Raw genomic sequence first — 208481 nt, 5'->3', positions numbered from 1 at the left:
ACCAAACGGCCCCAGCAACACAATGAGCGGCCCCCGCTTGAGGCCCAGAACCCTACAGATCCCAGCACCTTTGGGGTGACAAGAAGAAACAATACCCACACCCCACCAACCACCCAAAACCACACCAACCACCCGGGCGTGTCGAACACCAACCCACACCCACACCCACACACACGCACACACAGGCACAGGCACAGGCACAGGCACAGGCACAGGCACAGGCATGAGCATGAGCATGAGCATGAGCATGAGCATGAGCATGAGCATGAGCATGAGCATGAGCATCCAACTGAGTGTTTCCTATTCGTTCACTCGTCACTCTGGCCGCGCCCGGCCTCGTGCGAGACAATGACGGCATACGCGATGGGGTCTGCCCATCGTCCCCAAGACCTGGCGTCGTCTCGATGCCGAGGGAAGGAACACGAATGCCAATCACAAAGACGCTCTACACTGCCGAAGCTCTCGCCACCGGAGACGGACGCAACGGCCATGTGCGCACCACCGATGGCCTGATCGATCTTGATCTGGCCGTTCCCGCCGAGATGGGCGGCGCAGGCGGCAAGGTGAACCCGGAGCTGCTCTTCGCGTCAGGGTATGCCGCCTGCTTCCACGGCGCGCTGCAGCTCGTGGCCAAGAACGAGGGCGTGGCGATCCATGACACTTCGGTGGGCGCACGCGTGCACATCGGCCCCAACGGAGAAGGCGGCTTCGCTCTGGCCGTCGACCTCGAGGTGAACATCCCCGGCCTGCCTCACGACGAGGCCCAGGCATTGGTCGAGAAGGCCCATCAGGTCTGCCCGTACAGCAACGCGACGCGCGGCAACATCCCCGTGAACGTCACCGCGACTGACGACTGACGCTCGCCGCATCGCGAGCACATGCACAGAGGGCGCACACCGAGCAGATGCCGGCGTGCGCCCTCTGTGCATGTGCGGCTACTTCTGTGCGCCCGACCGGCGCTCGTTCTCGAGCCGCTCGCGCACCTCTTTGCGCAGCACCTTGCCGATCAGCGACTTCGGCAGCTCATCCCAGATCACGTACGAACGCGGCACCTTGTATTCGGCCAAGTGCTCGCGGGCGTACTCGCGCGCCACCAGCTCGTCGAAGGGCTGGGGTGAGTCGTCGAGCAGAGCAGTCGCCTTCGCAGCGGATGCCGTGGTCGCAGATGCAGCGTCGGCGGACGCTGGAGCGCCGGTCTCAGGCGGGGTCGCGCCGGCATCCGCGTGCTCGGGCACTATCACGGCCGTGACGCTCTCTGCCTGCGACGTGCCCCGCCGAACACCGACCACCGCGCACTCCGCGACGCCCGGCACCTTCGAGATCACAGCTTCGACCTCGCTGGGAGACACGTTGAACCCGCCGGTGATGATCAGCTCTTTTTTGCGGTCGACGACGGTGACGAAGCCGTCGGCATCCTGCGTGACGAGGTCGCCCGTGCGCAGCCACCCGCCGTCGAGCAGGACGGCCTCGGTCTCTTCGCGGCGGTTCCAGTACCCCTGGAACACCTGTGGCCCATGGATCAACAGCTCGCCGATCTCACCGGTGTCGACTTCGCGCTTCACATCGTTCGGGTCGACCACCTTGATGTCGGTCGACGGGAACGGGATGCCGATCGTGCCGGTCTTGCGTTCGTCTGAGAACGGGTTGCCGAGCGCGACCGGGCTGCATTCGGTGAGCCCGTAGCCTTCGACGAGGCGACCGCCCGCGACCGCCTCCCAGCGTTCGACGATGGCGTCGTTCAGAGTCATCGCTCCCGAGATCGCGTAGATCACGCCGCTGAGATCGAGCTTGCCGTCGCGCGCCACTCGCGCAAGCCGGTCATACATCGGGGGCACCGCCGGTATGAACGTCGCCGGATGCTTCTTCGACGCCTCGACGACGAGCGTCGGGTCGAAGGTGGGAAAGAGTGTAGCCCGCGCGGCAACGTGCACAGCATAGATCACCGAGAGCAGCAGTCCGAACGCGTGGAACATCGGCAGCAGGCCGTAGATCGTCTCGGCGCCCGGGGTGAAGCGCGGCATCCAGGCGGCACCTTGACGAGCGTTGGCCCAGAGGTTGCCATGCGTGATCTTCGCACCCTTCGGGTCGCCGGTCGTGCCGCTCGTGTACTGCAGCAGCGCGAGCGACTCGTTGGTCGGGCGCGGGTACGACTGGTCGATCGGGCCGTACTTCGAGAGCTGCTCGAAACGCTTGGTCTCGGCCGCCGGGCCGACCAACGCCGCACGTTTCTCGCGGGCTTTCGCCACCGGCAGCCGCAGTGCGAGTCGCAGTTTGAGCGGCATCGCTCGGGTGATGTCGACCGAGACGATGCGGCTGGGCACCGCCGTGTCGCTCATGCTGCGCAGGGTACTGACCACTTTGGTCCAGGCGATGACGATGTCGGCCTCGTGATCGAGAAACTGCTTCTCGTGCTCGCTGGCGGTGTAGATCGGGTTGTGCTCGACCACGATCCCGCCCAGACGCAGCACGGCATAGAACGCGATCACGTGCTGCGGGCAGTTCGGCATGATCAGTGCGACGCGGGTGCCCGCGGCGACGCCTTCGAGTCGCAGGCCCTCGGCCACCGCGTCGACCTGCGCGCGCAGGTCGGCGAAGGTGAGCTCCTGCCCGAAGAACTCGATGGCCACGCGATCGCCGAAACGGTTGGCGCTACCTTCGAGCATGTCGTAGAGCGACCCGGTGGGCAGATCGATGTCTTTCGGCGTGCCGTCTGCATAAAAGCGGTTCCAAGCACGGGTGGCGTTGATCTCAGCAGCGGTAGTCATGCGGTCATTCTATTGGGCGAGACTGGTGCGGCCGCGAAGCGCGCGCAGTGTCGGGGAGCGGCGCTCCCTTGGTTCAGCCTCTAGCCGATACAGCTCATCGACTCTGACCCTGACGCGCTGCGATCAGGTCAGACACCGTCAGTTGATGTGCCTGCGCCGGGAGCGCGTTGCTACCGAGGTCGCGAACCAACTCGCTTGGATCGATCTCGAGAGCTACCGAGATTCTCACGAGTGTCGGATTCGCCAGCCCACGCTCGATCTTTCCGATGTTCGTGAAGTGGATGCCTACCAACTCGCCGAGGTCCTGCTGGCTGATTCCCCTGCCACGACGCAACTCGCTGATGCAAGAACCGACGATACGTGCGGCCTCGGAGTGGGGTTCTTCTGACATACGACATGACTACCTACCTCAAGCGCGAGTCACCAGAGTGTCAGTGCATGATGCTTTCACACCTCACGTACAGACACCGCATTAGAGAGTCGGGCTTGCCGAGGTCGCGTGATCGAGGAACTACCTGACATCGTCAGAGACGGTAGAGAAGAGGCTCGCCACGTACTGAAGCGCATCGGCACGAGTCAGCGGGTGGAGCTGCAGACACAAGAGTGGCCTGGTCCGCAAGTCGTGGACATGGTGTTTTGCGGCCGGGTCGTCGTTTGGGTCTCGTGGTCGGCCTTTTCTGTGAATGAGTGTTCTTATTCGGCGGGTGGGGCGCAGCCGATCGGGGTGCAGACGCTATCGGTTGTACCAGTGCTCGATTTAGGAGCCGACGGCGGGTCTGGCCTCGAGTCCGATCGGTCAGGTGCGACGGTCGTAGTACTCGGTCTTCAACTTGATTCGACCAGGGTTTGCCGAGAGTCATGGCCTGACACGGAGGATAGATTCATATCTGCTCAACGGAAACTTGATGATGAGACCTGCGCTCGTGGGGTTCGGTTGTATCGAGATCGGCTTGCTGGAGGTGATGCGATATCGCAGGTCGTGGCGCGTCGCGAAATTGGTGAACTCCTTGGAGTGCAGCAAAGGAACATTACGGGTTGGATCCGCAAGAATCCGTCACCATCGGTGCGGTGAAACCAGCAGAACGATTCGAGCCTCTGACCGAGGAAGTCGCCCGGTTGCGGTGCGAGAACGCGCAGCTGAAGCCTGTGAACGAAATTCTCAAGACCGCGTCGGTGTTTTCGCGCAAGCGGAGCTCGACAGCAAACTCGGGTCATAATCGACTACGTCCGCGAGTTCTGACCAATCTTAGGGGTCGAGCCGATCCTGACCGTGCTGAACCAGCACAGTGTCGGGGATGCCCCGTCAAAGCACTACGCCGTCGTCACCGTGGGTTCGGGCCCCAAACGGGAGATTGAAGACGCATAGGAGGCCAATGAGTTGTTTGACTTGTGGACGTGGAGCATCTCCGGTTGTATGGGCGACGCAAGCTCCCCCCCGCGATGGAATACTCATCGGCTGTGACCGCGTTGAGCGACTCATGCGACTGCTCGGCATCAACGGGAGGTGCCGCACGGTGACCACAACGGGCACCCACGGCCCTCGGCCAGCAGCTCGCCAAGCACCGGGTAGGCGTCGCCTGGGGAGACCACTAGCAGGTCCGAGAGCACGCAGCGCCCTGGAAACATCCTCCGAGCGCAATTGCTGTTCAGCTTGCGAGTTCAAGTCTTCCTCATTCACTCCGTCCAGAGTTCTTCAAGACAGGTATGCGTCGGTGTCACCTGTCCGAGAGAGACGCACCCAACGACGTGCACCCACCCGCGCTGCTGGCTGGTTCGACCGTCCAAGGTTCGAGACTGCCGGCGGTTGGTGCCGTTCGGCCTCCTGCTCAGAACCATGGCCGGCGCAGCATTCGAGACAGTCCGGTGAGTCAACGCGCTAGTGGATCGATTTCAAGTACTCTGTGGGCTGTGAGCGAACAGTCCATATGGAACCCGAAACAAGGCAACACTATTTTGCAGGGCGACAATTTGCCGGTCTTGCTTGACTTGCCAGACGACTTCTTTCAACTGGTATACATCGATCCCCCATTTAACACGGGGAAGCAACAGCGTCGGCAGTCTCTGAAGACTGTTCGATCAAACAGTGGGAAACGTATTGGTTTCAAGGGACAAACCTACGAGACGATAAAAGGGAGAGTTTCCGAATACAACGATGCCTTCTCGGATTACTGGTCATTCCTGGAGCCACGACTGACAGAAATCTGGCGTGTCCTAAAACCAGAGGGGACCTTCTATCTCCACTTGGACTATCGAGAAGTACACTACGCAAAGGTGCTCCTGGACGCATTGTTTGGCCGAGAGTGTTTCTTGAACGAAATTGTCTGGGCGTACGACTATGGAGCGCGATCCAAGAAGAAGTGGCCAGCAAAGCACGACAATATACTCGTTTATGTGAAAGATCCCAGCAGATACTACTTCAACAGTGAAGAAGTAGATCGGGAGCCATATATGGCCCCAGGACTGGTCACTCCCGAGAAACGCGCTAAAGGTAAGCTCCCGACTGACGTTTGGTGGCACACCATTGTATCGCCGACTGGTAAGGAAAAAACAGGCTACCCGACTCAGAAGCCAGAGGGCATATTGCGTCGCATTATCGAGGCCAGCAGTCAACCGGAGGATTGGGTCTTGGACTGCTTTGCAGGCTCCGGCACGACTGGTTCAGTTGCTGGAAAGCTCGATCGAAAGTTCCTGCTCGTGGACAGCAACCCCGAGGCGTTTGCTGTAATGAGAAACCGTCTTGGCGACGGTTTCTTGGCTGCACCAAATACATATACTGAACTCGCTAATGCTAATAAAATGCAGACAGAAGAGATCGCATGAGTATTGATCAGATTCAGGATCCGGAAGTCCGCACCTTGGCGGCGCTTGCAACGTCTCTGGAAGAAGACTACATAAGCGAGAAGGATCCATGGCAAGGAAGTCCGTTTCGGTGGATTCAGTCACGACCTTCCCGACAAAAGGGCGCAATTGGGGAACTGCTTGTTGCGGGTTGGGCGGCCTCAAAGGGGTTCGATGTCTTGCGGAGTGACAATTCTGACTGCGACCGGATAATCAATGGTCTTCGTATTGAAATTAAGTACTCCAACCTTTGGGCCAATACAGGTGGATACAAGTTCCAGCAGATTCGCGATCAGGCCTATGACTATTGCTTCTGCCTGGGTCTTTCGCCGTTTGATGCGCAAGCGTGGTTCATTCCAAAGCATATTCTGATGGATGGGTTCCCGGACGGACTCACGCCGCAGCATGGCGGCCAAGATGGTCGCGACACGCGTTGGCTCTCCTTCATAGCCAAGCAACCACCTTCTTGGCTTGCGGAATACGGTGGAAGGCTTGGACAGGTCAAGCAGCTGATTATTGAGGCTGGCCATGGGAAGTTTCACGGTCACAAGGATCGTCATAGATTGAGGTAGTTTGCGAACTCTCTGTTTTCCTTCTTAACCATTGTTTCGTTGATTCATCACACCCGCACGAGCAAAGCCATCGTCGATTACCGGCGCCTTTCTGAGGTCAAGTCGCTCAGTGCATCCGCCGCGCGCCTGATCGAGGCGCGAAAGTGCATCTACCCGAAGCTGCGGATTCCGCCACGGGGCAAGGGCGGAGGCCTCGAACGGGACTTCGTGGAGTGGGCGGACCAGACGGGACAGATCGAGGCCTACTGCAAGATCGACGAGCACAAGCACGAGTGGCTGCAGCGCCCATACCTGAAAGACACCGGCTACCCGGCGCGATACTCCCCCGACTTCTTGGCACGCACCGCATCAGATGTGTATGTGGTCGAGACAAAAGCGCAGTCGAGTCTGAGTGATGAGAATGTGCAACGCAAGAAGCGTGCCGCCCTTGCATGGGTCGAACGCATCAACGCCCTGCCGCTTGAACAGCGCGGCGAGAAGGACTGGCACTACGCACTGGTCGGGGAGGAGCTCTTCCGTCGCTATCGAGACCAGAGCGGCAACCTGGTCGCGCTCTTGGAATTCGCCAGCCTGCACTCTGTCGCTGACCAGACGAGAACTTTGTTCTGACCAGCAGCATGCATCGGCCCTGCCTCCAGCAGCAGGAAGAGGCAGATCCGAGTCACAAGTGCGAACATGCGTTCTCGTGGAAATGGCGATCTGGAACCGACACGCCGACGCATCGCGAAACATTTAGTTGATACAACAATAGTTATAGATTTGTGTAAGTGCGTGGTGCGTCGACCACAGTCGACACCACACACACGTCATGCATCACCACTCATCAGCACGAAAGCAGAAAGAGACCCGAATGACTCTCAAGATCGGCTACATCGTCGGCAGCATCGCCAGCCAGTCCATCAACCGCAAGCTTGCCGAGGCCATCACGAAGCTCGACATCGCCGATGTCGAGTTCTTCGAGATTCCGATCAAGAGCCTGCCGCTGTACAGCTACGACTACGATGCGGACTACCCTGCCGAGGGCAAGGAGCTCAAGGCAGCGATCGAGGGTGCAGACGGCATCCTCATCGTCACCCCGGAGTACAACCGCTCGATTCCCGCGCCTCTGAAGAATGCCATCGACTGGTCGAGCCGCCCGTGGGGAACCAACTCGTTCAACGAGAAAGTCGTCGCAGTCATCGGCACCTCCCCTGGTGCAGTAGGAACCGCCGCAGGACAGCAGCACCTGCGCTCGATTCTCTCGTTTCTCAACACCATTCAGCTGGGCCAGCCCGAGGGGTTCATCCAGTTCACCCCTGACCTGCTGAACGAGTCCGGAGAGTTCGCGAGCGAAGACACCGCGAAGTTCGTGACCGGCATCGTCGACGCCTTCGTCGCGCTCATTCACCGCGTCAACGACTGAGCACGGCCTGCCACTGCTTCTGAGCACTGAGCACTGAGCACTGAGCACTGAGCACAGCCTGCCACCGCCCTGACAAATCGTCCTGCGCCCTCGCAAATGAGGGGCAGGGCGATTCTCTTTGCAGGAGACGCATCGACCGCTCGACGGGCTGCTGTCGCATATGTGCGGCTGGACGACTCTGCCCACAGGGGGTTGCGCACGGCTTCCTCAAGAACGGCACGGTTCCGTCGAGACGGGCACGGTTCCGTCGAGATTGGCCAAGTTTGAGCGGAACCATGTACATCTGGGCGGAACCGTGCACATCTCGACGAAGAGATGGCTGAGCTGGGGCAGGGTCAAGTGGTGCAGCGCGTTGCGTGCAGAGTGCTGCTTGCTGCGTGGAGAGTGCTGCCTGGTGCCTGTTGCGTGCAGAGTGCTGCCTGATGCGAGCAGTGTGCGGCGTGCGAGGGCTCGGCGCTCAGCGCTGCTCAGGCCCCTCGGCCTCATCGTCGTGCGTCACACGACCGTCGACCCGCCGACGCAGCCCCGCCTCACCGGGTTCGTGAGGCAGGTTCGCGACGACTGGGAACATCCCCGTCTCGCCGAGTCGCTGCTCGGCGATCGCACGCACCCGACCGCGGCAGGCAAACCAGCCTGCGACGAGCGCGGCGGCCACCACGACCATCGAGAGCATCGTGAAGGTTCCGGTCGGATAGTCGAAGCCGATCAGCACCACGACCGCGGCCAGGAACACCAGCGTGATCCAGTTCGTGTACGGCGCACCGGGCATGCGATATTCAGGGCGTTCATAGAGACCAAGCTTCGACAGCTTGACGAAGCGCATGTTCGTGAGCGTTATGGTTCCCCAGGCAGAGATGATGCCGAAGGCCGCGAGGTTCAGCACGATCTCGAAGGCTTGGTCGGGCACGACCATGTTCAGCACGACGCCAGCGAGGGTCACGACCGATGTCAGCAGGATGCCGCCGTAGGGCACGCCCGCCTTCGACAGGCGCCCGGCGAAGGCGGGTGCGGTTCCGCCCTTGGCCATCGAGTGCAGGATGCGCCCGGTCGAATACAGGCCGGCGTTGAGCGACGAGAGGGCGGCGGTGAGCACGACCAGTTCCATGATCGGGGCAGCGGCCTCGAATCCGACCCCGCGGAAAAGGGTGACGAACGGACTCTCGCCGGCGTGGAAGGCCGTGTACGGCAGCAGCAGCACGAGCAGCAGAACCGATCCCACGTAGAACAGAGCGATGCGCATCACGACGGTGTTGATCGCCTTGGGAATCACTTTGCGCGGGTTCTCAGTCTCGCCTGCGGTGGTGCCGACCAGCTCGATGCTGGCGTAGGCGAACACCACGCCCTGCAGAATCACCAGCGCAGGCATCACACCGTTCGGGAACATGCCGCCGTTCTCGAAGATCAGCGTCGGCCCGCGGGGCGACCCGTCGGGCATGCCGAAGATCAGGAACAGCGACCCGACCACCAAGAACGCCACCAGCGCGACGACTTTGATGAGCGCCGCCCAGAACTCCAGCTCGCCGAACACCTTCACCGAGATCATGTTCATGCCCAGCACGACGACGAGTGCGATGAGTGCGATCGACCACTGCGGCACGCCCTGCAGCCAGGGCAGCATGCCCACGTCGCCGAACCACTTGACATAGATCGCGACCGCGGTGACGTCGACGATCGATGTCGTGGCCCAGTTCACCCAGTACATCCACCCGCTGAAGAAGGCCATCTTCTCGCCGTAGAACTCGCGGGCGTACGAGACGAACGACCCCGACGACGGGCGATGCACGACCAGTTCGCCGAGCGCGCGCAGAATGAGGAAGGCGAATATTCCGCAGACGGCATAGTCGATCAGCAGGGCAGGGCCTGCCTGTTCGAGTCGCCCGCCGGAGCCGAGGAAGAGCCCGGTGCCGATGGCCCCGCCGAAGCCGATCATCTGCACCTGCCGGGGCTTCAGCCCTTTCTTGAATCCGGTCTGCTCTTCGGTGCCGATGCGTCCGGCGCGCTTCTCGGCTGGCGACCAGACGTCGTCATGCTCGCTCATACTGCTCTGCTCTCAAGGTTGTCTTGTGATGGATGCTGTTGTCATGGATGTCTGTGTGGTGGCGGCGCTCAGATCGAGTCGCCCGTGTGGTCAGACCTCAGCAGGTTGCGAAACGCTGCGAGGCGACCAAGTCCGATCCGGCCGTCAACTCGCGCTCTGACCGGCCACCGCAGCGACGAAGTCGGCGGCGCCCGCGCCATAGAGACCGCAGGCAAGGGCGACGTGCAGTGCCGCCAGCGCCGCTTCGAGGGTGAGGTCGCGGCCGTCAACGACTCCAGCGGTCTGCAGCGGGGCCGCTGCGGCGTAGGCCCTCAGGTGCACACCGCCGTGCCCGCTCTGGCTGATGGCGACGACGGCCTGTCGGCGCGCGTGCTGACGCAGCACGTCTTCGACTCCGGGAGTCCCAGACGGCACCGCTCCCGAGCCGAAGCAGCACAGCACAGCGGCCGGCCCGTTGCCGAGCGCCGCATCGAGCTGCGCAGCGGTCACCCCTGGATACACCATGGCGACCCCGATCTCGTGCGGAGCGAACGCCCCGAACTCCAGCCGGCCTCCTGATGCGCCGTCGACAGCACCCGCAGCGGCGAACGAGTCGCGGCGTCCGTTCGTCGCGACGAAGCCCTGCGCCGAAACCGACGAGATCTTAGAGACGTGCAGACCGGGCAGCAGACGGCCTCCGAACTGCACGAACACGCCGACCGCGCCCGCGGTGCCGACCTCGGGCGCCTGCGCAGAACCCGACGCAGACGTCTGGGTCGGGGCCGCTGCAAGCACCTGCGCCGCAGCCAGCGCATCGCGCAGGTTGGCCTCGGCGTCGGCATCGTGCGCGCCGTCGGCCCCATACAGCGGATGCTGCGCACCGGTCAGCACCACCCGTGCCGGTCGGTCGACCTCCCGCAGCACGATCGGCAGCGCGAGTGAGAGCGCAGCCGCAGTGAAGGCCAACGTGTCGGTGCCATGCAGCACGACCACGGCATCCGCACCACGTTCGATCGCGGCGACCACTGCGTCGACGATCAGCTGCCACTCGACCGGCCCCACATTGGCGCTGTCGAGCAGCGGAGCGAGCTCGACGACGTCTGTGCCCTCGGGCAGCGCGCCCTCGGCAAGCAGGCGACCGACGAAATCAGGGTCGGGAACGAGACCGGCGTCGCTCTCGGACATGCCGATCGTGCCGCCGGTGTGCACCAGTGTGAGACGCACTCGCTCGAAGACGGCTCAGGCCGCGCCGTCGAACATCGACGTCACCGAACCATCGGCGAAGACCTCGTGAATCGCCTTGGAGATCAGCGGCGCGATCGACAGCACGGTCAGCGTCGGGAAGATCTTCTCGGCCGGCAGCGGCAGCGTGTTCGTCACCACGACGCGGTCGATCTCGGGGCTGGTCAGTCGTTCGACCGCCGGGTCTGAGAACACGGCGTGCGTGGCGCCGACGACGACCTTCGCGGCTCCATGCGCCTTGAGGGCACGTGCAGCGGCGAGAATCGTGCCGCCGGTGTCGATCAGGTCGTCGACCACGAGGCAGGTGCGGCCCTGCACGTTGCCGACGATCTCGTGCGCAGTCGCCTGGTTCGGCACCAGCGGATCGCGACGTTTGTGGATGATGGCCAGCGGCGCACCCAGCTTGTCGCTCCAGGTGTCGGCGACCTTCACGCGGCCCATGTCGGGCGAGACGATGGTCAGATCGTCATGCCCGAGGGTCTCACGGAAGTGCTCGAGCAGAATCGGCTGCGCGAAGAGGTGGTCGACAGGGCCGTCGAAGAACCCCTGAATCTGCGGCGAGTGCAGGTCGACCGACATGATGCGGTCGGCGCCCGCGGCCTTGAACAGGTCGGCGACGAGGCGGGCGGAAATGGGCTCGCGACCGCGGTGCTTTTTGTCCTGGCGAGCGTACGGATAGCAGGGGGCCACGACGGTGATGCGCTTTGCCGAGGCGCGCTTGAGCGCATCGACCATGATGAGCGACTCCATGAGCCACTCGTTGATCGGCGAGGTGTGCGACTGAATCACGAAGGCGTCAGACCCGCGGATGCTCTCGTCGTATCGAACGTAGATCTCGCCGTTGGCGAAGTTCAGCGCTTTGGTCGGCACCAGTTCGGTGCCGAGGTTCTTCGCGATCTCTCGGGCCAGTGCAGGGTGTGCCCTGCCGCTGACCAGAACGAGTCGCTTATGGTTGTCCGCATTAATTCCCGACACGGGATGCCCTTCTGTCGCCTGTCGCCGACTGCTGCTCGTTGTTGACTACTCGTTGCCGCTGGTGCGGCTGTTGCTCTGTTCGGCGTTCTGATCGCCGTTCAGAGCGGCCTCGGCTGCCTCCGCCGCGGCCGTTCCGGCGCGATGCTCGATAACCCAGCCCTCTTTGTTGACCTGAGGGGCCTGGGTGATCACGAGCGAACCCGCCGGGACGTCTTTGCGAATGATGGTGCCGCCGCCCGAGTAGACGCCAGCGCCGATGTGCACAGGGGCGACGAACACGTTGTGCGCACCGGTGCGCACCTGCGGGCCGACCGTCGAGCGATGCTTGTGCACGCCGTCGTAGTTCGCGAAGATCGTGCCCGCACCGATGTTCGAGCCCTCGCCGATCTCGGCGTCGCCCGCATAGCTGAGATGCGGCAGCTTGGCACCGTGGCCGATGGTGACGTTCTTCGTCTCGACGAACGTGCCGATCTTGCCCTCGTTGCCCAGAACGGTGCCCGGGCGCAGGTAAGAGAACGGCCCGACGTGCGCGTTCTCGCCGATGCGGGCAGAGAGCGAATGAGTGCGGCAGACTTCGGCGCCGAAGCCGACCTCGGTGTCGACCAGCGTGGTGTCCGGCCCGATCACGGCTTCGTCCTGCACGACGGTCGTGCCGCGCAGCTGGGTTCCGGGCAGCAGCGTGACGTCCTGCCCCAGTTCGACGGTCACATCGATCCAGGTGCTCGCGGCGTCCTGAATGGTGACGCCGGCCAGACGCCAGCGTCGGATGATGCGTCGGTTGAGCTCGGTGGCGACCTCGGCCAGCTGCTCTCGATCGTTAATGCCCTGTACGAGCATCGGGTCGTCGATGACGTGGGCGGCGACGGGTCGCCCCTCGCGCACCAGCACGCCGATGGCGTCGGTGAGGTACTTCTCGTTCTGCGCATTGTCGACGCCCACCTGGGCGAGCGAGCGGCGCAGGTCGTTGGCCTGGAAGAGATAGGTACCAGAGTTGACCTCGTCGATGAGCAGCTGCTGCTCGGTCGCGTCACGCTGTTCGACGATCGCCTCGAGGTCGCCGGATGCCGTGCGTACGACCCGGCCATAACCCGTCGGGTCTGCGATTCGTGCAGTCAGCACGCTTGCAGCCGCCCCGCTGGCACGGTGCGCGGTGATGAACTCGGCCAAGGCATCCTCGCCCAGCAACGGCACGTCACCGCTCGTGATCAGCACATCGCCGACGAACCCCTCGTCGAGCACGTCGAGACCCGCCTCGGCAGCGGCACCGGTGCCGGGGATCTCTCCCTGCTCGGCGATCTCGACGCGGGGCAGCAGTGTGCGGGCGGCCTCTTCGACGCGCTGACGCTGATGACGGACGACGAGAACCACACGCTCTGGCTCGAGCGCATCGGCTGCGGCGAGCACGTGCCCGATGAGCGGCCGACCGGCAAGCGCGTGCAGCACTTTGGGCGTCGCAGACTTCATGCGGGTTCCTTGCCCTGCCGCCAGAATGATCCCTGCCAAGTTGCTGTCAGCCATTTGCCTGAGCTCCCATCGGTTCGACTGCGCTCCGCCTCCAGGATTCGAACCTGGTCTTCACAGCTCCAAAGGCTGTCGTGCTGCCGTTACACTAAGGCGGATCGGCAGCGAGACTGCCGCAGACCACTTTACTCGTGGCTCATCGTCGGCTGCCACCTCACTGCTGAAGACCCCGCACTCTCCAGCTGCTTCGCAGCACCTTGCCGACCGGTTCCACGTCGACTTCTTCTCTGCAATGTCGCAGGCAGTGCATACGATGTCATTCATGGATCTGACACTCGGCGCACTGCCTCTCGACCTCGTGCTGCTGGGCATCATCACGTGGCAGACGATCAGCGGCGCGCGGCGCGGTCTCGCGCGAGTCGCGCTGCGTCTTGCCGGCATGGTGGTGGGCGGTTTCGCCGCCTGGCTCGCCATCCCTTGGGTCGTGACTTTGGGAGGCAACGGTGCGACCCGCATCGCGATGGTCATGATCGTGGGTTTGGGGCTCGTCGTCGTCGGAGGCAGCATCGGCGGGGCGATCGGCCGATCGATCGGCGGTGTGCTCGAACGTGTGCGGCTCGGTGCCGTGAACAGGCTGTTGGGTGCCGTGGCCGGGCTGCTCGCGAGCAGCCTGATGATCGGGCTGGTCTCTTCGGCGGTCTCGGGAATCGGTGCCCCGTGGCTCACGCAGACGCTGAGTTCGTCTCGCGTCGTCACCGTGATCGACGGACTGATGCCGAGCAGCCTGCGATCGACTGCCACGCTTTGGGGCCAGAGCGCCATCGACGAAGGCCTGCCTTGGGTCGTCGAGGCGCTGGGCGGGGTGTCGCAAGAGCCATCGCTGCCTCAAGTCGATCTGGCGACACCCCAGCTCACCCAGGCGGCGAAGTCGGTCGTGCGCATCAGCGGCCCCGCATACGCATGCGGGCAGGAGCAGACCGGCTCGGGGTTCGTGGTCAGCGATGATCGAGTCGTCACGAACGCCCATGTGGTGAGCGGCGTCTCAGAGCCGGTCGTCGAGGTGCCCGGCAAGCCTGCGAAGAGCGGCCGCATCACGTATTTCGACCCGAAGGCCGATCTCGCCGTCATCGACGTCGACGGCCTCGGGGCCCCAGTGCTTCCGCTGGCATCCGCCGCAGCCGTCGGTCGCGGCACACAGGGAGCGGTGCAGGGCTACCCCGGCGGCGGGCCGTTCACCTCGGGCCCGGCAAGCGTCATGGCTGCCGGCACCGTTGACTTCAGTGGCTCAGGCCCGCGCGACGTGCTCACCTTGGCGGCGAACGTGCAGCCGGGCAACTCGGGCGGCCCGCTGATCACCACAAACGGCGAGATCGCCGGTGTGGTCTTCGCGAAAGAAAGGTCGGTGCCGAACGTGGGCTATGCGATTCCGCTCAGCGATCTCAAGCCCGTGGTACAGAAAGCCCCCGGGCTCACTGCGACGGTGAGCTCGGGGAGCTGCACCACCGACTGAGTGAACGCGGGGGCTTCGAGACGAACGAAAGATCAGTGCTCGTCGTAGTGGTCGCCATGCAGGGCGTGGTGGTGACCGTTATGGATGTAGTCGGTGTGGTCACCGTGCTGCACGGCCTCGTGACCGCAGCCCGGACCGTGCTGGTGCTCTGCGACGGAATGCTCGGCAACCGACTCGTGCTCGTCGTAGTGGTCGCCGTGCAGTGCGTGGTGATGCGTGCCGTGGATGTAGTCCACATGGTCACCGTGCTGCACAGCCTCATGGCCGCAGCCCGGACCGTGCTGATGCTCTGCGACGGAATGCTCTGCGTGAACGTCTGCGATGGTCATGATTGTTCCTCCTGTGAACTCTCGTCAGCCTCGACCGAATCGGCCGCAGGCTCTTGAACGTGGATGAGCGCATCGGCGATCACATGGCTGACATGGTGGTCTGCGACCCGATAGTTCATCGTTTTGCCGTCTCGTTTCGCTGTCACCAAGCCCGCTTGTTTCAACGTGCGCAGGTGCTGCGAGACCAGGGGCTGCGACAGCCCCGACAGATCGGTCAGCTTGCCGACCGAGAGCTGCTGGTCGCCCAACAGCACCAGCAGGTCAAGCCTCGATTCGTTGCCGAGCACCTTGAACAGCTGTGCTGCCTTGGCCAGTCCCGGTGCTGTGCTCATGACTTCATCATGACATACATATCAACAGATCGCAATATGTTGATTTTTTTATGTGTAGCTATTGCGTGAAACTCGCAACAGCTACACAACCTCTGGATCTTGAGTTGTGGGGTTCAGCCGTGTGAAGTAGACCCCATGAACTCCACTTGGGATGCCATCGTCATCGGCGCGGGTGCCGCCGGTCTGTCCGCCGCCTTGATGCTCGGCCGGGCACGACGCCACGTGCTCGTCATCGACAGCGGCGAGCCCCGCAACCGCTTTGCCACGCACATGCACGGTGTACTCGGCAGCGAGGGGCTGCCTCCTGCCGAGCTTGCGGCCCGCGGCCGCAGCGAAGCCGAACTGTACGGCATCGAATTCGTCGACGGCAGCGTCGCCACTGTTCGAGAACCGACTGATCGTCCGGACGCGCTCGAAGTGGTGGTCACCCCTTCGGCAGGCGAAACCCAGGAGCTTCTCGTGACCCACACCGTCGTGGTCGCCACGGGAGTGAGTGACGAGCTGCCCGACATCCCAGGTCTTGCGCGCCACTGGGGCAGCACGGTGCTGCACTGCCCGTACTGCCATGGCTGGGAGGTGCGCGACCAAAGACTCGGCATCATCGCGAACGGCCCTGTCGCACTGCATATGGCGCAGCTCGTGCGTCAGTGGAGTCCGACTGTCACACTCTTCACCGACGTCTCAGGCTTCTCGCAGGGCGACCTCGACGCGTTGACCGCGCGAGGCATCCGCACGATGGCGCCTGTCGCCGAGGTCTTCGGCGACGACCGCGTCACCGGGGTGCGTCTGCAGGACGACGCGACGGTCGAGCTGGACGCTCTGTTCGTGCAGTCGCGTATGCACCCGTTGGACGCGTGCGTCGCCGGCCTCGGGCTCGACCGCGCCGAGGCACCGTTCGGAATGGGATCGTTCCTGCAGACCGACCCTATGGGGAACACGAGCCACCCGCGGGTGTGGGCCGCCGGGAACGTGAGCAATCCTGCTGCGAACGTACCGATCTCAATCGGCAGCGGCGCCACCGTCGGAGCCGCCGTCAACGCTGCACTCGTGCAGTGGGAGGTCGCTGCGGCTGCGGCTGCGGCGTAGGGTGCAAGCGCAGAATCTGCGGGTTCCACGGACAAGACCTCGGCGAAAGCACAGAAGCTGCGGGCATCAGTCAACGAAGCCCGCACCTTCTACACTCTCGACGCGCATATGACGGATTCTGCACACTCAACGAGCAAAAGCACCTGTCTGAACCAGCGAAAGCACAGAATCTGTGATCTTTCTGCGGTCAGGCCTTGGCGAGAGTACAGAATCTGCCCGGTTCGGGGATAGGGCCTTGGCGAGAGCACAGAACCTGCGGGCCCCAGAGAGCAGGGCCCCAGCGAGAGTAGAGAACCCGCGACTATCCCTCGAGCTGCTCCGCGAGGTCGAGCCACTCAGCCTCAAGCTCATCGATTTCGCCGCTGGTCGACCTGCGCAGCGCATCGATCTTCGAAAGCCCCTCGAAGTCGCTCTGGTCGGCCGCGGCGAGATCGGCATCGACCTTCGTCAGCGCATCGCGCGCCTTGGCCAGCTTGCGCTCGAGCGCCTGAAGCCGCTTTTCGGCGGCCCGACGCTCGGCACCACTCAGCCCTGCGGCGGATGCACCACTCGCCCCCGCCCCCGAAGCCGCGCTGGCTGCGTAACCAGCCCCACTCGCGGCGCGAGATGAGGACGGGGTCTTGTCGGCATCCGCCGGAGAGCCCTCATGCGCAGCCGCGTCGAGCCGCAGGAATTCGTCGACCCCACCGGGCAGGTGCCGCAGTGTCCCGCCGATCAGGGCGTACTGGTCGTCGGTCACGCGCTCCAGGAAGTAGCGATCGTGCGACACGACGATCAGCGTGCCGGGCCAGGCGTCGAGCACGTCTTCCATGGCGGCGAGCATGTCGGTGTCGAGGTCGTTAGTGGGCTCGTCGAGCACGAGCACGTTCGGTTCGTCGAGCAGGGTGAGCAGCAGCTGCAGTCGCCGGCGCTGGCCTCCGCTGAGATCGCGCACGGGGGTCGACAACTGCACGCTCGAGAAGCCGAGCCGTTCGAGCATCTGCGAGGGGCTGAGGTCTTCGTCGCCGACCTTGTAGGTCGTGCGCACTCGGCCGATGACCTCGCGCACGCGGTCGTCGTTCACCGCGTCGAGTTCGTGCAGCTCCTGGGTGAGCTCAGCGAGCTTGACGGTCTTGCCGACCTTGATGCGGCCGGCCGTGACTGCGGTGCCGTCGCCGGCGTCGAGCTGGGCGGCCTGAGTCGATCCGGCCTTGGCCGAGGCCTCTTTGATCAGACTCAGCAGCGTCGACTTGCCGGCGCCGTTCGCACCGAGCAGCCCGAGTCGATCGCCGGGGCCGATTCGCCACTCGACGTCGTGCATGAGCACATGCTCGTCGTACTGCACCGTCACGCCCAGCACGTCGATGACGTCTTTGCCCAGACGAGAGGTCGCCATCGACTGCAGCCGCACGCGGTCGCGAACGGGCGGCACGTCGGCGATCAGCTCGTTGGCCGCCTCGATGCGGAACTTCGGCTTCGAGCTGCGCGCCGGTGCACCGCGGCCGAGCCAGGCCAGCTCTTTGCGCATGAGGTTCTGACGCTTGGCCTCGACGGCCGCCGCCTGCCGGTCGCGCTCGACGCGCTGCAGAATGTAGGCCGCGTACCCGCCTTCAAAGGGCTCGACAGTGCCGTCGTGCACCTCCCAAGTGTCGGTGCAGACCGCGTCGAGGAACCACCGATCGTGCGTGACCATGACGAGGCCGCCAGCGTTCTTCGGCCAGCGCTGCTTGAGGTGCCGAGCAAGCCAGGTGATGCCCTCGACATCGAGGTGGTTGGTGGGCTCGTCGAGAAAGAGCACATCCCAGTCTTGCCGCAGCAGAGCCGCGAGCGCGACGCGACGACGCTGGCCTCCGCTGAGCGCACCGGTCGTAGCGTGCCAGTCGAGGTCGCCGAGCAGACCCTGCAGCACGTCTCGCACCCGCGGCTGCGACGCCCACTCGTGTTCGGGCAGATCGCCCACCACTGCGTGGCCGACCGTCTCGTCGGGGTCGAGGTCTGGTGTCTGGGCGAGCACGCCGACGGTGATGCCGCCGCGACGGGTGACCCGGCCGGTGTCGGGCTGCATCTCGCCGGCGAGCAGTCGCAGCAGCGTAGTCTTGCCGTCACCATTGCGGCCGACGATGCCGATGCGCTGCCCTTCGGCGAGGCCGAGCGAGAGGTCGTCGAAGACGTCTTTGGTGGGGTAACTGAGGCTGATGTGTTCGGCGCCGAGAAGATGTGCCATTCGACAAGGGTACCGCGCCGGTGCGCCGGTGCGCCGGGGTTCGGCGAGACGAGGATGCTGGGTCGGGTAGCGAGCTGCACCGGCATCCCGCACGTGTCAACCGAACGGATGACACCGGCGATGCCCCAGCCCCCGCACATTCAGCCAGCCGGTCGATGTGGTTGACCACTGCATCCGGCGAATATGGGGTCATGGCTCACACAAACGAACGAATGCGCCCCGCAGACTCTGTTCATGCCGGCAAACCAACACCAGCATCGACACCAACAGCAGCCCCTATCGCGGTGCGCAACCTCAGCAAGTCGTATCGCGGCCGAAAGGTGCTCGACGACATCACCCTCGAGGTGCGCAGCGGAGAGACGCTCGCGCTGCTCGGGCCAAATGGCGCCGGCAAGACCACCTTGGTCGAGACGATCGTCGGCTTTCGCCGTCCCGACCAAGGCAGCGTGCGACTGGTGGGATCCGCCCCGCGACACTCGACCCGAGACATGCGCAATCACGTCGGGGTCGTGCTGCAAGAGACTCAGGAGTCAGGCGTGCTCACCGTTCGCGAGCAGCTCACGCACTTCGCCGGTATGTACGACGATCCGTGGCCAGTCGACGACCTGATTGCGAGCGTCGGCCTCACTGCCGCAGGCGACCGACGCGTGCGAGCACTGTCAGGTGGGCAGCGCCGACGTCTCGACGTCGCCCAGGGAGTCGTCGGACACCCCGAGGTGCTCTTTCTCGACGAGCCGACCACCGGCTTCGATCCGCAGGCGCGCACCGCATTCTGGCACCTGATCGACTCGATCAAAGCCAGTGGCACCACCATCGTGCTCACCACGCACTACCTCGAAGAGGCCGCGCATCTCGCTGACCGCGTCGCCGTCATGGTCAACGGCCGTCTGGTCGCGCTGGGCAGCGACCTGGCCCAGACGCCGACCCTCGCAGATCGACCCGAGCTGCATCTGCCGACTGTGCGGTGGCACGAGGACGGCCGAGACCGCTCCGAGACCACCGCGACGCCGGGTGCACTGATCGTTTCGCTCACTGCCCGGCTTCAGGGCGAGCCCGAGCACCTCGAAGTGCACCGCCCCACCCTCGCCGACGCCTACCTCGCGCTGATCGACGACAACTCCAGCAACACCGAAGAAAGGCCCGCAGCATGAGCGCCCAGACGATGAACCCGCATCAGCACACCCAACTGCAAGACAAGGTCCGACCGGCGAAGGGCAGCCCCCGGCACCGACCGACTCTCGCAACGCTGACGCTTTCGCGCATCAGCGTGGAGCTGCGCAGCTACCGCCGTCAGCCTGACACCGTGTTCTTCACGTTTCTGTTCCCGGTGATGATGCTCTGCATCTTCGCGACGGCCTTCTCAAACCTGTCATTCGGCCCAGACGACCTCGGGCTGACCGCCGCCGGCTACTACCTGCCCGCGATGCTCGCCAGCGGTGTGCTGCTCAGCGGTTTTCAGAATCTCGGCTCGGACCTCGCCGTCGAACGATATGACGGCACGCGCAGGCGCCTCGCCCTGACTGCCCTGCCCGTCGCCGCCTATCTGCTCGGCAAACTCGGCCTCGTGCTGATCACCGCTTTGGTGCAGGCGGTGCTGCTCATCGCCGTGGCCCGTTTCGCCTTCGATGTGCCTCTGCCCGATTCCTGGTCAGCCTGGACGACCTTGATCTGGGTCTTTCTGCTCGGGCTCGGCACGTCAGTCGTGTTGGGCTTTCTCGTCTCGTATCTGCCGCGCAGCGCAAAGAGTGCCACAGCCGTCATCCTGCCACCGGTGCTCATTCTGCAGTTCGTCTCGGGCGTCTACCTGCAGTTCTCGCAACTGCCCGAGTGGTTGCAGAATGTCGCCTCGGTGTTTCCGCTCAAGTGGATCGCCCAGGGCTTTCGCGCAGCCCTGCTGCCTGACCAGTTCGCGGTGCTCGAGCGTGGCGAGGCCTGGCACCTGGGTCTCGTCGCGACGGTCTTGGCCGTGTGGTTCGTCTCTGGCTTGGTCGTGACCCTGCTCACGTTCAGATGGGTGCCCGGTGACCGCCGATGATCCCTGTCTGCGGATGCCGAATCCGGCGAGCTCTCCCGAGAGGCCAGGCCGCGGACACGTGCGGCTAGGCTGATGGACATGCCCGACCTCATCGCTGACGCATCCGTCGACGGGCGCACGCGGGCATCCACCGACGAGCACGCCCAGCGCTCGTGGCGTTGGGTGTGGACCCTGCTCTTCATTGCGGTGACCGTGGCTCTCGCCACCTCGACCGTGCTGTCGTGGTACGCCGAAAGCGGTACAGGCACTGGCGTCGGCGCCGATTCGCAGTGGGCCAACGACTTTCGAGCCTCGCCGCTCGCCTTGGTGATGTCATTGACGGGCTCAGCCGTCCTTCTGTTCGCCTGGCTGGTCTTCGGCCGCAGGGCGATGACTTCGACGGCGAGACTCGACCGGCAGCTCGTCGCCGGCCGCACGGTGCCGCCGCGCGCGATGCGCAGCCACGACGCACGGGTGATGCGGTACTTCGCCGTCGCGATCCCCGGGCTGATGCTCGCCCTGACCGGCGACCCGCAGATGGCGACGCTGCAGGCGGTGTTCTATCCGAGCCTGTGGATGCTCGCACGCGGGCTTCGACGCGGGCTGATCTGGAATCTGATCACCGCAGTCAGCGTCACCGCGGGGCTTCTGCTCGGCGCATGGGGTGACAGCGGCTGGACCGGCCTGTCGTCAAGCGATGCCGGCGACGGCACGTTGCCGACCGAGCTGCTGCGAGCCGGATCGATCGGCGTCGTCTCCTGGCTGTTCAGCACCGCGATGGGCGTCTGGCTGACGCTGGCGTTCACTCGCGGACACGAGCGAGAGGTGCTGCTCAACCAGCTGCGCCGGCAAGAGGCAGAGCTCTCAGCAGAACGAGCCGATCTGGCTGCCGAACGCGAGCGCGCTCGCATGGCGGCCGACCTACACGACACCGTCTCGCAGAGCATCGCCGGCATCGTCATGCTCGCGCAGCAGGGTGCACGAGAGCAGAGTCCCGAGCGGTCAGCCCAGCTGTTCGCAGTCATCGAGTCGAGCGCCAATCAGGCGCTCACCGAGGCCCGGTCGTTGGTAGCCGCTACCAGCACTGTGGGGCTCAGCTCGGCAACCGGCCTGGCGCCCGCGCTCGCGCAGGTCTGTGAGCGCTTCGCGCGTGAGACCAGCATCGATGTGCGCACCGACTTCATCACTGTGGATGATCAGGCGATGACGCAACGACGACAGACGCTGCTCGTCCGCGCTGCGCAGGAGGGGCTCGCGAATGCACGCAAGCACGCTGGTGCTGGTGTGGTGCAGGTGGCGCTGCGCAGGGCATCCTCCGGCGATGCGGTCACTCTCACCGTGACGGATGACGGGCGTGGCCTGCCGCCCGGGTTCACTGTGGCGAACAGCCACGGGTTCGGTCTGCCCGGTCTCGAACAGCGCATCGCTCAGGCCGGCGGCGCCCTGACCCTGCGCTCTCGGCAGCCGCACGGCACGATTCTGGAGGCGACCCTGTGAGCACGATTCGACTGGCGATCGCCGACGACCACCCCATCGTGCGCAGCGGACTCGTCGCGCTGCTCGGTGACCTGACCGGCATCGACCTGATCGGCGAGGCGAGCGACGGCGACGAGGCGGTGGCGCTGGTCACGGCTGAGCACCCTGATGTGCTGCTGTGCGATCTGCGCATGCCCGGACGTGACGGGGTCGAGGTCACGCGGGTCGTCTCAGAGCAGGCCCCAGAGACACGGGTGATCATCCTGACAACGTATGAGGATGACGCGGCAATCGTGGCAGCTATCGCTGCGGGGGCCAAAGGCTACCTGATCAAGGCCGCACCTGCGGATGAGCTCATCGCAGGAGTGCGTGCCGTGGTCGCGGGCGAGGTCGCTCTGTCTCCACAGGTGGCGACTGCACTGGTGTCACGGCTGCAGCGCAGCGCTGTGCCGGATACCGCAGGTGCCGATTTCCCAGAGGCTTCTGAAGTCGATGAGGTGGTGGAAGTCGCGGCGGATGCGCTCAGGTGGACTCATGCCCGACGGATCAGCCCTTTGTCTCCGCGAGAGACCGAAGTACTGCGGCTGGTCGCACAGGGGATGCGCAACGCGCAGATCGCCGAACGACTCTATATCTCTGAGCCGACAGTGAAGACGCATCTGCTGCGCACGTACCAGAAGCTGGAGGTCAACGACCGCACCCGCGCGGTGACCAAGGCTCTCGAACTCGGGCTGATCTGAAGCGCAGCCCGTCCCGCACTCCTCACAGCACGTGCGAACCGCGCGCAGGGCTCGAGACCACACTGGCCTGATGTCCGCGAGCCAGCAGCGACTGCGCGAGCGCCGCAGCATGATGCGCATCACCGGCCAAGAGCGCGATCGTCGGCCCCGACCCGGACACGATGCCTGCGACGGCACCGAGGTCACGTGCCTCGTCAAGCGTGCGCTGCAGGCTCGGTCGCAGACTGATCGCCGCAGCCTGCAGGTCGTTGCGCAGGTGCCTGCCCAGCTGCTCCGGATCACCCGTTGCCAGCGCAGTGACCACGGATTCAGCCTCCGAGAGCGCCCGAGCCTTGCCCGTCGCATCGATCTCGCCGTCGTCGACCAGCTCGTCGAAACGACGATAGACGTCGACCGTGCTCAGCCCCTCGGCCTGCGTCACCAGCACCCAGTGGTAGGACTCGCGCGTGATCACAGCCGTCAGACGGTCGCCCCTCCCTGTGCCGATCGCCGTGCCGCCGACCAGACTGAACGGCACGTCAGCACCGAGTTCCGCCGCCATCTCGCCGAGCTGCTCGCGCGCGACCTCGAGCCGCCACAGCTTGGCGAGTGCGACCAGCGTGCCTGCGGCATCCGCCGAACCGCCGGCCATGCCGCCCGCGATCGGCACCCGCTTGCGCACCATGCACGCAGCGGCCAGGTTCTCGGGTGACGATGCGGTGCGCAGATCTGCGGCGCGCGAGGCAAGCAGCCGACCGGCACGCAGCACGAGGTTGTCGTCGTCGACGAGCAGAGAGTGGCTGCCGGTGAAGTGCAGCGACCATTCCGGGGCCCAGCGCACCGAGATGTCTTCATAGAGATCGACCGCCTGGAACACGTTGACGATCTTGTGATACCCGTCGTCATACTGCCCGCCCACGGCAAGCAGCAGGTTGATCTTGCCCGGCGTGCGGGTCACGATCGGCGGCGATGCGGGATGCATGGCCCCAAGTCTAGCCGCGGCGCGTACGACGATCGCACCACCGCGCACGGTACCCTGACTGCGTGCCCACCATCGAACTGCATGACCTCGACGACCCGCGGCTGAGCGACTTCGCCCGTCTGACCGACTCGGCGCTGCGGCGTCGCATCGACAGCGAACGCGGGCTCTACCTGGCCGAGTCGAAGTTCGTGTTCGAGCGCGCGCTGGCCGCCGGGCACGCACCGCGTTCGGTGCTGGCCGAGCGCAGCGCACTGCCCGAGGTCGGGTTTCTGCTGACGGCTGCCGGCTTCGGGGATGCCGCGCGGGAGCAGGCGGGCCTGCCACCGGTTCCGGTGTTCACCGGCGATGCAGCCGTGCTCGAACGTCTGACCGGCTTCGAGCTGCATCATGGCGTGATCGGGTGCATGAATCGGCCCGCCCCGCTCGATGCGGCTGATGTGATCGCCGGGCGCACGGCGGCGGATGCTGCAGGCGGAACCGGCAGACGGCGTCTCGTCGTGATCGAGGGCGTGGTCGATCCCACGAATGTGGGGCTGATCTTTCGGTCGGCCGGAGCGCTCGGAGCCGACGGCATTCTGCTCACGCCCCGCACTGCAGACCCGCTGTATCGCCGGGCGGTGCGCATGAGCATGGGCACGGTGTTACAGGTGCCGTGGGCGCATGTCGGGGGATGGCGCGAACTCGGCCCGCAGCTGCACGACGCCGGCTATCACGTGGCGACGCTCGCACTCGACGAACGATCGGTCACGCTCGACGAGTTCGCCGAGCAGGTGCGCTCGATGCCCGCTCGTTTCGACCGCCTCGCGCTCGTGCTTGGGTCTGAGGGCTACGGCGTCTCAGACGCCTGCCTGCGCACGGCAGACACACTGGTCGAGATTCCGATGGCTCACGGCATCGACTCGCTCAACGTCGCGGCATCGAGTGCCGTGGCGATGTGGGCGCTGCGGTGACGACTCTGTGCCGATAGTGCACGGACGTCGTCGGGCAGCCGCCGTCGCTGAGGGCCGAACGCAGCTGCGGCACGAGGCGAAGCTCAGATGCGCCGATGGCCGAGACCGGCGGTACGGGCGAACTGGTCGACCGTCACCGTCTGCTGCGGCCATGGGTCGTCGAACTCCTCGCCGCTGCGCCATGCCATGACCTCTTCCGGAGTGCACAGGCACTGCTCGAGCCGAGCGAGAAACGCGCGGGTGTCGGAGTCTTCGCCGAGGAGGGTGATGCTCGTGCGCCGGTCGCCGAAGACCGGGTCGATCTCGTCGACCTCACGCTGCAGCTGCTCGATTTCGCGCGGCAGCAGTCTGCGCCGCTCTGCCTCGCGGGAGGAGGTCTGCGCGTCGGCGACCGCGCGCTGCTCGCGGTCGAGCACACCCGACTTCCAGTAGCCGAAGAACTCGAGGTTCACGCCCCCGGCCGCCTGGTTCCAGAGCAGCACTTTGTCGTCGCGCGTGGGAATCCAGGTCATGCCCTTGCTGCGGTAGAGCGTCTGCGGCAGTGCGGTCGTGTATGCCTCCCAGAGCCTGCGAGGATGAAACGGACGCGCGTCGTCGAGCACCAGCGACACCAGCCGACCGGTCTCTGGATGCTCTGCGTCACGCTGCTCGGTCTCGTGACCCAGCTGCGCCACTCGGTCACGAGGATAACGCGGCTGTGCGAGCACTGCGTCGAGCCGCAGATTGCCGAAGCGCAGACCGGTGATGCCCGCGTAGGGGTTGAGCCGGTGCAGGGCGGCAGCGGTGCGTGTGACCTGCTCGGGCTCGAGCTTGTCGAGCTTGGTCAGATAGACCTCTGAGGCGAACATCACCTGCTCGGCGATCAGCGACTCGACCCCGAGCGTGCCAGCGCCGAGCTGACGGGCCACCTGATCGGCGATCAGCTCTCCGCAGGCGAAGTCGTCGCGCAGCATCGCCGCGTCGACGAGCGAGAGAAACCCGTGCAGCTGCAGGCGCGGATGCCGGGTGAGGGCTTTCACGAGCGGCCAAGGTCGCGTACTGCCTGAGGTCTCGATGAAGATGTGCTCAGGCTGATAGCCGTCGAGCATCTGCTCGGCAGTGGCGATCAGCTTGGGCAGCAGCTCGGCGCTGTGCACGCTGCCGCCCTTGATGCTGGCGAAGTTGCCCATCTCGTGGCTGACCACTTCAGTGTCTTCGACCACCAGACCGTCAACGTCGAGCGAGCTCATGTCGTTGACGATCACCGCGGGCCGCAGGTGCGGCGTACGCTGCCAGGCCTGTACCAGCAGGCTCTGCAGCAGGGTGGTCTTTCCCGCACCGAGAAAGCCGTTCAGCACAGTGACCGCAACAGGCTGATTCTGCCGACGGTGCTGCGCACGTTTGCGCGGGTCTCCACTGCGCGACAGCGAGCGACTATTATTGCGAGCCATTCTCATAACGATACCACGCGGCCCAGTCGCGGTCTCGGACACATGGACAGCCGTTAGGCTGGCTCTATGGCCCGACTTGATGACGCTCATGGCGCTGATCCGGCTCAGCCGCTCACTCTGGAGCGCATCGTCACGGAGGCCCGCGCGCTGCTCGAGACCGGGGGCTACTCCGCATTGACGATGCGTGCCCTCGCGGCACGCCTCAACTCACGGCCGATGAGTCTCTATCACTACGTGCGCAACAAGTCGGAGCTGCTCACGCTCGCGCTGTCTGACGCCGCCGCAGAGATCGACTGGGTCCTTCCCCGCGGAACACCGGTCGAGCGCATGGTCGCAGTGGGCGTCGAGGTGCATGAAAACCTCAGCAGGCTGCCCTGGGTCGTGCCGATTCTGTCGCGCGGCACCAATATCGGTCTTTCTGCACTGGCCTCGACTGAGCACTTCTTCGCCGCCGCAGCTGACGCCGGCCTCGACGACGCCGCGATGCTCGCCCTCTGGCGAGGAGTCTGGTACCTCATCTCGGCCGACCTGCAGATGCAGGCGGCGGCTGCCGAACGCAGCAGGGACGAACGCCTCTGGTATGAGACGACCGACAGCGAGTGTGTGCAGGGCCTGACGCAGGTCAGCAGGCTGCTGCCGCACTGGCGAGAGCTCTCTGCCGGATACTCGCTGCAGACGTCCATACGGGCACTGGTGACCGGAACGGTGCTGCAGCACCGCGCTGCCGGCGCGCCCGCCAGCAGCGCTGCTGCACAGGAGTGACAGAGTCAGACCAGCCGCCAGCCGGAGGCCGCAGCCCGCGCCTCGCAGAACGAACGGTACTGACCGGGCTGTGCGATCAGCTCATCGTGGGTGCCGCACTGTTCGACGTGCCCGTTGTGGCCAAGCACCACGATCTGATCGGCAGACCGAATCGTGTCGAGTTTGTGCGCGATGACCAGCAGCGTGGCCTCTTTGCGCAGGTGCTGCATCGACGCCATCACATGGGCCTCGTTCTCGGGATCGAGCGCGCTGGTCGCCTCGTCGAGCAGCACGATCGGAGCGTGCTTGAGCAGTGCACGTGCGATCGACACGCGCTGACGTTCACCGCCTGAAAGCGCATGCCCGCCCTCACCGACTCGCGTCTGCCAGCCGTCTGGCAGGCGGCGGACGATCTCGGTCACGCCCGCGAGATCGCCGGCGGCCTGGACTTCGGCATCCGTCGCCGATTCGTCGCCCACGCGGATGTTCGCCTCCAGCGTGTCGTCGAAGAGATAGACGTCTTGGAACACCATCGAGAGCTGAACCATCAGATCGGCCGTCGTCTGGTCGCGCACGTCTGCGCCTCCCACACGGACGACTCCGCGGTCGACGTCGTAGAAGCGCGCGACGAGCTTCGCGACGGTCGTCTTGCCGCACCCCGACGGCCCGACCAGCGCGCACATCGATCCTGCCGGCACCTCGAAACTCACATCGTGCAGCACCTGATGCTCGGCGTCGTAGCCGAAGTCGACGTGATCGACCTCAATGCGCCCGGGAGCCGTCGACTCGGCAGACGTCGCCGGTGCAGGAAGCCCCGGCGTGGTCAGAATCTCATTCACGTTCTCGACCATGACCTTGCGCTCTTCGTTGGCGACCACCATGCCCCCAAGGTCTTCGAGCGTCTGCATGAACCGCAGCGACAGACCGATGAACGCAATGGTCTCTATCGGCCCCATCGCCTCGCCGAGCGCCAACCGCACAGCGATGGTGATCATCGCGACCACGATGAACTGCCCCACCAGACCATGCAGCATGAGCGCGAGGGTTCCCCACCAGAGATCAGTGCGGCCGGCGACGACGGAACGCTCATTCGCCGCACGCAGCGGCTCGAAGTCGCCCGAGCGACCGGTCGACCGCAGCGCCCCCTGGCAGCGCGCGTATTCGACGATGCGGTCGCCGAGATCCTCTTCGGCCGGTTCGCTGATGCGCTTGCCGCGGGTGATCGCTTTGCGACCGAGCCAGAGCGCCCCCAGGTAGAAAGGCACCGCGATCGTCAGCACGAGACCGAGGCGCCAGTCCCAGATCCAACTGCCAATGACCATCACTGCGGCTGTCGCTGCGTTCGACGCCATCGATGCGAGCAGGTGCGCAAGCGACTCGCCGAGCATCAGCACCTCGTGCGAGACGAGCCGAGACATGCGTCCGGCAGCCGAATCGCGGAACCACCCGAGCGGCAGCCGCGTCAGCCGGTCGCCGATGCGACGGTGCACGTTCTTGACCAAGTCGAGAGCGACCGTATAGTTCGTGATCGCCAGCCAGTACTCGGCGATCATGCCGAGCACTGCCAGCACCGCAAAAGTCCACAGCCACCCCGAGAAGGGCAGCCCCCAGATCGTCTCCCCCATCGCGAGTTCGACCGCGGCGGGCAGCAGAACGACGAGTGCGATGCCCCGCAGCACGCCGGAGACGATGGCGAGCACGAGTGTGAGCGTCAGCTGGCCGCGGGCGGGCTTCGACACCAGCCTCGCGAAGCGCGCGATCATCTCAGGTGCGTGCACGATCTCGTCTTCGGGAATCGCGCCTGCTTCGGCGGCGCTGCTGACGCCGGTGTTCTGCCGCGAGGTGTTCATGCCCGGCCCTCCTGTTCCTGAGCGACTGATCCAGCTGTCGCGGTGCCCCCCAGCTCAGCCATATGCTCGCCGGTCGCTCGTCGCAGCGCCGCATAGTGCGGCTCGTCGACGAGCTCTTCGTGGGTGCCCTGTGCGAGCACCCTGCCGCGGTCGAGCACCACGATGCGATCGGCGCCAGCGACCGAGGCCGGCCGGTGCGCGATCACCAGCACGGTGCGTCCGCGAACCAGTCGGTTCAGCGCCTTCTGAATTTCAGCCTCCGACTCCGGGTCGGTGAACGCAGTGGCCTCGTCGAGCAGCAGGACAGGTGCGTCGGTGATCAGCGCCCGTGCGATCGCAATGCGCTGCTGCTGACCACCTGACAGCACGGTGTCATCGCCGATCACCGTGTCGTAGCCGTTCGGCAGCGTCATAACGAAGTCATCGATCTGCGCATCGCGCGCAGCCGTGCGCACCCGCTCGAGCGAGGCATCCGGCCGCGCCAGTGCGATGTTGTCGCGCACGCTCATGCGCAGCAGCTGCGGGTCTTGGAGCACGAACGCGACGGTGCGATAGAGCTCGGTGCGCGGGATGTGGCGCACGTCGGCGCCGCCGATCGTCACCGTGCCCGACCGCGGGTCGTCGAACCGGGCGACCAGCGTGGCAAGCGTCGACTTGCCCGATCCGCTGGGCCCGATGAGCGCGGTGGTGCTGCCCTCGGCAAGGTCGAGCGTGACGTCGTCGACGGCCAGCAGGTCACCGTATCCGTAGCTCACGTGTTCGAAGCGCACGGCGTGCCCCTGCGGATGCTGCGGGGTCGTGCTCTCGACGAGAGCGTCGACGTGCAGCACCTCTTCGATGCGCAGCGCGGCCGCCCCGGCAAGCTGGTACGACCACTGGCTGGTTCCGATCGTGGTGATCGAAGCGGGCAGCACCAGAGCGATCAGTGTGGTGGTGAGCACTTGAACCGGGGTCACCCAGCCGGCGGCGACCATCGCCGCACCACAGCCGAGGTTGACGAGCAGCAGCACAGCCGGCGAGACGACCGCCATCGACAGCGCAGACGTCTTGAGCATCGGGCGCACCCAGTCGAGGTAGAACTTGCTGAACTCGTCTGCCGCCTCAGCGTAGTTTCTGTGCGCGCGACCGACTCGGCCGAAGGCCTTCACCACCGTGATGCCGCTGACGAACTCGACCATAGTCGCCGAGACCTTGGCCAGCTTCGTGTCCATTTCGGCGGTCTTCGTGCCCATGCCTCGATAGCCGAGCAGCTGCAGGGCCAGATAGAGCGGAAAGATCGCAATGGTCAGCAGGCCGAGCCTCCAGTCGACGATGAGCGCGTAGACGAACATCGCGATGGGCATCACGATCGCAGACGTCGTCTCGACCGGGGCGTGGGCGATGAGGGCGTGCAGCGTGTGCGTGTCGTCCTGCACGGCCTTGCGGATGCGCCCCGACGTGGCCGAGGTGAACCAGGCCAGCGGCGCGCGGCCCAAGGTGTCGATGATGCGACCACGCAGCAGACCGCCGAGCCGCATATCGGCGAAGTGCGTCACCGTGAGTGCGACGAAGTAGAGCACCAGGCGACCGACGAAGGTGCCGATCAGCACGTTGACCGCAAGGCCGACCGCCTGTGCGTCCGGAGCACGCCCCTGCGTCCATGCGTCGAGAAGCAGTCCGCCCAGCCACACCAGCGAGACATAGGGAAAGATCGCGAGCACCGCCGAGAGCGCCGACAGCGCGCGGGCGAGCATCAGATGCCCTGCGACCGGCTTCATCATGTCTTTCAGCGCCGCTCGGCCGGCTTTGTCCTTCTGCCTGGGGTCGGCGAGGTCGGGTGCGGCCTGCCCCACGGCGTTCGCCGCGCGGTCAGCGGTCGACGACCCTGGCTGCGCCGACCGTTCGCTCTGTTCAGTCTGCATGGTCTGACCTGTTTCTCGAGAGTTCTGTGATGTGGATGCTCTGGCCGCATGGGTGCTCATCGCTCAGACGGCCGATGGCGACGAGGCGATCGGCACACGCATCGATGAGTTCGGGGTCGTGGGTGATCACGATCACGACCGTGCCGGCCTCGGCCAGTTCGCTCAGGCACTCGGCAATGGCTCGCAGGTGCCGGCGGTCGACGCCGCTGGTCGGTTCGTCGAACACACAGATCTGCGGCTGCTTCGCCAGCGCCGCAGCGATGACGACGCGCTGCTTCTGCCCGCCGGAGAGCGACAGCGGATGCCGGCCTGCGAGCTCGGCCAGGTCGAAGCGTTGCAACAGCGCATCGATGTCGACCTCGTCACGCGCCTGCGAATCGAGCCCGAGCCGCACCTCGTCGGCCACGCTGTCGCAGAAGAGCTGTCGGTGCACATCCTGCATGACCATGCCGCTGCGAGCCATGCGCATCTTGGGCGAGACGCGCCTGCCGTCGAGACGAATGCCGCTGCCCCGGTCTTCGGCGGCAAGCCCGCAGATCACGCGGGCCAGCGTCGACTTGCCGACGCCGTTCGCCCCGACGATCACGCTGACCTGGCCGCGTGGAAACTCGAGGTGCGGGATGTCGAGCACGTCGTGCCGACCGTAGCGGAACCGCACCGCATCGAGCACGAGTCCACGTTCGGGGTCACCGGCGTGGTTTTCGGCAGCAGGCCGTGACGGACCTGAGTCAACATGGTCGGCGACCACGGCATCCGCATGCTCGGCGACCAGCAGGGCCGCAAGCGCAGCCGGCGCACGCAGCGTGCGCAGCCCGAGCGCAGCCGCGGAGCTCTCGCTCAGGGCTCGGAACTCGTCACCAGACCAACGATCGTGCACCCGACCGTGGTCGAGCTGCAGCACCTGGTCGGCGAGGTCGCGCAGAAAGTAGAGACGGTGTTCGGCGACCACGATCGCGTGGCCCTGAGCTTTGAGGCGGCCCAGCAGCTGGGCAAATTCGGCGATGGCGGCTGGCGAAAGGTTCGAGGTGGGCTCGTCGAAGAGCAGCACGCTCGTTCCGGCTGCGATCGCCTGCGCACAGGCGACCTTCTGCAGCTCGCCGCCCGAGAGCTGGCGCAGCCCGCGGTCGAGCAGGTTCTCGATGCCCGCCTGGCGTGCCGCGGCCACGCTGCGACGTTGGATCTCTGCCGGGTCAAGCCCGTAGTTCTCGTCTCGGAAAGCGAGCTCGCTGCGCACATCGGCGGTGAAGAACTGTGTGCGCGGGTTCTGGAACACGGTCGCGGTCGTGCGGCCGGCCTCAGAGAGATCGACGCTCGGAACGTCGACGCCGGCGACCTGCACGGTGCCGTCGAGCCTGCCCTCGTGGAAGTTCGGGACGAGGCCGTTGAGCAGACGCAGAGCCGAGGACTTGCCTGATCCGCTGGCCCCGCAGAGCACGGTGAGCGTGCCGACCGGCACCTCGAACGACAGATCGTCGAGCACCAGGGCAGCCGGCTGTTGCGGCTGCTCGTCGACAACCGGACCGTAGGGCGACGCCCCGGTTCGGCCCTGCGTGTAGCTGAATCTGACGTCGGCGACACGGATGCTCGTTTTGGTCTCACCGCGGTCGTTCACCATGACAGCCCCAATCTCAGCACCGATGCGACGCACAGCACGATGAGCACCAGCAGCATGATCACGTCGACGATGCCGAATCGCAGACGCACGATCGAGGTTGGCCGTTCGGGGCGACCGAGGCCTCTGATCAGGGCCGAGGCGCTGAGCTCGTCGGCGATGCGCGAGGTCGAGGCGAGCAGCGGCAGCAGCACGTGCTGCGTGGTGCGCATCGGATGCAGCGCGAGCGCAATTGGACTTGAGGCGATGCCTCGCAGCCGCATGGCATCCATGATCGCGCGCAGCTCGTCGATGACCGTCGGCACGAAGCGAAGCACCACGGCCAGCGGCACGCTGATCATGCGCGGCAGCCGCAGAGCGGCGAGCCCGGCGTTCAGCTCGCTCGGCCCGGTCGAGATGAGAAAGTAGGCGAAGTAGCCGAGCGTGATCGAGAACCGAGCGGCCCAGAACCCGATGGCGACGATGGCCGCAGTGAGCCATCCGGTGGCGACAAGTGGCAGCCCCAAGTAGAGAGCGGCACTCACGAGGTAGGCGATCACGTAGATGATGAGCGGCCTGCGGCTGCTGAGCGACGCCAGCAGCAGCGCGACCACGGCTGCGGCGAGCAGCTGCGCCAGCAGTGACGATGTGCCGTAGGCGATGGTGTTCAGAACGAAGAGCGCCAGCAGCTTCGTTCGCGGATCCATCAGAACTGCGTCACGATGTTTCATCGTCTCAGAGCCGACTGCGGCAGACGCCTGCGCAGCGGGCAGAGCCTGCTGCGTCACAAGATGCCGGCTTTGGCGAAGTTACGCTCGAGGATGCGCGTGCCGATCCAGGCGGCGACCAACGCAACGACGAAGAGCAGCGCCAGGATGAGCACGAGGTTCAGCGGGGTAAACAGCGACATCCACGCTTCGGCGTATTCCTGACCCATTGACGAGGCGACGTAGTCGCTGTACCCGGTGCGGTCATAGAACATCGGCAGGAACGGCCCGATCATCCACAGCTGGAAGACGCCGAACGCGAGGATGTTGCGCCACTTGGAGCGGTACTGGCCTGAGGCGATGACGAAGTCGGCGATGAGCCCGCACACGATGGCGATCGGGATGGTGCCCCAGAAGTGCCCCGTAGAGACGAAGAGCAGCGACAGGATCGCGGAGAGCAGAGTCATCGCGCCGAATGCTGGCGTCTTGACCATGTAGAGCATGATCACAGTGCCGTTGATCAGGATGCCGACGATGTAGCCGACCACGCTGAACGCCGGGCTGAGCATGCCGAGCATGCCGCTGGCGAAGACGACCACGAAGTAGAGCGCGGTGTAGATGCCCACGTTGATGAGTGAGCGCGGAGTCAGCCCCTTCTTGTGGTTCGTCTGACCGGCAGCCACGTTGGCCTGTGCGGTAGGGGTGGTCGCGTGCATGACGCCTCATCTTTCTGTGAGATTCTGCAGCTTTGCTGGCGTTCGGGCAGCATCCTCGTGGTATGCGCAGGCCTGGTCGCTGTCGACCAGACACCCAAATCATCAGATGATGCCAAGGTTCTGTTGGCTTCATCCTTTATCGCATTTTATCGTACATGTACTGACAATGTTTCGCAATACGAGCGCAAGACGCTTGACAGCCTCATAGCCGGTACTTTGCATGTTGCATGCAACAACGACTATTCTCGCTATCACGGTTCCAACGTCGGGATCGTCACGTCAAGAGACTCGACGTGCAGCGCTCAGCAAGAGAGGTTTCTGTGCCCGCTTCAGATGACAAGCCAGCCGAGCCGCTCAGCAGCGTCGATCTCTCGCCCATCGCTGTTCTCGACGAATTCAGGTCGCCTTCTGCTCTCCTGTCGGATCAGGAGGCTCGCGGTGTTGACGATATGTGCCCCCAGAGCCGTTCGCGTCTCGGCGGCATCACGCCGCTGCCACGCACCGTAGACCTCGGCGTGATCGGCGAAGCACTCTTCGGCGGATCTCGAGGTGGGAACTGTGCCGACTCCGCTCACCAGTACCATCGTTCGCAGGTCTTCGAGAGCAGTCAGAGCGCGGTCATTGTGCGCACCTCTCAGCAGCGCAGTGTGGAAGTCACGGTCAGCGTGCAGCGTCGCCCGGTCGTCGCCATGTGCAGCCGCTTCGCCAAATCTCTCGTAGACCTGATCGACGGCCAGCCGCTCAGCATCAGTGGCCTCTTGTACCGCCCGTTCGACAAGGGGAAGCTCAAGCATCAGGCGCAGCTCGAAGCCCTGCAGGAGGTGCTCAAGCGTGGCCGGCAGAATGCGCACGCCACGATTGCGCTCGATGGTGACCAGCCCCATACGCTCAAGCTGCAGCGCCGCCTCACGCACCGGAGTGCGCGAGACTCCGAGCTGCTCACCAAGGGCCGTCGCCGAGTAACAGACCCCTGGTTCGAGCTCACCTGCGAGGATCGCCCGATGCAGCCGTCGCACCGTCTGATCGGTGAGGGTGCCCGAGCGATCAATTCTCTTCACGCTGGACATTCTCCCACAGCCGGACGGCACGACCACATGTGGCCGTGCCCGAGACGTGCAGACGCCATCAGAGCAGAGTTCCCTTTCCGACCAGCAGCACAGGAGCACATAATATGACCACATACTCACCAGTCAGTCGCCGATACGCCGTGATCGGCGGCGGCATCATCGGCGCAGCGGTCGCCCGCGAGCTCACCCGCAAACATCCCGATGCTCACATCACCCTGTTCGAGAAAGAGGCCTCTCTCAGCGCTCATCAGACCGGGCACAACTCCGGCGTCGTGCATCAAGGCCTGTACTACGAGCCTGGCAGCCTGAAGGCGACTTTGTGCCGTCGCGGAGTGGATCTGCTCAGTGCGTTCTGCACCGAGCGCAGCCTGCCCTACGACGAGTGTGGCAAGGTCGTCGTCGCTCAGAACTCGGTGGAAGAGGAACGGCTGGAAGGAATCTTCGCCAAGTCAGTGGCCAACGGCGTTCCCGACGTGCGCTTGATCGACCGCGCCGAGCTTGCCGATGTCGAGCCGGGAGCCGTCGGTATCCGCGCGCTGCACTCACCGCATACCGCGATCATCGACTACCCCGCCGTCACCAGGGCTCTGGCTGCCGATGTCGTGGCCGCAGGCGGTGATGTGCGTCTGTCCAGTGGCGTGCAGCGCCTCGAAGACCGCTCAGACGGCGTCGACGTGCGCTTCGACGATGGCACCGCGCAGCGCTTCGACTTCGCCGTCGTGTGCGCCGGGCTGCAGTCAGACCGCATCGCACGTGCCTCGAACCAGCCCGCATATCCCGCGATCGTGCCATTCTTCGGTCAGTACGTCATCATCGACCGCGCCCATGAGGATGCCGTGCGCGGCCTGGTCTATCCCGTCCCCGATCCTGCATACCCCTTCTTAGGCGTGCACATCACTCGTCGCATCGACGGGGGTCTGATGGTCGGCCCCAACGCCTTTCTGTCGTTCTCCCGCGAGGGCTACCATGGCCTCGGTCTCGACGTCGGCGACACTCTCAAGACCGCCGCCAACCCCGGATTCTGGAAGTTCGCTCTGCAGAATCTGCCCACTGCCGCCCAGCAGCTCGGAGGGGTCCTCTCAGCTCAGCAGTTCGTCGCTGATGCCTCTCGCTTCGTACCCTCTCTGGCAGGCGCGAAGGGTCACCGAGCCACTCGCGGCATCCGTGCGCAGGCGATGTGGAAGAACGGATCGCTGGTCGACGACTTCGTGATCCAGCACGGCGGACACGCCACCTATGTGCGAAACGCTCCGTCTCCCGGGGCCACCTCGTCAATGGCCATCGCCGAGCACATCGTCGCTCAGGCGACCGAACAGCACGGGCTCGACACGCGACGCCTCACCTCGTCAAACGATCACTGACTGAATCCGACCACCATCACACCCGCACACGAAAGACAATGAGGTACTTCTGTGAGCATCACCGAGAAATCAATCCAGCCATCTGGCCCAGCTCCCAGCTCCACCGGCGAGACTCCTGAGCAGGAACGACTGCGCCTGCGACGGGTGGCCGTCGCAACCGTGGTCGGGACTGCTGTCGAATGGTACGACTTCTATCTGTACGCGACGATGGCGGCCATCGTCTTCGGCACCGTGTTCTTTCCCGCCGGCGACAGCCAGGCTTCAACCTTGAAAGCATTCGCGACTTTCGCGATCGGCTTCATCGCCCGCCCCGTCGGCGGCATCGTCTTCGGGCACCTCGGCGATCGCATCGGGCGCAAGAAGACGATGGTGATGACTTTTCTGCTGATGGGCATCTCCACCGCCATCATCGGTGTGCTGCCGAGCTTCGAGACAGCCGGCTACTGGGCCCCGACCCTGCTGGTGATCGTGCGTATTGTGCAGGGAATGGGTGCTGGCGCCGAGTACGCCGGCGCAGCGGTGAACGCCTACGAGCATGCCCGCCCCGAGCATCGCGGCCGACAGGGGGCATGGCCTGCCCTTGGCCTGAACTTGGGGCTCGTACTCTCATCAGGCACCATCGCGGTGATGACCATCAACGGAGATGACTTTCTGATGGCAGGCGGCTGGCGCATTCCCTTCATCGCCAGCATCGTGCTGGTCGGCATCGGTCTCTGGGTACGCGAGCGGATGCCAGAATCACCAGAGTTCGCTGAGATCAAAGATCAGAAACGCACAGTGACCTTTGTCGAGGTCATGCGCCGTCACTGGCGCGGACTGCTCGTCGTGCTGGTGGTCGCCATCGGATACAACGCGTTGAGCTACATCTTCAAGACATTCTCAGTGGCGTATCTGGCCGAGTTCCAGCACGTCTCAGCCAACCTGAACTCGACTGCTATCACCATCGCCGGTCTCGTCGCGATCGTGACCGTGCCCGTTTTCGGCGCCCTGTGCGACCGCATCGGCAGCAAACGCGTGATCATGCTCGGAGGCGCCTTCGCTGCCATCTTCGCCTTTGTGTTTCTCTGGCTCCTGCAGATCGCCGAACCATGGACGGTCTACCTGGCCATCGGCGTCGGAACGGGTGTTCTGGCTCCGATGATGTTCTCGTCGCAGGGGGCTTTCCTGAGCAGGCAGTTCCCCGCTGACTCGCGCTCCACAGGGGTGGGTGCAGCGCGAGAGGTCGGCACGGCCGTCGCCGGTGCACTCGCTCCGCTCGGAGCGCTCTCGCTCGTAACAGCCTCTCCCACGAACTCGACCGTCGGAGTCGGCATAGTGTTGGTCGCAGCAGGCATAGTCGTCGTGGTCGGAGCCATGTTCGACCAGGGTCGCAAGTTCAGCGAGGGCAAGAACTGACGCGAATGTCGAAGGGCCGGGTGGAAAAGCTCAGGCTTGAGCAGTTCGCCAGGCGATCGCAGCTCCGAAACCGATCAACACGGCACCGGCCACCCGGTCACCAGCGCGCCGAATCCGAGCACAGCCTGCAGAACGGTCAGCGGTCCACGCCTTGTGAAGGTCGTCCAGAAGCAGTCAGTGTCGTTCCTGCGTCGCAAGCGCACGACCGATCGCGACGAACTCGTCGAGTCCGAGCTGCTCGGCGCGCAGACCGGGCTCCACCTCGGCCGCACGCAACAGGGTCTCGGCCGATTTCGGCCCTCCAGCGATGGCGCCCAGCGACTGACGCAAGGTCTTTCGACGCTGCGCGAAGGCGGCATCCACCGCACGGAAGGTCGACAGCCGCAGCGCTTCGTCACCCGGGCGGTCGGCGACCGGGCGGATGTCGCCGGCGAGCAGCCCGGACGTCACGTTCGGCGCAGGCCAGAACACGTGTTTGCCGACGGATCCGGCGAGCCGCCACGGGCCGTACCAGGCCGCCTTCACGCTTGGCACGCCGTAGATCTTGCTGCCTGGTGCCGCCGCGACGCGATCGGCCACCTCGGACTGCACCATCACCAGCACGCGGTGGATGCTCGGAAAAGTCTCGAGCAGATGCAGCATGATCGGCACGGCGACGTTGTACGGCAGGTTCGCGACGACCGCAGTGGGCCCGTCATCGACGGCAGTGAGCGCTGCAGAATCGGCGGCATGAGCAACTGCGTCCATGCCCGGCGCACCGGATGCGCCGCCCCTAGCCGCGGCCCACTCGGCGGCGGTGACTTTGACGGCGTCGCCCTGAATCACGCGCACGCTGCGACCGGGCGCCTGCTCGGCGATCGTGCCCGGCAGTGCCGAAGCCAGCCCGGGATCGAGTTCGACGACCGTCACGTCGTCGGCGACTTCAAGAAGCCCCAGCGTCAGCGACCCGAGCCCCGGCCCGACCTCGAGCACTCGGTCGTCGCCACGCACGCCGGCCGCGGCCACGATGCGCCGAATCGTGTTGGCGTCGATCACGAAGTTCTGCCCCAGCCGCTTCGTCGGGGTCACCCCGTGCCGCTCGGCGAGCGCGCGCACCTGCGCCGGCCCCAACAACTGCACGGTCATCGTCACCACTCCCCATAGACGCGCACCGTGGTCGCGGCGATCTGCTCGGCGAACTCGACGACCGGCGTCTCAAGCGTCTCGGCCATGAACCGCAGCGTGTTCGGCAGCAGATACGGCGCATTCGGCCGGCCGCGGTACGGCATCGGCGTCAGATACGGCGCGTCGGTCTCGACCAGGATGTGATCGCGGGGCATGCGCCGCAGGCCGTCGCGCAGGTTCTCAGCGTTCTTGAAGGTCACCGTGCCCGAGAACGACGCGTACCAGCCGTGTTCGGCGCAGATCTCGGCCAGCTCGGCGTCACCGCTGAAGCAGTGAAAGACCGTGCGCTCGGGCGCACCTACTCGCAGCAGTGTCTCGACGACCTCGCGATGCGCATCGCGATCGTGAATCTGCATCGCCAGCCCGTGCGACTTCGCAAGCTCGATGTGACGTTCGAACGACCCGATCTGGTCGGCGAAGCGCTCTGGCTCGGTGTAGTGGAAGTCGAGCCCGGTCTCTCCGACGACGCGCACCCGGTCTTCGGCCGCGAGACGATCGAGCGTAACGAGCGCATCGTCGAGCACGCCCGCGTCGACGTAGGCCGGCACCTCGTTGGGGTGAATCGCAACGCCTGCGAGCATGCGGCGATCCTGCGCCGCATGCTCGGCCGCCCATTGGGAGGATGCCATGGTCGTGCCCGCCTGCACGATGCCGGCCACCCCGACGGCCTGGGCCCTGTCGAGCTGCTCGACCCAGTCGGCGGGCGCGTTCTCGACGTCCGTACCCGGAAAGTCGGTGCGATCGGCGTTGCCCGCGATGGCATCCGCGTCACTGTTCGCGTCGCGCGCCGCAGCGGCCGCAGCCTCACGGGCGGGCGTGAGGATCGCATCCTCGAGCCACGGTTCGATATGCGTGTGGTTGTCGTAGACGGGAGCAGGCAGCGGCTCGGGAGCCGGCGGGTAGCTGTGGTCGCGATGTTTGTGGCCCATCGGCTACGCCTGGTGCTGTGGCACGGGGGTCTCGGGCACCTCGGACGAGTCGACGCGTGGGAAGAGCGCCTCGATCACGTGCACGGTCGGTGCTGCGTACCGCTGCCACTGATCTGCCTCGGTGATGGTCACGTCGGTGATCGCACCGGTGCCGAGCACCTCCCAGAGCTTCGCCGCGGCCTCAGGGATCACCGGTGAGAGCAGCACGTCGAGCGCCCCCAGGCCGAACCAGACGGTGTGCAGAATCGTGCCGAGCCGCTCGGTCTCGCCGCGCTTGGCGACGGCCCACGGCGTCTGCTCGGTGATGTAGCCGTTGAGCGCGTCGACCAGACGCCAGATCTCGCTGATCGCGTCGTTGGTGCGGAACTCGGCGATCGCGGTGTCAGCCTTTGCCGGGATCTCGGCAACCAGGTCGACGATCGCCTGGTCTGCCTCGGTGAGCTCGCCGGCCTCGGGAACGGTGCCGTCGAAGTACTTCGCGATCATCGCGAGCGTGCGCGAGGCGAGGTTGCCGAAGCCGTTGGCGAGCTCGGCCTCGTAGCGCGCGGCGATGTCCTCCCATGAGAACGAGCCGTCGTGGCCGAAGGTGATCGCGCGCAGGAAGTAGTAGCGGAACGCGTCTGCGCCGAACACGTCGGTGATCTGTGTAGGCGCGATGCCGGTGAGCTTCGACTTGCTCATCTTCTCGCCGCCGACCAGCAGCCAGCCGTGGCCGAAGACGTGCTGCGGCAGGTCGAGCCCGGCCGCGAGCAGCAGCGCCGGCCAGATCACGGCGTGGAAACGCAGGATGTCTTTGCCGACGATGTGCACCTGCGGAGGCCAGCGACGCTCGAACGCCTCGTCGTCCTGTCCATAGCCGACCGCGGTCGCATAGTTCAGCAGCGCGTCGATCCACACGTAGAGCACGTGCGATTCGTCCCACGGCAGTTTGATGCCCCAGTCGAAGCTCGAACGCGAGATCGACAGATCGGTCAGCCCCTGTTTCACGAACGAGACGACCTCGTTGCGCGCGCTGGCCGGCTGAATGAAGTCAGGATGCTGCTCGTAGAGGTCGAGCAGCGGCTTCGTGAACTCGCTCATCTTGAAGAAGTAGTTCTTCTCTTTGAGCAGCTCGACCGGCTTCGAGTGAATCGCGCAGACTTTCTGACCGGCGAACTGCCCCACGCCGTCGACCAGGTCGCTCTCCTGTTTGTACTCTTCGCAGCCCACGCAGTAGTAGCCCTCGAACTCGCCGGTGTAGATGAATCCGCGGTCGTAGAGGCGCTGCAGGAAGACCTTCACGTTGTCTTCGTGGCGCTGGTCGGTGGTGCGGATGAAGTCGTCGTTCGAGATGTCGAGCGTCTTCAGCAGTGGCTTCCAGGCAGACTCGACGAGGCGATCGGCCCACTGTTTCGGGGTCACCTCGTTGGCCGTGGCGGTGCGCAGAATCTTCTGCCCGTGCTCGTCGGTGCCGGTCAGCAGAAAGGTGTCGTCACCACGCTGCCGGTGCCAGCGCGCCAGCACGTCTGAGACCACCTCGGTGTAGCCGTGCCCGATGTGGGGCACGTCGTTCACGTAGAAGATGGGGGTGGTGATGAAGAAGGAGTCGCGCTTGGCCATGACCTCCATTCTACGTGCGCGCATGCGAGCCATGCTTGACACTCTGCACCAGCACCACGAGCCGGTCATGCACCCAGCCTGATACTCTCAGTCTTGCCAACACCGTCGGCGAGGAGAACCTTGTGATGAGCACTGCTGATGAACTGCTACGCGTCGCCCGCGAAGAGAGCCCCGCTCTCGAGATGGCCGACCCCCAGATCTGGGAAGCGCTGGGAGCACGCCTCGCCCAAAAGCTCAGAGTCGACAACGCTCAGGTGATCGTCGTTCGCCACGAAGTGGCCAATGCGCTTCTCGGCCATGTGGTCGCGCGTGAGCTCGGCATTCCGCTCATCACCGTGGCCGACGACGAAGGGGTGCTCTATTTCAGCACGGACTTCGCGGCAGACTGCGAGCGGGCAGCCATCGTCACGACCATTCCCGAGGCCTATCCGTCCGTGAGTGCGCTCATCTCAGCAATCCGCTCCAAGAACGTGCAGGTGACTTCCGTCGGAACAGTTCTGCCCGACGACGCCCACCTCATTCCAGCTCTCGTGCCGACACGGTGCCTGGAAGACGACCACTGACGCTGCATGGGCGTTCAGAGCCTCGAACGCGGACTCGCTCTGCTGGCAGCGATCGCAGAGCACCGACGTGGTGCCTCGCTCCGAGACCTCTGTGCTGACACAGGCATCCCCCATTCCACGGCGCACCGCGCCCTGATGACTTTGGTCGAGGCGGGCTTCGTCAGCTACTCGGCCCAACATCGTCTCTATCACATCGGCCATGTCCTGACCGACATCGCCGAGAAGAGCAGCACGAACTCGGCCATCACCCCGCAGCCGGTCATCGAAACGAGCGAGCAGACGGGTGAGACCGTCTTCGTCTGCGAATGGAGCGCACGAGAGGCCGTCTGCGTCGCGCTGGCCCGATCACGGCATCCTCTGCAGCTCTTCGTACGCATCGGTCAGGTGATGCCGGTGTATGCAGCAGCATCGGCTCGCATGCTGCTCGCCTGGCAGCCGCAGTCGGAACAGGCCGCGATTCTCTCCACACTGACGACGACCCGTTTCACCAGCGACACCGTGACATCGCCCGCGCAGCTCGCAACTCGTCTCACGACGATCCGTGAACAAGGCTATGACATCTGCGATTCCGAACTCGATGACGGCATCTGGGCAGTCGCCTACCCCGTACATGACGCCGCCGGCAGGGTTCGATCGTCGGTGACAGTGGCAGTTCCCGTTCAGCGCGTACGCTCGATCGCCGCACAGCGCCATCTGCAGCAGCTCGTCTCTCACTGTGCAGCCCAGCTCTCGTCCGAACTGGGCTGGGAGTCGAACAGCCTCGTCTGAGTGGCACCGGTCGCTGCGTACGGCGCCACATCCGGCTGATCTGCACCGCTTCAGCACAACTGTTACCTGCTGTTCACAGCGTTTCGTCGAGGTTACAGCGACCGCACAGTGATTCGTTGCGGAGCTGTCATCCCGCACAGCGGACCCTTATGATTCAGCCGTGTTACCTCCAAGACGACGCTGCGAAAGCTGATTTCCGCGCAGTGCTGAGGCGCCCGACATGCCGCTTACGATTGCCTTTCAGCACAGCTCCCAGAGGTCGAAGGCAGTGGTCAGATGGAAGACACACCCGTGATGCGCTCACGACTCGCGCCACACGCGCTGCGTCTCAGCACGCCGATCATGCCTGCATCAGGGTGCTTCGGCCCCGAACTGGCAGACGTCGTCGACGCTTCTGTCTTCGGCGCGGTCGTGACCAAGACGATCTTCGTGCAGCGCCGTGGGGGGAACCCGGAGCCGCGGGTGCACGACGCTGGAAACGGCATGCTGAACGCGGTCGGCATTCCCAGCCCAGGCAGTGCACATTTCATCGACTCAGTACTGCCGAGCTACCGAACCATGAACTCCACGGTGATCGTGAGTCTCGGCGGCACGGGAGCCGATGACTACGCTGCAATGCTCCAGCTGCTCGAAGGAGTCGACCACAGCGGCATCACCGCCTACGAGGTGAACCTCTCGTGCCCCAATCTCGATCACCGCCTCGGAATCGTCGGCGCGACTCCCGCAGGAGTCGACTCGGTCATGAGTCGACTGCGCCCGCTGACCGACCGCCCTCTCATCGCCAAGCTCACACCGGCCACCGCTTCGATCGCGGAGACCGCACAGGCAGCAGAGCGTGCCGGCGCTGACGCCGTCACGGTGTGCAACAGCTTTCCGGCCATGGGTATCGATGTCCACAGCCGTTGCCCTGTCCTGGGCAACGTCACCGGCGGCCTCTCGGGGCCTGCAGTGAAACCGCTCGCACTGAAGCTGGTCTACGATGCTGCGTCGGCAATCGACATTCCGGTGATCGGATGCGGCGGGATCGGCAGCGTTGACGACGTATTGGCATTCCTCATCGCCGGTGCGACCTCGGTGCAGATCGGCACCGCTCTCTTCGCACGCCCCACAGCGATCAACGAGATCGTTGCCGCGCTGCCCGCTGCGCTGCAGAAGTGCGGCGCCAGAACGTCAGACGACCTCATCGGCACACTCCGCCGCAGATGAAACCTCACACCATCCACCCCACCAGATTCCACAGAGGAGTTCTCATGGCAGCCACCGCACAACAGACCGCCGCACCACAACAAGATGATCTCGCCGCACGAAAGTACGAGCGTCGGGCGATCTTCTCATCAGCGCTCGGGCACAGCCTCGACGGCCTAGACCTGCTGATCCTCGGATTCGCAATGTCTGGCATCATCTCGACGTTCGGCGTCTCACAGACCGTCGCCGGGAGCCTCACGACCATCACGCTGTTCGGCGCGTTGGTCGGAGGTCTGCTGTTCGGCGTTCTCTCGGACCGTCTGGGGCGCGTCAAAGTACTGACGTACTCCGTGATCTTCTTCGCCGTGTTCACCGGGCTCACCGCACTCGCACCGAGCTTTGAGGTCGTGGCGCTCTTCCGGTTCCTGGCCGGCGTGGGCATAGGCGCCGAATTCGGCATCGGCATGACGCTCGCCGCCGAAGCTGCCCGGCCCGGGCACCGTGCACGTGCAACATCGTGGGTCGGGATCGGGTTCCAATGCGGCGTCTTGGTCGCCGCATTGATCTCGGCACCGATCATCGCTGCATTCGGATGGCGCGGGCTCTTTGCCGTGGGCGTGATTCCAGCAGTCATCGCCATCGTCATTCGGCTGACTCTGCCGGAATCCCGTGTTTTTCTCGAGAACGCCGACAAAGCGCAGAAATCGTCAGGCAAAGCCAGCAGTCGCATCCTCGCCCTGTTCTCGAACCGCCGCATTGCGACCACCTCGATCGCGATGATCATTCTGACCACCGTGCAGAACTTCGGTTACTTCGGCATTATGACTTGGCTCCCCAGCTACCTGAGCAAGCAGCGCCAGCTGTCTCTGACTTCGACGGGAGTATGGACGGCTGTGACCGTGCTCGGCATGATGCTCGGCATCGTGGTCTTCGGGCAGATCGCGGACCGCATCGGACGCCGACCAGCATTCTGGACGTTTCAAGTGGGTGCCGCAGTCAGCGTGCTCGTCTACAGCCAGCTCACGACTGAGACCAGCCTGCTCATCGGCGGTTTCGTCATGGGTATGTTCGCCAACGGCATGCTCGGCGGCTACGGCGCACTGCTCGCCGAACTCTACCCCACCAGAATCCGAGCCACGGCTCAGAACGTGCTCTACAACACCGGGCGGTTCATCGGCGGCGGTCTCGGCCCCATCGTGATCGCAGCGCTCGCCACCGACCACGGGTTCGCCTACGCTCTGGCGCTGCTTCCGCTGATCTATCTGATCGCATTCGTGACGATGTTCCTCGTTCCCGATCAGAAGGGCAAGGCGCTCGAGAATGCCTGAGAAACGAGACCACTGCCCTGCCAGCGATGCCCGCGAGCTCTCGAACCTGCAGACTCATGACGCACGCTGGCGCAGCGATCTGCTCATCGACATCAGATCAGAGGTCTCAGACCCGACAGCTGAGAGCCAGTGGTTCAGCGCTCTCTGTCGCCCGACTCTGTTGCGGCGGATCGCAGCCGAGATCAGTTCGAGACTGCCGAACGACACCACCTTTCTGCGAGTGGACGACCAGGCCGTCAGCCTCATGATCGGAGTCGCCGTAGCACTGCACTCCGGGCTGAGGCTGGTCTCCGACACGACTGCGGATGCTCCCCGCGGGTCAGGAGAGCGGGCTGCCGTGATCGGACTCATCGCAACGAGCGCCACGGATTCGGGCGAGTCTGGGCAATTTGACGGAATCTATGTCGTCGGGGCGGAGCACGCGCTGTTCTCCCCGGTCGAGATCGTCGGTCGCGCGGACACCAGGAGAGAGGAAGACGTATGACTGAGCAGAACCTTCAGGCTGCCGATGCAGCAGAGCGCACTGTGGCCTGGGTGGATGACCTCATCGACCGTTTCGCCTCGCTGAGCGAAACGCACGGCAGCGATGGCGTCACGCGCCTCGGATACACCCCGCTCGAACGTCGGGCGCACCAAGTCTTCGCCACGTTCATGTCTGATCTGGGTCTGTCTGTGCACAGCGACACGGCGGGAAACACCATCGCCGAGCTTGCGGGCGACGGACGGTGCGACGGCATAGGCACCGGCTCCCACCTCGATTCGGTTCCTCACGGAGGGAGGTTCGACGGCATCGTCGGTGTGGTCGCGGCGATGCTATGCGCGCAGACCCTCACCTCCAGTGGATATCAGCCAAGACATCCGCTGCGCTTCGTCGTCTTCGCGAACGAGGAGGGCGCACGGTTCGGTCAGGCGTGCAACGGCTCACGGCTCGCAGCCGGCACCACTGACGCCGAGGCACTCGGCGAGCTGCGCGACCGCGACGGCATCAGCGTACTCGAGGCCATGCACTCGGTTGGCCTGGACCCTGAACGCCTCAACGATGCCCGGTGGCGCCGAGAGGACTGGGACTCATTCGTCGAGGTGCACATCGAGCAGGGCAGCGTACTGGCAGACGGGGCTGACGACATCGGCATCGTCGACACCATCTCAGGCAGCACTCGGCTGCGCCTCACTGTGCACGGCGTCGCCTCTCATTCGGGAGGCACCCCCATGCTCGCGCGCCATGATGCCTTGGTCAGCGCCTCGGCGATCGTGCTCGCTGCAAACGCACTCGCCCGCGACCCCGAGCACTTCGGCACCCGAATCACCATCGGACGCATCGTGGCCTCGCCGAACTCGATGACGACGATTCCAGGGGAGGTGACTCTCGATGTCGACATCCGCGACGTCGATACCGACCGTCAGCGGCAGACGGCACTCGCGCTGATCGCCAAGGCGAAGGAGCTCGCCCTCCTGCACGAGACGTCGCTCGACGCTCATCTCATCGCAGACACCGCCCCGACATTGCTGTCTCACCGACTCGTCGAGCTCGCGTCACACGAGACCGATCGACTGGGCATGGTGCATCGTGTGCTCCCCAGTGGGGCAAGTCATGACACGCAGCAGATCAGTCACGTCTGTGAGACGGGAATGCTGTTCGTGCCAAGTCGACACGGAGGAGTCTCGCATTCCCCCGACGAGTTTTCGCGCACAGATGACATCGCTCGCGGCGTACAGGTTCTCACCGGTCTCGTCAAAGCACTTGACCTCACCGACCGGCAGCCGAGATCGTGAACGAGCAGTACCGTCTGAGGGCGCTGCCCGGGTGGCCGAGCGAAGTGCTGCTGGGCGACCGGCTCGTGCCTGTGCGCCATCAGCAGCTCACGCCGCAGTACCGCTTGATTACGCTGCACACGCCGAAGCTTGCGCGGGCAGGACGACCGGGACAGTTTCTCATGGTCACGCCATGGGACGCCAACGGCAGACAGCTCACCGTTCTTCCTCGGCCCATGGCGATTTCGGCTGCGGACGCCTCGTCTGGTCTCGTCGACTTCATCTATCGCATCGTCGGTGAGGGCACCCGTCTCATGGCAGAAGAGGCTCATTCGATCTCTGTCACGGGACCGCTGGGTCGCGGCTACGATCTGCCCCGAGCAGGACGCATTCTGATGCTCGGCCGAGGTGTCGGCATGCCGTCGCTCGCCTTCGCCGCCGACCGGCTCGTCGATGATGGCGTCGATGTGCGTCTGATCTCGAGCAGCAGGGATCCTCAATCATCGCTGGCGGTAGCCGAAGTCGTCGGCGACGCCCTGAGCAGCACGGTCCGTGTGTTCGATTCCGACGGCACAAGCGATCCCCGGCGACTCGAACGCTGTCTGATCGAGCAGTTCGACACCGAGCCCCCACAGACGATCCTGGTCTGCGGTTCGCGTCGTCTGACCTGTTTGGCGGTGCGTCTGGGGCAGCGTTGGAACGTCACTGTGCAGGTCTCTGTCGAGCAGAAGATGGCCTGTGGCATGGGCTACTGCCACGGATGCGTGCTCGACGCGCGCGCTGGCTGCGACGGTGACTTGGTCTGTCTGCAGGGCCCGGTCTTCACAGCGACAGCCGCCACGGAGCTCTTCGCACAGGTACCGTCGAGCCGACCCGAAGCGCGTTTGTAGACTGTTCACATGCAGGTATCGCCCGACGCCGTCTCGGTGGAAGCTGTGCGCAGCCACGCAGGCCTGCGTGCGGTGGCCGTGCTGCCGTTGCTGCCCACACTGTGGCTCGGCATGATCTTGGCGATCTCGTTCGTCGAGGCTCCGCTGAAGTTCCAAGCACCGGGCATCACGATCCCGCTCGGTCTGGGCATCGGGCGTCTGGTATTCACCGCGCTGAACATCGTCGAGATCGCCCTCGCCCTCGCGACGGTCGTCACGCTGCTGGTTGCCCGCCGCTCGTCGGCGGTCCATGAGTCGCGTGCCGGAGGGCTCACCTGGTCGCTGGTCGCCGCCGTAAGCGTGCTCCTGCTCAAAGTGGTCTGGGTGCGCCCGCTGCTCAACGCCCGCAGCGACGTCATCGTCGCCGGCGGCGATCCCGGCCCCTCCCCGCTGCACAGCGCCTACGTCGTACTCGAGTGCCTGCAGGTCGCCGCCCTGATCGTCGTGATCGTCTTCGCGGTGCGCCTGCTGCTCGATGCTGCTCGTGCGCACGCACTGACCGCCCGAGACACGAACTCGTCACCCGCAGCTGACGCTGCACCCCGAGATAGAGAAGAGACCACCCGATGACGCAGGATTCCACACAGTCGCACCAAGGCATCCCCCGAACCACGTCTGCCGTGCTGATCACCGACGTGCGCCCGTACGGCGAGCAGCCGCGTGACCTGCTCATCGACGGGCCGGTCATCGCCGGCGTCTTCGACACCCGCCTGCGCCCGCTCGTGCTGCAGCATGCGCAGCCGGCTCGGGTCATCGCGGGGCACGGCCTCGTCGTGGTGCCCGCGTTCGTCGACCTGCACGTGCACCTGCGAGAGCCGGGCGGCAGCGATCAAGAGACGATCGCGACCGGTCTGGCCGCGGCTGCCGCCGGCGGGTTCTCGGATGTCTTCGCGATGGCGAACACCACCCCGGTGACCGACACTCCCGAGCGGGTGCAGTGGATGCGCGAGCAGGCCGAGCAGACGTCGCGCGTGCGTGCGCATCCGGTGGGCTCGATCACGATCGGGCTGGCCGGCGAGCGCGTCTCACCCATCGAAGAGCTGGCAGATGCCGGGGTCACCCTGTTCTCTGACGACGGCAAGTGCGTCGACGACGCCGGTCTCATGCAGGACGCTCTGCAGCGCACTGGAGCCTTGGGCCTGACCGTCGCGCAGCATGCGCAGTCGCATGCTCTCGCCGGCTCGGGGCAGCTGAACGCAGGCTTCGCCGCCGAGCGCACCGGACTCGCTCCGTGGCCGGTGAGCGGCGAGGCTGCGATCGTCGCCCGCGACTCGGTGCTCGCCGCTGAGACCGGCGGACACCTGCATGTGTGCCACGTGTCGACGCGACGCACGGTCGAGGTCGTTCGTGCGGCCAAGGCGAACGGCTGGCCGGTGTCGACCGAGGTGACTCCGCATCATCTGCTGCTGACCGACGAGCTCTCGGCACTGGCTTCTCCGACGTTCAAGGTGAACCCGCCGCTGCGCTCAGCCGACGACGTATACGCACTGCGCGCGGCGCTGACCGACGGCGTGATCGAGACGATCGGCACCGACCATGCCCCGCACACAGTCGCCAGCAAGTCGTGCGGATGGTCGCAGGCGGCGTTCGGCATGACCGGGCTCGAGACGGCGCTGCCCGTGGTGGCCAGCGTGACCGCGGTCGACGGTGTGGTCGACTGGCGCATGATCACCCGCATCATGCACGATCGGCCTGCTGCGATCGGCAGTCTGCCCGAGGTTGCGAACAGCGCCGTGCGCGCCGGAGACCCAGCAACGCTGGTGTTCGTCGACGAGCAGCAGGAGCAGACCGTCGACGGTGCCTCGCAGCACACGAAGGGACTCAACACGCCGTTCCAGGGCGTGACCTTCGGCCACCAGGTGGTGGCCACGCTCATCGACGGCGAGCAGGTGCACGGCTCGCTGATCTGAGCAGGTCGTCGAGCCAGCAGGGTTTCACCAGCGAACTCAGTACTCCGAGAATCGGTTGTAGCCCGGGATCGGAAAGCAGGCGGTGAACCCTGCAATACTCAGCCAATGAGTGTCATTGTGGATGAACATGTTGAGCGACATGCCATTCTCGTGCTTCATGTAAAGGTTCGTCGTGCCGCCAGCGGTCTCGTCCCATTCCAGCTTCCACTCGGGGCGCGCACCCCACTCCTGCTCGACCTGGTGCACATGTGCCCACAGATCAGTCTCTGGCGTGACCTTCGTATCACTCGTGCTCGGCCAGCTGAACAGGGTCTCTTCTTCGTTGCATTTGAAGACCGTTCGCTTACGATCCGGCGACCCTGTGTGCTCCACGATCGAGCCCTCCGGAAGCAGCGCAAGAATCTCATTGCGGTGATCGAACAAACTGGTCTTCGCAGCTTCGAGATTGGGAAACGCCTCAACGGCGCGCTTCTTCGGGGTGACACAGGCGCTCAGCAGCAGCCCGGCTGTCAGCATCATCGTCAGAAGCATCCTCGGCAGGACCTGCCTCGTCACGTGGCGCCGCTGGCCACCGATACTGCTCAGCGTCGTCGATACACGCGTCATTGTGGCCTTCTTCCGAGAATGTCGTCACGCATCGCACCCAGCGCCCTCTCGTTCTCATCTGGCCCCTTGGCAATGCGATTGTGCTGTTCGATCGCAGAGTCGCCCTCAACCTCGGGGAAGAACCGGTGCGCGAAAAAGTCCGAGGCACTGGCCGTCTGGTAGGGCAGCCTCGCTCCGCTTGGCGAGAGGCTTTCGCTCGCGTCGCTGACTCGGTCGATAACCCTGATCGCATCGCCCTCGTAGTTGTAGCTGAAGTACGAGGTTCCGCCGGCCGCAGTCCACGACTGCGGCGCGTAGGCCCCGCCGATGCCCAACACGGTATGGCGATGGGCCCCGTGCGTCTCGGCGGCCAGCTGTATGGTGTGCCCAGCGCTGTGACCGATGCCCACCCGTCTGGCGTCTGCGAGGTTCGGCTGAGCGCCGATCTGCCGTTCGAATTCCGCCACCCGACTGCCGAGATCTGAGAGATAACGCTCGTTGGTATTGGCCCGCTCCCCTGCCCAGCTGGGCCACGGACCGTCTTTGTACACGAACGCCACGGCGTTGCCGTCCGACGTTTCGTTCAGATCTCGAACGAGGTAGTTCGCCACCTGCTGAGTCTCGTTGCGGTAGAAGCCGTGCAGATCGGCCCCGGTGCCAGGCAGGTAGGTCATGACGTGAGTCGCCGGTCGGCTGATGTCGCCGATGACCTCGACAAGCCTGTCGTTGCGCGGATCGAAGACGACCAGCTGTCGTTCGCCAGAGACGATGCCGCGCAGATAGTCGAGCTGTTCCTGCGAGCGCGGCAGCATCATCGCGCAGTCCCCATTGGTCGCTTCGCCCTGTGGGCAGCGCTGCTCCCACTGCCTGTGCGACTCCTCTGCATCGTGCAGCACGTCTTCGGCACTGCGACGGTTGGCCGCGATCCGGTCGACGAACGGCACGCCGGCCAGACCGCCGACGAACCACGACGCACCTGTGATCAGCTCGGCACGCGTGCTCTCGTCGAGCTGCGCCCAGAACGCGCCGACTGCGGCCGGGTCGTGCTGCACCTGCTGCAGATAGGCCTGTGCCGAGACCGGGTCAGCCGCCCAGCCGTGCAGACCCCGCATGGCGACCAGCGCACCGTCATAGCCGGTGCCCGAGCACTGCGCTGGCAGCGACAGCCCGTTCGCTCGGGCGCACATCTCGGTGTTCACCTCGCTGCGTCGACTCTGCAGCCGCTGCCACGCCGCGATCAGACGGTCAACCTCGCCCTCCAGCGCTCGCCAGCGGCTCAGCACCCGCTCGGCCTCTGCTGCCCGACCCGCCCGACGCTGCAGCTCCGCATCGGCCATCTCTGCGCCGGGCTGCGCCAGCCGATCGACGCCGGCCGCCGAAGGAGCCCGCCAGTCGGTCGTCACCATCTGGGTGAACCCGCCGCTCGCAATCAGCTCGTGGCGGCACCGTGCAATCCGCTGCAGCAGATCTGCCGCCTCGCTGCGTACTCGCTCGGCCTGCAGATCGAGCTCAGAGACCTCACCGGCGTACCAGTGCAGCTGCGTGGAACTCTGCTGTGCCGTCTCGCTGAGCGATACCGCCAACTGCTGCGGTCGGGCCAGCAGCTGCTCGGCTCGATCGCAGGCCGCCGCCTGCTGCTCTGCGAAAGCCGAGCGTGACTGGACGATCGCGGCATGCACCTGCAGCACGCCGTCGGTCTGCCGGGCGAGGTGGGTTCCGAGTCCGTGGATCGACTCGGGCTCGCCTCGTCCGGGATGATCGCCGGTGAGCACGCTCTCGACGCTCGCCATCACTCCCCCGCTCCGGCGCGCAGCGCATCGGCTGAGAGACCGAGATGCTGATCGGCTGCAGTGACCGATGTCGAGATGGCGTGAGCCGCGGCAGCACCGAGCTCGCACCCCTCGATGAGCACCCGAGCCGCGGCTGCGAGCGCGCAGCCCACCTGTGACATGGCCGCCTGCACACCGGCATCGCCGTAGTCGAGCCCTTCTGCCGTCTGCACTCGGCTCAGGCTCTCGAGCGCAGCCGTCGCCTGCGCGGCGCTCAGCGTGCTGCCGACGTCGTGCAGCACTTCATGACTCAGTTCGAGTGTCGTCGACATGCTCGCTCCCGCCCCTCGCAGCTCATCGGTGTCGCTCAGCCGATGCGCGAGGCGAGTTCTTGGTCGACCTGCTGCAGCGCTGACGCCGTCTGCCGCAGATACTGGCCGAGATCGGCGAGGCCTTCCATCGCACGCTGCGACCCGGTCACGAACTGCTCGGTCGCCGTGTTGAACTTGCCGGACGCATGCTGCGTGACGAAGCCTCCGCTGACCAGCTCGGCGATCTGCGACCGTGCCCGGTCGAGCTCGCCAATGATCGTCTGCTTCTGCGACTCCAGCCGCGCTGCCGCGCCCTGCAGTTCGTCGTATGAGACCGAGATGCTCGAACCTGCCATGATGACCCTCCTGATGATCAGTGCCGACGCCGGGTGGCGTCGTTCGTGATCAGCACGTTACGAGGGTCTCAGCTCACCGACGATGGCGTCGGCATGCCTGTGGATAAGTCTGTGCACAGCTCAGGCTGTGCACAGTTCCAAAGCCCGCAAAATCGCCAGCGTCAGCGCTCGGCACGGCGCTGCAGCGCCAGATCGTAGAGAGCCTTACGGCTCACTCCGGTGCGTTCGGCGACCTCGGCCGACGCCTCTTTCAGCCGACGCCCTTCGGCGACCAGCGCGAGCACGGCATCCACATGGTCGTCGGGCGACTCGATGCGAGCCGGCGCACCGGCGATCACGATGACCACTTCGCCGCGCACGCCTTCGGCAGCCCACTCGGCCAGATGCCCGAGCGAGCCGCGCTCGGTGTGCTCGAAGCGCTTGGTCAGCTCGCGGCTCACGCTCGCGGCCCGATCGGCGCCGAAGACCTCGATCATGCTCGCCAGCGCCTCGGCGACGCGGTGCGGCGACTCGTAGAAGATCATGGTGCGCTGCTCATCGGCGAGCGCCCGCCACAGCCTGGTGCGCTCCCCCGGTCGACGCGGCACGAAACCTTCGAAGCTGAACCGATCGGTGGGCAGGCCTGAGACTGCGAGCGCCGTCAGCACCGCCGTCGGCCCGGGCACCGACGTCACGGTGACGCCGGCCTCGCGGGCCGCGGCGCCCAGCTGAAAGCCGGGGTCGCTGATCGTCGGCATGCCTGCATCGGTCACGACCACCACGTCGTGGTCGCGGGCGAGGTCGAGCAGCTCGTCGATGCGTTCGCGTTCGTTGTACTCGTGCATGCTGATCATGCGCGGGCGGTTCTCGATGCCCAGTACGTCGAAGAGGTGCAGCGTGTTGCGGGTGTCTTCGGCCGCGACGATCTCGGCGTTCTCGAGCAGCTCGATGAGTCGAGGCGAGGCGTCGCCCGCGTTGCCGATGGGGGTTCCGGCCAGAATGATCATCGTGTCTCCTCAGTGTGTTCGCGGGCTGCGGATGCGCCGCCCGCCTGGCGTGAGACGTGCTCACCGGCGGCCGACGCACGCTGGTCTTCGATGCGCAGACCCGCCACGGCAGCGGCGAGACCGCGGCGGTCGCGCGTCGCCCAGACGCCGATCAGGCTCGCGATCGCAAAGACCCAGGCCGCGGGCAGCAGCCACGCCCGCCAGCCGTCGGCGCTCTCACCGGACGCTCCGCTGATCGTGCCCGACACCGAAGCCGCATCGAGCATGGCGAGCAGCCCGAACCCGCCCGAACCGGCCACGAAACGCAGGCCGCGCGCGAGCCACGCAGGTCGTGCATCCGCCGGCCTGCTGCGCAGCAGCACCGCCCACTCGCCGAACGTGCGACCGCGCCAGACCACGAACACGAGCTGCACGGTCAACGGCACGCACCAGATCAGCCAGGTCACACGCGGGTCGGCCGCCAGCGTCTCGGCGCGGCCGCTGCCCGGCCACAGCCCGGCGACGACCATGAAGAACATCAGCGACAGGCCCTGCGGGGCCAGAAACACCAGGGTCGCATCGCAGAGCATGCCGGTCAGGCGGCGAAGTGCGGTGACCGGCGTCGGCGCGGTGCGGTCTGACTGTGCTCCGCGACTGATGAAGGGGATGGCCGCCAGCGACCCGATGATCGCACCCAGCGTGTTCGTGGTCAGGTCGTCGACGTCGAAGACCCGATAGGCGCACGGATAGAGCCCCCAGACCCCCGTGAGCTGGGTGAGCTCTATGAGCAGCGAGACGCCGAGCCCGCCGATGGCTGCGACGACGACGCCCGCACTGTGGCGCACACGCAGCAGCACGCCGAGCGGCACGAAGAGCGCCACATTGAGCGCGAGCTGCCAGACGACCATGCTGCGCATCAGCCCGCCGACCGACGGCCCGCTCGCCAGCAGATGGCGCAGGTCGTGGCCGAGGCTCAGCTGCACGCCGCGACACACGTATTGCCCGCTCGACGGCAGCGGCAGCAGCGTGTAGCAGACCAGAGCGGCCAGGTACACCGCGGTGATCAGCCACCCGCCGACCCACCAGCCGTCAGCGCTGCCGCGACGACGGTAGCTGACGATGACGAAGGGCACGAAGAGCACGAATGCGACCAGCGTGCCGAGCACGACGGCGAGCACGGCGAGGCCCGGCTGCAGCACAGAGCTCATCGGATGCGCCTCGACTCTTGGTCTGCACCGCTGCGGCGAGCCGCGAGGCCGTCGACGAGCAGGTCGACGCCGAACGCGAAGTCACCGGGCACGCTGTCGACCACCATCGCGCCGAAGGCGTCCAGGTCGGCTGCGGCGAACGCGCCGTCGCCGATGCGATGGTCGACACGCGGTGCTGCGGGCACATCGAGGCCCAGCTCGCCTGCCTGGTCACGCTGCTGTTCGTGCTGGGTCGAACCGAGCACGAAGTGCAGCAGAGCCGCGGCGCTGGCCTGGGCCGTCTGGTCGTCGAAGCCGCCGTCGCGAACGCTCTTCTCGAGGTGGCGCATAGGGATGCCGTGGCCGAGACCCAGCGCGACGGTGCTCGCGACGATCTCAGCGCCGTCTCGGTGATCGAGCAGTGCGCAGCGCAGCCAGAGAGCCTCGGCGCGCAGGGCGCTCGTCCACCCGGGGCGAGCCTGCACGAACGCCGTGCGCAGCTGGTCGCGTTCGGGGCGGTCGCGAGTGATCCAGTCGCTGACGGCGGCCAGCAGACTCTGCTTGTTCTCGAAGTGCCAGTACAGGGCACTGGGCTGCACACCCAGAGTGGTGGCCAGTCGTCGCATGGTCAGATCGGGCAGCCCGCTGTGGTCGAGCAGCTGCACTGCCGCAGCGATGACGTCGTCACGGCTGTGACGTGCGCCACGACGCTCCCGCTGCTCGGCGCCTGTGCGCTCGTTGTCGACATCCACAAAACGAGTGTAGCGGCGTCGTACCGACCGAACAGTGTTCAGGTGAACGCCGTTCAGGTAATGTGATGAGCGGTCGCCACCGGCTCGACGGCCGCCCTTGACACTCGACAGGGGTCGTTCTCAGTGAAGGAGCAGACACGATGTACACCTCGCCCACCCAGCCGACGCACACCAGGTCGGCCGTCAGCGACGCATCCACGAAGACCCCGGCGACGACGCACCGAGGCTTCGACAACCGCGACATCGCCCGCATCGCGGTGTTCGCTGCTCTGATCGCCGCCTTCGGCCTGGTGGGGCCCATCCCCGTGCCGGGGCTCGTGCCGATCACCGCGCAGACCCTGGGGGTGATGCTGGCCGGCACGGTGCTGGGCGGCCGACGCGGCACCCTCGCCGTGGTCGTGCTGCTGCTGCTCGTGCTGATCGGCCTGCCGCTGCTGAGTGGCGGGCGCGGCGGCCCAGCGGCGTTCATGGGCCCGTCGGCCGGCTATCTCTTCGGATGGATCGCCGGAGCCTTCGTCGCCGGTGCGATCACCCATGCCGGCCGCAGAATCGTCTGGTGGCGAACCCTGCTCGGCGCCGTCGTCGGCGGCATCTTCGTGGTGTACCTCTTCGGCATCCCGGTGACCTCGATGGTCGCCGGCCTGCCGCTGTCACAGGCTCTTGTCTCGTCGTTCGCCTTTCTGCCCGGTGACGCGATCAAAGCCGTTCTGGCCACTCTGATCACCACGGGACTCTGGAAGGCGTACCCACAGGCCTTCCCGGCGCGCATGCAGCTGGCCGGCAAGTAGGCTCGACATCATGACCTCCGAGGTGCTCTGATGGATGCTGCCGAGATTCGGCTCGACGCGCTCTGCGTCGACGCGGGCGGCACGCGCATCATCGACGAGGTGAGTCTCGAGGTCGCCGTGCGTCGGCTTGCGGTGATCGGGGCCAACGGGTCTGGCAAGTCGACGCTGCTGCGTGTGCTCGACGGCCTGATGCGTCCCAGCGCGGGCGCGGTGCGGGTTCTCGGGCTCGACCCGGTGCGCGAGGCGAAAGCACTGCGCCGTCAGGTCGGCTTCGTGTTCACCAACCCCGACACGCAGATCGTGATGCCCACCGTGCGCGAAGACCTCGCCTTCTCGCTGCGCGGGCTCAGGCTGCCGCGCGACGAGGTGCGGGCGCGGGTCGACGCCTGGCTCGACCGCTACGAGCTGCTCGATCGCGCCGACGTGCCGGCGCACAGCCTCTCGGGCGGGCAGAAGCAGACCCTCGCGATCGCTGCCGTGCTCATTCGCGAGCCCCGTCTCGTGCTTGCCGACGAGCCGACCACGATGCTCGATCTGGGCAACGCCCGACGCATCAGCCGTCTGCTCGTCGACGAGCTGCCCGGCCCCGTGGTCATCGCCACGCACGACCTCGCCCTCGCACGCCGCTGCGACCTGGCGATCCGGTTCGAGGCCGGCCGCATCATCCGCGTGGGAGACCCGGCCGAGGTCGTCGACGAATACGAGCGAGCGTTCGCGTGATCTCGCAGTACGTTCCCGGCGACAGCACGATGCACCGCCTGCCCGCGGGCCTCAAGCTGCTGGTGCTTTTGTCGATCGCGCTGATCGTCTCGCTGCTGCCTGCAGTGTGGTGGGCGTCAGCCGGACTGCTGGTCGTGACCGTGGCACTCTACGCGCTGGCCGGGCCGGTGCTGCGCAGGCTGCCTGCGCAGTTCTGGATGGCCAAGTGGATCATCGTGTTCTTCGGCCTGCTGATTCTGATCTTTCAGGGGCCGATGCCCGCGCTCGTGCAGACGACGCGCTTCGTCACGCTGATCGTGCTCGCCGGGCTCATCACCCTGACCACGACGACGACCGCAATGCTCGACGCGCTGACCCGGGCGATGGGTCCGCTGCGGTTCGTCGGCATCTCCCCAGAACGGGTGGCGCTCACGCTCTCACTGGCGATCAACGCCGTGCCCGTCGTCTCGGGGCTCTCGCACAGCATCCGCGAAGCCCAGATCGCGCGCGGCACGCCGCCGAGCATCCGCGCCTACGTGCTGCCGCTCCTGGTCATGACGCTGAAGTACTCGGACGACCTCGCCGACGCGCTGACCGCACGAGGCGTCGGATGAGCGACTGATCGACTCACAGGTCGGTCGACTGGCACGACCGTAGAATGGCTTGGTGTCCTCCACCACTCCTGCTCACGACGCTCAGCGAGGGCAGCAGCACACCCTGCGTCACGCCACCTGGCACGAGCCGGTGGCCCACTGGTTCGGCACACAGAGCCCACTGCCGATCTGGCTGAGTCTCAAAGTGCTCGGTCCGGCCGCAGTCACCCTGCTCGCCGCGGTGCTGCGCCTCTGGAATCTCGGCTGGCCAGACACACTCGTCTTCGACGAGACCTACTACGTCAAAGACGCCTGGACGCTCGGCGCTCGCGGCAATGAGGCGCGTTGGCCTGAGTCGCCGAATCCGGCGTTCGAAGCCGGCGATGTGAACTCGTTTCTCGGCGGCGACGGCGCCTTCGTGGTGCACCCGCCGCTCGGCAAGTGGATGATGTGGCTGGGCATGCTGGCGGGGCCTGAACATGCCTGGGCATGGCGGCTGTCGACGGCGATCGCCGGCATCCTCACGGTGCTGCTGGTCTGCGTCGTGACTCAGCGGATGTTCCACAGCGCCGCACTGTCGACCTTCGCTGGCGGCCTGCTCGCGATCGACGGCCTCGCCATCACGATGAGCCGCACGGGACTGCTCGACGTGTTCATCGGGCTGTTCGTGCTCGCCGCATTCTGGATGCTGCTCATCGACCGCAGCCGGCACCGCCGGATGCTCGCCGAACGGCTGCACGAACGCGGGTCGATGGGGGTGGTCTGGTGGCGCCCCTGGCTGTTCGCAGCCGCGGTGTTCCTCGGCTGCGCGACCAGTGTGAAGTGGTCGGGCGTCTACTTCGCCGTCGCCTTCGGCCTCTACACCGTCGTCGACGACCTGCTCGCCAGGCGGCGGCTCGCTCGGGCCGCGGGCAGCATCCCTATGACGGCGACCTCGGGGCATCACGCGCACCGACAGACATTCTGGGCGCGGGCCTGGCCGCTGCAGTCGCTCGCTCAGGCCGGGGTCGGCCTCGTCACCGTGCTGCCCACCGTCTTACTGGTGTATCTCGCCTCGTGGACGGGCTGGTTCGTCACCTCGAACGGCTGGGGACGCCACTGGGCCGAGTCGAATCCGGCTGAGGGGTGGCTCGCGGTCGTACCCGACGCGCTGCGGTCGTTCGGGCAGTATCACGCGGTCGCCTACCGATTCCACACGGGGCTCGACAGCCCGCACCCCTGGGCGTCGAGTCCGCTGAGCTGGCCGATCATGCTCAAGCCCACGCTGTTCTGGCGCACCATCAACGATCCGGGTGAGAACGGCTGCCTGCATGACTCCGGGTGCGTGAGCACGATCTCATCGGTCGCCAACCCACTGCTCTGGTGGGTCGCGCACCTCGCAGTGCTCACGCTGATCGTCTTCGTGATCGTTCGGGTGCTGCGTCGCTCGACTGCGCGGCGGCCCTGGCGTGTGATGTCGCCCGCGAGCGATATCACCTGGCAGGCCGTCGCGGTTCTGTTCGGCTTCGCCGGAGGCTACCTGCCCTGGCTGATGTACCTGCACCGCACGGTGTTCTTCTTCTATGCGGTGGCGTGGCAGCCGTTCCTGATTCTCGCGGTGGTCGCCGTCGTGCGGATGCTGGTGCCGCCCCCGCAGGACAACTCCGGCGCCGCGGTGGCGCGTCGGGTCTGGGCACGACCCGTCGTGGCGGGGTTCGTCGTTCTGGTCGTCGCTGTCTCGGCATTCTTCTATCCCCTCTGGACGGGGATGGACGTCTCGCGCACGTTCTGGTCGTTGCACGCGTGGCTCCCGCACAGCTGGCTGTGACGCTGTGTGTTGAACGGCCACTCCCCGCGCTGAGCCGACGTGCGAAAACGCGCACGGACGATCAGACTCCGTTCAGGTACGAAGTACAGTGGATGAGATGACCGATCTGACCCTGACCTATCCCCCGCAGCTGCCGGTCAGCGATCGCCACGACGAGATCATGGCGGCGATCGAGGCGAACCAGGTCGTCATCATCGCGGGTGAGACCGGCTCGGGCAAGACCACGCAGATTCCCAAGATGTGTCTGGAGCTCGGCCGCGGTCTGCCCGTCGAACGAACCGGGAAAGACGGCAGAAAGCGCACCTACACGCGACAGATCGGTCACACCCAGCCGCGCCGTCTGGCGGCACGAACCATCGCCGAACGCCTCGCCGTCGAGACGAACACCAAGCTTGGCGAGCAGATCGGCTATCAGGTGCGATTCACCGATCACACCGACACCTCGACGCGTGTGAAGGTGATGACCGATGGCATTCTACTCGCCGAGATTCGCCGCGACCGCCGCCTGATGAACTACGACACGATCATCATCGACGAGGCGCACGAGCGCAGCCTGAACATCGACTTTCTGCTCGGCTACCTCAAGCGCCTGCTGCCGAAGCGCCGCGACCTCAAACTGATCATCACCTCGGCGACCATCGACGTCGACCGCTTCTCGAAGCACTTCGACGAGGCTCCAGTGATCGAGGTGTCCGGCCGCACCTTTCCCGTCGAGATTCGGTATCGTCCGCCAGAGAAGGACGAAGAGCCCCTCGACGCGATGCTCTCGGCCACCGACGAGCTCATGCTCGAGCCCGACGGTGACATCCTGGTGTTCTTCCCCACCGAGGCCGACATCCGCGAAGCGGCCAAGGCACTCGCAGGTCGCCACCGTTTCACCGAGGTGCTCACCCTCTTCGGCCGACTCAGCGCAGCCGACCAGCACAAAGTCTTCGAGACGGGCCGCAACCCGGGCATCCGTCGACGCATCGTGCTGTCGACCAACGTCGCCGAGACCTCGCTGACCGTGCCCGGCATCCGCTACGTGATCGACACCGGCACCGCCCGCATCTCCCGGTATTCGACTCAGTCGCGCGTGCAGCGCCTTCCGGTCGAGGCCATCTCGCAGGCGAGTGCGAATCAGCGCGCAGGGCGATGCGGCCGTGTCGCCGAGGGCATCTGCATCCGGCTGTACAGCGAAGACGACTATATGTCGCGACCGGAATATACGGATCCCGAGATTCTGCGCACCAATCTCGCCAGCGTCATTCTGCAGATGGCCACGCTCAAGGTCGGAGCCATCGACGACTTCCCCTTTCTGCAGCCGCCCGATTCACGAGCGGTCGCCAGCGGCATCGATACCTTGGTCGAGCTGCGCGCGATCGAGTCGCCCAAGGCCAGTCGTGACGGCGAGATGCACATCACCGACATCGGGCGGCAACTGGCCAGGGTGCCGATCGACCCCAGACTCGGGCGCATGATCGTCGAAGCACAGCGCCTGGGTGTGGCACACGAGGTGACCGTCATCGTGGCAGCGCTTACGGTGCAGGATCCCCGCGAGCGCCCGCGTGACCGGCAGCAGGCCGCCGACCAGCAGCACGCGCGGTTCGTCGACCCGTCGAGCGACTTCTTGGGCACGCTCAAGCTCTGGAAGTACCTTGAGCAGCAGCGCCACGATCTCTCGTCGAGCGCATTCCGTCGGCTGTGCCACAAAGAGTTCATCAACTATGTGCGGGTGCGCGAGTGGATCGATCTGGTGCGCCAGCTTGAGCGCATGCAGCCCGATGACCCGTCGTCGTTCCGCATTGAGAGCGCAGCCGCAGCGAACGACACCACGCGTGCCGCAGCAGTCGGCGAGCGCGCGAACGACCGCGGTCACACGAAGAGCAGACACGGCTCCAACCAGCGCAGCGGGCGTCGACGCGGCGATGGCACGATCACCGAGGCTGCCGACAGCATCCATCGCGCACTCATGGCGGGACTGCTCTCGCAGCTGGGCGTCTACGACGAGAAGAAGCGCAACTATCTGGGCAGCCGTGGCACGCGCTTCTGGGTGTTCCCCGGTTCGGGGCTGTTCAAGAAGCCGCCGACCGAGGTGATGACCGCCGAGCTGGTCGAGACCGAGCGGCTCTGGGCACGCGTGAACGCCAAGGTCGATCTGGAGTGGGCCGAGGAGCTCGCCGGCGACCTCGCCAAACACAGCTACGCCGAGCCGCGCTGGTCGGCGAAGCGCGAACAGGTCGTCGCGACCGAGCGGGTGACGCTCTACGGCGTGCCCATCGTGGCCGGCCGGCGCGCGAACTACGGCCGGGTCGACCCAGAGGTCGCCCGCGAGCTGTTCATTCGACAGGCGCTCGTCGAGGGCGACTGGCACACTCGGCACGCCTTCTTCGCTGAGAACCAGCGGCTGCGCGCGCACGTCGAAGATCTCGAGAACCGCAGTCGACGACGAGACATCGCGATCGACGACGAGGCGCTCTTCGGTTTCTACGACCACCGCATTCCCGCTGAGATCAACACCGGCCGCGCCTTCGACCGCTGGTGGAAGCAGCAGCGCCGCGAGACGCCCGATCTGCTGACGCTCAGCATCGACGACGTGACCGACGATCGCGCCCAGTCGGTCGACGAGACCGACTACCCCAACACCTGGCGGCAGGGCGACCTGACGCTGGCCGTGAGCTACCGGTTCGACCCCGGCAGCGACTCCGACGGCGTGAATGTGGATGTTCCGCTCGCCCTGCTGGCCCAGCTGCGACCCGAGGGCTTCGACTGGCTGGTGCCCGGGCTGCGTGAGGATCTTGCGGTCGCTCTCATCCGTTCGCTGCCGAAAGTGCACCGTCGCAACGTGGTGCCTGCAGCCGACTGGGCGCGCCGCGCGCTCGAGACGCTGCCGCAGCATCCTGACGGCCGCCCCTTCGCCGTCGCGTTGGGCGCAGCCCTGCGCTCGCTCAGCGGCGTGCCGATTCCCGACGACGCGTGGGAGGTCGAGCGCGTGCCCGCGCATCTGCGGGCCACCTTCCGCGTGCTCGACGATCGGGGCCGCGCGATCAGCGAGTCGACCGACCTGCTCGAGCTGCAGCGAGAGCACCATGACAGCGCACGAGTCGCCGTGGCGGCGCGCAGCTCGGCCAACGAGCGCACCGGGCTCACCGCGTGGGCGTCGAAGCCCGGCGACGAGGCCGCCGACCGCGGCATCGGCGCGCTGCCCGTCGAGACCGTCGAAGATCTCGGCGGCAACGTCGTGCGCAGCTACCCGGCGCTCGTCGACGAGGGCAGGAGTGTGGCGGTGCGACTCTTCGCCGCCCCGGGCGATGCGCTGCGCAGCCACTGGGCCGGCGTGCGTCGCCTCGTCGCGCTCAACGTGCCCATGCCGACCGAATACGTGCTGAAACACCTGACCGGCCCCGAGAAGCTCGCGCTGGCCTCATCGCCGTACCGCTCGCCGCGGGCCGCGATCGAGGACGCGGCGCTGGCCGTGATCGACGCTCACCTCGCCGAACTGGTGCGGCCGAACGCCGCCGGCCACACGGCGGGAGCAGACCTGCAGGCGGGGGCGAGCGGGGCATCCGCAGGAAGTCGTGAGCGCGCCCGGCTGCTGCACCTCGCCGAGGCGCTGCCCCGCGACCCGCAGGCCTTCGAACAGTTCTGCGACCGAGTCAGCGCCGACCTCGTCGACGCACTGTTCGCGGCGACCTCGCAGGTGGCGAAGGTGCTCGGAGCCCAGCGCGACACCGAGCGCGCGCTGAAGCAGGTCACCTCGATGGCGCTGCTCGGGGCGACCAGCGGCATCCGCGCGCACATCGAACAGCTCGTCTACGAAGGGTTCATCCGCGCCTGCGGCACCGCGCGCCTGCCGCACATCGCCCGCTATCTCGAGGGCCTCGCGCTGCGGCTGCACAAGCTCGAGGCGCAGCCCGGCCGCGACAACACGTGGCGTGCCGAGGCCGACACGGCGCTGCGGCTCTTCGAGGGCGCAGGAGGCAGCATTCCCTCGCCCGACTGGTGGCTGGGTGTGATCGACGAGCGCAGCCGCGTACTCGATGAGGCCCGCTGGATGCTCGAAGAGCTGCAGGTCGGTCTCTGGGCGCAGGAGCTCGGCACGGCCAGCGCGGCGAGCGTTCCCCGACTCAAGAAGCTGCTCGCGAAGCTGCCGAAGTAGGAGCCACAGAAGACACATGTTTGACGATCGCTATGACATAGACCCGCTCGCCGACCAGTCGTGGCGGCGCACGGTGGGGCCGAAGAAAGTCGCCGCACAGCTCGGCGAGGTCTATGAAGACGTCGCCAGTGGATTCTGCGGAGCACTGGTGCGCTTCGACCGGCAGGTGGTCGAGCTCGAAGACCGGCATGGTGCGGTGCGCGCGTTTCAGTGGGGGCCCGGCCTGCTGCTTGAGGGCAAGCCGATCGATCTGGTGCATCCGGGGGATGCCGCACGCGCTGAGCGCGGCGCAGGTCGCGCTGGCACGGCGGGGCGCGGAGCTGCAGGATCGGCCGGTCGCGCTGCGGAATCGCTGCGCATCGGAGCCTCGGGCATGCGGGTCGATCCGAAGCAGCGGGCCCGGGTGGCTCGGGCCAGTCGGCTCTTCGTCGAGGGCAAGCACGACGCCGAGCTGGTGGTGAAGGTCTGGGGCGACGATCTGAAGGCCACTGGCGTGGTCGTCGAGCAGCTGCTCGGCGTCGACCATCTCGCCGAGGTCATGGCCGAGTTCGAACCCGGCCCCACCCGTCGCATGGGGGTGCTCGTCGATCACCTCGTCAAGGGCTCGAAGGAGTCCCACATCGTCGACGCGCTGCCCGCCGGGCCGGCGCGAGACGCCGTGCTCGTCGTGGGGCATCCGTTCATCGACATCTGGCAGGCCGTCAAGCCCGAGCGACTGGGCATACGGGCCTGGCCCAGCATCCCCCGCGGCATCGACTGGAAGTCGGGCATGTGCCGAGCGCTCGGCTGGCCCGGCGAGACCGGGGCCGACGTCGGCAAAGCATGGTCGCGCATTCTCGGTACGGTGCGCAGCTACCGCGATCTCGAGCCCTCGCTCACCGGTCGGGTCGAGCAGCTGATCGACTTCGTCACCGAGATCCCGGAGTGACGTCGGTCGCCGCTCTGCTGCGGGACGCGCCCGCCGTCAGTCTTCGACCAGACCGCCGTCGACACGGGTTCGCGGCTCCGCCGACGCGCGTCGTATTGCATCGCTGCCCCGCCAGCCGGCATGCGCCTATGGTGGAGGCATGAGCACGACCGGTGAGCATCTCGCAGAGTTCGCCATCCGGCCGCCGACATGGGCCCGATGGATCGCCGTCGCGCCCTTGATCTTCGTGGCCGCAGTGCTCGTCATCGTCGCAATGACGCTCGATGGCGGCGCGATCGGCGTCGTGCTCTCGGTCGCGGTCGTCGTCGCGCTGGGGCTGGTCTCCTGGTGGTGGATGCGATGGACGGTGATCCGCGTGCGCATCCAGCCGCATGAGGTGCGGCTCTCAGCCCCGTTCTACCGTTCGTCGGTGCACACCGCCGACATCGCACAGACGGCGGTCGTGGACGATGCGACGCTCGGCCGCTCCGGCTTCGACTGGGTGGTGATGGGTCGGCCTCGCGATCGAAGCGGGGTGCGGCTCAATCTCGGCGGTGTGGCCGCGCTGCAGATGCAGACCTTCGATCAGCGGCTCTACACGGTCGTGTTCACGAGCTTCGACGACGCCGAGCGCGCTCAGCGCGTCATCGACTCGCATCGGTTCGGCGGCTGAGCTCTGTCGCTGCTTCGAACAGCAGCATTCACATCCAGACATGCCAAGTTCCATGTCTGAATCGGTTTAGGCATCATTTCCCATGGATCGATGGGCTGAGACCAGATACGCCTGGTTCGATTGGGAGGAGAGCAGATGGTCTAGGTGAGCCCCAGCGGCCAACCGGCTGAGAGCGCCCACTCCCGCCTTGGGCCTCGCCCAATCAGCAGAGTCAGGCTCGCACAAGCCGTTCGAAGCGATAGCGCATGCCCGAGCGCGAGGTCGCCCAGTCTACCTCGTAGGCGGGGACCGCCCGCCAATCAGCCCCGAGTTCCGGAGCAAAGGTATCGCCGACGACACCCTCATCACCCGCTACGTCGACGTCGAGCATCGTGCGCTCGACCACATCGGCGAGTCCCGAATTGAGCGCCTCGGCGAACAGCTGAGCACCCCCGATGATCCAGGCGTCGATCTCGACCTGGGCACCAGCGCCCTGTGCAGCCGTGCCCGTGCCAGCCGTGCTCTGTGCAGCAGCACGTGCAGCCGCATCGTGCAACAGCGTGCCGTCTGCGGTCGGCTGCGAGACGGGCGCAGGATGCCCCGCTCCCTCTGCCACTGCATCCTGCGTCGCGAGCGTCACGGCTTCGCTCAGCGCGTGCACGACCTGCAGATCGCCACGTTTGAGGCCGTGCCGGGCGCGCTCGTCGCTCGCCGCGGCGGCTTCGCCCCAGGAGTCCTGTCGAGTGACCACGATGTTGCGCCGCCTGGGCAGCGGACGGAACCGCGGGTTGAGCGAATCCCAGGTGCGCCGTCCCATGATCACCGGCGCGCCCATCGTCACAGCTTTGAAGTGCGCCAGATCTTCGGGCACGTGCCAGGGCATGCCGCCTTGTGCGCCGATCACGCCGTGGCGATCCTGCGCCCAGATCAGCCCGATCAAAGGCCTGTGCTCGATGATCTCTTCGAGGCCGAAGTCTGTGCTGCGTCCCTCGTGCAGAACCTGCTCAGCTTCTGCACTGCGGCCGACGTCTGCCCCGCGTTCGCTACGAGCAGCCTGCTCGGCGGCATCCCCCGTGCTCACACCGCCACCGGAGCCTTGATCCCGGGATGGTGCTGGTAGTTCACAATCTCGAAGTCGTCGTACTCATAGTCGAAGATGCTCTCTGGCCGACGACGGATCTTCAACGTCGGGTATGGGTACGGCTCTCGCGCGAGCTGCCGTTCGACCTGCTCGGTGTGATTGTCATAGATGTGGCAGTCTCCGCCCGTCCAGACGAAGTCGCCGACCTCGAGCCCCACCTGCTGAGCGATCATGTGTGTCAGCAGCGCATACGAGGCGATGTTGAACGGCACCCCGAGAAACATATCGGCCGAACGCTGGTACAGCTGCGTCGAGAGCCTGCCGTCGGCCACGTAGAACTGGAAGAAGGCATGGCAGGGCGCCAGCGCCATCTTCGAGATCTCGGCGACGTTCCAGGCCGACACGATGATGCGGCGCGACTCGGGGTCGCTGCGCAGCTGCTCGATCACCTGCGCGATCTGATCGATATGCCCGCCGTCGGGCGTCGGCCATGACCGCCACTGCACGCCGTAGACCGGCCCGAGCTCGCCGTCGGCGTCTGCCCACTCGTCCCAGATGCTGACGCCGTGCTCCTGCAGCCAGTGCACGTTCGACTCGCCGCGCAGAAACCAGAGCAGTTCGTATGCGACCGATTTGAAGTGCACGCGCTTCGTCGTGATCAGCGGAAACCCCTTCGAGAGGTCGTACCGAATCTGACGCCCGAAGAGCGAGCGCGTTCCGGTTCCGGTGCGGTCGCCCTTGGCTGCGCCGTGTTCGGAGACGTCGCGCAGCAGGTCTTCGTATGGGGTGGGAATCGCATTGGTCACGCCGTTCACCCTACCGCGACCGATGCATCGATGGACACTCCGCTCAACGACTGCAGATGCGAACGCAAAGACGTGTCGAGCGGATGCGCGGGCGGCTCCGCCTCATCAGTCGACTCCGTCTGCTGTCACCATTCGCTCAAGATCGTTCACAGCTGAATCACAGCAGCCCCTATACTGAGTCGCATGCGCCACCTGCCTGGGTCTCTGCCGCTGTCTTCCTCCGTCGGCCTGCTCGGTCTGACGCTCGCGCTGACGGGGTGCACTTCGAACGTCGCACCAGATGCGCCTGTTTCATTCACCCCAGAGCAGACCAGCAGCGCACCGAGCACACCAAGCGCACCGACAGAACAGCGCGTCACCGTGAGCGCCATGGGCGACATGTTGCCGCACCATGCGGTCAACGCCGAGGCGAAGACCGCTGACGGCTACGACTACGGTCACTACTTCGACGCGATCCGGCCGATCTATCAGAGCTCCGACCTGGTTTTCTGCAACGAAGAGGTGCTCGCCTCGGCCACATCCCCCGCACAGATCACGACCTATCCTCGGTTCCGCGCCCCCACTCAGTTCGCCGAGAGTCTGAGCCGCGACGTCGGCTGCAACGACATCAACCTGGCGAACAACCACATGGCCGACTACGAGCAGGCTGACATCGACCGCACCCGCGACACCTGGGATGCCCTGCAGCCGAAGCTCATCGCCGGGGCCAACCGCAGCTCCGAAGAGCAACGCACGATCGCCTACGCCGAGATCAACGGCATGAAGATCGCCCAGCTCGCCTTCACCGCGCAGAGCAACATGGGGCACACGACCTTCGGTCTGAACACCACCGACGGCCCGCTCATGGATGAGCAGCTCGCCGAGGCCCACAAACAGGCCGATGTCGTCATGGTCTCAATGCACTGGGGTACCGAAGACTCCACGGCGACCGATGCCCCACAGCGCGAGCTCACGCAGAAGCTCGTGAACGCGGGCGCCGACGTCGTCATCGGCACCGGCCCGCATGTACTGCAGCCGGCCGAGTTCATCGATCGTCCGGATGGCGGGCGCACGCTGGTCTGGAACTCACTGGGCAACATGCTCTCGACGCAGGTGCCGGTCAACAATCGCACCGGAGGCATCGCGCAGTGGCAGCTGGTGCGCACCGGCGACGGCCCGGTCACCGTCGAGCAGGCCACGTTCACACCGACGTTCATGGACTTCGTCGCTCGCGGCGTCTCGCTGGGGGCTCGACACGGCCTGCGCATCCTGCCGATGTCGCAGGCCGACGAGCGGGTGCGCAGCGAGTTTCCCGGCGAAAGCGCCGACAGCCGCTACGCGTTCGTGCAGAAGACTGTGGGCGATCAGGTGCAGGTGGTGCGCTGACGCTCAGCCGCGACCAGGATTGCTCGGACGACGCCCGCGCTTCGGCAGCCGGGCGGCCGGCCGGTTGGTGAGTGCGTAGCGTTCGAGGATGCGCAGGAAGTCCTGCTGCAGCTGGCGCCACAGCCACACGCTCACGCGTTTGGCGGGCACCTCGGGAGCTTCGGAGAGCCAGATCGAGATGGTCCCGATCACCGCACCGGCGAGAAAGGCCGCGTCAGCGTCGAACCCCATCGGCACTGCGGTGCTGCGGTCGGCGTACTGCAACAGGCTCTGCTCGATGATCGCGCGAAACTGCTCGCGCAGACGGTGCGTGACCGCGGCGCTGCCTTTCGGGCCGAGCGCCCAGGCATAGGCCGACTTGTATTCGGCGATGTGCTCCAGATACTGCATGAGCGTCTTGGGCAGGCCGGTCTCGGCGTCGTGCGGCACTCCGGGCGAGATCATGTTCGTTTGATTGACGCTGATCGAGAGCTCTTCGAACGCGTCGGCGAGCAGTTCGTCGATATCGCTGTAGTGCACGTAGAACGAGCTGCGGTTGACGCCTGCCTCGCGAACGACGTCTGAGATCGAGATGACCTCGATCGGCTCCTGACTGATCAGGGTGAGCACGGCCGTGCGCAGCGCCTGACGAGTTCGCTGCGCCCTGGGGTCGAGAACTCTGTCATTCTGCCGTGGCACGTCCCTCATTGTATGCCCGTCTTTTGCATAGTGTGCAGCGAATTGTCACCACGTCTTCACGCACGTGTGCGCCAGCGCTGTCGAGGTTCCGTCGCCGGCGATCGGGCCGACACATCCCCTGTGTGGTCAGACCTCAGAAGGGTGTGCGCAGGTGCGGCGCACGGGCGGTCGAGAACAGGTCATCGGCCAGCGCCAAGGTCTCCGCCTCGCATTCGCCCAGCCCACAGGCTCGCCCGGCACCGGCCAGCAGGCTCGCCGAGGTGTATCCGAAGAGCAGCGACCCCAGGTCGGCGACGTCCAGTTCCAGCGTCGGCACCGAAGCGTCCGTCGTCGCGGCGCCGCGCAGGCGTTCGACGGTGCCTGCGCCCAGCTCGTCGACCTGCAGCAGATAGTCTCCGTCGGCATAGCCCAACGCGTCGCCGACGCGCAGCCGCAGCCGAGTCCCGGCCGGGCTGCGCGACCACGACCGCGCTGCGAGCGCTGAACAGACGTCGAGCACACGCACCCAGAGCGAGTCGCTGGTCTGCTTCGCCGCGACCGCCCGCGGATCGTTCAGCAGCCACGGCAGCAGGAAGTCGACCGGCTGACTGCGTGCAGAGACCTCGCCGACCAGATCGGTCGAGAGCAGATGGCGCCAGAGCGCCGCCTCGGCAGCGGGATCTGCCGCGCAGACCTCGTCGACCACCAGACGGCCGTGCTCCTCGCCGCCGGAGACTCGGTACAGGGCGAAGCCTTCAAGTCGCCCAGTCTTCGCAGAGTCGACGCGCAGCGCAAGCGTGGTGCCTGAGTCACCGTGGTTGAACAGCCGCAGCGAGAAGACTCGCAGCGCCTGCTGCCACCACACGTCACGTCGACCGATGTCTCCGGCATTCCGCGCACGTTCGAACACCTGCGGCGCCTCGGCGCGCAGGGCCTGCGGCGCGACCAGCCGCACAGTCATATCGTCGTCTGCCCGGTCGCGCCATGAGACACGTCTCGGATCGAAGCGCAGCGTCGTCGAGCGCGTGGCCGGGCCGAATCCGAATCTCCCGTAGATGCCGCCTTCGGTTGCGGTCAGCACAGCGGCGGATGCTCCGCTCGCGATCGCTGCGTCCAGCTGATCCGTGATCATGGCTCGTGCGATGCCCCGCCGACGATGCGTGCCGGCGACTGTCACAGCAGAAATCGCCCAGGCATCCACCGATGAGCCACCGACAAGCGTGAGACCGGTCGGCCACCCTTGGGCGGTGCCCGCCGGCGATGCCGCGATCGCGCTGTGCATGGCCTCTTCGTCAGTCGGGTCTTCGTCGATTTCGCGATCACTCTGATCGGCAGAATCGCCCTCGATGCTCAGAGCGTCGTCGTAGATGCCGATGATGCGACTGCCGACCAACGTGTCGCGCAGCTCTCGACGCATGCGCGGTGTCGGCGGCAGCGCATCGAGAAAGCCGCGCTCCATGGCGCCGAGCCAGCCGTCGACCGCGACCTCGTCAGACTGATCGACCACTCGGCCCTGCAGTCGGGCGGCGTCCAGTCTGCGCTGCGCGTTCGACGAGAACGTCTCGAGCGCGTCAGCGTTCAGACGCTGCGGCTGGCGCTGCGACATGGTCTCCCGCTTTCTGAGTCAGTCGTCGATGGTCTCAGCGGCCGTGGCCTCCCAGAGGTCGCGGTCGACGAACTCGACTTTGGGCGGAGTCACCGCGTCTCGATGCTTCGCACGGTCGATGATGGTGCGAGCCTGCGCGAGCCTGCCGGCCTCGAGCGCGTTGCTGATGGTCTTGGCGTGTGCCAGAAAGCGGGGATCCTCGGCGCTGTCGATGCCCTCCCCGAGCGAGACGAAGCGCACCTGGCTCGCGCTGACGGCCTCAAGGCTGTCGAGCAGACTCACCGCGTTCAGACCGAGTACGCAGAGTTCTGAGACCACCGCGGTGTCGTCCGCGTCGAAGGTCTCCAGCGCCTCGCGAATGCGGTAGTGCCAGTCTTCCTGCGTGCGCGGTGCGATCTCTGTGCACTCGCTGACCTGAGCGTCGTCGAGGGCCGCGCGCTGGTCGGGAACGGTCGGAAGCCCGGGGTGGTCGATGATCAGTCCGTGTGTCGCCATCAGAAATCCTCATCCTGTCTCGCAGCGACGCGCCGACCCTCGACGCGTCCGAAGGGCATCCTGCCCCCACCACGTTACACGCCGCGATCGGCGGTCACGGCTCTCAGCCGACCAGCGGAATGCACCTCTGCGGACGCTTCACGACGACGACTGCACTCACGGCGCGACGCCTGCGGCAGCACGTTTGAACCCAGCTCTGACGTTCTCGCAGCAGCCTGGCCGACACACGTCGAACCACGGGCCGAGGGCGGTGGCAGACGGGCGATCAGCCGGATCGACCGCCGACATGCGTTCTTCGATGAGGTCTACGATGCCGGCCACCTGCGTGTGGGCGGTGCCGGGAGTTTCCGTTCGCACGGCGCGAAGACCGGCTTCTGACGCCGCCTCGAGAGCCTCGGTGTCGAGATCCCAGAGCACCTCCATGTGGTCGCTGACGAATCCGATGGGCGAGATCGCGATGGCCTCGACCGACTCGCCCGGCAGCTCGGCGATGCGGTCGCAGACATCCGGTTCCAGCCAGGGCTGTGCCGCGGGCCCTGATCGAGATTGGTAGACGAGCTCCCAGCTCACGTCTTTGAGCATCGCATCCTGATCGCCGACGCGACGCATCACCGCTGCCGCCACCGCCCGGTGCTGTGCCTCATACGCGCCACCCGGGCCGAAGTCTGCATCTCGTGGCCCCGACCGCTGCGCGTCGGCGAGAGGAATCGAATGGGTGGTGAAGAGCACACGCATGTGTTCGACGTCGGTTCCATCGTCGCGGAACCTCTGCAGAGCAGACAGAACGCTCGGAACGAATGAGTCGACGAAGCCCGGGTGATCGAAGAACTGACGAATCTTGTCGATCGTCATGGTCTCGGCGAGGCCGGTCTCTTCGAGCGCACGAGCGAAGTCTTCTCGGTACTGACGGCAGCTTGAGAACGAGCTGTAGGCACTCGTGGCGAGCGCCAGGAGTCGATGGTCGCCTGCCGCATCCGCCTCGCGTACCGCATCAGTCAGATACGGTGCCCAGTTGCGGTTGCCCCAGTACACGGGCAGGTCGATGCCTCGCGCCGCCAGCTCGCGCTCGAGCGCCTTCTTCAGTGCTCGGTTCTGCGCGTTGATCGGGCTGATGCCGCCGAAGCGACGGTAATGGTGGGCGACCTCTTCAAGCCGTTCTTCTGGAATGCCGCGACCGCGAGTCACATTTCTGAGAAAGGGAATGACGTCTTCCTGCCCTTCGGGGCCTCCGAAGCCGGCAAGAAGAATGCCGTCGTATCGCTGCGGCTGAGAGACGAACGGCGCCCCTGCTGCGCTTGCAGGCGAGGCATAGGGCACAGCGGTGTTCTGCTCCATCGAAAGCTCCGATCATGGTGAGAAGGCGTTGGGGCGCACTCCGGCCCTGCGTGCACAGCTCTACCGTGAGAAATGGCGGCAGTCAGGCTCCCTGACTTGGATTATCTAACTTGGTAAACAATATACCTTGCGAGCGGCGTGCCACATCCGCCCGCATTCAGCGCCCGCTTCCAGCGCCACCTGGAACGGTGCACCACGGCCACTGGCGAATGTGTGGAGGCAGCAGATCGAAGCACAGGGCGTCTCGCAGCACGGCCGCGTCAAGGTCAAGCGAGCCGCGACGCGTGAACAGCTGTCGCGGGAGACTGCAGCAGGGGTGGCTGAATCCGAGGTGCACGAACGTTTGTTCTCAACGTCGGTGTCCGCGAGAGCCCCAACTTCAACCCGCCTGCCCCCTGCTGCATCGAGATCTCATGAAGGCCGAGGTGTCGATTCTCGCGAGGGCGCACAGCCCACCTGCGTGGATCACTCGCTCTCTACCGCGATCACTCGCAAACCGGCCGATTTCGTCCAATCCGTGCAGGCAGAGTGCAATCCCCGCAGGTGCGCTCCAGCAGACAGAGCTCAGCACTTACCGCTGTGCCGAGTCAGATTAGAAATCCCAGTCGTCGTCTTCGGTATTGACGGCCTTGCCGATCACATATGACGAGCCCGAGCCAGAGAAGAAGTCGTGGTTCTCATCGGCGTTCGGCGACAGCGCCGAGAGAATCGCCGGGCTCACGTTGGTGACCGATGACGGGAACATCGGCTCATACCCGAGGTTCATCAGCGCCTTGTTCGCATTGTAATGCAAGAAGCGCTTGACGTCTTCGGTGAGACCCGCCTCGTCGTAGAGATCCTGGGTGTACTCGACCTCGTTGTCGTACAGGTCGTACATCAGCGAGAACGTGTACTCCTTGAGCTCGTCGCGCTTGGCCTGATCGACCGCTTCGAGCCCCTTCTGAAACTTGTAGCCGATGTAGTAGCCGTGCACCGCCTCGTCACGAATGATCAGGCGAATCAGATCGGCCGTGTTCGTGAGCTTCGCATGGCTCGACCAGTACATCGGCAGGTAGAAGCCCGAGTAGAACAGGAACGACTCGAGCAGAGTCGAGGCCACCTTGCGTTTGAGCGGGTCGTCACCGCGGTAGTACTCGAGCACGATCGCGGCCTTGCGCTGCAGCTTCTGGTTGTCGACCGACCAGCGGAAGGCATCATCGATGTCAGGCGTGTTACACAGCGTCGAGAAGATCGACGAGTACGACTTCGCGTGCACGCTCTCCATGAACGCGATGTTCGTATACACCGCCTCTTCGTGCGGGGTGATCGAGTCGGGAATCAGCGAGACCGCACCGACGGTGCCCTGAATCGTGTCGAGCAGTGTGAGACCAGTGAACACGCGCATGGTGAGCGTCTTCTCGGCCTCGGTGAGCGTGGCCCACGACTGGATGTCGTTCGAGAGCGGCACCTTCTCAGGCAGCCAGAAGTTGCCGGTCAGACGCTGCCAGACCTCGAGGTCTTTGTCGTCTTCAATGCGATTCCAGTTGATCGCGTCGACCCGGTCGACGAGCTTGAGCTTCGGTGCAGACATCTCTCTCCCTCAGAATGAAAATCGCGGTCACGGCAGCAGACAAGAGGAGCCCTCGCAGACACGGGGACTCCTCCTGACACTAGTCGCATCAATCGGCCTGAGCCGACTGCCGCAGCCAAACAGTCACATCTGCGTCACAGCATGCAGCTGACGCAGCCCTCGACCTCGGTGCCTTCCAACGCCATCTGGCGCAGACGGATGTAATAGAGCGTCTTGATGCCCTTGCGCCATGCGTAGATCTGGGCTTTGTTCAGATCACGGGTGGTCGCGGTGTCTTTGAAGAACAGCGTGAGCGACAGCCCCTGATCGACGTGCTGCGTCGCCGCGGCGTAGGTGTCGATGATCTTCTCGTAGCCGACCTCGTAGGCATCCTGGTAGTACTCCAGGTTGTCGTTCGTCATGAACGGCGCCGGGTAGTAGACGCGACCGATCTTGCCCTCTTTGCGAATCTCGATCTTCGAGGCGATCGGGTGAATCGATGAGGTCGAGTTGTTGATGTAGCTGATCGAGCCGGTCGGCGGCACCGCCTGCAGGTTCTGGTTGTAGATGCCGTGCTCCTGCACGCTCGCCTTGAGCTCGCGCCAGTCGTCCTGTGTGGGGATGCGCACGCCAGCCTGTTCGAACAGCTCGCGGCCGCGCTGCGTCGTGGGCTTCCACTCCTGCTCGATGTACTTGTCGAAGAACGCTCCGCTGGCGTACTTCGACTCGTCGAAGCCGTCGAAGCGCTCGCCGCGCTCGATGGCGATCTGGTTCGATGTGCGCAACGCGTGGTAGAGCACCGTGTAGAAGTAGATGTTCGTGAAGTCGACGCCCTCTTCGCTGCCGTAGAAGACGCGCTCACGAGCGAGGTAGCCATGCAGGTTCATCTGCCCGAGGCCGATCGCATGGCTGCGGTCGTTGCCCGCCTCGATCGACGGCACCGAGTGGATGTGGCTGTGGTCGCTGACCGCGGTGAGACCGCGGATGGCCGTCTCGACGGTGATGCCGAAGTCTTCGGAGTCCATCGTCTTCGCGATGTTCAGCGAACCGAGGTTGCACGAGATGTCTTTGCCGATCTGGGCGTATGACAGATCTTCGTCGTACTGGCTGGGTTCGTTGACCTGCAGAATCTCGCTGCAGAGGTTCGACATGTTGATGCGACCCTTGATCGGGTTCGCCCGATTGGCCGTGTCTTCGAACAGGATGTACGGGTAGCCCGACTCGAACTGGATCTCGGCGAGCGTCTGGAAGAACTCGCGGGCGCTGATCTTCGTCTTGCGAATGCGGGAGTCGTCGACCCACTCGTAGTAGTGCTCGCTGACCGACAGGTCGGCGAACGCCTTGCCCGTGACGCGCTCGACGTCGTAGGGGCTGAAGAGGTACATGTCTTCGTTGCGCTTGGCCAGCTCGAACGTTATGTCGGGGATGACCACGCCGAGCGAGAGGGTCTTGATGCGGATCTTCTCGTCGGCGTTCTCGCGCTTGGTGTCGAGGAACCGATAGATGTCGGGGTGGTGTGCGTTGATGTACACCGCACCGGCGCCCTGACGCGCACCGAGCTGGTTCGCGTAGCTGAACGAGTCTTCGAGCAGCTTCATGATCGGGATGACACCCGACGACTGGTTCTCGATGTGCTTGATCGGCGCACCCGACTCGCGAATGTTCGACAGCAGGAAGGCCACGCCGCCGCCGCGCTTCGAGAGCTGCAGCGCCGAGTTGATCGAACGGCCGATCGACTCCATGTTGTCTTCGATGCGCAGCAGAAAGCAGCTGACGAGTTCGCCGCGCTGCTTCTTGCCCGCGTTGAGGAACGTCGGCGTCGCCGGCTGGAACCGGCCCGAGACGATCTCGTCGACCAGATGCGTCGCGAGCTCCTGGTCGCCTGCCGCCAGGTAGAGGCTCACGATCGTGACGCGGTCTTCGAAACGCTCAAGATAGCGCTTGCCGTCGAAGGTCTTGAGCGTGTAGCTCGTGTAGTACTTGAACGCACCCAGGAAGGTCGGAAAGCGGAACTTGTAGCCATAGGCCCGTTTGAACAGGTCTTTGACGAACTGCCACGGGTAGAGGTCGAGGAACTCTTTCTCGTAGTACTCGTTCTCGATCAGGTACTCGATCTTCTCTTCCAGGTCATGGAAGAAGACCGTGTTCTGGTTCACGTGCTGCAGAAAGTACTGCCGAGCTGCCTCGTGGTCTTTGTCGAACTGAATGTGTCCCTGCTCGTCATACAGGTTCAGCATCGCGTTGAGCGCGTGGTAGTCGAGCTGGCTGTTCTCGCCACTTCCGGAGCCGGGGTGCGTGGTGTCCAAGATGGTTCTCAGCCTCGGTCTCAGGCCAGGCTTGCGACGGTGGATGCTGCGAGCGCGTCGATCTTGTCGGGGCGGAAGCCCGACCAGTGACCGCCATCGGTCACGACGACCGGCGCCTGCATGTAGCCGAGCTCCTTGACCTGGGCGAGCGCAGCGGCGTCTTCAGTGATGTCGACGACGGTGTAGTCGATGCCACGCTTGTCGAGAGCGCGGTAGGTCGCGTTGCACTGCACGCATGCTGGCTTGCTGTAGACCGTGACTGACATCTTTCGTCTCCATTCTTCAGACTCGCACTCGCCCTCAGCGGCAGTTCGAATCGGTGTCTTCTCAGTGTTCTGGACAGCTGCGCTCGCGGTGATCCCTCTCTTGGAGCGCCTGCCGCAGCAGATATGAGTCGATACTACATCTAGTGGCGGGCCACGCAAGCCACCACTAGATGATGTGTAACATCAATGTAATTACCACGATGGCGTTCTGCCGCGGAATGACGCGGATCGCGTGCGCCAAGCGAGTGCGACACGCCACGAGAACGATTTTCTACAGCCCCAACAGGTGTCGCAGACGCTGCTCCGTGTCGGGCCAGCCGGTCACCTCGACCGACTCCACTCCCAGAGCCCGAACGGGGTAGTCATTGCCGTCTTCATGGAGCTTGTCACCGAAGAAGAGCATCTCGTCGAGGCCGATGCCGGTCTGTTCGGCGAGCTGCCGGATGCCATACGCCTTGTCGATACCGCGCCGCGTGATGTCGATCGACGTGGTGCCCCCCGCCCGCACCTCGAGGTCGGGCAGCACGGCCTGCACCGCACGCCGAAGCCCGTCTTTGCGCTCGCCGGTCGGATCCCACGCCTGCTTGGCCTCGACCGGCGCCTGCTGCCCCAGTGCCGAGAAGGTGATCTGCGACCCACGATCTTCGATGATCGGCCCCCACGTCTTCGACTCCCACAGTCCGAGCCATTTCGCCTGCTCGGTCAGCGCACGCTCGGCGGCCGACTTCTCGTCTGCGCTGAGATCCTGCGCGTACACCTCGTGCCAGGCGCCGCCTGCATGCCGGTGGTAGCGCGTTCCACAGGTCGGCATCAGGTGCAGCCGATCGAGTTCGTCGTCGGTGCCGCCAGCGGCCTCGAGCGCATCGATGACTTGGGCCTGGAACTGCCCGATGTTGCCACCCGAGATCACACACACCTGGGTGCGGTCGAGCAGTCGGCGCAGCACCTGCGCCATCGATTCCGGCACGCGCGACTTCGAGGGCGCGAGAGTGTCGTCGAGATCGAAGGCGACCAGTTTGGGCAGATCGGGCACGGGTAGTTCTCCTGTCAGAGTGTTCAGCGGATTCACAGGTACGGGAGGCGCACTCGACCCCCGAACGTGGCGCGCATCGCTAACATGGGTTGAGCGTGCGGCACGCTCTCAACTGTACTGTTCTCTCAGCAGCCCGGCCGTGCGATGAGAGGGAAGGCCGCACATGCGTCGTCTCGTGACGGTGCTCTGGGCGCTCGTCGTGTTGACGCTGCTCGGAGCCCTCGCCTGGCTGCCCGCGCACCTCGGCCAGCAGATCGGCTTCGCACAGTTCTTCGCGATGCCCGCGCCGTGGCTCGCCGCCCTCGCCCTGATCGGCCTGCTGCTGTTGGTCACCTCGCTGCTGCGTCGTCGCGTGCGGATGCTGACGCTGGTCTGCGTGCTCGTCGTCGCTCTCGCCTCGGTGCCATGGCTCTCGCCGCGCCTGACCACCCCGCCGCGCGCTTTCGACGTCGCCAGCCTGCCCGCGGCATCCGCTGACGGCCTGCGCGTGCTCAGCTGGAACGTGGGCGGCTCAGCCGATTCGGTCGACGACGTCGCAGCCCTCGCGCAGCAGGTCTCGCCGCAGGTCATCGCACTCCCAGAGACGACCCCCAGCGAGGCGCATGCCCTGGCCGACCAGCTCGCAGCAGACGGTCTCGACATGCGGGTGCTTCCTGCGCAGGGCAGCGACAGCGCATGGCCGTCGTCGGTGCTGATCAGCTCGAAGTTGGGGAGGTACCGCGTCGTCGACGACACCTCACAGTCGGTGCGTCCGGGAGTCGCCGCCAAACCGGTCAACGGTCAAGGGCCGACCATCGTGGTGGCGCATGCGCAGCAGCCGGGCTTCGCCGTCGAACAGGCCCAGATCTGGCGGGCACACCTGGGGTGGCTCGGCTCATGGTGCGACAGCGGCGAGGCCGTCATCGTCGGCGATTTCAACGGCACTGACGCGAACATCGGGCCGACGCTGGGCTCGTGCCGGGCGCCGGGCTCAGACACGCAGGGGTCGACCACAGGAGGCACCTGGCCGAGCGTGCTGCCGGCATGGCTCGGAGCGCCGATCGATCGCGCATACACGACCGATCAGTGGCAGGTCAGAGGCCTCTGGCCGATCTCCGGCCAGCGAGTCACCGCGAGCGATCATCGACCGATCGTGGTCGATCTCAGCAGGTCAGCGACGCCAGCCGGCTGAGCGCCGGGCGAACGACCGCAGAATGGCTCGCCAGCCGAACATGAAGACGGCGAGCACAGTGCCGGTGACGATCACGAACCCGAAGGCGACGCCGTGCAGCGTGAGCCCGCGCAGCAGTACGCCCCCGACGAGAGTGAACAGCCAGATCGGCGCAGCAGTGTGCGAGAGGTCGAGCGGGCGACGCCAGGCGTGCGCCCAGACCCACCCGACGAACGCGCTCAGCAGGAACGGCCAGGCCACCTCGAGCACATGCAGGAAGCTCGGGTCGGCTGCGTGCGCACGACCGCCGATGAAGGCGAAGAGCAGAATCGAGACGGCGTCGAGCACGATCGCTGTGATGACCCACACCGGGCCCGTGCCGATGCGGGAGAGCCGATCGGCTCGCTGCTGCGGCGTCTCGAGCTCGGCGAAGGCCGTCGGGCTCTCGCCTGCGGCGACGTCGGTTTCGGCGGTCACTTCTGGTGCAGTGGTATTGGTGCTCACACAGACAGCGTAGGCCTCGGCGCCGGTCTGCGCATTCCCCCTTGTCTGCAAGGGTATGCCGCGGCGAAGCGAGCTGCATCCTATTTGGATGCCCCGTCCTGCCCGTCTGACTGCTCACGCGCAGCAGGACTGGCAGCGTTTCATGGCAGACTTCGGGCTGCTGCTCGCTCAGGTGCGGCGAGAGCGTGGCTTCAGCCAGGAGTACGTCGCCGCTCAGGCAGGCATGGCCCCTTACACATATGTGCGCTATGAGCAGGGGCGCGGCCAGGACGGCCGACCTGCAAACCTCACGCTCATCAACCTGATCTGTCTGGCGAACGCTCTGCACGTTCGCGTCGAAGACATCATTCCCGATCAGTACCCCGATATCCGCTTGGACTGAGCACTCTGCACAGACGACCGATCGATCATCGTCTGTGCACACTTCGATGGCCGAGGACGTCCACGTGCCGATCTGTCAGCGCCTGCCGGTGAACTGGCCGCATGAACGAACACGACGCCCCAGAGCCCACGCCAGAAGACGCCCTTTCGATCGACGCTCCCGCCACGTCGTCGCACGACCAGCAGCATCTCGGGAACGCCCACGCACTACATCTCGACTGCCCGTCGTGGTGCGTGTTGGGCGAAAGCCACCAGCACGACCTCGAGGTCGACCTGATGCACATGAGCGCAATGGTTCCCGTGCCATTGGTCGTACGCGAGACGCTGATGACCGACGGACAGGTCCTCTCGACTCCGCGCGGGCACGAATGCTGGGTCGGGCTGATCCAGTGCGGCACCGCCCCCTACCTCACCTGCAGCACCGACGACGGCCTGGGCATCGACCTCACGCCTGAGAGCGCACAGCGTATGGTCGATGCGCTGATGCTGTTTCTCGGCGTGCTGCGATCGCCGTAGGATGCTGCCATGCCCACCCGTCAGATTCCCGTCTTCGTGCTCGCCGGCTTTCTCGGCAGCGGCAAGACGACCTTTCTGAACGGGCTGCTGCACAACGCACTCGGTGTGCGCGTCGGGGTGATCATCAACGACTTCGGCGACATCCCCGTCGACAGCTGGCTGGTCGATGCCTCGGTCGACACCATGGTGACGCTCGGCGGCGGGTGCCTCTGCTGCGTCACCGACGCCGGTCAGATCGACGACATGCTGCAGCAGCTGCTCGACCCGAGCCTCGAGATCGACGCCGTCGTCATCGAGGCCAGCGGCCTGGCCGACCCGGCGAACCTTGCTCTGCGCGTCAGCCGCAGCAGCACGCGCGGCGTCAGATTCGCCGGCGTCGTTCTCATGGTCGACGCCTGCGAATACCTCGAGACGCTGCGCAGCCACCCGCAGATCGCACAGGACGGCCGCATCGCCGACCTGATCGTACTGAACAAGGCCGACCTGGTGTCGTCCTCCGACCTCGACCAGCTCATGCGCACACTCGAAGACTCCTCACGAGGTGCGCCAGTGCTGCCGACCACGTTCGGCACGATCGATCCTCGGCTGCTCTTCGACCGGGCCCGGCACGAACCGCCGCGATACGGCCAAGTGCCTCTGCCCTTCGAGAATCTGGAACGCCATGCTCACGACCGGCATCCCCCACACCTGCACGATCAGTACACCAGCGTCTCTTTCCGCACCGACCAACCGCTCAGCCCGCATCGCTTCCTCGAACTCCTCTATGACCGCCCGGCCGGGCTCTACCGGCTGAAAGGGCACGTCCGATTCACCGTCACCCGGGGGCCGGGAGCGGCACGGCATCCGCTCGAGGTGCAGAGCGTCGGTGCGCACGTGCGTTTCGCCCGCCAGCGCCAGACGCCGAATCATCCGCTCGTCGACGAGACGCAGCTCGTGCTCATCGGCATCGGCGTCGATGCGGCCGACGTCGCCGCACGGCTCGCGGACTGCGAGGCCGACACGGCCACCTCAGACGATCGCACCGCCATGATCACGATCAACCGCTATCTCGACTGATGCGACGACACTTGAGAAGTGGTAGCATCTTCTGGTGCCCGTCAGGGTCACGGGGCTATAGCTCAGTTGGTAGAGCGCTTCGTTCGCAATGAAGAGGTCAGGGGTTCAATTCCCCTTAGCTCCACAGCCGGTCGCCAGTTCTTGCACAGACAAGACTCGGCGGCCGTTTCTTGCTTCCACATCCCCTGCATAGGCACTTTTTCGGCCTCACCGCCAGTCTCCCGACACACATCTTCTGCACCTGTTTCGTGTCAGGAATGAACAACGTCTGAACGCAATGCAGACTCCCCGACATCTGTCGGGGAAAGAGTCGTAGAGTGGGATCAGAACCGGTCGCAGAGCGGGACTGAAACCGATGGTCTTCCACATGGCTGCGCACAGGTTCGCTCTGCGAAGGAGTGACGATGAGCCAGACACTCAAGCCCCAGACGTCCGCCGCGCTCGGTGCCGGCGGTTCTCGGAGTCGCGTCCTGCTCGGCACGGTGCTCGCCCAGCTGGGCTTGGGCACGGTCTACGCCTGGAGCGTGCTGAATCCCGCTCTCGCGCAGCGCATCTCGGGCGATCACACGCAGACCTTCCCCATCGCGATCACCTTCTCGATCATGATGATCAGCCTGTCGGTGTCGACGCTGCTGATCGGCTGGCTGCAGCATCGCTTCGGCGTGCGCAGAGTGCTGGTCGCCTGCGGCATCGTGCTCGGAGCCGGCCTGCTCGTCTCGGCCTTCGCCACCAGCCTCTGGATGCTCTACATCTTCGCCGGCGTCATCGTCGGCGCCGCCGACGGCATCGGCTATCTGCTCAGTCTGACCAACGTCCTGCGCTGGTACCCCGACAAAGCAGGTGCGATCTCCGGCGTCTCAGTCGGCTCGTACGGCGTGCCCGCTGTGATCCTGCCGTTCATCGTCACGCCCGTGCTGGGCAGCGCCGACAACGGCTATGCCGGGCTCACCACATGTTTCATCCTCTGGGCGGTCACGGTGATCGTGCTCATCGGCGGCGGCGGGCTGCTGCTCAAAGACGCCCCAGAGATCCCCAAAGACCACTCGCACGCGAGCCACGAGTACACCATTCCGCAGATGCTTCGCCGCCCGCAGGCCTACCTGCTGTACTTCGGCATCACCGCGTTCTGCTTCGCCGGCCTGTTCATCATCGGGCACGCGGGTGACGGCGCGATCACGGCAGATGATCCCTCGAAGTACCTGATCGGCACGGCCATCACCCTGGTGTCGCTGGTCGGGCTGGTCAACACGATCGGTCGTTTCTTCTTCGGCTGGCTCTCCGACCGGGTGCGGCGCACCCTCATCGTGGCCGTGGCTCTCGCGGTGCTCGCCGTCTTCGCGTTCGTCTTGGGTCTGACCTGGCTGCCGCAGCCGGCACTGTACATCGTCGGCTTCCTGCTCTTCGGCGCATCGTTCGGCGGCTGCATCACGATCTACCCGACCATCGTGGGCGAGTTCTTCGGCAAGAACAACCAGGCGAAGAACTATTCGGTGATCTACCAGGGGTTCGCCAGCGGCGCTCTCATCACGCTGATCTTCAACATCCTGATGGCGCAGAAGATCATCACCTTCGGCACGTCGCTGCTGATCGGCAGCGTGTTTCTGGCAGTCAGCGCGGTGATCCTGTTCTTGGTCCGCAAGCCCGGACCAGTCGAATGACCGACCGTTTTCGTGCTCCCACTCGAGCAACCGCAGCAACAAGAAAAGGAAAGGAACCACAGGCATGATGACCACACCTCATGGCCCTGAGGCCACACCAGTACCTGACGAGGCCAAGCCCATCGTCGACTTCTCGGCGATCGCCGAGAACCTCGGCGAAGAGTACGACCACCCGGTGAGCGTGCTCGACCGCAACAGCAACGTGGTCGACCAGAAGACTTTCGACTCCTACAGCGAAGACGAGCTCGTGCACTTTCTCGAGCTGATGGTCTGGGAGCGTGCGCTGCACGAACAGACGATCGTCTTCTCCCGACAGGGTCGCCTCGGCTTCTACGCCCCGACTCTCGGTGAAGAGGCCAGCAACATGGGCACCATCACCGCCTTCGAGCCGATGGACTTCCTCTTCCCCGCGTACCGCGACCTCCCCCAGCTCATTCAGCACGGCGCGATCACACCCGCTCAGGGCTATCTGTGGTCACGCGGCCACGTGCAGGGCAACGCGATGGCCGAAGGCCACCGCGCCTGGATGCCGCAGATCATCATCGGCGCCCAGTACGTCGAGGCTGCGGGAGCCGCCCTCGGCATCCAGAAGAACGGCGAGCCGAACGTGGCTCTGGCATACGGTGGTGACGGAACCACCTCGCAAGGCGACTTCTACGAGGCGCTGAACTTCGCCGGCGCGTTCCAGTCTCCGCTGGTGGGCATCATCCAGAACAACGGCTGGGCGATTTCGGTGCCGCGTTCGAAGCAGACCCATGCGCTCACGCTCGCTCAGAAGGCGGTCGCAGCAGGCATCCCTTCGGTGCAGGTCGACGGCATGGACATCCTCGCGGTCAACGCCGTGACCCGCGCCGCCCGCGCCTACGCGGTCGCCGGCAACGGTCCCGTGCTGATCGAGACCCTGACCTACCGCTTCGGAGCGCACTCAAGCGCCGGCGACGATCCGAGCCGCTACCGCACACACGAAGAAGAGATGCCGTGGATCGAACGCGATCCGCTCAACCGTCTGCGCGATCTGCTCGTTCCCCGCGGGCTGTGGAGCCCGGACAAAGAGAGCGATCTCGCTGAGCAGTACAAGAAGTCGTTCCGTGAGGCGCTGGCCGAGGCCGACAAGGCCCCGAAGCAGACCGTCTCCGACTTCCTGCGCAACACCTACGAGGTGCCCACCCCGGGCGTCGCCAAGCAGATCAAAGCATTCACCGCGAAGGAGGCCGAGTGAGATGAGCTCGAAAAAACTGACGTACATCAAAGCCATCACTGAAGGACTCGATCAGGCGCTCGCCGAAGACGACCGCACCCTCATCTTCGGTGAGGACGTCGGCAAGAACGGCGGCGTGTTCCGCACCACGCAGGGCCTGCAGGCGAAGTACGGCGAAGACCGCGTCTTCGACACTCCGCTCGCCGAGTCGGCCATCCTCGGGCTCTCGATCGGACTGGCCGCCACTGGCTGGCGTCCCGTCCCCGAGATCCAGTTCATGGGGTTCACGTTCGAAGCCGCCGACTCGCTCAATGCGCAGATGGCTCGCAACCGCTTCCGCTTCGGCGGCAAGGTCGCGCAGCCCATCACCGTGCGCACCCCGTACGGCGGCGGCACGCACACCGCCGAGCTGCACAGCGACAACCTGGAGCATGTCTTCACCGGCACCCCCGGTCTGCGCGTGGTCACCCCCAGCAATCCCTACGATGCCAAGGGCCTGATCATCGCGGCGATCGAGAACAACGATCCGGTGCTGTTCATGGAGCACCTGAAGCTCTATCGCTCGGTCAAAGGCGATGTGCCCGAAGAACCGTACCGCGTGGCACTCGACACGGCGAAGGTCGTGCGCGAAGGCACCGACGTGACGATCGTGGCCTACGGCGCCATGGTGCAGCAGGCCGTCAAGGCGGCCGACGCACTGGCTGCCGACGGCATCAAGGCAGAGGTCATCGACCTGATCTCGCTGCAGCCGATCGACACAGACACGATCTTCGCCTCCGTCGACAAGACCCACCGCGTGGTCGTGGCGCAGGAGGCGCAGCGCATCGCCGGCGTCGGAACTCAGGTGGTCTCGGCCATCGCCGAAGAGCGCATCCTCAGCCTCGAGGCACCGATCATGCGCGTCGCGGCTCCCGACTCGGTCTATCCGTTCGCCGCCGCCGAGCTCGACTGGATTCCGAATGCCGCCGACATCGAGGCCAAGGCCCGCGAGGCCCTGACCTACTGATTGCCCACGCTGGTCACGACCAGCGCCGAAATGTCGATTGCAAAGCGCGTCTGCGCAGTGTGACTGCGCAGACGCCGGGCCCCACCGGGGCAATGAAAGGACTGTCAAGATGTCATTCAAGTTCAAACTGCCCGAGCTGGGTGAGGGCCTCTCTGAGGGCGTCATCTCAGCCTGGCAGGTCAAAGAGGGCGACGAGGTCAAGACCGATCAGACCCTCGTCGAGATCGAGAACGACAAGTCGGTCGTCGACCTGCCGTCACCGGTCAGCGGCACGGTGAAGAGCCTGAAGTTCAAAGAGGGCGACACCGTCGAAGTCGGCCAGGTCATCATCGACATCGATGACGGCTCGCCAGACGAGCCCGACGCGTCTGATGAGGCGGCGGCCGCGGATGCCGCCGCTGCCGCCGAGCCCGAGGCACCAAGCGCACCCGCGCCAGCTGCACCGGCACCTGCCGCACCCGCCGCTCCGGCATCCCCGGCACCGGCTGCAGCCGCACCCGCGGCCGAACCCGCAGCAGCTCCGGCAGACGCACGCCCAGAGGGCGCTCCGGTGCTCGCGATGCCGTCAGTCCGCCTGTACGCCCGCGAACACGGTGTCGATCTGTCGACCGTGGTGCCCACCGGGGCACACGGTCACGTGCTGCGTGCCGATGTCGACGCCGTCTTCGGCCATCGCGCCGAGCCGGCGGATGCAGGGTCGGCTCCGGCCGTCGCCGCGAGCGCCGAGCCGCATCCCGAGGCAGCCGCCGCACCGACCGACGAGGTCAGCGTCACGCCGGCCTACGACGGCAGCGGCGAGCGTCGCACTCCCTTCAGCGGCATCCGCAAGGCCACCGCGAACGCCGTCACGAAGGCGCACGAGATTCCGCCGGTCACCTTCTTCGCCGAGGTCGAGATCTCTGCGCTGCTCGCACATCGCAAGACGTACAAGCAGCTCGCCGTCGAACGCGACATCCATCTGACGCCGCTCGCCTACATCGTCAAAGCGCTGGTCGCCGTGCTGAAGCAGTTCCCCGATCTGAACACCCGGCTCGACCTCGACGCCGGTGAGATCGTCTACCGCGACCGCATCGACGTGGGCATTGCGACCGACACCGACCGCGGCCTGTTCGTGCCGGTGGTGCGCGATGCCGACCGGCTGAGCCTCTTCGAGGTGGCACAGCGCATCGCCGAGAACACCGAGAAGGCGAAGGCCGGCAAGCTCGGCCCCAACGACATGGGCGACGGGTCGATCACGATCAGCAACCTCGGCAGCGTCGGCGGCGGCTGGTTCACACCGATCCTCAACGCACCCGAGACCTCGATTCTCGGCGTCGGGCGCGCAAAACCGGGCCCGGTCGTCAACGACGAGGGCGAACTCGAAGTCGGGCAGCTGCTGCAGCTGTCGTTCACGACCGACCACCGCGTCATCGACGGCGCCAAGGCACAGCAGGCGCTGAACCTGCTCACCGCGGTGCTGCACGACCCAGCACGTCTGCTGGTCGAGGCCTGATCCGGCCGCGTCACGACACGAAGCATTGAGAGGAACATCATGAGCGACTCCACAGTCGAACACCGCGGCACCATCGTCATCGGTTCGGGGCCCGGCGGCTACGTCGCGGCCATCCGCGCCTCAGAGCTCGGGCAGAAGGTCACGCTGATCGAGGCCACCGATCGAGTCGGCGGCATCTGCCTGAACGAGGGCTGCGTGCCGTCGAAGGCCCTGATCAGCGTCGGGCACCGCATCCGGGCCGTACACGACACCGACCAGTACGGCCTGAGCTTCGAAGCGCCGAAGCTCGACTTCGCCAAGACGCAGCACTGGAAGCAGCACGACGTGGTCGAGCGCATGACGCGTGGTGTGCGCGGGCTGCTCAAGAAGCACGACGTCGAGATCGTCCAGGGCTTCGCCACCCTCGACAGCGACACCGTGCTGCGCGTGATGCCGGCAGGCCCGCAGCAGTTCATGAGCGTCGACCTCGGCCGACAGTTCACCTTCGACGACCTGATCATCGCGACCGGTTCTCGCCCCATCGAGATCCCGAGCTTTCCTTGGGGCGACCGAGTGATCGACTCGACCGGTGCGCTGAATCTGCCCGAGGTGCCCAAGCGCATGATCGTCATCGGCGGCGGGTACATCGGCACCGAGCTCGCCGGCGCCTACGCCGACATGGGCGCCAAGGTGATCATCCTTGAAGGCTCCCCCAGCATCCTGCCGCTCTTCGAAAACGATCTCTCGTCGATCGTCACGAAGCGGCTCGAGGCCAAGGGCGTCGAGATCCACACCGGCGTGCGGGCGCGCGACGTCGATGAGGATGCCGACGGCGTGCAGGTCTTCGTCACGCTGAACGACGAAGAAGAGACCCTTGAGGCCGACTACTGTCTGGTCACCGTCGGTCGCCGCCCCAACACCGACAACATCGGGCTCGAGTTCACCAGCGTCGAGATCGACAACCACGGTCTCGTCGTCACCGATGAGCAGGGACGCACAGCGTCGCCGCACATCTACGCGATCGGCGACATCACGGCGGGGCCCGCTCTGGCGCACAAGGCGTTCTTCCAGGCGAAGACCGCTGCCGGCGCGATCGCCGGGCAGCCGACGGCGAACGACTACATCGGTGTGCCCGCCGTCTGCTTCAGCGACCCCGAGGTCGCGACAGTGGGCGTGACCAAAGACGAGGCCGAGAAACAGGGCGTCGCGGTCGAGACGGCGAAGTTCCCCTTCGCCGGCAACGCCCGCGCCGTGTCGCTGGGCGAGCCTGACGGCTTCGTGCGGCTGGTGTCGACGAAGGACGAGGGCACGCTGATCGGCGCGCAGATCGTCGGCCCGGGGGCCTCCGACCTCATCTCCGAGCTCAGCCTCGCGGTCAACGCTCAGATGAACGTCGAAGACATCGCGCTGACGATTCACCCGCATCCGACGCTCTCGGAGCCCATCGCCGAGGCCGCCGACATCGCGATCGGGTACCCGACGCACATCTGATCATCGGCTGACCGACGTCGCGTCGCGTCCTCGCCTCTGCGGGCGAAGAGTGAAAAGTGTGGTTTGTCTTCGGACAAACCACACTTTTCGTGTATCAGCCGCCTCATCGACCACAGCTGTCGTCTTCGTCTCGGTGAACTCTTCTGAAACAGATTCGCGCTCAGCCCCAAAGAGATCTAGTATCTATGTTGTATACGGTGAGTCCACCTCAAAGACGCGGGGTGTTCTCGAGCCGGTCGGTTCAGCGTCTCAGCGATGCTGCCGCTCCCCTCACGGAGCGTCGGGCGCCATGACGAGACCGACCCGCTCGTCCACACTTTCCCACAGGTTTCCATCACACACATCCCGGTCGCCGGCACCAGCTGGCGACCGCACAGTTCAGGAGCAGCAATGAACAGCAGCGCAGAATCGGTGCGCAGCGCGAACCGCATCGTCGAAGCACTCGAGGCGGCAGGCGTGAAATGGGTCTTCGGCGTTCCCGGCGCGAAGGTCGATCAGGTCTTCGACGCTCTGGAGGATTCCCCCATCGAGGTCGTCGTCTGCCGACACGAGCAGAATGCGGCATTCATGGCCGCCGCCGTCGGTCGTCTGACCGGTCACCCCGGCGTCGCACTGGTCACCTCAGGGCCCGGCACCAGCAACCTCGCCACCGGACTGGTGACGGCGACCACCGAGGGCGATCCGATGATCGCGCTGTGCGGCGCCGTGCCGCGCGGCGACCGTCTGAAGCGCACTCACCAGTCGATGGATGCCGTGGGCCTGCTGTCGACCGTCTCGAAGTTCGCCGGCGAGGTCGACTCCGCAGACAACGTTCCCGAGGCGATCGTGAATGCCTTCCGCCAGGCTGAGGTGATGCCGCGGGGCGCCGCCTCGCTGGTGCTGCCCTCTGACGTGATGGCGGAGCACACCTCAGTGCCGCTGCCTCCTGTGCAGCCGGTGCCCGACCTCGGTCCGGCTTCTCAGAAGTCGCTGGATGCGGCAGCAGATCTGCTGCGCAATGCCAAGTTCCCGGTCATCCTGGCCGGCGTGCGCTCAGCCTGCACCTCTGGGGCCGAGGCACTGCACCAGCTGTTGAAGGCCACCGAGCTGCCGGTCGTCGAGACCTTCCAGGCCGCGGGGCTCGTCTCACGCGATCTCGAAGATCACTACCTCGGTCGCGTCGGGCTCTTCCGCAACCAGCCCGGCGACGTCATCCTCGATCACGCCGATGTGGTGCTTGCGATCGGTTACGACCCGGTCGAGTACGACGCGAAGATGTGGAATCACGACAGCTCGCGTCGCATCATCAACCTCGACGAGATCGCAGCCGACATCGACGCCAGCTATGCGCCCGCGCTCGAGCTGCGCGGCGACATTCCCACCACGGTCTCGGCTCTCGCCGACCGTCTGCAGGGATTGAAGCTCGAGAGCGCGGCTCGCGAGGTCGTCGACTCGCAGCTCGCCCGTCTCGCCGAGAAGGCACGCCCGAGCGAAGAGCACGACGACACGTTCGGACTCGATCCCGTGGCCGTGACTCTCACCCTGCGAGACCTCGTCAGCGATGACACCACAGTGATCTCAGACGTCGGCTCGCACTACATCTACATGGCCCGCTACTTCCGCACCTACCGCCCGCGTCGGCTGCTGTTCTCGAACGGCCAGCAGACGCTCGGCGTCGCGCTGCCGTGGGCCATCGCCACCACCATGGTTCGCCCCGACGAGCCGGTGCTCTCGGTGTCGGGCGACGGCGGCTTCCTGTTCTCGGCCATGGAGCTGGACACAGCCGTGCGCCGCGGAGCGAACTTCACCCACGTCATCTTCAACGACGGCACCTATGACATGGTCGCCTTCCAGCAGATGAAGAAGTACGGGCGTACCTCGGGCATCACCCTGGGGCACCCGGATCTGGCTGCGTACGCCGAGTCATTCGGCGCCCACGGCCGCCGCGCCACCTCGCTCGAAGAACTCGTCACCGAGGTGCGCACAGGGCTCGCCGAGTCGGGCCCGACCATCATCGACGTACCGGTCGACTACCGCGACAACCTCGCGGGTCTCGCCGGTGATCTCAGAGAGGGAGTTCTGTCATGACCACATCATCCGACATTACCGATTCGACGTCGGCACCCGCCGCCAAACGGGTCTCGAACCACATCGTCCGCCACGAGGTCTTTCAGACCTCGCTGATGAGCGCACTGCTCGACGGCATCTATGACGGCGAGATGACCATCGCGGAGCTGCTCGGCCAGGGCAGTTTCGGTCTGGGCACCTTCGACGGGCTCGACGGCGAGATGATCATTCTCGACGGTCACTGCTGGCAGATGCGCGTCGACGGCTCAGTGCAGCCCGCACCACTCGACGCGCGCACGCCGTTCGCCGTGGTCACCAACTTCGTGACCAGCCTGAGTGCCGAGGTCAAGCCGCACTCCAGCCGTGAAGACGTCTCGGCGCTGGTCGACTCGCTGACGGTGTCGCCGAACTATCTGTACGCGCTGCGCATCACCGGCGAGTTCGACTGGGTCAAGACCCGTACGGTGCAGCTGCAGAGCAAGCCCTACCCACGCATGGTCGATGCGACCAACGACGAGCCGACGCTGCGCTTCGAGAATGTGTCAGGCGTCGTCGGCGGTTTCCGCACGCCGGTGTATGAGCAGGGCATCTCGGTGCCCGGCTGCCACGTGCACTTCATCGACGATGAACGCACCATGGGCGGGCATGTGCTCGACTTCCAGATGGCCAAGGGCACCGTCGAGGTCTGCCTCGGAACAGACCTGCGTCTGTCGCTGCCGCGCACCGAGGCGTTCGAAGAGGCCAACCTGTCTCCAGAAGACCTGCACGACGAACTGAACCGCACCGAATCGCACAAGTGAGCGACTGACTCCGTATACGATTCCCGCGAGCCGGGGCCTCTGTCATCACGACGGAGACCCCGGCTCGCTGCATGTCCGGCGAGGTCACAGCCCTGTGCGTATATGCACAGGCACTGTGCGCAATCACCAGCGCCGGTGCGTAGACATGACACACCATCTCTTGCAGGATGTTCTCAGATCCCTGACTACAAGGAGGTAGCAGATGTCTGTGTCAGCCCCGGCAGCCCCGAAGAAAGGCCTGCGACAGGTCGTGCTCGCGTCAATGGCGGGCACCATCGTCGAATGGTACGAGTTCTTTCTCTACGCGACGGCCGCGACCCTGGTCTTCAACAAGGTCTTCTTCCCTCCCAGCGAAGACCCCTATGCGCCGATCATCGCCGCATTCGTCACCTACGCCGTCGGCTTCGTCGCTCGACCGCTCGGGGGGATCGTCTTCGCACACTTCGGCGACCGCTACGGCCGTAAGCATCTGCTCCAGGTGGCGATCATCATGGTGGGAGCCTCGACGTTCCTGATGGGCTGTCTGCCGACCTTCGCCACGGTCGGGTACTGGGCGCCCGCGCTGCTCGTCGCGCTGAGGTTCATCCAAGGCATCGCCGTCGGCGGGGAATGGGGCGGAGCGGTGCTCCTCGTCGCAGAGCACGCACCGGCGAAGTCACGCGGCTTCTGGGCCAGCTGGCCGCAGGCCGCCCTGCCTCTCGGCAACCTGCTGGCGACGATCGTGCTGTTGGTGCTCTCGGCGTCGCTTTCCCCCGAAGCGTTCCTGAGCTGGGGCTGGCGCATCGGCTTCTGGCTGTCGGTCGTCATCGTGGCCGTGGGCTACTACGTGCGCACGAAGATCTCTGATGCGCCGATCTTCCAAGAGACGCAGCGAAAGATCGAACAGGAGGACGAGGTGCGCTACGGCGTCTTCGAGGTGCTCAAACGCTACCCGCGTGGCGTGCTCACTGCGATGGGTCTGCGCTTCGCCGAGAACATCCTCTACTACATGGTCGTGACGTTCTCGATCACGTATCTGTCGGTCTGGGTCAAGATGGACACCAGCAGCATTCTGGGGCTGATGTTCTTCGCACATGTCTTCCAGTTCGTGATCGTGCCCCTGACCGGTGCGCTCACTGACCGGGTCGGCCGCAAACCCGTCTACATCGCCGGGGCCGTGCTCACCGGCGTCTGGCCGTTCGTCGCCTTCCCGATGTTCAACACGGCTGCGCCGCTGATGGTGATCCTGGCGATCATCCTCGGACTGTTCGTGCACGGCCTGATGTACGCCGGCCAGCCTGCGATCATGTCCGAGATGTTCCCGACGCGCATGCGCTATGCCGGCGTCTCGTTCGGCTACCAAGTGACCTCGATCGTGGCAGGCTCCGTCGCGCCCATCATCGCGACTGCGCTGCTCGGACAGTTCGCCTCGTGGGTGCCGATTGCGCTCTACCTCGTCGGAGCCGCACTGATCACCCTGATCGCCGCAGTCTCACTGCGCGAGACCAAGGGAATCACCCTCGAAGAGATCGACCGGCTCGACCACGAACGGCACATCGCCCCGTTGATGCAGAGCACACGCGCAGAAGCGACACCGGGAGCCTGAACGCATCCGCCACAGTCTGGCGGGCGGCCGAGGAGAGACCTCTCGGCCGCCCGCCAGACTTATTTCACGAAGTCGCTGCTCTGGGCGTAGGAGACCATAGCCGACAGGCAGGCCCCGACCGCCGGGTTGCGGTCGTTCTCTTCGCGCAGCGCGGCCCAGTACGAGACGCCGTGAGAGAACTCGTGTTCGAGCACCACGGCCAAGTCGTCGTACCGCTGCGCCACATAGTCCGGCAGCAGTCCGATGCCTGCCCCAGCACGCGTGGCCGCGACGTGCGCAAAGACGCTCGTCGAGCTGATGGCCTCGCGCATCCGCGGCAGCAGCTGCAGCGCGACGTCGAGATCGTCGACCTGCAGCGCCGACTCGATGTAGTAGTTGAGACGGTGCTCGGTCAGATCGGCGATCTTCGCAGGCCGACCCATCCGCGACAGATACTCCGCAGTCGCATACAGCCGCAGCTGGTATGAGAACAGCTCGACGGTGACCGCTCGGTTGACCTGCGGCCGACCGACGACCACTTCGATGTCGACGCCTGAGCGGCGCTGTCGAGCCTGTTGCGTCGCCGCGACGACCTCAAGGTCGAGTGCAGGATGTCTGCGCTGCAGCCAGGCCAAGGCCGGCATGGCGATGAAGACCGCATACGCATCCGGTGCCCCCACGCGCACGAGGCCCCGAACGGCATCATGAGGCTTGTCCGAGACCAGATCGTGCACGGAGCGTTCGATGCGCTCAGCCGCCTGCATCGCTCTCGTGCCGAGCACGGTGAGCTCCCACCCCGTCGCACCCCGCACCAGCACGCGTCCGCCCAAAGCCTCGTCGAGCTGCCCGATTCTGCGCGAGACCGTCGAATGGTTCACTCCGAGCGCTTTCGCTGCGGCGGTGAAGCGCCCTGAACGAGCAACAGCGAGCAACGTCATCAGGCCCTGCAGGTGCGTCTCGTCAAGTCTGTGTTCCATGGCCCTATTGTGCCGCATCCGCGTCATGAGCTGTGCATGAATGCACAGCTCTGGTGCACAAATGACGTCTCTCAGAGATTGCCACGCACAGAACCGGCGACTTAGCCTGTCATCACACATACGACTTTTCGACAACGGAGCCGAGGAGAATCATCATGGCAACTTTGGGCTGGATCGGGTTGGGCAACATGGGCGGTCGGATGACCGGCCACCTCGTGCGTGCCGGCCACACCGTGCTGGGCTACGACCTGAACCCGGCGGCGACTGCCGCGGCTCAGGCCGAGGGCGTGACCATCGTCGACAGCATCGCCGCAGCACTCGACGGCGCTGATGCACTGTTCACCAGTCTGCCGAAGGGGCAGCATGTGCGCAGCGTCTACGAAGGGGCCGACGGCGTGTGGGCGCATGCGGCCACGTCGACGCTGCTGATCGACTGCTCGACGATCGACGTCGAGACGTCGCGCTATCTGCATGAGCAGTCAGAGGTCAGCGGGCACCATTTCGTCGACGCGCCCGTCAGCGGCGGCATCAGCGGAGCAGCCGACGGCACACTCGCCTTCATGCTCGGCGGAGACTCGGCCGACACCGCTCGCGCTGCCGAGTACATCGAGCCGATGAGCGGCAGCACCATCGTCGCCGGAGGCCCGACCATGGGCATCGCCGCCAAGATCGTCAACAACATGATGCTGCTGATCGACGTGCTCGCGAATTCCGAGGGCTCGCAGCTGGCCGAAGAGCTCGGGCTCGACCCCAAGGTCTTCTGGCAGATCGCGAGCGCGTCATCCGGCCGTTCCTGGGCCCAGCAGACCTGGTATCCAGTGCCCGGAGTGATTCCGACCTCGGCAGCAGACCACAACTTCGACGCGACCTTCACCGCAGACCTCGCGAACAAAGACATCGGTCTGGCGCTTGAGGCAGGCCGACAGACCGGCGTGCATCTCCCGGCTGCGACGCTGGCGGCCGATCAGCTGCAGCGGCTGATCGACGAAGGGCTCGGTGGCAAAGACTGCACCCTAGTCGCCAAGTACGCCACACCTGACGGCACCCTGCGCGGCTGGCAGCCCTGATCTGCGCATGCGCCGCCCCCACCGCTCATCACAAACACCAGATTCGCAGCTACAGGAGCTCAGATGAACACCACCACCAGCACGACGCAGACGCTCACTCGCATCCCGCACGTCATCGGCGGTCAGCAGACGGACGAAGCAGAACGGTACGGCCCGGTCTTCAACCCGGCAACCGGGCGGCAGACCGCCGAAGTGCCGCTCGCCAGTGCCGCACAGGTCGATGCCGCCATCGCGCAGGCTGCTGAGGCCCAGCGGGCCTGGCGTCGCGTCGGCCTCGCAAAGCGTTCGCAGGTCTTCTTCCGCCTCGTGCACATCATCAACGAGCGCGCAGACGAACTCGCCCGCATCATCACCGCCGAGCACGGCAAGACCGTCCCCGATGCACGCGGCGAGATCGCGCGCGGGCTCGAGAACGTCGAGTTCTGCGCCGGGCTCACGCACCATCTCAAGGGCGAATTCGCCGAGCAGGTCGCCACCGGCATCGACGTGCATCAGCTGCGCCAGCCACTCGGCGTCGTCGCCTGCATCACGCCCTTCAACTTTCCGGCCATGGTGCCGCTGTGGATGGTGACGACTGCGATCGCGGCAGGCAACGCGGTCATTCTGAAGCCCTCGGAGCGTGACCCCTCCGCATCAGTCTGGATCGCCGAGGCGTTCCGCGAGGCCGGTCTGCCCGATGGCATCCTCAATGTCGTGCACGGCGACAAAGAGGTCGTCGACGAGCTGCTGACCAACCCCGGCATCGCCGGCGCGGCCTTCGTCGGCTCGACGCCGATCGCACGCTATGTCTACGAGACGGCGGCGCACGCGGGCAAACGTGTGCAGGCGCTGGGCGGTGCCAAGAACCATATGGTGGTCATGCCGGATGCCGACCTCGACTCGGCTGCGGACGCTGCGGTCTCAGCGGCATACGGCTCTGCCGGCGAGCGCTGCATGGCGGTCTCGGTGCTGGTCGCCGTCGGCGACACGGCCGACCCGCTCATCGAGAAGGTCGCGGCCCGCATCGCCGATCTGCGCATCGGCGACGGCTTCGACCCGGATTCGGAGATGGGGCCGCTGATCACACGGCAGGCTCAGGAGCGCGTCGCCGAGTACGTCGGCTCTGCCGCTGGCGAAGGTGCGACGGTCGTCGTCGACGGGCGCGAGCAGCACTTCGAGGGCGACGGCTACTTCATCGGCGTCTCTCTGATCGACCACGTGCGCCCCGGCATGCGCGTGTACGACGACGAGATCTTCGGCCCGGTGCTGGCAGTGGTGCGCGTCGACAGCTATGACGAGGCCGTCGACCTGATCAACTCCAATCAGTATGCGAACGGCACCGCGATCTTCACCCGTGACGGCAAGACCGCCCGTGAGTTCCAGTTCGACATCGAGGTGGGCATGGTGGGTGTGAACGTGCCGATTCCGGTGCCGGTCGGCTCGTTCTCGTTCGGCGGCTGGAAGAGCTCTCTCTTCGGCGACACCCACATGTACGGGCCGGAGTCGTTCAACTTCTACACTCGCCGCAAGGTCGTGACCTCGCGTTGGCCGCACCCCAGCGAAAGCCAGATCGAGTTGGGCTTTCCGACGAACTGAGATGATCTGCCGATCGTCTGAGCGCTGACGCTGCCAGCGCTCGCGACGTGCAAGGGCCCCGTCCACGAAATGATCGTGGACGGGGCCCTTTCGCTCAGGGTGCAGCGCTTCGTTCAGCGGCTGCGCACCGTTCAGCGCAGATCGTAGCGATCCGCGTTCATCACCTTGTTCCAGGCGGCCACGAAATCACGCACGAAGACGGCACGAGCATCGTCTGAGGCGTAGTACTCGGCGACGGCGCGCAGCTCCGAGTTGGCCGAGAAGACCAGGTCGAAGCGGCTGGCCCGCCACACGACCTCGTCTTCGCCGTAGTGGCGCATCTCGAAGGTGTTCTGCGTCTCGTCGGTCGAGCTCCACACGTTGCCGTTCTCGAGCAGGTTGCGGTACCAGTCGTTGCTCAGCACGCCGGGACGATCGGTCAGCAGGCCGAGGTCGGTGCCCTCATAGCCCGTCCCCAGCACGCGCAGCCCGCCGATCAGCGCCGTCAGCTCGGGCACGCGCAGCCCGAGCAGCTGAGCACGGTCGATCAGCAGGTTCTCAGCCGGCAGCGAGTGCCCGGGGCGCAGATAGTTGCGGAACCCGTCGTTGGTCGGCTCGAGGTATGCGAACGTCTCGGGATCGGTGTCGTCCTGAGTGGCGTCGACGCGACCCGGTGTGAACGGCACCTCGATGTCGATGCCCCCCTCGTGAGCGGCCTGCTCGATCGCAGCGGAGCCGCCGAGCACGATCAGGTCTGCCAGCGAGATGTGGCGCGGCGCGTTCTGCTCGTTGAAATCGCTCTGGATCTTCTCGTAGACCGAGAGCACCTGGTCAAGCTGCTCGGGCTCGTTGACCTCCCAGTGGCGCTGCGGCTCCAGACGGATGCGCGCGCCGTTTGCGCCGCCGCGATAGTCGGTCGCACGGAACGTCGAGGCTGACGCCCAGGCGGTCTTGACCAGCTGCTGTCGGCTCAGGCTTGAGGCGAGGATCTGCCGCTTGAGCTCGTTGATGTCGGCGGCCAGCACCGGCTCACCGGTCGCTGCGGGCAGCGGATCCTGCCAGATGTAGTCGGCTGCGGGCACCTCTTTGCCGAGGTAACGCGACTTCGGACCCATGTCGCGGTGCACCAGCTTGTACCAGGCTTTGGCGAACTCCTGCTCGAAGAGCTTCTGGTCGCCAAGAAACTCGCGACCGATGCGTTCGTACTCAGGGTCGACGCGCAGTGCCAGGTCTGTGGTGAACATGCGCGGCTCGCGACGGCCCTCGGAGTGTGCGAGCGGCACCATGTCCTGCCCGGCGCCGTCCTTCGGACGCCACTGCCAGTGGCCGCCCTCTCCCTTGTAACACTCCCACTCGTATGAGAAGAGAATGTGCAGGTACTCGTTGTCCCAACGAGTGGGGTGATATGTCCACGTGACTTCGAGACCCGAGGTGATGGTGTCGTCGCCGATGCCGCTCTTGTAGTCGTTCTTCCAGCCCAGGCCCTGATCCTGGATGCCGGCCTCAGCCGGACTGCCGTGCACGTGCTCTCCGTCAGGTGCGGCACCGTGCGATTTGCCGAAGGTGTGCCCACCGGCGATCAGTGCGAGCGTCTCGCGATCGTTCATGCCCATACGGTCGAAGGTCTCACGGATGTCATGCGCAGCGCGGGCCGGATCGGGCTGTCCCTCAGGGCCCTCGGGGTCGACGTAGATGAGCCCCATCACAGTCGCGCCGAGCGGCTTCTCGAGATCGCGCCGCTGCTTGTCAGTGATGCGGTCTTCAGTGCCCTTCCACTGCGGCTCTGAGCCCCAGTAGATGTTCTCGGGCTCCCACGCGTCGATGCGCCCGCCGCCGTAGCCGGCAGTCGGCAGCCCCATGATCTCGAGCGCGACGTTGCCGGCGAGCACGATCAGGTCGCCCCACGAGATGCTGCGACCGTACTTCTGCTTCACCGGCCAGAGCAGACGACGCCCTTTGTCAGTGCTCACATTGTCGGGCCAGGCCTCGGTCGGCAGAAAACGCTGCTGCCCGGTGCCCGCACCGCCTCGTCCGTCGAACTGACGATAGGTGCCTGCACTATGCCAGGCCACACGGATGATCAGCGGGCCGTAGTTCCCGAAGTCGGCCGGCCACCAAGGCTGCGAGGTGGTGAGCACCTCGGCGATGTCTTTCTTGACCTGGTCGAGATCGAGCGCCTCAAAAGCCGCTTTGTAGTCGAAGCCGTCTTCTTCGGGGTTGCGCTCACGGGGGTTCTCATCGAGCAGCCCGACATTCAAGTGCTTCGGCCACCAGGCGAAGCTGGCGTCGCCCTGCGTGGGATGCGGCAGCTCTTTCTGCGGGATCCCGGGCATGGCGACCCCGGTGGCATCGCCGCTGACCGGTGCTCCGGTCTCGTGGTCGATGGGGCACTTTGATTCAGACATGTGTGCTTCCTTCCGTGCTGTGGTTGTGATTCTGTGTGTCACAGGGGCGACGTCGCCCCTCTGTTCAGTACTGGGGGTCATGGTCGCGCAGCTTCTGCTCGCATTCGGGGCAGACGCCGCGAAAAGTGATGTCGGCGGTCAGCACGCGCATGCCGTGCACGTCGTCAGGCGTCAGGCAGGGGGCATGCCCCACGACGCAGTCGACGTCTTCGATGCGTCCGCAGACCACGCACTGCACATGATGATGGTTGTCGTGAGTGCGCGTCTCGTATCGCGCACTGCCGGAGTCTGGCAGATCGATGCGCCGCACGAGCTCGTTGCGGGTGAGATCGTGCACGATGTTGTGCACCGACTGCGCCGAGATACTCGGCATGCCGTCGCTCAGTCCGGCGAGAATGTCTGCGGCCGAGCTGTGCGGGTGCTCGTCGAGATACTGCAGCGTCGCCAGGCGTCCGGCAGTGACGCGCAGTCCGCTCTCACGCAGCTGTTCACCCCACGATTCGGGAGCGATGGAGACATGAACGCTCATGCCCACAGTCTAGCAATATTTTGATGAACTCAAAATTATGAGCAGGACAAATCACTCTGACGCTCAGACGACGAGCTGCTGCTCATCCAACGTTGCGGCGCCGATTCAGAATGTCGTCGAGGCGCCCCGAGTCGAAGCTCGCGTCGACCCCGGCACGATCGTCGATCCAGTCGTATTCGTCGTGCTCGCCGAGCGATGCCTCGATCTCTTCGGCGACCGCCTCTGCGGCTGGCTGCGCGTCCCGGCTGTGCGCTGCCTCTGCGGCGGATGCGCCCACGGCGTCCGCCTGCGGAGTCACGATCGGGAGCTGGCGCACGTCTGCCTGCTCCTCGTCTGCAGCGCGGTTCGGCGCCGCGGGCCGAAGACCGGGAACCGAGTCGTCACCGATGCGCGCTGCCTCGGCGAGGGCTGCCGCGACGACTTCGTCGCGGGTGACGCCCAGCGGCTTCGGCAGCGGGTTCGGGGTCCAGGTGTGATCCGTCCGAACATCCTCTGCAGCTGCCTGACGCCGGGCTTCGGCGTCGAGATCGTCAGCAACGTCATAGACCGGAGTCTGCTGCGCGGGAACCTGCTGCGCAGTCTGCTCGGTCGCGAGCCGACGACGCTGATGACGCACGACTCGAGTCGCCCGCGCCCGCATGGCCAGCCCCAGCACACCGACGACCAGGCCGCAGCCGAGCCAGAGCCACCCGCTCGCACGATTTGTGACCTGCAGCGCCCCGATGATGACCAGGCCGAGAGCGATCAGGCTCAGTGTCGAGCCGACTCGCTGCCCGCGCACGGCAGCCTGCAGCTTCGGCGGCAGACCGGCTTCGCGGCGGGCTTCGCTACGCTGGGCACGCTGTCTCTCACGTTCCATTCGGCGTGCCTCTCTCGCGAGCACCGCTGCGCGGCGGGCGCTCACTTCTTCTTCGTATTCGTCTGGGAGTTCCTGATTGCGAGCGATGACGTTGACGGCACGCTGCACACGCGTGGCGTTGCGCGCGGTGGTGCGCAGATTGCGTCGCTCGATCCAGCTTGGAGTGAGCACGGCGAGCCACAGCCCCACGATGCAGAGCACCAGCATGGCGCCGCCGATCTGCCCGAGAAGTCCGCTCATGGCATTAACCTACGTTCGGCAGGGTCGTTTAGCGATGATTCGCCACGGTGTGGCGAGCATCCGCCGTCGGCCGCGAGGTGCGCGACCAGGCCGTCACGAGGAGCTTCCTCGGCCAACAGCGCGAACACCAAGTGATCGCGCCAACGATCACCGATGTGGATGTAGCCACGGCGCAGCCCCTCGGGGCGAAAGCCGAGTTTCTCGGGCACCCGGCGGGAAGCCGCATTCTCGGGCAGCATACAGATCTCGATCCGATGCATGCCCCACTCTCGAAACAGCAGATCGCAGATCAGGGCCGTCGCCGTCGGGGCGATGCCGCGACCGGCCACACGCTCGGCGACCCAATAGCCGATCGAGCACGAGTTCATCGCCCCCCAGGCGATCTGCGCCACGCTGATCTGACCGACGATCTCGCCGTGCCATTCGATCACGCAGGTGATCGAGAGACCCTCGCGCATGCTGACGATCATCGATCGCACCTGGCGTCGGGTGTCCGGCATTCCCGCCGGCTGACCGGGCAGCGTGGCCTCCCACTGCTGCAGCCAGGCCCGGCCGGCTCTCAGCTCGGCGTCGAGCGCCCGCCAGTCACGCTGCCGCACCGGGCGAATGGCGACCTCTCCCCAGACGCACCGATGCAGCGGCAGATTCACAGCGTCTTGCTGAAGTCGTTGAGCCAGGTGCGGAATGCGGGCCCGAGATCGTCGCGCTCGCTGGCCAGAGTGACCACGGTCTTCAGGTACTCAAGCTTGTCACCCGTATCGAAACGACGACCACGGAACACCACACCCAACACCGGGCCGGCAATCGACTCATCCGCCGCCAACGTCTCCAACGCATCCGTCAACTGAATCTCATTACCCCGACCCGGAGCCGTGCGCGCCAACACATCGAACACCCCCGGCTGCAACACATACCGACCGATCACCGCAAGATTCGACGGCGACGTCCCCGGCTCCGGCTTCTCCACCAGACCCGTGATCCGCACCACACCATCCTCACCCGTCGCCTCAACCTCGGCCACACCATACAAATGCGTACGATCAGCCGGCACCTCCAACAACGCCACCACCGACGCCCCCCGCGCCGCCTGCACATCCAACATCCGGCTCAGCAAATCCTCATCAGCATCAATCAGGTCATCACCCAACAACACCGCGAACGGCTCATCCCCCACATGCTCACGCCCACACAACACCGCATGCCCCAAACCACGCGGCACACCCTGACGCACCGAATGCACATCAGCCACACCAGTCGCCTCACGCACCGACGCCAACAAAGCATCCTTGCCATCAGCAGCCAAACGAGACTCCAAATACGGCGCCGCATCAAAATGATCCTCGATCGCACCCTTGCCCGACCCCGTCACCAACAACACATCAGAAAGCCCCGCACCCGAAGCCTCCTCCAACACATACTGAATCGCCGGACGATCAACCACCGGCAGCATCTCCTTCGGCACCGCCTTCGTCGCCGGCAAAAAACGCGTCCCCAAACCCGCAACCGGCACCACCGCCTTCACCGCACGACGCTGTTGTGTCCCACCCTGATTCTCTGCAGTCATGCGCCTTAGCATACCGGCACCCGTGCGCGCTCACGGGTTTAGACTCGTGCCGATGGCCGTTGATCCGATTCCAGAGACGTCGCCGGGCACCGCTGCGGCAGAGACCTCGGCAGCCCGCAAGGCCGAGCTGCGCCAGCGCATCCGTGCAGCGAGACGCCGGTCGCCATCACCGACGCGAGACCTCACCCCGAATCTGCTGCGCCTGCTCAGCCAGCTGACCAGTAGCGTTCCGGCAACCGTCGCCTGCTACCTGGCCGCTCGAAGCGAACCGCAGACACGCGGGTTCATCACGGCCGCGCAAGAGGCCGGGCATCGTGTTCTGCTGCCACAGGTACGGGTCGACGGCGGGCTGGACTGGGCCGATGCCGCGGGGGCGGGCGAGCGTGACAGCGGCTTCGGCGTGCCCGAAGTGGATGCTGCGGCGCTGCCCGAGGGAGCATTGCGTGAAGCGTCGGTCATCGTCGTTCCCGCGCTGGCGGCGTCGGGCACCGGGGCACGACTCGGACAGGGCGGCGGCTTCTACGACCGCACGCTGGCCGACCGGGCGCTCACCGCCCACGTGGTCGCTGCCGTCTTCGATGAGGAGGTGATCGCCGATCTGCCGATCGAGGCGCACGACCGACCGGTCGACTGGATCGTCACCGATCGGCGAATCCTCGCCGTGACGCCGCCGACGCATATACAGTAGAGAGCGGCGGCGTTCCACAGACGCTGCATAGGCGCACGGGGGCGCCCCTCGACGCGCCATGCGTGCAATCACATGATTCAGGAGCAAACGCAATGAAACAGGTCTTCGCCGGATTCCGAGACTTCATCTCAAAAGGCAACGCGATCGAGCTGGCCGTCGGTGTGGTCATCGGCTCGGCTTTCACCGGACTGGTCAACGCACTGGTCGAGAAGCTCATCATGCCGCTGGTCGCGGCGATCTTCGGCAAGCCCAACTTCGACTCAGTCGGCAACTTCACCATCAACGGTGCTGACTTCTCGATCGGCGCAGTGATCACTGCCATCGTGAACTTCCTGCTGATCGCGCTGGCCCTGTACTTCTGCATCGTGCTGCCGTTCAACAAGCTGCGCGAGTACCAGGTCAAGCACAGCGCCAAGAAGCCCGAGGCGCCGGAAGACCCCCGCACCGAGCTCGATGTGCTCAAAGAGATTCAGGAGGCTCTGCAGGCGCAGAACGGCACCACCGGTTCCGGCGCTCACGCGCAGAAATGACCGGTGGTCGGGCGCCCTTCCGCTTTTCCGCTGGGTGGCCCGGCTGAACCGTGTCTCATGGCAGAACCCCGCTGCCACCGCCGCATCGGCGTGGCAGCGGGGTTCTCTCTGTCTGCTGAGCGGCAGGCGCTGATCTCGCCGGCTCAGCCCCAGTGCGGAGGCCGCTGAGCTTTGAGCCAGCGGTCCTCTTCGGCTTCGGCCGTGTGATCGCCCCACTCCCCCTGCTCAGCGGATTCGTCCGCCGCTAGGGTCTGATCACGCCGGGTCAGCGCACGTTCGGCCTGCACGTCGTGTTCGTCGGGCACCGTGCCGTAGACCACGCGCCGACTGCCGATGCGACGGATGCGTTCGGTCACTGCTGCCCTCTGCGCGCGTACTCGCGCTGCTGTCGCTCGGCCGCAGCGCGATGCTGATCAAGCTCGGCCGCGATCTCGTCGGCGATGCGCTGCGGGTTCGCGAAGAGCTCGAACGAGTACACCCGGCGAAACTTCCAGCCGAGCTTGGTGAGCAGCGTCGGGTGCAGGCGCAGCACCTCTCGAAGCGTGTCGCGGTTGTAGTCGGAGTCGGTCTCGATGATCATCTGGGTGGTGCCGTCGTCGACCGCCAGCCCCAGATCGTCGTCGAAGTGATCGTTCACTTTGAGCCCCTTGCGGTGCAGCCGACGTCCGAGGTCGACGAGCAGTGCCTGCGCTGAGAAGAAGCGGCGCTCTGGAGCAGGGTCGCGCTCTCCGCCGAGCAGGTCGAAGAGCACACGCGGGGCTCCGGTCAGCCGTTCCAGCTCATTGCCTCTCGGCTGCAGCGCTGCCACCAGCGTGAGATGACGACGGGCGCGGGTGAGCGCCACCCCCAGCCAGCGCATCCCGCTGGGGTCTGGCGTGATCGCCCCGAACGCCGACAGCATCCGGCCGTGCGGCGTACGACCGTATCCGAGCGCGAAGATCACTCGATCGCGGCTGCGCGACGCAGCCTGCGCGACGGTGAGCACTAAGAACGGCTCTGGCTGCCGCGGGTCGAAGAACGTCTGCAGCGCCTGTCGCGTAGCCAGCTCGGAGCGCAGCGCCGCACGCACCTGCTGTGCCATGGCCTCGCTGGGCGTCACCACCATGAGCGAGTCGTCCGGGTGCCAGACCGCTGTGGCGAAGGCCAGATCGACGACCTTGGCCACCTCTGCGGGCAGCGCCTCGACGTTGCCGCTGTCGGGGTCGGGCGTGCCTCGTCCGGGGGCCTCGACCTGCACGACGTCGTAGGCTGACTGTCCGGCGAACTCGGCGGCCGAGGGCAGCGCGCGAATCTGCAGGTCGTACCAGCGACGATTCACCAGCGACGCCAGGGCACGGCCGCCGGATCGATAGCTGAAGTCGAGAGTGAACTCAGGCAGCAGCCCCCGCAGCGCCGCGAACGCCGACGGCTCGTCGGTGATCGGCACCACCTCGGGGTCGTTCGGGTCGATGCTGAACCGGCTCGGCGTGCCGAGCACCGGGTCGCCTATGGCGATGACCTGCTCGGACTGTGCGATCGGCAGCACCGCCTCAGACAGCGCCATACTCGCCGCATCGAGCAGAATCACCGTGTCGAAATGCGCTCGATCAGGCACATCAGATCCGAACTGGTATGGCGAGAACAGCCAGACCGGTGCGACGGCCCGCCCGACGACCGGCAGACGCTGCATGAGCGTCGACGGTGTGACGGCGTCGTCGAGCAGACGCTGCCGCAGTTCGGCCGCCTCGTCCGGGTGCAGGTCGATAGCCTCACGCCACCGGCTGGCGAGCGTGGCTGCGAGCTCTTGGGCGTGATCGTCGACCACGCGGCGGTCTTCGAGCACGAAATCGCGCTCCAGTCGCGCCAGCACCTGCGTGTTGGCGTTGAGCAGCGAACCGTCGCGCTCGAGCAGCAGTTCGAGCACTGACTGCCACCATGCGAGTTCGAGCTCGTCAGCGGCGTGCTCTGTCGTCACATGCCGTCGGGCGAAGTCGTCGACGAGTTCAGAGAGCCCCTCGCGTTCGAGCGCGGCCAGCAGCTCGGCGCGCTCGTGCAGATGCTCCAACGCACCGACGTCGCGCGACAAGGAATCGAGCACCTCCTGCACCCGCTCGACCGGCACACGCATCAGATCGCCGATGCGCTCACGGTCGAGCGGCCGCTGCAGCTCCTGCAGGTCGGCGGTCAGCGCGGTGTACATGATGTTCACATCGCCGAGGCCGACCGGCACGTTGGGCGGTCGGTGATCGGCCACCAGCTGCCCCCAGAGGATGCGCTCCTCCTGGATCTCCTGCAGCGCCTGGTGCACGTCGTTGACGTGAGCGCCCGGCCGCTGATACTCCTTGGCCAGCTGACGCAGGCGACGGCGCGAGCCGACCGGCATATCCTGTTCGCGACGCGGAGCCGTCGCGATGATGAGCTCTTCGAGCGACCGGTCGTAGACCACCGGCTGAAAACGGTCGAGGGTGCTGCGCACGCGCAGCAGCAGAGCGAGCCCCTCACCGATCTCGGTGAGATTCGTGGGGCGTCGCAGCCCGGCGTCATGGAACACTCGCCGAGACTTCTCGACCAGTACCTGCAGATCATTGCCAGCCAGCCGTTTGGCGAGCAGATAGATGTTCTCAGCGTCTTGCGGGGTGTCGAACTCGGCTCCGTACCACGACGAGTCGTCAGGCCCGAAGTCGAACTGGCCGAGGTCAGCGGCCTTGCGCAGCAGAGCCGCTGCCGAGGTGCGGTCGACGGCCAGCGACTCGAGAACGGTCGAGTGCAGACGCACCTTGGTGTGCGGCGGGTCGGGCAGCAGCGACAGACGAGCCAGCTCGCTCAGCGCCTGCTCGACCGAGACGCCATAGGTCTGACTGACCTGCCCCAGGCTGCGCCGGTAGCCAAGCAGCGCATCGCGGATGCGAGCGTAGGCCCCAGCTCGCTCCTCGCGGTCTTGGGGCGCCTGTGCACGCTCGTTGCGCGAGATCGCGTGCACGACGTCCTGGCGCAGGTGCTGCGCCGTGACCGCCATGCCGGCCAGCCCGCGCGATGCCAGCTTCGTCGCCACGGCATCCAGCGTCGCGCGCGACGAGGCGACCACTGCGACCCGACGCCCGACCGGCACCAGGGTGGCCAAGATGTTCGACACCGCCTGCGCAACCCCTGACCCCGGCACTGTGCGCACCACGAATGATGTGCCGGTGCTGGCCTGGGCGACGACGCGCTCCTGCTCGGCGCTCGCATCGAGTATCAGCGCATCCGACAGCGCAGAGCGTTCGTCCGCGCTGTTCACGGTGACGAGCCGGGCCCGTTCCTGCAGCGCGTCGGCCGCGCCGGGCACGCCGGCGACCGCATCGAGAATCGGGTGGATGCGCGTGGCAGCCCGCGTCGAGAGACCGCTCGCCGCGGTGCTGTAGGTTCCCATGACGAGCCGCCCCTGGAAGTCGACGCCGTCGACGAAGTGGAATTCGCGATCGAGACGGTGCAGCGCCTCATCCGGGTGAAAGCCGTTCTCGTCATGCACGGCCGCAACGATGCCGTCGACGTCGATCTCTGAAGAGAAGCGGCGTTCGAGCAGCGAGACGACCTCGGGATTGATCAGAGAACGACCGGTGATGAGCAGCTCGAAGTCGCCGGGCACTGCCTGAATCGCTGCAGGCTGCACAATCAGAGGCAGGTGTCCGGAGCGCCCTCTGCTGCCGTGCCAGAGCATCTCGCCGGCGAGCAGGTGCACCGCGTCGATGCCCCGGTCTTCGGCCAGTTCGGCCGCCTTGTGCTCGATCTGCCGGGCGACCCGCATCGAACGGGCGCGCGCCTTCTCATCTCGAATGAGCGTCGAGAGTCGGGTGACTCGCCCGCTGAAGAGGCGGGCGATGCCGCCCGGATGCGCGGTGCTGAGATCGAGGATCGCCGAGCGCTCGGTGCCTCTGCGGGCACTTTCGCCGACTGCTGTGAGTCGATCGCGCCACCCCGCCCAGGCGGCGCTGCGCTGATCTGATTCTGCAGTCACACGAACTCCTCCGAAATCCGATTGCACTCCCTCTCCCAGCCTAGCGTCAGCACCGACCGCTGGGCGCCAGCGCCGGTGAGCCTTCGACAGCTTGCTCAGACGGACACCTCACAGATGGCGAAACCCGATCGACGTCCAACGTGAGACCGGGCTGACCATCACCGACTCGCCGGGAGCCGGTGCATGGATCACCTGCCCGCCGCCCAAATAGATGCCTACGTGACCGCCGCCGTTCATCCACACGAGGTCGCCGGGCTGCGCATTCTCGAGCGAGACGGCCTGCCCGACGTTCATCTGCGCCTGCGAGACGCGAGGCAGGCTGATGCCGTTGTGCGAATAGACCCAACTGGTGAAGCCCGAGCAGTCGAACCCGGCCGGAGTCGTGCCACCCCAGACATAGGGAACTCCCAGGTACTGACGTGCCAAGTCGGTCACACCAGTCGCTGCTTCTGCAGGCGCTGCCGACTCCGACGCACCGACAGTCAGCACCGTCGTCGCCTCTGAAGCAGCTGCGTCGACGGGGCGCTCTGCCTCGGCGTCAAGATCGTTCCAAGTCTGTTCGAAAGAAGGCTCAAGCTGCTGCGAGGGCCCTGAAGCAGGCACAGAGGCAGCAGTCTGAGCCTGTGCGGGCACCACGGATGAGAAGATCAGACCGCCCGAGACGAGAACGGTCGCAAGAAAGCTGGACATCTTCGAAGAACGGGACGTGATCAGCATCCGTTCAGTTTACCGCGACTGGCACCTGTTCGCGAGAGCCACGGGATGGTGCCACCGGCGAGAATCGAACTCGCGACGCACAGTTTAGGAAACTGTCGCTCTATCCACTGAGCTACGGCGGCAGAAGGTGAGAGCCGAGTCTCTCGACTCGGCTCTCACCTGCGCTTCACAAAACCTTTGCGCGTCAGATGCGCACGAACGTCGCCCCACCGATGTAGGACTTCCAGTTGCTCACCGAGATGTACTCGACGTTCTTGCCGGGTCGCGGTGCGTGGATGATCGTTCCGTTGCCGGCGTAGATGCCGATGTGACCGGGCTTCCAGACGAGGTCGCCGGGCTGTGCAGCGGATTCGTCGATGACGGTGCCGGCTGCCTTCTGGGCGGAGTCTGTACGCGGCAAGCTGATGCCGTGCTGTGCGAAGACGTACTGCACCAGACCAGAGCAGTCGAAGCCTGCGGGCGTCGTACCGCCGAAGACGTAGGGAACGCCAAGATACTGGGCGGCGGTCGCCACGACTGTCGCTCCCGGGCCAGCTTGGACGGGGGCCGGGCCAGACGCAGATGCCGTTGCAGCACTCTTGTCGGCAGAAACAGAGCTGGAGCTGCCGGGCGTGCGCACCACGGTTGGGGTCGGTGCCGCAACCGGCTCTGGGGTGTCTGCCGAGACCGTACCCACTACTTCGAGATCATCGAAGGCTGCCGGGGCCAGACTGTTGGTGCTCACGGCCAGCTGCTGCCGCTGCATCTCTGCGCGCACAGGAGCCGTGACGCCCGTCTCCTGGCTGAGACTGACTTCTGCCGCCTGAGAGGGAACCGCAGTCGCGAAGACCAGCCCACCGGCTACAGCGAGTGTTGCGAGAGTTCCAGAGACTTTGGACGATTTCAGTCTGGTCAGCATTGGTACATCCTAACGCTTTCGCGATCCATATCTAAAGTCAGCTCTTACAGCCGGGCAGTGAGGCAGCGTTTCCGGCCTGCAGCATGTCAAGTCCGTCGACGATCTGCCCCGGGCCGCTTGGCCAGACATTACTGCCGCCGTTGAGGTGCACCTCGAAGTGCAGATGAGGCCCGGTCGAGTGGCCCTCATTGCCGACGACGGCGATCGGCTGTCCCATCGTCACCTGCTGGCCCGCTGAGACGCTGACCGACTCAGGCGGAATGTGCAGGTAGAAATGATCGACCTGTGTGCCGTCGGGCATGACGGTGCGCAGATGAATCATCGGGTTCCCGGCGGCAGACCCGACCTCGATGACCGTGCCGCTCCATGCGGCGACGACCGTGGTGCCGATCGGCGCGGCAAGATCGACGCCGTTGTGCATGCGCCCCCATCGCTCGGCGATGCGAGACGTCACCGTATACGAGCCCGCCGGCACCGGAATGACACCGGCAGCACTGGGCGTCACCGAGCCTGCCTGAACCTGGCAGACGTTGCCGCTGGTCAGCCGAGCCGTGGCTCGCTCTTCCGCAGTCAGAAAATCGCCGCCGTCTGCGTTCGAATAGCTCGCCGACGACGCGAGCAGAGCACCGGACTGCAGTGAGCCGGAATCGACGAGTTCGGCCTCACGATAGGCGATCTCGGCCGGCGAGAGCTGCGTGAGATTGCTCGTCGCCGCCACAGCGGGCGACACGGCATACGCAGGCACGGCTGCGGTGAAGCTGAGCCCCATGGCAATGGCCACGGCAGTGATGTTGCGGGCGCGCCCCGTCTTCAGAGGGCGGGAGAACGAACGTCGACCTCGCCGAAAGACGGCTCCGCTCGGCAGCTGCTGGCGTCGAGGCATGCGCTCTGGGGAAGGCCCGTCGCCGCCGACCGCCTTCACGACGAGAGCGGATGAGACCGATGGCTCTTCGGCTTTCGCCTCACGGGGGTGCTGAACAGGCTGAGGCTGGCTGGAGTGTGCGACCTGTCGATCTTCGGCTTCCCAGATCGCACGCATCTCGCGGCGAGTCATGGGCTTGCGAGCGGCATGACCGTGGACAGGGGAGCGCTGTTCTGCGGTCACACGCTTCTCACTCTGCATTCGTTCGGAGGTTCCTCTCTGCATAGGCCTGACACGAACAGTCATCAAGCCTATACACCCCGGTGAGAAATGTCACCCTCGCGTTCGACTGGGCACGTCGATCGCGGCTCGATCAGTGGTCGTCCACGAAGATGTGCGTCGCGATCTCAGGGGCCAGCTCGAGCCCTTCGTCACGCCCTTCGACCTTGACGCGCGTGTAGTCGCCCACTGCCTGGATCGTGACCTCGGCGCCGGGCACGATGCCGACCTCGCGGAACTGCTTGAGCAGGTCGGGATCGAGCTGCACAGGCTCACCCATTCGACGCACCGCCCGCTGCAGCGACCCCTTTGCCGTGCGCGCCAGCGTGTGCACATCGACCACGCCGTGCAGGAACTCCACATTGCTCTGTTCGTCCAGCTCGTCCAGACCCGGAATCGGGTTTCCGTACGGGCTCTCGTCCAGCCGCGAGATGAGCGGGATGATACGACGCTCGACGTCTTCGCTCATCACATGTTCCCAGCGGCAGGCCTCGTCGTGCACCAGCTCCCAGTCCAGCTTGATCACGTCTGAGAGCAGACGTTCGGCAAGACGATGCTTGCGCATGACGCGGACGGCTTTTGCCCGCCCTTCTGCCGTGAGCTCGAGGTGACGGTCTCCGCTGACCACCACCAGCCCGTCACGCTCCATGCGGGAGACCGTCTGAGAGACCGTGGGCCCCGAATGGCCGAGTCGCTCCGAGATCCGCGCACGAAGCGGCACGATTCCCTCTTCTTCCAGCTCGAGAATGGTTCGCAGATACATCTCTGTCGTGTCAATCAGATCAGTCACCGAGCAGTCCTCCTTCGGCCGACGCCCGCACGGCCGTCACGCCAAGTTAGTCTAGCCTAAATATTCGGTCGGCTCAGCGCACGACCGTCAACGATCGTCCCGATGTCCGGCCATGTCGACGGCTAGCATTGACGCATGGCTTCCATCGAGATTCCCCAGACACTGCTTCCCCGAGACGGCCGCTTCGGCTCTGGCCCGAGCCGCGTGCGAGACGAACAGCTCGACGCCCTCAACACCGCCGGACGCGCCCTGATCGGCACCTCGCACAGAGCGGCTCCGGTCAAACAGCTCGTCGCCGACCTGCAGCAGCATCTCACCGAGCTCTATGGCCTGCCCGACGGCTACGAGGTCGTGCTCGGCCTCGGCGGTGCGAGCGTGTTCTGGGACACCGCAGCCGCCGGACTCATCGAGCAGCGCAGTCAGCATGTGGTCATCGGCGAGTTCAGCGCCAAGTTCGCCAAGGCCGCGAGCGCACCGTGGCTGCAGACGCCCGACCTGCGTGAGGCGGCATTCGGCGAGGCGACCGCGAACGCACCGACTCCAGGGATCGATCTCTATGCCTGGCCGCATAACGAGACGTCGACCGGCGTGCAGCTGCCGGTTCGCCGAGTGGATGACATGGGCGCGTTGAGCGTCGTCGACGGCACCAGCGCGGCAGGCGGCACATTCGTCGATCCCGCCCAGTTCGACGTCTACTACTTCTCGCCGCAGAAGAACCTCGGTTCGGAGGGCGGCCTCTGGATCGCGCTGATGTCACCCGCTGCGATCGAACGTGCTGCGCGCATCGCCGACGGCGATCGCTTCATCCCTGCCGCCCTCTCGCTGCAGGGTGCGATCACGAACTCGCGCAAGCATCAGACGATCAACACTCCGGCGATCGCCACGCTCTTTCTGCTCGATCAGCAGGTGCAGTGGCTGCTCGCCAACGGGGGCCTGGCATGGGCCGACGCTCGCACGAAACAGTCGTCACAGCTCGTCTACGACTGGGCAGAGGCCGACACTCGACTCACGCCGTTCGTCAGCGATCCGGCGGTGCGGTCACAGGTCGTGACGACGATTGATCTCGACGAGAGCATCCACGCCGCCGACGTCACGGCAGCGCTGCGCGAGAACGGCATCGTCGACGTGAACGGCTATCGCAAGCTCGGCCGCAACCAGCTGCGCATCGGCACGTTCGTCGCGGTGGAGCCGGCTGAGGTGGAGCGTCTCATCGAGTCGATCACCTACGTGCTCGACCGCATGTGATGCCGCCGGGGTCACTCCTGCGCGGGTGATCCCTCGGCCTCAGCCGTCGCCTCAGACGTTTCCTCGATCATCGGCTCATCCGCGGCCTCGGACTCGGCGTCACCGTCAGACTGCGATTCGGCATCGGCCGTCGAATCTATGTCGGAGTCGTCCCGGCTGTCGACGTCGTCAGAGTCGTCATCATGCTGCGCCTTGTACTCGGCGAAGCGCTCGGACCACGGCACCCAGGCGGGCGGAACGAGCGCGCCCTCGCCGGGCATGAGCCCGACTTCGAGCACCGTAGGAGTCGATTCGGCGTCGACGCGGCCCAGCACGGCGGCCCATTCCCAGTGCGGGTAGCCGGGAACGTCAGAGGCGAACCGCAGAGTGAACACGTTCTCGTCGGGTTCGGGGTCTGCCCGCAGCAGCGCCCCGATCTGCCGGCGTGGTGCGATCTCGGCCAAAGCCGAGCGCGCAGCTGCCTCTTGAGCCAGGAACTCGGCGGGATCAGACACAGTCGGGTCAGACATCGAGTTCGTCCGCCACCTTTCGCAGCACCGCAGCGACCTTGCGCGCATGTGCGTCAGACGGGTAACGGCCGTGCTTCAGGCCGCCTCCGATGCCGTCGAGCAGCTTGATCAGGTCTTCGACCACGACAGACATGTCTTCGGCCGCACGTCGACGCGATTTCGCGACGCTCGGAGGCGCCGTCAGCACGCGAACCGAGAGCGCCTGCGCCCCTCGCTTCCCCTCGGCCACACCGAACTCCAGACGGGTTCCCGGGTGTAGCGAGGTCACCCCGGCGGGCAGTGCCGAGGTATGCAGAAAGACCTGTTGGCCGTCATCAGCGGTGATGAAGCCGAACCCTTTCTCCTCGTCGAAGAACTTCACTTTTCCGGTTGGCATCGCACATCTCTTTCGAGTTCACTCACGGTCTCGCGACATCTGCGCAAGATACTCCGTCGCGCGGATCGCGCACGACAAGTATTCTATAAGGATGATCCAACAAGACACACCCCGCCGTTCGCGAGCGGTGAACGTGCTCGGAGCGATCACGATCGGCATCCTCGTACTTTCCTCAGTCTGTGCGCTGATCACCATCTTCTTCCTCTCCAGGCAGAGCGAACTCGGCACGTTCGCCCGCATCGTCGAGACCGTGCCGCTCATCGGTCTCCCCATCGGAATCGTGCTCATCGCGGTGCTGACCACAGTCATCATCCGCCAGCGCCGTCGCGAACAGTCGTGATGTGAATGTCACAGACCATCGCCTACTCCGATGCCGTGGTCGCACTCTCTGACACCGATCTCGACACCGTCGTCTCGCTCTCGCACCTGCCCAGACTGCGCATCGCCGATCTCTACGATCTGAGCTCGCGGCTGGCCCACCCTGATGCGATCGACCGTCGACTCGCGGTGCTCACCGCCGACGACCTGCGCGCACTGCTCGCCGTCGACACCCCCAGCGAAGTGGCCACCGCACTGCTGCTGGCTGATGGCGCCGGGCATCCTCTTCCCGGAGTCGCAGACCGCATCGCTGCGATGCGTGAGCTGCCGCGCCCAGAGGTGTCGGCCATACCGGCTCTCGACGCACCCGCGCCATGGCACTCCGTCGTCGCAGTGCAGACCGTCGTGCTGCAGGCCGAGAACTCTTCCCTGCCGCTGACCGCGACCGGCCATGTGCCGGTCTCCGCACTGACCGACCTGGGGCACATCCTCGACATCGAGCCCAGCACGGTGAGCGCGCTCATCTCGATCGCCACGACCGCAGGCCTGTTCCGCACCGATGACGACCGCGTCTCTGCCGCGGCAGATGCCGAGAGCTGGCTCGACCTGCCTCTGCTCGACGCCTGGCGCAGGCTCGCCGGCGCGACAGTGCCGAAAGACCTCGCGCCCGTCGTCGAGCAGGCCGTTCTGCACGGTGCCGAGACTGCACAGACCATGTCTGATCGGCTGGTCCACGCGGCGAACACGCGCTGGCCGCTGGCACACGAGCACCTCGCCGCCCGGCTGCAGCGCCTGCTTCACGACTGGCGAATTCTGGCCGTCATCGATGCTGCAGGCCGACTGACCGATCTCGGTGAGGCGTGGGTCGCCCACGACGACGAACGCCAGCAGAACCTGGCTGCGCAGTGGCCCGCTCCGACCGAGTACGGCTATCTCTACAACCACCTCGAGCTGCTGGTGCCCGGGCTGCTCACGCCGCAGCTCGCCAGGCAGCTGCGACGGATCGCGACGCCGACGCGACTCGTCGAGACGCACACCTACCAGATCAGCGAGCAGACGATCGCCGCGGCAGTGGGTCATGGGGAGTCAGTGGGCGAGATCCGCGACTTTCTCAAGACGCTGCTGCGCGGCGATCTGAGCCAGCCACTGCAGTATCTGCTGCGCTCCTTCGCAGAGTCGCCCCAAGCCGTCGTCCGCCGCAGTCGGTCAGACACCGCATTCGCATCGACTGGTGCTGCGCTCCGCACCTCTCCGAGCAGCACACCGAGCATTACGATGGAGTCCGCCGACGACCGCGACCCGGTCAGCCGAGCACGTGCGCTGGTCGGCGAGTTCCGCGATTCGCCAGACGCACGCATCCGCCTGCTGCTCGAGACAGCACTGCGCGAGCACGCTCCGATCTCGATCACGGTGCGCGTGGGCGACGCTCTGCGCACCGTCGTACTCGAAGTCATCGGCATGGGGACGACGCGCCTGCGTGGGCGTGAGCCCGGCGCCGAGATCGAGCGCACGCTGCCGCTGAAGGCCATCGCCGAAGTGCATCCGATCACGAAGGAGACCTCATGGGACCACTGATCGTGCAGAGCGACCGTACGGTGCTGCTCGAACTCGACCATCCCGACGCCAACGCCGCACGGCAGGCGATCGGCGGCTTCGCCGAGCTGGAGCGCGCTCCCGAGCACGTGCACACCTATCGCATCACCCGCATGGGGCTCTGGAATGCCGCTGCAGCCGGGGTCACCGCCGACGAGATCATCAGCGCGCTGAACACCTATGCGAAGTTCGCGGTGCCCGACACCGTCGTGCGCACCATCACCGACGCGATCGACCGCTACGGCCGCCTCGACATCATCCGCGACGCTGAAGGCCGGCTGGTGCTCACCGCCGACGATGCCCGCCTGCTGACCGACGTGGCCAATCACAAGCGCGTCGCCGCGCTGCTGACCGAGCAGGTCGACCAGCGCACCTGGATCGTGCAGGAATGGGCCCGCGGCCAGCTCAAGCAGGAGCTGCTGCGCATCGGCTGGCCGGCCGAAGACCATGCCGGCTACACCGACGGAGACCCGTACGAGATCGACCTGAACGAGGACGACTGGCACCTGCGCCCCTACCAGCAGCAGGCTGTCGACTCGTTCGTCGCCGGTGGCTCCGGCGTCGTCGTGCTGCCGTGTGGTGCCGGCAAGACCATCGTCGGAGCGGGGGCGATGGCCGCGCTCAGCCGCAAGACTCTGATCTTGGTGACGAACACGCTCGCGGCGCACCAGTGGCGTGACGAGCTGCTGCGACGCACCCTGCTCACCGACGAGCAGATCGGCGAGTACTCGGGCGAGGCCAAGATCATCGCGCCGGTGACCATCGCCACCTATCAGATGCTCACCGCTCGCCGCAGCAAGAAGTACACCCACCTCAGTCTGCTCGACGCCGAGAACTGGGGCCTCATCGTCTATGACGAGGTGCACCTGCTGCCGGCGCCCATCTTCAAACTGACGGCTGAGCTGCAGGCGCGCCGCCGTCTGGGGCTGACCGCGACGTTGGTGCGCGAAGACGGCAAAGAGTCCGACGTGTTCTCACTGATCGGGCCGAAGCGCTACGAGGCGCCCTGGCGCGACATAGAGGCACAGGGATTCATCTCACCGGCCGACTGCGTCGAAGTGCGAGTCGAGTTCTCTGAAGACGAGCAGGCACGCTATGCGATGCTCGCCGATGCCGAGCGCTACCACGCGACGGCGCTGGCCGAGGCGAAGCTCGACACGGTGTCTGAGCTGCTCGACGAGCACGCCGACGATCAGACTCTGGTCATCGGGCAGTACCTCGACCAGCTCGAACTCGTCGCTGAGCGCACCGGACTGCCGCTGATCACGGGCAAGACGCCGACCCCGGAGCGAGAACGGCTCTTCGCTGCGTTCCGCACCGGTGAGCAGCGGGCCCTGATCGTCTCGAAAGTCGCCAATTTCTCGGTCGATCTGCCGGATGCGCGCGTCGCGATCCAGATCTCGGGAGCGTTCGGCTCGCGGCAGGAGGAGGCGCAGCGACTCGGGCGCATCATCCGCCCGAACAGCGACGGCTCACGCTCGATCTTCTATTCGATCGTGGTGGCTGACACTGTCGACCAGGACTACGCGCTGTCTCGGCAGCGCTTTCTGAGCGAACAGGGCTACTCGTACCGCATCGTCGATGCCGAAGACCTGCCGGTGCAGATTCCGGCCTGAGCTGGCGGCTGTCGCAGCTGCGTTCTGCCGCTGCGCCTGCAACCTGCAGCAACGCCCAGCACCTACACCTACGCCGATTTCAGAGCACCACCGCCGATCGCAGGAAGTCGGTCGGTTCCTGCCAATCCGCGACGAAGCCGTCCGATCCGTGGCGGAGCAGCAGCGCCTGTGCTGAGCGCCAGCTGAACCTGTGCCAGCACGGGCGGATACACCAGTGCAGCACCCGCTCTCTGCGCAGACAGACAGAGGCCCCGGCTGCGAAACGCAGCCGAGGCCTCTGAGACTGGATCAATCAGCCGAACACGTCAGCTGATCAGAAGTCCATTCCTGCAGACGGGTCAGCCGGAGCAGCCGGAGCAGCCTTCTCCGGCTTCTCGGCGACGACGGCCTCGGTGGTCAGGAACAGACCGGCGATCGACGCGGCGTTCTGCAGAGCCGAGCGGGTGACCTTGACCGGGTCGGCGATGCCGGCCTCAAGCAGGTTCACGTACTCGCCGGTCGCGGCGTTGAGGCCCTCGCCGGGCTTCAGGGTCGAGACCTTCTCGGCGACGACGCCGGGCTCGAGCCCTGCGTTCAGCGCGATCTGCTTCAGCGGTGCGGTGACACCCTTGCGCACGATCTGTGCACCGGTTGCCTCGTCGCCCTCGAGGTCGAGGGTGTCGATGACGTGCGAGGCCTGGATCAGCGCCACGCCGCCGCCGGCGACGATGCCCTCCTCGGCCGCTGCCTTGGCGTTGCGCACGGCGTCTTCGATACGAGCCTTGCGCTCCTTGAGCTCGGGCTCGGTCGCAGCGCCGACCTTGATGACGGCGACGCCGCCCGAGATCTTCGCCAGACGCTCCTGCAGCTTCTCGCGGTCGTAGTCCGAGTCGGTCTTCTCGATCTCAGCACGGATCTGCGCGGCACGGCCGTCGATCTGAGCCTTGTCTCCAGCACCTTCGACGATGGTGGTCTCGTCTTTGGTCACGACGACCTTGCGGGCACGGCCCAGCAGGCTGAGGTCGGTGTTCTCGAGCTTGAGGCCGACCTCTTCAGCGATGACCTGGCCGCCGGTCAGGATGGCGATGTCCTGCAGCATAGCCTTGCGACGGTCGCCGAAGCCCGGAGCCTTCACGGCCACTGACTTGAAGATGCCGCGGATCTTGTTGACCACGAGAGTGGCCAGCGCTTCGCCGTCGACGTCCTCAGCGATGATCAGCAGTTCCTTGCCTGCCTCGCGCACCTTGTTCAGCACGGGAACGAGGTCGTTGATCGCCGAGATCTTGCCGTTGACGATCAGGATGTAGGGGTCGTCGAGCACGGCCTCCTGACGCTCCGGATCGGTGATGAAGTACTGCGAGAGCACGCCCTTGTCGAAGCGCAGACCCTCGGTGATCTCAAGATCGATGCCGAAGGTGTTCGACTCCTCGACGGTGACGACGCCCTCTTTCGAGACCGTGTGAATCGCCTTGGCGATGATCTTGCCGATCTCGGGGTCGCCGGCTGAGATCGATGCGGTCGCAGCGGTCTCTTCCTCGGTCTCGACCTCTTTGGCGGTCTCGAGCAGCTGCTTCACGACTGCAGCGGTCGCCTTGTCGATGCCGCGACGCAGCCCCACCGGATCGGCTCCGGCGGCCACGTTGCGCAGGCCCTCTTTGACCAGCGACTGTGCCAGCACGGTTGCGGTCGTGGTGCCGTCACCAGCGACGTCATCGGTCTTCTTCGCGACCTCTTTGACCAGCTCGGCGCCGATCTTCTCGTACGGATCTTCGAGCTCGATCTCTTTGGCGATAGACACACCGTCGTTCGTGATCGTGGGGGCGCCCCACTTCTTCTCGAGCACGACGTTGCGACCGCGCGGGCCCAGCGTCACTTTCACCGTGTCTGCCAGGGTGTTCAGACCGCGCTCGAGGCCACGACGGGCCTCCTCTTCAAAGGCAATGATCTTAGCCATGTGAAATCGTCCCTTCTGGACTCTCGGAAGTGTCAGCTTCGTTAGCACTCGGCATTCACGAGTGCCAATACATGATTAGCACTCGCACCATGAGAGTGCAAGTCACACGACGAAGTTCGTCAGGCGGCGGTCCGCCCCTCCGGCGTGGCCTGTCCGCTGCCGTCGGGCACCAGCTCTATCCAGCTCGATCCAGGCTGCAGGCGAACCTCGCCGGCACCGTCGGTCGTGGTCAGCACGAATGGCGACGCGGCGTCGGCCTTGCTCCACGAGACGTCGAGCACACGACCGCTCGAGAGCACGTACCCCTGCCCACTGGCACCGTCGAGCTGGTAGCGCGGCGAGAGGCCTTTCGACCCCAGATCGTAGGGCTTTCCGAGCACCGATCTGATGACCACGACGTTGTCTGCTGCGATCTGCTGCGACTGGGCAGCGCTGGCAGACTCGCCCTGCAGCGTGCTGTCGACCTGGCCGTTGGCCGTCGAACGCACCCACCGGTTCTGAGCAGCATCCCACGTCCAACGACGCGGGGCATCCGCCCCGACCGAGACCGACAGCCCCGTCAGCGCGTCGCCGCTCTGCGCGGCCGACGCGGGCTGGTCTTTCGCCGCATAGGCGAACTGGGTGGCCGGCTGCGTCGTCCGGGCTCCGTCGTCGAGCGCATCGAGTGCAGCCTGCGGATGCGCGAACAGGTTGTTCGGAGCACCTCGACCCCAGCTGTCGTCACGCGTGAGCACATCGCCATGGCTCTCGTCGATTCGGGTGGCCGCCATCGATCCGAGCACGTCGTCGAAAGCGCTGTGCGACCCCGAGTAGACGAAAGCTCCACCGATGGGTGACACGAGACTGGTGTCGGTGGGACGGGCCGAACGCACCGGCCCCACGAGACTCGGCAGCTGCGAGTGGTAGACGGCCACATACCGAGTGATGCCGCCTTCGACCTGCTCTTCGTAGACGAGGTCGGCCGAGTTGAGGTTGACCTGCGGGCGGGCGCCGTCGTTCGCGTTCGGCACTTTCACGGTGACCGCGGCATGGTTCAGGTCGACGCCGGGCATCTCTTCGCCGGTGAGCGGGGCCAGAGCCGGGGCCGACGGGCTCGGCGACTCTGAGACCGGATCTGGCTCCGGCTCGTGCTTCGCGCAGCCGGCGAGCCCCGCAGCCCCCAGCCCTAGGGCCAGCAGACCACCGATCACCGCCGTGCCTCGACGAGCGGTTCGTGTGCGGATGCTGTTCATGGGGTCTCCTTCGTGGTGCGGTTCGGCGACGTGGCCGGTGCAGGGCGGCCGAACGGTCAGCGGCGAGTCGAATAGTCGCTGCCGATCGCCACTGTGAGCGGCACTGACAGCGTCTGGTTGAGCTGCGGCGAGCTGGAGAGCTGCAGATCGCTGCTGAGCTGCTTGGCGGCGTCTGCGTAGCGCTCATCGGTGTAGTACACGACCGTGGTGCGGTGTGTGCCAAAGCTGGCAGGAGCGTTGGTCACCTGCCCGACCTTCCAGCCGTTCGCCGTGAGCTTCGCACCGGTGCGTGCGGCCAGGCCGCTCTGCGCGTTGGCTCCCTGTGCGTTGAAGACAGTGACCTGGAGCGAGTGCGGGTTGACGGTCGGGGCCGACGGACTGGGCGACGGAGCCGGCTCGCTGGGCTCCTCAGACGGTTCGGCAGGTTCAGCCGACGCGCTCTCAGACTCCGCCGGCTCAGAGCTCTCGCTCTGCTGCGGTGCGGCCGAGTAGTCATCGAAGACGCTCTGACTGCGAGTGATCTGCATGACTCCGTAGACGATGCCGACCAGGAGGGCCGTGGCGACCAGCGCGCCGATCACGATGCGCAGCGTGCGCCAGCCGCGTTCGACCGCACGATGCGCGCCGACCTTGCGTGATACGGGCAGGTCGTCGAACTCGTCTTTCGGGAACTTCTCAGCCATGTCTCAATTCTCTCTCACTTCTGCGCACGTGGGTCGCGAGGCTCCTGACGGTGCAGTCGACGCTCGACGCGATGCATGACGTCGGGGGCGAACGCCACCGCGGCAGGCACGCCGACCAGTGATCGCAGAATCTGCTCGTAGCGTACGGCGCTGAGGCCGAGTCTGTCGCGAATCGCCCGGCTGCGCCCCTGTCGCAGATTCTGCAGCTCCATCTCGCAGCGCAGCACGTCACGCTGCAGTGATGTGAGCCCGCCCGTGCACATGGTATGGGAGTCTACGCTATGAGTGTGGGGGCGTTCAGGCACGATTCGCCGTTGCGCAGACTGCGGTGAGGCACGGAGGTCAATCCAATGACAGATCAGCACAATTCACCCGCGCACGATGCAGACACGGTCTCTGACCCGGCGACGGTCACCGAGCCGCAATGGCGACAGCGGCTCGACCCCATCGAGTACGCGGTGCTGCGCGAAGCGGCCACCGAGCGCCCGTGGACGGGCGAGCTGCTCGACGAGCATCGCGTCGGGGTCTACCGCTGCCGAGCCTGCGGCGCCGAGCTCTTCACCTCGACGACGAAGTTCGAGTCAGGCTGCGGATGGCCCAGCTTCTACGATCCGCGCGACACCGAAGCCGTGACGCTGGTCAGAGACGACTCACACGGCATGGTGCGCACCGAGGTGCGCTGCGCGAAGTGCGGCTCGCACTTGGGGCATGTGTTCGAGGACGCTCCCCAGACGCCGACGGGACAGCGCTACTGCATGAACTCGGTGGCGCTCACGTTCGAAGCGGACTCTGAGGCCTGATCGGGTTCTTCGGGCCCGAAGCCGCCGGTCTGGGTGTCGGTAGCTCTGTTCTCAGCCGTGCCACCGGCACTGCTGACATGCAGGACTGACATCACAACGACATCAGAGATCCAGCCGACGGCGCAGAAGAGGCCCCGACCGTGATGGTCGAGGCCTCTACTCGCCCGTGATTCCGGGCTGTTTCACTTGAGCCGACTGCGGGGCTCGAACCCGCCACCTCCTGTTTACAAGACAGGTGCTCTACCAGATGAGCTAAGTCGGCATCGGCCGCGCGAACGGCCGAACCCATCTTAGCGGGTGATTCGGGCCGTCCGCACGATCGCGCTCAGATCAGCCTGGCGCTCACTGACCGTCAGAGGCGCCGACACCGGTCTGCGTCATGTCGATGCCACGATCTTTGAGCTTCTGCTGCAGGGTGTCACTGACTTTGCTGAGGTCGTCAACCGACTGTCCATCGATGTAGACCGTGGGCGTGCCAGTGAGATTCGCCGCGTCCGTCGACCGTTTGACCCACTTCTTGAACTCGCCGTCACGAATCGACTTCTCGACCTGATCCTGCTGCTCGGGGTGATCGTCGCCGATCACCTGGCGAGCCAGCTCGACGAGCCGGTCATCACTCAGCCCGCTCGTGCTCTCGTTCGCCTGCACGCCGGGCTGCAGCAGCGTGGTGAAGTAGTTCAGAAAGCTGTCGGGCGCATACGTCGCGACCGAGGCTGCGGCTGCGGCAGACCGCGTCGAGTACTTGGTGCCCTGAGAGGCCTGATCCAGAATCGACACCGGGTGGATGACCAGGTCGATGTTGCCCGCCTGAGCCTGTTCGCTGAGCATCTGCCCGTACGTCTGCTCGAACTGGCCGCAGATCGGGCACATGAAATCGGCGTAGATCTCTACGACGAGACGCCCGTCTGGCGAGGTCTGACGTTCCGGCTGCACGTCGGCGGCACGCGGCTCGGCTTTCTGCACCGCAAGACCTTCAGAGATCACCACACCGTCGTTGGGCATATTCGCCGGCATGACCGAAGCCGCTGCCTGCTCGTGCTTCTGCACGCTCTGAATGATGAGCCAGCCGCCGAGAACCACAGCGACCACAGCGACGATCACGCCGATCTGAATGAGCAGGCGCTTGCGCTTGCGCTGCCGTTCCTGCTGCTCACGAAACTGGCGGGCTTTCTCACGCGCCGCCTCACGACGCTGGTTCTTTGTCGGGCGGCTCTGCGAACTGCCGCCTGATGTGCTGCCTGCCATGATCTCCCTCTGGTCGATTCGGCCAAATAAGTTGCATCTACAATGGATTGCGCATACCAGCATGCCACACAGCAGGCCGGATCGCGTGGTCTCACAGCTCTCACCGAGGATACCGTGTCACCCACTGCCTGGCGTCCCCGAGAATCGCGCATAATGAGACTATGCCCTCTCTGGTCTTGGAACGCGCCTCCTGCGTCTATCCGGGCGCGGCCGAGCCCGCGGTGCGCGACGTGTCGCTGTCGGTCGACGACGGAGCCTTTCTCACTCTCTTGGGCCAGAGCGGCTCAGGCAAGTCGACACTGCTGCGCATGATCGCCGGCCTCGAAGAGACCGCCTCGGGCGCGGTGCGCATCGACGGGCGTGAGGTCACACGCCTGCCCCCGAAGCATCGCAACGTCGCCATGGTGTTTCAGAACTACGCGCTGTACCCGCAGATGTCAGTGCGCGACAACATCGCGTTCGCGCTGAAAGTCGCCGGCGTCGACCAGACCGAGCGCGATCGCCGCGTCAGCGTGGTCGCCGACGGCCTCGATCTCGACGATCTGCTGAGTTCGGCACCGCACGAGCTCTCCGGCCGCGAGCGCCAGCGCGTCGCCGTGGGGCGGGCGCTCGCTCGCATCCCCGATCTGCTGCTGCTCGACGAGCCCTTCACCAGCCTGCCCGCCGATGTGCGCCATCCACTGCTCAGCAGCATCCGCACTCTGGCTGCACGACTCGGCGTCACCACGCTCTACGCAACCAGAGATCTCTCAGAGGCGGCGTTGCTCGACGAGCCCATCGCCGTGCTCGACGGCGGCCGGCTGCACCAGATCGGTTCGCTCGCGCATCTGCGCAGCCGTCCAGAGGATCTCACCGTCGCCCAGACCGTCATCGACGAGCCGCTCACCTGCTGGACGGCCTCCGCCGAAGACGGCACGATCTGCATCGGCGATCAGTGCCGCATCGTCCCGGGAGCACACGGCCCGGTGGTGCTCGCGATCGCCTCGCGACACATGACCCTCAGCGATCAGCGCGAAGACCTCGGCGGCACGGTCGAACACATCGCACCGGGGCCCGACGGCGGGCGCACACTCACCCTGCGCCTGGCCGACCGCGACCGCAGCGAGTGTCAGATGCGCACCGACGGCGTCAGGCTGCAGCCCGGTGACCGCGTGCGTCTGGCCGTCGCCGTCGAACTCGCATGGGTGTTCCACGCCGACAGCGGACGACTACTCGCCGCTCCCGCTGCGCGCGGTTGAGACCGCATACATCGCAACCGCGGCGGCGATGCCTGCGTTCAGGCTCTCGACGCCGCTCGTGATCGGAATCGACACGATCTCGTCGCACGTCTCGCGCACCAGGCGTGACAGCCCCTTGCCCTCCGACCCCACGACGATCACCAACGGATCGGTGGCGAGGTTGAGCTCGGGCAGCGACACGTCTCCGCCACCGTCGAGACCGACGACGAACAGGCCGTCTTTCTTGAGCTGGCGCAGCGTCTGAGTGAGGTTGGGCACCATCGCCACGTGCGTTCGCAGCGCGGCACCCGCCGAGGTCTTCCATGCCGATGCCGTCACGCCGGCGCTGCGGCGCTCCGGGATGATGACGCCGTCAGCCCCGAAGGCTGCGACCGAACGGATGATCGCACCGAGATTCCTCGGATCGGTCACCCCGTCGAGCGCGACGATGAGGGGCGCATGGTCGCTGGCCTGCGAGAGCAGGTCGTCGAGCTTCGCATACCGGTAGGGCGGCACCTGCAGTGCGATGCCCTGATGCACTGCACCCTCGCCGACCAAGCGGTCGAGTTCGTCTCGGGTGACGGTCGTCACGGGGATGCCGCGCCCGGTCGCGCGAGCGAGCGCGTCGCGAACGCGGTCGTCCGCGTCGATGTGCTCGGCCACGTAGAGGGCGGTGGCGGGCACTTTGGCGACCAGGGCCTCGACGACCGAGTTGCGGCCGCCGATCAGTTCGGTGTCGCGCTGCTTGTGCACCGTCGGTCGACCGGTGCGACTGCTCTGATGGCCGCGGTAGGGCTGTGCGCCGGAGGCGGACCGCTCGGCTCGGGCCTTCGCCTTGGCTTTGGGGTGGTACGGCCGGTCCTCGGCCTTCGGCGTCGGCCCACGACCCTCGAGCTTCTTGCGCCCCTGACCGCCCGAGCCGGCCTGCGCGCCCTTCTTGTGTTTGCGCACGGCTCCCGCGCGACGACGTTCTGCCATCACTCCACACTCCATTTCGCCCCGTTGGGGGTGTCTTCGATCTGCAGCCCGGCTGCGATCAGCTCGTCACGGATGCGATCCGCAGCCGAGAAGTCCCGTTCATTCCGTGCCGTCGCACGCGCCTTGAGGCGCTCGGCCACCAGTTGGTCGAGCACGCGTTCGGCCGCGTCGTCACCTCCGGTCTCAGCGGCGAAGTCGTCGGGGTGCAGCCCCAGAACCCACAGCATGGCTTCGACTGCGGCGCCGGCCTGCAGCGCCGTCGCCGCATCGCCGTCAGCCAGAGCTGCGTTGCCGCGGCGCACCTGTTCGTGCAGCACGGCGAGCCCCTGCGGCACACCGAGGTCATCGTCCATCGCCTCGACGAACGCCGTCGGCAGTGCCGCCCAGGCGTCTGCGCCGTCGTCCACGCCCTCGACGGTCTCATGCAGACGCTGCACGAACCCGTTGATGCGTCCGACAGCAGCAGCTGCCTCGTCAAGGGCACTCGGCGAGTACTCGAGCGTCGAGCGGTAGTGCGCAGAGCTGAGAAAGTATCGCACGGCCTGCGCCGGGGCCGCATCGAGCAGATCGGCTGCGAAGACCGAGTTGCCGAGCGACTTGCTCATCTTCTGGTCGCCGACGGCGACCAGACCGTTGTGCACCCAGATGCGGGCGAACTCGAAGCCGGCGGCGGTCGACTGGGCCAGCTCGTTCTCGTGATGGGGGAAGCGCAGGTCGAGCCCGCCGCCGTGGATGTCGAAGGTCTCGCCCAGGTACTGGGTCGACATCGCCGAGCACTCAATATGCCAGCCAGGACGACCGCGTCCCCACGGGGAATCCCACGCAGCGGTCTCGGGCTCACCGGCCTTGTGCCCCTTCCACAGCGCGAAGTCTCTGGGGTCGCGTTTGCCCCGCGGATCTGCATCTGCCGCGTCGGCCATGTCTTCGAGGCGTTGGTGGGTGAGCTCGCCGTAGGCCGGCCAGGACTTCGTGTCGAAGTACACATCGCCGCTGCCGTCTTCGGCCGCATAGGCATGACCGCGCTCGATCAGCCGTGCGATGATCTGCTGCATGCGCTGGATGTTCGCCGTGGCACGCGGCTCGTACGTCGGCGGCTGCACGCGCAGCCGGTCATAGGCGTCGTTGAACAGCCGCTCGACCCGATAGGCCAGCGCCCACCAGGGTTCGCCGGTCTGCTCGGCGCCCGAGAGGATCTTGTCGTCGATGTCGGTGACGTTGCGAATCAGTGTGACCTCGAGCCCGCGTGCCGTGGCCCACCGCCGCATGATGTCGTAGATCAGCGCCGATCGCAGGTGCCCGATGTGCGGCGCAGACTGCACCGTGGGGCCGCAGACGTAGATGCCGACCTGACCGGGGTGCACCGGCCGCAGCTCGCGCAGGGCACGGCTCTTGGTGTCAAAAAGGTGAATCGTCACAGGGCAAGTCTACGTCGAAGGCTCAGATCGAAGACCAGGTCATCGTCGCAGCGTCGCGACCGCCTGGGCCAGCAGACCGGCACCTGAGCCGATGACTCCGAGCCGGTCTGCGGTCGTCGCCGCGAACGACACCGGGGCCCTGACCAGCTCGGTGAGACGCTGCTCGGCCTCACGCCGGCGGGGCGAGATCCGTGGCCGCTGAGTCATCACCTGCACGGCGACGTGTTCGACCCTCCAGCCGTCCTGCGCGACCAGCTGCAGCGTCTCGTGCAGAAAGACCTCGCTGCGGGCACCTGCATACTCGAGCCGATCGGTGCCGAAGTGCTCACCCATATCGCCCAGGCCCGCCGCCGAGAGCAGCGCGTCGCAGATGGCGTGCACGACCGCGTCGCCGTCGCTGTGCCCGGTGAGCGCCGGGGTGTCGACCCAGTCGAGAGCCGCGAGGCGCAGGATGCCGGAGTCGCCGAACGCATGGACATCGCTGGCGATGCCGGTTCGCGTCGCGGAAGACGGAACCTCGGGCGGAGTGGTCATCGAGGAGGCTTCAGAAGCGGAGAGTGTGCCTCAGGAGGCCAGAACTTTGTCGAGCATCTCGCCGGCGCTGTCTTCGTCGGTCTTCTCGGCCAGGGCGAGCTCTGAGATGAGAATCTGACGGGCTTTGACGAGCATGCGCTTCTCACCCGCCGACAGGCCGCGATCCTGGTCGCGGCGCCACAGGTCGCGCACGACTTCGCTGACCTTGATGACGTCGCCGGAGGCAAGCTTCTCGACATTGGCCTTGTACCGACGCGACCAGTTGGTGGGCTCTTCGGTGAAGGGTTCGCGGAGCACGGCGAAGACGGTCTCGAGGCCCTTCTTGTCGATCACGTCACGAACGCCGACCTCTTCGACGCTGTCTGCAGGAACCTGAATCGTCAGGTCTCCCTGTGCGACCTCGAGCGTGAGATAGAGCTTCTCTTCGCCACGCACGGCACGCTTCTTGACCTCAGTGATCTTGGCTGCCCCGTGATGGGGGTAAACGACGACTTCGCCGACTTCAAAACGCATTGAACAACGCCCTCCGTAGGCCGCAAGGATACCATATTCATATGTCCGTTCCGCCGTGCCCGCCCAGAGTGATGAGAGACGCACAGAATTCGCGGTAGACTGACCGAGTACGTCTAGTATTTCACCGCCCGCGGCCGTGGGCGGGCACTACCGCGGAGGAAACGTGAGCATTCGCAGAGCATCTTTGGCCGCCCTCTTCGTCGCGCTGGTCTCGGTCGGAGCGGCCGGCTGCTCGTACGCGACGCCAGTCGCGACCGAGCGCACCTACAACGCCTCTGACGGCATCGTGATCGGCGTCGGTGACGTCACCCTGAGCAACATCGCTCTGATCTCCGATGACGAAGGCAGCCAGGCCCGACTCATCGGCCAGGTGGCCACCTCCGGAACCAAAGCGACCAACGTCACGCTGACCATCGAAGGACAGCAGCCGATCAGCTGGAACGTCGAGCCGAACCAGCCGATCGATCTCGAGACCACCGAGAACGAGCACGTGCTCACCGATCTCGGCGCCAAGCCCGGCGCCACGCTGCGCGCGAAGGCGACCGCTGACGGCCAGACCGAAGACCAGAAGACCATCCCGGTCATCGCCGGGCACCTCAAGGAGTACTCGTCGCTGGTGCCGAGCAGCGAGCCCAGCTCGCCTGCTGCGACCTCGTCATCCGAGACGCAGTCGCCGAACGGCACCACGGCATCCACCTCGCCGAGCGAAGCCGCGACGCCGTCGCACGCAACGCACTGACCGGCTGATCGCCGGCGGACGCACGAGACGTCACGCCTCGAGTTTGTACCCCAATCCCCGCACTGTCACCAGACGCTGCGGGTGCTTGGGGTCTTTCTCTATCTTCGAGCGGATGCGCTTGACATGCACGTCCAAGGTCTTGGTGTCGCCGAAGTAGTCGGGCCCCCACACCTGGTCGATCAGCTGGCCTCGAGTCAGCACACGGCCCACGTTCTCAGCGAGGTAGGCCAACAGTTCGAACTCCTTCAGCGGCAGATAGACCTCGCCGCCCTCGACGCTGACCACATGCGAATCGAGGTCGATGCGAATGCCGCCGGCCTCGATGACCGTGATCTCATCGCCGCCGACGTCGGCCCCGCCGCTGCGTCGCAGCACTGCGCGCACGCGAGCCAGCAGTTCCTGAGATGAGTAGGGCTTGGTCACATAGTCGTCTGCGCCGACCTCCAGACCGAGCACCGTGTCGAGCTCGGTGTCCTTCGCGGTGAGCATGATGACGGGGACGTCCGAGGTCTGACGGATCTGCCGACAGACGTCGAGACCGTTCATGCCCGGCAGCATGAGGTCGAGCAGAATGAGGTCCGGCTCGACTTGGGCGAAGGCCTCGAGAGCCTTGAGACCGTCGTGCGCGACCGTGACCTCATAGCCCTCGCGTCGCAGCAGGTATGTCAGGGGCTCGCTGATCGACGGCGCGTCCTCGACTAGCAGCAGGTGCGTCAACGTGTCTTCCTCTCGTCGCGCGGCGGCAGCAGGCCGCCGTCTTGCCAGAACCGGCTCCGGCATCTGATGAACAGGGGGCGGATGTCAGAGGTCACGGCCGCCGCACCACCACGGGAGCGGCTGTGGGCGTCTCGCGATCGGTGCCGATCACCTGCCCGGTCAGGTCTCCGCTGCGCGGAAGATTCAGGGTGAAGCTCGAGCCGATGCCGACCCTGGACCAGACGCTGACCGTGCCGCCATGGGTGCGGGCGACATGCTTGACGATGCTGAGCCCCAGACCGGTGCCCCCTGTGCCGGTGGAGCGCACCCGCGCAGGGTCGACCCGATAGAAGCGTTCGAAGATGCGTGCCTGCTGCGCCTTCGAGATGCCCTCGCCTTTGTCGGTGACGACGATCGAGACGCCATCATCACGGCCTGAGGCCAGCACGCCGACGTCACTGCCCTGGGGCGAGTACTCGATGGCGTTCGTGAGCAGATTGGCGACCGCCGAGACCAGGGACTTCTCGTCGCCCTCGATGCGCAGGTCGCCCTCAGTGCGCGCGGAGAGGCTGACCCCTTTGCGCTGTGCCGTCACCTGCGCAGTGGCTATGGCCGCGTCGACCACTGCCGCCAGATCGACGTCGGAGAACTGCGTACGCTGGTCGAGCTCGCTCTCGATGCGGCTCAGCGAGAGGATGTCTCCGACCATGTCGCTCAGCCGCTGCGTCTCGGAACGCAGCTGCCGGGCGAACCGGCTCACCATCTCAGGGTCGTCCGCAGAATCGGCGAGAGCCTCGCTGAGCAGCAGCACCGCGGCGATGGGCGTCTTCAGCTCGTGACTGACGTTTGTCGTGAAGTCGCGGCGCATGGCCTCGACCAGCACCTCTTGGGTGCGGTCTTCGACGACGACGAGGATGTACCGGTTGCCCAGCACCGAGACGTGCGTGGTGACGTGGCTGTCTGCCCGGTCGCCGCGGCCGCGGCGCAGCACGAGCTCCTGCTGCACTGCGGTGCCGGTCTCTCTGACCTGGTCGATGTCATGGGTGATCTCGTCGAGCACCACACGTCGGCCGGAGACGATGCCCAACGGCTTGAGCGACGGAGTGGTCAGCAGCACCTCGTTCGACGCGTTCACGACGAAGGCGGGAAAGGGCAGAGCCTCCAGCGACTGCACGACGCCGTCGGGCAGAATCTGAGCGACCATATACCGACCGCGTTCGCCCTTCTGATACGAGCGAAAGAGCAGCAGCCCGACGGTCGTCGCCACGAGCGCGCCGACCAATGCGGCGAGAACGACCGTCCAAAGACCCATGGGCACCATTCTAGGCAAGGAGGTTGGCACAGAATCGTCACGGCCGTCGCATGGTAAGCTGCCGGTTCGTTCGTGTTCAGCGTCACTTCACCGGTTGTTCACTTCACTCCGAGATGATCAGCAGCGTTGTTCAGCATCGCTGACCCGTCACGTCGTTAGGAATCCCGTGCGCATCGTTTTCCAGCAGGAGCTCGAAGAGGTCCAGGGCAAGCTCGTCGAGATCTCGACACTCGTCTCCGAGGCCATCGAGAAGGCCGTCACCGCATTCAACGAGTCGAATGTGCATCTCGCCGAAGAGGTCATCGACAACGACGACCGCATCGACGAGCTCGCCTCCGATCTCACCGAGCTCTCGATCATGATTCTCGCCAAGCAGCAGCCGGTTGCGCGAGATCTTCGCACCATCGTGAGCACTCTGCGCATCACCGCATCGGTCGAACGCATGGGCGACCTCGCCGCACACGTCGCCCAGCTGGCCCGGTACCGCTTTCCCGATCGCGTCGTTCCCGGCGATCTGCGCGACACCTTCATGCGCCTCGGCGCACTCGACGTCGCCATCGCCAAGAAGGTGCCCGAGCTCCTGGCCACCCAGGATCTCGAGCTCGCCGAGGCGATCCGTCAGGCCGACGACGAGGTCGACGCACTGCACAAGCACGTGTTCGACACCGTGCTCTCTGACGAGTGGAAGAACGCTGCGCTCGACACCGTCGACGTGACCCTCGCCAGCCGCTACCATGAGCGCTTCGCCGACCACGCGGTCAACATCGCCAACATGGTCATCTACCTGGCCACGGGCGACTGGGCGAACGAGGGAGACGAGAGCGACAGCAGCCCGCTCTGATCGCCTCCCCTCCCACAAGCGACATGTCAGAAGAGGGCCCCGACACTGTGCTGAGCAGTGTCGGGGCCCTCTTCTGACGGGGCTCAGTCGGTCACTTCTGTTTGCGCCCCTGAGCGGCAACGGCGGCGGCACCGGCCGCGGCGGCTTCGGGGTCGAGGTACTCGCCGCCCGGCACGAGGGGGCGCAGCTCCTCGTCCAGACGATAGACCAGAGGGATGCCCGTCGGAATGTTCAGCTTGGCGATCTCGTCGTCAGGCACCCGATCAAGGTGCTTGACGAGCGCACGCAGCGAATTGCCGTGCGCCGTGACCAGCACCGTGCGGCCGGCTGCGAGATCGGGCACGATGGCATCCTGCCAGTACGGCACCAGTCGGCCCAGCACGTCTTTGAGGCACTCCGATCGCGGCACGCGCTCGAGCAGCCCGTAGCGGGGATCGTTCGTCTGGGCGTACTCGTCGTCTTCGGCGATCTCAGGAGGCGCGATGTCGTACGAGCGGCGCCAGGTCATGAACTTCTCTTCGCCGTACTTCTCGAGGGTCTCACTCTTGTTCTTGCCCTGCAGCGCGCCATAGTGACGCTCGTTCAGACGCCAGGAACGGCGCACGTCGATCCAGTGACGATCCGCTGCCTCCAGCGCGAGATTCGCCGTCTTGATCGCACGTTTGAGCACAGACGTATGCACGACGTCAGGCAGCACACCCGCCTCGGCGAGCAGCTCGCCTGCGTGCCGTCCCTCTTCGACACCCTTCTCGGACAGGTCGGCGTCGACCCACCCGCAGAAGAGATTCAGCTTGTTCCATTCACTGTTGCCGTGGCGCAGCAGCACCAATGTGCGCGTCTCTTGAGTCATGCGACAAGTCTACCCGGCCGGCCCGCTCCTGACGCCGCTCGAACGTCTCACCTCGACGTCGTACGTCAGTGCGCCCGGCGACGCGCCCGACGCAGATCGCGTACGGCAGAGGCGGCCAGTCCCCCGGCATCCGCCGGCACGATCGCCTCCTGCCGAGCGACCATCGTCTCGTCGCCGTGCTGCACGGTCAGCTCGGCGTCGAGAGCGAGCCCGCGTCGCACCACCGCGAGCGCGACGGGCCCCATCTCCCAGTGCATGCCTCCGGTCGTGACGGTACCGACCTGCTGGTCTCCTGCCAGCACGGCGTCGCCGTGTTCGACCCAGGTGTCACTGCCGTCGAGCTGCAGCAGCACGAGTCGCCGCGGCGGGTGGCCCAGATTGTGCACCTTGGCGATGGTCTCCTGACCCGGATAGCAGCCTTTGTCGAGATGCACTGCGCTGCGCAGCCAGTCGAGCTCATGCGGAATCGTGCGGTCGTCGACTTCGTCGGCCTCACGCGGGCGAGCCGCCGCGATGCGCAGCGCCTGCCAGGCGTCGCCGCCGGAACGGCGCACTTCGGCGTCGTCGAGCAGCGTCTTCGCCTCGGCACGCCGGCTGCCGTCGACGAAGGCGATGCGCCAGGTCCACGTCTCGTACTCGACTGTCTCAGCGTCGGCGTACTGCCAGCCTCCGACGGCCAGGTGCGCCCACGGGTCGCACCAGACGAAGTCGGCGAGCTGTTCGAGCGCCGGCTGCCAGTCACGGCCGTTGACGGCGAACCAGCCGACCTGCGCAAAACGCGAGGTGGCATCCTCGGCGTCAACCCGCAGCATGAAGCGCATCTTGTGCACCCATTCGACCACGCGCTCCGCGCCACCGCGCTCGGGCAGCAGCCAGACGTCGTCATCGGCGCCGCCGACGGCACCGACGGCGAACTGCACATGGCCGGCGGCATCGAGCAGCAGAGCCTCATCGCTGGCGCCTGCGGGCAGGGATCCGACGTCACGAGAGAGCAGCACGTTGAGAAAGCGCTCGCGATCGGCGCCGGTCACGTGAACGACGTCACGCGTGGGGATGCTCAGCACCGCCCGCCCCGTGATCAGCCGATGCTGCTCGCCGAGGGGATCACCGAGCTGTCGGGGCTCGAGCGGTGCGCGGGAGGTCACTCAGCGGCTCCCGCATCTGCGCCGGAGACACCGCGGCGAGCCAACACGCCCGAGGCCATCGAGGCCATCGGCCGGCCGAACGCGGCGATGTCCCACGCCCACATCAGCTGGCCGTCGACCAGGCCGTACATGCGTTCGGCGGCGGTATAGAGACGCGACTCTGCCGGGCGCAGCACGGCATCAGTCCCGATCTGCACGCGGGGGCCGTTGATGGTGCCGACATAGAGCTCGCTGATGCCGTCAGGGTGCAGCACGCTCACCTCGAGCGGAAACCCGGTCTCGGAACGCAGCTCGTCGACGTCGTCGATGGTGCGTGCGGCACCGTCGGCCCCGGGCAGCAGTGCAGGCCCGTGATCGGCAGGCCGCTCGGGCGCGGCCAGGCGCCAGTAACCGGTCTCTGTCGTCAGCGGGGTGCGCTCATCGTCGAGCAGCCAGTAGTACGAGTTGTAGTGCAGGTCAGCCAGGCCCTCATTGGTGAAGCTGACACGCTGCCCGAACTCGTATTCGACGTGGTCTTCGTCGACCCCGTAGCTGACGACGCCTGTGCCCTCCCACACGCCGATCAGCCAGCTGAGCGGGTTGACCTCGGCGGGCAGCCCCTCTGGGATGTCAAACACGCTCAGCGCTGACCCTTGAAGAGCTTGACCAGCACGGTCACCGACACGAAGGCGATCGCGAGGCTGGCCAGTGCGAGCAGGCCGACGAAGAAAATCTCAAGTGCAACGATTCCGTCCATGCCAGCAGTCTAACCCGTTCCGCACCCCCCCTCGCGCACGCCCCGAGCAGGGGTATGGATGAGGCTGAGACGCGGCGCTGACGCCGATCGCCCCCAGCCTCGACTATGATGAGGTCAACTTTCCCTAGGAAGGCCCCCAGTGTCGAAGCTCGTCGTTCTCACCAGCATGAAAGACGGCGTGCTGCCCGCTCTCACCCTGCTCAGCCACCAGGTCACGACCGTGCAGCCGTCGAGCAACAGCGTCATGTCATGCATCGACGCCGACGTCGTTCTCGTCGACGCTCGGGCCGACCTGCCTGCCGCGCGACAGTTCTGCTCGCTGATGGCCGCCTCTCATCTCGATGTCGCGGTCATTCTGGTCGTGACCGAAGGCGGACTCGCCGCGATCAGCCGCGACTGGGGCGCATCCGACTTCATTCTGTCGACCGCCGGCCCAGCCGAGATCGACGCTCGCATACGTCTGGCCCGACGCATCAGCGCAGCCGTCGAGCAGGACGGCCCCTCGGTCATCCGCGCTGCCGGGCTCACCATCGACGAAGCCAGCTACTCGGCGCGCATCAACGGCAAACCGCTCGATCTCACGTACAAAGAGTTCGAGCTGCTGCGCTTTCTCGCCGGCCGCCCCGGCCGAGTGTTCACCCGCGAGCAGCTGCTCAGCGAAGTCTGGGGCTACGACTACTTCGGCGGCACCCGAACAGTGGACGTGCACGTGCGTCGTCTGCGCGCCAAGCTCGGCGAGCTCGACTCATTGATCGGCACCGTGCGCAACGTGGGCTATCGCTTCAACCCGGTCGACCAGGAGCGCCCCATAGCCGCGGCGAACGGCGCCGCCAGCGGAGCGGGCGTGTGATCGTCTCGGCAATCGACGGGCCACGGCCGGTGCGCTCCGCCGATCTGCGGGCGCTGCGCGACCTCGCCGCACGGGCGTTCCAGGCTGACGGAGCCCAGCCCTTCAACGACCACTCATGGAGCCAGCTGAGCGAGGGTCAGGCCCGCGTGGCACTGATACACGCCGACGAGAAGACGCTGACTGCCGCCGCAGTCGTCACCGGCGACGAATTCGAGCTCGTGGTCGCCCCTGACGCGCGCCGGCAGGGGCTCGGCAGGCGACTGTGGCAGGCAGCGGTCGGCGCCGGCGGACGCCTCGTCTGGACCCACGGGGGGCTTGACGCGGCTCGGGCGCTCGCCACGGCATGCGGCGCCGTCGCGATTCGCGAGCTGCTGCTGATGCAGCTGCCGCACCATGCGCTGCTGGAGCTGACCGATTCCGACGCACCCACCCGGGCGCTGCCAGACGGGCTCGAGCTGCGAACCATGCAGACAGGCCGCGACGAGCAGGCCTGGCTCGATCTGAATGCGCGGGCCTTCGCAGCGCATCCAGAGCAGGGCCAGATCACCGCTGACGATCTCGCCGCGCTGCAGCGCGAGAGCTGGTACTCGCCCGACGACGTGCTGCTGCTCTGGCAGGCTGACGAACTTGTCGGGTTCAACTGGACGAAGATCGCACCCGGCCCCGACGGCAGACCCGAGGGCGAGATCTACGCGATCGCGGTGAGCCCCGACCACAGCGGACGCGGTCTCGGGCGGGTGCTCATGGAGCATGGCCTTCGCCATCTGGCAGAGAGCGTCACCGACGTGTCGCTGTATGTCGAAGCAGACAATGTGCCTGCCCTCGCGCTCTACCGCCGACTCGGTTTCGAGGAGCGTTCACGAGATATTCATTGGCAGGTGAGATGATTGAGGAATGAGCGAACCGTCACAGCAGACTAAGACGAAGAACAGCCAGGGGAAGAGCACCGTCACAGGGCCTTCGCCCACGGCCGCAGCAGAGCCGAAGAGCGCACAGCTGCCACCCGACCGCTATCTGGATCGAGAGCTCTCGTGGCTGGGGTTCAACGAGCGCGTGCTGGAGCTGGCCGCAGACCCCGGGCTGCAGCTGCTCGAGCGAGCTTCGTTTCTGGCCATCTTCGCGAACAACCTCGACGAGTTCTTCATGGTGCGCGTCGCCGGCCTGAAGCGCCGCGTGGCACTCGGCATCGCCGTTCCCGCCGTTTCGGGCTATGCCCCGCTCGAGCTGCTCAGCGCGATCTCGAAAGAGGCACACCGTCTGCAGGAGCGCCAGTCGAGCATCCTGCACGAGCACGTTCTGCCAGAACTCGAGAAGGTCGGCATCGGCATCTCGCACTTCGACGACCTCGATCAGGCCGACCGCGCTCGTCTGCGCACCTACTTCGATGAGAAGGTCTTTCCGATCCTGACCCCTTTGGCGGTCGATTCGGCGCATCCCTTCCCGTACATCTCTGGCCTCTCGCTCAACTTGGCCGTGATCGTGCGCAACCCCACGACGAACAAGCGCGAGTTCGCCCGCGTCAAAGTGCCGCAGTCACTGCCCCGCTTCATTCGCGTCGGCGAGATCGGCGACGCGCAGACGCATTTCGTCCCGCTCGAAGAGCTCATCTCTGCGCATCTCGACCAGCTCTTCCCCGGCATGGAGGTCGTCGAGTCGCACGCCTTCCGCGTCACTCGCAACGAAGACCTCGAGGTCGACGAAGACGAGGCGGAGAATCTGCTGCAGGCGCTTGAGAAGGAGCTTCTGCGCCGCCGTTTCGGCCCGCCGGTTCGCCTCGAGGTGGCCAGCGACATCAACCCGACGATCCTCGAGCTGCTGGTCAGCGAACTGGGCGTGCAGAACGAAGACGTCTACAAGCTGCGCGAGCCGCTCGACCTCACCGGCCTGTTCGCCATCTCGGGGCTGAACAGACCCGAGCTGCACTACCCTGTCGCCGTTCCCGTCACCAATCGCTTTCTGCAGGACATCGAGCCGCATCAGCACGCCGAGTTCTTCGGGGCGATTCGTAAGCAGGACATCCTGCTGCATCACCCCTACGAGTCGTTCGCGACCAGCGTGCAGGCGTTCCTGGAGCATGCTGCGGCCGACCCGACCGTGCTCGCCATCAAGCAGACGCTGTACCGCACCTCGGGCGACAGCCCGATCGTGCAGGCGCTGATCGACGCGGCCGACGCAGGCAAGCAGGTGCTTGCCCTCGTCGAGATCAAAGCACGCTTCGACGAGGCCAACAACATCTCGTGGGCACGCAAGCTCGAACGCGCCGGCGTGCACGTCGTCTACGGTCTGGTCGGGCTGAAGACGCACTGCAAGCTCTCGCTCGCCGTGCGCGAAGAAGAGGGCCGTCTGGTGCGCTACAGCCACGTCGGCACCGGAAACTACAACCCGAAGACCGCACGTCTCTACGAAGACCTCGGCCTGCTCACCGCCTCCGAGGAGGTCGGAGCCGACCTGGGCCGGCTGTTCAACCACCTCTCGGGATACTCGGCCGAGTCGGACTACAACCGTCTGCTGGTCGCCCCCAAGACCATTCGCACGGGCCTGATCGATCTGGTCGACCAAGAGATCGCGCATGCACGCGCAGGCAAGACGAGCGGCATCAAGATCAAGGTCAACTCGCTGGTCGACGAGCAGATCATCGATTCGCTCTATCGTGCCAGCCAGGCCGGCGTTCCCGTCGAGGTCTGGGTGCGCGGCATCTGCGCACTCAAGCCGGGCGAGCCGGGGCTCAGCGAGAACATCACCGTACGCTCGGTGCTCGGTCGCTTTCTCGAGCACTCGCGAATCTTCTGGTTCGCGAACGAGGGCGACCCGATCGTGTACATCGGCAGCGCCGACATGATGCATCGCAACCTCGATCGTCGTGTCGAGGCGCTCGTGCGGCTGGTCGACCCCGACCAGATCTCAGAGCTCACCGATCTGCTCGCGATGGGTGTCGCCGACACCACCTCGTCATGGCACCTCAGCGCAGACGGCAGCTGGAAACGTCACTACCTCGACGATCACGGCAACCGGCTGCTCGATGTGCAGGAGGAGCTCCTGCGCATCGCCGCGACGCGCAAGGCTCGGGCTCGGGCGAAGCGCAAATGATCGTCGCCGCCGGAGTGCTCTGCTGGCGACGCATCGCCGGCGAGCCCTACATTCTGGTCATCCACCGCGCTGCCCATGATGACTACTCGTTTCCCAAGGGCAAACAGGACCCAGGCGAGAGCGTGCCTGAGACGGCCATTCGCGAGCTGCGCGAAGAGAGCCGGATTCGGGCCGCTCTCGGGCCGTATCTCGACGCCGTGCACTATCACGTCGGGGGCAAGCCCAAGGTCGTGCACTACTGGACCTCTCAGATCTCTGCCGAGCAGGTCAAAGACAGCGCAAAGCACTTCTCGCCGAATCACGAGGTCGACGAGCTGCTCTGGCTGCCCTTCGCCGAAGCGCAGCGACTGCTGACCTACGACTTCGACCGCGAGCTGCTCACTCGACTCGAGGGTCAGCTGCCCACGCTCGACCGCCCGATCCTCACGGTGGGGGTGCTGCGACACGCCAAGGCCACATCCCGTGTCGACTGGAGCAAAGGCGAGGCCAGCCGCCCGCTGACCTCGCACGGACAGTCCCAGTCCACACACCTGGCTGCGCTGCTGCAGTGCTGGGGAACGTTCCAGCAGATCGTGACGAGCCCGTGGCAGCGCTGTCTGTCAACGGTGCAGCCGTATGCGACAGCCTGCGGAACGCGCGTGCGTCGTGCCAGCGAACTCACCGAGACCGACTATGCCACCGACCCCGAGGCCTCGGAGCATCTGGTCACCGACGTCGTCTCGCAGGGACGTTCGGCTCTCTTCTGCACCCACCGGCCGGTGCTTCCGGGCGTGCTCTCGGCAGTCGGCGCGCTCATCGACGAGCCGGCCCGCGCCCGGCTGCTCTCACATGCCACGCTGGCACCAGCAGAGCTGGTGATCGCGCAGATCGCCCAGACGGGCGACACCGAGCACCCGTTCGAACTCGTCACGGTGGCGACCTATGCTCCCTTCGACGAAGAGAATGAGAGCTGACCTGCCTCGCCGCTGAGCGAAGCGCTGAGCGAGCACGGCAACCTGCCCGGGCCATCCTATTCACGAGGTGGCTCGGGCAGAGTGCTCTCAGGGCACGACCCGAACGGCCCTCCGTCGTTCACCTGCCGTTAAGGCACTGGTGAGAATCTCGACACCGAGCATCCGTAGGTTGAGAACCGAACCGGGCCGCTTCTCCCTGCGGCCGCATGCAAGAAACCTGAAAGGGTACATCGTGAAGAAGACTCGCCTCATCCAGGCCGCCGCACTGCTCGGCGTCGCCGCTATCTCGCTGTCGGCCTGCGCCAGCAACGAGAGCGGCAGCAGCTCATCGACCTCTTCGCTGAGCGGTCAGATCAGCGGCTCGGGAGCTTCGAGCCAGAGCGGCGCGCAGGAGGCATGGAAGGCCGGCTTCACCGCTGCGAACTCGGGCGTGACCGTCAACTACGACCCCGAGGGCTCGGGCGCCGGACGCAAGGCGTTCATCGGCGGCACCGCCGACTTCGCGGGCAGTGACGCCGCTGTCAGCACCGATGAGCTGGCCGGCAAGTTCGCCGCCTGCAAGACCAGTGACATCGTCGAGATTCCCGCGTACATCTCGCCCATCGCCGTGGCCTTCAAGCTCAACGGTATCGACTCGCTGAGCCTGGACGCTCCGACGATCACCAAGATCTTCGCCGGTCAGATCACCAAGTGGAACGACCCGGCCATCGCCGACCTCAACTCCGGTGTCACGCTGCCCGACACCACCATCAAGGTGATCTTCCGCGGCGACGAGTCGGGCACCACCAAGAACTTCCTGAACTACCTGAAGTCAGAGGCCGCTGACGCCTTCGGCGGCGCAGAGGTCGGCGAGACCTTCCCCTTCGCCTCAAACCCGAACGCACAGTCGGCTCAGAAGACCCAGGGCGTCAAGCAGGCGCTGAGCAGCGCAGAGGGTGCCATCGGCTACCTCGACGCCTCTCAGGCCGGCGACCTCGGCACTGTCGCCGTCAACGGCGTCAAGTACTCGGCCGACGCTGCCGCCAAGATCGTCGAGCACTCGAAGCTCATCGACGGCCGCGGCGACGCCGATCTGGCGTACAAGCTCGACTACAGCGTCGAGGGTGCCTACCCGATCGTGCTGGTCAGCTACCTGATCGGCTGCCAGGAGTACCAGACCGAAGGCAAGGGCGAGCTCGTCAAGGCCTACTTCGAGTACGTCATCAGCGCCGACGGCCAGAAGCAGGCTGCTGACCACGCCGGCTCGGCGCCGCTGAGCGATGCCGTCACCGAGAAGGCGAAGACCGCGGTCAACGCGATCAAGTAGCCAGAGACACCCGGTCGCCCATCGCGAGCCTCGCTGAGGCGGAGCGACACACCTTCGTCGCTCCGCCTCAGTCATCACCCAGCAGCACTTCTCCACGCGCCTCCACGTTCTGACCCGATGGGAACCATGAGCACCACCACAAGCCCTCAAGCCGCACCCCGGGCGAAACAGCGCCCCGGCGACATCGTCTTCTCACGCACGTCGCTCATCGCCGGCGTGCTGATCCTGGTCATCCTCGCCGGAGTCGCGATCTTCCTGGTCGGGCAGGCACTGCCCGCGTTCGGAGCATCGCGGGCGAGCGGCGACATTCCCGGCACGGCAGGCGACAACGTCTGGGAGTACGTCGGGCCGCTCGCCTTCGGCACGCTGTGGGTCGCCCTGATCGCCCTCCTGATCGCATTTCCGTTCTCGATCGGCATCGGCCTGTTCATCTCGCACTACGCGAACCGCAAGTTCGCTCAGGTTCTCGGCTACGTCATCGACCTCCTGGCCGCCATCCCCTCAGTCGTCTTCGGCCTCTGGGGCATCGCAGTGCTCGCGCCGGCCATCAAGCCCTTCTACGACTGGCTGTCGACCTACCTCGGATGGATCCCGCTGTTCGCCGGCCCGGTCGCCAACCCAGCCACCTCGGTACTGACCGCAGCCATCGTGCTGGCGATCATGATCCTGCCGATCATGACCGCCATGAACCGCGAAGTCTTTCTTCAAACCCCGGCTCTGCACGAAGAAGCCGCTCTCGCTCTCGGTGCCACCCACTGGGAAATGATCAAGATGGCGGTGCTGCCCTTCGCACGCCCGGGCATCATCTCAGGTGCGATGCTCGGCCTCGGCCGCGCACTCGGCGAGACCATGGCCGTGGCCATGGTGCTCTCGGCTACGCCCGGGCTAGTCAGCTTTGCTCTCTTGCAGGGGCAGAACCCGAACACCATCGCCGCCGCCATCGCGCAGAACTTTCCCGAGGCCTCAGGCACGAAGATCAGCGTGCTGATCTTCGGCGGTCTCGTGCTCTTCGTGATCAGCATCGCCGCCAACCTCGGCGCCCGCTGGATCGTCAACCGCCGCAAGGAATTCTCAGGAGCCAACTGATGAGCACAGCCAGCACTCTCTCAGCCTCTTCGGCGTTGGCCGGCAACAGCCGACGGCGCCGGGCCAAAGACGTCACGATGCGCGTGGTGGTCTGGGGCGCATTCCTCATCGCGCTGATCCCACTCGTCTCACTGCTCTGGGTCGTCGTCTCGAAGGGGCTCTCGCGCTTTGACGGCGAGTTCTTCAACAGTTCGATGCAGGTGCCGCTGGGCGCCCCCGGCGGCGCGATCCATGCCATCGTGGGCACCCTCATAGTCACGGGTTGGGCCGCGCTCATCTCGGTGCCGATCGGACTGATGACGGCGGTGTATCTCGTCGAGTACGGCCATGGCAGGCTCGCCAAGTCAATCACGTTCTTCGTCGACGTGATGACCGGCATCCCCTCGATCGTCGCCGGTCTGTTCGCCTTCTCAGTGTTCGTGATCTTCTTCGGCGCCGACGCGAAGATGGGCATCACCGGTGCGGTCGCCCTGTCAGTGCTCATGATCCCCGTGGTCGTGCGCTCGACCGAAGAGATGCTTCGCCTGGTGCCAAACGAGCTGCGAGAGGCCTCATACGCCCTCGGCGTGCCGAAGTGGCTCACCATCGTCAAGGTCGTGCTGCGCACCTCAGTGGCCGGCATCATGACCGGTGTCATGCTCGCCCTCGCCCGCGTCATCGGCGAGACAGCTCCTCTGCTGGTCACCGCCGGCCTGGCTTCGAACATGAACTACAACGCGTTCTCAGAGCGCATGACGACCCTGCCGGTGTTCGTGTACAACCAGTACCAGAACCCCGGCATCGACGCCGACCCGTACTATGCCCGCGCCTGGGCCGGTGCGCTGACCCTGGTGCTGATCGTCATGGTGCTGAACCTCGCGGCACGCATCATCGCCAAGATCTTCTCACCGAAGTCGCGCTAGCTCCACCCTCGCCTCCGACCTGCAGACCCACATCGTAAGGATTCACAGAACATGTCAAAACGCATCGTCGCCAAGGATCTCAACGTCTACTACAGCAAGTTCCTGGCCGTCGCCGATGTCAGCATGGACATCGAGCCGAAGTCAGTGACGGCCTTCATCGGTCCCTCGGGCTGTGGCAAGTCGACGTTCCTGCGCACGCTCAACCGCATGCACGAGGTCATTCCCGGCGCCCGTGTCGAGGGCGAAGTGCTGCTCGACGGCGAGAACCTCTACGGCCCGGGCGTCGACCCGGTGCTCGTGCGCCGCCAGGTGGGCATGGTGTTCCAGCGCCCCAACCCGTTTCCGACCATGTCGATTCGCGAGAACGTGCTGGCCGGCGTCACGCTGAACAACAGACGCATCTCGCGCAGCGACGCCGACGAGCTCGTGGAGAAGTCGCTGCGGGGAGCAAACCTCTGGAACGAGGTCAAAGACCGACTCGACGCCCCGGGCTCAGGCCTCTCGGGAGGCCAGCAGCAGCGTCTGTGCATCGCGCGCACCATCGCGGTGAAGCCCGATGTGGTGCTGATGGACGAGCCCTGCTCCGCACTCGACCCGATCTCGACGCTGGCCATCGAAGATCTGATCGAAGAGCTGAAGCTGCAGTACACGATCGTGATCGTGACGCACAATATGCAGCAGGCCTCACGTGTCTCTGACAAGACCGCGTTCTTCAACATCGAGGGCACCGGCAAGCCTGGCCGTCTCATCGAGTACGACGACACGCGCAAGATCTTCGCCAATCCGGCTGAGAAAGAGACCGAGGACTACATCTCGGGACGCTTCGGATAGAGCAAACACCGGCTGCCGTCGGCTTCGGAGGGGGAAGCCGACGGCGTCAGTGTCGGGTCACTCCGGATCGCTGGGATCGAGCGGGGCGTGATGGTCAAGGGCCACCACGCCCCGCTTCCAGTACCCCTGCACGTCGAGATCGCGACGGTCGAGCACCTCGAGACCGCGCAGATGACGCCGCACCGGAATCAGCGCCGACGCCTCGCCTGCCGCCCAGACGAACGTGCCCGCATCGAAGTCGATGCCGGCGACGGCATCCTCGAGAGCCGATGACGGCGCATCCGCAGGCACCCAGTTCAGGCTGGCGATGCGGGTTCGCAGCCGCACGTCGAGATACTCGGCATCGGCCTCGTCAGTGCCCCACACGATCACGTCGATGACCGTACGACCCGGCAGAGTCTCGAGCCAGCGGGCCAAGGCGGGCAGTGCCGTCGCATCCGCGATCAGCACGGCGCGAGCGGCTTCGAGCGGAGCCGTGCGCGATCCACGCGGGCCCGCGATCACCAAGTGGTCTCCGACGGCTGCCGCACGCGCCCAGTTCGTCGCCGGTCCGCCTTCGTGCAGCACGAAGTCAATGTCGATCTGTGCCTCGTGCCCGCCCTCGGCGGCACGCCACGCGCGTGGGGTGTAGTCACGGCTGATCAGCGGCGCATCAGGGCGTCGCAGGCGGCCCTCGGCATCGACGGCGGGCGCGTTGATCACCCCGTGCGCGTCAGGCAGAAAGAGCTTGACGTGATCGGCCGGCCCGGGTGCGAGAAAGTCGTCGAGCGTCGGCGACGAGAAGGTGATTCGCCGCATGGAAGGCGAGATCTGCGAGACGGCGCTGACCGTCACCTCGCGAACTCTGAGGTCATGGCGGATGCGCTGGCGGTCGAGCATGTCGGATCCTGTCTCTCTCGGGGAGGCAGCCGATCGGCACGTCATCGCCCTCGATCAGAAGTGGTGTGGCCAGGCCGCGAACGCCTCTCGGCGGAAGGCCGCTCGAAGCGGCAAAAGTTGGAGCCCGGGGTTACACGACCTGGCCAGCTCCCGTTGCCGAGAGCCATGTCAGTCTAGGGCATCCTGCGTCCAGAGCACAGCCCCCCTGCGAAAGACCACGACCATGTCGGTGAGCGTCCCGGCCTGGCGGGTGAGTCGTGCGGCCGCATCCGGCTCGGTGAGCTCGATCACGTCGACGTGCGCCAGGCAGCCGGCCGCGAGAACGCTGCAGAACGCCGCCGCCTGCATCAGAGCCAGGTGGAAGTCGCCGCTGAAGACGCCCCGCAGGATGCGTTCGCTGAGTCGCTGCACTTCGAGCACCTGTGCGGGCGTGTCGAGCCCGGTGACGATCGGGTCTGCGGTGCTCAGCCGCCGGACCCCGAGGTCGTAGAGCGCGGTCACCTCTTCGGTCGACGCCATGATGAGGCTGCGCAGCAGATAGATGCGCCAGAGCACGCCGGGCAGACTCTCGGCAGAGGCGGTCGCCCAAAGCTCCGTGATCGTTTCGACGCCGTGCTCGTCGGTGTAGTGAGACAGTCGTTTGAGCACGTTCTCATCGTCCATGCCTCGAGCCCGAGCCATCAGAGTTCGGGCGGTCTCATGAGCTAGGCGGTAGACCGCCGCCGGGTCGGCTGCGCCTTCGATTCTTTCGAACTCCCCGTCGCCGAAGAGCACGGGTCTGTGGTGTTCTCTCACCGCTCCAGTGTATGCGGAGGCCTCTGCCGCCGCTGCACTCGGCGACGCCGTCCGAGCCTGTCGACGTCGATCACGGCGATCTCGGTCGTCACGGTCGAGACCGGCTGAGTGACAGGCTGCCGATCGCCGTCGTCACCGGCCCCCGCGTGCTCGGCTCTGGGCTTCGAGGCGGCCGCAAGGTCGACATCCGCCGGCGTGCGAGCCTCACCCCCGTCGAGCTCGATGACGAAGGCATGACGCAGCCCGCCGTCGGGGTTTCGGTGCAGACGGCCATGGTGCGTGAGAAAGAGCCACCAGGCCGCCGCTCCTGCTGCTGCCAGACCCGAGGCTGCGGCGACGACCAACGACCAGCGAGGGCCGAACGTGTTCGCCACCCAGCCGACCAGCGGTGCGCCGAACGGGGTTCCGCCCATCAGCAGCGCCATGTAGAGCGCCATCACGCGGCCGCGCACGGTGGGGGCACTGGTCAGCTGCACGTAGCCGTTGGCGCTGGCGAGAATGGTCTGCGTACACAGCCCCAGCGCGACCAGTGCGATCGCGAAGGTGAGCAGCGTCGGGGCGAAGGCGGCTCCGAGCATGACGAACCCGAAGCCGACGGCACCGAGCATCACGCTGCGCAGCCGAGGCCGTTCGAGAGAGGCGCTGATGAGCGCACCGACGAGCGAGCCGATGCCGAGCACCGACGAGATGACGCCGTACTCCTGCGCCCCCTGCTGATACGTGACAGTGACCATCGCCGAGAGCAGAACCGGAAAGTTCATGCCGAAGGTGCCGATCAAGAAAATCATCAGCATCACGAGCTGCAGATCGGAGCGTCCGCGCACGTAGCGAATGCCCTCGAGGATGCCGCTGGTGCGCGCCGTCTTGGGCGTGGTCGCGACGGGTTCGCCGTAGTAGTCGCGAGGACGAATCAGCAGCAGCGCCGCGATCACCCCGACGAAGGTGAATCCGTTGATCACGAACACCCAGCCCGCGCCGACGATCGCGATGAGCACACCGGCGACGGCCGGGCCGGCCATGCGCGAGAGGTTGAACGACGTGGAGTTGAGCGCGACCGCGTTGCCGACCGCTCCACGGGGAACCAGGTCGCTGACGAACACCTGACGGGCCGGGGTGTCGAACGCACTGACCACGCCGAGGGCAAGGGCGAAGGCATAGATGTGCAGCAGATCGGGGCTGCCGAGCAGCACCCAAGCGCCCAAGGCGAAGCCGAGCAGCCCCATGACGATCTGGGTCACCAACAGCACACGACGACGCTGGAACCGGTCGCACACCATTCCGGCCAGCGGCGTCAGCAGGAGCTGCGGGCCGAACTGCAGGGCCGTGATGACGCCGACGGCAGCCGCGTCGTGGTCGGTGAGCTGGGTCAGAACGATCCAGTCTTGGGCCGTGCGCTGCATCCACATGCCGACGTTCGAGACCAGCGCGCCAGCGAACCAGCAGCGATAGTTGCGCACCGCGAGCGAGCGAAAGGTCGAGATCATCGGGCGGCGACCTCGCTGAGGTATGCGGCGGCGCGGCCGAGCTCGGCGCGCTGCTCGACGGTGAGAGCCGCGAGCTGCCGCCCGAGCCATTCGTCGCGGTGAGCCCGGGTGCGGTCGGCTTCGACTCGGCCGGATGCCGTGATGCGCAGTCGCGTCACGCGACGGTCGGTCTGCGACTGCTCGCGCTCGACGAGACCGGCCTCGACCAGATGCGACACAGTGCGGTTCATCGACGGAGGGCTGACCATGACGATCTCGGCCAGCGAGCCCAGCGTCTGCTCGCCGCTGCGGTCGAGGGTGAGCAGCACGGTCAGCTGAGCCGGAGTGACGCCGCCGGGGTTCTCTGAGCGCAGCCGCCGGTTGATACGAGCCACCGCAGTGCGCAGCTCTTCGGCGAGGTCGGCGATCGTGCGGAGCGAGGCGGAGTCAGAGCCGTCAGCGATCGCCGGAGCCGGCGGAGTCGACTGGGGCTGTGATCGTGAGACAGGTTCAGAGGTAGAAGAGACACTCATGTTGGCTACAACACTAGACAATTAGTTAGCCTAAGTAAATAGGAGCACTGGTAGCGAAAGGTTCGACGATTGTGGCACAATGATGGGCGGTGCGCCGCAAAGCGCACTGGGCCCCTCTAGCTCAATCGGAAGAGCAGCGGACTTTTAATCCGCGGGTAGAGAGATCGAAACTCTCGGGGGGCACGTCACGAGGGCTCCTCTCCCCAGCATTTACGCGGGAGAGGGGCCTTCTTTCGCATCCGGCGCACTCTTGGCCGAGCAGTGTGCCACGAGAAGCCGCCCGACATCCGCCCAATTCGTCCGGCCTGCTGCTCGCGACCGCGTTCAGTGTCGCTTCCGTGACACGCCGTGCAATGCAGACGACGCACCCCGCCAGTGGCAAGATGGCGATCATGTTCGCCTCGCGCAGAAACACCGGTGAGAGTCATCCGTACACCGGCCCGGTCACGACGCAGATGACCGCACTGACGGCATCGAAGCGCGGTCCGATCGCTGCGCTCACCCTCGGTGCCATCGGCATCGTGTTCGGCGACATCGGCACGAGCCCGCTGTACACGCTGCGCACGGTGCTGCGCTCTCACTCCGACGCCGACATCAACGAGCAGAGCGTGCTCGGCGTCATCTCAATGATCATTTGGTGCCTGATCGTCATCGTCACAGTGACATACGTCGGCATCATCACCCGAGCCGACAACCAGGGCGAGGGCGGCATCATCTCACTCGCCGCTATGATTCGACGCAAGAACGGACGCGGTGCTCGCGTCTCCGGGTTCGCGATCGCAGTCGCCGTGGTCGGCGCCGGGCTCTTTCTGGGTGACTCCATGATCACCCCGGCCATCTCGGTGATGAGCGCGTCGGAGGGTCTTTCGGTGGCAGACCCCGACTTCGGATCCTGGGTCGTGCCGATCTCAGTGGTGATTCTGGCTCTGCTGTTTCTCGTGCAGCCTCGGGGCACCGGGCGCATCGGCAAGGCCTTCGGTCCGATCATGGCGTTGTGGTTCGTCGTGCTCGCCGTGCTCGGCGTCGGCTGGCTCGCCACCGACCCCAGCGTGCTGCGAGCGCTCTCACCGACGTACGCGCTCTCCTTCGCAGCCGCACACCCATGGGTCGCGTTCATGGCTCTCGGAGCGGCTGTGCTCGCCGTCACAGGCGCCGAGGCGCTCTATGCCGACCTCGGGCACTTCGGCCGACGCCCGATCGTGCTCGGCTGGCTGATGTTCGCCTTCCCGGCACTGCTGCTGAACTACCTCGGCCAGGGTGCGATGCTGCTTCATGATCCTGACGCGCTCAGCAGTCCGTTCTTCCGCATGGCGCCGAGCTGGGCGCTGGTGCCGATCGTCGTGCTGGCAACGCTGGCGACGGTGATCGCCTCGCAGGCCGTGATCTCGGGCGCCTTCTCGATCGTGCGCCAGGCTGTTCGTCTGAGCCTGCTGCCGAGGCTCAAGATCGTGCAGACCTCACGCAGCAACGCCGGACAGATCTATCTGCCGGCGGTCAACGCGCTGCTGCTGGTCGGCGTGCTCGCCTTAGTGCTCGGATTCGGATCTTCCGAACGGCTCGCCTCTGCCTACGGGCTCGCGGTGACCGGCACCCTGGTGCTCGAGCTGACGCTCTTCTTGGTCTTCGCCCGCACGGTCTGGCAGTGGTCGTGGCCGGCCATCGCAACGATGGCGGTGCTCATCGGCGGGCTCGAGCTGCTGCTGCTGGCGGCGAACTCACTGAAAGTGATCACCGGCGGATGGCTGCCGCTCACGATCTCAGCGATCTTCGTCGTCATCATGTTCACCTGGAGCCGCGGCTCGAAGATCGCCTTCGGCCGACGCCACGATATGGAGGGGCCGATCGGCGACCTCGTCGACGAGGTGCGCTGCGGCGGCATCGACCGCGTGCCCGGAGTGGCCGTCTACCCACATGGCGACATCGCGACCACGCCGCTGGCTCTGCGCGCGAACATCGACTTCACGCACGTGCTGCACGAGCATGTCGTCATCGTCTGCGTGCGCAGCCTGGGCGTTCCGCATGTGCCGGTCGACCAGCGGATCGTCGTAGACAATCTCACCGACACAGAGGACGGCATCGTACAGCTGCGCTACCAAGTCGGTTTCAACGATTCGCAGAACATCCCTGCTGCGCTTGAGCAGTCCCGTGGTCTTTCGCCCGAGCTCGAGATCGATCCGTCGACGGCGACCTACGTGCTCTCTGTGTTCCGCATCGAGCCGGGTGCGACAGAACACGTCGCGCACTGGCCTCGGTGGCAGCGCCGCCTCTTTCGTGCGCTTGAGCGACTGTCGACGAACCGCACGCAGGCGTTTCACCTGCCGCCAGAGCGCACGGTCGTGATGGGGGCCGAGCTGCAGGTGTGATCAGTGCTCGGCAGTGATCACCGGATCGCCCCGAGGCCACACCGACTCCTCGCGATCACAGCCGGTCACTGGTCTCCCCTGCCCGCTCGCTGTTAGGCTGCTGGGCAACGACTGGCTGATACCTGAGAAAGGCACTGACATGACCATTCCTCCTCCTTATGAGCCTCCGGCGTCGCCAAACGGCCCAAAGCCGACCGATGGCAGTGGCCAGCAGCCGCCGCAGCCACCGCGTCCGCCGCAGCCACCGCGTCCGCAGCAGCCACCGCAGTATGCCGCGCCCCAGCCTCCCCAGGCCGGAGGCCTCCAGCAGCCGCAGTACGGCGCGCCGGGCCAGTACGGTCAGCCGCCCCAGCAGCCTCCGCAGCCGCCCCAGTATGGCGGCCCGCAGGGATACGGCCAGCCCTCGGGGCCGCTCGGCGCAAGCGATCCCGACGACCTCACCCTCCCGCTCTACGGTGCGACGATCAAGCAGGCGGTCGTCCGCTGGCTCAAGAACTACGTGAACTTCTCAGGGCGTGCCAGCCGCAGCGAGTTCTGGTGGGTCATGCTGGTCAACGCCGTGATCTCGTTCGTGCTGAGCGTGCTGACGGGGGTCGGCTCGCGCACCGAGGTCTCGACCGTGCGCGTCGGCGACCAGCTCATGACCACCCAGCAGTCCGTGCCCGGGCCGTTCGGCATCGCTGTCACCGTGATTCTGGTGCTTTACAGCCTGGCCGTGCTGCTGCCCACACTCGGACTCGTCTGGCGCCGCTTCCATGACACCGACAAGTCGGGCGCCTTCTACTTCCTGTCGCTGATCCCGTTCGCCGGCGGCATCATCGTGATCGTGCTGCTCGCCCTCGACTCCAAGCCTGAGGGCGCACGGTTCGATCGAAGGTAGCTCCTTCCGAGCTGCCGCCGGGCGTTGGAGCTGCGTCAGCCGGGCATGACACAGGCCGGGTCAGACATCAACGAATGATGTCTGACCCGGCCTTTTCGTCTGTCTGCATCGCGTTCAGGTCATTTGTGCAGAACGAACACCCGCCGAGGCATCGAGACATGGCAGATGTCCTCCTGAATCGTCGAGACATGGAAGTTGGCATGTCTCGATGGGGAGGGCAGTCATATGGCATGTCTCGATGGCGCAGCATCAGACGACGAGCCATGCCGTGGGCCACAATCTCAGGCAGACAGGCACCCAGCAGCCAAGCGCCCAAGCAGACAGGAAAAGGGCGGGATGCGGCATCCCCCGATTCCGCATCCCGCCCCGTCTGTAGGCGTCACCCACGCTCATGCCCAAGTGACGCCGGTCTGTGAGTCGCGGCCCCGTTCGATTCGGGTGCCGCAGTGCAAGCCTAGCCCTCGAAGCCCGGCACGTGCCGCTCATCGACGCCGTTGTACAGCGAGAGCGGGCGAATCAGCGCGTTGCTCGCGCGCTGTTCGATGATGTGCGCCGTCCAACCGGTGACGCGGGCCGCCACGAAGATCGGCGTGAACGTCGGAATGTCGAACCCGAGCAGAAAGTACGCTGGACCGGCCGGGTAGTCGAGGTTCGGCTTGATGCCCTTGGCCTCGTCGACCTCTTTGGCCAGCGCGTCATAGAGACGCTTCAGGTCGTCGCGGTCGTAGCGGTCGATCAGCTCGAGCGTCGACTGCTGCATGGTCGGCACGCGCGAGTCGCCCTTCTTGTAGACGCGGTGCCCGAAGCCCATGACCTTGCGCTTTTCGGAGAACGCCTGAGTCAGCCAGTCGTGCGCGGCCTGCTCGATCTCGACACCCTGCTGCTCGGCCTGCGCGTTGATCTCGTTGAAGATATGCAGCACCGCCTCGTTCGCTCCGCCGTGCAGCGGCCCCTTCAGCGCGCCGATCGCGCCGGTGACCGCCGAGTAGAGGTCGCTCAGCGTCGAGGTGATGACGCGGGCGGTGAAGGTCGACGCGTTGAACGAGTGCTCTGCGTACAGAATCAGCGACACCCTGAATGCGTCGACCTCGAAGTCGTCGGGCTCCTTGCCGAAGGTCTGCCAGAGAAAGTTCGCCGAATAGTCGAGATCGGCGTTCGGCTCGACGTATGCCTCGCCGCGGCGGCGACGCTGATCGTACGAGACGATCGACGGCAGCTTCGCGAAGAGGTTCACCGCTTTCTCGAGCTCGGCCTCGGGCGACTCGTCAGCCGTCTTGGGGTCGTTCGCACCGATCACGCTGACGGCCGTGCGCACGACATCCATCGGATGCGAGTCAGTCGGCAGCGAGTCGATGACGGCTTTGACGTTCGCATCGAGACCGCGCAGCGAGCGCTCGGTCGACACGAACTCGGCGAGCTGCTCGTCATTGGGCAGCTCACCGTGCCAGAGCAGATAGGCGACGGCCTCGAACGACTGCGTCGCAGCGAGCTCCTGCACGGGGTAGCCGCGGTAGAGCAGCGAGTTCGTCTCGGGGTTCACCTTCGAGATGGCGGTGTAGTCGACGGGCACACCGGCCAGGCCCTTGTAGATCTCAGTCATGATTGTCTCTTTCGAAATGCGGATCAGTGGTAGTTGTCGCGCTCGACGTCGAAGTTGAACACCGAGGTGTCGAACTCGCTGTACGCCGGGTAGTCGACCAGCTCGTAGAGGTCGGCTCGGGTCTGCATGTGCTCGACCTGCGAGCTCAGGCTGCCTTCGCTGATGATCGCGTCGAGCCCGCGCTCAGCGGCGCCCAACGCCAGTCGCTGCAGCGAGACCGGGTAGATCACCAGGTTGAACCCGAGATCCTGCAGCTGCTGATTCGTGAACAGCTCGCTCTTGCCGAACTCGGTCATGTTCGCCAGCAGGGGCACGTCGACCGCCTGGCGGAACGCCTCGAACTCGCCCAGATCTCTCAGGGCCTCCGGAAAGATGCCGTCGGCGCCCGCGTCGACCAAGGCCTTCGCCCGGTCGATGGCCGCTTCAAGCCCCTCAGACCCTCTGATGTCGGTGCGCGCCAGGATCACCAGGTTCTCGTCGCGGCGCGCCTCGACGGCGGCATGGATTCGATTGACCGCCGTCGCCTGATCGACGACGGCTTTGCCGTCAAGGTGGCCGCATCGCTTCGGGTTGACCTGATCTTCGATGTGGATGCCGGCGACGCCCGCATCTTCGAGCTCCTGAACCGTGCGGGCCACGTTCATGGGCTCACCGAAGCCGGTGTCGGCGTCGACGAGCACCGGCAGATCGGTCGAGCGCGCATAGGTGTGCACGCGGCCGGCGACCTCGGTGAGCGTCGTCAGGCCGATGTCGGGAAAGCCGAGATCGTTGGCGAGCACGCCGCCCGACGCATAGACACCTTCGAAGCCTTTGCGCTCGATCAGCCGCGCCGAGAGCGCGTTGAACGCACCTGGCAGCCGCTGCAGCCGGCCGCTGGCCAGCCCGTCGCGAAAGGCTCGGCGCTTCGCCTCGGGGGTGACTTTCGAGTACAGCATCAGAAGATTCCCTTCGGGTCGTTGACGCTCTCGAGCAGGCCGGGCCTGGCCACGATGGTCAGCTCGCCCAGCTCGTCGGCAGTCAGAGTGTCAAGGCGCTGAGCGACATCGAGGAAGCGCTCGATCTCGCTGGGCTCGAGCACGGGCTCGGCGAGGGTCTTGAACTTCTGGATGTAGTTCTCTCGCTGGAACGGGTGTGCGCCCAGCGGGTGCGCGTCGGCGACGGCGATCTCTGCCGTGATGTGCGAACCGTCGGCGAGCTCGATCTCGGCGCGACCGCCGAAGGCCTTCTCATCAGGATCGATCGAATGGTAGCGACGGGTCCACTCGGCATCCTCTTCGGTGGTGATCTTGTGCCACAGCTGCACGGTGTCAGGCCGACCGGCGCGCTCGGGAGCATAGGAGTCGACGTGGTGCCAGCGGCCGTCCTGCAGTGCGACTGCGAAGATGTACGGAATCGAGTGGTCCAGCGTCTCACGGCTCGCGGTCGGGTCGTACTTCTGCGGGTCGTTCGCGCCCGAGCCGATCACGTAGTGCGTGTGGTGCGACGTGTGCAGCACGATCGACTTGACGTTCGCGGGGTTCGCCAGTTCCGGGTGCTCGTTGTGCAGCTTGCGGGCGAGATCGATCCAGGCCTGCGCCTGGTACTCGGCTGAGTGCTCCTTGGTGTAGGTGTCGAGAATGCCGCGCTTGACCTCACCGCGCTCGGGAAGCGGAACCGAGTAATGCGCGTCGGGGCCGTCCAGCATCCACGCGATCACGCCGTCCTCGCCTTCGTAGATGGGCTCGGGGCTGGTCTGGCCGCGCATCGCACGGTCGACCGCCTCGACGGCCATCTTCGCGGCGAATGCCGGGGCATGCGCCTTCCAGGTCGAGATCTGCCCCTTGCGAGACTGACGCGTCGCGGTGGTGGTGTGCAGCGCCTGGCCAATCGCCTGGAAGATCACTTCGGGATCGAGATGCAGCAGCGTGCCGAGGCCGGCGGCGATCGACGGGCCGAGGTGGGCCACATGGTCGATCTTGTGTTTGTGCAGGCTGATCGCGCGCACCAGGTCGACTTGGATCTCGTAGCCGGTGGCGATGCCGCGCACGACGTCGTGGCCGGAGACCTGTGCACTGCGGGTGCCGGTGACGTGCTGCGCCACGGCGATCATCGCGGGGATGTTGTCGCCGGGGTGCGAGTACTCAGCCGCGAGGAAGGTGTCGTGATAGTCGAGCTCGCGCACGGCGACGCCGTTGGCCCAGGTGGCCCACTCTGGCGAGTAGCGCTTGGGAATGGGCAGGCCGAAGACCGTCGAGCCGCCCCGCGTGAACGGGTGAGCCTTTGCCTGTGCGCGAGCGGAGACGATCGGGGCGCGCAGCAGCGATGCCGCGGCCACCGAGGCGTTGTCGATCACACGGTTGATGACCTCGTCGGTCACCTCCTGACTGACCTCGACGGGGTCAGCGGCGACCTCGGCGATCTTCCAGGCGAGCTGATCTTTGCGAGCCAGGTTCTCTTCGCTCTTGTACACACGGACGTCATGCTGTCTCACGAGCATCTCCTTCATCTGGGCTGACGGCGTCAGCGGAGTGGGTCTCGAGACTGGCGGCCTTCGCCAGTCGGTGGGAAAGACTGTTATAGAGGTGCACGTGCGTGGCGTGCGCAGCGAGGTCGCCGTCGCCGTCGATGATCGCCTGCACGATGAGCGCGTGCTCGCGGGCGGCGTCCATGAGTCGGGCGCGATCGCTGCGCGCCATGTGGCGGATGCGAGCGAGATGCGTGCGCACCGTCGCCATCGCCGAGACCAGGTAGGGATTCCGCACGGCCTGGTCGAGGGCGTCGTCGAGGCGGTTGACGAGTTCGTAGTAGTCGTGCCGGTTGCGGTCACGGGTGTTGAGCAGGTCGCTGACGTGCTGGAAGTCCACGAGCAGCGTTCGGAACACGTCGGCGTCACGATTGCGCGCGGCGAGTCGAGCAGCCTGGCATTCCAGGGCCAGACGCACGTCATAGAGCTCGCTGATGTTCTCGAACGAGACCTCTGAGACCTCGACGCCGCGTGGCCGCTGCACCGCCAAGCCCTCGCTGATCAGCTGCCGCAGGGCCTCGCGAACCGGGGTGCGGGAGATGCCGAGGCGCACTGCCTGCTCAACCTCGCCCAGCACCGTGCCCGCGGGCAGATCGCCGTTGGTGATCTCTTCACGGAGAGTCTGATACGCCCGGTCACCTGCGCGCATGATCCCCTCCTTCGGTCATCGTCGATCGATCGCCATCAGTGTATACACAAATCACACGTCAATGTATACACAATTTCGCAGAAGTGCGTCATCTCCCGCGATCAAGCGCCATATTTGGCACATTTCATCTGCAGTTCATCGATGATGTTTGCATCTGTGTATACAACGTCGGTATATTGATCCCATGCTTCGAGGATGAGGCGCCACAGAGTCGTCGTGTCGGCATCCTCAGGAGGTACTCAATGAGGAGGACACGATGAACATCACGCGTGACCAGGTGCGTGAGGGAGCCTACGGGCGGGCGTACCAGCAGAGCATCCAGGATCCAGAGTCGTTCTGGCTCGACGCCGCCAAGGCCGTCGACTGGCATTCAGAGCCCACGCAGGCTCTCGACTCGTCCAACGATCCGGAATATCAGTGGTTCCCGAACGGCACACTGAACGTCGCATATAACGCGCTCGACCGACACATCGAGGCCGGCCGCGGCGACCAGAAGGCGCTGATCTACGAATCGGCGGTCACCGACAAGTCGCGCACGTACACCTATAACGAGCTGCGCGACGAGGTCGCTCGCTTCGCCGGCGTACTGGCCTCCCACGGCGTCGGCCTCGGCGACCGCGTCGTCATCTACATGCCGATGATCCCCGAGGCGCTGATCGCCTCGCTCGCCTGTGCTCGACTCGGAGCCGTGCACTCCGTCGTGTTCGGCGGGTTCGCCGCCAAGGAGCTCGCCACCCGCATCAACGATGCGAAGCCGAAGGTGCTCGTGACCGCCGACGGCGGCATCGAGCCGAACCGCATCGTCGAGTACCTGCCGATCGTCGCCGAGGCCATCGCCCTCTGCGACCACTTCGTCGACTCGATCATCGTCAAAGACCGCCCAGAGATTCCCGGCGGTGCGAAGGACGGCACCGACTGGGTCGCCGATCTGATCGAGACCGAGTGGTACGACTGGGACGACGAGATGGCCCATGCCGCACCGCACAAACCGGTGCCGGTCGTCTCGACGCATCCGCTGTACATTCTCTACACCTCGGGCACCACCGGCGCGCCGAAGGGCGTCGTCCGTGACACCGGCGGCTACGCCGTGTCTCTGGCCTGGACGATGAAGAACCTCTACAACATCGAGGCCGGTCAGGTCATGTGGACGGCGTCGGACGTCGGCTGGGTCGTCGGGCACAGCTACATCATCTACGGCCCGCTGCTGGTCGGTGCGACCACCGTCGTCTACGAGGGCAAGCCCGTCGGCACGCCGGATGCCGGCCAGTTCTGGCGCATCATCGAACGTCACAAGGTGCGTTCGTTCTTCACTGCACCCACAGCCATCCGCGCAGTGCGCAAAGAGGATCCTCACGCCGAGCTCGTGAAGCAGTTCGACATCTCGTCGCTGCAGGCGCTCTTTCTCGCCGGCGAGCGCACCGATCCCGACACCTATCACTGGGCGGTCGCCAACATCCACCCGAAAGTGGTCGACCACTGGTGGCAGACCGAGACGGGCTGGGCGATCACCGGCAACTTCATCGGTCTGCAGCCGGTCGAGTCTCGGCCGGGATCGTCCGGGCTGCCCACCCCCGGCTACAACGTGCAGATCGTCGACGACGAGGGCAACCCTGTGCCGAACATGGGCGAAGGCAACATCGTCATCAAACAGCCGATGCCGCCGGGAACGCTGACCACGCTCTGGCGCCGTCACAAGCGCTACCAGCGCTGCTACCTGAAGCCGTTCCCGGGCTACTACCTCACCGGGGATTCCGGGTACATCGACCGTGAAGGCTACGTCTATGTGATGGGCCGCACCGACGACGTGATCAACGTCGCCGGCCACCGCCTCAGTACCGGTCAGATGGAGGGCATTCTGGGTGCGCATCCGGCTGTCGCCGAGGCGGCGGTCATCGGGGCCGCCGATGCGCTCAAAGGAGAGAAGCCGTTCGGGTTCGTGGTGCTCAAGCACGGGTTCGACAGCACCGAAGAGGTGCTGCGCAAAGAGCTCGTGCAGAAGGTGCGCAAAGAGCTCGGCGCCGTCGCGGCGTTCAAAGACGTGGTCGTCGTCGAGGGGCTGCCCAAGACGCGCTCCGGCAAGATCCTGCGCAAGAACCTGCGACAGATCGTCAACGGCGAGAAGCTGATCGTTCCGCCGACCATCGAAGACACGGCCACGCTGACGCTCGTGCAAATCGCCGTGCACAACTACGAACGCGAGAAGGAGACCGCCTGATCGCCCACTGACTGCGTTGAAGTCGGCGCACTCCCGTGCCCCTGGTCAGGCATCGGGCACTGCACCGCCCAGATTGGCTGCACACCGTGACCGGTGCGCTGCAGGGCCGACTTCAGCGCGAACCACGCCGGCCCGGCTCACTTCGGGGGATGTTGAGTCGGGCCGGTCTCTTGATCAGACCCTGCCTCAGGCTCTTCAGCGATGTCGGTGCGCAGGCTTCCGGTAATGGCATCCACCGCCGCCCCCACGGTGGGAGCGAACCGGCCGGTCTCTTCGAAACGCTCACCGGCTCCGAACCGGATGAGCTGATCCTTCATCGGCCCACGAGCCTCGGCAAGAACCAGCCGAACTCCCTGTTGAGTGAGTTCGTCGTCAAGAGCCGCGATCGCATCCGCAGCGGTGATGTCGACTCTGGTCACCGGCTCAGCCGCCAGAATCAGCGTGTGCACCGGCGGGTCGCGAGGCCGATCTGCCAGCTCCTGAACGAATGCGGTGAACAATCCGCTGTTCGCGAAGATGAGCGGCGCATCGAAGCGTGCGATCGCGATGCCGGGCAGTCTTCTGCCCTCGGGGTGCCTGGTGAGGTCATGGTAGCCGCGCACCCCTGGGACCAGCCCCAGCTCGGTGCGATACGGACGACGCGTCTGATTGATGAACGCGAGAAGTGACAGGCCTACCGCGATCGCGACGCCTTCGAGCACACCGAACGCAACGACGCCGGCCGTCGTCGCAAGGCTCAGAAGGGCCTCGATCGGGCTGCGCCGCACGAGCCTGAGCACATCACGGGCCGAGAACATCGTCGCAGTGGCGGCGATCACCACCGCCGCAAGGGCGGCTTCTGGCAGGTAGGCGGTCACCCCGGGCGCAAGCAGGATGAAAACGATGAGCAGCAGTGCCCCGACGACCGATGAGAGCTGCGTCCGCCCGCCCACCGACTGCACGACTGGGGTGCGTGACGACGAACCCGAGACCGGAAACCCTCCGAACAGACCAGTCGAGACGTTTGCGACGCCGACGGCGATCATCTCACGATTGCTGCTGACGTGACTGCCGGTTCGCGCCGCAAACGTGCGAGAGAGGATGCTTGTGTCGGCAAACGCGATCAGGGCGATGCCCATCGCCGGAACGGCCAGTTCGACCAGGTCGCTCGGAAGCAGCCCGCTCAGTGTCGGATGCGGCAGCCCAAATGGCAACGCTCCGACGACGTCGACGGCGGACTGCAGCCCGAGGGCAGCGACTGCGGCCGTTGCCAGCCCGATCACTAGAAACGCCGAGGGGATCGTCTTCGCGATCAGACGCAGCAAGATCATTGCTGCGATTGAGGCCAGCCCGATGGTCAACGCGGCCCAGGCGATGTGGCCTGCTCTCAGGTTGGCAAGAGTCGCCGGCAGCGCACCCAGCGGCGAGCCCGAAGGATCGTCGACGCCCAGCAGATTCGGCAGCTGGCTCAGCATGATCACGATGACGATGCCGTTGAGATAGCCGATACGAATGGGCTTCGAGAGAAAATCGGCGAGAAACCCCAGACGCATGAGACCGCCCAGCAGCATGAGCGCACCGATGATGATCGCAAGCAGCCCGGCCAATGCGACGACGCGCTGTGGACTGCCAGCCGACAGCGGCACGATCGCTGCAGCGATCATTGGCGCCAGCGATGAGTCCGGACCGAGCACGAGGATTCTGGACGGACCCACCACCGCATAGACCAGAAGGGGAACGATGCTCGCATAGAGTCCGGTAACCGGCGGCAGGCCGGCGACCTGCGCGTACCCCATGCCAGCAGGAATGAGCAGTGCGGTGAGCGTTGCACCCGCCAGCAGATCGTGACGCAGCCACGGCAGTCGATAGCGCCCGGCCGTCTGCAGGCCGGGCAGCCAGCGTGCCAAGCGGGGGTTCATGGATTCAGCCTACGTGGCAGGCAGAAAGGAAACACAGAGAAGATTCGAGAGCCACCTGCGAGAATCGAACTCGCGACCCCTTCATTACGAGTGAAGTGCTCTACCGACTGAGCTAAGGTGGCCAATGCCTCGCGGCACCGCCGAACAGACTACCAGAAGTTCAGCCGGATTCACCATTCGCAGCACGACGCGCAGCACGACTTGCGGCGCGGCTTGCGCACTACTCGCAGCGCAGCCCGTCGGCCGGCTGCTCACCGGCGACGAGAAAGCGCTCGACCGCACGCGTGATACAGGCCGACGCCATGCTGTTGTAGGCGGTGTGCCCCTCACCCACGTTCGTGACGAGAAAACCGTGGTCGAGCTGGTCGGCCAGCGACTGCGCCCAGGCGTACGGCGTCGCCGGGTCGCCGGTCGTGCCGATCACCATGATGGGCGCCGAGCCGGTCGCGCTGACCTTGTGCGGCGCTCCCGTGGGCGGCACCGGCCACCCACTGCACATCGCCGTGCCATTTGCCTGGAACTGCCCGAACACCGGCCCCGCCGCCCGGATGCGCTCGTTCAGCCGCTGCACGCCTTCTGGGGTCTGGTCGGCGGGCAGGTCGATGCAGTTGACCGCAGTGAGCACTTCGGTGGAGTTGTCTTCGTATGTGCCGTCGGCCGAGCGCGAGTTGTACTGGTCGGCCAAAGCCATCGCACCTCGGGCGTCGCCCTGACTCACGCTGGTGATCGCCCGAGCCAGCGTGCCCCACTGCGAGCGCGAGTACAGCGCCGAACTGATCGCGGTCACCATGGTGTCACTGCCCAGCTGACGGCCGTCTGCCGCTGACAGCGGATGCTGGTCGAGCCCGCCGATCAGTGCGGCCAGCTGTGTGGCGGCTTCGTCTGCAGTGCCGGTGAAGGGGCAGGAGGCGTTCGAGACGCAGTTCTGCAGGAATGACCGCGCCGCCGATTCGAACCCGCCGACCTGCTCGACGAGCATGTCTTCGGCCGACAGCGATGGGTCGACGGCCCCATCGAGCACGAACGCCCCGACGCGATCAGGGAAGAGATCGGCGTATGCAGCGCCGATCCGCGTGCCGTACGAGTAGCCGAGGTAGTCGAGCTGCGGCTGCCCCATGGCAGCGCGGAGCACGTCGAGGTCACGGGCGACGCTCGCCGTGTCGACATGCCCGAGCAGCGGGCCGGTATTGGCTTGGCAGGCCGCACCGAACGCTTTCGAATTCGCCTCTGACTCGGCGATGTATGCCGAGGTGCCTCTCGGCGCGGCCGGCAGGTCGTAGAGGTAGTGATCCATCTGCTCCGCATCGACGCAGCGCACCGGTGTGGACTTGCCTGCGACGCCTCGCGGGTCGAAGGTCACGATGTCGAACTCACGCTGCAGCGCAGACCCGAAGAAGTAGTCGCGGTACGACTTGTCGGTGGCGTACTGCAGGGCTGGAGCCCCGGGGCCACCGGGGTTCATCACCAGTGCCCGGTGATGCCCGCTGCCGTCGGCAGCCTTTCGGGCGAGAGCGACCGAAACGGTGTCGCCCTGCGGCTGCGACCAGTCGAGCGGCAGCGTGAGCGCCGCGCAGTCTGCGCCGTCGCCGCAGTCTGACCAGTCGAGCTGCTGGCTGTAGAACTGCTGCAGCTCGGCGGGCACACCCTGCGTCGGGTCGAAGTCGTCGGCCGCACCGGAGTTCGGGTCCGATCCCGAGACGACCGGACCGAGGGCGCATCCGCCAAGAGAGAGCGCCAGCGCAACGAGACCGGCGAGCGCGGCCAGCAGCGGTCGCGTTCGAGCCGACCGGCCCACCCCGCTCACTGCAGCACCCCCGGAACGAGACTCGCCAGATATGCGTCGAGCACGAGGGCCGGCGAGACGTTGTGCGCCAGCTGGCCTCTCGCCTGCTCGGTGGCGTCGATGCCGTGCAGCAGCTGAGCCTCGGTGTAGCGCCGTGCGAAGGTCTGCAGCTCGTCGATCAGGTCGCCGTTGATCAGCTGCTGCCCGCTGCCCAGCTTCGACAGCAGCGCGTCTCGCAGCAGCGCCTGCGCATCGGTGAGCACCCGGTCGACGCCGTCGGCCAGCGCGCGCTTCGAGCGACGCTTCCAGTTGTCTTCAGCCTCGCGAAGCTGCGAGCGCAGCTTCGGCGGCACCCGGTCGTCGGGGCCAAGCCCCATCTGACGCATCAGCTTGGCGCGTTCCTGCTGCTCTTCGTCGCCGACCAGCGCAGTGGCGTCGTCTTTGGCGATCTGCAGCAGCTGGCGCGAGACGGCCATGGCACGGCTGAGACTGTCGATGCTCAGAATGCCGGTGAGTGATGAGCGCCGCCGTTCCCGCGCCGCCGCGTCGGTGGCCAGACGCCGCGCCATGCCGATGTGCGACTGCGAGGCGCGTGCGGCCAGCAGCGCCAGGTCGCGACTCACGTTCGACTCGCTCGTGAGCAGATCGGCGATGGCGTCTGGAGAGGGCGTGCCCAGCCGCACGATGCGCACGCGCGAGCGGATGGTCGGCAGCAGATCGGCCTCGCCCGGTGCGCAGAGAATCCACACGGTGCGGTCGGGCGGCTCTTCGAGCGATTTGAGCAGCACGTTCGAGGTGTGCTCGCTCATGCGGTCGGCGTCTTCGATGACCTGGATGCGCCAGCGCCCCACCGACGGCGACAGCTGCGACTGGCGCACGATGTCGCGCACCTCGTCGATGCTGATAATGACCTTGTCAGTGCGCACCACCTGCACATCGGGGTGCGTGCCCGCCTCGACCATCACCCGCTGATGATCGGGATCGCTGGCGCCGATCGCCTGCAGCTCGGCGGCAAAGGCGAGCGCGGCGACCGACCGCCCCGACCCGGGCGGGCCGGTGAACAGCCAGGCGTGCGTCATCACTTTGGGGTCGTCGGCGTGCGCGATGGTGTGCTCGAGCTGGGCGACGACCTGCGGCTGGCCGACGAGTCGCCGACTCAGTGATGCGGATGCTGCGGGTGCGTTCATGTGTGGAGCCTAGCGTTCGCCGCTGACATCAGGGCTCGCAGGTTCGCCGACAGAGTCGTCGGCAGCGATCTGCCCTGTCAGCCGCTGCATGACGGCGCGGCGGATGCGCTCGGCGATGTCGTCGACCGCCAGTCGGGCGTCGATGATCTCGAAACGCTGAGGATCGGCGACCGCCAACGCGAGAAAGCCGCTGCGCACGCGCTGGTGGAAGTCTGCACGCTCGCTCTCGAGACGGTCCCGTTCGCCGGGCTCGGCATCCACCCGCGACGCCGCCTGAGCGATCGGCAGGTCGAGCAGCACGGTCAGATCGGGCAGCAGCCCGTCGGTCGCCCAGAGCGACAGATCACGGATCTCGTTCGCGAGCAGCCGTCGCCCGGCGCCCTGATAGGCGATCGACGAATCGAGATACCGGTCAGAGATCACGACCGCGCCGCGTTCGAGACCCGGCCGCACCACCTGATCGACGTGCTGGGCGCGGTCGGCGGCGTAGAGCAGCGCCTCGGCGCGCTCGGAGACCGGGCCCTCAGTATGCAGCAGCAGCTCTCGCAGGCTGCCGCCGAGCGGCGTCGCACCCGGTTCGAAGGTCGAGACGACTTCATGGCCTGCTGCGGTCAGCCAGTCTCGCAGCAGGGTCAGCTGGGTCGACTTCCCGGCACCATCGATGCCTTCGATGGTGACGAAGAGGCCATGCCGCTCAGCCTTCTCGGTCACTGGCCGGTGCTCTCGCCGTCACCTGCGGTCGCGGGCTTCGCTGCCGTGGCTGTCTTGGCCGTTGTCGCCTTCTTCGCCGGGGCTTTCTTCGCCGTGGCCGTCTTCTTGGCTGTGGACGTCTTCGCCGCCGTGGTCTTCTTTGCCGCGGTCTTGCGAGCAGTCGTCTTCTTCGCGGTCGCCTTCTTCGCCGGGGCCTTCTTCGCGGGGGCCTTACGAGTGCGTTTCTTGGCCGGACCCTTCTCTCGCTTGATGGCGAGCAGCTCGACGGCGCGCTCGTACGTGAGCTCTTCGGCGTTCTCGGCCTTGGGTACGGTCGCGTTGATCTCACCGTCGGTGACGTACGGCCCGAAACGGCCGTTCTTCACGACGATCGGCTTCTCACTGACCGGGTCGGGCTTGTCGAACTCGCGCAGCGGTGGAGCCGCCGCGCGACGACCGCCGTACTTCGGCTGAGCGAGCAGCTCTTTCGCCTTCTCGAGGTCGATCGAGAAGATCGCATCCTCGTCGGGCAGCGAACGCGTCTCTTTGCCGTGTTTGAGGTACGGCCCGTAGCGGCCGTTGAGCGCCTCGACCGGCACGTCGTCGACTTCGCCGACCACGCGCGGCAGCGAGAGCAGCTTCAGGGCTGTGGCCAGGTCGACCGTCGCCGGCTCCATGCTGCGGAACAGCGACGCCGTCGGCGGTTTGACCCCCTTGGGCCACTCTTCACCCTCGGGCAGCGTCTCGGTGACGTACGGCCCGAAACGACCAGCCTTGACGACGACGGTGTGCCCGGTGTCGGGGTTCACACCGAGTTCGCGATCACCGCTCGGGCGATCCATGATCTCGACGGCCTTCGCTGCAGTGAGTTCGTCGGGCTCGAGGCCGTCAGGCAGGCTCACCCGTTTCGGGGTCTCCTCCCCGTCGACCTGCTGCTCGAGATACGGGCCGAACTTGCCCATGCGCAGCGTGATCGCGTCGGTGATCGGCGTCGAGTTGATGCCGCGGGCGTCGATCTCGCCCAGGTTGTCGATGACCGAGCGCAGGCCGGGGTGATCGCCTTCGCCGAAGTAGAACTGGCTGAGCCAGTGGCGGCGGTCTTCCTGACCGGCGGCGATACGGTCGAGGTCGCCCTCCATGCCTGCGGTGAAGTCGTAGTCGACCAGCGACGTGAAGTGCTGCTCGAGCAGACGCACCACTGAGAACGCGACCCATGTCGGCACGAGTGACTGCCCCTTGGGCGTCACGTAGCCGCGGTCGACGATGGTCGAGATGATCGCCGCGTACGTCGACGGGCGCCCGATGCCCAGCTCTTCGAGGGTCTTGACCAGGCTCGCCTCGGTGTAGCGCGGCGGAGGCAGCGTCTCGTGCTGCTTCGACTCGGGTTCGATCACCGAGACGAACTGCCCCTGCGCGAGCTCCGGAAGCCGACGCTCTTTGGCGGCGCGCTCTGCGGTCGCGTGGCGGTCGGCGTCGCGTCCCTCTTCGTAGGCGTCGAGAAAGCCGCGGAACGTGATGACCGTGCCCGAGGCGGTGAACTCGCTCTTCACGCCCTTGCCGTCGTAGCGCAGCGTGGCTGTGGCGGTCGAACCGGTCGCATCGGCCATCTGCGAGGCGACGGTGCGCTTCCAGATCAGGTCGTAGAGCTTCAGCTCGTCGGCGCGCAGGTTCGAGCGCAGATCGCTGGGCAGCCGAAAGTGGTCGCCCGACGGACGGATCGCCTCGTGCGCCTCCTGCGCGTTCTTCGACTTGCCGGTGTAGACACGAGGCTTCTCAGGCACCGAGCTCTCGCCATAGAGCGACTTCGCCTGCGCCCGGGCAGCGGTGACCGCCTGATGCGACAGAATCGGCGAGTCGGTTCGCATATAGGTGATGTAGCCGTTCTCGTACAGCCCCTGCGCCAGGCTCATCGTCTGTCGCGCCGAGAAGCGCAGCTTTCGTGCGGCCTCCTGCTGCAGCGTCGAGGTGGTGAACGGTGCTGCCGGGCGACGACGATACGGCTTCGATTCGACGGATGCGACCTCAAGCCGCGCTGATTCGAGTGCGGTCGCGAGCGCCGTGGCCTCGTCGCCGGTAAGCACATGCGCAGCGGTCTTCAGCTCGCCGCGGTCGCTGAAGTCTCGCCCCGTCGCGATCTTCACACCGTTGTAGCTGACCAGTCGAGCCTCGAACTCGGTCGCGTCTTCATCGGCCTTGGCCTCGACGACGACGTCCCAGTACTCGGCCGATCGGAAGGCGATGCGCTCGCGCTCACGGTCGACCACCAGACGGGTCGCCGCCGACTGCACTCGCCCTGCCGAAAGGCCCGGCCCGACCTTGCGCCAGAGCACCGGCGAGATCTCGTAGCCGTAGAGACGGTCGAGGATGCGTCGGGTCTCCTGTGCATCGACCAGCGCGGTGTTCAGATCTCGGGTGGTCTCTTTCGCCTTGGTGATCGCCTCTTTGGTGATCTCGTGGAACACCATGCGCCGCACGGGAACCTTCGGCTTGAGCACCTGCAGCAGGTGCCACGCGATGGCCTCCCCTTCGCGGTCCTCATCAGTTGCGAGATAGAGTTCGTCGGCACCTTTCAACGCTCGGCGCAGCTCGGCGACGGTCTTCTTCTTCGAGCTGCTGACCTCGTAGTACGGCTCGAACCCGTGGTCGACGTCGACCGAGAACTTGCCGAGCGAGCCTTTCTTCAGCTCTGGCGGAAGGTTCTTGGGCTCGATGAGGTCACGCACGTGACCAACCGAGGCGAGCACTGTGTAGTCTTCGCCGAGATACTTGCCGATGGTCTTCGCCTTGGCCGGAGACTCGACGATGACCAGCCTCTTCGTATGTGCCACTTGAGATTCCTCACCCCGCGCACTAGCGGTGTTCCTGCGGTCACAGCTCGCCCGGCGACCTTGAGATTCAGTCTTCCGTCAGTTGTGACTCGTCGTTCCACAATATAGGGGAGCACTCTCGGTTCTACAAAGACGACGCCCGCGACTCGATAAAGACGAGGCCCGCGACAAGCCGTGCAGCGCCTGAGCCACTCGGTATCTAATCTTCGTCGCTGCGGCCGGCATGCGCTGTGGCGGCAGCTCGGCCGAGCAGCGTGTCACGAGTCAGTGTGACGAGCATGCCGCGGTCAGTCTCGCCGCACGATGCCACTGTCGCCGCGTGGGCGACGGCGACACGTTCGGCTCGTGCGCACGGGACGTCTGCGATCAGCCCACGCTGTGCGTCAGCGGCCTGCAGCGCGGCGATGCCTGCAGCCGCTCGCACCTGGTCGTGCTGACTCTGTGCTGCGATGACGCCTGCCAGCGCAGCCAGCAGCGTCACGGCGGCGACCAGCACGACGATGCCGACGGTCATGCTGCCCCGTTCTGAGTCGTTCGTCACCGTTCGTTCCTCTTCTCTGCGACTGGTCGCATGTGGGCCGGGAACTCTGTGCGCTCGCGGCGAATCGAGTGTTCGACGGAACCCGGCATGTCAGCACGCGCTGGCGGCATCGCAACGCCCCTCAGCGACCTTCGCGCGGCACGCACACACGTTGAGTGATATCGAGCGGCAGCGCACCGAGCAGACGCTGGGCAGAGTTCGCGCGCACACAGACCAGATCGCCTTGATCGGAGATCTGCAGCGTCGCGTCTGGCTGCACCTGTGCGGCGAGGCTGCGCGCCTGTGCCTGAGACTCGCCGCGGCCCAGGCTGCGTGCGGCGGCCGCAGCGGCCTCTGTGGTCGTGGTGATGCGCGCCGACGCCGCGCCGGTGCCGAGCACGAGGCCCAGCACCAGCACGACGACGGGCAGCACGACGGCCAGTTCTGCGGTCGCCGACCCACGCTCACGCTCGCAGGCATCCCAAGCGGTACCGCAGACGGCGCCTTCAGTACGCTCGGCCTCGGTGCTGCGCACAGTCATATTCTCGGGTGCCGTTCTAAGGCGCCGCGTTGAGCGCATTGCGCACAAGGTTGGTGAGCACCCCGCGCACTTCGTCGCCGCGCAGAATGACCACGAGCACGCCTGCGAAGCCCACAGCGGCGAGCATCGCAATGGCGTACTCCGCAGTGGCGGCTCCGCTTTCCTGTGGTCGCGCCCTGAGCTCGTTCAGACGCTGCAGCGCCAGCGCAGCCGCAGCGGCCGCGACGTCGGTGACGGCCAGCGAGACGCGCAGCAGCAGCGCGCTGGCGACCGCGCGCAGAGCTCGGCGGCCATGTGGCTCTGAGGGGTCAGTCACTGTGGTGATCGTCGACATGGTGTCCTCTTTTCTTCGATGTGCTTTTCTTTGCTGCGTCAGGGATGAACCCGGCTGCGCTTCCAGCGTCGCGGAGGCCGAGGAGAGAGAGCTGGGATATGTGACCGCTGTGCACAGATCAGCGCAGATCGACGAATGTGGAGAACAGAATCGACGCGATCATCGGCAACACGGTGACCACGATGAAGGCCGGCAGCGAACAGACGCCCAGGGGCAACAGCAGCAGCGTCTCGAGCCGGGCGGCACGCACTCGCAATGCGGCCGCACGCATGCGTGCCACGTCGTCGAGCTGACCGTCGAGCAGCCCCAACAGCGGCACGCCGGAGCGCTGCCAGAGTGCGACCAGACGATCGAGCCTCGCGCGCTCGTCGTCTCGGTCGGCGTCAAGACCGGCGCGAGTCAGCATCCGCTCGCTCAGGTCGATCGCGCTGTCGGCGGCGTGCCCCGCCCGAACCCCCAGCGACACCATTAACAGCAGCATGCCGTCAGAGTCGTCGGGCGGCTGCAGCGAAGCGAGCATCTTCTTCTGCCAGCGAGCGCCCACCAGCATCAGCACCAGCGCCACGACGAGGCAGCCCCACCCGAACGGCGTGCCGAAGAGCACTCCGAGCGAATCGACGCCGAGCAGCGCCCCCAGCAGCACGCCGACCAACGGCATCGCCTGCAGCAGACGCGCTGTGGACGTCGGACCGGACGCGACGATGCGGGACTCAGTCTCGATGCGCTCAAGCTGTTCGAGCATGCCGGACATGCGCCGCAGCGCATCGGCCAGCGGAGCCCCGGCTCGTTCGGCAATGCCCCAGACGGCCGCGATGCGGCGCCAGCTGCGAACCGACTGCTGCAGCGCTCTGCCGCGCTGCTCGCCGAACCGGCGTGGCGCATAGGACAGCCGCGCCGCCGCATCGAGCAGCGACGCCGAGGCGCCATGCTGCCGGACTCTGGGCAGGGCCTCGGCGAGCACTTCGCCGTCGAGACCGCCGACGCCGTCGGCCACGAGTTCGAGCGCTCGCTGCGGGGCGACCCCCGCATCGACGAGAGCAGAAAGCGCGCTGAGCGCCTCGGCCGTACTGCCGAGCGACTCGGTCATCGGCTCGGTGCGTGCGTGATGCGGTCGGTGGCCTGTGGGGGCCCGTGAACGCTCGGATGTTCAGAATCGACAGTCAGGACCCGTGCGACGAGCAGTCCGTCGGCGTCGACTTCGAGGCGACCGACCTGTTCGAGGCGGCGTATGCCGGCACTGCGTCCGAGGTGCAAGACGAGGTCGAAGGCACTGGCCGCCTGACGTGCCAAGGCTCGTTCGCTGACGCCGGACATCAGCGCCAGCGCCTCGAGCCGAGCCGGCACGTCGGCGACCGAGTTGGCATGCAGTGTGCCCGCCCCACCTCGATGCCCCGTGTTCAGCGCGGTCATCAGCAGCATCAGCTCGGGCCCGCGACACTCACCGACGACGATGCGGTCGGGACGCATGCGCAGAGCCTGGCGCAGCAGGACGTCGAGGCCGACTGCGCCGAGACCGTCGGCATTGGGCTGCCGCGTCTCGAGCTGCACCACGTGCGGGTGCCGCACATCGAGCTCGGCGACGTCTTCGACACAGATGATGCGCTGATCAGGCTCGACCAGCTGCAGCAGCGCCCGCAGCAGCGTCGTCTTGCCGGTGGCGGTCGCTCCCGTGATGAGCAGGTTCGCACCCGAGTCGATGGCGTCGCGCAGCAGCCTTTCGTGCCCGGCGACGATCATGCCTGTACCAAGCAGCGAGCCGAAGTCGTGCAGCCCTCGCTGGGGCACACGCACCGAGAGCTGGACGCCGCCGACCGCCACGGGCGGCAGCACCGCGTGCACACGCAGCTCGCCCAACCGCACGTCGACGAAGGGCGTGGCATCGTCGAGATGCCGCCCTCCCGCGGCGATGAGCGAGACCGCGAGCGCCCGCAGCTGACGCTGCCCGCTGAGACGCAGCGGCACTCGCTCGACGCCCTTGCCCCGATCGATCCAGATCTCATCGGGCGCGGTGACGAGCACGTCGGTCACTCCGGCGCGGGTGATCAGCGTGCGCAGTGGGCCGAACGCGCCGAGCGTCTCGGCATCGCAGGCGGCGGATGCGGCCGGCGGCGTCGGCGAAGGCGACGGGGGCGCGGTGGTCGCGAGTTCCGTCATCGGCCCACGTGCTGCTGTGGCATTGAGAGAGACGCGGTGTCTGTGCGGCATGCGCCCATCGTGCAGCGGTCTGACCGCGTGCGCGACAGACGAATGCGACCTGTGCACAGCTTCATGGCATGAAACAGTCTGTGCGCAGATCAGTCGGCACGGATCAGTCTGCGCAGATCAAGACCAGCCGGCAGAGATCAGTCGGCGACGAGCTCAACCGTGATCTCGACCTCGACCGGGGAGTCGAGCGGCAGCACGGCGACGCCGACGGCGCTGCGCGCATGTGCTCCGGCCTCGCCGAAGACCTCGCCGAGCAGCTCGCTGACGCCGTTGATCACGCCGGGCTGACCGGTGAAATCGGGCGCAGACGAGACGAAGCCGACCACCTTCACGACGCGAGCAATGCGGTCGATGCCGCCCGCAGCATCCGCCGCCGCAGCGATCGCGTTCAGACCCGCCGTGCGCGCCAGGGTCTTCGCCTCTTCAGGCGGTACCAGGCCCTCGCCGACGCCGACCTTGCCGATGGCCGGCAGCTCGCCGTCGATGAAGGGCAGCTGCCCTGACGTGTGCACCAGGCTGCCTATGCGCAGCGCCGGCACGTAGTCGGCCACCGGGGCTGCGACCGCAGGAAGGGTGATGCCCAGCTCGTTCAGCCTGCTGGTGAAAGTCATGCCTGCTCCTCGATGGGTCGCTTGAAGTAGCCGACGAGGCCGCCGGTGGGCCCCTCGACGATCTGGACCAGCTCCCACCCCTCGGATCCGAAGTTGTTGAGAATCTGCTGGGTGTTGTGGATGATGAGAGGGGCGGTGAAGTATTCCCACTTGACCATGGCTGCTCCATTCATAGGATAATCGCGTAGCATCTAGCCTATGTCTTCTCACCTGCCCGCAAACCGGCGACGTTCCAGCCGCGCGATCGTGCGGTTCATCGCCGCGTCCGCCGCACTCGGCCTCGTCGCAGTCGGCATGTCGACACCTGCTCTGGCCATCGCCAGCGTGTTCGGCGCCGACGCGGTCAACATCGCCAAAACCCTGCCCGCCTCACTCGCCAACGTCGAGCTGCAGAGCCCGTCGACCCTGTATGGCAAGCTCAACGGCCAAGACGTGGCCTTCGCCACGTTCTACGAGAAGAACCGCATCCCGCTGACCGCAGATCAGATGCCTGAGCTCGCGAAGAATGCGGTGGTCTCGATCGAAGACCCGCGCTTCTACGACCACGGCGGCGTGGACTTCGCCGCCGTCGCCCGTGCCATGCTGCAGAACCAGTCGAGCGGCTCGACTCAGTCCGGCGCTTCGACGATCACCATGCAGCTGGTGCGCAACCTGCGCATCGAGGCGGCTGAATGGGAGAACGACGAGTCGGCCATCAACGAGGCGCGTGAAGAGAGCGCCTCGCGCAAGCTGCTCGAGATGCGCTATGCGATCGGCCTCGAGCAGAACTACTCGAAAGAGCAGATTCTCACCAGCTATCTGAACTATGCCTCGTTCGGTGGCAACGTCTACGGCATCGGCGCAGCAGCTCAGTACTACTACGGCAAGAACGCTTCAGATCTGACGCTGCCTGAGGCCGCTCAGCTCGTCAGCGTCTTTCCCTCGCCCAACGCCTACCGTGTCGACGCGCCTGAGAACCTCGACCGCGCCAAGGCCCGCCGTGATCTCGTGCTGAACCGCATGGTCGAACACGGCTACATCGACCAGCCGACCGCCGATGCGGCGATCGCCACCCCGATCGAGCCGCATATCACCCAGCAGCCTCGAGGCTGTGAGGCGGCCACCCACAACGCAAGCTACTTCTGCGACTACGTCGTGAACCTGATTCGCAACGACTCTGCGTACGGCGACACGCCCGAAGACCGCACGGCCCTGCTGCGCCGCGGAGGCCTGCAGATTCACACCAGCATCGACCTCGGGCTGCAGGACGACACCCAGGCAGCCATCGACAAGAACATCAACCGCAACGACAAGATCGGCGCGGCCACGACGATTCTGCAGGTCGGGACCAGCAATGTGCTGGCCATGGCGCAGAACCGCACCTTCTCGCAGACGGATGACTCCTCTGGCGACACCAGCCGAACCGCGATCAACTACAGCACCACGAAAGACGAGGGCGGCTCATCCGGCTTCCAGCCCGGTTCGACATACAAGGTGTTCACTCTGCTCGACTGGCTGAAACAGGGCCATTCGCTCAATGAGCGGCTGAACGCACCCGCACCGGCCACACTGCGGCAGAAGGACTTTCCCGATCGATGCCAGCCCGGCGGCTATGTCGGCACCTGGCAGCTCGACAACGCTGTGCCGAACATGCCCTCGTCGTTCGACGTGCGCTATGCGACGAAGAACTCGGTGAACACCGGTTTCGCCGCGATGGCGCAACAGCTCGACCTCTGCGACATCAAAGACACCGCGGCCTCGTTCGGCATCACGAAGTCGGCCAACGGCAAAGACCTTGACCACGTGCCGACCAGCATCATCGGCGGTTCGGCGAACACCATCGCACCGATCCAGATCGCAGGCGCCTACGCCGGCATCTCGAACGACGGCAAGTACTGCACGCCCAAGGCGATTCTGAGCGTCGTCGACGGCAACAACGGCAGCGAGCGCCCGACCCCGTCGTCGCAGTGCTCCGAAGCAGTGACGCCGACGGTCGCCCGCACTGCGACCTCAGCACTGCAGGGCGTGTTCGATCGCGACGGCACTGCCGGTCAGGCGAACCCCGGCGACGGCTCGGCGGTCGCAGGCAAGACCGGTTCGACCGACAGCTACCATCAGACCTGGCTGGTCGGCTACACCACTTCGACGGTGCAGGCGACCTGGATCGGCAACACCGGCACGACCAACAACAAGGCCGACCTCCGGTACTACCGCATCAAAGGCGTGGCCGGTTGGAACGTCCGTTACTCCATGTGGAAGGACATCCAGCGAGGCGTGCACAGCAGGTACCCGGGCGCGGCATCGTTCCCGGCTCCCGATGACACCTCGCTGACCTTCCGCAGCACCGATATGCCCGATGTGACCGGCAAGACGCCCGAAGAGGCGCAGCAGCAGCTCGAAGACGCCGGCTTCCAAGTGGCCATCTCGCCTGAGCGTCGACCCTCCGATTCCGTGCCTGCAGGCCAGGTCGTGGCCACTGATCCCGCTGGCGGCGGCCCGGCCGACGCCGGGGCGCTGGTGACCATCTACCTCAGCTCTGGCAAGGAGGGCGCGTCGAACGCTCCCGCAGACGGGGCGGGTGCCTCGCCGAGCCCATCAGCACAGTGATGGGCTCGGCGGCACCAGGGTCGTCTGAGCCCAGTGCAGAGAACGACGCGAGGCTGTCGGGTCTGCGCACGTTCGCATCCTCGCTCGGCATCGCCGCGCTGGCTGGGATCGGCGCGCTCGCGTACGGCTCGCTGATCGAACGCAACAGCTTCGCGCTGCGTCAGTTCACGGTGCCTGTGCTGCCCGAGGGCAGTCAGCCTCTGCGGATGCTGCACGTCGCTGACCTGCATCTGGCGCCTTGGCAGCGTGCGCGCGTCGCGTGGACCCGTGATCTGGCCTCGCTGAAGCCCGATCTGGTCATCAACACCGGCGACAACTACGGCCATGCGGAGGCATTGCCGGCGATTCTGGATGCCTTGGAGCCGCTGCTGGACGTACCGGGCGCCTTCGTCTACGGATCGAACGACTACTTCACACCGATTCCGAAGAATCCGCTCTCATATCTGCTGCACTCCAGCCGCGTCGGACGAGAGACTCCGGATATCGACACAGCTGCACTCACCCACCGTCTCGTCGAAGCCGGCTGGCGCAATCTGAACAATCAGACCGCTCAGCTGACGGTGAACGGCAGCCGGATCGGCTTGGTCGGCACCGGCGACGCTCACCTCGGCAACGATGATCCCGAGGGGCTGCGTCGACGCATCGCCGGCATGTCCGCAGACGTCGATCTCACGCTCGGTGTGACGCATGCCCCCTACCAGCGTGTGCTCGACGGCTTCACCTCGATGGGCGCCGAGCTCATGCTCGCCGGCCATACGCATGGTGGCCAGGTGTGCGTGCCGTTCTTCGGCGCGCTGACCACCAACTGCGATCTGCCCCGGCCTTTTGTGAAGGGGCTGCACGAGTGGACGACCGGCGATCGCAGTTCGTGGCTGCACGTCAGTGCTGGGCTGGGCACCTCGATCTATGCACCGGTGCGTTTCAACTGCCGCCCCGAGGCCACGCTTCTCACTCTGGTGGCGCGAGACGAGGATGCGCCGGCCACAGTCTGAGCTCCGGCTGCTGCCGTTGCGACGCACTGTCGTTCCGCACTCGTTCCGCACGGCGACGACCACACATTGAAACTGCGCCTCAGAATGGACTAAGCTATAGCAGTTGCCGCTGATTCTCAGCGACGGGGTATAGCGCAGCTTGGTAGCGCGCCTCGTTCGGGACGAGGAGGTCGTGGGTTCAAATCCCGCTACCCCGACAGAAAGCCCCCGAGAAGGTCTCACGATCTTCTCGGGGGCTTCTTTCATGCCGCATGTTCAGGGGCCTCCTGCGCTGTCCGCGCAGGCATGCGCTCAGCGCAGCGACTTGCCGAACTGGAACGCGCGGATGATCTGCGCGACGCCGAGGATGATCGCCGAGACGCCCAGCAGCAGCCAGAGCACGGCGGCGCCCCACAGCGGTGAGAAGAGCAGCGTGATGCCCGCGATGATGCTGAGCACGGCGAAGATGATGCTCCAGGCCTTCGAGTCGGAGTCTCCGACGAAGGCGAGGGCCACGATGCCCTCGACGAACCAGGCGATGCCGACGAGAATGCCCAGCACGATGCCGAAGGCCGCAGCGGCCGAGCCGAGGTTCGCGAACGCTACGATGCCGATGACGATCATGAACACGGCCAGCAGGATGTCGCCGACCCGCCCCCAGCCCGACTGCAGCTTGCCGAAGATCGAGATCGCGCCATAGACGAGACCGCCGATGATCGTGTAGATCGCGACGATCGCGACGGCGAGCTCGGCGCTGCGCCCTGGCCAGAACGTGATGGCGATACCGGCGAGCAGTGTCAGCACGCCGCTGATGCCGAGTGCGGTGCGAATCGACCCGATGCCCTTCTTGACGAGATCTGAATCGATGCTGTTTGACATGAGGTTCCTCTCAACGTCGCACCAGCCTGCAGCTCGGGAGGTTCCCTGTGCACTCGCCGGCGCGTGATGTCCGACTTCCAGTCTAGGGTCAGTGAAGCCGCTGTCGAAGGCTTGCTTATCAGCTGGTCAATACTTGGGAACCCACCACGCCCCGCCGCCCTCCGTTCCACCACCCGGGACCATCCGACCCCATCACCCTGGACGCGAAAGAAGCAGAGAGAGCCTTCACAGCGACGAACGCCAGAGGATGCTGATAGCATGTGTCGTGGCAGAGGACTACCCTGCGCTGTGGACGCGACACCCTGCCAGCGACTACGATCAGTTGGTGACTTCTGATTCTGCCGCTGGTTCTTCGTCTTCTCCCACATCTTCTTCATCTTCTTCTGCACCATCTGCTGACGCGAGCGACGCGTCAGCTGCCATCGACACCGCTGCCGAGCACACGCCGGCAGCTGAGGAGCACACCCCTGTGAACACCCCTTCCGAACGCCCTGCTGAGTCCGAGTCTGCTGAGCCTGCCACCGAGACCGCTGCACCAGCAGAAAATTCGACTTCCGCAGAGAGCGCTCAGGCCGAGACCAAAGCTGAGACTCAGGCTGAGGCCAAGACCGACGCCGACGAGACGACGGGCAACGCGTTCGCCGATCTCGGGCTGCCCAAGCCGCTGCTCGATGCGCTCGACGCCATCGGCTACGAGACCCCCTCTCCGATCCAGTCGGCCACCATTCCGACTCTGCTCGCCGGACGCGACGTCGTCGGCCAGGCCCAGACCGGCACCGGCAAGACCGCGGCCTACGCACTTCCGATGCTGGCATCCGTCGACCCGCAGGTGAACGCGCCCCAGGCGCTGGTGCTCGCGCCGACCCGCGAGCTGGCGCTCCAGGTCTGCGAGGCCGTCGAGCGGTTCGCGCAGAAGATGCCCGGCGTGCGCATTCTGCCGGTCTACGGCGGCCAGGCCTACGGCATGCAGCTCTCAGCGCTGCGCAAGGGCGTGCACATCGTCGTCGGCACCCCGGGACGCATCATGGACCACATGAAGCGCGGCACCCTCGACCTGTCGCAGCTGCGCATGCTCGTGCTCGACGAGGCCGACGAGATGCTGCAGATGGGCTTCGTCGACGACGTCGAGACGATTCTCGCCAGCACCCCCGACACCCGACAGATCGCACTGTTCTCGGCGACCATGCCGCAGCAGATCCGTCGTCTCGCCAAGACGCACCTGCATGACCCGGCAGAGATCACGGTCAAGACCAAGACGCAGACCAACACCAATGTGTCGCAGCGTTTTCTCGTGGTGGCCGGCCGTCAGAAGCTCGACGTGCTCGCACGAGTGCTCGAGGTCGAGGGCAGCGACGGCGTGATCGTGTTCGTGCGCACCCGCGGCGACACAGAGACGGTCAGCGAGCGGCTGCGCGCACGCGGCTTCTCGGCCGCCGCGATCAACGGCGACGTTCCGCAGGCGCAGCGTGAGCGCACCGTCGAGCAGCTCAAGAACGGCCAGATCGACGTGCTCGTCGCCACCGACGTCGCCGCTCGCGGGCTGGACGTCGAACGCATCACACACGTGATCAACTACGACATCCCGAGCGACCCGGAGTCGTACGTGCACCGCATCGGGCGCACCGGGCGCGCCGGGCGCACGGGGGCTGCGATCAGCTTCATCACCCCGCGCGAGCGCCGTCTGCAGGAGCAGATCGAGCGCACCACTCGTCAGAAGATGGACCGCATGTCGCTGCCGAGCGTCGACGAGGTCAACGAGTCGCGGCTGAGCCGCTTCGACGACGGCATCACCGAGGCCCTCGAACGTGAATCTGAGATCAGCGAACTGCGCGATGTGATCGACCACTATGTGCGTCACAACGACGTGCCCGAGGCCGACGTCGCCGCGGCGCTGGCTCTGGTCGCCCAGGGCGATCGACCGCTGCTGCTCGATCCCGAGCGCGATCATCTTGAGGCCGTGCCGCACCGCAACCGCGACGACCGCCAGGGTGGCTACAACAAGGGCGGCTACAACAAGGGCGGTCGCGGAGGCTACCAGGGCGGGCACGACAACCGCGGTGGGTACCGTGGCGATCGCAGCGAGCGTGGCGACCGAAACGGTCGCGGTGATCGCAACGACCGCGGAGGACGCGGAGGCTGGCGCAACGACCGGAACGATCGGAACGACCGCAATGACCGCGGCGGGTACAAGGGGAACCGGCGCGACGGCGACCGTTTCGACAACCGACGTGATGACCGCCAGGACGGCGAGCGGCGCGGAGGTCGCGGCAGCTGGAATCGAGACGACCGACGTGACGGAGGCCGCGGAGGCTGGAACCGTGACGACCGGCATGACGGCGGTCGTCGGGACTGGAACCGTGACAACCGACGTGACAACCGCGACAACGGCGGCCGACATGAGCATCGCGACAACCGCGGCGAGGGCGACTTCAGGCGCGACGGTCACAGCGGGCCCAAGCGTCGCTGGACGGCTGACGACCGCGCCGCCCGCGACAGCCGGGACAACGGCCACGGCGGCAAGGGCAAGAGCTACCGCCCGGCATACAAGAGCGACCGCCGAGACGGGCACAAGGGCGGCCCGAAGGGCGACGGCAACCAGACCTGGTAGCCCGTCAGACCCGCTGATCATGCAGACCCGGTGACGGCTGCCGAACGCCGGGCGGGACTTCTCTACCCGCCCGGCGCGGTACGCTGGCCGCATGACTTCGCACGCATCGCATCCTTCGTCTGATCTGCTCTCACTGCGTCTGCTGCACACCGGGCTTCCCTATGGACTGCCCGACTTCGCCACGATCGGGGAAGACGACTACGAGCCGGCGATCGCCGACGCGCTCGTGCAGCACGACCGCGAGATCGTGCACATCGTCGACAGCGACGAACCTGCGACGTTCGAGAACACGATCGTGGCGCTCGAGCGCAGCGGGCGGGCTCTCGACCGGGTGCTCTCGGTGTTCTTCAACCTGACGAGCACCGACGGCACCCCGGCGCTGCTCGAACTCGAAGAGCGCATCTCGGGCGTGCTCAGCGAGCACTACGACGCGATTTCGCTGAACCCGCGTCTCTTCGAGCGGGTGCAGACGGTCTACGATCAGCGCGACGAGCTGACGTTGGATGCCGAATCGCGCTGGCTGGTCGAGCGCACACATCTCGGGTTCGTGCGTGCGGGTGCGGCGTTGGAGCCAGCGGCGCAACAGCGTCTGCGCGAGATCAACACCGAGCTCTCGACGCTGAGCACGCGCTTCGGCGCGAGGCTGCTCGACGATTCCAATGCACTCGGCGTGGTGTTCGATGACCCGGCCGAGCTCGACGGCCTGAATGCGACGGAGCTGGCCGCGGCATCCGCCGCCGCCGACGAGGCGGGCTACCACGGCAAGCACATGGTGGCCCTCGTGCTGCCGAGCGGGCATCCATGGCTGTCGAAGCTCACGGTGCGTGCGACGCGTGAGCGCATTCTGCGGGCCTCTCTCGAACGCGGCGCGCATGGCGGCCCCAACGACACGCGGGCGATCGCGGTGCGCATCGCTCAGCTCAGGGCACATCGTGCCGAGCTGCTCGGCTATGCGAATCATGCCGAGTACGTGCTCGCCGACGAGACCGCGGGCAGCCTGGAGGCGGCCGACACCCTGCTGCAGCGGCTTGCTCCGGCCGCGATGGCGAACGCCCGGGACGAAGCACGTGAGCTGCAGAAGCTGATCGACGAAGAGGGCGAGAGAGACGAGGCGAACGGTGCCGCCGAGCCCGCGTCTGCCGAGCGAGGCGTGGGGTTCACGCTTCAGCCGTGGGATTGGCCGTACTACACCGAGCTGCGTCGAAAACGAGAGTTCGACATCGACGCCGAGGCCCTGAGCGAGTACTTCGAGGTGGAGCGGGTACTGCGCGACGGCGTGTTCTACGCGGCCGAGCAGCTGTACGGCGTGCATCTCGAAGAGCGGCCCGACCTGCACGGCTATCACCCTGACGTTCGTGTGTTCGAGGTCTCGCGCACGCCCGTCGCTGAAGCCGGCGAGGCTGCGCAGCGCGAGGCGGTCGGCCTCTTCCTGCTCGATCTCTATGCCCGACCGACCAAACGCGGCGGCGCATGGATGAGCTCGTTCGTCGACCAGTCACGACTGCTGGACGAGCGTGCGATCGTGGTGAACGTGCTGAATCTGGTGAAGCCGCCGGCGGGCGAGCCGACGCTGCTGACGCTCGACGAGGTGCACACGCTCTTCCACGAGTTCGGGCACGGGCTGCACGGGCTGCTGAGCGACGTGCGCTACCCGCAGTTCTCGGGCACCAACGTGCCGCGTGACTTCGTCGAGCTGCCGAGCCAGTTCAACGAGACGTGGGCACTGCATCCTGCGGTGCTGCCGCACTACGCGAAGCACGTTCGCACCGGCGAGGTGATTCCGCAGGAGCTGATCGACCGTCTGAAGGCGGCCAGCACGTTCAACCAGGGCTACGAGACCACAGAGTATCTGCAGGCCTCGGTCATCGACTTGGCATGGCACTCGCTGTCGGCCGCTGAGGCGGATGCACTGGTCGAGCCCGCAGCAGAGGCTGACGACGGCGTCGACTCAACGTCAGAAGGCGAGATCGTGGCCCGTTTCGAACAGCAGGCGCTGCTGCAGCGGGGACTGGCTTCGAGCCTCGTGCTGCCTCGCTACCGCACGAGCTTCTTTCAGCACATCTTCTCGGGCGGCTACTCGGCCGGGTACTACTCCTACATCTGGAGCGAGGTGCTCGACGCCGACACCGAAGACTGGTTCAACGAACACGGTGGCCTGTCGAGAGCAGCCGGGGAGCACTACCGCCGGGAGCTGCTCACTCGGGGCGGCAGCCAGGATACGAAGAAGACCTATGTCGAGTTCCGTGGAGCGGATGCCGCAATCGAGCCGCTGCTGAAACGTCGCGGTCTCACTGCGAACGTCGCGGACTGAGGTGTCGCTGATACTGGAGCGCATCTGGCTGCCGTTCAGGAGCCTCGCTTCTCAGCCGCGTTCAGCTCGACTTCAGAGACACGCCCAGAACCCGCTCTAAAACGGCACCGGATCACCGTCATCAGGCAGGTCGGGCGGGTCGAGATCGACCAGGCTCTCGACATCGATGTCTTGAGGCGGCGTCTCGAAGCCCGGACCGTTTCGAATGGGCCCGGTGCACGGCGCGAAGGTCTGGTGGACTGCGCCGGTCGGGCTCGTCCACAGCAGGTCGGCATCGTCATTGACGTGCATCACGCTCCAGCTGGAATGATGCTTCATCACATGATGTCGCCGGCACAGACACGCCAGGTTGCTCGCATCGGTCGGCCCGCCCCACTGCCAGTCGAGCGTGTGATCAATCTCGCAGTTCTGCGCCGGCACAGCACACCCCGGGAATCGGCAGGTCTGGTCACGCTCGCGCACGAACCTTGCGAGCGCTGCCGGCGGCCGATAGACACTGCGCCCGACTTCGAGCACCTGCCCGGTGGCCGGGTCAGTGAGGATGCGGCCCAAGCCATCTGCGGAAGCGGCGAGTTCGAGTGCGGTCACCGGGTCGATCGCACCGTAGCCGCGCAGCTCAGCCGTCGCGCCCGAGCTGATGACGGGGTGGCCGGCGATCTCGTCGATCAGCAGATCGACCGGAACGACCACCTGTACCTGTGCGCGCACGCCCCCGCCCAGCCTCGGCAGGTCGTGGGCTCTGGCAGAGTCTCGAACCGGACTGTCGGAGTCTCGGTTCGCACCGCTGGCATCCCGGCCTGCAGTGCCCAGAGCGACGGAACCGCCTTCGGATGCCTGGGCGCTACAGGTGCCGTGTACCAGCAGGTCGCGCACCACATCGGCGTGCAGCTGCGAGAATGTGCGCCGGTCGACCGTGGGCGCGTCCTGCGTCAGATCGCCCTGCTGCGTCGCCGTGGCCGCCGCATGCAGACCACGGGCGATCGCGCGAGTGCGCTGGTAGGCGGCCACGGCATCTACCGCAGGCAGACGCACGCTCAGCCAGGCCATGCCGTCGCGGTCGGGCTCGATCATCACGAAGCGCTCTTCCCGGGCAGCACGATGACGCTCGGCCATGGTCTCACGCTCGAACGTCTCCGCCAGGCGTCGAGCCAGCTCGCGCAGTCGCGCCGGAGGCATCGGCCGATCGACCATGCGCTGCAACAGCACCTGCTCGATCTCACGGCGCCGGTCTTCATCGAGGCCGCCGAGCTCGGCATTGAACACCTCGGCGTGCTGACGCCCGAGAGCGCCTCGTTGCCAGGCGTCGAGGGTGTCGGGCAGCTGACGCTGCAGGCTCTCGGCCAGATTCATGAGCCGCGATACCGTGCGCTCAGACCAGCCCAGGCGTATACCGATGTCTGCGTAGACTCCGCGCAAGTAGACTCCAGGGTCGACCCGATGCTGCCGCGCCGCATCGACTGACGCAGCGTGCACGGCGACGAGCTCGGCGGCCTGCCTGCCTTCGGCGGCGAAAAGGTCGCGCTGCCCCGAGCACGCAGACTCAACCAGATCGGCAAGTGCCGCTGCGCTGGGAATCTGGCTTCTCGTGTGCATGGTCAGAGTCTGACAGCACCCACCGACATTGCGGCACCACCCGTGCCGAGCCCTGCCCTACACGCCAAAGCCACGCTCAGCCACAGTCGCGGTCAGCCAAAGTCGCGCACACCCAGATCGACGAACACCGTCGCGCAGGGCGCATGGCTGTCGCCTGCGTTGTCGGTCAGCGCGAAGAGCCGCCCGCGAGCATCGACTGTGACGCCCTCGAGCTTCTCCTGCACCTGTCCGCCCGGTTCGCGCAGCCACGGCAGCAGATCGGCCACGAGCCGCTTCGTCACCGGCACGGTGATCGGCACCAGACTGCCGGCGCTGTCGGTCGTCACCTGCCCCGGATGCTCCAGATCGACCGCATAGATGCGTTTCGTGCGCGCACGGTCGCCTTCTTGCTTATCGCGTTCGGCGAGCACCAGCGTGACACGACAGCCGAGGTCGTCGGCGAACCCACCCTCACCGGTGACCATGGCAACCGATATCTCAGAGACTCCGACCCAGTCGTTCTTGCGATCCGACGCCGGGTCGAGGCCGTAGCCGTGCCAGCTCCATGCGGCATCCGACGAACCTCTCTCATCGCTCACGCCACCGTCATCGCCCACGCCGTCGGCGTCATCACCCGCGCCGCATGTGCCGCCCAGCGCAGCATCCACACGAAGGCAGCCGATGCGGATCACGTCGGGGCCGTCGACGCCCACCTCACGAGGCTTCGCCGCCGGGGCTTTCCAGAGCGGCCGCTGAATCACGACGAACAGCCACTCCTGACCACGTGGGTCGGTGAACGCCGTGACCCCCTCGAACCCCCATTTGCCCATGTGACGCGAGACCGCCTCGGGCAGACGCACCGTCGCACGGATGCGCCCCTCGGCATCGACTCTGTGCACGGCGTTGCCCGGCCCGGTCGCGCCCTCGTCGGCCAGCCAGAACCCGCCCTGCGGCCGTGCGAAGACGCCCTCGACGTCAAGATGCGCCGGCGACCCGTCAGCCTGCGTCACGGTCAGCGCCGCGACGGCCTCGACCGGCGTCTTGGTCGCGTCGAGCGTGAACACACGGGTGAGTCCGACCGAGTCGTCGTTCACCGCATAGAGCAGCCCGGGATGCGCCGGGTCGGCCGAGAGACCGCTGAGCGCCGTGCACTCCCCCGCCCTGATCACGCCCTCCTCGACAAGCCCGTCGGCGACGACGGTCGTGACCCGGTGCGGCTCGGCAGCCGGCGGCTGAGAGACCTCTGACGCACCGTCCGCAGCCTGCCCGGATCGCCCAAGCTGCCCGGCCTGCCCCGACTGCCCGGCCTCGATGCTCCCGGACGCCGACCTGCCGTGCAGCGCGACGGCCACCGCATAGCGTCCGTCCACCGGCTGCCGCCCGGCCAGAAACTCGCTGTGCGAGAAGAACCGCGCATCGCTCACCGTGTCGATGCCGCTCGCGACGATATGGCGCCGCTTCACCCCGGCATCGCGCAGCTGCTGCGGCACCACTTCGGCGAACGACCGATCACCCAGCGCATGCAGCGGGTAGCTCTGACCGTTCGGCGACGGCCCCAGCCACACGACCAGCTGAGCAGGGTCGCTGCGGAACCGCCGCTGCATCCACTCGACCGTGCGCTGCCCGCCCAGCTGTTCGACGCTGTGACGACCGAGATGCGTCAGCGCGACCACCTCATGCTCAGGGTCATATGCCACGACCGGCATACAATCGGCGACCGGCAGCAGCAGCGGTGTGCCTGGCAGCCCGGTGGCGAGCGCGTCGCAGGCGATGGGCGCGTCATCCGCGAACCGAGCGCTGATCGTCTCGTGGCGGGTCGCGTCTCGTTCGTCGCCCGCGCCGTCGGCAGTCGCCTCGTCGACCTCGCGATACTCGCAGAAGTCGGATCGATCGTAGGAGATGCGCACGTAGGCCGCGCGCTCGGGGTCGAGACCGGCCTGACGCAGCAGTGCACGTCGGTTTCGCCGTGCCTCAGCCCATGTCTGGGCGTCGTCGCCGTTCGCACCGGGAGCTGCGGCTTTCATGGTGCCGTCACGCACCTCCGAGACGACCAACGTGAGATCGGGATGAAGATCGATGTTCAGCACTCTGCCAGACTACGCTGAGACTCATGCTCCCAGACCAGCCGCCCGAGCTGCTCGCGGCGCGAGTGTCCTCCGGCGACGGCACACGCCTGTATGCGGATGCCACAGCCGGCATCGCCGCCGACCTGCGCTGGCAGCGCGGCGCGTTCGTTCCCGACCACGCGATCGTCATCGACGCCGACTCGCCACGCCAGCGCATCCTCGGATTCGGCGCGGCTCTGACCGACGCTTCGGCCGAGGTGCTCTCGACGATGCCTGCGCCGGACCGCAGCGCGCTGCTGCGCGAGCTGTTCGCCACGCGGGACGCCACCACACGAGACACCACCGCACTGGGGCTCAGCTCGCTGGGGCTCACCACACTGCGTCTCACGATCGGTTCGAGCGACTTCTCGAGCAGCCTCTACAACTACGAGCCTCGGCCCGGTGCGTTCACGCTGCGACACGACGAACGACGCATCGTGCCGCTGCTCGACGAGATCCGCAGCATCCAGCCCGACCTGCGCCTGATCGCATCGCCCTGGTCGGCACCACCGTGGATGAAGACTCGACCCACCATGTTCGGTCGGTTGGGTCCGGGACTCGCCAGGCGCACCGCACGCCCGTGGCTCACCTGGCTCGGCCGGCGCAGCCGGCTTGATCGCCGCCACTTCGGCGACTATGCGAACTACCTCGTGCGCTACTGCGAGCGCATGGCCGAGCTGGGGCATCCCGTCGACCTGCTGACTCTGCAGAACGAGCCCGGTCTTGCACCGGGGTATCCCGGCATGGTGATGAGCGTGCACGATCAGATTCGGCTCATCGCCGACCACCTCGGGCCGGCCCTGGCCGCCTCGTCGGTGCGCACCCGGCTGCTCGCCCACGACCACAACTGGGATGCCACACCCAAGGTGCTGCGACTGCTCGGCGATCCGGCGGCCGGCCGCTTTCTCGACGGCACGGCCTGGCACGGGTACAAAGGCGAACCCGATGCTCAGAGCGTCGTGCACCGTGCGTTCCCCAAGCGCAGCACCCATCTGACCGAGATCACCTCGTTTCGCGATCCGAAGACGCTGCTCGCCCAGCCGATCGCGCACGACCTGCGCTGGCACATGCGGATGATCGCCCTCGGAGCGACGCGCAACTGGGCGGAGTCGATCACTTACTGGAACCTTGCTCTGGACGGCCACGGCGGCCCGTTCCTCGGGCCGGGCGCGGTTCCCGGCCAACGCCACGGCTCGCAGATGGAGGGTGTGGTCGGTGTGATCGCCTCCCGGCAGACGAACCCGGCAGGCAACAGAGAGACGACCGTCCAGCGCAACGTGGGCTACTACAGCCTCGCCCACCTCAGTGCCGTACGGCCCGGGGCGCGATGCCTCACCTCCACCGGGCACGAGACCGGGTACACGCTCAACGCCGCCTTTCAGAACCCCGACGACTCGCTCGTCCTGATCGTCGCCAGCGACGCCCGTGAGCGACGCACGACGACGATCGCCGTCTCGGGCTGGCATGCCGAACTCTCACTCGATCCGGGTGACACGGTCACTATGGTCATCTCTCGTTCACCTCGGGCCATTAGTCTGCAGTGATGTCGAACGATCTGCACCGCGCCGACGGCAACGCGGCCGCAACCGCAACCGCAACGATCCCGCCGACACGAGGTCGCATCCTGCGCTGGGCATCGTGGGATTGGGGCTCCGCAGCGTTCAACGCGGTGACCACGACCTTCGTGTACACCGTCTGGCTGACCAGCACCGCCTTCATCGGCGACCACACGCTCGTCGACCACCGCAACGCTGACAAAGCCGCCGGTCTCACGTCGAGCCCCGCCATCGACCAGGTCGAGGCCATTCTGGCGCAGCACTCCTCCTGGCTCGGTCTGGGCCTGTCTCTGGCCGGGCTGGTCGTCGCCCTGCTCGCGCCGGTGCTCGGGCACCGCTCCGACGAGTCGGGCAATCGCCGCCGCAACCTCGGCATCACGACCTTCGGCACCGTGATCTGCATGATCGCGATGTGGTTCGTGCAGCCCGACCCCGACTGGCTGTTCTTCGGCATCGCGCTGATCGCCGTCGGCAACATCTTCTTCGAGCTGGCCAGTGCCGAGTACAACGCGCTGCTGCCCGGCGTCTCGTCGCCCAAAGACGTGGGCCGGGTGTCGGGCATCGGCTGGGGCATGGGCTACATCGGCGGCATCGTGCTGCTCGCCATCGTGCTGGTCGGTTTCATCAACCCGGAGGTCGGCTGGTTCGGCGTCGGCGACGAGAACGGCACCCGCTACCGCGCCGTCGCGCTGCTCGCCGCGCTGTGGTTCGCCGTCTTCGCCCTGCCCACGCTGCTGCAGAGAGACGGGCTGCCCGAGCCGGCCCGCGCATCCGGCACGCACACCTCGTTCTTCGGCGTCTACCGCGAGCTCGGCCGCACCATCGCACGACTCTGGCGCAGCGCGCGCAGCACTCTCGTCTTTCTCATCGCAAGCGCCGTCTACCGCGACGGCCTCGCCGGGGTCTTCACCTTCGGCGGCGTGCTCGCGGCCGGCACCTTCGGCTTCTCGAGCAGCGAGGTCATCGTCTTCGCGATCGCCGCGAATGTGGTCTCTGGCATCGCCACGATGCTGCTGGGAATGGTCGAAGACCGCGTCGGGCCCCGCGTGCTGATCACAGTCTCGCTGATCGGCATGATCGCCGCGGCGCTGCTCACACTGCTGACCTCGGGCGGCGGCAAGACCTTCTTCTGGATCTTCGGCATGCTGATGTGCGTGTTCGTGGGGCCGGTGCAGTCGGCGTCGCGCTCGTTCCTCACCTCGATCACCCCGGCTGGGCGCCACGGCGAGATCTTCGGGCTCTACGCCACCACCGGCCGCGCGGTGAGCTTTCTGGCACCGGCCGCGTTCAGTGTGACCGTCGCACTGCTCGGTGCGCAGATCTGGGGTATCTTGGGCATCGCGGCAGTGCTGCTGGTCGGGCTCGTGCTCTTCACCAGGGTGCACGTCGCGCGCTGACCACGACCGTATGAACGTCCCCGCGGCCACGTGCCACCGGGCACGAGACTGCGAGCGTTCTTCACGGTGCCCCGACGCAGTGAACAGGAGCTCCCATGGCATCCCCCGGCACGCCATCGACCACGCCGCCCGCCGCACCATCGCGAGCACGGCTGGTTCTCGACGCCCTGATCACCGTTGCCGCAGGCCTGACCATGCCCGTGCAGTCCCGCATGAACGGCGCCCTGGCCAGCGAGATCAGCGACCCCGTCTTCGCGGCGTTCGTGAGCTTCGGGTCGGGATTCGTGCTGCTGACGGTACTGCTGGTGCTGCCCGGCAACCGGCGTGCGCTCAGTGCGCTGTGGGCGGCGATCCGCAGTCGACGGATGCAGCCGTGGCTCATCGTGGCCGGCGCGCTGGGTGCGTGGCTGGTGATCGCGCAGAGCATCAGCGTGGGGGTGTTCGGCGTGGCGCTGTTCATGATCTCTCTGATCGCGGGGCAGACCGTGAGCGGGCTGCTCGTCGACCGATTCGGCTTTCTGTCCGACCGGAGACAGCCCCTGACGCCCATGCGAGTCATCTCTGCCGCCGTCACCATCGTGGCGGTGGTGTGGTCGGTGTCAGGCAGCATTCCCGCCGGGCTCGCCGTCGGCACGATGCTGCTCACCGCGCTGCTGCCGCTGAGCGCCGGCATTCTCAGCGGGTTTCAGCAGGCCATGAACGGGCGCATCGCCTCGATGACCAAGGCGCCGTTCAGCGCGACCTACATGAACTTCGTGGCCGGCAGCGTCGCCCTGCTCGTCGTCACGCTGATCGAACGCACCTCGCGCGGGCTGGCAATCGTGCCGCAGCTGCCAAGCGTGTGGTGGATGTACCTCGGCGGTGCCATGGGCATCGTCTTCATCTTCACAGGTGCGCATATGGTGCCACGCATCGGCGTGCTGCGCTTCACGATCGCCGCGATCGGCGGTCAGCTGCTCGGCTCGCTGCTGCTCGACTGGGTCTGGCCGACGTCGACGGCCGGCGTCTCGTTCGCAGCGATCGGCGGCGCCGTGCTCACGTTCGGCGCCATCGCACTGTCTGCGCTGCCTGATGTGCGGCGGCGATAGAGACGGCGGTCGAGACCGGGCTCGAGCCGATCAGATCTGGTCGAGCGCCTGGGAGAGATCGGCCTGCAGGTCGTCGACGCCCTCGATGCCGACCGAGAGGCGCACGACGTTCAGCGGCACCGCGAGGGGCGTGCCCTTGACCGACGCATGGGTCATCTCTGACGGATAGTTGATCAGCGACTCGACACCGCCGAGACTCTCGCCGAGCACGAACAGCTTCGTGCTCTCGGCGAAGGTGCGGGCAGCCTGCTCGCCGCCGGCGACGGCCACCGAGACCATGCCGCCGAAGCCACCGTGCATCTGCTTCGCCGCGACGTCGTGGCCGGGGTGGCTGGGCAGCCCCGGATAGAAGGCCTGCTCGATCTTGGGATGCGATGACAGCCATTCGGCGAGCTGCTGCGCGTTCTCGGAGTGGCGCTGCACACGCACGCCGAGCGTCTTGATGCCGCGCAGTGTGAGCCAGCAGTCGAAGGGCGACGAGATCGCGCCCAGAGCGTACTGGCTGAACCAGAGCCGGTCTTCGTACTCGTCCGTGGCGAGAACCACCGCACCTCCGACCACGTCGGAGTGCCCGCCCAGGTACTTCGTCGTGGAGTGCACGACGAAGTCGGCGCCCAAGCTGATGGGCTGCTGCAGCACGGGCGATGCGAAGGTGTTGTCGACGACCACCAGAGCGCCCGACTGATGGGCGATCTCGGCGAGTGCGGCAACGTCGCTGATCTGCATCATGGGGTTCGTCGGTGTCTCGATCCAGACCACGCGCGGCTGGGCCTCTTCGATCACGCCGCGGGCGAGGTCGACGTCAGAGAGATCGGTCTCGACTGAGTGCACGCCCCATTCGCCCCAGATCTTCGCGATCAGACGATGCGTGCCGCCGTAGACGTCGTTGCCGCTGACCACGGTGTCTCCCGGCTTCAGCAGTGTGCGCAGCAGGGCGTCTTCGGCTGCCAGCCCAGAGCTGAAGCTCAACGCCGCTGCGCCGTTCTCGAGCGAGGCGAGACTCACCTGCAGGGCGTCGCGAGTCGGGTTGCTCATGCGGCCGTACTCATAGCCGTGGCGTCCGTGCCCGATGCCGTCCTGCACATACGTCGACGTCTGGTAGATGGGCGGCACGACCGACCCGGTCTCTTTGTCGGGGTCGAGCCCCACGTGCACAGCGCGCGTCGCCATGTCGGCGTCTCGGAATCGTTCGCGATTGTCGAAGAATCCCTCAGCGTGCTGTGCCATCTGCGCTCCTGTGCTCGGAAGATCATGCCCTGCCAGTCTAGGCCGGGCGAGCATCTGTCGTCGCCGGCGAACTCTGCACCGCAGACGCCTCTGCCAGTAGACAGAGAAGACCGCCCGGAGCACTGTCACGAATGACAGGTCCGGGCGGTCTTTCAGGGGTTCGGCTCAGATCGGGATCAGACCCGGCTCGTCACCGACGCTCGCTGTGTGCAGGCGACCGAAGACGGCCGCTCACTCAGTCGAGCGATCGACTCACTTGAGGGTGACCTTGCCGCCTGCAGCCTCGATGTCGGCCTTGGCCTTCTCGGCGGTCTCCTTGTTGGCAGCCTCGAGAACGGTCGCAGGAGCGCCGTCGACGAGAGCCTTGGCCTCGCCCAGGCCCAGGCTGGTCAGGGCGCGAACAGCCTTGATGACCTGGATCTTCTTGTCGCCAGCAGCCTCGAGAACGACGTCGAACTCAGTCTTCTCTTCAGCAGCCTCGGCGTCGCCGCCGGCAGCCGGGGCAGCAGCCACGGCGACGGGAGCGGCAGCGGTGACCTCGAAGGTCTCCTCGAATGCCTTGACGAAATCGTTGAGCTCGATGAGGGTGAGCTCCTTGAAGGCCGCGATGAGCTCTTCAGTTGACAGCTTTGCCATGATGGTTCCTTTATCTCAGATGTCTGATGTGTGGTTTGCGGATGAAACCGTGGTGAAGACCGAAGAGGTCTTACGCCTCGGCCTCTTCTTTCTTCTGACGCAGCGCGTCGACCGCGCGAGCGGCCTGCGACAGCGGTGCGTTGAACAGGTATGCGGCACCGAACAGCGAGGCCTTGAACGCGCCGGCAAGCTTTGCCAGCAGCACTTCGCGGGTCTCGAGATCGGCAAGCTTCTGCACGTCTTCGGGAGTCAGAGCGGCGCCATCGAAGTAGCCGTTCTTGAGCACCAGAAGAGGATTCTCTTTGCTGAAGTCACGCAGCGCCTTGGCCACAGGGACCACGTCGCCGTGCACGAACACCAGCGCGCTCGGGCCGGCGAGAGCATCGTCGAATGCGTCGATGCCCGCCTCCTTCGCGGCGATCTTCGCGAGCGTGTTCTTCACCACAGAGAACGTGGCATTCTCACGGATTGAATCGCGGATCTTCTTCAGATCTGCAACCGTGAGGCCGCGATACTCGGTCAGCAGCACTGCGCTTGAGCTACGGAATTCCTCCGTCAGCTCGGCGACTGCAGCTTCCTTGTTCGCCATTGCACTCCTCGTGATGTCATGCCGGCGGCCCGATGCCCACAAGAATGAAAAAAGCTCCGACGTAGATGTCGGAGCTCGACGCACGACGCGTTCGACACGGTCGTGCATGTTGTTCGTTCACCTACGCGGGTCGTCACTCTCGTGACCTTCGCCTGTCGCAAGACAGGAACCGGCGGTCTTTGGCCGTCGATCAGCTTACCGGTTCTCAGGAGTCGACACAAGCGGGTCTTCGATCGGCGTTTCCGCCCGGACGCTGGATCCTCGTATCGCTGAGAGCACTCCACCGCACGCACGTGCGTACCTACGCAAGAGCGCATACCCCTATCCCTTGAGAACAAGGGGAGTTGTCCACAGTTGCCTGATTCCAGTTGCAGTCTGCACGAACTCCGGTGGAATGGGACTGACGCGGTCGTCAGAGGAGCCGACCCGTCCTGGCCTGTCACTTTGGCGGTCAGTTGAGCCGCGGACGCGGCTCAGGGGGGAACGCTGATGATCAATGCCTATTGTCCACGCTGCCATCTGCCGCTGAGCGCCCATGAGCGAGGCTGCCCCGCACCCGAGGCGAACTCGTTGTCGTTGAATCGGCTGGCGCAGATCGGGCTCAGACATCTCGACCGTGCATCGCGTGCGCACCTGATGCGATGGGGCATCGGGGGTGAGCGTCACGTCGAGTTCGACATCGCCACCGGGCAGCTGACCTGGTGGTTCGACGACGCTCGAAGGTTCCGGGCGCCCGCGCAGGTCGTCGGGCTGTATCGCGCTGCACAAGGCGTCTTCTGCTGGGGCTCGACCCTCGGGTTCTCCTGTGCGGCCACCCGAGTCAGCGAGCAGATCGCCCGGCAGACGCATTGTGACGACTGGACCCGGCTTCTGCACCAGCCGCTGCCCTGCAGTCACAGAGAGGCGCAGGCCATCTCTGCCGCAGCGATGGTGCTCTGCCGAGCCCACGGCGTACAGGAGGCGCCGGCTACGCCCGGAACCTCGTGGTACACCGTGTTCAGCCTGCGCGGCCTGGGCTGATCGGTCTGTGCCAGTACGCCGGTCTGTGCCAGTACGCCGATTCTGCGTCAGTCTGCGAGAGCGGTGGCTAGGCTGGAGGGCGTGACTCACGTTCCCGACTTTCTGCGCTCCCGCGTGCTCGCCGACAGCCACGATCGCATCAGCTGGCTCAAGGCCCGCAGCTTCGGCATCACCGCGACCGACGCAGCGCACCTCGCGACCCCGCGATCGGTGGAGGGCGTGGTGCGGTCGAAGTGCGACCCGCACGGATTCTCGGGGAACGCCTACACCGACTACGGTCGCGAACGCGAGCCGGTGATCGCCGAGTGGATGCGCCAGAACTTCGGGCTGCACACCAGCACGGTGCTCTTTCGCTCGGACGGCAACGCCCGCCATCTGGCGACGCCGGACGGCATCAACGAATGCAACGGATGCAGCGACCTGCTGCTGGCCGAGATCAAGACCAGCACGAAGCCGATCGAGAAGCTGCCCCGCACCTACCTGCGCCAGATCTGGTGGCAGCAGTATGTGATGGGCGCCCAGCGCACGCTGCTGGTCTGGGAGCAGCACGAGAACTTCCGCCCTTTGGGCGACCCGATCACCCGCTGGATCGACCGAGACGATCAGCAGATCGCGAAGCTCGTGCAGCTCGCTGACGAGACCCTGGCCCGGCTCGACGCCGTGCCAGAGCCCGCCTTCGTCTGACCGCTACTTGCGCTCGCCGGTGACCAGCGCGTAGGTCACACCGGCGAAGATCGCACCGAGAACAGGCGCCAGGATGAACAGCCAGAGCTGCACCAGTGCGTCACCGCCCACGAAGATCGCCGGAGCGATCGAACGCGCGGGGTTGACCGAGGTGTTGGTCACCGGGATCGAGATCAGGTGGATGAGGGCGAGCGTCAGGCCGATGGCCAGCGGTGCGAATCCTGCCGCTGCGCGCTTTCCGGTCACGCCGATGATCACGTAGAGGAAGATCGCGGTGAGCACGAACTCGATCACGAACGCCGGCAGCATGCCGTATCCCTCAGGCGAATGCGCTCCGTACCCGTTGGTGGCGAAGCCGTCGCTCAGGCTGAAGCCGGCGCGGCCCGAAGCGATCACGAGCAGCACCGCCGAGCCGACGATGCCCCCGACGATCTGGGCGGCGACGTAGGGCAGCACGTGCTTCCAGGAGAATCGGCCGGCTGCGGCGAGACCGATGGTGACCGCCGGGTTGAAGTGACCGCCGGAGACCGGGCCGAAGGCATAGGCGCCGACCACCACGGTCAGGCCGAAAGCCAAGGCCACACCGAGATAGCCGATGCCGTGGTCGACCGTCGCGGCCAGCACGGCTGCGCCCGTGCCGCCGAAGACGAGCAGGAACGTGCCGAGAAACTCCGCACCGAGCTGATTGCCGAGCTTCGGCGCGGGAAGTGTGGTGGTGTCACTCATGACTGGATCCTCCTATGGATCATGCTCTGGATCAAACTGCAGAACGCCCTCTGGAGCGTTCCATGCGATTGGGAGGGCCCAGTGATGCTGTCCCCCACCTCAAGTATGGCGAAGTCGACGATCTCTGCCCACTCACAGCGTGCAGAGAGTCTCGATGCATCCGCGGCCACGAGCGACTGACGAGATGCAGGCCGACGATGCCAGGACGCATCCGGCGCACATCATCGAGAAAGCCCCGCACGCTCAGTGAGGGTGCGGGGCTTTCTGCGAATGCGCACGGTCAGGACGACCGGTGCGACTACTTGGCCGGAACGACCAGTGCGTTGACGTCGAGCGGGATGCCCGGGCCGAAGGTCGTCGAGACGACGCCCTTGGTCACATAGCGGCCCTTGGCAGCCGAAGGCTTCAGACGAATGATCTCGTCGAGCGCAGCCTGGATGTTCTGCGTCAGCGCCTCAGGGGTGAACGATGCCTTGCCGACGATGAAGTGCACGTTGGCGTGCTTGTCGGTGCGGAACTCGATCTTGCCGCCCTTGATGTCGGTGACGGCCTTCGCCGGGTCGGTGGTGACCGTACCGGTCTTGGGGTTCGGCATCAGACCGCGAGGGCCGAGCACCTTACCGAGACGACCGACCTTGCCCATCAGGTCAGGGGTCGCGACGGCCGCGTCGAAGTCGGTCCAGCCTCCCTGCACCTTGGCGATGAGCTCGTCGCTGCCGACCTCGTCGGCGCCGGCGGCCGCAGCTGCGTCGGCCGCGTCGCCGTTGGCGAACACGATCACGCGAGCGGTCTTACCAGTGCCGTTCGGCAGGCTGACGGTGCCACGCACCAGCTGGTCGGCTTTGCGAGGGTCGACGCTGAGCTTCAGCGCCACCTCGACGGTTGAATCGGTCTTGGCCGATCCGGTCTCACGGGCGAGGGCGACAGCCTCCGCCGGAGTGTAGAACTTGCCGGGCTCGATCTTCTCGGCCGCGGCCACATAGGCTTTTGAACGCCTGGTCATCTGCTTCTCCTGTATGTCTCGGGGATGGCTCCCCGTTGCAGTGTTTGGTGCAGTCGTGGTTCATCGGGTCGGCGTGACCCTCCCACTCCTGTCTGGTGCGCCGTCGAGGGCCGACGGCGGTGAGAACTACTTCTTGATGGTGATGCCCATCGAGCGCGCTGTGCCCTCGATGATCTTCGCCGCGTTCTCGATGTCGTTCGCGTTGAGGTCGTCGAACTTGGTCTGAGCGATCTCTTTGGCCTGCTCGTGCGTGATCGAGCCCACCTTGTCGGTGTGCGGCACGCCGGAGCCCTTGGGCACACCTGCTGCCTTCAGGATCAGCTTCGCTGCAGGCGGGGTCTTGAGCTCGAACGTGAACGAACGGTCTTCGTACACGGTGATCTCGACCGGGACCACATTGCCGCGCTGAGACTCAGTCGCGGCGTTGTAGGCCTTGCAGAAATCCATGATGTTCACGCCATGCTGACCCAGTGCCGGGCCGATGGGCGGTGCGGGGTTCGCTGCACCAGCTTCGATCTGAAGCTTGATGAAACCCACCGCTTTCTTCTTCGGTGCCATTTTCTTTCCTTCTTACCTATGTTCTCTCCGCGTTCTGCACGGAAAGTCTGTGACGAGTCGGCGACGACGCATCAGGATGCGCCGCGTTTGCGCCGCCTCAGAGCTGTTTGGTGACCTGGTCGAACGAGAGCTCGACCGGAGTCTCGCGCTCGAAGAGCGAGACGAGCACGGTGAGCTTGCCGCTGGTCGTGTTGATCTCGCTGATCGTGCCGGGCAGGCCCGCGAACGAGCCTTCTTTAATGGTGATGGTCTCACCGATCTCGAAGTCGACGTCGACCGGGATGACCCGAGCGGGCTGTGCCTTCGACTTCTTCGACTTGGGTGTGGCGCCCTGCTCGGCCTCGGCAGCCTTCTCGGCCTCGGCCTGCGCCTCCTGCACCACAGTGGTCTTCAGCATGTCGAAGACCTCTTTGCGGCGCAGCGGCAGCGGGTCATGTGCGTTGCCCACGAAGCCGGTCACACCCGGGGTGCGGCGTACCAGCTCCCATGAGTCTTCATTGAGGAACATGCGGACGAGCACGTAGCCGGGGATGCGCACGCGCTTGACGAGCTTGTACTGGCCGTTGCGAACCTCGCGCACGGTCTCGATCGGCACCTGCACCTCGAGCACGTCGTCGCCACCGGCCTGCGACTCACGGCGCTTCAGAATCGAGTTCTTGACGCTCTTCTCATAGCCGGCGTACGAGTGAATGACGTACCAGTCGCCTGCGGCACGCCGCAGCTCACGACGGAAGTCAGCCAGGACGCGTTCCTCGTCGCTGACTTCGGCGGCCTCGTCGGCATCCGCTTCGGCCGGTTCGACAGCCGCGGTCTCATCGGCAGAAGTCGCCTCAGCAGCGTCAGCCGTCGCCGCGGTCTCGGCTGTCGCCTCGTCGACCTGCGGAGTCTCGGTCACGGCCTGTTCAGTCTCTTCTTCTGCCACGTTCGTCTTCCTCGATTTGCTGCTATGGATGTGCCGGTGCTGTCAGACGACAGGCGCTCAGGCGCTGCGTTCGAACAGGAAGCCCACGCCCATGCCGAAGACGAAGTCCAGCAGAGTGATGATGGCCATCATGATCAGCACGAACACGAGCACGACCAGCGTCTGGTTGGTGAGCTCTTTGCGAGTCGGTGTGGTGACTTTTCTCAGCTCGCCGAAGACCTGACGAAAGAACAGGAAGAGACGCCCGAAGATGCCCCGAGCCTTGGCCCGGTCAGTCTCTGCGTTCTCGACCAGGTGCGCGTTCAGCTCGTCGCTCGACGCTGCAGCCATGTGGTTCCATCCCTCTCATCAACCGTGCCGGTGTGCACAGCACCCCGTTCACACGAGATGTGCAGGGCGGACAGGACTCGAACCTGCAACCTGCGGTTTTGGAGACCGCTGCTCTACCAATTGAGCCACCGCCCTTCACGTGGTTCACACGTGAGGCCCTCGATCTTCACCGACACGCGGTGCGCTGACGTCGAAGGCACAGTTCAGCTTGGTATCTGTCAATACCGTCTGCCAGTGTAGCGGGCTGCGCGCATCATGTCCATACGGCTGCTCCGACCCCTGCTGTGGGGTGGGCCGCACTTCCGATCGACTGTGCCGCAGCCCGCTCACCCGTTGCGCTGCTCAGAGTCCGCAGGTGTCGCGAAGAGTCTTGAGCTTGTCGGTGAAGTCTTTCGTCTTGTCGCTGAACTCAGTCGCTTTGGTCTGCAGCTGTTTCGCTGCCTCGACGTCAGTGACACTGGTGTCGATGCCGTTCGCGAAGTTCTCGGAATAGTAGTCCGAGACACCGCGGGCCGAAGTCGCAGCGTCGTCGACCAACGGTTTGACCTCTTCGTTGCTGATGCCGGAGGCAGCGTTCTCCAGCGTGCTCGCCACATCGGAGAGCGCATCTTTGGCCGCACCGGAGCGCACTTCTGACGCGCTCGGCGTCTGAATGTCGCTGCCGTCGATGTTGCGCAGCTGCGTGCAGGCGTCGTCCTTCGACTGCGCCGTGCTGCAGGCGCTCAGCGAGAGCACGGCTGCGAGCGCCACAGCGGCGGCGGCGCCGGTCTGGATGAATCGGTTTCTCATGGCTGCTCCTCTTGGCTGTCAGCGTTCGGCTGAACGCTGTTGACCCTCACCTGCTCAGAGTCCTCTTTGTCCTGTTCCGCCTCGCGCTGTTCAGCGAGGCCAGGAGCGACGCCGCCACGAGGTTGGGACATTCTCTCATGGACGCGCCCTCTCTCACCAGGTATGCAATCGCGGGCACCCGACGACGGTGCGCACAGAAACTCAAGTGCATTCTGCAACTCAGTGCATTCTGCGCGCGTCGACTGTGGCCGCGACCGACCACCTGCTCGTAGACTGGAGGCCGTGAGCACTGAACTTCCTCTCTCCCCACGCATCCTGGCCATCAACGAATCAGCCACTCTGAAGGTCGACGCGAAGGCGAAGGCCCTGAAGGCATCCGGCCGACCGGTGATCAGCTACGGAGCCGGCGAGCCGGACTTCTCGACGCCGGCCAACATCGTCGAAGCCGCACGTCACGCGCTCGACGACCCCGGCAACTTTCGCTACACGCCCGCGGCCGGTCTGCCCGACCTGCGCAGAGCAGTCGTGGCGAAGACGCAGCGCGACAGCGGCCTGACGGCCGACCCCTCGCAGGTGGTCATCACGAACGGCGGCAAGCAGGCCGTCTATGAGGCGTTCGCAGCGCTCGTCGGCGAGGGTGACGAAGTCATCCTTCCCGCGCCCTACTGGACGACCTACCCCGAGGCGATCCGCCTCGCCGGCGGCACCCCGGTCGAGGTCTTCGCCGGCGCAGACCAGGGCTATCGCGTGACGGTCGATCAGCTCGAAGCAGCCCGCACTGAGCGCACCCGACTCGTGCTCTTCGTCTCGCCCTCGAACCCCACGGGCGCGGTGTACACGCGAGAGCAGACCGAGGCGATCGCACGCTGGGCGGTCGAGCACGACATCTGGATTCTCGCCGACGAGATCTATCAGAACCTGACCTATGACGGAGTGACCGCGACCAGCATCGCCTCGGTCATCCCCGAGGCCGCCGACAACACCGTGCTGGTCAACGGCGTCGCCAAGACCTACGCGATGACCGGCTGGCGAGTCGGCTGGCTTGTCGGCCCGCAGCGGGTGGCCAAGGCCGTCTCGAACCTGCAGTCGCACCTCACATCGAACGTTTCGAACGTGTCGCAGCGCGCGGCCGTCGAGGCCCTGACCGGCCCGCAGGATGCCGTGGCCGAGATGCGCGCGGCGTTCGACCGCCGCCGTCGCCTCATCGTCGACGAGCTGTCGAAGATCGACGGATTCGTCGTTCCGGTGCCCGAGGGTGCGTTCTACGCCTACCCAGATGTGACCGGTGTGCTCGGCCGCGAATGGCATGGCGTGACGCCCACCACGACACTCGAGCTGGCCGATCTGCTGCTCGACCAGACCGACGTCGCGGTCGTGCCGGGCGAGGCCTTCGGGCGCAGCGGTTACCTGCGTCTCTCATACGCGCTCGACGACGAGTCACTGCTCGAAGGCGTGCACCGTCTGCAGCGATTCTTCAGCGTAGACTGAGGGCCGGACTCAAGGAAGGCGACACGATCATGACTGAGAGACGCCCGATCAGCACTCTGTTGGGAGACATCTCGACCGGCGTGCAGGATCTCGTTCACCAGGAGATCGAACTGGCGAAGGCCGAACTCCGCGACTCAGGCCGCAACGCCGGCATCGGCGGCGCGCTGTTCATCGGTGCAGGCGCCATCGTCGTCTTCGCTCTGCTCTTTCTGTCGCTCGGCGCCTGGTGGGGGCTCGGGCTGCTGGTCGGCAACGGCTGGTCGGGACTGATCCTCGGGGTGTTCTGGCTGATCGTCGCAGGACTCGCCGTGCTCGTCGGCGTCAAGCGGTTCAAGAAGGTCAAAGGCGCGCCGAAGACCGTCGAGTCGGTGCGCGGCATCGTCAGCACCATCACCCCGAACAGGAGCGAGCGATGAGCAGCACCGACCTCGGCCAGGGCCTCTCAGAGGTCGAGCGCATTCAGGCGAAGATCGAGCACACCCAGCGTCTGCTCTCGGCTGACATCACCGAGCTCACCGCTCGTGCGAATCCGTCAGAATACTCGCGCAAGCTGAAGCGCTTCGGCAAGACCGCAGCGATCGTCGGCAGCTCGGCATTGGGCGTGCTGCTGGCCGCACGGATCTTCCGCCGCCGCTGAGGCCGACTCAGTTCTCGCCGAATCCCAGTAGAATCGGCTCGGGCTGCAGCGCGATGCCGAATTCGTTGGCCACCCGCGTCTGCACGAACGTGGCGAGCTCGACGACCTGTCGGGCGGTCGCGCCACCACGATTAGTGATCGCCAGCGTGTGCCGAGAGCTGATGCCCGCCTGTGACCCTGGCAGCGCGAAGCTGCGGTGCACTCCTGCGTGCTCGATCAGCCATCCGGCACTCAGCTTGACCAGACGCCGACCGCTCTGTCGCCCCTGCTGACCGGCTGCGTACAGCTCGTCGCCGCGAAAGCGATCGAGCGGGATCACCGCTGCGACAGCGGCATCCCCTGCGTCGCTCGCGGGCGCGCTCGCCGAGCCGGTCGACGATTGCCTGTTCAGCGCTTCTTCCGAGACGGGCCAGCGCGGGGCATCCGCCGGCAGACCGTTCGCGAACGAGGCGTGCACGATCGGGTTCGTGAAGAACGATCCGCAGCCGTGCGAGTCGATGTCTGCCGGGTCGTAGACCATGCCCTTGCCGCGACGCAGGCTCAGCACCGTGTCACGCACCTGCTGCACCGGCGCGCGATGCCCGACCTCGACGCCGAGTGCCGCCGCCAGTTGGGCGTACTGCACCGGGGCCGAGAGCCCGTCGCCGTGCAGCCGCAGGGTGATCGCTGTCACGACGCCTTCGAGTTCTCCGCGTTTGAATGCGCTGGTGCGATAGCCGAACCCCAAGTCGGCGGCTGAGATCGTACGCAGCTCACCGGTGGCGGCATCGGCGAAGTCGACAGAGACCAGTGCCTCACCCACCTCGTGCCCGTAGGCGCCGATGTTCTGAATCACCGCCGCCCCAACGCGGCCGGGAACGCCGCTCAGCGCCTCGATGCCGCCCAGGCCGGACTCGACCGTTCGAGCCACGAGGTCGTCCCAGACCTCGCCGGCGGCCACATGCAGGTCGAGCACGCCCTCGGCGTGCACGCGAACGTCGGTGCCCTCGTTGCGCACCCGAAGCACGGCACCCTCGAAACCCTCATCGGCGACGACCAGATTCGACCCGCCGCCGAGCACCACGAATTCGTCATGCACGCCGTCGACCTCGCCGAGTGCCTCCAGGGCCTCGGCCGGTGTGGTGATGTCGAAGACACGCTCGGCCCCGCCGCCGACGCCCATCGTGGTCTCGTCGGCGAAGCGGAACGTCACAGCAGCACCTGCGCCAGCGCCTTGCCGAGCACCGTGCGACCTTCGAAGGTCGCGGTGATCGTGACCTTCGCGGCCTGTTTTCCGGTGTGCACGCCCTGCTCGATCGTCTCGATCGCCGTGATCTTGGCGCTCACCTGCACATCGGCGCCCGTCTCGACGTCGACGAGCACCGGGCGAGTGAACCGCGCCTGGTAGTCGAAGACGCTGCCGGGATCGCCCGCGGCGACCCAGTCGACGACCGGCTGAATCGCGAGGCCCATGGTGAGCATGCCGTGGGCGAGCACGCTGGGCATGCCTGCCTGCTTGGCCGCGTCGTCACGGTAGTGAATCGGGTTGAAGTCACCGGACGCTCCGGCATAGCGCACCAGGCTGTCACGCGTGAGGTGCACGGTTCTCGGGCCGAACTCTGCGCCGACCTCGACCGCAGGCAGATCGCGGGTGTCTGCGGCGAGCTGCGACTCTGTGTGCGGCTCGACCTGAGGTGTCTGCTCTGCATCGCTCATCGTGCGTCCTCCTTGCTGCCCTGGGCCGTCTCGGGTGCTGTCTCAGGCGCGGCCTCGGCCGGCTCCTCGCGAATCACGAAGGTCGCGATGGCAGTCGACACCAGCTGCTGGTCGCGGTCTCGAATCTTGGTGACCGTCGTGACCATGGCGTTGTGGCCGAGCCTGCGCACCGCGGTGACGGTGAGCTGAGCGGTCAGCTCGTCGCCGGCGACGATCGGCCGCTCGTGGATGAAGCGCTGGTCGCCGTGCACCAGACGGGTGAAGTCGATGCCCGCGTCGGGGTCGAAGAGCAGGCGCTGTTCGGCGCGCTGCGAGATGATCACAGCGAAGGTCGGCGGTGCGACGACCCCGCTGTATCCGCTGTCGAGGGCGACCCGCGGATCACGACTCAGCGCGCTGTTCGAGAACACTGCGGAGGCGAACTCGCGCACCTTCTCGCGTGCCACCAGATAGGGCTCTGTGGCCGGATACGTCTTGCCGGCAATGTTGAGATTCACCACGCTTTCAGTGTACCGATGCCAGCCCGGCACGCGATAATGGTCGCCATGCCCGAACACGACCCGCTCACCGACGAGCGCCCCAGTCGTTCCGGGGCCGACGATCGCCGCGAGGCCTGGCGCATGGGGCTGTCTGTGTCGATCGCCACGGCCCTCTACGGCATCAGCTTCGGAGCGCTCTCGGTGGCCGCGGGATTCACCACGGCGCAGTCGCTCGTGATGAGTCTGCTGCTCTTCACCGGCGGCTCGCAGTACGCGATCGTGGGCGTCGTGGCCACCGGCGGGTTCAGCCCGGCCAGCGCGGTGAGCGCCGTTGCCAGCTCGTCGCTGCTCGCCATGCGACACAGCCTCTACGGGCTGCAGCTGGCGCCGATCCTCGATCTGCCCGGGCTCCGTCGTCTCGTCGCTGCACAGTTCACCATCGACGAGACGGCCGCCGTCGCACTCGCACAGCCGACGAGGGCGGCGAAACGCCTCGGGTTCTGGGTGACCGCCGTCGGCGTCTACCTCGGCTGGGCGGCCATGACGCTGGTCGGCGCACTGATCGGCGAGCAGATTCCCGACCCCCGCGTCTGGGGGCTCGACGCGGCCGCGGCCGCGGCCTTCCTCGGTCTGCTCTGGCCGCGCCTTCGCGGCCGCGAACCGATTGCGATCGCGATCGCCGCCGCAGTCGTGGCACTGGCGCTCACGCCGACGACCCCCGCCGGCATCCCCGTGCTCGTCGCCGCTGCGGTCGGGCTCGCCATCGCCTCCTTCGGCGAGGCGCGACGCGGCAACCCTCGACGCCGACCGCGTGACCGACATGCAGATCGGGGCATGACACGATGAGCATCGCCTGGGTCATCATCCTCGTCTCGGCCGTGATCGCCTTCGGACTCAAGCTGACCGGCTATCTGATTCCGGCCGGAGTGCTCTCGTCGCCGCGTGTGCAGTCGGTGCTCGGCGGCGTCACCGTGGCGCTCTTGGGCGCACTGGTCGCCGTTCAGGCGTTCACCACGAACGGTGCGGTGGTGTTCGACGCCCGTGTGGTCGCCCTCGGCGTCGCCGCGCTGCTGCTGTGGATGCGAGCGCCCTTCATCGTGGTCGTGGTCGCAGGTGCGGCGGTCGCGGCGCTGCTGCGGCTCTGGCTGGGAATGTGACCGTTAGACTTCGGGGCATGGCCACGCCCGGAAAGCGCGCTCGCGCAGCACGTACGACCAGTCTGCTCATCCTGGCGGGCGTCACGCTCACCGCCTGCTCGAGCGTCGGCGCCGATCTGCCGCCACAGACGTCAGAGCCCCCGGCACCGGTCTCGATCACGCCGAACACCGACGCCGAGGTCTCACCCGGCTGGGATCAGCAGCCCGACACCGCAGTCACCCCGGACGCCGAGCTGGGCCAGGCCGAGGTCGACGCACTGCTGCGCAAGACCGCCTCGAACCCGGCGGCTTCGGTCAGACAGGCCTGCCTCCCTGAACAGATCACGTTCGCGTTCACTCAGAGCGACGCCGCGCTGGGCCATCGGTACGCCTCATTGGTGGCCGCGAACTCTTCGAACCGGTCCTGCACGGTGATCGGCTGGCCGGGCATCGGCGGCCGCGGCGAGTGGGGCAGCGCTTTCCTGCTCGACGTCGAGGACTCGCCGACCGATCCCTTCGCGAACGACGCCCCCAACGTCGCTCAGCCGGTCACGCTGGCTCCCGGACAGGGCGCAAAGGCCACTCTCGAGTGGACCGGCGACCTGCGCGGCTCACAGTCCGAGGCGCTTTCGAGCCTGGTCGTCCAGCTCGCCTCCGATCAGCACGCCAAGCTCTACTCTCCGCCGACCGACGACGCCGCGGCCGCCGCTATATCCGCCGCCACACCCGAGTGGGGCGGCTCTCACATCGGAGTCGCTGGGCGCGACGAGATCGACATCGGCATGTCCACGACGGTGCGGGTCAGCACGTGGAAGCCCATAAACGAGCCGAGCCGATGACCAGCGCCGACCGCCGCACGACGAGCGGCCATCTCACGATCAACGGCCGCGAGATGTATGCCGAAGACACCCGCCCGCACGACGTCGAGGGCGAAGACGCCGGCTCTGCCGAGCGCGCCCCGATGCTTCTGCTGCATGGCGGGTTCTGCTCGCTCGAATCGCTGCGCCCGCAGGCGGATGCTCTGGCCGCGGAACATCGCGTGCTCGCGTTCGAGCGGCCCGGTCACGGCCGAAGCGCCGATGTTCCCGAAGCGTTCGACTACGACCGAGGCGTGGACGACGTGCTCGCCTATCTCGATGCGATGGGCGTCGACCAGGCCCATGTCGTCGGCTACAGCGACGGCGCGATCATCGGGCTGCTGCTCGCGATGCGGCATCCGCAGCGGGTGCACTCGCTCGTGGCCATCAGCGCGAACCTCGACCCCTCGGCCTTCGACATGGACGACGAGGCGGGCTCGTCGCCAGAGCCAGAACCAGAGTCACAGCCAGAGCCAGAACCGCAACAAGAGCAGCCGACGGTCGAACCGGGCAGCGAGCGCGACTGGTATCAGCGGCTCTCGCCAGACGGCCCGGAGCACGTCGACGTGGTGCTCGACAAGCTCATGGAGCTCTGGCGCACCGAGCCGCACATCGCTGCGGCCGACCTCGGCGCCGTCACCGCCCCGACACTCGTCATGGCCGCAGATCGCGATGCCGTTCCCGTCGAGCACACCCTGCTGATCGCGAAGTCGATTCCCGGCGCCCAGCTGTGCATCGTGCCGGGAGCCACACACGCGCTGGTCGCCGAACGCCCCGAGCTGATCAGCACGGTCATCGGCGACTTTCTACACGGGCGCTGAGCCTGCGGCCCCGCTCCTCCGCCCGGCGTGACGCTCAGCGCGACCGACGCATCAGCCAGGCGAAGTAGGGCGCTCCGACCAGCGCGATCATGAGCCCCGCCGGAATCTGCGAGGGGGCGATCAGCGAGCGACCGAGCGTGTCTGCGATCGCGACCAGCAGCGCCCCGAAGACCATCGTCACGGGAATGATGCGGCCATGCCGCGCCCCCACGATCGAGCGCGCCAGATGTGGCGCCACCAGACCGACGAATCCCACCACGCCGATCGAGACCACGCTGACGGCGGCGAGCACCGCAGCCATCGTGAGCAGCGTCAGGCGTGTTCGTTCGAGCCCGATGCCGAGCAGACGGGGAGTGTCGTCGTCGATCGACACGACGTCGAGCTGCCGACGCATGGCGAAGAGCACCGGCGTCAGCAGCACCAGCGCGATCGCGACCGGCAGCACGTCGACGAGCGTGCGCCCGTAGGTCGTGCCCGAGAGCCAGGTGAAGATGCGCGGGGTGTCCCAGGGATCCGCCCGCAGCAGCAGGAACGTGGTGATCGCGGTCAGCCCGTAGCCGCAGCCGATGCCGATCAGCACGAACCGATCGGGGCGCAGACCGCCGCGCCAGGCCAGCACGGCGATGAATGCGAACGTGGCCAGACCGGTGAGCACGGCCATGCCGATCAGCAGCGGTCGGCCGCCGGCGCCGCTGGTCACGACCCAGACCGCGCCCAGCCCGGCACCGGCGGTGATGCCGAGGATGCCGGGTTCGGCGAGCGGGTTGCGCACAGTGGCCTGCACGACCGACCCCGAGAGCGCGAGGGCGGCGCCGGCCAGCACTGCTGCGGCCACCCGGGGCAACCGCTCGTCGAGCGCTCGCTCGATCAGGTCGGGTGCGGCGCCCTGGGCCCACAGCACCAGGTCGCCCAGCCGAAGCCAGAGGCTGCCGGCCAGCAGACCGACGACCGCCACCACGACCAGCAGCACCAGACTGCCGACCATGACCGCCGCGAACCGTCGGCTGGTGCACAGGCCGGAGCGAGCACGCTGATGCGGCCGTGAGGCACCGGCGTCGCGCAGCCGCAGCGCGAGCACGACGATCACCACCGCGCCCAGCAGTGCGGTGGGCACACCGGTCGGAATCGAGGCCGCCGCCTGCGCCCCCATCAGAGCCCGCAGCAGCGCATCGGCTGCGAGCAGCAGGAACGCGCCGAGCAGCCCCGAGGCGGGCAGCAGCAGCGCGTGTCGACGCAACGTCGGCATCCGGCTCGAGATCAGCCGCGCGACCACCGGCGCTCCCAGACCGACGAAGGCGATCGGGCCGGCGAGCGTGACGGCCACGGCGGTGAGCAGCACGGCGCAGACCACTGCGACGCTGCGCGTGCCACGCACCGAGATGCCGAGCGACGCGGCGGTGTCGTCACCCAGCCGCAGCACGTCGAGGCGCCGAGCGAGCAGCAGCGCAGCGACGAGCACGGCGACAATCATCGGCATCGCACGCATCGCCGCGTCGAGATTCAGCTGTGCCAGCGAGCCGCTCCCCCATGCGAAGAGCCCGGTCGTGCTCTCTCTGAAGAGGATCAGCAGCATGCCGGTCGCAGCGTCGAGGGCCATGGCGATGGCCGATCCGGCCAGAATGAGCCGTGTGGTGGCCGCGCCCGACGCGCTGCCGGCCAGCCCGAGCACGACTGCCGCAGCCAGCAGCCCGCCGGTGAATGCGACCAGCCCCGAGGCCCACAGCGGCACGGCGATGCCGAATGCGGCGACGACGGCGAGCGCGAAGTACGAGCCTGCGGTCACCGCAAGGGTGTCAGGCGAGGCGAGCGCGTTGCGGGTGATCGACTGCAGCAGCGCGCCGGCGACGCCGAGCGCGAAGCCCACCGCGATGCCGGCGAAGAGTCGGGGCAGGCGCGACCCGGTGAGCACGTCGACGAGCGGCACCCCGCCGACCGTCTCGCCAGACCCGGCGAGCGCCCGCAGCAGATCCCAAGCGCCGACGCCCGAGGTGCCCTGGGTCAGGTGCCAGGCGCCGACCGCCATGACCGCGACGGCGAGCCCGCCCAGCACGACGACCCCGCCGGCGATGCCGGACGGGGTCGTTGTGTGCTGACGCGGCTCGGTCACCCCTGGGTGATCGCGTCGACGAAGGCGTCGATCGCCTGCTCGTTCGAACGCGGCCCTCCGGCGCCCCAGACGCCCGAGGGGAAGGCATGCGAACGGTGCTGCTGCACGGCGGGCAGCGACGACCAGATGGGGCTCTTCTCGAGCTCGGTCACATAGCTGTCAGGCGTGTCGTCACTGGAGTAGAACAGGTTCGCGTCGCCCACGGCGGTGAGTCCTTCGATGTCGGTCTGGGCCAGGCCGTAGGCCGGGTCGACGCCGCCGCTGCCGTAGGCCGCGTTGATCTCGTCGGTCCAGGCAGGCTCGAGGCCCAGCTGCTGGCCGAGCGCGGTGAAGAGCGCGCCCTTGCCATAGGGGCGGATCGCGACGTTGCCGCCCTCGATCCAGCCGTCGAAGAAGAGGAAGCTCTTGGTGGGCAGATCGACGTCGGCCACTTTGTCTTTCGCCGCAGCAAGGTGGTCGTCGAACTCCTTGATCACCTGGTCGGCGCGCTCCGTGCGCCCGGTGGCCTCGCCGATCTGTGAGAACACCTTCTTCATGTTGCCGATCGGGTCTGCCGCGTCGGCGCCCAGCGTCGCGAGCACGGGCACACCGCGCTGCTCGAGCTTGCCGATCAGCTCGTCGTCGGCGCTGAACGCCTCGATCACGATCAGATCGGGGTTCGCCCCGTAGAGCGCGTCGAGGTCGGGCTCACCTCGCTCGCCGATGTCGGTCACCTGATCGGGCAGCTTCTCGGCGCTCACATAGGTCTTGTAGCCGTCCGGGTCTGAGACCGCGACGGGCGAGGCGCACAGGCTCAGCAGGTCTTCGGTCTGCTGCCATTCGAGCACGGCGACGCGTTCGGCGGGCTTGTCGAGGTGCACCTGACGGCCGACGCCGTCGGTCAGGTCGACGGGGCCGGTGGATGTCGTGGTCGTGTCGTCGGCGCAGCTCTGCGAAGCCGGCGACACGGATGCGTCGCTCTGATCGACCGTCGTGGTGCCGCAGCCGGCCGCGGTGAGTGACACCGCGATCAGCGCTGCCGCCGCAGCGGCGATTCTGGGGGCGGAGATCATTCGTGATCCTTTCGGGTTTCTTCTCGGGGGATGGAGGCACGACGCCGACGGCGTCTGGAGACCGGATCGATGTGCAGCGCACCGCTGCCCGGGTCGACGCCGACGTCGACGGGGATGCCATAGACCGCCTGGATGTGCTCGGCGGTGAGCACCTCGTCGGGCTCGCCTTCGGCATGCACCCGACCGTGGTCGAGCAGCAGCAGCTCGTCGGCCACGCTCGCCGCCTGCTCCAGGTCGTGCAGCACGACGCCGACGGCCACGTCATGCGCTTCGGCGAGCTCACGCATCAGATCGAGCGTCTCGACCTGATAGCGCAGGTCGAGGTGGTTGGTGGGTTCGTCGAGCAGCACCACACCGGTGCTCTGCGCCAGACACGCGGCCAGCCAGACACGCTGCATCTCGCCGCCCGAGAGCTCTCCGGCGGCGCGACCCGCCTTGCCCTGCAACCCGGTCACCTGCATGGCATGGTCGATCGCCCGCCGGTCGTCGTCGCTCAGTCCACCGAGTCGGCGGCGGTACGGGTGCCTGCCCAAAGCCACGATCTCAGCGACGCTGAGCCCTTCCGGGGCGGCATGGGTCTGCGCGAAGAGCGTCACCTCGCGGGCGAAGTCGCGACGGGTGAGCAGCGAGACGGGGGTGCCCGGCGCATCCTCGTCACCGAGCAGCACCTGCCCCTCTGCGACGTCGTGCAGCCGGGCCAGCGAGCGCAGCAGCGTCGACTTGCCGCTGCCGTTCGGACCGACGAACGCGGTGACCCGGCCCGGCCGCAGCCGTACCGAGACGCCGTGCACCGCGACCGAACGGCCGTACTGCAGCACGAGTCGATCGCCCTGCAGGCTCCTCGCTGGCCTCATCCGCAGATCACAGCCGCACTGTGGTTGCATCTGAGGGAGGTAAGGGTTGCCTGCACGCACAAAAGAATAGAGACGGCGAAGAGCTGGCCGCAATCAGGACTTCACGACAGCGAGTACGGCTTTTCGGCCACGTAGACGCCCGGCGTCACCCCCATCAGACGACGGAACGTCGCGATGAACGTGCTCGGCTGTGCATACCCGAGTCGGGCCGACACCCGCTGCACGTCGTGCCCCTCGTCGAGCAGCGCGAGCGCATGATGGATGCGCAGCGACTGCCGCCACTGGCCGAACGACAGCCCGGTCGAGGCGCGAAAGGCGCGCGAGAGCGTGCGCACGCTCATGTTCAGCGCGAGCGCCCATTCCCCGAGCGAGCGCCCGTCGGCGGGGTCGTGCAGCAGCACCTCGGCGACTGGGGCGATCCGGTCGTCGGCCGGCAGGCGCAGGGTGAGCTGTCGACTCGCCGGTCGCAGCACATCGAACACCACTGCCTCTGCCCGGGCCCGCGCCTCCTCGGTCAGACCAGGACTCACCAGATGTGAGAGCAGGGCCTGCAGCAGCGGGCTCATCTCGATCACCGTCGGCTCTGCGAACGCCACGGGGGTGCGCCCTGCAGCGAAGAAGGCATCGTGAAACTCCACTTCGGCGGTCAGCCGCCCAGCGTGCACCATACCGGCCGGAATCCACAGCCCGCAGCCCTCCGAGACCGTGAACATGGCGTCGCCGACACGTGCCGTCACCGTGCCGCCGTGACTCCAGACCAGCTCGTGGTGCGGGTGGGAGTGCGGGGCCCATTCCTGGGGCGAGTGCGCCACCTCGGTCTCGGCGAGAATCGTGAAGGAGCCGGGTTCGGTCGGCGCCGCCGTCGTTCCGGTGCGCACGTGGGTGCTCGGCTCCCGACGCCAGGTGCCGCGTATCGATCGACGCGACGGGGGATGCGCCGTCTGTGTACTGACCATCGTTGCAGACTACGTCATCCTGGGCTCACTAGCATGAGAAGAGGACACTTGGGAAAGAGGTTCTGTTCGATGCGTAGCAACGATTCCCCAACGGCCGGCACGATGACCGCCGCACCCACCGATTTCTCCACGCTCTCTGCCGACGCGGCACTGCAGACGCTCGACACGTCGCGTTCCGGGCTCAGTTCGACCGAGGCATCCGGCCGGCTGGCCGAGAGCGGCCCCAACCGCATCGCTCAAGTTGGTCGTGTCAGCCCGATCATGCGCTATCTTTCCCAGTTTCGCGACTGGCTCGTGCTGCTGCTGCTCGCATGCGCCGTCGTCGTGAGCTATCTGGGCGACTGGTCGACCGCCGCCGTGCTGGTGGTCCTGGTGCTCATCAACACCACGATCGGGTTCGCCCAAGAGGCTCGCGCCGAACGCACGATGCAGGCGCTCGAAGCGCTGGTGACGCCCACGGCCGACGTGCTGCGCGACGGGCGCATCACCGAGGTCGACACGGCCACGCTGGTGCCCGGCGACGTCGTGCATCTGGCCGAGGGCGACTCCGTGCCCGCAGACATGCGGGTGATCGAGGCGCAGGCGGTCAGCGCCAACGAGTTCGCACTGACCGGCGAGAGCAATCCCACGCGCAAGACCGTCGCCACACTGGAGTATCCGGTGCCGCTGGCCGACCGACGCAACCTGCTCTTCACGGGCACCGACATCGGCACCGGCGAGGTGTTCGGCGTCGTGACCGCCACCGGCATGCGCACCGAACTCGGACGCATCGCCCAGCTGAGCGATCAGGCTCCGACGATCCCCAGCCCGCTGCAGCGTGAGATGTCGACGATCGCACGCGTGATCGGAATCACGGTCGCCGTACTCGCAGCCGTGCTGCTGGTCTTCGCCGTGATCGCACAGATGCCCTTTCGCGAGGCGCTGCTGTTCGCCGTGGGGCTCGCCTGCGCGCTCGTGCCACAGGGTCTGCCCGCCGAGGTGAACACAGCCCTTGCGCAGGCCTCCGAGGTGCTCGCGCGTCGCCGTGCGCTGGTCAAGAAGCTCAGCGCGGTCGAGACGCTGGGCGCGACACACGTCATCTGCACGGACAAGACCGGGACGCTGACCCGCAACGAGATGACCGTGGTCAGCGCCGAGATCGGCTTCGCGCCGTTCACGGTCACCGGCAGCGGCTACGCCCCCACCGGCGAGGTCCACGACGCGCACGGCGCCCGTCTCACCCCGACGCACTGGCAGCGCACATTCGCCGAGACCGGCGTGCTGGCCAGCAACGCTCGCCTGCTGCCACCCGATGACGAGCATCCCGACTGGCACGTGCTCGGCGACCCCACCGAGGGCGCACTGCTGCCCTTCGCCGTCAAGGCCGGTGTCGACCTCGACCAGCTGCAGCACGACCGCATCGAAGAGCACGAGCTGCCCTTCGACTCAGAACGCAAACGGATGACCTCGGTGCGTCGCGTGGTCGGGGCGAGCCCGGCTCGCCACATCGCCTACGTCAAGGGCGCGCCGGAGTCGCTGCTCGACGTGTGCACACGGGTGCTCGACGGCGACACCGTGCGCCCGATCACCGACGACGATCGGCGTCGTTTCCTCGACGCTCAGCGTCAGGCCGCCGGGCAGGCGCTGCGCAACCTGGCCTTCGCCGTGCGCGACGTGACCTCGCTCGTCGCAGCGGCATCCACCGGCCCGGCCGACTCAGCCGACTCGCCGTTCTCGACGCTCGGCATCGACGACATCGAGCACGATCTGCTGCTGCTCGGGTTCGTGAGCATGCGGGACCCGCTGCGCGACGAGGTGCCCGACGCGATGGCAGAGACACGCGCCGCCGGCATCAATGTGAGCATCGTGACCGGCGACTCGGCGCTCACCGCCGGCGCGATCGCCAAGATGGCCGGGCTCGCCGACCAGGCCGGCCACCTCGCCGTGGTGACCGGAGACCAGCTGCACGCCATGCCCGACGCCGAGGTGCTGCGGCACGCACTGGGCGGAGGCGTGGTCTTCAGCCGAGTGGCTCCCGAAGACAAGATGCGCATCGTGAACCTGGTGCGCGACAGCGGACACGTGGTCGCGGTGACCGGCGACGGCATCAACGACGCGCCAGCGCTGCGCAGCGCCAACATCGGGGTGGCCATGGGACGCACCGGCACCGACGTGGCCAAGCAGGCGGCCGAGGTCGTGCTGCTCGACGACAGCTTCGCCACCCTCGTGCACGCCATCGGGCAGGGGCGCACGATCTACACGAACATCTCTCGCGGCGTGCTCAGCTGCCTCACCTCGAACGTGG

Annotated in this window: 189 protein-coding genes and 8 tRNA genes (1 of these 197 running past the window's edge); 87 read left to right on the top strand and 110 right to left on the bottom strand. The window is 66.0% G+C overall.

All coding sequences use genetic code 11. From position 1 onward, the window contains the following. Nucleotides 1-425 precede the first annotated feature (425 nt). Nucleotides 426-857: an organic hydroperoxide resistance protein gene (locus F8O09_RS08855; protein WP_158030150.1), complete on the top strand. Its 432-nt coding sequence runs from the start codon at nt 426-428 to the stop codon at nt 855-857. Between the two features lie 78 nt (nt 858-935). On the opposite strand, the gene F8O09_RS08850 is transcribed toward F8O09_RS08855, so the two are convergent. Beyond that, nucleotides 936-2765 (bottom strand): AMP-binding protein, encoded by a 1830-nt coding sequence (locus F8O09_RS08850; RefSeq protein ID WP_158054988.1) that lies wholly within the window; start codon nt 2763-2765, stop codon nt 936-938. A 94-nt stretch (nt 2766-2859) separates the two neighbouring features. Further along, a complete protein-coding gene (locus F8O09_RS08845) occupies nt 2860-3156 on the bottom strand; it encodes a helix-turn-helix domain-containing protein (protein ID WP_158054986.1) in 297 nt (98 codons plus the stop codon). A 1517-nt stretch (nt 3157-4673) separates the two neighbouring features. On the opposite strand from F8O09_RS08845, the gene F8O09_RS08835 reads away from it, so the two are divergent. The 4 genes from F8O09_RS08835 to F8O09_RS08820 all read left to right on the top strand — a co-directional run bounded on the left by F8O09_RS08835 (nt 4674) and on the right by F8O09_RS08820 (nt 7577). Then, nucleotides 4674-5585: a DNA-methyltransferase gene (locus F8O09_RS08835; protein WP_225732963.1), complete on the top strand. Its 912-nt coding sequence runs from the start codon at nt 4674-4676 to the stop codon at nt 5583-5585. Next, nucleotides 5582-6175 (top strand): hypothetical protein, encoded by a 594-nt coding sequence (locus tag F8O09_RS08830; protein WP_158054981.1) that lies wholly within the window; start codon nt 5582-5584, stop codon nt 6173-6175. The genes F8O09_RS08835 and F8O09_RS08830 overlap by 4 nt, the downstream gene beginning before the upstream one ends. A gap of 39 nt (nt 6176-6214) precedes the next feature. Continuing rightward, nucleotides 6215-6784 carry a hypothetical protein gene (locus F8O09_RS08825; protein WP_158054980.1) on the top strand — a complete coding sequence of 190 codons (570 nt, stop codon included), beginning with the start codon at nt 6215-6217 and terminating at the stop codon, nt 6782-6784. 241 nt (nt 6785-7025) lie between these two features. Further along, on the top strand, nt 7026-7577 hold the full coding sequence (locus F8O09_RS08820) for an NADPH-dependent FMN reductase (protein WP_158054978.1): 552 nt from the start codon (nt 7026-7028) through the stop codon (nt 7575-7577). A gap of 457 nt (nt 7578-8034) precedes the next feature. On the opposite strand, the gene F8O09_RS08815 is transcribed toward F8O09_RS08820, so the two are convergent. The 5 genes from F8O09_RS08815 to F8O09_RS08795 form a co-directional block, all read right to left on the bottom strand. Next, nucleotides 8035-9615 (bottom strand): amino acid permease, encoded by a 1581-nt coding sequence (locus F8O09_RS08815; RefSeq protein ID WP_158054976.1) that lies wholly within the window; start codon nt 9613-9615, stop codon nt 8035-8037. 144 nt (nt 9616-9759) lie between these two features. Beyond that, nucleotides 9760-10818 (bottom strand): asparaginase domain-containing protein, encoded by a 1059-nt coding sequence (locus F8O09_RS08810; RefSeq protein ID WP_158054975.1) that lies wholly within the window; start codon nt 10816-10818, stop codon nt 9760-9762. A 15-nt stretch (nt 10819-10833) separates the two neighbouring features. Next, entirely contained in the window at nt 10834-11811 is a 978-nt protein-coding gene (locus tag F8O09_RS08805) for a ribose-phosphate diphosphokinase (RefSeq protein WP_158030155.1), read from the bottom strand. Nucleotides 11812-11856: 45 nt separating this feature from the next. Next, on the bottom strand, nt 11857-13329 hold the full coding sequence (glmU, locus tag F8O09_RS08800) for a bifunctional UDP-N-acetylglucosamine diphosphorylase/glucosamine-1-phosphate N-acetyltransferase GlmU (protein ID WP_158054973.1): 1473 nt from the start codon (nt 13327-13329) through the stop codon (nt 11857-11859). A gap of 29 nt (nt 13330-13358) precedes the next feature. Then, nucleotides 13359-13430: transfer RNA gene (locus tag F8O09_RS08795), tRNA-Gln, on the bottom strand. 164 nt (nt 13431-13594) lie between these two features. Here F8O09_RS08795 and F8O09_RS08790 point away from each other — a divergent pair. Further along, complete coding sequence (locus F8O09_RS08790; protein WP_192497634.1) at nt 13595-14782, top strand: MarP family serine protease; 1188 nt, start codon at nt 13595-13597, stop codon at nt 14780-14782. A gap of 32 nt (nt 14783-14814) precedes the next feature. Here the strand turns inward: F8O09_RS08790 and F8O09_RS08785 are convergent, their stop codons facing one another. After that, complete coding sequence (locus F8O09_RS08785; protein ID WP_158030158.1) at nt 14815-15111, bottom strand: hypothetical protein; 297 nt, start codon at nt 15109-15111, stop codon at nt 14815-14817. After that, entirely contained in the window at nt 15108-15443 is a 336-nt protein-coding gene (locus tag F8O09_RS08780; RefSeq protein WP_158054969.1) for an ArsR/SmtB family transcription factor, read from the bottom strand. The genes F8O09_RS08785 and F8O09_RS08780 overlap by 4 nt, the downstream gene beginning before the upstream one ends. A 135-nt stretch (nt 15444-15578) precedes the next feature. On the opposite strand from F8O09_RS08780, the gene F8O09_RS08775 reads away from it, so the two are divergent. Beyond that, the gene (locus F8O09_RS08775) at nt 15579-16529 is read left to right on the top strand and encodes an NAD(P)/FAD-dependent oxidoreductase (protein WP_158054968.1); all 951 of its coding nucleotides are present in this window, start codon (nt 15579-15581) and stop codon (nt 16527-16529) included. 301 nt (nt 16530-16830) lie between these two features. Here F8O09_RS08775 and F8O09_RS08770 read toward each other — a convergent pair whose 3' ends face one another. Then, nucleotides 16831-18732, bottom strand: a complete 1902-nt coding sequence (locus F8O09_RS08770) for an ABC-F family ATP-binding cassette domain-containing protein (protein ID WP_158054966.1) — start codon at nt 18730-18732, stop codon at nt 16831-16833. A 284-nt stretch (nt 18733-19016) separates the two neighbouring features. Here F8O09_RS08770 and F8O09_RS08765 point away from each other — a divergent pair, with 284 nt between their 5' ends. From F8O09_RS08765 to F8O09_RS08750, 4 genes are all read left to right on the top strand, one after another. Further along, nucleotides 19017-19883, top strand: coding sequence for an ABC transporter ATP-binding protein (locus F8O09_RS08765; RefSeq protein ID WP_225732962.1), 867 nt, complete (start codon nt 19017-19019; stop codon nt 19881-19883). After that, nucleotides 19880-20767 carry an ABC transporter permease gene (locus tag F8O09_RS08760; protein ID WP_225732961.1) on the top strand — a complete coding sequence of 296 codons (888 nt, stop codon included), beginning with the start codon at nt 19880-19882 and terminating at the stop codon, nt 20765-20767. Before F8O09_RS08765 ends, F8O09_RS08760 begins: the two co-directional genes overlap by 4 nt. Before the next feature lie 78 nt (nt 20768-20845). Then, nucleotides 20846-22243 carry a sensor histidine kinase gene (locus F8O09_RS08755; protein WP_192497633.1) on the top strand — a complete coding sequence of 466 codons (1398 nt, stop codon included), beginning with the start codon at nt 20846-20848 and terminating at the stop codon, nt 22241-22243. Continuing rightward, the gene (locus F8O09_RS08750; RefSeq protein WP_158037212.1) at nt 22240-22962 is read left to right on the top strand and encodes a response regulator; all 723 of its coding nucleotides are present in this window, start codon (nt 22240-22242) and stop codon (nt 22960-22962) included. Before F8O09_RS08755 ends, F8O09_RS08750 begins: the two co-directional genes overlap by 4 nt. A gap of 22 nt (nt 22963-22984) precedes the next feature. Here the strand turns inward: F8O09_RS08750 and F8O09_RS08745 are convergent, their stop codons facing one another. Next, nucleotides 22985-23923 (bottom strand): 4-(cytidine 5'-diphospho)-2-C-methyl-D-erythritol kinase, encoded by a 939-nt coding sequence (locus F8O09_RS08745; RefSeq protein ID WP_158030162.1) that lies wholly within the window; start codon nt 23921-23923, stop codon nt 22985-22987. 62 nt (nt 23924-23985) lie between these two features. Here F8O09_RS08745 and F8O09_RS08740 point away from each other — a divergent pair, with 62 nt between their 5' ends. Next, the gene (locus F8O09_RS08740; protein ID WP_158054963.1) at nt 23986-24873 is read left to right on the top strand and encodes a TrmH family RNA methyltransferase; all 888 of its coding nucleotides are present in this window, start codon (nt 23986-23988) and stop codon (nt 24871-24873) included. A gap of 83 nt (nt 24874-24956) precedes the next feature. Here the strand turns inward: F8O09_RS08740 and F8O09_RS08735 are convergent, their stop codons facing one another. After that, the gene (locus F8O09_RS08735) at nt 24957-26303 is read right to left on the bottom strand and encodes a CobW family GTP-binding protein (protein WP_192497632.1); all 1347 of its coding nucleotides are present in this window, start codon (nt 26301-26303) and stop codon (nt 24957-24959) included. Between the two features lie 66 nt (nt 26304-26369). On the opposite strand from F8O09_RS08735, the gene F8O09_RS08730 reads away from it, so the two are divergent. After that, entirely contained in the window at nt 26370-27065 is a 696-nt protein-coding gene (locus F8O09_RS08730) for a TetR/AcrR family transcriptional regulator (RefSeq protein ID WP_158054959.1), read from the top strand. 5 nt (nt 27066-27070) lie between these two features. Here the strand turns inward: F8O09_RS08730 and F8O09_RS08725 are convergent, their stop codons facing one another. The 6 genes from F8O09_RS08725 to F8O09_RS08700 all read right to left on the bottom strand — a co-directional run bounded on the left by F8O09_RS08725 (nt 27071) and on the right by F8O09_RS08700 (nt 34867). Beyond that, nucleotides 27071-28894 (bottom strand): ABC transporter ATP-binding protein, encoded by a 1824-nt coding sequence (locus F8O09_RS08725; RefSeq protein WP_225732960.1) that lies wholly within the window; start codon nt 28892-28894, stop codon nt 27071-27073. After that, nucleotides 28891-30795: an ABC transporter ATP-binding protein gene (locus F8O09_RS08720; protein ID WP_158054957.1), complete on the bottom strand. Its 1905-nt coding sequence runs from the start codon at nt 30793-30795 to the stop codon at nt 28891-28893. Before F8O09_RS08720 ends, F8O09_RS08725 begins: the two co-directional genes overlap by 4 nt. Next, nucleotides 30785-32410: an ABC transporter ATP-binding protein gene (locus tag F8O09_RS08715; RefSeq protein WP_158054955.1), complete on the bottom strand. Its 1626-nt coding sequence runs from the start codon at nt 32408-32410 to the stop codon at nt 30785-30787. Before F8O09_RS08715 ends, F8O09_RS08720 begins: the two co-directional genes overlap by 11 nt. Beyond that, nucleotides 32404-33093 (bottom strand): energy-coupling factor transporter transmembrane component T, encoded by a 690-nt coding sequence (locus F8O09_RS08710; protein WP_192496555.1) that lies wholly within the window; start codon nt 33091-33093, stop codon nt 32404-32406. The genes F8O09_RS08715 and F8O09_RS08710 overlap by 7 nt, the downstream gene beginning before the upstream one ends. A 77-nt stretch (nt 33094-33170) precedes the next feature. After that, entirely contained in the window at nt 33171-33809 is a 639-nt protein-coding gene (locus F8O09_RS08705) for an MptD family putative ECF transporter S component (RefSeq protein ID WP_158030169.1), read from the bottom strand. A gap of 329 nt (nt 33810-34138) precedes the next feature. Next, nucleotides 34139-34867, bottom strand: a complete 729-nt coding sequence (locus F8O09_RS08700; RefSeq protein WP_192496556.1) for a GntR family transcriptional regulator — start codon at nt 34865-34867, stop codon at nt 34139-34141. Between the two features lie 113 nt (nt 34868-34980). On the opposite strand from F8O09_RS08700, the gene lhgO reads away from it, so the two are divergent. Next, the gene (gene lhgO / locus F8O09_RS08695) at nt 34981-36237 is read left to right on the top strand and encodes an L-2-hydroxyglutarate oxidase (protein ID WP_158030171.1); all 1257 of its coding nucleotides are present in this window, start codon (nt 34981-34983) and stop codon (nt 36235-36237) included. A gap of 51 nt (nt 36238-36288) precedes the next feature. Then, entirely contained in the window at nt 36289-37632 is a 1344-nt protein-coding gene (locus F8O09_RS08690; RefSeq protein ID WP_225732959.1) for an MFS transporter, read from the top strand. 174 nt (nt 37633-37806) lie between these two features. Here the strand turns inward: F8O09_RS08690 and rsmA are convergent, their stop codons facing one another. Genes rsmA through metG form a run of 3 tightly spaced genes read right to left on the bottom strand, consistent with a single transcriptional unit; the run spans nt 37807 to nt 41324 of the window. After that, on the bottom strand, nt 37807-38757 hold the full coding sequence (gene rsmA / locus F8O09_RS08685) for a 16S rRNA (adenine(1518)-N(6)/adenine(1519)-N(6))-dimethyltransferase RsmA (protein WP_158054951.1): 951 nt from the start codon (nt 38755-38757) through the stop codon (nt 37807-37809). Between the two features lie 2 nt (nt 38758-38759). Beyond that, nucleotides 38760-39725, bottom strand: coding sequence for a TatD family hydrolase (locus F8O09_RS08680; RefSeq protein WP_158054949.1), 966 nt, complete (start codon nt 39723-39725; stop codon nt 38760-38762). A gap of 3 nt (nt 39726-39728) precedes the next feature. Beyond that, nucleotides 39729-41324: a methionine--tRNA ligase gene (metG, locus tag F8O09_RS08675; protein ID WP_158054948.1), complete on the bottom strand. Its 1596-nt coding sequence runs from the start codon at nt 41322-41324 to the stop codon at nt 39729-39731. 125 nt (nt 41325-41449) lie between these two features. Here metG and F8O09_RS08670 point away from each other — a divergent pair, with 125 nt between their 5' ends. From F8O09_RS08670 to F8O09_RS08630, 9 genes are all read left to right on the top strand, one after another. Then, nucleotides 41450-41887, top strand: a complete 438-nt coding sequence (locus F8O09_RS08670; RefSeq protein WP_158054946.1) for a hypothetical protein — start codon at nt 41450-41452, stop codon at nt 41885-41887. Nucleotides 41888-41893: 6 nt separating this feature from the next. Continuing rightward, nucleotides 41894-42655: an IclR family transcriptional regulator gene (locus tag F8O09_RS08665; protein WP_158054944.1), complete on the top strand. Its 762-nt coding sequence runs from the start codon at nt 41894-41896 to the stop codon at nt 42653-42655. Between the two features lie 276 nt (nt 42656-42931). After that, nucleotides 42932-43861 (top strand): dihydroorotate dehydrogenase, encoded by a 930-nt coding sequence (locus F8O09_RS08660; RefSeq protein ID WP_158054942.1) that lies wholly within the window; start codon nt 42932-42934, stop codon nt 43859-43861. A 44-nt stretch (nt 43862-43905) separates the two neighbouring features. After that, nucleotides 43906-45168 carry an MFS transporter gene (locus tag F8O09_RS08655; protein WP_158054941.1) on the top strand — a complete coding sequence of 421 codons (1263 nt, stop codon included), beginning with the start codon at nt 43906-43908 and terminating at the stop codon, nt 45166-45168. Next, nucleotides 45161-45652: a hypothetical protein gene (locus F8O09_RS08650; RefSeq protein ID WP_158054939.1), complete on the top strand. Its 492-nt coding sequence runs from the start codon at nt 45161-45163 to the stop codon at nt 45650-45652. The genes F8O09_RS08655 and F8O09_RS08650 overlap by 8 nt, the downstream gene beginning before the upstream one ends. Then, nucleotides 45649-46941, top strand: coding sequence for a Zn-dependent hydrolase (locus tag F8O09_RS08645; protein WP_158054937.1), 1293 nt, complete (start codon nt 45649-45651; stop codon nt 46939-46941). Before F8O09_RS08650 ends, F8O09_RS08645 begins: the two co-directional genes overlap by 4 nt. Further along, the gene (locus F8O09_RS08640; protein ID WP_158054935.1) at nt 46938-47810 is read left to right on the top strand and encodes a dihydroorotate oxidase electron transfer subunit; all 873 of its coding nucleotides are present in this window, start codon (nt 46938-46940) and stop codon (nt 47808-47810) included. The genes F8O09_RS08645 and F8O09_RS08640 overlap by 4 nt, the downstream gene beginning before the upstream one ends. Before the next feature lie 9 nt (nt 47811-47819). Next, entirely contained in the window at nt 47820-48419 is a 600-nt protein-coding gene (locus F8O09_RS10570) for a hypothetical protein (protein ID WP_225732958.1), read from the top strand. Next, complete coding sequence (locus tag F8O09_RS08630; protein WP_158054933.1) at nt 48416-49759, top strand: dihydroorotase; 1344 nt, start codon at nt 48416-48418, stop codon at nt 49757-49759. The genes F8O09_RS10570 and F8O09_RS08630 overlap by 4 nt, the downstream gene beginning before the upstream one ends. A 36-nt stretch (nt 49760-49795) precedes the next feature. Here the strand turns inward: F8O09_RS08630 and F8O09_RS08625 are convergent, their stop codons facing one another. From F8O09_RS08625 to F8O09_RS08595, 7 genes are all read right to left on the bottom strand, one after another. Beyond that, complete coding sequence (locus F8O09_RS08625; protein WP_158054931.1) at nt 49796-50278, bottom strand: hypothetical protein; 483 nt, start codon at nt 50276-50278, stop codon at nt 49796-49798. Between the two features lie 83 nt (nt 50279-50361). Then, the gene (locus F8O09_RS08620) at nt 50362-52134 is read right to left on the bottom strand and encodes a hypothetical protein (RefSeq protein ID WP_158054929.1); all 1773 of its coding nucleotides are present in this window, start codon (nt 52132-52134) and stop codon (nt 50362-50364) included. Continuing rightward, nucleotides 52134-52445 (bottom strand): hypothetical protein, encoded by a 312-nt coding sequence (locus F8O09_RS08615; protein WP_158054927.1) that lies wholly within the window; start codon nt 52443-52445, stop codon nt 52134-52136. The genes F8O09_RS08620 and F8O09_RS08615 overlap by 1 nt, the downstream gene beginning before the upstream one ends. Before the next feature lie 35 nt (nt 52446-52480). Next, nucleotides 52481-52780, bottom strand: coding sequence for a WXG100 family type VII secretion target (locus F8O09_RS08610; RefSeq protein WP_158030179.1), 300 nt, complete (start codon nt 52778-52780; stop codon nt 52481-52483). A gap of 161 nt (nt 52781-52941) precedes the next feature. Beyond that, entirely contained in the window at nt 52942-53766 is an 825-nt protein-coding gene (gene rsmI, locus F8O09_RS08605) for a 16S rRNA (cytidine(1402)-2'-O)-methyltransferase (protein ID WP_158054925.1), read from the bottom strand. Next, nucleotides 53763-54953 (bottom strand): VanZ family protein, encoded by a 1191-nt coding sequence (locus tag F8O09_RS08600; protein WP_158054924.1) that lies wholly within the window; start codon nt 54951-54953, stop codon nt 53763-53765. The genes rsmI and F8O09_RS08600 overlap by 4 nt, the downstream gene beginning before the upstream one ends. Then, nucleotides 54950-55684 (bottom strand): TetR family transcriptional regulator, encoded by a 735-nt coding sequence (locus F8O09_RS08595; RefSeq protein WP_225732957.1) that lies wholly within the window; start codon nt 55682-55684, stop codon nt 54950-54952. The genes F8O09_RS08600 and F8O09_RS08595 overlap by 4 nt, the downstream gene beginning before the upstream one ends. Nucleotides 55685-55824: 140 nt before the next feature. Between F8O09_RS08595 and F8O09_RS08590 the strand changes: the two genes are divergently transcribed. The 7 genes from F8O09_RS08590 to F8O09_RS08560 all read left to right on the top strand — a co-directional run bounded on the left by F8O09_RS08590 (nt 55825) and on the right by F8O09_RS08560 (nt 65289). Continuing rightward, the gene (locus F8O09_RS08590; protein WP_158054922.1) at nt 55825-56472 is read left to right on the top strand and encodes a biotin transporter BioY; all 648 of its coding nucleotides are present in this window, start codon (nt 55825-55827) and stop codon (nt 56470-56472) included. Nucleotides 56473-56502: 30 nt separating this feature from the next. After that, nucleotides 56503-57192, top strand: a complete 690-nt coding sequence (locus F8O09_RS08585; protein ID WP_158037193.1) for an energy-coupling factor ABC transporter ATP-binding protein — start codon at nt 56503-56505, stop codon at nt 57190-57192. Continuing rightward, on the top strand, nt 57189-57785 hold the full coding sequence (locus F8O09_RS08580) for an energy-coupling factor transporter transmembrane component T family protein (RefSeq protein ID WP_158054921.1): 597 nt from the start codon (nt 57189-57191) through the stop codon (nt 57783-57785). Before F8O09_RS08585 ends, F8O09_RS08580 begins: the two co-directional genes overlap by 4 nt. A 52-nt stretch (nt 57786-57837) precedes the next feature. After that, nucleotides 57838-59571: a dolichyl-phosphate-mannose--protein mannosyltransferase gene (locus F8O09_RS08575; protein WP_192497631.1), complete on the top strand. Its 1734-nt coding sequence runs from the start codon at nt 57838-57840 to the stop codon at nt 59569-59571. Nucleotides 59572-59668: 97 nt separating this feature from the next. Continuing rightward, nucleotides 59669-63709 (top strand): ATP-dependent RNA helicase HrpA, encoded by a 4041-nt coding sequence (gene hrpA / locus F8O09_RS08570; protein WP_158054918.1) that lies wholly within the window; start codon nt 59669-59671, stop codon nt 63707-63709. Between the two features lie 16 nt (nt 63710-63725). Continuing rightward, entirely contained in the window at nt 63726-64637 is a 912-nt protein-coding gene (locus tag F8O09_RS08565) for a DUF3097 family protein (RefSeq protein WP_158054916.1), read from the top strand. A gap of 139 nt (nt 64638-64776) precedes the next feature. Next, nucleotides 64777-65289, top strand: a complete 513-nt coding sequence (locus F8O09_RS08560) for a hypothetical protein (RefSeq protein WP_158054915.1) — start codon at nt 64777-64779, stop codon at nt 65287-65289. Nucleotides 65290-65500: 211 nt separating this feature from the next. Here the strand turns inward: F8O09_RS08560 and F8O09_RS10675 are convergent, their stop codons facing one another. After that, a complete protein-coding gene (locus F8O09_RS10675) occupies nt 65501-66349 on the bottom strand; it encodes a dihydrofolate reductase (protein WP_412973586.1) in 849 nt (282 codons plus the stop codon). Continuing rightward, on the bottom strand, nt 66346-67164 hold the full coding sequence (locus F8O09_RS08550) for a thymidylate synthase (RefSeq protein ID WP_225732956.1): 819 nt from the start codon (nt 67162-67164) through the stop codon (nt 66346-66348). The genes F8O09_RS10675 and F8O09_RS08550 overlap by 4 nt, the downstream gene beginning before the upstream one ends. A gap of 174 nt (nt 67165-67338) precedes the next feature. On the opposite strand from F8O09_RS08550, the gene F8O09_RS08545 reads away from it, so the two are divergent. Further along, nucleotides 67339-68520 carry a CapA family protein gene (locus tag F8O09_RS08545; RefSeq protein ID WP_158054913.1) on the top strand — a complete coding sequence of 394 codons (1182 nt, stop codon included), beginning with the start codon at nt 67339-67341 and terminating at the stop codon, nt 68518-68520. Nucleotides 68521-68523: 3 nt separating this feature from the next. Here the strand turns inward: F8O09_RS08545 and F8O09_RS08540 are convergent, their stop codons facing one another. The 8 genes from F8O09_RS08540 to F8O09_RS08505 form a co-directional block, all read right to left on the bottom strand. Next, complete coding sequence (locus F8O09_RS08540) at nt 68524-69198, bottom strand: TetR/AcrR family transcriptional regulator (RefSeq protein WP_192496559.1); 675 nt, start codon at nt 69196-69198, stop codon at nt 68524-68526. A 133-nt stretch (nt 69199-69331) separates the two neighbouring features. Then, entirely contained in the window at nt 69332-70783 is a 1452-nt protein-coding gene (locus F8O09_RS08535; RefSeq protein ID WP_158054911.1) for a GNAT family N-acetyltransferase, read from the bottom strand. A gap of 18 nt (nt 70784-70801) precedes the next feature. After that, nucleotides 70802-71278 (bottom strand): hypothetical protein, encoded by a 477-nt coding sequence (locus F8O09_RS08530; protein WP_158054910.1) that lies wholly within the window; start codon nt 71276-71278, stop codon nt 70802-70804. A 156-nt stretch (nt 71279-71434) separates the two neighbouring features. After that, entirely contained in the window at nt 71435-72613 is a 1179-nt protein-coding gene (locus F8O09_RS08525; RefSeq protein WP_158030194.1) for a ferrochelatase, read from the bottom strand. 592 nt (nt 72614-73205) lie between these two features. After that, nucleotides 73206-74183, bottom strand: coding sequence for a class 1b ribonucleoside-diphosphate reductase subunit beta (nrdF, locus tag F8O09_RS08520; RefSeq protein WP_158043070.1), 978 nt, complete (start codon nt 74181-74183; stop codon nt 73206-73208). A gap of 134 nt (nt 74184-74317) precedes the next feature. Beyond that, complete coding sequence (nrdE, locus tag F8O09_RS08515; RefSeq protein WP_225732955.1) at nt 74318-76468, bottom strand: class 1b ribonucleoside-diphosphate reductase subunit alpha; 2151 nt, start codon at nt 76466-76468, stop codon at nt 74318-74320. A gap of 20 nt (nt 76469-76488) precedes the next feature. Then, nucleotides 76489-76734, bottom strand: a complete 246-nt coding sequence (nrdH, locus tag F8O09_RS08510) for a glutaredoxin-like protein NrdH (protein WP_158030196.1) — start codon at nt 76732-76734, stop codon at nt 76489-76491. Between the two features lie 271 nt (nt 76735-77005). Then, nucleotides 77006-77767, bottom strand: coding sequence for an HAD-IIB family hydrolase (locus F8O09_RS08505; protein WP_158054908.1), 762 nt, complete (start codon nt 77765-77767; stop codon nt 77006-77008). A 163-nt stretch (nt 77768-77930) separates the two neighbouring features. Here F8O09_RS08505 and F8O09_RS08500 point away from each other — a divergent pair, with 163 nt between their 5' ends. After that, nucleotides 77931-78938, top strand: a complete 1008-nt coding sequence (locus F8O09_RS08500; RefSeq protein ID WP_158054906.1) for an endonuclease/exonuclease/phosphatase family protein — start codon at nt 77931-77933, stop codon at nt 78936-78938. Here the strand turns inward: F8O09_RS08500 and F8O09_RS08495 are convergent. Then, complete coding sequence (locus F8O09_RS08495; RefSeq protein ID WP_192497630.1) at nt 78918-79421, bottom strand: DUF3054 domain-containing protein; 504 nt, start codon at nt 79419-79421, stop codon at nt 78918-78920. The two genes, F8O09_RS08500 and F8O09_RS08495, sit on opposite strands and share 21 nt — an antisense overlap. A gap of 88 nt (nt 79422-79509) precedes the next feature. Here F8O09_RS08495 and F8O09_RS08490 point away from each other — a divergent pair, with 88 nt between their 5' ends. The 12 genes from F8O09_RS08490 (at nt 79510) to F8O09_RS08435 (ending at nt 92629) form a co-directional block, all read left to right on the top strand. Next, entirely contained in the window at nt 79510-79803 is a 294-nt protein-coding gene (locus tag F8O09_RS08490) for a helix-turn-helix domain-containing protein (protein WP_192496561.1), read from the top strand. Between the two features lie 101 nt (nt 79804-79904). Further along, nucleotides 79905-80318, top strand: a complete 414-nt coding sequence (locus F8O09_RS08485) for a DUF6907 domain-containing protein (protein WP_158054903.1) — start codon at nt 79905-79907, stop codon at nt 80316-80318. Nucleotides 80319-80327: 9 nt separating this feature from the next. Continuing rightward, nucleotides 80328-81374: a CobW family GTP-binding protein gene (locus F8O09_RS08480; RefSeq protein ID WP_158054901.1), complete on the top strand. Its 1047-nt coding sequence runs from the start codon at nt 80328-80330 to the stop codon at nt 81372-81374. A 51-nt stretch (nt 81375-81425) separates the two neighbouring features. Continuing rightward, nucleotides 81426-81498, top strand: a tRNA-Ala gene (locus tag F8O09_RS08475). A 280-nt stretch (nt 81499-81778) separates the two neighbouring features. Further along, nucleotides 81779-83032 carry an MFS transporter gene (locus F8O09_RS08470; RefSeq protein ID WP_158054899.1) on the top strand — a complete coding sequence of 418 codons (1254 nt, stop codon included), beginning with the start codon at nt 81779-81781 and terminating at the stop codon, nt 83030-83032. Nucleotides 83033-83096: 64 nt separating this feature from the next. After that, nucleotides 83097-84251, top strand: a complete 1155-nt coding sequence (locus F8O09_RS08465; protein WP_225732954.1) for a thiamine pyrophosphate-dependent dehydrogenase E1 component subunit alpha — start codon at nt 83097-83099, stop codon at nt 84249-84251. A gap of 1 nt (nt 84252) precedes the next feature. Further along, a complete protein-coding gene (locus F8O09_RS08460; RefSeq protein ID WP_158030204.1) occupies nt 84253-85236 on the top strand; it encodes an alpha-ketoacid dehydrogenase subunit beta in 984 nt (327 codons plus the stop codon). A 109-nt stretch (nt 85237-85345) separates the two neighbouring features. After that, nucleotides 85346-86728: a dihydrolipoamide acetyltransferase family protein gene (locus F8O09_RS08455; RefSeq protein ID WP_158054897.1), complete on the top strand. Its 1383-nt coding sequence runs from the start codon at nt 85346-85348 to the stop codon at nt 86726-86728. Between the two features lie 39 nt (nt 86729-86767). Further along, nucleotides 86768-88198 carry a dihydrolipoyl dehydrogenase gene (gene lpdA, locus F8O09_RS08450; RefSeq protein WP_158054895.1) on the top strand — a complete coding sequence of 477 codons (1431 nt, stop codon included), beginning with the start codon at nt 86768-86770 and terminating at the stop codon, nt 88196-88198. 390 nt (nt 88199-88588) lie between these two features. After that, nucleotides 88589-90265, top strand: a complete 1677-nt coding sequence (gene alsS / locus F8O09_RS08445) for an acetolactate synthase AlsS (protein ID WP_158054893.1) — start codon at nt 88589-88591, stop codon at nt 90263-90265. Further along, on the top strand, nt 90262-91044 hold the full coding sequence (gene budA, locus F8O09_RS08440; protein WP_158030208.1) for an acetolactate decarboxylase: 783 nt from the start codon (nt 90262-90264) through the stop codon (nt 91042-91044). Before alsS ends, budA begins: the two co-directional genes overlap by 4 nt. A gap of 202 nt (nt 91045-91246) precedes the next feature. Next, nucleotides 91247-92629, top strand: coding sequence for an MFS transporter (locus tag F8O09_RS08435; protein WP_158054891.1), 1383 nt, complete (start codon nt 91247-91249; stop codon nt 92627-92629). Between the two features lie 59 nt (nt 92630-92688). On the opposite strand, the gene F8O09_RS08430 is transcribed toward F8O09_RS08435, so the two are convergent. Continuing rightward, on the bottom strand, nt 92689-93585 hold the full coding sequence (locus tag F8O09_RS08430) for a LysR family transcriptional regulator (RefSeq protein ID WP_225732953.1): 897 nt from the start codon (nt 93583-93585) through the stop codon (nt 92689-92691). Between the two features lie 155 nt (nt 93586-93740). On the opposite strand from F8O09_RS08430, the gene F8O09_RS08425 reads away from it, so the two are divergent. Beyond that, nucleotides 93741-94652: an NAD(P)-dependent oxidoreductase gene (locus F8O09_RS08425; RefSeq protein ID WP_158054889.1), complete on the top strand. Its 912-nt coding sequence runs from the start codon at nt 93741-93743 to the stop codon at nt 94650-94652. A gap of 63 nt (nt 94653-94715) precedes the next feature. Then, a complete protein-coding gene (locus F8O09_RS08420) occupies nt 94716-96227 on the top strand; it encodes a CoA-acylating methylmalonate-semialdehyde dehydrogenase (RefSeq protein ID WP_158043079.1) in 1512 nt (503 codons plus the stop codon). A 131-nt stretch (nt 96228-96358) separates the two neighbouring features. Here F8O09_RS08420 and katG read toward each other — a convergent pair whose 3' ends face one another. The 5 genes from katG to F8O09_RS08395 all read right to left on the bottom strand — a co-directional run bounded on the left by katG (nt 96359) and on the right by F8O09_RS08395 (nt 101803). Continuing rightward, on the bottom strand, nt 96359-98611 hold the full coding sequence (katG, locus tag F8O09_RS08415) for a catalase/peroxidase HPI (RefSeq protein WP_158054887.1): 2253 nt from the start codon (nt 98609-98611) through the stop codon (nt 96359-96361). Between the two features lie 64 nt (nt 98612-98675). Next, nucleotides 98676-99140 carry a Fur family transcriptional regulator gene (locus tag F8O09_RS08410; protein ID WP_158054885.1) on the bottom strand — a complete coding sequence of 155 codons (465 nt, stop codon included), beginning with the start codon at nt 99138-99140 and terminating at the stop codon, nt 98676-98678. Between the two features lie 82 nt (nt 99141-99222). After that, nucleotides 99223-100239, bottom strand: coding sequence for a hypothetical protein (locus tag F8O09_RS08405; RefSeq protein ID WP_158054883.1), 1017 nt, complete (start codon nt 100237-100239; stop codon nt 99223-99225). Next, a complete protein-coding gene (locus tag F8O09_RS08400; protein ID WP_225732952.1) occupies nt 100236-100889 on the bottom strand; it encodes a GNAT family N-acetyltransferase in 654 nt (217 codons plus the stop codon). The genes F8O09_RS08405 and F8O09_RS08400 overlap by 4 nt, the downstream gene beginning before the upstream one ends. Continuing rightward, complete coding sequence (locus F8O09_RS08395; protein WP_158054881.1) at nt 100886-101803, bottom strand: UTP--glucose-1-phosphate uridylyltransferase; 918 nt, start codon at nt 101801-101803, stop codon at nt 100886-100888. The genes F8O09_RS08400 and F8O09_RS08395 overlap by 4 nt, the downstream gene beginning before the upstream one ends. Before the next feature lie 52 nt (nt 101804-101855). Here F8O09_RS08395 and F8O09_RS08390 point away from each other — a divergent pair, with 52 nt between their 5' ends. Both F8O09_RS08390 and mscL read left to right on the top strand, forming a co-directional pair. After that, entirely contained in the window at nt 101856-102491 is a 636-nt protein-coding gene (locus F8O09_RS08390; RefSeq protein WP_192497629.1) for a 5-formyltetrahydrofolate cyclo-ligase, read from the top strand. A gap of 92 nt (nt 102492-102583) precedes the next feature. After that, nucleotides 102584-103021 carry a large conductance mechanosensitive channel protein MscL gene (gene mscL / locus F8O09_RS08385; RefSeq protein ID WP_158030217.1) on the top strand — a complete coding sequence of 146 codons (438 nt, stop codon included), beginning with the start codon at nt 102584-102586 and terminating at the stop codon, nt 103019-103021. A 143-nt stretch (nt 103022-103164) separates the two neighbouring features. On the opposite strand, the gene F8O09_RS08380 is transcribed toward mscL, so the two are convergent. The 7 genes from F8O09_RS08380 to F8O09_RS08350 all read right to left on the bottom strand — a co-directional run bounded on the left by F8O09_RS08380 (nt 103165) and on the right by F8O09_RS08350 (nt 110540). After that, nucleotides 103165-103377, bottom strand: coding sequence for a hypothetical protein (locus F8O09_RS08380; RefSeq protein WP_158030218.1), 213 nt, complete (start codon nt 103375-103377; stop codon nt 103165-103167). Then, entirely contained in the window at nt 103374-106994 is a 3621-nt protein-coding gene (locus F8O09_RS08375) for an ATP-binding protein (protein WP_158054877.1), read from the bottom strand. Before F8O09_RS08375 ends, F8O09_RS08380 begins: the two co-directional genes overlap by 4 nt. A 108-nt stretch (nt 106995-107102) precedes the next feature. After that, nucleotides 107103-107711 carry a C40 family peptidase gene (locus F8O09_RS08370; protein ID WP_225732951.1) on the bottom strand — a complete coding sequence of 203 codons (609 nt, stop codon included), beginning with the start codon at nt 107709-107711 and terminating at the stop codon, nt 107103-107105. 46 nt (nt 107712-107757) lie between these two features. Then, nucleotides 107758-107833: transfer RNA gene (locus tag F8O09_RS08365), tRNA-Arg, on the bottom strand. A 62-nt stretch (nt 107834-107895) separates the two neighbouring features. Next, nucleotides 107896-108609 (bottom strand): C40 family peptidase, encoded by a 714-nt coding sequence (locus F8O09_RS08360; protein WP_158054876.1) that lies wholly within the window; start codon nt 108607-108609, stop codon nt 107896-107898. Between the two features lie 37 nt (nt 108610-108646). Continuing rightward, complete coding sequence (locus F8O09_RS08355; protein ID WP_192497628.1) at nt 108647-109714, bottom strand: M23 family metallopeptidase; 1068 nt, start codon at nt 109712-109714, stop codon at nt 108647-108649. Nucleotides 109715-109844: 130 nt separating this feature from the next. Further along, on the bottom strand, nt 109845-110540 hold the full coding sequence (locus tag F8O09_RS08350) for a metal-dependent transcriptional regulator (protein ID WP_158030222.1): 696 nt from the start codon (nt 110538-110540) through the stop codon (nt 109845-109847). 135 nt (nt 110541-110675) lie between these two features. Here F8O09_RS08350 and serC point away from each other — a divergent pair, with 135 nt between their 5' ends. Beyond that, nucleotides 110676-111785 (top strand): phosphoserine transaminase, encoded by a 1110-nt coding sequence (gene serC, locus F8O09_RS08345; RefSeq protein ID WP_158054872.1) that lies wholly within the window; start codon nt 110676-110678, stop codon nt 111783-111785. An 11-nt stretch (nt 111786-111796) separates the two neighbouring features. Here serC and F8O09_RS08340 read toward each other — a convergent pair whose 3' ends face one another. Further along, nucleotides 111797-112294, bottom strand: a complete 498-nt coding sequence (locus tag F8O09_RS08340; protein WP_192497627.1) for a DUF3027 domain-containing protein — start codon at nt 112292-112294, stop codon at nt 111797-111799. Then, nucleotides 112287-112670, bottom strand: coding sequence for a cold-shock protein (locus F8O09_RS08335; protein WP_158030225.1), 384 nt, complete (start codon nt 112668-112670; stop codon nt 112287-112289). The genes F8O09_RS08340 and F8O09_RS08335 overlap by 8 nt, the downstream gene beginning before the upstream one ends. Nucleotides 112671-112761: 91 nt before the next feature. Here F8O09_RS08335 and F8O09_RS08330 point away from each other — a divergent pair, with 91 nt between their 5' ends. The 3 genes from F8O09_RS08330 to F8O09_RS08320 are packed head-to-tail and all read left to right on the top strand — an operon-like array spanning nt 112762 to nt 116197. Next, complete coding sequence (locus tag F8O09_RS08330; RefSeq protein ID WP_158030226.1) at nt 112762-113010, top strand: hypothetical protein; 249 nt, start codon at nt 112762-112764, stop codon at nt 113008-113010. Between the two features lie 5 nt (nt 113011-113015). Next, complete coding sequence (locus F8O09_RS08325; RefSeq protein WP_158054868.1) at nt 113016-114563, top strand: helicase-associated domain-containing protein; 1548 nt, start codon at nt 113016-113018, stop codon at nt 114561-114563. Further along, on the top strand, nt 114551-116197 hold the full coding sequence (locus F8O09_RS08320) for a DNA repair helicase XPB (protein WP_158054866.1): 1647 nt from the start codon (nt 114551-114553) through the stop codon (nt 116195-116197). The genes F8O09_RS08325 and F8O09_RS08320 overlap by 13 nt, the downstream gene beginning before the upstream one ends. Before the next feature lie 313 nt (nt 116198-116510). Here the strand turns inward: F8O09_RS08320 and groL are convergent, their stop codons facing one another. The 4 genes from groL to F8O09_RS08300 form a co-directional block, all read right to left on the bottom strand. Continuing rightward, nucleotides 116511-118130 carry a chaperonin GroEL gene (groL, locus tag F8O09_RS08315; RefSeq protein WP_158030229.1) on the bottom strand — a complete coding sequence of 540 codons (1620 nt, stop codon included), beginning with the start codon at nt 118128-118130 and terminating at the stop codon, nt 116511-116513. A 119-nt stretch (nt 118131-118249) separates the two neighbouring features. Further along, nucleotides 118250-119362 carry a DUF3048 domain-containing protein gene (locus tag F8O09_RS08310; protein WP_158054864.1) on the bottom strand — a complete coding sequence of 371 codons (1113 nt, stop codon included), beginning with the start codon at nt 119360-119362 and terminating at the stop codon, nt 118250-118252. A gap of 56 nt (nt 119363-119418) precedes the next feature. After that, complete coding sequence (locus F8O09_RS08305; protein WP_158054862.1) at nt 119419-120045, bottom strand: LytR C-terminal domain-containing protein; 627 nt, start codon at nt 120043-120045, stop codon at nt 119419-119421. A gap of 14 nt (nt 120046-120059) precedes the next feature. Beyond that, the gene (locus F8O09_RS08300; protein ID WP_158037147.1) at nt 120060-120308 is read right to left on the bottom strand and encodes a DUF3263 domain-containing protein; all 249 of its coding nucleotides are present in this window, start codon (nt 120306-120308) and stop codon (nt 120060-120062) included. An 87-nt stretch (nt 120309-120395) separates the two neighbouring features. Between F8O09_RS08300 and msrB the strand changes: the two genes are divergently transcribed. Continuing rightward, on the top strand, nt 120396-120845 hold the full coding sequence (gene msrB / locus F8O09_RS08295) for a peptide-methionine (R)-S-oxide reductase MsrB (protein ID WP_158054861.1): 450 nt from the start codon (nt 120396-120398) through the stop codon (nt 120843-120845). Nucleotides 120846-121034: 189 nt separating this feature from the next. Here msrB and F8O09_RS08290 read toward each other — a convergent pair. Both F8O09_RS08290 and F8O09_RS08285 read right to left on the bottom strand, forming a co-directional pair. Further along, nucleotides 121035-121107: transfer RNA gene (locus F8O09_RS08290), tRNA-Thr, on the bottom strand. Nucleotides 121108-121187: 80 nt separating this feature from the next. Continuing rightward, nucleotides 121188-122090, bottom strand: coding sequence for a DsbA family protein (locus F8O09_RS08285; RefSeq protein WP_192497626.1), 903 nt, complete (start codon nt 122088-122090; stop codon nt 121188-121190). Between the two features lie 161 nt (nt 122091-122251). On the opposite strand from F8O09_RS08285, the gene F8O09_RS08280 reads away from it, so the two are divergent. Then, complete coding sequence (locus F8O09_RS08280) at nt 122252-123328, top strand: ABC transporter ATP-binding protein (protein WP_158054857.1); 1077 nt, start codon at nt 122252-122254, stop codon at nt 123326-123328. On the opposite strand, the gene rlmB is transcribed toward F8O09_RS08280, so the two are convergent. Genes rlmB through F8O09_RS08260 form a run of 4 tightly spaced genes read right to left on the bottom strand, consistent with a single transcriptional unit; the run spans nt 123299 to nt 126747 of the window. Next, nucleotides 123299-124285 carry a 23S rRNA (guanosine(2251)-2'-O)-methyltransferase RlmB gene (gene rlmB / locus F8O09_RS08275; RefSeq protein ID WP_158054855.1) on the bottom strand — a complete coding sequence of 329 codons (987 nt, stop codon included), beginning with the start codon at nt 124283-124285 and terminating at the stop codon, nt 123299-123301. The genes F8O09_RS08280 and rlmB overlap by 30 nt on opposite strands. Continuing rightward, the gene (gene cysS, locus F8O09_RS08270) at nt 124285-125700 is read right to left on the bottom strand and encodes a cysteine--tRNA ligase (RefSeq protein ID WP_158054854.1); all 1416 of its coding nucleotides are present in this window, start codon (nt 125698-125700) and stop codon (nt 124285-124287) included. Before cysS ends, rlmB begins: the two co-directional genes overlap by 1 nt. 39 nt (nt 125701-125739) lie before the next feature. Beyond that, the gene (gene ispF / locus F8O09_RS08265) at nt 125740-126234 is read right to left on the bottom strand and encodes a 2-C-methyl-D-erythritol 2,4-cyclodiphosphate synthase (protein WP_158054852.1); all 495 of its coding nucleotides are present in this window, start codon (nt 126232-126234) and stop codon (nt 125740-125742) included. A 30-nt stretch (nt 126235-126264) separates the two neighbouring features. After that, nucleotides 126265-126747, bottom strand: coding sequence for a CarD family transcriptional regulator (locus F8O09_RS08260; protein WP_158030239.1), 483 nt, complete (start codon nt 126745-126747; stop codon nt 126265-126267). A 163-nt stretch (nt 126748-126910) separates the two neighbouring features. On the opposite strand from F8O09_RS08260, the gene F8O09_RS08255 reads away from it, so the two are divergent. Next, nucleotides 126911-127486: a hypothetical protein gene (locus F8O09_RS08255; protein WP_158054850.1), complete on the top strand. Its 576-nt coding sequence runs from the start codon at nt 126911-126913 to the stop codon at nt 127484-127486. A 30-nt stretch (nt 127487-127516) separates the two neighbouring features. Here the strand turns inward: F8O09_RS08255 and F8O09_RS08250 are convergent, their stop codons facing one another. After that, nucleotides 127517-128203, bottom strand: coding sequence for a response regulator transcription factor (locus F8O09_RS08250; protein WP_158030241.1), 687 nt, complete (start codon nt 128201-128203; stop codon nt 127517-127519). Nucleotides 128204-128294: 91 nt separating this feature from the next. After that, nucleotides 128295-129494: a sensor histidine kinase gene (locus tag F8O09_RS08245; protein WP_192497625.1), complete on the bottom strand. Its 1200-nt coding sequence runs from the start codon at nt 129492-129494 to the stop codon at nt 128295-128297. Between the two features lie 166 nt (nt 129495-129660). Here F8O09_RS08245 and phoU point away from each other — a divergent pair, with 166 nt between their 5' ends. After that, nucleotides 129661-130335: a phosphate signaling complex protein PhoU gene (phoU, locus tag F8O09_RS08240; protein ID WP_158030243.1), complete on the top strand. Its 675-nt coding sequence runs from the start codon at nt 129661-129663 to the stop codon at nt 130333-130335. A gap of 91 nt (nt 130336-130426) precedes the next feature. Here phoU and F8O09_RS08235 read toward each other — a convergent pair whose 3' ends face one another. The 3 genes from F8O09_RS08235 to F8O09_RS08225 form a co-directional block, all read right to left on the bottom strand. Then, complete coding sequence (locus F8O09_RS08235) at nt 130427-131185, bottom strand: phosphoglyceromutase (protein WP_158054846.1); 759 nt, start codon at nt 131183-131185, stop codon at nt 130427-130429. Between the two features lie 65 nt (nt 131186-131250). Next, nucleotides 131251-132330 carry a YgfZ/GcvT domain-containing protein gene (locus F8O09_RS08230; RefSeq protein ID WP_158054844.1) on the bottom strand — a complete coding sequence of 360 codons (1080 nt, stop codon included), beginning with the start codon at nt 132328-132330 and terminating at the stop codon, nt 131251-131253. Further along, on the bottom strand, nt 132327-132947 hold the full coding sequence (locus F8O09_RS08225; protein WP_158054842.1) for an FABP family protein: 621 nt from the start codon (nt 132945-132947) through the stop codon (nt 132327-132329). Before F8O09_RS08225 ends, F8O09_RS08230 begins: the two co-directional genes overlap by 4 nt. Nucleotides 132948-133205: 258 nt before the next feature. On the opposite strand from F8O09_RS08225, the gene F8O09_RS08220 reads away from it, so the two are divergent. The 8 genes from F8O09_RS08220 (at nt 133206) to pstB (ending at nt 142081) form a co-directional block, all read left to right on the top strand. After that, nucleotides 133206-133916, top strand: a complete 711-nt coding sequence (locus F8O09_RS08220) for a winged-helix domain-containing protein (RefSeq protein ID WP_225732950.1) — start codon at nt 133206-133208, stop codon at nt 133914-133916. Continuing rightward, nucleotides 133913-134803, top strand: a complete 891-nt coding sequence (gene mshD / locus F8O09_RS08215) for a mycothiol synthase (RefSeq protein WP_192497624.1) — start codon at nt 133913-133915, stop codon at nt 134801-134803. The genes F8O09_RS08220 and mshD overlap by 4 nt, the downstream gene beginning before the upstream one ends. Nucleotides 134804-134810: 7 nt before the next feature. Further along, complete coding sequence (locus F8O09_RS08210) at nt 134811-137003, top strand: RNA degradosome polyphosphate kinase (RefSeq protein ID WP_158054840.1); 2193 nt, start codon at nt 134811-134813, stop codon at nt 137001-137003. Then, the gene (locus F8O09_RS08205) at nt 137000-137956 is read left to right on the top strand and encodes an NUDIX hydrolase (protein ID WP_158054838.1); all 957 of its coding nucleotides are present in this window, start codon (nt 137000-137002) and stop codon (nt 137954-137956) included. The genes F8O09_RS08210 and F8O09_RS08205 overlap by 4 nt, the downstream gene beginning before the upstream one ends. A 232-nt stretch (nt 137957-138188) precedes the next feature. Then, on the top strand, nt 138189-139262 hold the full coding sequence (locus F8O09_RS08200) for a phosphate ABC transporter substrate-binding protein PstS (RefSeq protein ID WP_158054836.1): 1074 nt from the start codon (nt 138189-138191) through the stop codon (nt 139260-139262). A gap of 126 nt (nt 139263-139388) precedes the next feature. Then, entirely contained in the window at nt 139389-140348 is a 960-nt protein-coding gene (gene pstC, locus F8O09_RS08195; RefSeq protein ID WP_158054834.1) for a phosphate ABC transporter permease subunit PstC, read from the top strand. Then, entirely contained in the window at nt 140348-141250 is a 903-nt protein-coding gene (gene pstA / locus F8O09_RS08190) for a phosphate ABC transporter permease PstA (RefSeq protein ID WP_158054832.1), read from the top strand. The genes pstC and pstA overlap by 1 nt, the downstream gene beginning before the upstream one ends. 51 nt (nt 141251-141301) lie before the next feature. Then, complete coding sequence (gene pstB / locus F8O09_RS08185) at nt 141302-142081, top strand: phosphate ABC transporter ATP-binding protein PstB (RefSeq protein ID WP_158030252.1); 780 nt, start codon at nt 141302-141304, stop codon at nt 142079-142081. A gap of 57 nt (nt 142082-142138) precedes the next feature. Here the strand turns inward: pstB and F8O09_RS08180 are convergent, their stop codons facing one another. The 4 genes from F8O09_RS08180 to F8O09_RS08165 all read right to left on the bottom strand — a co-directional run bounded on the left by F8O09_RS08180 (nt 142139) and on the right by F8O09_RS08165 (nt 145751). After that, complete coding sequence (locus tag F8O09_RS08180) at nt 142139-142960, bottom strand: siderophore-interacting protein (RefSeq protein ID WP_192497623.1); 822 nt, start codon at nt 142958-142960, stop codon at nt 142139-142141. Nucleotides 142961-143128: 168 nt separating this feature from the next. Next, nucleotides 143129-143755 (bottom strand): DNA-directed RNA polymerase subunit beta, encoded by a 627-nt coding sequence (locus F8O09_RS08175; RefSeq protein WP_158054828.1) that lies wholly within the window; start codon nt 143753-143755, stop codon nt 143129-143131. Beyond that, nucleotides 143752-145239, bottom strand: a complete 1488-nt coding sequence (locus F8O09_RS08170; RefSeq protein WP_158054826.1) for an MFS transporter — start codon at nt 145237-145239, stop codon at nt 143752-143754. The genes F8O09_RS08175 and F8O09_RS08170 overlap by 4 nt, the downstream gene beginning before the upstream one ends. Continuing rightward, nucleotides 145236-145751: a MarR family winged helix-turn-helix transcriptional regulator gene (locus F8O09_RS08165; RefSeq protein ID WP_158054824.1), complete on the bottom strand. Its 516-nt coding sequence runs from the start codon at nt 145749-145751 to the stop codon at nt 145236-145238. The genes F8O09_RS08170 and F8O09_RS08165 overlap by 4 nt, the downstream gene beginning before the upstream one ends. Nucleotides 145752-145861: 110 nt before the next feature. Between F8O09_RS08165 and F8O09_RS08160 the strand changes: the two genes are divergently transcribed. The 3 genes from F8O09_RS08160 to F8O09_RS10600 all read left to right on the top strand — a co-directional run bounded on the left by F8O09_RS08160 (nt 145862) and on the right by F8O09_RS10600 (nt 148994). After that, a tRNA-Lys gene (locus tag F8O09_RS08160) sits at nt 145862-145934 on the top strand. 155 nt (nt 145935-146089) lie between these two features. Beyond that, on the top strand, nt 146090-148114 hold the full coding sequence (locus F8O09_RS08155) for a potassium transporter Kup (RefSeq protein WP_225732949.1): 2025 nt from the start codon (nt 146090-146092) through the stop codon (nt 148112-148114). A 139-nt stretch (nt 148115-148253) separates the two neighbouring features. Continuing rightward, nucleotides 148254-148994, top strand: a complete 741-nt coding sequence (locus F8O09_RS10600) for a DUF805 domain-containing protein (RefSeq protein ID WP_158054823.1) — start codon at nt 148254-148256, stop codon at nt 148992-148994. A 454-nt stretch (nt 148995-149448) separates the two neighbouring features. Here F8O09_RS10600 and F8O09_RS08145 read toward each other — a convergent pair whose 3' ends face one another. From F8O09_RS08145 to F8O09_RS08130, 4 genes are read right to left on the bottom strand one after another with little or no spacing between them, the layout of a single operon-like run. After that, the gene (locus tag F8O09_RS08145; protein WP_158054821.1) at nt 149449-150594 is read right to left on the bottom strand and encodes a bifunctional 2-methylcitrate synthase/citrate synthase; all 1146 of its coding nucleotides are present in this window, start codon (nt 150592-150594) and stop codon (nt 149449-149451) included. A gap of 23 nt (nt 150595-150617) precedes the next feature. Beyond that, nucleotides 150618-151529 (bottom strand): methylisocitrate lyase, encoded by a 912-nt coding sequence (prpB, locus tag F8O09_RS08140; protein ID WP_158030262.1) that lies wholly within the window; start codon nt 151527-151529, stop codon nt 150618-150620. Beyond that, nucleotides 151529-153070 (bottom strand): MmgE/PrpD family protein, encoded by a 1542-nt coding sequence (locus F8O09_RS08135; protein ID WP_158054819.1) that lies wholly within the window; start codon nt 153068-153070, stop codon nt 151529-151531. The genes prpB and F8O09_RS08135 overlap by 1 nt, the downstream gene beginning before the upstream one ends. Further along, nucleotides 153051-153746, bottom strand: coding sequence for a GntR family transcriptional regulator (locus tag F8O09_RS08130; RefSeq protein ID WP_158054817.1), 696 nt, complete (start codon nt 153744-153746; stop codon nt 153051-153053). The genes F8O09_RS08135 and F8O09_RS08130 overlap by 20 nt, the downstream gene beginning before the upstream one ends. A gap of 256 nt (nt 153747-154002) precedes the next feature. Between F8O09_RS08130 and F8O09_RS08125 the strand changes: the two genes are divergently transcribed. Then, a complete protein-coding gene (locus tag F8O09_RS08125; protein WP_158030265.1) occupies nt 154003-155961 on the top strand; it encodes an acetate--CoA ligase in 1959 nt (652 codons plus the stop codon). 137 nt (nt 155962-156098) lie between these two features. On the opposite strand, the gene F8O09_RS08120 is transcribed toward F8O09_RS08125, so the two are convergent. From F8O09_RS08120 to F8O09_RS08060, 13 genes are all read right to left on the bottom strand, one after another. Beyond that, nucleotides 156099-157859: a SulP family inorganic anion transporter gene (locus F8O09_RS08120; RefSeq protein WP_158054815.1), complete on the bottom strand. Its 1761-nt coding sequence runs from the start codon at nt 157857-157859 to the stop codon at nt 156099-156101. Between the two features lie 49 nt (nt 157860-157908). Continuing rightward, a tRNA-Thr gene (locus F8O09_RS08115) sits at nt 157909-157981 on the bottom strand. Nucleotides 157982-158079: 98 nt separating this feature from the next. Then, entirely contained in the window at nt 158080-159663 is a 1584-nt protein-coding gene (locus F8O09_RS08110) for an alpha/beta hydrolase (protein WP_158054813.1), read from the bottom strand. Continuing rightward, on the bottom strand, nt 159660-160829 hold the full coding sequence (locus F8O09_RS08105) for a DNA polymerase III subunit delta' (protein ID WP_158037114.1): 1170 nt from the start codon (nt 160827-160829) through the stop codon (nt 159660-159662). The genes F8O09_RS08110 and F8O09_RS08105 overlap by 4 nt, the downstream gene beginning before the upstream one ends. A gap of 9 nt (nt 160830-160838) precedes the next feature. After that, complete coding sequence (gene tmk, locus F8O09_RS08100) at nt 160839-161540, bottom strand: dTMP kinase (RefSeq protein WP_158054812.1); 702 nt, start codon at nt 161538-161540, stop codon at nt 160839-160841. After that, complete coding sequence (gene topA / locus F8O09_RS08095; protein ID WP_158054810.1) at nt 161537-164347, bottom strand: type I DNA topoisomerase; 2811 nt, start codon at nt 164345-164347, stop codon at nt 161537-161539. Before topA ends, tmk begins: the two co-directional genes overlap by 4 nt. A gap of 199 nt (nt 164348-164546) precedes the next feature. Continuing rightward, nucleotides 164547-164888: a hypothetical protein gene (locus F8O09_RS08090; RefSeq protein ID WP_158030271.1), complete on the bottom strand. Its 342-nt coding sequence runs from the start codon at nt 164886-164888 to the stop codon at nt 164547-164549. Between the two features lie 121 nt (nt 164889-165009). Beyond that, a complete protein-coding gene (locus tag F8O09_RS08085; protein WP_225732948.1) occupies nt 165010-165402 on the bottom strand; it encodes a TadE family type IV pilus minor pilin in 393 nt (130 codons plus the stop codon). A 22-nt stretch (nt 165403-165424) separates the two neighbouring features. After that, a complete protein-coding gene (locus F8O09_RS08080) occupies nt 165425-165742 on the bottom strand; it encodes a DUF4244 domain-containing protein (RefSeq protein ID WP_158030273.1) in 318 nt (105 codons plus the stop codon). 118 nt (nt 165743-165860) lie between these two features. Next, nucleotides 165861-166829, bottom strand: coding sequence for a type II secretion system F family protein (locus F8O09_RS08075; RefSeq protein ID WP_158054806.1), 969 nt, complete (start codon nt 166827-166829; stop codon nt 165861-165863). Beyond that, nucleotides 166826-167947, bottom strand: coding sequence for a TadA family conjugal transfer-associated ATPase (locus F8O09_RS08070; RefSeq protein WP_225732947.1), 1122 nt, complete (start codon nt 167945-167947; stop codon nt 166826-166828). The genes F8O09_RS08075 and F8O09_RS08070 overlap by 4 nt, the downstream gene beginning before the upstream one ends. Before the next feature lie 137 nt (nt 167948-168084). Beyond that, nucleotides 168085-168558 (bottom strand): RidA family protein, encoded by a 474-nt coding sequence (locus tag F8O09_RS08065; protein ID WP_158030275.1) that lies wholly within the window; start codon nt 168556-168558, stop codon nt 168085-168087. Next, nucleotides 168555-168716: a DUF4177 domain-containing protein gene (locus tag F8O09_RS08060; RefSeq protein ID WP_158030276.1), complete on the bottom strand. Its 162-nt coding sequence runs from the start codon at nt 168714-168716 to the stop codon at nt 168555-168557. Before F8O09_RS08060 ends, F8O09_RS08065 begins: the two co-directional genes overlap by 4 nt. Nucleotides 168717-168756: 40 nt before the next feature. On the opposite strand from F8O09_RS08060, the gene F8O09_RS08055 reads away from it, so the two are divergent. From F8O09_RS08055 to F8O09_RS08045, 3 genes are all read left to right on the top strand, one after another. After that, nucleotides 168757-171144 (top strand): penicillin-binding protein, encoded by a 2388-nt coding sequence (locus F8O09_RS08055; protein WP_158054803.1) that lies wholly within the window; start codon nt 168757-168759, stop codon nt 171142-171144. Continuing rightward, the gene (locus tag F8O09_RS08050) at nt 171144-172136 is read left to right on the top strand and encodes a metallophosphoesterase (RefSeq protein ID WP_158055013.1); all 993 of its coding nucleotides are present in this window, start codon (nt 171144-171146) and stop codon (nt 172134-172136) included. The genes F8O09_RS08055 and F8O09_RS08050 overlap by 1 nt, the downstream gene beginning before the upstream one ends. Nucleotides 172137-172259: 123 nt before the next feature. After that, nucleotides 172260-172333: transfer RNA gene (locus F8O09_RS08045), tRNA-Pro, on the top strand. A gap of 94 nt (nt 172334-172427) precedes the next feature. Here F8O09_RS08045 and F8O09_RS08040 read toward each other — a convergent pair. After that, nucleotides 172428-172994 carry an HdeD family acid-resistance protein gene (locus tag F8O09_RS08040; RefSeq protein WP_158054801.1) on the bottom strand — a complete coding sequence of 189 codons (567 nt, stop codon included), beginning with the start codon at nt 172992-172994 and terminating at the stop codon, nt 172428-172430. A gap of 469 nt (nt 172995-173463) precedes the next feature. Between F8O09_RS08040 and F8O09_RS08035 the strand changes: the two genes are divergently transcribed. Together F8O09_RS08035 and F8O09_RS08030 are read left to right on the top strand one after the other, a co-directional pair. Continuing rightward, on the top strand, nt 173464-175602 hold the full coding sequence (locus F8O09_RS08035; protein ID WP_412973585.1) for a DEAD/DEAH box helicase: 2139 nt from the start codon (nt 173464-173466) through the stop codon (nt 175600-175602). Between the two features lie 91 nt (nt 175603-175693). Then, on the top strand, nt 175694-177913 hold the full coding sequence (locus F8O09_RS08030; RefSeq protein ID WP_158054799.1) for a M3 family metallopeptidase: 2220 nt from the start codon (nt 175694-175696) through the stop codon (nt 177911-177913). A gap of 96 nt (nt 177914-178009) precedes the next feature. On the opposite strand, the gene F8O09_RS08025 is transcribed toward F8O09_RS08030, so the two are convergent. Both F8O09_RS08025 and F8O09_RS08020 read right to left on the bottom strand, forming a co-directional pair. Further along, nucleotides 178010-179506 carry an HNH endonuclease signature motif containing protein gene (locus F8O09_RS08025; RefSeq protein ID WP_158054797.1) on the bottom strand — a complete coding sequence of 499 codons (1497 nt, stop codon included), beginning with the start codon at nt 179504-179506 and terminating at the stop codon, nt 178010-178012. 92 nt (nt 179507-179598) lie between these two features. Then, complete coding sequence (locus F8O09_RS08020; protein ID WP_158054795.1) at nt 179599-181572, bottom strand: esterase-like activity of phytase family protein; 1974 nt, start codon at nt 181570-181572, stop codon at nt 179599-179601. 23 nt (nt 181573-181595) lie between these two features. Between F8O09_RS08020 and F8O09_RS08015 the strand changes: the two genes are divergently transcribed. From F8O09_RS08015 to F8O09_RS08005, 3 genes are all read left to right on the top strand, one after another. Then, the gene (locus tag F8O09_RS08015) at nt 181596-183134 is read left to right on the top strand and encodes a glycoside hydrolase family 30 protein (protein ID WP_158054793.1); all 1539 of its coding nucleotides are present in this window, start codon (nt 181596-181598) and stop codon (nt 183132-183134) included. Then, on the top strand, nt 183134-184543 hold the full coding sequence (locus F8O09_RS08010) for an MFS transporter (RefSeq protein ID WP_158054791.1): 1410 nt from the start codon (nt 183134-183136) through the stop codon (nt 184541-184543). The genes F8O09_RS08015 and F8O09_RS08010 overlap by 1 nt, the downstream gene beginning before the upstream one ends. 95 nt (nt 184544-184638) lie before the next feature. Next, nucleotides 184639-185631 carry a DMT family transporter gene (locus tag F8O09_RS08005; protein WP_158054789.1) on the top strand — a complete coding sequence of 331 codons (993 nt, stop codon included), beginning with the start codon at nt 184639-184641 and terminating at the stop codon, nt 185629-185631. A 30-nt stretch (nt 185632-185661) separates the two neighbouring features. Here F8O09_RS08005 and F8O09_RS08000 read toward each other — a convergent pair whose 3' ends face one another. The 3 genes from F8O09_RS08000 to rplJ form a co-directional block, all read right to left on the bottom strand. Beyond that, on the bottom strand, nt 185662-186858 hold the full coding sequence (locus F8O09_RS08000; protein ID WP_158054787.1) for a cystathionine gamma-synthase: 1197 nt from the start codon (nt 186856-186858) through the stop codon (nt 185662-185664). A 252-nt stretch (nt 186859-187110) separates the two neighbouring features. Further along, nucleotides 187111-187494: a 50S ribosomal protein L7/L12 gene (rplL, locus tag F8O09_RS07995; protein ID WP_158030288.1), complete on the bottom strand. Its 384-nt coding sequence runs from the start codon at nt 187492-187494 to the stop codon at nt 187111-187113. A gap of 70 nt (nt 187495-187564) precedes the next feature. Beyond that, entirely contained in the window at nt 187565-188083 is a 519-nt protein-coding gene (rplJ, locus tag F8O09_RS07990; protein WP_158030289.1) for a 50S ribosomal protein L10, read from the bottom strand. Between the two features lie 489 nt (nt 188084-188572). Here rplJ and F8O09_RS07985 point away from each other — a divergent pair, with 489 nt between their 5' ends. Both F8O09_RS07985 and F8O09_RS07980 read left to right on the top strand, forming a co-directional pair. Next, nucleotides 188573-189103 (top strand): DUF6882 domain-containing protein, encoded by a 531-nt coding sequence (locus F8O09_RS07985; protein ID WP_158030290.1) that lies wholly within the window; start codon nt 188573-188575, stop codon nt 189101-189103. An 81-nt stretch (nt 189104-189184) separates the two neighbouring features. After that, entirely contained in the window at nt 189185-189787 is a 603-nt protein-coding gene (locus tag F8O09_RS07980) for a YqaJ viral recombinase family protein (RefSeq protein ID WP_158030291.1), read from the top strand. Nucleotides 189788-189790: 3 nt separating this feature from the next. Here F8O09_RS07980 and aqpZ read toward each other — a convergent pair whose 3' ends face one another. The 7 genes from aqpZ to F8O09_RS07945 form a co-directional block, all read right to left on the bottom strand. Continuing rightward, a complete protein-coding gene (gene aqpZ / locus F8O09_RS07975; protein WP_158037092.1) occupies nt 189791-190513 on the bottom strand; it encodes an aquaporin Z in 723 nt (240 codons plus the stop codon). A 298-nt stretch (nt 190514-190811) separates the two neighbouring features. Next, the gene (rplA, locus tag F8O09_RS07970) at nt 190812-191516 is read right to left on the bottom strand and encodes a 50S ribosomal protein L1 (protein WP_158030293.1); all 705 of its coding nucleotides are present in this window, start codon (nt 191514-191516) and stop codon (nt 190812-190814) included. Nucleotides 191517-191642: 126 nt separating this feature from the next. Continuing rightward, nucleotides 191643-192074 carry a 50S ribosomal protein L11 gene (gene rplK / locus F8O09_RS07965; RefSeq protein WP_158030294.1) on the bottom strand — a complete coding sequence of 144 codons (432 nt, stop codon included), beginning with the start codon at nt 192072-192074 and terminating at the stop codon, nt 191643-191645. A 97-nt stretch (nt 192075-192171) separates the two neighbouring features. Further along, nucleotides 192172-192996: a transcription termination/antitermination protein NusG gene (gene nusG, locus F8O09_RS07960; RefSeq protein WP_225732945.1), complete on the bottom strand. Its 825-nt coding sequence runs from the start codon at nt 192994-192996 to the stop codon at nt 192172-192174. A 57-nt stretch (nt 192997-193053) separates the two neighbouring features. Then, on the bottom strand, nt 193054-193326 hold the full coding sequence (gene secE / locus F8O09_RS07955) for a preprotein translocase subunit SecE (RefSeq protein WP_158030296.1): 273 nt from the start codon (nt 193324-193326) through the stop codon (nt 193054-193056). Between the two features lie 62 nt (nt 193327-193388). Then, nucleotides 193389-193461 (bottom strand) — tRNA-Trp (locus tag F8O09_RS07950). Nucleotides 193462-193668: 207 nt separating this feature from the next. Beyond that, nucleotides 193669-194115: a hypothetical protein gene (locus F8O09_RS07945; RefSeq protein WP_158030297.1), complete on the bottom strand. Its 447-nt coding sequence runs from the start codon at nt 194113-194115 to the stop codon at nt 193669-193671. A 282-nt stretch (nt 194116-194397) separates the two neighbouring features. Here F8O09_RS07945 and F8O09_RS07940 point away from each other — a divergent pair, with 282 nt between their 5' ends. The 3 genes from F8O09_RS07940 to F8O09_RS07930 are packed head-to-tail and all read left to right on the top strand — an operon-like array spanning nt 194398 to nt 196240. Then, complete coding sequence (locus F8O09_RS07940) at nt 194398-195603, top strand: pyridoxal phosphate-dependent aminotransferase (RefSeq protein ID WP_225732944.1); 1206 nt, start codon at nt 194398-194400, stop codon at nt 195601-195603. A gap of 29 nt (nt 195604-195632) precedes the next feature. Beyond that, nucleotides 195633-196019, top strand: coding sequence for a phage holin family protein (locus F8O09_RS07935; RefSeq protein ID WP_158030299.1), 387 nt, complete (start codon nt 195633-195635; stop codon nt 196017-196019). Then, nucleotides 196016-196240, top strand: coding sequence for a DUF3618 domain-containing protein (locus F8O09_RS07930; protein ID WP_158054781.1), 225 nt, complete (start codon nt 196016-196018; stop codon nt 196238-196240). The genes F8O09_RS07935 and F8O09_RS07930 overlap by 4 nt, the downstream gene beginning before the upstream one ends. Before the next feature lie 7 nt (nt 196241-196247). Here the strand turns inward: F8O09_RS07930 and F8O09_RS07925 are convergent, their stop codons facing one another. The 3 genes from F8O09_RS07925 to F8O09_RS07915 are packed head-to-tail and all read right to left on the bottom strand — an operon-like array spanning nt 196248 to nt 198435. Further along, complete coding sequence (locus F8O09_RS07925; RefSeq protein WP_225732943.1) at nt 196248-197432, bottom strand: UDP-N-acetylmuramate dehydrogenase; 1185 nt, start codon at nt 197430-197432, stop codon at nt 196248-196250. After that, a complete protein-coding gene (locus F8O09_RS07920; RefSeq protein WP_158054779.1) occupies nt 197429-197935 on the bottom strand; it encodes a MaoC/PaaZ C-terminal domain-containing protein in 507 nt (168 codons plus the stop codon). Before F8O09_RS07920 ends, F8O09_RS07925 begins: the two co-directional genes overlap by 4 nt. Then, entirely contained in the window at nt 197932-198435 is a 504-nt protein-coding gene (locus F8O09_RS07915) for a MaoC family dehydratase N-terminal domain-containing protein (protein ID WP_158054777.1), read from the bottom strand. The genes F8O09_RS07920 and F8O09_RS07915 overlap by 4 nt, the downstream gene beginning before the upstream one ends. Nucleotides 198436-198480: 45 nt before the next feature. On the opposite strand from F8O09_RS07915, the gene F8O09_RS07910 reads away from it, so the two are divergent. The 4 genes from F8O09_RS07910 to F8O09_RS07895 are packed head-to-tail and all read left to right on the top strand — an operon-like array spanning nt 198481 to nt 201228. Continuing rightward, nucleotides 198481-199260: an AzlC family ABC transporter permease gene (locus F8O09_RS07910; protein WP_192497622.1), complete on the top strand. Its 780-nt coding sequence runs from the start codon at nt 198481-198483 to the stop codon at nt 199258-199260. Beyond that, nucleotides 199257-199571 (top strand): AzlD domain-containing protein, encoded by a 315-nt coding sequence (locus F8O09_RS07905; RefSeq protein WP_158030303.1) that lies wholly within the window; start codon nt 199257-199259, stop codon nt 199569-199571. The genes F8O09_RS07910 and F8O09_RS07905 overlap by 4 nt, the downstream gene beginning before the upstream one ends. Nucleotides 199572-199588: 17 nt before the next feature. Next, nucleotides 199589-200389 carry a DUF4232 domain-containing protein gene (locus tag F8O09_RS07900; protein WP_158054776.1) on the top strand — a complete coding sequence of 267 codons (801 nt, stop codon included), beginning with the start codon at nt 199589-199591 and terminating at the stop codon, nt 200387-200389. Beyond that, complete coding sequence (locus tag F8O09_RS07895; protein ID WP_225732942.1) at nt 200386-201228, top strand: alpha/beta fold hydrolase; 843 nt, start codon at nt 200386-200388, stop codon at nt 201226-201228. Before F8O09_RS07900 ends, F8O09_RS07895 begins: the two co-directional genes overlap by 4 nt. Nucleotides 201229-201262: 34 nt before the next feature. Here the strand turns inward: F8O09_RS07895 and F8O09_RS07890 are convergent, their stop codons facing one another. From F8O09_RS07890 to F8O09_RS07875, 4 genes are all read right to left on the bottom strand, one after another. Continuing rightward, entirely contained in the window at nt 201263-203335 is a 2073-nt protein-coding gene (locus F8O09_RS07890) for an iron ABC transporter permease (protein WP_158054774.1), read from the bottom strand. After that, a complete protein-coding gene (locus tag F8O09_RS07885) occupies nt 203332-204387 on the bottom strand; it encodes an iron-siderophore ABC transporter substrate-binding protein (protein ID WP_158054772.1) in 1056 nt (351 codons plus the stop codon). The genes F8O09_RS07890 and F8O09_RS07885 overlap by 4 nt, the downstream gene beginning before the upstream one ends. Then, nucleotides 204384-205241 carry an ABC transporter ATP-binding protein gene (locus tag F8O09_RS07880; protein WP_158054770.1) on the bottom strand — a complete coding sequence of 286 codons (858 nt, stop codon included), beginning with the start codon at nt 205239-205241 and terminating at the stop codon, nt 204384-204386. The genes F8O09_RS07885 and F8O09_RS07880 overlap by 4 nt, the downstream gene beginning before the upstream one ends. 101 nt (nt 205242-205342) lie before the next feature. Then, the gene (locus F8O09_RS07875) at nt 205343-206197 is read right to left on the bottom strand and encodes a helix-turn-helix transcriptional regulator (RefSeq protein WP_158054768.1); all 855 of its coding nucleotides are present in this window, start codon (nt 206195-206197) and stop codon (nt 205343-205345) included. A gap of 69 nt (nt 206198-206266) precedes the next feature. Here F8O09_RS07875 and F8O09_RS07870 point away from each other — a divergent pair, with 69 nt between their 5' ends. Beyond that, nucleotides 206267-208481 carry the 5' portion of a cation-translocating P-type ATPase gene (locus F8O09_RS07870; RefSeq protein ID WP_192497621.1) on the top strand. The gene runs 614 nt beyond the window's last position, so 2215 of the gene's 2829 nt are visible here — the first part of the coding sequence; it begins with the start codon at nt 206267-206269; its stop codon lies off the right edge, out of view.

This window comes from Pseudoclavibacter sp. CFCC 11306 (genome assembly GCF_008831235.1).
Taxonomy (GTDB): domain Bacteria; phylum Actinomycetota; class Actinomycetes; order Actinomycetales; family Microbacteriaceae; genus Pseudoclavibacter_A.
Note: the sequence above shows the minus strand (reverse complement) of the source record. Positions and strands in the feature narration are given on the sequence as shown.

Coding starts and splice junctions, on each gene's coding strand:
- F8O09_RS08850 (WP_158054988.1), bottom strand. CDS start 2,765: ATGACTACCGCTGCTGAGATCAACGCCACCCGTGCTTGGAACCGCTTT.
- F8O09_RS08025 (WP_158054797.1), bottom strand. CDS start 179,506: ATGCACACGAGAAGCCAGATTCCCAGCGCAGCGGCACTTGCCGATCTG.
- F8O09_RS08245 (WP_192497625.1), bottom strand. CDS start 129,494: ATGGGTCTTTGGACGGTCGTTCTCGCCGCATTGGTCGGCGCGCTCGTG.
- F8O09_RS08455 (WP_158054897.1), top strand. CDS start 85,346: ATGTCATTCAAGTTCAAACTGCCCGAGCTGGGTGAGGGCCTCTCTGAG.
- F8O09_RS08335 (WP_158030225.1), bottom strand. CDS start 112,670: ATGCCAACCGGAAAAGTGAAGTTCTTCGACGAGGAGAAAGGGTTCGGC.
- F8O09_RS08560 (WP_158054915.1), top strand. CDS start 64,777: ATGAGCACGACCGGTGAGCATCTCGCAGAGTTCGCCATCCGGCCGCCG.
- F8O09_RS08845 (WP_158054986.1), bottom strand. CDS start 3,156: ATGTCAGAAGAACCCCACTCCGAGGCCGCACGTATCGTCGGTTCTTGC.
- F8O09_RS08060 (WP_158030276.1), bottom strand. CDS start 168,716: ATGGTCAAGTGGGAATACTTCACCGCCCCTCTCATCATCCACAACACC.
- F8O09_RS08780 (WP_158054969.1), bottom strand. CDS start 15,443: ATGAGCACAGCACCGGGACTGGCCAAGGCAGCACAGCTGTTCAAGGTG.
- ispF (WP_158054852.1), bottom strand. CDS start 126,234: ATGACCACTCCGCCCGAGGTTCCGTCTTCCGCGACGCGAACCGGCATC.
- F8O09_RS08830 (WP_158054981.1), top strand. CDS start 5,582: ATGAGTATTGATCAGATTCAGGATCCGGAAGTCCGCACCTTGGCGGCG.
- F8O09_RS08490 (WP_192496561.1), top strand. CDS start 79,510: ATGCCCCGTCCTGCCCGTCTGACTGCTCACGCGCAGCAGGACTGGCAG.
- F8O09_RS08360 (WP_158054876.1), bottom strand. CDS start 108,609: ATGCTGACCAGACTGAAATCGTCCAAAGTCTCTGGAACTCTCGCAACA.
- F8O09_RS08015 (WP_158054793.1), top strand. CDS start 181,596: ATGCTCCCAGACCAGCCGCCCGAGCTGCTCGCGGCGCGAGTGTCCTCC.
- F8O09_RS08165 (WP_158054824.1), bottom strand. CDS start 145,751: ATGAGTGTCTCTTCTACCTCTGAACCTGTCTCACGATCACAGCCCCAG.
- F8O09_RS08435 (WP_158054891.1), top strand. CDS start 91,247: ATGTCTGTGTCAGCCCCGGCAGCCCCGAAGAAAGGCCTGCGACAGGTC.
- F8O09_RS08180 (WP_192497623.1), bottom strand. CDS start 142,960: ATGCTCGACCGCCAGCGCATCCGCCATGACCTCAGAGTTCGCGAGGTG.
- F8O09_RS08650 (WP_158054939.1), top strand. CDS start 45,161: ATGCCTGAGAAACGAGACCACTGCCCTGCCAGCGATGCCCGCGAGCTC.
- F8O09_RS08420 (WP_158043079.1), top strand. CDS start 94,716: ATGAACACCACCACCAGCACGACGCAGACGCTCACTCGCATCCCGCAC.
- F8O09_RS08405 (WP_158054883.1), bottom strand. CDS start 100,239: ATGAGCGGACTTCTCGGGCAGATCGGCGGCGCCATGCTGGTGCTCTGC.
- serC (WP_158054872.1), top strand. CDS start 110,676: ATGGCTTCCATCGAGATTCCCCAGACACTGCTTCCCCGAGACGGCCGC.
- F8O09_RS08075 (WP_158054806.1), bottom strand. CDS start 166,829: ATGACCGAGTCGCTCGGCAGTACGGCCGAGGCGCTCAGCGCGCTTTCT.
- F8O09_RS08120 (WP_158054815.1), bottom strand. CDS start 157,859: ATGAACCCCCGCTTGGCACGCTGGCTGCCCGGCCTGCAGACGGCCGGG.
- F8O09_RS10600 (WP_158054823.1), top strand. CDS start 148,254: ATGACCATTCCTCCTCCTTATGAGCCTCCGGCGTCGCCAAACGGCCCA.
- F8O09_RS08755 (WP_192497633.1), top strand. CDS start 20,846: ATGCCCGACCTCATCGCTGACGCATCCGTCGACGGGCGCACGCGGGCA.
- F8O09_RS08280 (WP_158054857.1), top strand. CDS start 122,252: ATGCCCTCTCTGGTCTTGGAACGCGCCTCCTGCGTCTATCCGGGCGCG.
- F8O09_RS08320 (WP_158054866.1), top strand. CDS start 114,551: ATGGGACCACTGATCGTGCAGAGCGACCGTACGGTGCTGCTCGAACTC.
- F8O09_RS08855 (WP_158030150.1), top strand. CDS start 426: ATGCCAATCACAAAGACGCTCTACACTGCCGAAGCTCTCGCCACCGGA.
- F8O09_RS08470 (WP_158054899.1), top strand. CDS start 81,779: ATGAGCCAGACACTCAAGCCCCAGACGTCCGCCGCGCTCGGTGCCGGC.
- F8O09_RS07920 (WP_158054779.1), bottom strand. CDS start 197,935: ATGAGCGATGCAGAGCAGACACCTCAGGTCGAGCCGCACACAGAGTCG.
- rsmA (WP_158054951.1), bottom strand. CDS start 38,757: ATGACCGTGCAGTTGTTGGGGCCGGCGCAGGTGCGCGCGCTCGCCGAG.
- lhgO (WP_158030171.1), top strand. CDS start 34,981: ATGACCACATACTCACCAGTCAGTCGCCGATACGCCGTGATCGGCGGC.
- F8O09_RS08460 (WP_158030204.1), top strand. CDS start 84,253: ATGAGCTCGAAAAAACTGACGTACATCAAAGCCATCACTGAAGGACTC.
- F8O09_RS08680 (WP_158054949.1), bottom strand. CDS start 39,725: ATGGGCCACAAACATCGCGACCACAGCTACCCGCCGGCTCCCGAGCCG.
- prpB (WP_158030262.1), bottom strand. CDS start 151,529: ATGCTGTACTCGAAAGTCACCCCCGAGGCGAAGCGCCGAGCCTTTCGC.
- F8O09_RS08645 (WP_158054937.1), top strand. CDS start 45,649: ATGACTGAGCAGAACCTTCAGGCTGCCGATGCAGCAGAGCGCACTGTG.
- F8O09_RS08820 (WP_158054978.1), top strand. CDS start 7,026: ATGACTCTCAAGATCGGCTACATCGTCGGCAGCATCGCCAGCCAGTCC.
- F8O09_RS08760 (WP_225732961.1), top strand. CDS start 19,880: ATGAGCGCCCAGACGATGAACCCGCATCAGCACACCCAACTGCAAGAC.
- pstC (WP_158054834.1), top strand. CDS start 139,389: ATGAGCACCACCACAAGCCCTCAAGCCGCACCCCGGGCGAAACAGCGC.
- F8O09_RS07930 (WP_158054781.1), top strand. CDS start 196,016: ATGAGCAGCACCGACCTCGGCCAGGGCCTCTCAGAGGTCGAGCGCATT.
- F8O09_RS08500 (WP_158054906.1), top strand. CDS start 77,931: ATGCGTCGTCTCGTGACGGTGCTCTGGGCGCTCGTCGTGTTGACGCTG.
- F8O09_RS08145 (WP_158054821.1), bottom strand. CDS start 150,594: ATGACTGAGATCTACAAGGGCCTGGCCGGTGTGCCCGTCGACTACACC.
- F8O09_RS08485 (WP_158054903.1), top strand. CDS start 79,905: ATGAACGAACACGACGCCCCAGAGCCCACGCCAGAAGACGCCCTTTCG.
- F8O09_RS08625 (WP_158054931.1), bottom strand. CDS start 50,278: ATGATGCTGACAGCCGGGCTGCTGCTGAGCGCCTGTGTCACCCCGAAG.
- rplL (WP_158030288.1), bottom strand. CDS start 187,494: ATGGCAAAGCTGTCAACTGAAGAGCTCATCGCGGCCTTCAAGGAGCTC.
- rplJ (WP_158030289.1), bottom strand. CDS start 188,083: ATGGCGAACAAGGAAGCTGCAGTCGCCGAGCTGACGGAGGAATTCCGT.
- F8O09_RS08770 (WP_158054966.1), bottom strand. CDS start 18,732: ATGGCACATCTTCTCGGCGCCGAACACATCAGCCTCAGTTACCCCACC.
- F8O09_RS08065 (WP_158030275.1), bottom strand. CDS start 168,558: ATGACTTTCACCAGCAGGCTGAACGAGCTGGGCATCACCCTTCCTGCG.
- F8O09_RS08745 (WP_158030162.1), bottom strand. CDS start 23,923: ATGCATCCCGCATCGCCGCCGATCGTGACCCGCACGCCGGGCAAGATC.
- rlmB (WP_158054855.1), bottom strand. CDS start 124,285: ATGGCAGAACGTCGTCGCGCGGGAGCCGTGCGCAAACACAAGAAGGGC.
- F8O09_RS08325 (WP_158054868.1), top strand. CDS start 113,016: ATGTCACAGACCATCGCCTACTCCGATGCCGTGGTCGCACTCTCTGAC.
- F8O09_RS07910 (WP_192497622.1), top strand. CDS start 198,481: ATGCCCGAACACGACCCGCTCACCGACGAGCGCCCCAGTCGTTCCGGG.
- nrdF (WP_158043070.1), bottom strand. CDS start 74,183: ATGTCTGCACCGAAGCTCAAGCTCGTCGACCGGGTCGACGCGATCAAC.
- F8O09_RS07935 (WP_158030299.1), top strand. CDS start 195,633: ATGACTGAGAGACGCCCGATCAGCACTCTGTTGGGAGACATCTCGACC.
- F8O09_RS08705 (WP_158030169.1), bottom strand. CDS start 33,809: ATGCACGCGACCACCCCTACCGCACAGGCCAACGTGGCTGCCGGTCAG.
- rplK (WP_158030294.1), bottom strand. CDS start 192,074: ATGGCACCGAAGAAGAAAGCGGTGGGTTTCATCAAGCTTCAGATCGAA.
- F8O09_RS08525 (WP_158030194.1), bottom strand. CDS start 72,613: ATGGAGCAGAACACCGCTGTGCCCTATGCCTCGCCTGCAAGCGCAGCA.
- F8O09_RS08330 (WP_158030226.1), top strand. CDS start 112,762: ATGATCCAACAAGACACACCCCGCCGTTCGCGAGCGGTGAACGTGCTC.
- F8O09_RS08410 (WP_158054885.1), bottom strand. CDS start 99,140: ATGAGCGTTCATGTCTCCATCGCTCCCGAATCGTGGGGTGAACAGCTG.
- F8O09_RS08425 (WP_158054889.1), top strand. CDS start 93,741: ATGGCAACTTTGGGCTGGATCGGGTTGGGCAACATGGGCGGTCGGATG.
- F8O09_RS08725 (WP_225732960.1), bottom strand. CDS start 28,894: ATGAACACCTCGCGGCAGAACACCGGCGTCAGCAGCGCCGCCGAAGCA.
- rplA (WP_158030293.1), bottom strand. CDS start 191,516: ATGACCAGGCGTTCAAAAGCCTATGTGGCCGCGGCCGAGAAGATCGAG.
- F8O09_RS08010 (WP_158054791.1), top strand. CDS start 183,134: ATGTCGAACGATCTGCACCGCGCCGACGGCAACGCGGCCGCAACCGCA.
- F8O09_RS08775 (WP_158054968.1), top strand. CDS start 15,579: ATGAACTCCACTTGGGATGCCATCGTCATCGGCGCGGGTGCCGCCGGT.
- F8O09_RS08170 (WP_158054826.1), bottom strand. CDS start 145,239: ATGATCTCGACCTTTCGCTCGCTCGCGGTGCGCAACTATCGCTGCTGG.
- mscL (WP_158030217.1), top strand. CDS start 102,584: ATGAAACAGGTCTTCGCCGGATTCCGAGACTTCATCTCAAAAGGCAAC.
- F8O09_RS08395 (WP_158054881.1), bottom strand. CDS start 101,803: ATGACTGCAGAGAATCAGGGTGGGACACAACAGCGTCGTGCGGTGAAG.
- F8O09_RS07905 (WP_158030303.1), top strand. CDS start 199,257: ATGAGCATCGCCTGGGTCATCATCCTCGTCTCGGCCGTGATCGCCTTC.
- F8O09_RS08590 (WP_158054922.1), top strand. CDS start 55,825: ATGTACACCTCGCCCACCCAGCCGACGCACACCAGGTCGGCCGTCAGC.
- F8O09_RS07875 (WP_158054768.1), bottom strand. CDS start 206,197: ATGGTCAGTACACAGACGGCGCATCCCCCGTCGCGTCGATCGATACGC.
- F8O09_RS08105 (WP_158037114.1), bottom strand. CDS start 160,829: ATGAACGCACCCGCAGCATCCGCATCACTGAGTCGGCGACTCGTCGGC.
- F8O09_RS08050 (WP_158055013.1), top strand. CDS start 171,144: ATGGGCTCGGCGGCACCAGGGTCGTCTGAGCCCAGTGCAGAGAACGAC.
- alsS (WP_158054893.1), top strand. CDS start 88,589: ATGAACAGCAGCGCAGAATCGGTGCGCAGCGCGAACCGCATCGTCGAA.
- F8O09_RS08735 (WP_192497632.1), bottom strand. CDS start 26,303: ATGGCTCGCAATAATAGTCGCTCGCTGTCGCGCAGTGGAGACCCGCGC.
- F8O09_RS08260 (WP_158030239.1), bottom strand. CDS start 126,747: ATGCGTTTTGAAGTCGGCGAAGTCGTCGTTTACCCCCATCACGGGGCA.
- F8O09_RS08655 (WP_158054941.1), top strand. CDS start 43,906: ATGGCAGCCACCGCACAACAGACCGCCGCACCACAACAAGATGATCTC.
- rsmI (WP_158054925.1), bottom strand. CDS start 53,766: ATGATCATTCTGGCCGGAACCCCCATCGGCAACGCGGGCGACGCCTCG.
- F8O09_RS08670 (WP_158054946.1), top strand. CDS start 41,450: ATGAGCACTGCTGATGAACTGCTACGCGTCGCCCGCGAAGAGAGCCCC.
- F8O09_RS08585 (WP_158037193.1), top strand. CDS start 56,503: ATGGATGCTGCCGAGATTCGGCTCGACGCGCTCTGCGTCGACGCGGGC.
- F8O09_RS08040 (WP_158054801.1), bottom strand. CDS start 172,994: ATGTCAAACAGCATCGATTCAGATCTCGTCAAGAAGGGCATCGGGTCG.
- F8O09_RS08005 (WP_158054789.1), top strand. CDS start 184,639: ATGGCATCCCCCGGCACGCCATCGACCACGCCGCCCGCCGCACCATCG.
- F8O09_RS08305 (WP_158054862.1), bottom strand. CDS start 120,045: ATGGCTGAGAAGTTCCCGAAAGACGAGTTCGACGACCTGCCCGTATCA.
- F8O09_RS08785 (WP_158030158.1), bottom strand. CDS start 15,111: ATGACCATCGCAGACGTTCACGCAGAGCATTCCGTCGCAGAGCATCAG.
- F8O09_RS08710 (WP_192496555.1), bottom strand. CDS start 33,093: ATGGATCCGCGAACGAAGCTGCTGGCGCTCTTCGTTCTGAACACCATC.
- secE (WP_158030296.1), bottom strand. CDS start 193,326: ATGGCTGCAGCGTCGAGCGACGAGCTGAACGCGCACCTGGTCGAGAAC.
- F8O09_RS08235 (WP_158054846.1), bottom strand. CDS start 131,185: ATGACTCAAGAGACGCGCACATTGGTGCTGCTGCGCCACGGCAACAGT.
- nrdH (WP_158030196.1), bottom strand. CDS start 76,734: ATGTCAGTCACGGTCTACAGCAAGCCAGCATGCGTGCAGTGCAACGCG.
- F8O09_RS08715 (WP_158054955.1), bottom strand. CDS start 32,410: ATGGTGAACGACCGCGGTGAGACCAAAACGAGCATCCGTGTCGCCGAC.
- katG (WP_158054887.1), bottom strand. CDS start 98,611: ATGTCTGAATCAAAGTGCCCCATCGACCACGAGACCGGAGCACCGGTC.
- F8O09_RS07945 (WP_158030297.1), bottom strand. CDS start 194,115: ATGAGAAACCGATTCATCCAGACCGGCGCCGCCGCCGCTGTGGCGCTC.
- lpdA (WP_158054895.1), top strand. CDS start 86,768: ATGAGCGACTCCACAGTCGAACACCGCGGCACCATCGTCATCGGTTCG.
- F8O09_RS08630 (WP_158054933.1), top strand. CDS start 48,416: ATGACGCAGGATTCCACACAGTCGCACCAAGGCATCCCCCGAACCACG.
- F8O09_RS08610 (WP_158030179.1), bottom strand. CDS start 52,780: ATGGCAGGTTCGAGCATCTCGGTCTCATACGACGAACTGCAGGGCGCG.
- F8O09_RS08790 (WP_192497634.1), top strand. CDS start 13,595: ATGGATCTGACACTCGGCGCACTGCCTCTCGACCTCGTGCTGCTGGGC.
- F8O09_RS08530 (WP_158054910.1), bottom strand. CDS start 71,278: ATGGCGACACACGGACTGATCATCGACCACCCCGGGCTTCCGACCGTT.
- F8O09_RS07985 (WP_158030290.1), top strand. CDS start 188,573: ATGATCAATGCCTATTGTCCACGCTGCCATCTGCCGCTGAGCGCCCAT.
- pstA (WP_158054832.1), top strand. CDS start 140,348: ATGAGCACAGCCAGCACTCTCTCAGCCTCTTCGGCGTTGGCCGGCAAC.
- F8O09_RS08730 (WP_158054959.1), top strand. CDS start 26,370: ATGGCCCGACTTGATGACGCTCATGGCGCTGATCCGGCTCAGCCGCTC.
- F8O09_RS08135 (WP_158054819.1), bottom strand. CDS start 153,070: ATGCTCGTGAGACAGCATGACGTCCGTGTGTACAAGAGCGAAGAGAAC.
- budA (WP_158030208.1), top strand. CDS start 90,262: ATGACCACATCATCCGACATTACCGATTCGACGTCGGCACCCGCCGCC.
- F8O09_RS08300 (WP_158037147.1), bottom strand. CDS start 120,308: ATGTGCACGGGCGGGCTCACATCACTGCAGCGTGACGTGCTGCGCTGC.
- F8O09_RS08665 (WP_158054944.1), top strand. CDS start 41,894: ATGGGCGTTCAGAGCCTCGAACGCGGACTCGCTCTGCTGGCAGCGATC.
- hrpA (WP_158054918.1), top strand. CDS start 59,669: ATGACCGATCTGACCCTGACCTATCCCCCGCAGCTGCCGGTCAGCGAT.
- F8O09_RS08600 (WP_158054924.1), bottom strand. CDS start 54,953: ATGAGCTCTGTGCTGCAGCCGGGCCTCGCCGTGCTCGCCGTCGTGCTC.
- F8O09_RS08310 (WP_158054864.1), bottom strand. CDS start 119,362: ATGAACAGCATCCGCACACGAACCGCTCGTCGAGGCACGGCGGTGATC.
- F8O09_RS08210 (WP_158054840.1), top strand. CDS start 134,811: ATGAGCGAACCGTCACAGCAGACTAAGACGAAGAACAGCCAGGGGAAG.
- F8O09_RS08535 (WP_158054911.1), bottom strand. CDS start 70,783: ATGTCGCAGCGCCAGCCGCAGCGTCTGAACGCTGACGCGCTCGAGACG.
- F8O09_RS08465 (WP_225732954.1), top strand. CDS start 83,097: ATGATGACCACACCTCATGGCCCTGAGGCCACACCAGTACCTGACGAG.
- F8O09_RS07880 (WP_158054770.1), bottom strand. CDS start 205,241: ATGAGGCCAGCGAGGAGCCTGCAGGGCGATCGACTCGTGCTGCAGTAC.
- F8O09_RS07900 (WP_158054776.1), top strand. CDS start 199,589: ATGGCCACGCCCGGAAAGCGCGCTCGCGCAGCACGTACGACCAGTCTG.
- F8O09_RS08030 (WP_158054799.1), top strand. CDS start 175,694: ATGACTTCGCACGCATCGCATCCTTCGTCTGATCTGCTCTCACTGCGT.
- F8O09_RS08430 (WP_225732953.1), bottom strand. CDS start 93,585: ATGGAACACAGACTTGACGAGACGCACCTGCAGGGCCTGATGACGTTG.
- F8O09_RS08205 (WP_158054838.1), top strand. CDS start 137,000: ATGATCGTCGCCGCCGGAGTGCTCTGCTGGCGACGCATCGCCGGCGAG.
- F8O09_RS08480 (WP_158054901.1), top strand. CDS start 80,328: ATGCCCACCCGTCAGATTCCCGTCTTCGTGCTCGCCGGCTTTCTCGGC.
- F8O09_RS08620 (WP_158054929.1), bottom strand. CDS start 52,134: ATGGCGAGCGTCGAGAGCGTGCTCACCGGCGATCATCCCGGACGAGGC.
- F8O09_RS07885 (WP_158054772.1), bottom strand. CDS start 204,387: ATGATCTCCGCCCCCAGAATCGCCGCTGCGGCGGCAGCGCTGATCGCG.
- F8O09_RS08130 (WP_158054817.1), bottom strand. CDS start 153,746: ATGCGCGCAGGTGACCGGGCGTATCAGACTCTCCGTGAAGAGATCACC.
- pstB (WP_158030252.1), top strand. CDS start 141,302: ATGTCAAAACGCATCGTCGCCAAGGATCTCAACGTCTACTACAGCAAG.
- F8O09_RS08285 (WP_192497626.1), bottom strand. CDS start 122,090: ATGGCAGGCAGCACATCAGGCGGCAGTTCGCAGAGCCGCCCGACAAAG.
- F8O09_RS08815 (WP_158054976.1), bottom strand. CDS start 9,615: ATGAGCGAGCATGACGACGTCTGGTCGCCAGCCGAGAAGCGCGCCGGA.
- glmU (WP_158054973.1), bottom strand. CDS start 13,329: ATGGCTGACAGCAACTTGGCAGGGATCATTCTGGCGGCAGGGCAAGGA.
- F8O09_RS10570 (WP_225732958.1), top strand. CDS start 47,820: ATGCAGGTATCGCCCGACGCCGTCTCGGTGGAAGCTGTGCGCAGCCAC.
- F8O09_RS08565 (WP_158054916.1), top strand. CDS start 63,726: ATGTTTGACGATCGCTATGACATAGACCCGCTCGCCGACCAGTCGTGG.
- metG (WP_158054948.1), bottom strand. CDS start 41,324: ATGGCCAAGCGCGACTCCTTCTTCATCACCACCCCCATCTTCTACGTG.
- F8O09_RS08125 (WP_158030265.1), top strand. CDS start 154,003: ATGAACATCACGCGTGACCAGGTGCGTGAGGGAGCCTACGGGCGGGCG.
- F8O09_RS07895 (WP_225732942.1), top strand. CDS start 200,386: ATGACCAGCGCCGACCGCCGCACGACGAGCGGCCATCTCACGATCAAC.
- F8O09_RS08000 (WP_158054787.1), bottom strand. CDS start 186,858: ATGGCACAGCACGCTGAGGGATTCTTCGACAATCGCGAACGATTCCGA.
- F8O09_RS08340 (WP_192497627.1), bottom strand. CDS start 112,294: ATGTCTGACCCGACTGTGTCTGATCCCGCCGAGTTCCTGGCTCAAGAG.
- F8O09_RS08370 (WP_225732951.1), bottom strand. CDS start 107,711: ATGCTGATCACGTCCCGTTCTTCGAAGATGTCCAGCTTTCTTGCGACC.
- F8O09_RS08615 (WP_158054927.1), bottom strand. CDS start 52,445: ATGTCGACGACACTCGAACTGAGTCATGAAGTGCTGCACGACGTCGGC.
- groL (WP_158030229.1), bottom strand. CDS start 118,130: ATGGCTAAGATCATTGCCTTTGAAGAGGAGGCCCGTCGTGGCCTCGAG.
- F8O09_RS08070 (WP_225732947.1), bottom strand. CDS start 167,947: ATGCCGCACAGACACCGCGTCTCTCTCAATGCCACAGCAGCACGTGGG.
- F8O09_RS08390 (WP_192497629.1), top strand. CDS start 101,856: ATGGCCGTTGATCCGATTCCAGAGACGTCGCCGGGCACCGCTGCGGCA.
- F8O09_RS08720 (WP_158054957.1), bottom strand. CDS start 30,795: ATGCAGACTGAACAGAGCGAACGGTCGGCGCAGCCAGGGTCGTCGACC.
- msrB (WP_158054861.1), top strand. CDS start 120,396: ATGACAGATCAGCACAATTCACCCGCGCACGATGCAGACACGGTCTCT.
- F8O09_RS08545 (WP_158054913.1), top strand. CDS start 67,339: ATGCGCCACCTGCCTGGGTCTCTGCCGCTGTCTTCCTCCGTCGGCCTG.
- F8O09_RS08660 (WP_158054942.1), top strand. CDS start 42,932: ATGGAAGACACACCCGTGATGCGCTCACGACTCGCGCCACACGCGCTG.
- aqpZ (WP_158037092.1), bottom strand. CDS start 190,513: ATGAGTGACACCACCACACTTCCCGCGCCGAAGCTCGGCAATCAGCTC.
- F8O09_RS08055 (WP_158054803.1), top strand. CDS start 168,757: ATGTCTTCTCACCTGCCCGCAAACCGGCGACGTTCCAGCCGCGCGATC.
- F8O09_RS08080 (WP_158030273.1), bottom strand. CDS start 165,742: ATGTCGACGATCACCACAGTGACTGACCCCTCAGAGCCACATGGCCGC.